Below are 227,114 nucleotides of genomic sequence, written 5' to 3'. Positions count from 1 at the left end.
TCGCGAAGGGTTTTGTCTGACCGAAGAAGGCAAACTTGTCTATCAGGCGTCCATCGAATTGTTCGCCTCTGTAGATAGTTTCCGCGACAGAATTAGTTCAGCGCAGCATGAGTTGATTGGCGATCTAAGCATTGGCGTTATCGATAACACGATGTCCGATGATCATTCGCCGTTAATTAATGGGCTTAGAACAATGCACGACGAGGCCCCTAAAGTAAGACTGCGACTTCATGCCGCACAACTGGATGAAGTCGAGCGCGGCATAGTTGAGGGACGGATGATTTTGGGTATCGTGCCGGTATATCAGCAGCGTGAAGAGTTCGATTATTTTCCGTTGTATGAAGAACGGTCCCACGCTTATTGCGCCACAGGGCATCCGCTGTTTCACGTTGCCGAAAGCGATCTGGACGAAAACACCCTGCGTCACTACGAGGTCATCAACCACCGTTACGCCATCCACCGTGACAAGGCCAGTTTCGTCACGTACGACAGCCAGTCAGCGTCAGCTTCACAGGTTGAGGCCGTAGCGATATTGATACTGACGGGACGCTTTATCGGTTTTCTGCCCAAGCATTACGCCGACCGGCTTGTGAGGGAGGGAACGCTTCGCGCCTTGAGGCCGGACCTTATTCAGATCCAGACCCCATTCAACCTGATCCTGCGCCATAACGCCCCGCGCAGCCCGTTGGTGAAAGCTTTTGCCGTTGCGCTAGGAGTCGATTTAAAACCGGGTTTTTGAACGAATGCTGTAGGAGCGCGCTTGCTCGCGAAAGATTCCGACGGGTTACTGCTTTGTCTTGATCTTGCTGTGATCAATCTCCAACGTATGCCCCGCGCCCATGTCCATCAGCACGTAAAACTCCCCGTCCGGGCGCTTGAAGGTGAAGGTCGAGTCGTCCCCGAATCGCCCCGCCACCAACGTTTTCTCGTCATAGCCAATGACGTCCACAGTGACACCGTTGGCGGCGCTGCCGTGGGCGAAGCCGCCTTTGCACTGCACTTGTTCGGCAGCGAGCTCCCAGCACTCACACAACAGAGTATGGGCGTGGGCGGGCAGGCTCATCGTCAATAACACCGCGGCGGTGATGAATAGATGCGTCATGGACGGGCTCCTTGTGTTTTCAGCCATTCGACAGTTTTTGGCGATGCCTTGGCCAGCGTAAGGGTGGTCTGGTGGACCGTACCGTCCCAGCCTTCCAGCGTGATCCACAATTCGTCATCAGGGGAGGCAGATGCGGAAACCGAAACCTCGGCCCCCATGCGATACGGGCTGCCTTCAAAAATTGCGCCAGCTGCTCGCAGGCTCCGGGGTTTACCGATGCGCAGGTAGCCCGCTTTGATCTGCGGGATGCATGCCTTACACAGCGCGGCGTTGAATTCGTTCACGTAGATGCCCGGGGCTTCGGTTTCCGGGCCATCGTCATGGGTTTCTGCCAGTGTCAGGCTCCATGGCCCGACCTGGACGTCGCCGATGATGCGTTCTCCCAAGCCGGTGTCGCCGCGAAAAAAAGCCATGTCACGAAAGTACTGCGGCATGAATCCCAGCGGGATCAGCAACAGCAGAATGCTCAGGTGGAAGCGCCATTTCAGCCACAGCTGTCGTGGGCGCGAGATAGGTTTGGCTTGGTGGTCGAGTGGCGTCGCGGCCTTGCTCATGGGCTGACCTCCGAAGTGGTGCGCGTCAGTCGAGCGGGGCGGCGCAGTGCCGCTGCGGTCGCCAGCGCCGTGCGTTTGGTCCAGATCAGCAAACCGCTGAGCACCATCATGCTCAGCAGCAGACCGAAGAACATCCAGATCATTTTTATCCACAGGCCGCCAAAATCACCGGTGTGTAGCGGACGCATCGATTGCGTCACGAACTCCAGTTTCGAGTAGTCCGAGAGCAAGCGCTGTTCGGCAATTTGCCCGTTGTAAGGGTTGATCGACGCGCTTTGGAACATGAGCGGATACCAGCCGCGCCCTGACAGCGATAGGTGGTTGTACGCCGTGCCGGGGAAAGTGACCGCGCTGATTTCAAGCCCGGGGATGCCGTTTTGTGCGGTAGTGATGGCGTCATCCACCGCGATCAATTTCGGTGGTTGGCCATCAGCGGTGCGCGGCACTTCCTGACGCGCAATCATGTCTGGCACGCCTTCGGTGGAAATATCGATGTGGTTATCGAACAGGATTGCTTGAACCAGAAACCACAGCCCGGTGATAGCGATCGTGGCGATAAACCAGATCGACCAGATGCCGGACAGGCGATGAAAGTCGCCCCAGAACACCCGCGCGCCCTGATTGAAACGCAACGTGGGTTTCAAGAACGATCGCCAGAAACGCTTGAACACCACCAGCCCGGTGACCAGCGAAGCCAGCAGCGGCAGGCTCAACAGCGACACCAGATACCAACCCCAACTGAAGCCACTGGTGAACGGCACCAGCCACCAGCCGTGCAGCGCTCGGGTGAATTGCTGGAAGTCAAAGTCGGGGTTTTTACCCTGTATCACGCCGGTATAGGGGTTAACGAACAGCGTCGCGGAACTGCCATCCGGGTTGCTGACGATGGCATTCAGCGCGAAGTGCGATTCATCGGGGCGGTTGATTTCACGGATCACCAACTCAGGACGCGCCTTGTTGATGGCCTCCACGGCTTGGCCAAATGTCAGCAGTGGCGCGTCGTCGGATGGCTGAGTGGCGCGTATTTCAGGCAGCGCCAGCCAGACGATCTCCTGACTGACCACGGCCAACGTGCCTGTGACGCAGACAATCAGTACGAAAAACCAGATGGGCAAGGCCAGCCAGCTGTGGACAAGGAACCAGGTGCGCGAGCGCGACTTCTTGGACATGGGTTGCGTCTTTTGTGCGATGAGAGGGCCGCGATAAAAGCATCAGCGGCAGGACCAAACGATTTGGCCCTCTATCATTCACGAATGAGACGCAAAAACCTGCCAAATAAGATGCAAGCAAATGTTTCCTAAATGGCAGCAACCGGAACCTCTGTAGGAGCGAACTTGTTCGCGCGCCATCACGACTGCCACACCTCGTAGTTCGCTTCGCCACAAGTTGGCTCCTACAGCGGGGCGTAAAAAACGCCCCTGCGCAGGCTCAACGCTTATCGCTGTATCCCGGTAAACCCCAGTCCTGCGGCACAAACTCCGCCAGCGAGCCCAGCATCAAATCCGCATGAGCATATTGCTCGGTTGGCATGTGCGAATCCGGCACAGCAACAGCGAACATCCCAGCCGTTTTTGCCGCCGTTACGCCAAATGGCGAGTCTTCGAACACCAGGCAATCCTTCGGGTCGACGCCCAGACGCCGTGCTGCCACCAGAAAGATATCCGGTGCAGGCTTGGCGGCTGTGACGTCCGGATCATCAGCCGTGACCACGTGGCGGAACAGCTCAAACCAGGCGCGGTGCAGTGTGGTCTTGGCGTGGAAGTAATGAATGGAAGAGCTGGTGCCCACCGCAATCGGAATATTGTGTTCGGCCAAATGCCGCACCAGGGCTTCTGCGCCATGCATGGGCTGCGCATGAGGGAAGCGGTCGTCCAGCATCGGTTGCCGAACGTTGAGGAATTCATCAGCGGTCATCGGCAGTTGCAGGGCCTTGATCACGTATTCGGCAAAGTCCGTGGCGCCCCGGCCAATGGTGTGCTGCTTGACGTCCCAGCCAAACGACTTGCCATGACGCTTGGCGATGGTGTCAGTGACTTCGGTATAAATGCCCTCGGTATCGAGCAACAGGCCGTCCATGTCGAAAATGACTGCCTTGATCGGGCCCTTTGGGTTGTGCGCTTCGCTCATCTCATTGATCCCGTATGCAAATTGATGCCCAGCCTAACAACTGGCCGAAGACCATGGCTAGGGCGAAAGGCTGCAAATCAACCTCGTCGGTCAGATCAATGCAGCCCCGAGGGTGCGGGAAGCGGCATTTGTGACCGATGCACGGCCTGAAAGGGCAAGCGGCTTGCAGTCGGGGATGCCGCCACCGCAGACGAGTGCTAATCTGCCCCGGTTCTCGGCAGCATCAAACGCTGCTTCGGCCAGGGTCGCCCGACCGTCGAAACCCCTCAGGGTCAGGGAAGACATCAAACACCACCAGAACGGACATCTTCGAGTCGACACATGAATAAATCAGCAAAAATTGCCGTAGGCGTCGTTGTGGTAGCAGGCGCGTTGATCACCGCAGGCGCCTGGTACACCGGCGTTCGGCTGGAAGGTGTACTTGGCGAGGCCATTGTCGAGGGCAACAAACAGCTCAAGACCGCCATGGTCGGGCAGCAAGGTGATGCGAGCGTGGAGCTGATCTCCCTTGACCGTCACGTCTTCACCAGCACCGCGCATTACCGAGTTAACGTGCAGAGCCCTCAGTTCAATCAGGGGCAGCCGGTTGAACTGCTGCTGGTCGATAACATCGAGCACGGCCCGTTCCCGTGGTCCCGCATCAAGTCCCTCAAGCTGGTGCCTGTCATGGCGGCCAGCAACATGCAGCTGGAAAAGAACGCCTTTTCCGAGCGCTGGTTCGCGATGACCAACGACCAGGCACCGCTGACGGGCCACTTCAGCATGGGCTACGACCGTGCTGGTGAAGGTCAGGTCAACTTCCTGCCATTCCAGTTCGAAGACGAGAAGGGCTCCTTCAAGTTTTCCGGCTTCACCCTCAATGCTCAAGCCAGCGGCGATGGCCAGAAGCTCAAGGCTACCGGTCAGCTCGATAGCCTGGACATCAATGCTAAATCTGAAGAGGGCCCGGTGCGCATTGCGCTTCAGAACTTCACGTTCGAGACCGGCGGCACCAAAGGCAAATCCGGACTTTACCTGGGGCACAGCGATGCCAAAGTCGCCTCGGCCGTGTTGCAAGTGGTCGGCAAGCCGCCGGTTGAGCTCAAAGATTTCGTAAATACCAGCCTGCTTCAGGAAGTAGAGGGCAACCTGAGCGCCCAGGTCAGCTACGACATCGGCATGATCAGCTACAACGGTAAGCAGATCGGCTCTTCGCAGATGCTGTGGAAGTTCGCTAACTTCGACATCGCCGCGACCCAGACGCTGCTCCAGTTCTACAAGGACAAAATCCAGCCGCAGGCCCAAGCGGCCGCGATGGCGGGCGAGCGCTTCACGCCGCAACTGAGTCCTGCCGATCAGGCGATGGTGCAAGCTGAGGTCGCTAAGCTGCTGACTGCCAAGCCGCACATCGAGCTGGAAAAGCTGGCGCTGAAAACCAAAAACGGTGAGAGCCATTTCAGCCTTGTCCTGGACTTGAATAATCCAACTTCGCTGGACCAGGCAGGCCCTGCGCTGCTCAAGCAGTTGCTGACTCAGCTTGATGCGAAATTGCTGCTGTCCAAGCCGATGATTCAGGATCTGGCAACACTGCAAGCCGCTTCTGCCGGTGTGACCGATCCCATGACCATTGCGCAGCAAGCCAAAGATGCAGCCGACACCGCGGGCGCCATGGCGATCATGCTGGACGTGGGCAAGGTCGAAGGAGACAACATCACCTCGAACCTGCATTACGCCAATGACGTCGTCGACTTTAACGGGGACAAAATGAGTGCCCAGCAGTTTGCCGAGTTTGTGATGACCAAAGTCGGTGTATTGAACGGCGGGCAGTAACGGACCCTCTGTAGGAGCGCGTGCCCGCGATGGCATATTTGAATTTGTTGCAGATGTAGCAACCAAAGCATTATCGCGGGCAAGCGCGCTCCTACAGATGTTAGGCATCACCGTGCTGCATCAGTCCTAATACCGAACAGCCACCGGAGCCTGAGAATGAACCGCCCTGAACACATTCAGCCACTGGAGTGGCAAGCCCGCTGCGAACTGGCTGCTCTGTACCGGATGATTGCTCACTTTCGGATGACCGATCTGATCGACACGCACATCAGTTTGCGCGTGCCGGGGCCTGATCATCACTTTCTGATCAATCGCTACGGCGTGCTGTTCGATCACATGCGTGCCAGTGACCTCGTGAAAATCGATCATGCGGGGAAGATAGTCGACCCTCTGTATGAGAACCACGAAGTCAACGAAGCAGGCTTCGTCATTCACTCTGCCATCCACATGGCGCGTGCGGACATGAACTGCGTGATTCACACCCATACGGCGGCGGGCATGGGCGTCTCTGCTCAGGAACACGGCCTGCTGCCCATCACTCAACACGCGCTGAAGTTCTACGGCAAATTGGCGTATCACACGTACGAAGGCGTGGCGTTGTGCCTGGACGAGCGCGCGCGTCTGGTGCGGGATCTCGGCACGCACCGCGCGATGATTCTGCGTAATCACGGCTTGCTCGCCGGTGGGCGAAACGTGGCTGAGGCTTTCCATGAAATCCACTTTCTGGAGCGTGCCTGCCAGGCGCAGATTCAGGCGCTGGCCGGCAACAGCAAGCTGATTTACCCCTCCGAAGAAGTCTGCCGCCTGACCGCCAGCCAGTTCACCGACGACGAGGAGGGCATGCGCCTGATCGAGTTGGCGTGGACCGCCGCGCTGCGCTTGATCGAGCACCAGCGTGGGGATTACGCCTCATGAAGACAGTGACCGCGCCCCCAATTTTGTAGGAGCGCGCTTGCCCGCGATGAGGCCAGTTCTGACGACACGTCTCCAGAAGTTCCTACTAGGATGCGCGCTCCAGCCCCCTTAATTCACCGCATAAAACTTGCGCACGTACACCGTGCTGGTCCAGGCGCAAGGCGTGCCTTGGGGGACGAATACAGTGTCGCCGGGTTTGACGATTACGCTCGTACCATCCTCGTGGGTCAGTTCGACCTCGCCCTCAATCAGGTGCATCAGTTCGTGAATTTTGTGTGGTCGTGCCCCCCGCGCATACGGGGTCGAGTCCCACACTCCAATACGTAGCGTGCTGGCGGTGTCTTCGAACAGATTGTTGCTGCGGCACTCCGGGGTCGGGCCAATCAGAATGCTCGCTTCGGGGGCTGCCGATGGCGAGAGGACGGCGCGATGGTCGATGAGCGTCACGCCGGATTTATCAGCGCCGTTGGCCCGTGCAGCGGCGCAGAATGCCCAGATGCTGCCGTTTTGAGTGTCGATCTGCACCTCAGTGCCGCGTCCGATCACAGCACTTTGACCCGGTTCGATTTCCAGCTTGCGATCGCCACTGCGCAGGGTCACGAGGCCGCGATGCACCACCAGCATCTCGGTGAAAGGATAACGCTCAACCGTCACTGAACCACTGGCCTGAACTGTCCCCGCAGCAATCCCCTCATCATCTATGAACGCCGTCTTGCGACCGTCCGCAAAAGGATCGTCCGCGCTCAGGCGGCCCGCCACAAAGGGCGCGTCCACAGAGGTTTGATCAGCGCGTGCCAACAGCAGAACGACAGGATGCGACATGGGTGAGTCTCCAGAAATGAATTAGCCAATTGCCTGAGTGACCAGTGCGAACTGTTGTACGCCTTGCCTCGCTTGTGGCGCGGCGCCAAGACTCATCTGCGTAACCGCGTCCACGCGCTTGAGCCCCGCGTCGTCGAGCCACTGGGCCAGACCGCAATCGGTAGGAATGTCGATTCGCACAAACGCATACGGCACTTTGCTGAGCAGTTCTTCGATCATGTGTTTGGCTTGATCCACGTCTTGCGCGATCACAGGGCCGATGCACAGTCCGCGACCGAAAGGCCGCAGCAGCGCGAAGCCTTGAAGCTGGCCATCTCGCTCGATACCGACCCCGAATTCGTAGGCGGCGAGCAGATCGTCCAATACCGCGCTCCGGTCCAGGCCGCTGCCCGCATTGGCCAGTTCGACAAGGCGCGACGCGTCAGCGTTGTGCAGCCCACGACAGCTATGACCAGCGTTGAGTGGCGTCGACCCCGACAAGGTTGCCTGCCCCTGACGTTGCTCGATCTGGCCAAAATCCTTGAATCCCATCTTGGCGTACAGCGGCGCACCGGCCAGCGTGGCGTTGAGGATCGCGGTGCGCGGTGCGACGGTTTCCAAAGCCAGGTTCATGAGCTGGCGGCCAACGCCCTTGCCTTGATAGTCGTCACTGACGATCACCAGACCGATGGTGGAGAACTCGCCCTGATGACAGGCAAACGAACTGCCAATCAAGCGGCCATTGTCTTCGGCAATAAACCCTTGGGAGACACGCTGCAGCATGGCCCAGTCTTCCAGCCGATGTGGCCATTTCAGGGCAGCCGACAACGCGTGGGCGTTAGCGACATCGGCGGCGGTCATCGGGCGATAGTTATAGGCGGGACGTTGGGAATCCGGCATGAGGGTCTCCGTTTCAAAGGTGTGCGCGAGCGTTTAGATACGTTTACTGAGGTGCTGTATCCCATCTGTTGAACGGGGTGACAAGGGGGGTAAGAGGATTCGGTAGATTCCCCGATCCGCAGGCATTCAGACCACAGTAACTGCTTAAATGAACGTCGCCGTCGGCAGCAAATGCTTAGGGTTTTTCGCGTGCCGACGTTCCGCTTCTGATTGATCGGTGCGCAAGCAGGATATGCGGCGTAAAAGCCTGTTTTTGCCTTGCTCATGGGGGCAAGGAACCATAAGAGCGCATGAATCTGGGGTTTGCCCAAGGCTGGAGCGCCCCGCAAAGTGTGCTGAGCGCAGCCTGTAAAACGGCTTTTTCTATCAAGCAGCCCGCACTTTTAACGCCATCTGCTGATTTCACGGTGTTGTAATGAGGTTGTGTTGCAGCGTTGCAATCACAGCTCTGGCAACGGGGCCAATGCTCGTCATGCCATGACCTCAACGAACTTTCAGGACCGCACAAAATGAGCTTTCTTCGACCTAAATTCATTACGTTCGACTGCTACGGTACGCTGACCAACTTCCACATGGGCACCATGACCCGCGAGATCTTCGCTGATCGTGTACCCGCCGAGCAGATGGACCAATTCGTCAAGGATTTCTCGGCGTACCGTCTGGATCAGGTCATGGGCGACTGGATGCCTTATGACGAGATCCTCAAGACTGCGCTGGCGCGGACCTGCAAACGTTGGGGCATCGAATACCGCGAAGAAGGCCAGCTCTATTACGACGCCGTGCCAACCTGGGGCCCACATGCTGATGTGCCCGCCGGTCTTTCAAAAATTGCCGACAAGATCCCGCTGGTGATTTTTTCCAACGCCAGTGACAGCCAGATCATGTCCAACGTGGACAAGCTGGGCGCGCCATTCCATAAAGTGTTCACCGCTGAACAGGCCCAGGCCTACAAGCCGCGTCTGGCTGCGTTCGAATTCATGCTTGATAACCTGGGTTGCGGTCCGGAAGACATCTTGCACGTCTCCTCCAGCTTCCGTTATGACCTGTTCCCGGCCCACGACATGAAGATCAAAAACAAAGCGTTCGTCGCCCGTGGTCACGAAGTACCTGCCAACGAGTTCTACGGCTACCGGCAGATTCCGGACATCGGCGGCCTGGCCGCATTGGTCGGTCTTTAAGCCTGCAGCATCCGCGACTACCAGCACTTTTCAAGGCGCTCATGAGTGAGCAAGCAAGGGGAACGACATGCGCAGTGAATCCTACTGGCTCGACACCGCACCTGATTTCAACGGGGCACAGGTCGGTGCCGTAGAAGGTGAGGCCGACGTCGTGATCGTTGGCGGTGGGTTCACCGGACTTGCGGCTGCGCGTGCGTTGGCCTTGAAGGGCGCCAATGTCGTGGTGCTCGAAGCGGGGCGAGTGATCGGTGAGGCATCGGGGCGCAACGGCGGCCAATGCAACACCGGCGTCGCTCAGGATTATTCAGCACTGAGCGCTAGCCTTGGACCGGATCAGGCCCGCGAATACTACAAAGCATACGAAAGCGCCGTGCAGAGCGTCGTGACGCTGGTTGAGCAGGAAAATATCGCCTGTGATCTCAAGCGTAACGGCAAGCTCAAGCTGGCAGCCAAGCCCATGCATTACGAGGGCATGGCGCGCACCTGCGAATTGATTCGTCGCGAGGTCGATGCCGACGTCGAGTTGCTGACCGCAGAGCAGGCTCGCGCCGAAGTCGATTCCGCCGAGTTTCATGGCGGGCTTTTGCAGCGTAACGGCGTGCAGATGCATGTCGGGCGCTTCGGTGTGGGGCTGGCCGACGCTGCGGTGCGTAATGGCGCGCGGGTGTATCAGGACGCAGCGGTCAAGGACTGGAAAGCCAACAACGGCGGCTATCGCGTCAATACCGCAAAAGGCTCGATTCAAACCAAGCAGATTTTGCTGGCAACCGGCGCTTGCCAGCACGGCGGACCGGGCTGGTATCGCCGCCGTATCGTGCCGGTGGGCAGCTTTGTGGTGGCTACCGAAGTCTTGCCGCAAGCACTGATTGCGCAGTTGTTCTCGCAGCAGCGCTCCTATGTCACCAGCCGTTTGATCGGCAACTACTTCCGCATCACCCCGGACAATCGCCTGTTGTTTGGCGGTCGGGCGCGTTTTGCCATGTCCAATAGCACCTCCGACGCCAAGAGCGGCGTGGTGTTGAAGGCGGCGATGACGCAGATGTTCCCGCAGCTCGCCAACGTGAAGATCGACTATTGCTGGGGCGGGTTAGTGGACATGACGTCCGATCGCCTGCCCCGAGCCGGCGAGCACGACGGCATCTTTTACTCCATGGGCTACAGCGGTCATGGCGTGCAGATGTCGGTGCACATGGGCGGCGTCATGGCCGACGTCATGGACGGCAACGCTCAGGCTAACCCCTGGCGCGAACTGGACTGGCCGGCGGTGCCTGGTCATTTCGGCACGCCGTGGTTCTTGCCGCTGGTGGGTGCGTATTACCGCTTTCAGGACAGCCGTCATTGATGGCGGCACGTAAGAATTAAAAACGGATTTTTGCTTCACCGTCGTCGTTTGCGTTTCAAGGACGCTGCGGTCAACCGCGAGCAACTCGGACAACCCCATTTTCGACAGGTAGAACTGATATGGCTGACAAGAAAGTCGAACCCCAACTGATCACAGGCCAAGACAGCCTGCGCGTTTTCGAAGGCCTTAATCGCGGTATGTCTCGCCGCGATGCATTACGCATGTTAGGGGTTGCCGGGGTCGCTGCGGCGGGTGCCGGGAGCCTGTTCGGCGCGGCCGGGAAAGTCTTTGCCGATGAGGCGGCGACGCCTGCCAAGGGCAAACCCGGCGGACGCATTCGCGTAGCGGGCATGTCCAGCTCCACCGCCGACACCCTGGACCCGGCCAAAGGCGCGCTGTCCACGGACTACGTGCGGCATTTCATGTTCTACAACGGTCTGACGCGATTCGACAGCCATCTGGTCCCGCAGCTGGAACTGGCCGAGCGCATCGACAACGACAAGGCGACGGTCTGGACCATCACCCTGCGTAAAGACGTAACGTTCCATAACGGCAAAGCGCTTACCGCCGCTGACGTGGTGTTCTCGCTGTCCCGCCACAAAGACCCGGCCACCGGCTCCAAAGTCCTGCCACTGATGGCGCAGTTCTCCGAGGTCAAGGCTACCGGCCCGCTGGAAGTTCAGATCACACTGAGCGCACCGAATGCCGAGCTGCCATCGATCCTGGCGGTGTCGCACCTGTTGATCGTGCCCGAGGGCACCACCGATTTCAGTCAGGGCATCGGCACCGGGCCGTTCAAGGTCAAGGAATTCAAACCGGGCGTGCGTTCGGTCAGCGTGCGCAACGCGGGCTACTGGAAGCCAGGTCTGCCGTATCTGGACGAGATCGAATTCATCGCCATCGGCGACGAGCCATCTCGGGTCAACGCGTTGCTCTCCGGTGATGTGCACATGATCAACGAGGTCAACCCGCGCTCGACTCAGCGCATTGCCGCCAGCACCGGGCACCGCGTGGTGGATGCGCCTTCAGGTAACTACACTGACCTGATCATTCGTCAGGACCAGATGCCTGGCCAGAACGCCGACTTCACCCAAGCGATGAAATACCTGCTGGACCGCGAGCAAGTGAAGTCCGCCGTGTTCCGTGGCTACGCCGTCGTCGGCAACGATCACCCGATCGCGCCGGGTTCGCGCTACTACAATGCCGAACTGCCACAGCGTGCGTACGATCCGGAAAAAGCCAAGTTCCTGCTGAAGAAAGCCGGCATGGAAAAGATCACCATGCCGCTGGTCTGCTCGCCGGCGGCTACTGGTTCTGTGGACATCGCCGTGCTGTTGCAACAGTCCGCCAAGTCGGTGGGCCTGAACCTCAACGTCAACCGCGTACCGAGCGACGGCTACTGGTCCAACCACTGGATGAAGCACCCGTTGAGCTTCGGCAACATCAACCCGCGGCCCAACGCTGACGTGATCTTTTCGCAGTTCTTCCAGTCAACCGCGCCATGGAACGAGTCGGGCTGGAAAAACGAGCAGTTCGATCAACTGCTGATGCTCGCTCGCGGCGAAACGGACGATGCCAAGCGCGCCAAAATGTACGGCGACATGCAAACGCTGGTCAGTGAGAACTGCGGCATCGGCATTCCGGTGTTCATCAGCAACATCGATGGCGTCGACCAGCGCATCAAAGGTTACAGCAGCAATCCTCTGGGCGGTTTCATGGGCTACATGTTCAGTGAGCAAGTCTGGCTGGATGCGTGATTGCGGCGTGAATTGATGCGGGAGCAAGACGATGAATAGCAACACACTGTGGCTGATCTGCCGGCGCTTCGGTGCCGCGATCGTGACCTTGTTGATCGTGTCCATGGTGGTTTTCGCCATCACGGCCGTGCTTCCCGGTGACGCGGCGCAACAGTCCCTCGGGCAGTTTGCGACGCCGGAACAGGTGGCGGCATTGCGCCTGAAACTGGGCCTGGATCAGCCGGGTGTGGTGCGTTACCTGCATTGGTTGATGAACCTGATCAGTGGCGATCTGGGCACTTCGGTGTCCAGTGCCATGCCGGTCAGTGAGCTGATGGCTGGGCGGGTTCCCAACACCATGATGCTGGCGGCGGTCACTGCGCTGGTGTCGGTGCCGGTGGCGTTGACCCTGGGTATCGGTTCGGCGATGGGGCGTGGCGGACGTGTCGACAGCATCCTGAGCTTCATCACCCTGGCGTTGGTCGCAGTGCCGGAGTTTCTGGTGGCGACGCTTGCGGTCCTGGTGTTTGCAGTGAACCTGGGCTGGCTGTCGGCGCTTTCCTACGCCAGCGACATTACCTCGCCGTGGCAATTCATGCGCACCTACGCCTTGCCGGTCATGACATTGTGTTTCGTGATCGTCGCGCAAATGGCGCGCATGACCCGCGCTGCAGTGATCGATCAACTCGACAGCCCGTACGTTGAAATGGCCCGGCTCAAGGGCGTCAGCCCCGTGCGGATTGTGCTGCGTCACGCGCTTCCCAACGCCATCGGGCCGATTGCCAATGCGGTGGCCCTGAGCCTTTCGTATTTGTTGGGCGGCGTGGTCATCGTCGAAACCATTTTCAACTACCCCGGCATCGCCAGCTTGATGGTCGATGCCGTGACCAACCGCGACATGGCGCTGGTTCAGGCTTGCACCATGCTCTTCTGCACGGCTTATCTGCTGCTGGTTTTGCTGGCTGACCTGTGCGCAATCCTGTCCAACCCGAGGCTGAGAACCCAATGAACAACCTCATTGTGAAGTCGACGCCAGGCACGCCCGATCTGGCCACTGGCAAAGTCTCCCACGGCCCGTCGTGGCTGGGTTTGCTGGGCGCGGCGATGTGTTTTATCTGGCTGCTGGTGGCGATCTTCGGACCGTGGCTGGCGCCGCATCCGGTCGGCGAAGTGGTGTCCGACAACGTGTTCGATGTGATGGGCATGGCTCATCCTTTCGGCACCGATTATCTGGGCCGCGACATGCTCAGCCGGGTGCTGGTCGGCGCGCGTTTCACTGTCGGGCTGGCGCTGATTTCGGCGGTACTGGCCAGCGGTCTGGGCACGACCTGTGCGTTGCTGTCGGTGGTCGCCCCCAAATGGCTGGATGAAATCATCAGCCGTTTGATGGACGCCTTCATTTCGATCCCGAGCAAAATGTTGGCGCTGATCATGGTCTCGGCATTCGGCTCGTCCGTGCTGCTGTTGATCTGCACGGCGGTGCTGAGTTTTTCGCCGGGCGCGTTTCGGATCGCTCGCAGCCTGGCGGTCAACATCGAGGCCCTGGAATACGTGCAAGTGGCGCGGACCCGTGGCGAGCGTCGGCTGTACATCGCCTGCGTGGAAATCCTGCCGAACATGCTCAATCCGGTGCTGACCGATCTGGGCCTGCGCTTTGGTTTCATCGTGCTGCTGCTCAGCGGCATGAGCTTCCTTGGACTTGGCGTTCAGCCGCCGGATGCCGACCTCGGTTCGCTGGTCCGCGAGAACATTGGTGGCCTCAATCAGGGCGCGCCAGCACTGGTGATACCGGCGTTGGCGATTGGTACGCTGACTATCGGCGTGAACCTGTTTATCGACCGGATCTCGTCTCGACGTAGCCGACGTTCAGGAGGGCATTGAGATGAGTGAATTGATTCGAGTCCACGACCTGCGCGTGGTCGCTGGCGGCGATAAGGGCGAGGTCGAAATCGTCAAGGGCGTGAGTTTTTCCTTGGAAAAAGGCGAGGTGCTGGCGCTGATCGGTGAGTCTGGTTCCGGCAAGACCACCATCGCGCTGGCGCTGCTGGGCTATGCCCGACGCGGCTGCCGACTGGCGAGCGGCATTGTGCAGGTCGGCGAGCACAATATGCTCGGCCTGGAAGAGAGCAAACTGCAAAACCTGCGCGGCAATCGCGTGTCGTACATCGCCCAGAGTGCTGCTGCCGCGTTTAACCCGGCCAAGAAGCTGATCGATCAAGTGATCGAAGGTGCTCTGATTCACGGTCTCGGCACGCGCAGCGAATTGACGGCCAAAGCCGTCGGCCTGTTTCGCGATTTGTCCCTGCCTAACCCGGAAAAAATTGGCGAACGTTATCCGCACCAAGTCTCCGGCGGGCAGTTGCAGCGGGTCATGGCGGCGATGGCGTTGATCAGCGATCCATTGCTGGTGGTACTCGACGAGCCGACCACGGCGCTGGACGTCACCACGCAGATCGATGTGCTGCGCGCCTTCAAGCGCGTAGTGCGTGAGCGCGGCGCGACAGCGGTTTATGTGTCCCACGACTTGGCGGTGGTCGCGCAAATGGCCGACCAGATCGTGGTGCTCAACGGCGGCAAGGTCATCGAATACAGCAGCACGGCGGCGCTGCTCAAAGGACCGTCCGAGGAGTACACCCGCAGCCTGCTCGCAGCGGCCCGCCCCGACGCGACTCTGACCCCCGCCAGCGAAGTGGTTAAAGACACCACGCTGTTGACGATCAAGGGCATGACTGCCGGTTACGGCAAAAAGAGCATGCAGGGCATGCCGATGATTCGCGTACTCGAAGACATCGACCTGACAATCACTCGCGGCCAGGCCATCGGTGTGATTGGTGAGTCAGGCTCCGGCAAATCAACGTTGGCGCGGGTGGTGGCAGGCTTGCTCGATCCTGCGCGCGGTGAGCTGGTATTTGACGGGGTGCCGTTGTCCGGCACGTTGTCGGGCCGCACCGACGATCAATTCCGACGCATCCAGATGGTGTTCCAGAACGCCGACACCGCGCTCAACCCCATGCACAGCGTCGCCACGATACTGTCGCGGCCGCTGAAGATGTATTTCGGCCTCAAGGGCGCGGCATTGCGTCAGCGCGTCGATGAACTGCTCGATCTGGTGCGCTTGCCTAGAGCGATGGCGGATCGGCGTCCCAGCGAGCTGTCAGGCGGTCAGAAACAACGGATCAACCTGGCGCGTGCGCTGGCGGCCAAGCCAGATCTGATTCTGTGCGATGAAGTGACCTCGGCGCTGGACACCGTGGTCGGCGCGGCGATTCTTGAACTGCTCGGCGATCTGCGTCGTGAGCTGGGAGTTTCGTACCTGTTCATCAGCCATGACATCTCCACCGTGCGTGCGCTGTGCGATGACATCGTGGTGATGTACAGCGGCCACAAAATCGAAGAGGGCACCCGCGAAGCGTTCAGTCAGGCGCCGTTTCATCCCTACACCGACCTGTTGGTGCATTCGGTACCGGAATTGCGTCAGGGCTGGCTGGAAAACTGCGGCACTACTTGCGGCAAGCTTCCGCCGATCAGCGCCCCGGCCAACGTGCCGGAGCTGTGTACCTTCCTCAATCGTTGCCCGGTACGCGTCGAAGGGCTGTGCAACAAGACCGCGCCAGGGCGTCGCGACATTCAGGGCGGCAGCGAAATCCTTTGCCATCTGAGCAGCGACGAACTGCAAAGCACACAAGAGCATTCCAACAGCATGATCGTGGGAGCCTACGCATGAGCGGGCGTTTCGTAAGACTGGGCGAGCGGGATCGGCCGAGTGTCAGTCTGGTGGTGGACGGTGCGCCGATCAAGGCGTTGCAGGGCGACACACTGATGGTCGCGTTGCTCACACAGGGCGCATCGTTGCGCGAGTCGGAATTCGATTCCGGCCGTCGCTCGGGCTTTTGCCTGATGGGGGCTTGCCAGGATTGCTGGGTCTGGACGCGCAGCGGCGAACGCTTGCGCGCCTGCTCCAACGAAGTGCGCGAAGGGCTCGATATTGTCACCACACAACCGGAGGCGAAATGGCCACTGCACGGGTAGTCATCGTCGGTGCAGGCCCTGCCGGCACACGCTGCGCTGAAACGCTGTTGGCGGCAGGTATCAAACCGATCCTGATCGACGAAAACCGTCGCGATGGCGGCCAGATCTATCGTCGTCAGCCCGAAGGTTTCAAGCGCGATTACAGCGCGTTGTATGGCACCGAAGCTGACAAGGCTAAAGCCCTGCACCAGAGTTTTGACCGGCTGCGCACGCAGATCGATTACCGGCCGGACACATTGGTGTGGAACCTCACGCCCGGGCAGCTGAACTGCGTCAGCAACGGCAGGCATTCGGTGATCGATTACGACGCGCTGGTTCTTTGCACCGGCGCCACTGACCGGCTGATGCCTATTACCGGCTGGCAACTGGCCGGGACTTACAGCCTGGGTGGCTCACAAATCGCGCTCAAGGCGCAGTCGGTGTCCATCGGCCACAGCGTGGTGTTCATCGGCAGCGGCCCGTTGCTTTATCTGGTCGCCAGTCAATACGTCAAAGCCGGAGCCAATGTGGCGGCGGTGCTCGACACCTCGCCGTTCAGCAAGCGTATCGCGGCGCTGCCCAAGTTGTTGGCGCGCCCGGCGGTGCTGTTCGAAGGCATGAAGCTGCTGGCGCGCCTGTATCGGGCCAAGGTCGCCGTGCATTTGGGCGTGGAACCGGCGCAAGTGCTGGGCGACGAGCAGACGGGTGTCAGCGGTGTGCGCTTCAAGACCGGCGCTGGCCGTTTAATGCAGATTGACTGCGACGCGGTGGCGCTGGGTTATCACCTGCGCCCGGAAACCCAACTGGCCGATTTGGCGGGTTGTCGCCTGCAGTTCGATGACGTGTCCGGGCAATGGCTGCTGGCCGTGGACGAAGAGGGTCGGACCTCTGTCAGTGGCGTGTATGCGGCTGGCGACGGCGCCAAAATTCGTGGCGCCGATGCCGCCGAACAGGCCGGACGTTTGGCGGCCAATGCGCTGTTGCAAGATCTGAAATTGTCGGTGGATGCCACCGCAGTGCAGGCTCAGAAACAGTCATTAGTGGTCATGGATACGTTCCGGGTCGGGTTGTGCGAGGCGTTCCCCTGGCCTGTTGCTCAGGCCAAAGCCTTGCCTGACGAAGCGATTATTTGTCGCTGCGAAATGATCACTGCCGGCGAGCTGCGAGGCGTGGTGGGCGAGAAGGGCGCCTGCGAAGTCAACCGCGCCAAGGCGTTCAGCCGCGTCGGCATGGGCCGCTGCCAGGGCCGTTATTGCTCGCAGGGGGGCGCCGAAGTCATTGCGGCCGAAGCGGGCGTGCCGGTGCAGGACGTGGGTCGTCAACGCGGTCAGGCCCCGGTCAAACCGCTGTCGATGAAGATGGAAGAGGTGAACTCATGACCCCGCAAAAAAGCGACGTACTGATTGTCGGCGGCGGATTCATGGGCACCGCGTCGGCGTTTTTCCTGCGCCAGCGCGGGCACTCGGTCACGCTATTGGAGCGCGATCAGGTCGGGCAATACGCCAGCGGCGTGAACTTCGGCAACGTCCGCCGCCAAGGGCGGCATCTCGCGCAGCTGGATCTGGCGAACCGTTCATGGGCACTGTGGAAACGCATGCCCGAGCTGATCGGCGAAGACCTGGAGTTCTTGCCCAGCGGCCATATGCGCGTGTGCTACGACGAGGCGCATATTCCTGAACTGGAAGCCTACGCTGCGGCGCCAGAGGCTCGCGAGCTGGACCTGGAAGTCATCGCCGGCAAAGCCCTGCACGAGCGTTTTCCGTTTCTCGGTCCAGAGGTAAAAGCCGGCTCCTATGCACCCCATGACGGCCACGCCAACCCGCGTCTGGCGGCACCTGCTTTTGCTCGCGCCGCGATTCGCGCGGGTGCCAGAGTCGAGGAGCGTACCGAAGTGGCGGACGTGCAAAAGGTCGGTGGCGAGTTTCATGTCACTACTACCGACGGTCGCTTGTTCACGGCGGCCAACCTGCTAATCACCGCTGGCGCGTGGGGCTCGAAGCTGTCAGAACAATTTGGCGAACCGGTGCCGCTGGAAACCCACGGCCCGCAAATGGCGGTCACTGAACCGGTGCCCTATTCGCTGCCGACAGTGATTGGCGTGTACACCAAGATTCCTGAGGAAGTGATCTACTTCCGGCAAATCCAGCGCGGCAATATCGTGATCGGTGGCGGCTATCGCAGCCGCCCGGACATGATCAACCGCCGCGCCCATGTGGAGCCGCGCAGCATCATCAATCAAATCGAGCAAATGCGCCGCTTACTGCCGGGCGCGGTCAACCTGAACATCATCCGCGTGTGGAGCGGCATCGAGAGCTACACACCAGATTCGTTGCCGGTGATCAGCGCCAGCGGCAAGGTCGATGGGCTGTTTTACGCGTTCGGCTTCTGTGGCCATGGGTTCCAGCTGGGCCCTGGCGTGGGTGACGTGATGGCTGAATTGATCAGTACCGGTCAGACTCGAACCCACATTGCCCCTTTTGACATTCAGCGCTTTGCAGATCCGGTGCCGTTAACTGGCCTGTTGAGCCTGCAAACTACGAGCAAAGTCTTATGAAGCCGCGTGTACTGGACATCCTCAAGCGCCTGATCGCGTTCGACACCGTGTCGTCCGAATCGAACATGGCGCTCATTGAATACGTACGTGACGTGCTGGCGACCAAGGGCATTGAGTCGCTCATCGTCAAGGACGAAAGCGGTAAGAAGGCCAACCTCTTCGCCAGCACCGGGCCAAAGGAACAGCCAGGCATTTTGCTGTCCGGGCACACCGATGTGGTGCCGGTTGCGGGGCAGGCCTGGACGCTGCCGCCGTTTGAAGCGACGCTCAAAGACGGGCGCATCTACGGGCGCGGCACTTGCGACATGAAGGGCTTCATCGCGCTGGCCATCGACGCCATGCTCGATGCGGCGGACCTGACGTTGACGCGCCCGCTGCAACTGGCTTTGTCCCACGACGAAGAGATCGGTTGTGTCGGCGTACGGCGTTTGCTGGACGTTCTGGACCTGGCCCCCTTGCGCCCGTTTCTGTGCGTGATCGGCGAACCGACGTCGATGCAGTTTGCCCTCGGCCACAAGGGCAAAAGCTCCTATCGCACTTACTGCCGTGGTCAGGAAGCGCATTCGTCGCTGGCGCCGCGCGCGGTCAACGCGATTCACTTGGCGAGCGACTTCATCGGCGCGCTTCGCGACAGCCAGAAGCGCATCGAAAAAACCGGTCTGCGGGACGAGGGCTACGACATTCCTTACAGCACCGTTCACATCGGCCGCATCGATGGCGGCAAGGCGCTGAACATCGTGCCGAACCTGTGCACGCTCGAGTTCGAATTCCGTAATTTGCCCGCCGATAATCCCGATCAATTGCTGAACGAATTGCGTGAGCGCGCGGAAGCCTTGGTGCGCGAGGCGAAGCAGGTGTCGACCGTTGCGGCCATCGACATCGAGGTGATGAACGAGTACCCCGGCCTGGACACGCATCCCAGCGTCGAAGCCGTGCGTTTGCTGCACAGTTTCGCCGCTCCCGATACGCAGCATGTCAAAGTATCGTTCGGCACCGAAGGCGGTTTGTTCGCCAATCGCCTGAACGTGCCGGTGGTGGTGTGCGGGCCTGGGTCCATCGAGCAGGCGCACAAGCCCGATGAGTTCATCGACGAAACACAGCTGATGGCTGGCGAGCGTTTCCTTCAGACCCTGCTCGGATCACTGAAACAGTAGGGCCGTGGTCGGGTGGGAACTGTGCATCCGGCGCTGCTAGAGTGCCGGATGAAACGCGTTCGCGGGCAAGCGTGCTTCTACAGCTTCATGCATAAACCCTGTCACGCCGAATCAATAGCCCTGCCTTAGATCCACGTGTCCCAGCATCTTTTCGCCGCGTTCGAAGCGGCGGATGTTGTCCAGCAGTCCGGCGAAGGCGCTGTCTGGCTGGGTCATGGCTGCAATGTGCGGGGTGACCAGGATATTTGGATGTTTCCAGAACGGGTGATCGGCTGCTGCGGGCTCGTCCTGCAACACATCCAGCACTGCCGCGCTGAGTTGCCCGCTGTCCAGCGCGTCGAGCAGATCGCTTTCCAGCAGATGGCCGCCGCGCCCCATGTTGATCAGCGCCGCACCTGGGGGAAGTTGCTCAAACAGCGTGCGGTTGAGGATGCCCTCGGTCTGATCGGTCAGCGGCAGCACGCATAGCAAAATGTCGCACTTCGCCAAAAAGGCCGGCAGTTGATCAACACCTGCGTGGCACTCCACACCTTCGATCTGGTGCTGACTTCGCGCCCATCCGGAGAGATGGAATCCGAACGGTTTGAGGCTCGACAGAATATGCTGCGCCTGCAGCCCGAGACCCATCACGCCTACGCGTCGTTTCGCCGCCGGCACCAGTCGGTGCGCCTGCCACTGCCCAGCGGTTTGCTGCTGGCGATAGCGCAACATGTCCCGGTGCAGGCTCAGCACCGAAAAACACGCGTACTCGCACATGCCCTGGCTGATGCCTGGATCAAGCAAACGGACCACTGGAAGCGTGGCCGGTATGCGGCCTAAGTCCAGCTGATCAACCCCTGCTGACAGCGCGAACAGCACCTTGAGATTAGGCAGTACTTCATCGAGATTATCCGGCGCCTGCCAGGCAGCCAGATATTCAATCTCCGCTGGATTGCCGATGTCCGGCCACGCGCGCCATTCAATATCGGGGGCGTGCTCGGCAAACAGCGCTTTCCACTGCTCGCCACGTCCAGGGTCAGCTTTATAGAGCAGCGCCATGGCTATTTCCTGGTTTGAAAAGGTGGCGTTCATCATGCCGCAACGGCGCAAGAATGATCTATCGAATGAGTCCGCTCAGACGGCCGTTGGTGCGTGGAATAGACCGTATACCGGCAGATTAATTGGTGCCGAATGGCGCGGAAAGAATCTGCGGTCTGCGAGGGGAAATGAACGGCGGCGCAGCTTCGCGGGCAAGTCGGAAGTCGCCGACTCGCACGAACAGGATCTGCGCTGCTTATTGAGTCCTGATTTACCACGCAGGCAGGGTTTGATGACTTGCGCTGCACCGCTAACGCACATCCCGCCTGTAACCGACAGTCCTTCGCGCCACGCTGGCGCATGCCGCATATAAATTCGTTTGAATCTTCAAAACGGTATTTCTGCCGTCTGTGCGTCCCGAGTATGAAATAAATTTCATGTTGGAGTGGGTTGTAATTCATCGGGAGGGCAGGGTGCTTTATCGAGTAGCACGATGTTATAGTGTAACGAAATGGAGCATGAATTAACTGATGGGCATGGGTAAGTGCGAATGAAAGGGATCAACACGAAAATGCTTTTGGCGTGCAGCGCGTTGCTGTTTGTCGGCGCCGCGCAAGCGCATCAAATCTGGTTCGAACAGACGGCACAGCAGCCGGTGGCGCTCTATTACGGCGAGTACGACAAGAACATGCTGGAAGTAACGCCCGGCGGGCTGGACCGATTCAAAGGTCTGGCGGCTTGGTCGGGGCATACGACTCAACCCCTTAGGCTGAGCTTGCAGCGCGATTATTTTGCGGTTGCGCAGCAGCCTTCGGTGCAGGACACGCTGCTGGCAGTGGACACGCACTACCCGATTTTCGATTTGCACGAAGAGGGTAAAACCCTCAAGGCGTATTGGACTCCGGCAACCCGTTGGGTCGGTGATCTGCGACCGCGCGAGCCGCAACTCGACCTCGATATCGTCCCCACCGGTATCGCCAAAGATGGCAAGGCCACGTTCCAGGTGTTCTATCTGCGCAAGCCGTTAGCGGCACAGGACGTTGTGCTTGAAACCGCTTCTGGTGAAGCCATCACCCAGGTTTCCGATCCCGCTGGCAAGGTCACGTTCGAGCTGCCACGGCAAGGCACGTATGTCGTTGCCGCCGAGTACAAGGACCACGCGCCCGGCGAGCGAACAAACGCTCAACAGCAGGTAGAAAAGTACGACGTGAAGAGCTTCAGCTCGACGCTTTCCTTCTACCACGGCTCAGGTCCGGCGCCTTCGTCGCGTCCACCGGCGCAGCTCCCGGCCTCGGAAGTTGCACGGCTTAAAAAGGCGGCTGGTTAAAGCGTCCACCGATCAAACATTTTTGCCGCACTGCGGGTTGATCCCGGGCGCTTTCCCGCGCCGGTTTTAGCCTCTGATCAATGATCGATAACATGAGTAACTCAAATGTCCCTTACTTCTGAAATGACGGGGCGGGCGGGAGCTATTCCCCCTGCGCGGACTGCCGCGTCCGTGATCACCAACACCCGCATGCTGGCCATCGACGCCCTGCGCGGTTTTGTGATGCTGTGCATGCTGGTGGACCATGTGCGCGAAACCTTTTTGCTGCATCGCCAAGTCACCGACCCCATCGATGCCCTGAGCGTTACGCCGGACCTGTACTTCACCCGCATGCTCAGCGAGATCTGCGCGCCGGTGTTTATCTTCCTCACCGGCCTGTCGGCGTATCTGTACAGCCAAAAGCACACGCTGAAAGAAACCTCCGTGTTCCTGCTCAAGCGCGGCGTGTTTCTGGTGCTGTTGGAAATCACCTTCGTGTGTTTCGCCTGGAACGCGGAGTTCCCGCCTAAAACCTTGTGGCTGCAAGTGATCTGGTGCATCGGCATCTGCATGATCGTGCTCGCCGGTCTCCTGCATTTCAAACGCAGCTGGCTGATCGTGCTGGGTGTTGCCATTGTCGCCGGGCATAACTTGCTGGACGGTGTGGTGGTCGGTCCTGACTCGCCGTTCTTTGTGCCATGGTCAATCCTGCATCAGCGAGTGTTCATCGACATCACCGAATTCACCCGCGCCCGCACCACCTACCCCGTGCTGCCGTGGATTGGCGTGATTCTCCTGGGCTGGGCGATTGGTCCTTGGTTCGGCAAGGACGTTGACCCCGCAGTGCGGATGTCTCGCCTGCTCAAGGTCGGTTTCGGCCTGCTCGTTGCGTTTGTCTTCATCCGTTACCTGAACGTCTACGGCGAAAAACCATGGGTGCAGACGGGTGACTCGTTACGCACGTTCATGAGCTTCATGAGTGCCAAGAAATACCCGCCGTCGCTGATGTTCCTCATGCCGACGATTGGTCTGGGGCTGCTGTTGCTGGCGCTGTTCGAGAAAATGCAGGACCGCTGGTCCACTGCAACGCTGGCGATCTATGGCGGCGCCCCGATGTTTTTCTACTTGCTGCACCTCTACGTACTCAAGGCCATGTACTTGATCGCGCTGGCGTTGTGGGGCGCCAATCAAGGCAATTACTACGGCTTCGACGACCTCCCAGGCGTCTGGATGTGGAGCGTAGTGCTGGCGGTGATTCTGTTCTTCCCGACGCGTTGGTACGCCAACCTCAAACAGCGTCGCCGCGATATCGCCTGGCTCAAATACCTCTGATCCTCCTTCAAGACCAAGCCTGGACGGCGCCCCGAATGTGTGGGCGCCGCTGACCCGGGATGCAAGATTTTCAGGAGCACTACGTGAAGACTATATCCATGCACGCCTTCCTGATGGCGCTGGGAGGGCAGTCTCTGCTCGCCTTCGCGTCGGAGCAGGACAACGCAAAAGGCTTCATTGAAGACAGCCAGTGGAACGTGCTGAACCGCAGCCTGTATGACCGTCGCGACTATGAGCACGGCTCGCTGAGCAACGGCGCGCGCAATGCCTACAAGCCGCGCGCCGAACGCAGTGATCTGGCTGAGGAATGGGCTTACGGGCTGATGGGCGATTTCAGCTCCGGTTACACCCAGGGTACGGTTGGGTTCGGCTTCGATGCCCACACCTATATCGGTCGCCAGCTGGACACCGGCGGCGGTCGCGCGGGGAAAGCACGATTGCTGGGCATCGATGACGACGGCCATCCCAAGGATGAATTCAGCCGAGGCGGCGCTGCGATGAAGCTGCGTGTTTCGTCTACCGAACTGCGCTATGGCGAGCAGCGGGTGAAGACGCCGGTCTTCGGTTCATCCGACAGCCGTTTGTTGCCAGAGACCGCTACAGGCTGGTTGCTGACCAGCAAGGAATTGCCGGCGACAACGTTTTACGGAGGGCATTTCAACGAGAGCACCGACCGCAATGCCAGCAGCCATGATCGGGGCTTCGTGGTCAACTACTCAAACGGCAAGCAGGGCGACAGTTTCGATCTGGTGGGTGTTCGCACTACTGCCCTCAAGGGGCTGACTGCCAGTCTGTTCAGCGCGGAGTACGAAGACACCTGGCGCCAGCAATACGTGGGCGCTGTTTACACTCAAGTCTTCAACGACAACCAGGATCTGAGCTTCGACCTCAATCTGTATCGCACCCAAGACACCGGGAAGGCACTGTCTGGTCAGATCAACAACACCAGTTGGAGCTTTCTGTCGACCTATCGCTATGACGCCCACAGTTTCGGCGTCGGATACCAGAAGATCGATGGCGACACGCCTTACGACTACGTCACCCGGGGCGCGATCTTCCTCAGTAACGCTGTGGCGCTGTCTGACTTCAACGGCCCGCAGGAAGCCTCATGGATGGGCCGTTACGACCTGAACATGGTCACGTACGGAGTGCCGGGGCTGACCTTTTCCGCACTGTATGTACGTGGTAGCGGGATTGACGGCACTCACATGGACCCACGCGGCGGTTATAGCTGGCTGGGTTACGGCAAGGACGGCAAACACTGGGAGCGCGACCTGCAAGCCAAGTACGTCGTGCAATCGGGGCCCGCGAAGAAGCTTGCGATCACCCTGCGCCACGCTGTGCATCGGGGTAACAAGGCGCAAGCCGAACTCGACGCCGACCAGCTGCGCCTGGCTATCGAGTACCCGTTGGGCGGCAAATTCTAAGGGCGAGATGCGGCGAACAGCTTCGCCGCAGGCTTTCAGACCGGAGGCTGGCGGGGAATTTCGGTCGGGGTTTCATGCCCGTCACGCTCTGGCTGAACCGTGCGTGACGACATTTCTGCGCGCAAAATCGGCAAGCACTGCGGGTACTGTTTGGCGATGTAACTGATCAACCGCTCGCGCATGTGGCAGCGCGCATCCCAGCTTCGCGATGAATCCGCCGAGCTCAACAACACCCGCAATTGCATGGCTTTGTCGGTGGTGTCGGTGACTTGCAACACGCACACACGACCGTCCCAAAGGTGTGGAATGTCCTTGCAGATGCGCTCGGTTTCTTCGCGCAACTCCTCCAATGGCAAGGCGTAATCCACCCACAAAAACACTGAGCCGATCAGGCTTGAAGTACTGCGCGTCCAGTTTTGAAACGGCTTCTCGATGAAGTACTGCAGCGGAATCACCATCCGCCGCTCGTCCCAGATTTTCACCACGACGTAAGTCCCGCTGATCTCTTCGATACGTCCCCATTCGCCTTCAACGATCACTACGTCGTCCAGCCTGATCGGTTGAGAGATTGCGATCTGCAGCCCCGCAATCAAATTTCCCAGCACCGGCTTCGCCGCGAAACCCGCCGCCAACCCTGCAAGCCCGGCAGAAGCCAGCAAACTGGTGCCGATTTGCCGCACCGGCGGAAAGCTCATCAAAATCAGACCCGTGCCGAACAGCAAAACCAGTACGTTCAAGCAACGCACCAGTACGCGAACCTGCGTCTGGATTCGCCGCGCTTGCAGATTGTCTTCGATGTCCAGCGGGTTGCGGATCGCGACCGCTTCACCGATCGCTTTCACGCAGCGCAAGGCCAGCCAGGTGAAGCAGCCAACGACCAACATGCCGTTTACGTGCCGCACGGTATTGATCAACATCAAGTCGTCCGGCGCTGACGTCCACACGGTTTGCAGCGCCAGCAGCGGGATCAACCACAGAGTGGGCGGCCCGGCACGCAGGATAAGTTGCTGCGCAAATATGAACGACTTCGAGACCCGCCTCAGCACCGCCAGTGCTATCCAGCGAATCAGCAACGACAGACAGATCGCCACCGCAGCGACGATCAGGGTGCTCAGCCATGGCAATGGCAAGACGTCCAGCCAGGCGTCCGGAATTACATGTTCCATAGGGATGCTCGCGACGAAGACGGTTTAAAGACAAGGATTGTGAGCCTGTAAACGGCGCAATCGTTCCCCAATCGAGCTGCAAACCCCAGCGTAGACGTGTTTTATCCAGAGCGGGGGAGCGACCTCGATTCGGTGAACGGCCGATAACGCGTGCGCTGTGAACCTGCTTGCAGTTGCATCAACAGCAGTTGATCAACCAGTTTGCTGTTGTCACCCGTGCTGGTATCGATCGCAAACTCCGGATTAAGCGGCGCCTCGTAGGGGCTATCGATACCAGTGAAATTACGTATCCGGCCTTCGCTTACCGCGCGATAAAGCCCCTTGGCGTCCCGGCGCATGCACTCCGACAGGGGCGTGCTTACATGTACTTCGATGAAGTTGCCTTCAGCGAAATGGCTGCGGCAGCTGTCACGATCAGCACGAAACGGCGAGATGGCCGACACGATCACGATCAATCCTGCGTCCACCATCAGCCGGGCGACTTCGCCTATGCGCCGCACGTTTTCCCGGCGGTCCAGATCGCTCATGCCCAGGTCCTGACACAAGCCGTTGCGCACTCTGTCGCCGTCGAGCAAATAACTGTGCAGACCATGGGCTTGCAGCGTGTCGTCCAGTTGGTTGCCCAAGGTGGATTTGCCCGCGCCGGACAAACCGGTGAGCCAAATGCAGCAAGCCCGTTGCTGCTTCATGGCTTCGCGCTGGGCCTGACTCACACTCAGTTCAGGCGCGATGATCAAAGGTCGGGTTTCAGTTCTGTAGTCAGTCATAAGCAAACAACTCGTAGTCACGGGCATAGACTTCCCGGATGCGCTTGCGCGAGGCGACGGAACACAACGCCGCGGTTTTGTAATTCGAGCCAGGCGAGCGATTCAAGTGATCGAGCTGCGCGCTGACACCCAATTGCTCGCACAACATGGCGAAGTCTGCTTCCAGATGTTCCTGACGCCCGATGAAATCAATAGCGATCTGCCCCATCGAGTTCTGCAGAAAGTGATGTTGCGGCGCGAAATGTATCTGCTTGCAAATATTATCGCTGTGCAACCAGCCATCAATGAACGTATCGAACCGAGAATATCGACTCACTAATTCGTAAGCGGCTCTATCTCGCGGCTGTGGGTTTTGTAGCAAGTAGCGATATGCCGATAACGCGCGATGTAACGGGTCTCGTACAAAGCCGAACTTGAAGTATTCGTCGAAACGCTCTTTGAATTGTTTTTCATACCAATACAACGGCAAATGCCCCGTGGGCGTACTGCCGAACAAAGACGTCGCCACACTGCTGCCCGCGCATTTGGGTACGTGAATGAAAATACACTCGAACTGGTCGAAGACCTCCGGAAACCGGGGCTTTTGGGACAGCGTCTTGTTCACGACCTGACGATCCACTACGGACAGTCGCTCAAGCAGGAGCTCGCGGTGATGCCGGGGGAATAGCTTCCATAGCAAGTGATTCATGGGGAAGTGACCTGTGGCGTGTTATGGATCAAAGCGTGAGGCTACAGCGGGGATAACAGTGAGCGGCAGAACTTTTCATATAATTTACGCTGAGCGCTAGTTATTCGGGTTTGTATATTTATTGTGTTTAGTTTGTTACTCAAGTTGTAGGTTGATACGTACAGATATTCGAGAGTTTTCGTGATCGATGAACCGTCTAAAAAAGGCGGCGGAACGTTAGGTCTGGATATATTTCACATCGTGAGAAAGGAGTTTGCATTCCTGGTTAATTATTTGCCTGCGGAAAACGGCTATCGATATGAACACTTATCGCCTTCAAGAAGCAGACCTGGAAATCCCTGATACCTGGCAGGACCAGAGTGTCAATATTTTCAAGTTACCCGCCGTAGGCCAGGCCAGGGAAGCGAGCTTCGTCATCAGTCGCGACCCCGGCCAGGGTGATATGCCATTTCTGGACTACGTCGCTGCTCAATTGCAAAGCGCCGAACGGCAGCTTCCCAATTTCAAGCTGATCAAGCATTGGGACTTCACGCTGCATGGGCATGCCGCTTCTTTGCTCGATTACACCTGGGAACGGGAAGGGCGCGACTTGATGCTTCGACAGATGTTCATCGAGCACAAACCGACAGTGCTGATCGCGACGCTGACGACCACGCCCGATGACCTGGTCCATCACGAAGCCATCTGGAAACAAGTCATGCAGAGCTTCAAGCCGGTCAAGCACGCGGCTCAGTAAGCGTTAAGTCATCTACGGAAGATGCCCTTTAAATGGATTTACAACCCGCTGCACGCTTAGGCGACGAAATCGCCCACGGCTTTGGCGTCGTCGCCATGATCGGCGGGGCCGTGGCTGGCGCACTGATTGGCGCGGCTGTCGTGGCGGCAACCGTAGCGACGGGTGGTTTGGCGCTTGCGATCGTGGGTGGATCGATCGCTGCTGGCGGGTTATCCGCGTTTCAAATTGTCAGCGGGCTTTGCCAGTTGTTCGACATGCCCGAGCCCACGACCGGCTTGCTGGCGAAGGGCAGTAATGACGTCTACATCAATGGCCGTCCAGCCATGCGCGCTGGCGACGACATCGCCTCTTCATGCAACGGTCTGCCACTGAGTCACCCGTTTTGGCCCTTCCCGGTCGTCATCGCTCAGGGTAGCGCGACGGTCTACATCAATGGCAAACCCGCCGCGCGCCGGGGCAGCAAAATGGTCTGCGGCGCACACATCAAAAACGGCAGCGCTAATACGTTTATTGGCGGGCCAACAATTTCAGTCACCTTCGTCCTCGATATCCAGGGCTGGATGCACACGGGTTTCGAAGCCCTGGGTCTTTTGGCTGCAGGGGCCGGGTTGGTGTTGGCAGCCATGGCGGGCGCGGCAGTCCTTGCTACTGCAGTGGTTGTTGGCGCCGCGGCAATGGCAGGGATGGCGCTGTTGGGGGATTTGGGCGATCGGTTAGGGCCGGGATGCAGGGATTTGCTGCAGGGCGTCGCGGGGATGGCGTTGTTGGGGGTGGGGGCGGGGTTATCCAAAAGTACCAAATCCAATCCTCTTGGCTTGGCCGCTGTGGAAGAATTACCTGTACCTGTTGTCACCGCGAAGGGCAAAGTTGGCAATATGGTTTTTACTGATGTTAATCAGAGATCCAGACCAAGGGCGCAGGCGAATCCTGACCACCTGACATTAATCTCCGATAGGGTATCTGCGAAAGCTTTAAAAAACCGTAAGCCGATGCCAAATGGAAATATGGCGGAAGCCCATGCAGAGGTGGCTGTGATTCAGCAAGCATATGAAAAAGGCATGACAAAGGGGCAGGACATGACGATGAGCGTAGCTGGCATGGATGTGTGCGAGTTCTGCCGGTCTGATGTAGTTGCAATGGCGAAGGCAGCGGAATTAAAGTCATTAACCATCTACCAGCACAAGTCGGGAGCTACCCTATTCTGGAAGCTCGGAATGAAAAAACTTACGACGCAGGCGGGCAAATGAGAATGCATCTATCGTGGACTAATTTGATGCACGGCGTTTGGTCTGGTGGAAACCAGCATGTTCATCGTTGGGAGGAAATAATGCTACATCTGAACAAGCTTGAAGTGATATCAGGGACTGTACGAGTTCAGCTTATGGATGAGCCAGACATTGGGCCGCTAAGCGTAGGACTGATCGCTGAAAACAAAAATTACCTCGTAACGTTGCTTGAGGCGACTGAAGACGATACCGACGTCAGAACTTTCAACAATCTGACAGTAACTCCCCAAATGATAGATGTTTTGGGGGATTTCTGGGATGCCCGCTCAATTACTAATGAGTTCGGTCTGGTAATAATGATGTTTAAAGAATTTTTCGAAACGGGTGACGTTTCCCGGCAATGGTTGAATTGATGTGCTCTCTTTCGCGTAGGCCATGACATGCGTCGCAAGCCTACAGTAATCAGGCTGATGGCAGACTATCAGTGTCACCCGCTTTGGGATTTGACCATCGACCAGTACGGCGATATCGATCCAGCAGGCCTGCCCCTATCTGAGGCGCTCAGGCTTAGGCTCGCTGAGTGGGCGCGGCTCTACGACGAAACGCTGAACATGGATTCGCCGCAAGATTCTGGATTTAAGAGTGAAGCGCTGGAAACAGAGTTCAAAACCGAAGGGCATCGACTTGCGGAATATCTGCGTAAGGAATTGGGTCCAAATTTTACTGTTGATGAGAAATTTTTTGATAAATGAAAATGCTCATTTCACGGAAAGTGCTGATCCGCAGCGTGTGGTCAGGCGTAAGTGGTTACTTCGAAGATTGGGTGGACGTAATCTGGCCACTTAAATTTCTCCAAAAGGCACCCGGGACACTACGCTTGCGTTTAATTAACCCACCTGAACCCGGTCCGATCAGTATATTTCTGGAGTCGGATAACAATACTTATTTGATTACCTTGCTCGAAGATATAGGCGACGACCTGAATGTCAGGGCTTACGATAACCCAACTGCAACCGCTCAGATTGTGGAGGTCCTTGGAGACTATTGGGACGCCAGAATGCTTACCGACGACTTCGATCTGGTTGTGATGCTATTCAAGGAGTTCTTCGAAACCGGAGATGTGTCACGCCATTGGCTAAGTTGAGGTCAGTCTTACTAGCCTCAACTTGCCCGGTAGCAACTGCCTTTACGACTATGGTTTCTCCCCAAAAAACGCCTCAACCTGCCCTTCAATCGTCCCCTTTACCCCCTGCCCCTGAGCATTCATTTCCCCAGCAAGTCCCCCATTGATATCCAGTCGATTACCGGTATCAATCGCCCCCGTATCACTCGCATAAACTTTAAACGACGTCCCCGAAATATTGATCGCGCCGTTGGCATTGAACTCCAGCACACTCTTGCCGCACACCAGTCGGATTTGTGAACCCGCTTCAATCAGATAGTGGGCGCCGATGCTGTCGATCTTGCTGCCGCCTACTTTTAGCGCGTCATTGGTCCGGACGACGCGCGCTCGGTCATGTCCGACGGTAATTACTTCGTCGTTCCCGACGCTGCGAGTCCGGTCGTGCCCCACCGAGTGGGTTTCATCCACTTCCACGACGATGTCTTGATTGCGCTCGGCGTGGATGTACAGCTGTTCAGCGCCTTTTTTGTCCTCCATGCGGATCTCGTTGAAGTTCTCGGGCGTGGCGTCTTTGCTGGAGCGGCTTTTTGTACCGCTTTGCGTGGCGTTGGCGGGGAGTTTATAAGGCACGGTTTGTTCGGCGTTGTACACACGACCGGTGATGATCGGTCGATCGGGGTCGCCATCCAGAAAGCTGACGATGACTTCCTGGCCGATGCGCGGTATGTGCATCGACCCCCAGTTCTTTCCCGCCCAAGCCTGGGATACGCGAATCCAGCAGGAGCTGTTTTCGTTCGATTGGTCGTGCCTGTCCCAGAAGAAATGCACCTTCACGCGGCCAAACTGATCGGTCCAGATTTCCTCGCCTTCGGGGCCGACCACGCGAGCGGTTTGCGGGCCCTGGACAAAGGGGCGTTTGGTGCTGGGTTGTGTGCGAAAGCTTTGCTGCGCGTCAACACACGTCAGGTTGCTGGTGAATTGCGCGTCCGCCGAACCGCCACCACTTTCCAAACCTTCCTGATGGATGACGTAGCCCGTTCTGACGATCAGGTATTCGCGGTTTTGGTCCTGACGAGCCAGACCTGTCGTGCTAAACACATGACCGGCGCCCAATCCGCGTGCATTACCGCTCAACTCTACCCGCTCATGCAGACTCTGGATTGCTTCAAGGCGAGTGCGGGCGTAGTGCTCGCCGTCCTCGTTTTGGAGGTAGATGCCGGGGTAGTCAAATAGCGGAAAGTCCGCCGCAGCATGCGCGCGCGGGGTTGCCGAACGCACGTCGATTCGCGCGCTCGGGCGCTCGAAGTCGTAATCATTGAGCTCCAGCGAACCGGACTGGATTGCTTGATCCAACTGCCAGCTATTGATGTGATCGCGCTCGCGATGCTGGCCGTCAGGCGGGTAAAACGGCACAGATTCATAGCCGTACACCGGCTGATGAGCGCTGTAGGCATCCGCCAGCACCAACATATGACGATCTTGCTCGTGACGGAAATAGTAGTAGATCCCTTCCTGCTCCATTAACCGGCTGACGAAGTCGAAGCTGGTCTCACGGTACTGAACGCAATATTCCCACTCACGATACGGACGACTCAGGGCGTCTTCGAAGTCAGAAAAACCCAGGTCGCGAAACACTTGTTTGATGATCTGTGGGATCGTCTGGTGCTGAAAAATCCGGCAGTCGGAAGTTTTCGTCAGCAGCCACAACCAGGGACGCATCCTGACCTCATAGCTGGCGAACTGGCCGACATCTACGGTCTGTCGGCACTGCGCGACGATGCCGTGAAAATAGCGCTGACGGCCCGCACCCAGTTCCAGCGACAGGCTCATGGGCTTGCCAAGCAACTGATTGAGGTCAATGGCGTGATCGTGTGAAGTCAGTTGCAGTTCGTAATCGAATAGTCGCCCGAGTTCGTCATGACCGTTCAGTTTTTTGAGCAACAGCGCGTCTGGGCCGAGTGAGGTGTTGACCTTCGCCAGGCGGGTGATTTGGGTGAATGCCATGATATGTCCGTTAATCCTCGGGTGCCCGATTCAGGCGCTTTGATCGCTGAACCGATACTCAAATTGCCCATCACTGCACGTGATAAGCACGCTCGCCATCGGTTTTGCATCAAGCATGCGTGTCAGGAATTCGCGGCTCATGTCAGGCAGCAATGTGTTGGTCAAAATGGCGTCGATCATGCGTCCACCGCTTTGGGTTTCAGTGCAGCGCGAGACGATCAGGTCCACCACGTCGTTGTCGTAATCAAACGCCACCTTATGGGTGCTTTCGACGCGTTTTTTGATGCGCTCCAGTTGCAGCCCCGTGATGGTTTTAAGCATCGCGTCGCTCAACGGGTAATACGGGATTGTGACCAAACGCCCGAGCAGCGCTGGCGGGAATATCTCCAGCAGCGGCTGACGTAACGCGTTGGCAATATTATCCGCGGCCGGGAGATTGTGCGGGTCCCGGCACAGCTGGGAGATCAGCTCGGTACCCGCATTGGTAGTCAGCAAAATAAGGGTGTTTTTGAAGTCAATCACTCGGCCTTCGCCGTCTTCCATCACGCCCTTGTCGAACACCTGAAAGAAGATTTCATGCACGTCCGGATGAGCTTTTTCGACCTCGTCCAGCAGCACAACGCTGTACGGTTTGCGCCGCACTGCTTCGGTCAGCACGCCGCCTTCGCCGTAGCCGATATAGCCCGGTGGCGCGCCCTTCAAGGTCGAAACGGTGTGGGCCTCCTGAAACTCGCTCATGTTGATGGTGATGACGTTCTGTTCCCCGCCGTACAGCGCTTCGGCCAGCGCCAGCGCCGTTTCAGTCTTGCCCACGCCGGAGGTGCCAGCGAGCATGAACACACCAATCGGTTTGCTCGGATTGTCCAGGCCCGCGCGTGAAGTCTGGATGCGCTTGGCGATCATCTGCAGCGCATGGTCCTGGCCGATGATGCGTTTGCGAAGGTGCTGGTCTAGGTTCAGCACCGTTTCCAGTTCATTGCGCGCCACGCGGCCTACCGGAATACCCGTCCAGTCCGCGACCACCGACGCCACCGCCTGATAATCCACGGTCGGGAGGATCAAAGGCGCTTCTCCCTGTAGCGTTGCCAGCCGTTGTTGCACATCCACCAGTTGCTCGCGCTGTGATAGGCGCAAGCTGATTTCAGGGGCTTCGACGGTGTCCACCAGACAGCCGTCTTCGCGCAGTTCTGCGCGCAATTGCAGCAACTGATCCACAAGAATCCGCTCTTCCTTCCAGCGAGTTTCAAGACTCAATAACCGCTCTTGCTCCAACCTGAGGAGTTGGTCAGCACCGGCCTGCCGATCAACCGCCGAAACCCCGAGCGCCTGTTCCCGCGCAATAATCTGCAGCTCGGTTTCCAGCGCTTCAATGCGTCGACGACTGTCATCCACCTCGGCGGGCACGGCGTGCAGACTCACCGCAACTCGTGCGCAAGCGGTGTCCAGCAAACTGACTGATTTGTCCGGCAACTGGCGTGCGGGAATGTAGCGATGAGACAGCTTGACTGCAGCGTGCAGCGCTTCATCAAGGATCAGCACCTGATGATGACTCTCCATGGTCCCAGCCACGCCGCGCATCATCAACAGGGCTTTGTCTTCCGAAGGCTCACTGATCTGTACCACTTGAAAGCGACGGGTGAGAGCCGGGTCTTTTTCGATGTGCTTTTTGTACTCTGCCCACGTCGTAGCGGCGATGGTGCGCAATGCGCCGCGTGCCAGCGCAGGTTTGAGCAGATTGGCGGCATCGCCGGTGCCCGCCGCACCGCCCGCACCGACCAGCGTGTGGGCCTCGTCGATGAACAGAATGATAGGTTTGGGCGAGGCCTGAACCTCCTCGATGACTTGGCGCAAACGCTGCTCGAATTCGCCCTTCATACTCGCGCCCGCTTGCAGCAGGCCCACGTCAAGACTGCGCAGCTCAACATTTTTTAACGCGGGAGGCACGTCACCGGCGACGATGCGCAGAGCAAAGCCCTCGACCACAGCGGTCTTGCCGACACCGGCTTCACCGGTAAGGATCGGGTTGTTTTGCCTGCGGCGCATGAGGATGTCGACCATCTGCCGGATCTCTTCATCGCGGCCCACGATCGGATCGAGCTCGCCGTGGCGCGCCTGTTCGGTCAGGTCCAGAGTGTAGCGCTTGAGCGCCTCCTGCTTGCCCATTGCACTGGGGGCCATTGCACCGCTGGCTTCACCGGGCGCGGCACTGGCGCCAGCCATCTCGGTGGCACTTAATCCGTTTTCAGGTGAGTCGCCCAGATGTTCGCTCAAGCGCTCGCTCAACGCACCAACGTCGACCTTTTCGAACTGCGAAGACAGGTTCAGCAGAGCGCGACGCAAACGCGGAGCTTTGAGCATGCCTATCAGCAAATAGCCGCTGCGCACCTGGCTGTCGCCAAACATCAGGCTGCCATAGACCCAACCCCGTTCGACTGCCTCGTCGACATGGGGAGACAGATCGGTAATTGCATTCGAGCCCTTCGGCAGGCGCTCAAGGGCATCGGTTAAATCCCGCGCCAGATGTGCAGGCTTAAGGTCGAACGCGCGAACGATCCGGTGCAGGTCCGAGTCCTGCAACTGCAATAACTGGTGCAGCCAGTGGGACAGCTCCACGTAGGGGTTGCCCTGCAATTTGCAAAACACGGTGGCGGCTTCGATGGCTTTGTAGCTGATGCTGTTGAGTTTTCCGAACAGCGTGGCGCGACTGATTTCACTCACGGTGTGTGCTCCTTGCGGGTAGTGGTGGAGGTGTTTGTAACGATGCCGATCGTTCCGCGTTTTGGCGCGGGAGGATCAGGTCGTCAGCGTCAGTTTTGGGCTGCCCAAGCCAGATGTTGAAACCCAGGCGACACGCGCCATTGAGCTTGAAAGCTGGCACTTCGCGCTGTTGCAGCACCAGGTTAAGATCCCAGTCCAGTTCATAGCCCAAGTATTCGGCCACCCACGCCGCCAGATGCTGGAACGGCGCGCCATCGGGCAGCATGCCCATGTATTCATCGAGCGTGAGCGGGCCCAGCCGGATACGAAAAGCATGCTGGCGATCCCAGACGTGACGGCCCAGGCACAGGTCGATTCCCAACTGGTGGGCGTTGACGCCTAAGCGACTGCGATCCGGTAGCTCCAGCCATTGGCCGATGTATTCCTCGATAGCAACAGGCAGCCCGAAGTAGTCGGACAGGATCGCTTTCAGCCCATCGGGATAGCGAGTCTGCGCGGACAGATGTCCGGTGAAATGCAGCTTGGCCACGTCAGGAATCACTGACTGGTTGAGCAGGCTCGACATGCCCCGCCCGCTGAACGCGCCAAGCCGCGCGGCCCAGTAATCATCATCGGGTCGGTCGTGGCTGACCGTCGGGCGAGCCTCGGCCCATGCGCGGTAAAACAGGCTGAGCAAACGATGATGAAACACGTCCAGAAATCGCTTGCTCGCGTGGTCGCCGTGGTTGCGCTGGCGGTCGCGCAGATACTCGGTGATGTGCAGCGGCAAAGGGCCGTTAGGGCCGCCGAGCCCAAAAAATAGCTGCTCCAGGCGTGGCGCCGTGTGTGCTTCCATGGGAGTGAAGGCCGCCAGACTCGAAGGCGCAAATGTGCATTCCAGCTGCTGACCGAGCCGAACCGGATCATCGCCCAAACGCAGGGAATGACCCACGCGCGGCAAGTGTGGCGCGCTACTTTCGATGAACCGCATGGCCTGGAAAAAATCGTATTTCCACGGCTGCTCCTGCATGTCCTCTAGCGTACTCACAGCGTGGGTCTGAGGCCGGGGATGGCTTTCCAGCGCATGACCTCGCCTCTTTCGGTAGTCCGAATCACCGTCTCGGTAAAACTGTTGATCGAGACGTAACGCGCCAGAAAACGCTCGAAAACTGCGCCGAGCAGGAAGACACCTGTGCCACGGAAGGCGTGTTCATCGAACAGCATCGTGATCTCAAGGCCCCGTCCAAATGCGATGGGACCAGGCATCGGCAGCCGGCGCGTACAAGGTTTGCAACTGACATCGCGCAAGCCTTCTATTTGCAGCGCCAGTGCCGGATCGGTGTCGTCCCCGTATAAGCGCAGGAGTTCACGCAGGGCCGCAGCGCCCTGGCCTTTTTCGCTCAACGATAAGTAGTTCAGCGACAGCTGGCTGATCAGGCGCCACGCCTGATTGTCGTGGGCGCGGCTGGGCTGCGGACGACTCGGTCCAGCCAGGCAGCGAATGGCTTTAACTGGCGCGCTGTCGGCCAGGGTGAAATCCGTCGTGCCGCTGCCGACGTTCATGAACAGCGGCAGGTCGCGATTGGTGCACAGCGCGTTGACGCCCAGTTGGCGCAAGTCCTGGCGATAGGGCGCCTGCTGACTATCGACGAGGCTGATAAAGGTTTCGCTGCCCACATAGGTCGAGCGCGTACCGCTTCGCCGTTGTTCGCTGGATAGCACCCGAGGTTCACGGCGCAACAGGTGGAAAGCGTTGGCCCTCGCGTAATCGGCGCAATCACGCACCGCGTAAAACGGCATAAACGCCTGCTCAGGCCCGGTGCTGTAGCCAGTGACGGCGGACAAGGAATGAATTTCGAAGTCGGTCGGCCGAGTGCGATCGGCGATGACGTGGTGCTCGTGTACTTCATTGCTCAGATGAATACGGTCGACCCGCATCGGGAACAGGTTGATCGCCGGGGTGCAGAACGGCACCAGTTGCGCAGCGCCAACCGTGTTCTCCAGGCTGCTATCGAAACGATCAAACAGCACAATCAGCTCCAGAGCTTCGCCGCTGCACTGTTGCACCGCTCGGGTCAGACCGGTGAAGTCGATGAACAGGTAGCGCTGCGGCAGCGCAAAGTATTCCTGTAACAGTCGATAGCCCTGAAACGCCTGCGGTACCACTGGCAATGCGGCTTCACAGTCGTCGAAGCCAAGGGGTTTCAAGGCATCGTTGGGCAAGCGCTCGAGCCATTCGCCGTTGGGCTCGCGAGCGAATACCGCGCAGACATTGCCCCGCAGTTGCTCGTACAAACGGAATGGCTGCTCATCCGCACCGTTGAGATAGAGCGGCAGATTGTTGAGGCTCAGGCGGTTGAACGGAAATTGGGCGCTGGTGCGCAGCGTGATGCGCAGACCGGCTTTGGCCGAGGGTTCGCTGGCGGCGACACGACCTAACGCAGCGTGGGGATTGCCGAAATATTCCGCCTGGCTCACGCTCAGCGGCCACAGCGTCACTGCTTGGGTGCTGCGGTATTCGCAAGCAGTCGACGCGTCGCGGCCCAGGTCTTCGCGCAACGCGCTGGCGCGGGGCAAGGTAAAGCCATCGCCGAGGGAGCCTTCATCGAGATCGATCTGCATCTGCACCACCGTCATCGACGGCGTGGGTGCCAGGTAGTGCGGATAGGCGATTTCCAGCAGATTGTGGGTGAACGTCGGGTATTCGGCGTCCAGCTTCAGCTGCACGCGGGCCGTGAGGTACGCGAAGCCCTCAAGCAAGCGCTCGACGTAGGGATCGGCGCAGTCCATGCCCGACAACGTAAGGCGACCGGCAATCTTGGGAAATTCCTTGGCGAACTCTTCCGCGCTCTCGCGCACGTGCAGCAGTTCCTGGTTATAAAATTCTAGCAGCCGGGGATTCATACATGCCTCCGCTGGCTGGCGGGGACCACCTGCATGTGGCCGGTCTCAAGATCGAGTTCGGTGCGCAGCAACAACGGCAATGGGACCGGCTGTGCCCACAAATCGCCTTCTATCTCGAAGTTCAACGCGTTGACGTTCATGTAAGCCGCAGCCTGCGCGCGCACTTGCAGCGTGCTCGGCAGAATGCGCGGCTCATAGGCGATGATCGCCCGATGGATGAAGCCTTCCAGCGCATGCACATCAATGCTCGAAACACTGTGCCCCGCCAGCGCAGGCAAACCGAAATTGATGACGGACGTACCCGCTGCGGTGTCGCGCATGGCGGGTGCATTCAGCACCGAACTGGCGTTAAGCAGCCACGACAGATCGCGCAGCACCGAAGCCTTCAACTGGCTGAGCGAGAGCATGCGGTTGGCCGGGCTGTCGACAGAACTGCCCGGTTCGTCATCGGTCAGGCGGTCGAGCAAGGACGGTTGCAGCCGCTCGCGGGGGTTGAGGGCGTTCACCAGTCGAATTGCCAGACGAAGACTTTTTGATCCCAAACGTCCAGGCCGCACCTAGTAGATTGAATGACTGGCGCGATTTCTAATTTGTCCTTGAAATGGCGAACCACCTGCGTGGCGGTGTCGCATTCTTTGCTAGGAGCGGGCAAAGGTTCGCTGCGCTCAGCCATTAGAATTTCAGCACCACGGAACAACTCAATCCGCACCTTCTTCTGCTTGGTTTCGCTGAATCGGCACGGCCATGCCATGTCCATGCGTAGCGGCGTTTCACCGGCGCTGGTGAACATGCACTGTCCGTCTGCGTTAACGAGGCTGACCTGTTCCCCGACAAAAGTTGCTTGGACTAAACCGGCCGGCACGACGGGGGGCTGTTCGGCTAACGTGTAGAAACTAAGCATGCTCAGCACGCTTAACAGGTATTTCTTTGTCATCTCACTTTGCACCTGAAGTGATGTCCGGGGCATGCACCAGCTCTCTGACGAGGTGTTAACTGGCTTCGCAAGTGCATGCCTTTGGGAGAGCTTCGATTTAGATTGTTCGGTCTGGTACCCACTGAAGTCGAGTGGGAGTTTGCCGCGCGGGGAGGGCACGCAGTCAGCCGCCAAGCGCTGGAAGGCCGCTTGTTTCCTCGGCACGTGAACGGCAGCGACAGCGATGGACCGCTCGCCGGCTGGGCAGTGTTCAATCAAGTGGCGGGCGGCAGCGGCCAGGCCGCGCGCTTGACCCCCATCGGCAGCAAACTGCCTAACCCTGTCGGGCTGTTCGACGTGATCGGTAATGCCGCCGAAATGGTCCAGGAATCCTTTCAGCTGGTGAGAGCAGGACGCCGCCAGGGTGCTTATGGTGGCTTCATCGCCAAGGGGGGCAACTACCTGGAAGGCGAGGGCACGTTGTTCACCGGGATGCGTCGCGAGTATCCGCTGTTTGCGGCGGACGGCACTGAGCAGCGCAACGAAGCGACAGGGTTTCGAGTAGCTATCGGCGCCTTGTCCGCGCCTCGCTCTCGCTATAAGGAATTGTTCGAGCAGTGGCACAAAGAAGGGCGTCTGACCACGCTGACCGACGCCATCGATGATGCCAATGATCCAGCCAGCCAGCTCGATAGCATCATCGCGTCCAGCAGTGATACCCGGCTGCGGGGCGAGTTGGGACAGGTCAACGAAGCGTTCAAGCACAGTCTTTCGCTGATCGCCCGGCAGCGCGAAGAGGCCGCTGGCAACTTGATCCAATCCTCGGCGTTAGTGGCCGAAACCATCAGCAATTACAACATTCGTCTGACCAATCTAAAGAACAGCCAACAGCAGGCCCGACAAGGCAACGACCAGGCCAGCGCAGAGCTGTTCGCCATAGCGATTGAAAACGGTCGCCGGGCGCTGGACGGCGCAGTTGAAATTTACATCGACAACCTCGCGACCGGCACTCGCTACACCGACGCGGTGATTCAGGCGCAGTTGCAGCAGGTCAAGCAAGCACTCACTCGCAAACCTGTGCTGGGCAAAAGCCTGACGGCACGGGCAACGCTGTTCGTTCGTCATGTCGGGGACTATCGCCAGAAGAAGCGAGCAGATCCGGCGACGACATTGAAGCAAGTGCTCGCGGCGGCCAGTCAGCCCTGATCGGCGCACCCCACGAGCGTAAAGGAAGTCCGGGCGGCGATCTGTCGTACCGGCGTTAAAACCAGAGAAGAGAGCATCAACATGCAGTCAGTTTGTAAAACTATCGTCCGCACTGCCAATGCCCGCGCGCTGTCGCTGGCCGTGGCTGGATTCAGCGCCGTGCTGATCAGCGGATGCGCGACCTCGCCGGTCTCCAAGGTGGGCGCCAGCACTCAGGTTGAGTACTACCCGACCTGTTACGAACCGGTGCAGTACTTGCGCGATTCCAGTGCTGACGTGACTAAGTCCGTTGCGGGGGGCGCGGCCATTGGAGCGGTCAGTGGCGCATTGGTCGGCGCACTGACCGGCAATGGCGAACACCGCGTGCGCAATGCAGCCATTGGCGCGGCTGGCGGTGCGTTGGCTGGAGGAGCTGTCGGGTATTACACCGAGAAACAAAAGCAGATTGCTGACGATAAGCAGCGCATCGGGTCCTACGCCACTGACATCAACACAAGCGCGGCGGACATCGACCGCAGCACGGCCTACGCCAAAGCTTCGCAAACCTGCTACCAGACCCAGTTCGCCAGCTTGATCCTGGCGCGCAAGGCCAACACCCTGAACGATATCGAGGGCCGTAAACGGCTCGCCGAAATCGTTGCCGGGTTGAAAGAGTCCAACGACCTGATCGTCGCTGCCAACGGACGCGCCAGTGAAGACCTGAACAATTACACCCAAGCTTACGAAAAAGACCTGCAGACCGTGGGCGTCACGCGCGCCGATGTCGTCACTGTTGCTGCGGTTACCCCGGCGCCTGTGGTCAAAGCGTCAGTCCGGAAAAAAGCACCGGTGAAAAAGAAGCTGCCGAACGTGCCCAAGGAAGCAATCGCCACTGAAAAAACCTTGCAGGACGCGACGGCCAGGCAAGCGGCCAGCCAGCAGGTTGCTGCGGCGGGTCAATCTCAAGTCACCAGCATGTGCAAGAACGCAGACCTGGGTGATTGGGCACCGGTGCCTTGTCCGAACGTTTGATCGGACGGCTGTAAGCGATGCCGGTTGCAAAACCGGTATCCTGCGCTCTTTGCTCGGATCGTCTTGCTGATATCGCGATCCGGCCAGCCATAGCGGAGTGTACCCATGCGCGTCTGGATCGATGCCGACGCCTGCCCCAAGGCGGCGAAGGATCAAGTCATCAAGTTTGCTTTGAAGCGGCAGTTCGAAGTGGTGCTGGTGGCGGGGCAGAGTCAGATCAAACCGACTTACGCGATCGTCAAATTGATCGTCGTGCCCAGCGGCCCTGACGCGGCCGATGATTACCTGGTGGAACACGCTGTGCCTGGCGAGCTGGTGATCTGCAGTGACGTGCCGCTGGCGGACAGGCTGGTGAAGAAGGGGGTCGCCGCGCTCGACCCGCGCGGCAAGGAGTTCGACGCCCAGAACATGGGTGATCGGCTGGCGGTACGCAATCTGTTCACTGACCTGCGCGAGCAAGGGCAAGTGGGTGGCGGGCAGGGCACCTATGGCGATCGAGAGAAGCAGGCGTTCGCCAACTCCCTGGACCGAATTCTGACGCGGTTGGTGCGTGAGTTTGCTGGCTAATTGGCCACTACGGAACTAGACACCGCCTTCACGTATCAAACCATTTCAGAACATCCAAAGTCGGAGTAACCCCGTCATGCGTCTTAAACTTGCTGTTGCCACGTTGGCTTTGCTCTCCCTTCCGATCGGTTCAGCCATGGCTGACGGCTTTTTGCGTGATGTGCTCTCTTCGGGCGCTACCACGGGCTCCACGTACCTGACCTTCAGGCACCACAAACTGATTGTCGCGGCACAAGATGATGCCGGCAGCTATGTCGCCAGCAACGGCGCGATCCGGGGTCCATTCCTGGAAGCTGCGATGGTGCAGGTTCGTCACGACAACCCAAGCCTGAATGCCTCGGACATGGACTTGGCAAACGCGATTCTGGCGAAGAATCTGGTGGCTGAGCAGTAAATCGCTCTGTTTCGCAGGAATGAAAAATGCCGCTCACTTGAGCGGCATTTTTTTATCTGGCCTCTGTAGGAGCCAGCGTGTTGGCGAAGCGGTTGATGAGGTGTGTCAGTCAGAGCGCTTCGCGAACAAGTTCGCTCCTACAGAGTGCAGTCGGCACTTACTCGCCGATTGCCGATTTGTAAGCCGCAGCGTCCAGCAGCTTCGCCAGATCAGCGTCGGCAGCGCTTGGCTTGACCTTGAAGATCCAGGATTCGTATGGCGTATTGTTAAGCTCTTCCGGCGAGGTGCCCAGCGCGTCATTGACTTCAACCACTTCGCCACCGACCGGTGAGTAGATATCGGAAGCGGCTTTAACCGACTCAACCACGCCAGCGGCATCGCCCGCCGCGAACACCTTGCCGATTTCCGGCAGCTCAACGAATACCACATCACCCAGCGCTTCCTGCGCGTGGTCGGAAATACCGACGACGATCAGATCACCCTCTTGTTTCGCCCATTCGTGGCTTTCGGCGAAACGGAGGTCGGCGGGAATATTGCTCATTTAGTCATCCTCTACATCAAGTCAGCGGAGAAACCCGCCAGGGAGTTTAGATTAGGGCCTTGCCGTGACGCACAAACGTCGGTTGTACCACTCGAACCGGATACCACTTGCCGCGAATCTCTACCTCGGCGCGGTCGGCGGTGGCCATTGGAACACGGGCCAAGGCAATCGACTTGCTTAGCGTAGGAGAAAAACTACCACTGGTGATCTCCCCTTCGCCAACTTCTGCTATTCGGACAACCTGATGGGCGCGCAAAACACCGCGCTCCTCCAGCACTAAACCCACCAGTTTGGACGTCGCACCTTTGGCTTGTTCGGCTTCCAGGGCGGCTCTGCCGATGAAGTCCCGGTCCGCAGGTTGCCACGCGACTGTCCAGCCTATGTTGGAAACCAAGGGCGATACCTGCTCATCGATGTCCTGACCATACAGGTTCATGCCCGCTTCCAGGCGCAGGGTATCGCGCGCGCCCAGACCAATGGGTGAAATACCGGCGCCTACCATGTCATTGAAAAAACCGGGGGCCTGTTCGGCGGGAAGAATGATTTCCAGCCCGTCTTCGCCGGTATAACCGGTGCGCGCGATGAACCAGTCGCCTTGGGCGCGGCCTTCGAACGGTTTGAGTTGATGAATGAGTTCGGCTCGCGCCTGGGTGACCAGTTCAGCGATTTTATGACGCGCATGCGGGCCTTGAATCGCCAGCATGGCCAGTTCAGAACGTTGATTGAGTTGCACGTCGAAGCCGTCCAGATGCGCTTGCATCCAGGCCAGATCCTTGGCGCCGGTGGCAGCATTGACCACCAGTCGGTAACCGCTGTCGGTGAGGTAGACGATCATGTCGTCAATGATCCCGCCATCGGTGCCCAGCATCGCGCTGTACAACGCGCGGCCGGTTTGCTTGAGCCTGTCGACGTCATTGGCCAACAGGTATTGCAGCCAGGCCTTTGCCTGACTGCCGGAAACGTCGATGACGCGCATGTGCGACACGTCAAAAATTCCACAGTCCTTGCGCACCTGATGGTGCTCTTCTACTTGTGAACCGTAGTGCAACGGCATATCCCAACCACCAAAATCAACCAGCTTCGCGCCGAGGGCGAGGTGCAGGTCAAAGAGCGGCGTACGCTGTCCCATGGGTTTCTCCTTCCGGGCGTGGCGAAGGTGCGGACAGCCAGAACGCGAGCATTCCCCCCGTAGACTGGGGTATACCGCTGTTGTAGGCATGCGAAACGTCTGACAGACCGCACCGATTGCGGCGCATTGTAGCCGCAAGGTTGTGACCCCGCACCTAGCCGATCGGTCTGGCCGAACGTCTGATTAAGCCAATCACCGGTAGTAAACCGACAAGCACCAAGGTGAGTGCGGGCAATGCGGCTCTGGCCCACTCGCCTTCACTGGTCATTTCGAAAATGCGCACAGCCAGGGTGTCCCATCCAAACGGACGCATAAGCAGGGTGGCAGGCATTTCTTTGAGCACATCGACGAAAACCAGCAGCGCTGCGCTGAGCGCGCCCGGCATCAACAGCGGCAGATACACTTTGAAAAACAATCGCGGCCCACTGACCCCCAGGCTGCGTGCCGCTTCCGGCAGTGAAGGACGAATACGCGCCAGACTGCTTTCAAGCGGTCCATAAGCCACGGCGATGAAGCGCACCAAATAGGCGAGCACTAATGCTGCAAGACTGCCCAGCAGCAGCGGTTTGCCTGCTCCGCCCAGCCAGCCCGAAAGCGGCACCACCAGTTCGCGGTCCAGATAACTGAACGCCAGCATGATCGACACCGCCAGCACCGAGCCGGGCAACGCGTACCCGATGTTGGCCAGACTTACGCCTGTTCGGATGCCTTGGGTCGGTGCCAGCCTGCGAGCGAATACCAGAATCAACGCCACGCTGACCGTGATCAATGCCGCAATCGCGCCTAGATAAAGGGTGTGCAGGATCAGTCCGGTGTAGCGCTCGTCCAGGTCGAAGCGGCCGCGCTGCCACACCCACACGATCAGTTGCAGCATCGGTACTGCAAACGCGCAGGTAAACACCAGCCCACACCAGAACGTCGCGGCCAGCGCTTTCCAGCCCCGCAGGTGATAGAGCGCTTTTATTCGTGGCCGCTCATTGGTTGGGCGGCTCGCGCCACGGGCGCGGTGTTCACCGTACAGCACCAGCATCACGGCCAGCAGCAGCAAACTTGCCAGCTGCGCGGCGGTCGACAGGCTAAAGAAGCCATACCAGGTTTTGTAAATGGCGGTGGTGAAGGTGTCGAAATTGAACACCGCTACTGCGCCGAAATCAGCCAGGGTTTCCATCAGCGCCAAGGCTACGCCAGCACCGATCGCTGGGCGCGCCATGGGCAACGCGACACGCCAGAAGGCCTGCCAGGGTGTTTGCCCAAGCATGCGCGCTGCCTCCATCAAGCCTTTGCCCTGGGCAAGAAACGCCGTACGTGCCAGCAGGTAAACGTACGGGTAAAAGACCAGCACCAGGACGATGATCACCCCGCCAGTGGATCGCACTCGAGGCAGTCGCAGACCGGTACCAAACCATTCGCGCAACAGGGTTTGAACCGGGCCTGCGAAATCAAGCAGCCCGACGAATACAAAAGCCAGCACATAAGCAGGGATCGCGAACGGCAGCATCAGCGCCCAGTCGAGCCAACGTCGGCCGGGGAATTCACACAGACTGGTCAGCCACGCAAGGCTGACGCCGAGCAGCGTGACGCCTGTCCCGACGCCCAGCACAAGAGTCAGCGTGTTGCCTAACAGGCGCAGCATCTGGGTTTCCCACAGGTGCGACCAGATTTCGTGATCGATGGTTTGCCATGAAAACAGCAAGACGCTCAGCGGCAGAAGCACCAGCGCGGCGATGGTGAAAACCAGGGGGTACCAGCGGCGTTGGGGGGGATGGGCCAAGGGGTGTTCTCGGTTTACGTGGGATACAAACTGTAGGAGCGCGCTTGCCCGCGAAAGTGTTGTGTCAGAGACGAATATGTTGCCTGACACTCCTTAATCGCGGGCAAGCGCGCTCCTACAATAGATCAGCGAAATTTAGTTAATTCCAACCCACCCGATCCATCATGCGAATCGCTTCGGCCTGGCGCTTGCCGGCAACTTCAACCGGGATGGTGTCGGCCTTGAATTCGCCCCAGCTCGCCACTTCTTCCGACGGTGCCACTTTCGGGTTGGCCGGGAACTCCTGATTGGTCCCGGCAAAAATCTTCTGCGCGTCCGGGCCGGTCATCCACTCGACCAACGCCTTTGCGGCGTCAGGGTGTGGCGCATATTTGGTCAGGCCGATACCGGACAGATTCACATGCACGCCACGGTCCGACTGATTCGGCCAGAACAACCGTACGGCCAGCTCGGGATTTTGTTTGTGTAGACGGCCAAAGTAATAGGTATTAACGATGCCGACGTCACATTGCCCAGCGTTGATGGCTTCCAGTACCGCGATGTCATCGGAAAACACGTCAGTGGACAGGTTATTGACCCAACCTTTGAGGATCTTCTCCGATGCCTCGGCGCCGTGGGTTTCAATCAGCGTGGCGGTCAGTGACTGGTTATAGACCTTCTTGGCCGTGCGCAGGCACAAACGGCCTTCCCATTGTTTATCTGCCAGCGCTTCGTACGTGGTCAGTTCAGCAGGCTTAACGCGGTCGGTCGAATAGGCGATGGTTCGCGCGCGCAAACTCAAACCAGTCCAGCTGTGGCTGGAAGAGCGGTATTGCGACGGGATGTTTTGGTCGATGACGGGGGAGGTGAAGGGCTGAAGAATGCCCATTTGCTCAGCTTGCCACAGATTGCCAGCGTCGACGGTCAGCAGCAGGTCAGCGGTGGCGTTTTCGCCCTCGGCCTTGATGCGCTGCATCAGCGGGGCTTCTTTATCGGTAATGAACTTGATATTCACGCCGGTCTTGGCGGTGTAGGCATCAAAAACCGGTTTGATCAGTTCATCGATACGTGATGAATAGACCACCACTTCGTCTGCGGCTTGGGCGGTGCTGCCGAGCACAGTCAGTGCCAGAACAGCCAGTAAACGCTTGCTCGCCTGCATGGTGAGGTCTCGTAATTGCGAATTGAGGCGAAATGGTAGTGAATCACATTTGGCATCTCAACCGAACTCGGGATGGAGGCGTTACGAGATGTTGCCAAGCTCCCGCCGCCGCGACGACTGCAGAAGCACGCTTGCCCCCTTATGCCCGCGACCTCTTAATTTAGACGCGTCGAGCCCAATGATTCAGTTCGCGATTCTTGAACGATTCATTATTTCAATATGATCTAGATAACTGTCATTTGTGACAGTTGTAACTTTGTGGCATAGGGCGCTTAGTTGGTTTGTACGTCCATTCGGTAGTTAATTGTCCATTGTTACCAACTGTGCAGGTGAAAAAAATGTCTATTTCGAATGTAAAGGAAGTGAAAGTTACAGGCGGCGGAAGTGCATTAAAGCTTTTTAGTATTATGATGGTTTTAACTTTGCCATTAGTGACGCAGGTGTCAGCGGCCACTAACCCGGAAGTTGCACCGCCGGTGCCGATGGAAACCAGAGGAACCCTCGAGTTATGGGAATATGATTACCCTAGTCAGGGTTCAAATCAAAGAGAATGGATCATTCATTGCACTATTCCTGTGCCCCTAATGACAAGCTCCTCATCGGAAGTGGCTGTCAGGATGGACAGCAATGGGTATGGGTGCAAAAACGATGAAGCTTTGGGATTCAAACTCCAAGGCACAGCAAGCGGAATAACCGTTGGTTTTTTTGATTCCAAGTGCAATGACGCCGCGAGGTACAGCGACGACAATTACCAATACAATATTATGGCGCCGAATCTTACATTCGGTCCTGTCGGCACCTTTGAACCCAATGTTCCTGCTGGATCAGAAATGAGCCCTGGACTGATTTATTGGTTCGGAAAAAAAGTCAACGGTATTGACGGGAAACTATCATGCGTCAGCTTCTGGCCTCATTCAAACACCGGCGTGATAAGCGGTAGCTGAAGTTCAGCTCACGGCTCAATCCGGCCAATGCCAGGCGGGTTGATCAAGCATTCCTTGGCCGACGATGCCTGTCTGGCCAAGGTTTTTTTCCAGGACGATGGAGTTGCATGCGGGGTCTTGCTCAAGTGCGGCAATCAAGCGGCTGGCGTGGGAGACGACCCAGACCTGGCAATTTTGAGATGCCCGAATGATCAATCGCGCCAACGCAGGCAGCAGGTCGGGGTGAAGGCTGGTTTCCGGCTCGTTCATCACCATCATGGTAGGTGGCCGAGGGGTTAGTAGCGCCGCGATCAGGAGTAGATAGCGCAAGGTGCCGTCCGATAATTCCGCAGCCGACAGAGGTCGCAACAATCCCTGCTGATAAAACTCGATGGCGAAATGGCCGCCTGCCGCGGCGTTGATTTTCACACAGGCACCGGGGAACGCGTCGCTGATCGCTGCGTCCAGCGCTTGGGGCTCCCCGATCTCGCGGATGGTCTGCAATGCGGCAGCTAGGTCGCGGCCGTCATGGTGTAGCACTGGCGTGCGGGTGCCAAGCTGGGGTTGGCGGGCTGGCGCGTCGGTGTCGCTGCGAAAGTGATCATAAAAGCGCCAGCCACGGATGCTTTCGCGCAATCGCAGGACTTCCGGCGACGAGCGAAGGCTGCCGACTTGATCAAACAGGCTGTCGAACGTCGGCAGGCTTTGCGCCAACACGTCCCACTCCCGACCTTCGCGCGTGCGCACCATCGGTCCCTTGCGATCCACCAATAAGCTGGCCGGTCGATACAGCGGTCCGGCCCAGATGCATTCGCGCTTGATTTCAGGGTCCAGGGAAAACGCTGTAGGCGCTCCGGGTGGCGGTGGCAGGCCCAGGGAAATCGCGTAGCTGAAGTTTTCAGCGGCGAAGCCAAGGCGCAGTCGCTTCACGTCTTTGCGCGGACCGCCCTGAATCTCGACTTCGCCGTTGCGCATGCGACGGCTGATGTTTTCCGGCCCCGCCCAAAACGTTGAGTCCAGCCCGCCTTCCCGAGCCAGCGCATTAATCACGCCGCCTCCGGCGGTTTCTGCCAGTAAGCGCAAGGCGCGATAGACGTTAGACTTGCCGCTGCCATTGGGGCCGGTGATCAGGTTGAGCCTTTCGAGCGGCACCACCAATGTGTTGACCGAGCGATAGTTGGCGATGGCAAGGGTTGTGAGCATGGGCGCTTCCGTGGCGGTAATGGCTGTGGACCGATCAACATCAAGGGAGTTTAGTCGCGCAAGGAACCCTGATCTACGCTCAGAGTCGCATGATCACAGCGCGATCGCCTCCTGGAGTATCCGACTCGGAGCGTGACAGCCAACGGCATTGGCACAAGGAGTTTGCATGCCTGCTCAACCCATTTTTCTACGTCCTGGCCTGATGTTTGTCGGCGCTGTCTTGTGCCTGGCGATTCTTGCCGGTTGTGGCAAAGAAAAGCCGCAAGAGCCCGAGCTTCCACGGGTGCAGATTCAGGAAGTCAAAACCACCGAATACGCCGCCGCGGTAGCGCTCACGGGCGATGTCCAGGCGCGGGTACAGACGCAATTGTCATTCCGCGTCAGCGGTAAAATCATCCAGCGCATGGTGGACGTCGGCGACAGGGTTTCAGCCAGACAAGTGCTCGCCAAACTCGATCCCAAAGATTTGCAGACCAATGTCGATTCGGCCATCGCCGCCGAAGCCGCTGAGCAGGCCCGGGTTAAGCAAACCAGCGCCGCGTTCGTTCGTCAGCAAAAGCTGCTGCCCAAGGGCTACACCAGCCACAGCGAATATGATTCCGCGCAAGCGGCGTTGCGTAGCAGCCAAAGCGCGCTCAAGGCTGCGCAGGCGCAGTTGGCCAATGCGCGGGAGCAATTGAGCTACACCGCGTTGGTTGCTGATGCACCGGGCATCATCACTGCGCGTCAGGCCGAAGTCGGGCAGGTGGTGCAGGCGACAGCACCCATTTTCAGCCTCGCCCGCGACGGCGACCGGGATGCGGTGTTCAACGTTTACGAGTCGTTGTTTGTCGATCCGCCGACAGACCAACCGGTGGACGTGACCCTGCTTGATGACCCGAAAATCAAAACGTCTGGCAGGGTCCGCGAAGTCACCCCTGCAGTGTCCGCCCAGACCGGCACCCTGCAAGTGAAGATCGCTTTGAGTTCACTTCCCACTGGCATGGAGTTGGGCTCGGTGGTCAGCGCAGCGCTGACGGTCCCAGCCAAGACCAGTGTGGAACTGCCGTGGTCCGCGCTGACCAAAGGTTTGGGCGACCAATTGGGACAGCCTGCGGTGTGGGTCGTCGATGACCAGAACAAAACCAACCTGCGCGCAGTGACGGTTGGTCGTTATCTGACCAGCAAGATCGTGGTCAGCGATGGCTTGAAAAACGGAGATAAAGTTGTGGTTGCCGGCGGACAGTTGCTACACCCGGACATGCAGGTCGAGTTGGCCGAAGTCTACAAGCCGGCCGCAGGAGCGCAGCCATGAAGCGCCTTACCGGTGTTGTGCTGGTCGGTGCGTTGTTGAGCGCATGTGGCAAGGATGAGCCCCCGCCTGAGCCGGTGCGTCCGGTGTTGTTTGTCGAGGTGCAATCCCAGTCCGAACAAAGCTTGGGCCGCTTTGCCGGCAACATTGCCGCCCGCTATGAAAGCACCCTCGGTTTTCGGGTTTCTGGCAGGATCGCGCAGCGCAAGGTGGATGTCGGCAGTGAGGTCAAGAAGGGTGACTTACTGGCCGTACTTGATCCCACCGATCAACAGAATCAGGTCCGCTCCACCCAAGGCGATCTGGCTCGCGTCGAGGCGCAACTCATCAATGCCCAAGCCAACGCTCGGCGTCAGCAAGAACTGTTTGATCGCGGTGTGGGCGCGCAGGCGGCTTTGGATGTCGCTGTGACGGATCTGAAAACCACACAATCTTCTTACGATCAGGGTAAGGCCGCGCTGCAACAGGCCAAGGATCAACTGAGCTACAGCGAGCTGCGCACCGATCATGATGCCGTAGTTACCGAATGGAAGGTCGAGGCCGGTCAGGTAGTCAGCGCCGGGGAGCAGGTGGTCACGCTGGCGCGTCCCGATATCAAAGAAGCTGTGATCGATCTGCCTGCCGGGCTGGCGGACCAATTGCCGCCCGACGTGGTGTTTACCGTCGCGAGCCAGTTGGAACCCAGCATCAATACCACCGCGACCGTTAGAGAGCTGGAGCCGCAAGCCGAGCGCAGCACCCGCACTCGCCGTGCCCGTTTGACGCTGGCCGATACGCCAGCCGCGTTCCGGCTGGGTACTGCGATCAGCGTGACCGCCAGTTCAGCCATTGAGCCGCGCATCGAATTGCCTGCCACCTCCCTGCAAGAAGTCGACGGCAAGATGCAAATCTGGACCATCGACATGCAGAATCAGACCGTGTCGCCGCGTGAGGTCAAAGTGCTCAGCCGAGAGGATGAGCGCATCGTGCTAGCCGGGGGCGTGAAGTCTGGCGAGCGGGTGGTCACCGCCGGGGTGAACAGCCTCAAGCCGGGGCAGAAAGTAAAAGTCGATAAGGAAAGCCCGAAATGAAAGGGAAGTTCAACCTCTCCGATTGGGCGCTTAAACACCAATCCTTCGTCTGGTACCTGATGTTCGTCGGCCTGCTGATGGGCGTGTTTTCCTACATGAACCTTGGGCGCGAGGAAGATCCGTCCTTCACCATCAAGACGATGGTCATCCAGACCCGCTGGCCTGGCGCGACGGTAGATGAAACGCTGGAACAGGTTACCGACCGCATCGAGAAGAAGCTCGAAGAGCTGGACTCTCTCGATTACGTGAAGAGCTACACCCGGCCCGGTGAATCTACCGTTTTCGTTTACCTGCGCGACACCACCGATGCCAAGGCGATTCCGGACATCTGGTATCAGGTGCGCAAGAAGATCGACGACATTCGCGGGCAGTTCCCGCAGGGGTTACAAGGCCCGGCGTTCAACGATGAGTTCGGTGATGTTTACGGCTCGATCTACGCGTTCACCGCCGACGGCCTGACCATGCGCCAGCTGCGCGATTACGTCGAAGAAGTCCGCGTGCAGATCCGTGATGTGCCGGGGCTTGGCAAGGTTGAAATGGTGGGTCAGCAGGATGAGGTGCTGTACCTCAATTTCTCCACCCGCAAGCTGGCCGCGCTCGGGCTGGATCAGCGCCAAGTGGTGCAAAGCCTGCAGTCGCAGAATACCGTGACGCCAGCGGGGGTGATCGAGGCGGGGCCTGAGCGGATTTCCGTGCGCACCTCCGGCCAGTTTGAGTCGGAAAAGGACCTGGCCGCCGTGAACCTGCGGCTCAATGATCGCTTCTATCGCTTGAGTGATATTGCCGAAGTTTCCCGTGGATACGTCGATCCACCCAAGCCACTGTTCCGCTACAACGGCAAGCCAGCGATTGGTTTGGCCATCGCCATGAAGAAGGGTGGCAACGTCCAGGAATTCGGCAAAGCGCTGCACACGAAAATGGACTCAGCCACCGGCGACTTGCCTATTGGCGTGGGCGTGCACAACGTGTCGGATCAGGCGCAGGTGGTTGAAAAAGCTGTTGGCGGTTTCACCAGTGCGCTGTTCGAAGCTGTGGTGATTGTGTTGATCGTCAGCTTCATCAGTCTCGGAATGCGCGCCGGTTTGGTCGTGGCGTGCTCGATTCCGCTGGTGCTGGCCATGGTTTTTGTATTCATGGAATACAGCGGCATCACCATGCAGCGGATCTCGTTGGGTGCTCTGATCATCGCGCTCGGTCTGCTGGTCGACGATGCCATGATCACGGTGGAGATGATGGTCACGCGCCTGGAAATGGGCGACACCAAAGAGCAAGCCGCGACGTTTGCGTATACCTCCACTGCGTTCCCGATGCTCACCGGCACGCTGGTGACCGTCGCAGGCTTTGTGCCGATCGGCCTCAACGCAAGCTCGGCGGGGGAGTACACCTTCACGCTGTTCGCGGTGATTGCCGTGGCGATGCTGGTGTCGTGGGTGGTGGCGGTGTTGTTTGCGCCGGTCATCGGCGTTCACATTCTCAGTGCAAACGTGAAGAAGAAAGATGAGCACGCCAAGCCCGGCCGTATTGCACGGGCCTTTAACGGCAGTATGTTTTGGGCCATGCGGCATCGCTGGCTGACCATCATCATCACGATCCTGATCTTTGCCGTTTCGCTGTTTTGCATGCGTTTTGTGCAGAACCAATTCTTCCCCTCCTCAGATCGGCCCGAAATCCTGGTGGACCTGAACCTGCCGCAAAACGCCTCGATCAACGAGACGCGTAAAGCGGTGGACCGTCTGGAAGCCACGCTCAAGGATGATCCCGATATCGTTCGTTGGAGCACTTACATTGGCCAGGGCGCGCTGCGTTTTTATCTGCCACTGGACCAACAGCTTGAGAATCCGTACTACGCGCAGCTGGTGATCGTCAGCAAAGGGCTGGAAGAACGTGGTGCGTTGACCGAACGCTTGAAACAGACGCTGCGCAAGGACTTCGTCGGCATCGGCACCTACGTGCAAGCGCTGGAAATGGGGCCGCCGGTGGGGCGTCCGATTCAGTATCGGGTGAGCGGCGAAAACATCGACAAGGTGCGCCAGCACGCAATTGATCTGGCGACCCTGCTCGACAAAAACCAGCACATCGGCGAGATGATCTACGACTGGAACGAGCCGGGCAAAGTGCTGCGTATCGACATCAATCAAGACAAGGCACGTCAGCTGGGGTTGTCTTCCGAGGACGTCGCGCAGTTGATGAACAGCATCGTCACCGGTTCGGCAGTGACGCAGGTGCGTGATGATATTTACCTGATCAACGTAGTCGGGCGCGCCGAAGACGCTGAACGCGGGTCGCCTGAAACTCTGCAAAACCTGCAGATCGTGACGCCGAGCGGCACATCGATTCCGTTGCTGGCGTTTGCGACGGTGCGATACGAGCTGGAGCAGCCGCTGGTGTGGCGCCGTGATCGCAAGCCGACCATTACGCTTAAAGCGGCTGTGCGCGACGACATGCAACCGACTGATTTGGTCAAGGAACTCAAGCCTGATATCGACAAGTTCGCGGCTGGATTGCCGAGCGGCTACAAAGTCGCTACCGGCGGGACTGTGGAGGAGAGCGGCAAGGCGCAAGGTCCGATTGCCAAGGTCGTGCCGCTGATGATCTTCCTGATGGCGACGTTTTTGATGATTCAGCTGCACAGCGTGCAGAAGATGTTCCTGGTCGCCAGCGTCGCGCCGTTGGGACTGATCGGCGTGGTTCTGGCGCTGGTGCCGACAGGTACGCCGATGGGGTTTGTGGCGATTCTCGGGATTCTCGCGTTGATCGGCATCATCATCCGTAACTCGGTGATTCTAGTGACGCAGATCGACGCCTACGAGAAGGCGGGTTATCTGCCGTGGGACGCCGTGGCGGAAGCGACCGAGCATCGTCGTCGTCCGATTCTGCTGACTGCGGCGGCAGCCAGTCTCGGCATGATCCCCATCGCCCGCGAAGTGTTCTGGGGCCCGATGGCCTACGCCATGATCGGCGGCATCATCATCGCCACGCTGCTGACGTTGTTGTTCCTGCCCGCGCTTTACGTGGCCTGGTACAAGATCAGAGAGCCGAGCGATGAAGATCGCCAGAAGGCCGAGGCTGAAAAAAAGGCTAAGACAGAAGGGGATTCAGATTCCAGTGCGGATGTGGGCACGGATGGTGAGGATCACGGGGAGCCAACGCCTGCGAGGTGACAGCTTCGCGGGCTAGCGTCGCTCCAACGATGTCTTGCGAGACTGTTGGGGCGATGCCGGTTTAGGTGGTTATCACTTCAGTGCCAACACCAGTTGTATCGTCGATTCCTGTTGGATGTTGTAGTCGCTTAATGTTCGGCCATCTTCCAATGACTTTCCGGAAAATATCAATCTTTGACTGGTGGTTGCATATTGGGTGACTTCAAATATTTTGACCTTTATGTTCTCGATCGTTGAAGAAGGTTCCACTTGCAGGGTAAACTTTTTGACTTTCCCTGTTATATCACGGATGAACAAGTCCATTGTATTCTCCCTTTGCTATTTGTTTGTTTGTGCCGCTGGCAAACGGCGCTCCTGCGTCCGTTTTGAGTGCAATAGAGTATGTGAGTTCGGATCAGCGCGCCGCTACTGTCAGAAATACCAGTTTTTATAAAGATTTGATATTAACGAACGGGTTGGTCAGTCTAAACCCACCCCGAAGTCGCTATCTGACCTCTTCACCTTCTGCTGGCTCTATTGGACCAGTACTACATCAGAGAATCGATCCATAACGATCGACAGGCGGCGGAGAGTATTGATAAAGCCAGAAGGAATGACTACTCGGTGTGTCGATCGCACCCACGAAAATCATGGGCGCGGCCAGTTAAATCACATATTCAAATCAAACATATTCAAGAATGAAGTCGCTGTAATCCATTGAACTAATCACCAGCTCCTGCTCTGGATCGTCTTGACTGGCTGTGGGCTTTACCGGCCCCATGCAGGAAACGGCAAAGTTGCACCCGATCACATCAAAAGCCGGTAGTTCGAACACGTATTCCTTCTTCGTCCATTCCGAAGATGCCCTGACTTCACGTATATCAGGCGTTCCAGTGGCGTCGCCGGCCATGAACAGAGAAACCACGCCAAAGGTGAATTCATCGGCGCCAACTTTGGGTGCTCGCACCTTAAAGCTGGCGCGTACAGGTCGGCTGATCCCTTTGATGCTCTGCGCCAGTGTTGTGCCAGGTAATAGTCGGATGAAGTAGCCCTCGTCATCGTTGTCCTTGCGAATCGTGTGATGTCGCTCTGTCGAAACTGTCCAGGGCTCCAGTTGGTTCGTCGAAAAATTTCCATTGGCCAATCGGTTAGTCGCTTTGTTCATAATCGTTGCGGACATAAGTCACCTATAATTTTAAGCTGTTAAATAAGGTCAAGATAAATTCAGCGCGATACTGATCCGTGCTTCAAAAGGAAACAGGTTCAGATGCGCGATTGTTGATCTAGGTCATTAAACGTAATTTAACGAATAGAAGTCCTGGAGACAGACTTCTTTTAATAACAGCTCGTCATAGATGTCAACGGGAAATAATACTTAATGCAATAAAAACCATAGTTAAACCAGGAAGAGTCAGATTTTGCGCCAGACACTCGCCAGCCAAGGCTGGTGCTCCCTGGGCAACCCCGTTGGCCGGTAATAATGTTCCAGCTCAATAAACCCGGCCTCCGTCAGCAGTGCGCGCCATGCTGCCAGGTCGTGATACGAGCCATACCGCTCACCTTTCCAACCTTCCTGGTTATGACCCCGAGGATTGGAGCTGAAAAGCACGCCGCCCGGTTTCAGGCTGGCACGCAGCTCACGCAACACCCGCGGCAGCTCCTGATTGGGGATATGAAACAAACAGGCGTTGGCAAAGATGCCATCGAAGCGTTCAACGGGAAGATCGAGTTCGAGGAAGTTCTGATGCAGGACCTCGCAGCCACTGTCGGCGCGTGCCATTTCGGCGAAGCGCTCCGAACCATCAAGCCCGGTTGCCACATGGCCCATGGCGGTAAACGTCTTGAGATCCCGCCCCGGCCCGCAACCGAAATCCAGAATCTGCCACGGCTTGTCATTCTGAATGTGCCGCAACAGCGCGTCGATGTTCTGGCTCACGTCGTGATCGCGGGTGCCCTCGCGAAAGCCCTCGGCGGTGCTGTTGTAATTGCCCAGCGTGATTGAGGTGATCTGAGCGAGGTCCTGCGAGTCGAGCTTCATGGCGGGCGGCAGTCTGAGCGTGGGAAGCCGTCAATATACCCCCGCAAGTACATGAATCAATCGTTCAGCGTTTGCTGATGACCAAATTCACTACCTGCTCAATGGTCTCAATGCATTCCCAATCCGACTGAGCCACCTGCAGTTGATATTGCCATTTCACCTGCATCATGAAGCACGTGAGGTCGTCGTCGATGATCTCGAAATCGTGAATGAAGTTGGTCTGTGCTGTGACTTCACTGCGGGGAATGAAGCCGATGATTGATACGAATAAATCAATGATGGCTTGGGTGAGCTGGGGTTTATTGGGGGCGGCAGCCATGGTCTATCTCCGAACAGTGAAGTAGCTTCCTGCTGGGAGCGTAATCGATCATCTGACCGGTTTTTCGCCTGATCGTACGTCGAGAGCTTTCTCTCACGTCTCACGGATGCGTACTACAAAAAGGGAGATATTCAATTACGGTTACGCGCGTTAAATACGATTATTTCCGTCCCTGAGTTCGCCGCCTCGCGAATAGGAAATATGTCGCTGATTTTAAAGGCTCCGCGACCTTGCGTCTGCCCGGAGGGCGTAGGAGTCCGGCTTGCCGACGATGGGGTGCGCAGCGGCCCCCGACCGGAGTATTCGGCATGTCAGACACTGCATGCATAGGTTTAGCTGCCGGTTCCCGGCAGATCGCCGACAAGTCAGGCTCCTACGGCCTCCGGCCAGAATCAAACCGCCGCACACCGCCAGTTTGCGGCTTGGCGTCTTGGCGACGCGGTGGCCCTCACCGCTTATCCAACCGCAACGCCAATCGATCCCCGCCCAACTGAATAACCGCCACCAGCGCTACCAGCAGCACGATCACAGTCAGCATCACTTGGGTGTCGAAGCGCTGATAGCCGTACCGATAGGCGATATCACCTAAACCACCCGCACCGATAGCGCCAGCCATTGCCGATGAGTTGATCATGGTGACGAGGGTGATGGTGAAACCGCCGACGATCCCGGGCAGCGACTCGGGCAGCAACACGTGCCAGACGATGTGCCAGCGGCGGCATCCCATGGCTTGCGCGGCTTCGATCAGGCCGTGATCAACTTCCCGCAGGCTGACTTCGGCAATGCGCGCGAAAAATGGCGTTGCGGCGATGGTTAATGGCACCACGGCAGCCCAGACGCCGTAGGTGGTGCCGACGATCAGCCGGGTGAAGGGGATCAGCGCCACCATCAGGATCAGAAACGGCACCGAGCGGAACACGTTGACGATGGCGCCCAGCACCCGATTCAGGTTTGGCGCTTCATAGATGCCGCCTTTGGCACTGGTGACCAGAATCACCGCCAGCGGGATGCCGAGTATCAGCGCGATCAGCGATGACACACCCACCATCAGGAAGGTGTCGAGGACGCCCTGTAGCAAACGATCAAACCACATAGCCGAGTACCTTCGCGTGTTGCGCCAGTTTGCGAGCGCGGGTAAGCAGTTCATCCGGTGAGAGAGGTGAGTGAGCAATTGCCAGCACCAGATGCCCCAAGGCGCGGCCTTGAATGCGCTCGACACCGCCGTGCAGCAAGCTCACTTTGCCGCCGAAGGCGCTGAACAGTGCCGCCAAATCAGGCTCGCTGTTGTCGGCGCCGCTGAATTGCAGGTCCAGCACCAGTGCCGCATCAGGCTGCTGCGGGTGGGCGTGAAGGCGTGCCTGCAAGTCCTCTGGCAGACCGTGTTGCAGCGGGGCGAGCAAGGTTTTGCTGACTTCATGCTGCGGGTCGCCGAACACTTGCCACACCGGGCCCTGTTCGACGACGTGACCTTGTTCAAGCACTACAACGCGGTGGCAAATTTCGCGGATCACTGCCATTTCGTGGGTGATCAAAATAATCGTCAGCCCAAGACGCTGATTGATCGCCCGCAGCAGTCCCAGAATCGATTGTGTGGTTTCCGGATCAAGGGCTGAGGTTGCCTCGTCGCACAGCAAAATCGCCGGGTCATGCACCAGCGCCCGGGCGATGCCGACGCGCTGCTTTTGCCCGCCCGACAGCTGCGCGGGGTAGGCCTTGTGCTTGTCTTGCAGTCCCACCAATTCCAACAGTTCGGCCACTTTGCGCTGGCGCTGATCCGCGGGCACACCCGCGACTTTCAATGGCAGCTCGACGTTCTGCCACACGGTCTTGGCCGACATCAGGTTGAAGTGCTGGAAGATCATGCCGATGCGCCGACGCAGCTCCACCAGCTTGTCTTCGTTGAAATCGTTGATGTCCACCTGATCAATCAGCACACGGCCTGTGCTCGGTGTTTCAAGGCGGTTGATGGTTCGGATCAGCGAAGACTTGCCCGCCCCGCTGCGACCGATGATGCCGAAGACTTCACCGCGCTGAATATCCAGATCGATATTTTCCAGCGCGGTGACCGGCCCTTGCTGACCTTGGTAGGTCTTGCCCAGCCCGATGAAGCGCACATGAGCGCGGCTCTTCTCCGGGTGCAATTGAGCGTGCTCGGCCTGTTGGGCTATGGGCTCAAGCGGGAGCTGGCGTTGTACCGTTGCGTTCATGTTCAGTCCTTCCAGCCGACTTGGTACAGACTGCCATTGACCTTATCCAGAGAAGCGCGAACAACCGGCGAGTGCTGGTAGATGTCGATGAATTTGGCCAGGCGCGGGTCGTCCTTGCTCTCCGGCTTGATCACGAACTGAATGACGTACTCAGGGTGATCGAGGCCGTCAAACAGGATGGCGGAGCCTGCGTCGAAGGTCTTCGACAGGCGGATGTAAGCGGGATAGCCCTGCACCAGATCGGCATCGTCATAAGCACGTACCAGCTGCACGGCTTCGACCTGAATCAGTTTGATCTTTTTCGGATTGGCGGTGATGTCGTCTTCGGTAGCCTTGTAGCCAACACCGGGCTTGAGGGTGATCAGGCCCGCTTTAGCCAGCAATTGCAGGCCACGACCGCTGTTGATCGGGTCGTTGGCGATGGCAACGGTGGCGCCGGTTGGCAGCTCATCGAAGCTTTTGTACTTCTTCGAATACAGGCCGACGTTGTTGATCACGCCCGGCGCGTAGGGGACCAGATTGAATCCGGCGGCTGCTTTGGCGTTTTCCAGAAACGGTATGTGCTGGAAATAATTAACATCGATATCGCCTGCCGCGAGGCTGACGTTCGGCGCGATCCAGTCGGTGAACTCAACGAGGTCTACCTTCAGACCTTGTTTACCGGCCTCTGCCACGGCGGCTTCCAGCGGGATGGCGAAGGCTGCCGTAGTGCCCACTTTCAAGGGTTTATCGGCAGCGTGGGCGCTCAGAGTGAGAACGCTGAGGGCCAGGGCGATGAGGGTTTTTGTCATGTTCGGTAGTCCGGTGATCAATGGGTAATTAAAGCTGTAGGAGCGCGCTTGCCCGCGATTGCGGTGTGCCTCCCGACAGCGATGTTGAATGTGCTGACGTCTTCGCGGACGGGTCCGCTCCCACGGTTGGATTGCGGACGTGCGTTCTATTTGCTTTGTGTTCTGAAACTCGCCCCCGCATGCCGATCCGGCAAGCGCGCGCCGCCCTCGGGAAACAACTTCTGGCGCAAGGTGCCGTTGTCATACGCGGTCTTGTACGAGCCCCGTCGTTGCAGCTCGGGGATCACCAGGTCAATGAAGTCCTCATAGCTTTCCGGCGTAACGATGCGCGTCAGGTTGAAGCCATCCATTCCGGTTTCGGCGATCCAGGATTCAAGTTCATCGGCCACCTGCTCGGGCGAGCCGATCAGCGTGATGTAACGCCCGCCCAGCTTGTGTTGGTCGAGCAGTTTTTGCCGAGTCCAGTCATTGTTCTTGAGGATCTTGGTGGCCGATTGAATGGCGTTGCCCTTCACGTGCTGGATCGGTTCGTCCAGTTCGTATTCAGCGAAATCAATGCCGGTTGACGCCGCAAAGTGCGCCAGGCCCGCTTCGGCGCTGGCGTATTTAACGTATTCGGCGTGCTTGGCGCGCGCGGCTTCTTCGGTCGCCCCGACGATCACGTTCAAGCCCATGAACACCTTGATGTCGTCCGGATTCCGACCTGCTGCCAGGGCGGCGGCCCGCACCTTATCGACCTGCTCACGGGTCGCGGTTTTGTTCTGGCCGCTGATGAAAACGCATTCGGCATTGGCGCCTGCGAACTGCAGACCGCGCTCCGAACTGCCCGCCTGGAACAGCACTGGCGTGCGCTGCGGCGAGGGTTCGCACAAGTGATAGCCCTCGACCTGATAAAACTCGCCCTTGTGCCGAACCTTATGCACTTTGCTCGGCTGGGCATAAACGCGCGCCTCGCGATCCTCGATCACCGCATCGTCTTCCCAACTGCCTTCCCATAGCTTGTAAAGCACCTCCAGATATTCATCGGCCTGATCGTAACGACGGTCATGCTCGATCTGTTCATTCAGGCCCATGGCCTTGGCCGCGCTGTCCAGATAACCGGTGACGATGTTCCAGCCCACACGACCCCGGCTCAGGTGATCGAGCGTCGACATGCGACGTGCGAACAGATACGGCGCTTCGTAGGTCAGGTTGGCCGTTAGCCCGAAACCAAGGTTTTGGGTGACCGCAGACATGGCCGATACCAGCAGCAGTGGATCGTTTACCGGCAGCTGGATTGACTCCTGAAGCGTCACGTCCACCGACTTTTGATAGATGTCGTACACGCCGACGATGTCTGCGATGAACAAACCGTCAAACAAGCCACGCTCCAGCAGTTTCGCCAGATCAGTCCAGTATTCCAGGGTCTTGTACTGGGTCGAGGTGTCGCGCGGGTGGGTCCAGAAGCCGTGATTGATGTGGCCGATGCAGTTCATGTTGAACGCGTTTAGGAGGATCTTTTTCTTGCTCATCAGATCGTCCCCCGACGTGGCGGATTCACGTTATTGAGATAGAAGTTGCCGATGGCGTGGAATTTCCAGCGCACCGGGTCATGAAGTGTGTGGACGCGGGCATTGCGCCAGTGTCGATCCAGATTGTGCTCGGCCAGCGTTGATTGAGACCCGGCCAACTCGAACAGCGTGCTGCCAGCCGCCAGCGAAACTTCGGTGCTGATGGCGCGGGCTTCGGCCACTGCAATCGAGGCCGCCGCCACGTTATCGGCGCTGTTGTCAGCCTGGGCGCGATCAAGGTATTCGCCAGATCGTTCGAGCAGCGCTTCGGCGGCGTGCAAGCGGATGCCGAGCTTGCCGAAGCTGTGGAGGGTCAGCGGATCGTCAACGGCTTTTTCAATACCTGAATCGATCCAGGGTCGGGTTCGGGTACGCACGAACTGCAGCGCGTCTTCGAAAGCAGCGCGGGCAATGCCAGTGTCGATGGCAGCGTGAAGAATTTGCGCCAGCGGGCCAACGGTGGTCGGGCGCTCGAACGCCGTTTGAAACGGCACTACATCCTGCGCACTGACAAACACGTTATCGAACACCACCGAGCCGCTGCCAGTGGTGCGCTGACCAAAGCCACTCCAGTCATCAATGACGGTCAGGCCGGGCGCATCGGCGGGTACGAAAGCCAGTTGCTGAATGCCGTCATCGTCGATCACCGATGTTGGAATACGCTGCGCGTACAGCGCGCCAGTGGAATAAAACTTACGGCCATTGATCCTGAATTCGTTACCGTCGCGGCTCAAGCGTGTGGTTCGGTCGTGGGCGTTCTTGGTCCCCAGCTCAGCCAGCGCGTTACCGAAGCGCCGGCCTGCCAGAACTTCAGCGTACAAACGTCGCTGTTGCTCGGCGCTGCCATTCACCCGCAGCACTTCGAGAGCATAAAAATGGTTTTGTGGGATTTGTCCCAGCGAGCCGTCGGCTACGGAAATAATGCGAATGACTTCGGCCAATGTAACGTAGGAAACGCCCGCACCGCCGAAGGTTTTCGGCACGCTGATACCCCACAAGCCGGAGCGCGAAAATTGCTCCAACTCCTCATGGGGCAGGCGGCGTTCGCGATCACGTGCGCTGCTGTCCTGTTTGAAATGAGCTGCCAGCTCATGGGCGATGTGCAACGCTTGTTCGTCGTCTTTGATGACCACGATAGGGGTAGCCGTCTGGGTTTCAGACAGCGGATGAGTCACGCTCATAACATTGATTCCAGTGGTCTGGTCAGATCCAGGAGTGGCGGGCAGGCAGCGCGCCGTTGAGGTGATAAGCGCCGACGGCATGGACTTTCCAGCGCACGGGGTCGTGCAGGGTGTGAACCCGCGCGTTGCGCCAGTGCCGGTCGAGATTGAACTCGGCTAGCGTTGCGCGGCTGCCCGCCAGTTCGAACAGTTTCTCGCTGGCGAGCAGGGCGATTTCGGTGGTCAGTACTTTCGCTTCGGCTACGACAATCGAGGCCTGGGCGGCGGATTGCTCGGTGATCGGGCTGGCTGCGATGTCATCCAGTACGCGCCCTGCTTTGCTCAGCAGCGCTTCGGCGGCGTGCAGTTCGAGCTTCAATTTGCCGATGTCGGCGATCACGTAAAGGTCATCGCTGGCGCGCTCGACGTTGGCCTCGATCCAGGGGCGCGAGCGCTCTTTTACGAAGGCGATGCTGTCATCGATGGCCTCACGCGCGATGCCTGCGTCGATGGCTGCCTGAATAAGCTGGGAGACCGCGCCCTGAATGCTCGGCGCCAGGCCCAGCTTCCAGTTTTCAATCACCAACTCGCCACTCACGCGGACGTTTTCCAACAGCACGGTGCCGCTGGCAGTGGTGCGTTGGCCGAAGCCGGACCAGTCATCGACGATGTGCAGACCGGGTGTGCCGCGCTCGATGAAGACCAGTATCTGCTTGCCTTCGTCGTTCAGCGCCTTGACCGCGACCCAGTGGGCGAATAGGGCGCCAGTGGAGTAGAACTTCTGCCCGTTGAGTAGGAATTGGTCACCGTCGGCTGTCAGGCGCGTATGGATATCAAGGGTGTTTTTGGTGCCACGTTCCGGGCCGCCGTTACCGATGCGCCAGCCATGCAGAATCCCGGTGAACAAGGTCTTCTTCTGGGATTCACTGGCGCTGCCGATCAGCGAGTTGAGTATGCCGAAGTGGTTTTGCGGAATTTGTCCGACCGCAGGGTCCGCCGCTGAAAGAATCCGGAAGACCTCGGCGACAGTGACGAAGGAAACCTGGGCGCCGCCATAAGCGCGCGGCACTGAAATGCCGCCCAGACCGCTGCGGGTAAATTGCTCAATTTCTGACCAGGGTAATTGACGGTCTCGGTCGCGTTTGGCCGCGCTCAGGCGCACTGAACTGGCTAATGCGTGAGCTGCCTCGATGGCTTCGGCGTTGTTTCGCAATAGGGTGGTGGGTAACAGAGGAGGAGCTACGTCCAGGGTGTGCTGAACGAAAGCGGCGCTTACGTCAGTCATAGTGGCGACCTCGCAATGCGCGCAATACCCTGGCGTTATGCAATGGGGTAGTTGTGAAAGTGACCATTCGAACCTCGAAAAAGCCGCGGTGGCGGCGCAGAAACTGACGAAGATCCGGTGGTCCGGTGCATATACCCTAAGCGTGTATAAAAACTAAATAAACTCTAATTTTGGAATAAGCATAGAAGGTTAGAACTGCGCTATGGCAACGACGTGTCGCGGGCGCGGCCCTACGGTCAGGTCGTCTGGGCGTAGGTCAGACAGGAGCTGAGTATCAGTGTGAGGAGCATGTACTTAACGATGCGTCTGCTGTTCATGAGCGAGCCTTTCCCGAAGGGTTCACCGAAGGCTAGCAGCGCTTCGTCGCTCACCTGTTGGACTGGATGTAGGCCGAAGTTGTAAATAACGTGGGAAATTTCGTTAATGACCAAGATGTGTGGGCTGGTTCCCATTTATTCGGCGCAGTCAGGATTAATCGTTGAATCCTGGCTACGCCAGCGCAGAAATATCCGCAATCGCTAAGCCTCACAAAAGGCGTCTTCAGTGATCTGAACTTTGATGAGTCGCGCAGGCGCCCACCTCGAATTGTTGCCTACGCGGTCGATGATGCAATAGGTCACTTCATGATGCTCGTCCGTACCCGCTTCTTTAATGAGCGAGCCGGGTACGTGAAAGGTGATGGGCTTGCCAATTTGCTCGCTCGTCACTACCGGCAGATCGATACGCGAATCTCCCCAGCGAAGGGTGATTTCGTCATAAGCGTCCATGTTGGGGTACGGCTGGATGACCACCTTGATGCCGTTGATAGCGTGCTGATTGCTGAGACCGCGACGCATAACGGCCGCAGGAAACGACAAGGCTGGCAGCCCCTGGTTTTCGCAAAGCACCGGTTCGATCAACTGGGCGCCAGGCGGTTCGAGCTTGACCCACAGCTTGCTGGATGGCGATTGCGCCGGCGTGCTGCCAACCTTTTTAACGCTGTAAAAGGTTTTGACCTTGCCGGTCTTCAGAAAGCTCTGCGGTACGCGCAGGACGGAGGTGTAGCCAATGTCGGACGCCGTCAGTACCTTCGATGCGACATAGGAATCGCCCCAGAACAGTTCGATGAGATCGCCAATGTCCATCTCGGGATAAGGATCGATATTGACCGCAAGATTGCATGCCGCGGCAAGGCCGATCCCGTGCTTATTAGCTTGTGGAAGATAGGGCGCGAACAGTTTGAGATGAACGAATTTGCTTGGATCGTAGGTCATGTCATAACACTCTTTCAGGGTAGCGCTGTTTGTCTGGAGTGAGGGTGCAGCGACTTAATAACGCACTTACGGCGTATGTAGCTCAACGAGGAGTAGTACACGCTGAGTGCGGACTTATGGCAAACATTACAATCAGTCTCAAATTGCCAGTTGATAGTTAAAAAAAGGCTAATGGCTGTAAGTTTTGAGGTAATTGTGTTTTTGCGCGGCTGTCAATGGAGATCTTTGGTTTGTTTGGAAAGGTTCATAAATCAAGGATATGTCCTACGATTTAATCGCCGGAATTCAAACCGGCTCAATGAACCATTCTTAACTGCTGTAAGAAATATGTTATCTGAAGGTAGGAAGTTGCTAAGTGCGACTTGCGGCCAGAGCAAAGAACGCTGTGGCAGGTTTTGGCAGTTGGAGTGCTGGAATTGATTTGCAAAGTTCGTGGCGTAACGCTCGATGGATCAAGCCTTGGCCGCTGACCTGATCAATCCAGTCTTTAGATGGGATTAAACTTGTGGAAATGTGAGTGCGTAAGAAACGGCGTTACTTAGCGCCGTTTCTGGTAGTACGCTTGTAGGATCAGTTCCTGCTGCGTTCGAGGAATTGCCGTGTGCGTTCCTCTTTTGGATTAGCGAACAACGCTTTCGCCTCGCCCTGTTCGACGATGACGCCCTTGTCGATGAACACCACCCGATTGGCGACATCTCGCGCGAAACTCATTTCGTGGGTGACGATCACCATCGTGCGCTTCTCCTCGGCCAACGCTCGAATAGCCGTCAACACTTCGCCCACCAACTCTGGGTCCAGCGCTGACGTCGGTTCGTCAAACAGAATGACTTCTGGCTCCATTGCCAGCGCACGCGCGATCGCCACCCGTTGTTGTTGTCCGCCTGAGAGGCGACGAGGATAAGCATCCTCTTTGCCGGCCAGCCCGACTTTCGCCAGCAAACTGCGCCCCAGCGCGAGCGCTTTCTCCTTGTCCATTTTCTTGACCACGACCGGGCCTTCGATGACGTTTTCAAGAGCGGTGCGGTGGGGAAACAGATTGAAGTTCTGGAACACGAAACCGACGTGTTGGCGCAGTTGGCGAATGAGCCCCTGTTGTTGGCTCAGCGGGCGGCTGCCGTCGATCTTGATGTTGCCCACCACAATGGTGCCGCTGGTGGGCTCTTCGAGGAAGTTCAGACAGCGCAGAAATGTGGTTTTCCCCGAACCGCTAGGCCCGATGATCGCCACCACTTCGCCGGGCTCGACACGCAGGTCGATGCCCTTGAGTACCTCAATGCCGCGAAATTCCTTGGTCAGCTTTTCAACCGAGATCATGTTCAGGCCTCCACGTCATGACGATTGACCCTGGTTTCCAGACGATTCTGGAAATGCGACAGGATCGTGGAAAGAACCCAGTACATGAGCGCGACGGTGAGGTACATCGAGAAGATTTCGAAGGTGCGCGACGAAATCAGCTGCGCCTGGCGGAACAGCTCAGGCACCTGGATCGTAGCGGCCTGCGCAGTGTCCTTCACCAGCGAAATGAAGCTGTTGCCCAGTGGCGGCAAGGCCGTGCGTGCGGCTTGCGGCAGAATGGCCCGGCGCATGATCTGCGCACGAGTCATGCCGATGCTGGCGCCTGCTTCCCATTGCCCGCGATCTACCGAAGAGATCGCCGAGCGCAGGATTTCACAGGCGTAGGCCCCCATGTTCAGCGACAACCCGATCAGCGCGGCAGGGATCGGATCAAGCTCGATCCCCAGCTGCGGCAGACCGTAATAGATCATGAACAGCTGGACCAGCAGCGGCGTGCCGCGAAAGAACGACACATAAACCCGGGCAATGCCGCGCACAATCGTTAAGCGTGACAGCCGCATCAGCGCCAGGCCGAAGCCTAGCAGAAGGCCGAAAACCATGCTGCCCAGGCTCAAGGGGATGGTGTACATCATCCCCTTGAGCAGGAACGGCAACGATTCCCAGAAAAGCTGGAAAAACGATTCGATCATTTAGTTACGTCAGCCTGGAAGTACTTCTGCGAAAGTTTGGCGAGAGTACCGTCCGCGCGCAGCTTGTCGATTGCTTTGTCGATGGCAGCCAGCAATTCCGGCTCGCCTTTACGCAGGGCGATGCCTGCTTCCTGACGGGAGAACGGTTCGCCGGAAACGGCCAGGGTGTCCTTGGTTTTACCGACCAGTTCCAGTGCTGCCAAGCGATCGACCAGAATCGCGTCGATACGGCCTACACGCAGGTCCTGGTATTTGGTTGGATCATCGTCGTAGGTTTTGACGATGGCGCCTGGCACGTTTTCTTTGAGCCATTGCTCGTAGTTGGTGCCCAGGCCGACGCCGATCTTGTGGTCCTTCAAATCAGCTGCAGTCTTGAATTTGTCAGCGTCTTTCTTCTGCACCAGTGCCTGGATGCCGGAAATGGTGTACGGGGTGGAGAAGTCGTACTTCTTTTTGCGCTCGTCGGAGATGGTCACCTGGTTGACTACGACGTCCAGACGCTTGGATTCCAGAGCGGCCAGAATGCCGGCCCATGGAGTCGCTTGCAGCTGTACTTTTACGCCCAGTTCTTTGGCGAGCGCTTCGGAGAATTCGACTTCGAAACCGGTCAGTTTGCCGTCGGCATCAACGAAGCTGAATGGAGGATAGGTGCCTTCCAGACCCACTTTGAGGGTGCCGTTCTTTTTGATCGTATCGAGTTGATCGCCAGCGATGGCCTGGCTGACCAAACCGGTGCCTAGCACCAGGCTGAATGCCGAAAGCAGAAATGTGCGGCGGATTGCAGACATGTTCATGAAAGTCCCCTGTTTATTGGAATGTCAGGCAAGAATCAGACCTGGACGAAAGCTACTGTGGCCCTGAAAGTTTATCCAGCTTTTTCAGTGGCCTGCCGGGTCAAGGCAGCTGGGCTGGCGGTGATGATAGGAGCAGCGCTATAGGAATAAAAATAATAAAAAATGCGCTGCTTATCTTGATTTTGCATATGACCGAGTCAGGTCTGTAGGCGCGAAACTTGTTCGCGAGGCGACATGCCTGACACGCCGCATCGGGCCGCCTCGCCAACAAGTTGGCTCCTACAGGCTCCTATTGCTCGGAAAAGACGTCTGGATACGCAAACAAAGCAGGCGCGCCGCCGGTGTGCAGGAAAATGATCGGCCCATCATTGAAGCGCTGCCGACCAATGCCGTCGAGCAAGCCCGCCATCGCTTTGCCGGTGTAGACCGGATCAAGCAACATCCCTTCATGACTCGACACCAGCTTGATAGCCGACAGCGTTCCGGCGTTCGGCTCGCCATAGCGCGGTCCGAAGTACTCGTCCCACAGCTCTACCTTGAACGCCGAGGGTAGGGCAACGCCGAGCAACTCCGCAGTCTGTTCGGCCAAGCCTTGCACTTTCGGGGCCTGGGTTTCCTTGGGGCGCGAGACTGTTACGCCAATCACCGGCAACTGCGGCAGTGCTTCAGCCAACGCCAGCGCCATTCCACTGTGCGTGCCCGCGCTACCCGAGGCCAGGACCACGGCGGCAAATTCGAGGTCGGTTTGTTGAATCTGTTCGGCCAGCTCAAAGCCTGCGCGCACATAACCCAGCGCCCCCAATGCATTTGAACCGCCGATGGGCACCAGATACGGTTTCTTGCCGCTGGAGCTCAGACGCGCGGCGAGTGCTTGCAACTGCTCGGCGGCGTTGTCCAGGTTCTCTACCAGCTCGACTTTGGCGTCGAACAAATCCAGTAGCAGACGATTGCCGTTGCTCAGGTAGTTGCTGTCGTCCGTACCAATGGGGTTTTCCAACAGTGCCACGCAGCCCAGGCCTAGCTTGGCGGCGAGCGCTGCGGTCTGGCGGACGTGGTTGGACTGAATCGCGCCTGCTGTGATCAGTGTATCGGCGCCCTGAGCCAACGCATCGGCGGCCAGATATTCAAGTTTGCGCAGCTTGTTGCCGCCCAGCGCCAGTGGCGTGATGTCGTCGCGTTTAACGTACACGTCGCGCCCGGCCCAGGCCGACAGACGCTCGAGCTTTTCCAGCGGCGTTACAGCACCGAGCAGTTTCAGACGATTGAAGCGCGCGAGTTGTTCTTTGATCATGGTGATGGTGAGTCTTCAAATGAGTGGCGGGACCGGTCGCAGGACTATAGGCAGACCATTCCTACACGGCAACCAAACGATTACGTACGCCCTATGCTCTAAACCCTCACGAAAGTTGTTATTTTTTCGTCGTAGAAGATTGCCGTAGAGTGGCCCTACCTTCTGCTGAGTCTTGGCAGATGCGCCGTCAAATTGAGGAGAAACCTGCGTGAGCACTATTCCCGAACCGTCTTCAGAGGCTTGCGCCGAAGGCCTGACCGGTCATTGGCAATTGCACCGGATCGTCGGTGAGTTGCGCGCCGCCCGCGATGACTGGCGCACCCTCAACGGGCGTGTCAGTGGCGAAATGGGCGGTCGTGAGCTGCCGTCTCGCGAGGCCATGCGCGATATTCTCGAAGCACTGAGCGGCGCACTGTTCCCGATGCGCCTGGGGCCAGTAGACCTGCGCGAAGAGAGCGAGGACTTTTACGTCGGTCACACCCTCGACGTCGCGCTCAATTCGCTATTGCACCAGGCGCGCCTTGAATTGCGCTATGTCGCCCGTCAGCGCAGGGAAGACGCTAGTTGCGCAGACGTACACGCCGAGCGGCTGATTCAGGATTTCGCCAGCGCATTGCCGGCAATCCGCAGGATTCTCGATACTGATGTTCTGGCCGCTTACCACGGTGATCCGGCAGCGCGCAGCGTTGATGAGGTATTGCTGTGCTATCCGGGGATTCTGGCGGTGATTCATCATCGGCTGGCCCATCATCTTTACCGCAACGGTCTCCCTTTGCTGGCCAGGATCAGCTCAGAGCTCGCGCATTCGGCGACGGGTATCGATATTCACCCCGGCGCCCAGATCGGTTCGAGCTTCTTTATTGATCACGGGACCGGTGTGGTCATCGGCGAAACGGCCGTCATCGGCGAGCGTGTGCGCATCTATCAGGCGGTAACCCTCGGCGCCAAGCGTTTCCCGGCGGATGAAGACGGTCAGTTGCAGAAGGGCCATGCCCGTCACCCAATCGTTGAAGACGACGTGGTGATCTACGCCGGTGCGACGATTCTGGGGCGGATCGTCATAGGCCAGGGCTCGACCATTGGCGGCAACGTCTGGCTGACACGCGGCGTGCCAGCAGGCAGCAACGTCAATCAGGCCAGCCTGCAGCATGATGACGGCAGTCAAAAGTAAACGGCTGAAGTCGGAGCTGAGTCTGTAGGAGCGAACTTGTTCGCGAGGCGTCTGGCCAGTTAGACGCGCTCGCCAACAAGTTGGCTCCTATAGGTTTTTGGCTATCCGCGTAGTCAGCAAACCGACCTCCGACGAGTGGGAACGATCCCTTTAGTCCATGCGTCTTAGCCTCGCTTGAGCCAGTGTCAAAAGGGCCTCAATTGGTCCTTTTGTAGCTATTTGTGTTTTAATTGAACGCTCGTTCAACATAAACCGGTGGTTCGCTGCCCGCTCACAACAGGAGGCTTACCCTTGCCGTACCCGCTTTTTTGTTCTCGAACCCGACTTGCCGACGCGTGCCGCACATGAGTGCCGTTAACGCTCAATCCAGCTCACCGGTACGCATGAATGCGCCGGTTTTCTACTTTGCCGCCAGCTTCATTCTGATATTCGGACTGGTCGTCATTGGCTTCCCCGAAGCCTCAGGCAAATGGTTGCTCGCCGCGCAGAACTGGGCCGCCAATACCGTCGGCTGGTATTACATGCTGGCGATGACGCTTTATCTGCTGTTCGTCGTGTTCACGGCGCTCTCCGGCTACGGCAAGATCAAACTCGGCGCCGACCATGACGAGCCCGAGTTCAGCTACCTGTCCTGGGCCGGCATGCTGTTCGCCGCCGGGATCAGCATCACGTTGTTCTTCTTCTGTGTGTCCGAACCCCTGACTCACATGCTTCAGCCGCCCCAAGGCCAAGGCGGCAATCCGGAAGCTGCGCGGCAGGCCATGCAGCTGCTCTTTCTGCATTGGGGCCTGCACGGTTGGGGTGTGTTCGCGTTCGTCGGCATGGCGTTGGCTTATTTTGCCTATCGCCACAACCTGCCGCTGGCCTTGCGGTCAGCGCTTTACCCGCTGATCGGCAAGCGCATCAATGGCCCAATCGGTTATGCGGTTGACGGTTTCGGCATCATCGCGACGATCTTTGGCCTAGGCGCCGACATGGGCTTTGGCGTGTTGCACCTCAATTCCGGGCTCGATTACCTGTTTGGTGTTCCGCACACCCAGTGGATTCAGGTGGGCCTTATCACCCTGATGATGGGCGCAGCGATTCTGGTCGCCATCGCCGGTGTCGATAGAGGCGTGCGCGTCATGTCCGACATCAACATGCTGCTGGCCTGCGCGTTGCTGCTGTTCGTGCTGTTCGCCGGACCCACGCAGCACCTGCTCAACACGCTGGTGCAGAACATCGGCGATTACCTCGGCGCGTTGCCGGTCAAGAGTTTCGACGTCTACGCCTACAACGAGAAGAGCGACTGGCTCGGCGGTTGGACCGTGTTCTATTGGGCGTGGTGGATTGCCTGGTCGCCGTTTGTGGGCCTGTTCATCGCCCGTATTTCCCGTGGCCGGACCATCCGTGAGTTCGTCTGCGGCGTGCTGCTCATCCCGTTGGGCTTCACCCTGGCGTGGATGTCGATCTTCGGCAATAGCGCCATCGATCAAGTGCTTAACCATGGCATGACTGCATTGGGCCAGGCCGCTATCGATGATCCCTCCATGGCGCTTTACCTGATGCTGGAAAACTACCCGTGGAGCAAAACGGTCATCGCCGTCACGGTGTTCATCAGCTTTGTGTTCTTCGTCACTTCGGCCGATTCCGGCACCGTTGTGCTGTCCACTCTATCGGCCAAAGGCGGGAGCCCCGACGAAGACGGACCAAAATGGCTGCGTGTGTTCTGGGGTGTGATGACCGCTTTGATTACCAGCGGGCTGCTGTTCTCCGGCAGCATCGATGCGCTGAAATCAGCGGTGGTGCTGACGTCGCTGCCGTTCTCCCTGATTCTGCTGTTGATGATGTGGGGGCTGCACAAGGCGTTTCATCTGGAGTCGCAGCGTCAGATCGCGCAGCTGTATTCGCTTGCGCCCGTATCAGGCGCCGCTCGACGGGGCGGTTGGCGACAGCGTTTGACTCAGGCGGTGGCGTTCCCGTCCCGTGACGAGGTGTATCGCTTCCTTGAACAGACAGTGCGCCCGGCAATTGAAGACGTCACTGCGGTATTCGCCGAGAAAGGCCTGAGCGTCGTGACGCAACCAGATCCTGAAAATCACACGGTAGGTCTGGAAATCGGCCACGGCGAGGAGCGTCCTTTCATCTATCAAGTGACGATGCGCGGCTATTTCACGCCGTCGTTTGCGCGAGGAGGAATGGGCTCCAAACAGCTGAACAATCGCCGTTATTACCGTGCCGAAGTGCATTTGAGCGAGGGTAGCCAGGATTACGATCTGGTGGGTTACACCAAAGAGCAGGTGATCAACGACATCCTCGACCAATACGAGCGCCACCTGCAGTTTTTACATTTGGTGCGCTAGTGGCGGGTTACTCTGTGATGGACTCCATACAAGATATTGCTGACAACAAGAGAGGATTCGATGACTTATATTGCTGCCGAAAACCGTTACGACGTCATCCCATATCGCCGCGTCGGGCGCAGTGGTCTGGTGCTGCCAGCATTGTCGCTGGGGCTATGGCATAACTTCGGCGACAGCACGCCGATCGATACTCAGCGCGCCATGTTGCGCACCGCGTTCGACCACGGCATTAACCATTTCGACTTGGCGAACAACTATGGCCCTCCGTATGGCAGTGCGGAGGTCAACTTCGGGCGCCTGCTCAAGGAAGATTTTCAGCAGTATCGCGACGAGCTGATCATCTCCACCAAAGCGGGTTGGGACATGTGGCCGGGGCCTTACGGTCAGGGCGGCGGATCGCGCAAATACGTGCTGGCGAGCCTTGATCAAAGCCTGCAGCGCATGGGTCTGGATTACGTGGATATCTTCTACTCCCACCGCTTCGACCCCGACACCCCGCTGGAAGAAACCGCCAGCGCACTAGCCACTGCCGTGCAGCAGGGCAAGGCGTTGTACATCGGTATCTCGTCTTATTCAGGCGCCAAAACCCGAGAAATGGCGGCGTTGTTGAAAGAGTGGAAAGTCCCGCTGCTGATCCATCAACCGGCCTACAACATGCTCAATCGCTGGATTGAAAAAGACCTGCTGGACGTCACCGAGGAGGTGGGCGCGGGAGTGATTGCCTTTACCGCGCTGGCTCAGGGGTTGCTGTCGGACAAATACCTGAACGGCATTCCCAAGGATGCGCGGGTCAATCGTCCGGGGGGTGGTTCGCTCCAAGCGTCGCACCTGTCCGAGCAGAACATTGCTCATGTGCGCGCGCTCAACGAGATCGCCAAGCGCCGTGGTCAGAGTCTGGCGCAAATGGCCTTGGCCTGGACCCTTCGTGATCCACGGGTGACAACCTCACTGATTGGCGCGAGTCGTCCCGAACAGATCATCGAAAACGTCGGCGCTCTGAAAAACCTCGATTTCAGCGCGGCAGAACTGGCTGAAATCGATGGTTTTGCGGTGGAAGGCGGGATCAATCTGTGGGAGAAGCCGTCTTCGGCTGAGTAATCGGACCTGCTGCCGAATCGCTTGCGGTTGAGCGTAACGATGGATACTGAATCGTCGTTATCGCAGGTATCCAAGCGACGGTCTGATGTGCATGCCTGCCTTGATCTTCACTGGCAGGTAGCACGGGCGCTTGCCACCCAGATTTCCAGGCGACGGTGAAGAACGCTACCGGTTTTTGAGCGGTCATCGTGGTCCCCTTTCGATAACGGCAGGGTCAGTGCTGCTGTCTGGCGTTATAGGTTTGACCCGAGGAACCCCTGGCGGACGCGCAAGTGTTGGAAGGTCAGGATCAGGTGGTGCCTCATTGTGATAGAGCGGATGGTGATGTTGGTAATCGATCGCCGCTTGGATGATCTGTACCTCACTGAAACGTGTTCCCCAAAACGCTGCGGTAATCGGGAGTGGCTTGCCAACGCCTGTTTGTCCGTAACCGATAGGTAAGGTCACCATTGGCCAGCCTAGGCTATTGGGTAAATCGTGGGTGGACCGCTTGACTCTCAGGCCGCCGTTCTCTGGCTCAGGGTCATATCTAAGGCCGATATGTGAACCCAACGGCATTACCAGCATGAAGTCGACCTGGTAGTCGTCCAACGCTTTTTGCCAGAGTGCCTGCTGTTCGCGTCTACGCTCCTGCGACTGAAGGGTGATGTCGTAAGGCACGCGTTCGACAAGCTCATGCTCGGTGGGAACGTTAAAAAAACCGAGTAATTCTGTGCGGTATGGCTCTGGACGGGTCTGGGCAAACGCTGCTCCAGCGCTCCAGTAATGCGTCTCGTACCTTGCGTGCTGAAGGCTCAGCAGAAATTGTGTCAGGTAGTAAGTTATGCCGCCGACTTCGATGGGGTAAAGCGTCAATGAGCGGTAATACGGGCAGTTCGCGGCAACCCGCATATCCAGGCCGGGGAATTCGATAACGGCGGCACCCAGCTGCACAAGCTGCTGCTTGAAGCGCTCAAAGGCCTCGCGGTAGTCACGATCATAGGTGTCCGCCGGTGGCAGCGTTTCTGATTGGCCGGGTCTATACATCCAGTCAGTTTGCGGGATACCAATGGTCAGGCCTGTCAGTGGTTTCTCATCGGTGCTTGGACTGATTGGAAGCACCAGTGCAGGAATGGGGCCGGAAAGTGTGAGTGGGTCGTTGAACTGATCCACTCCGCTGATGACCGCCATAATCAGCGATGCATCGCGAATCGAGCGCGCAATAACGCCAGGAACATCCCAGCCGGTGGACAGCGGCATCATGCCTGCCGTCGATGTCAGGCCCAGCGAAGGTTTGATGCCACTAGCGCCATTGGCGGCCGCCGGAATGACCAGCGAACCTCCGGTTTCTTCTGCCAGAGCTGCAGCGCAGAGTCTTGCGACTGGTGCGATACCCGAGCCTGAACTTGAGCCGCCGGGCACTCGCGCCGGATCCCAAGCGTTTCCTCCAAAGTCGCCGTCGGTACTTTGCGAGTATGCCGAGCATATGGTGTGGCCGAGCAGGACTGCGCCTTGGGCGCGTAGTCTGGCAATGATGGTGGCATCTTCCAGAGCAACGTTTGTATCGAAGGCGTGAGTGCCGTTTTTACATTCACGGCCTTTTATTGCTATGACGTCCTTTGCGCCCAGTGGAATACCACACAGCGGCGGTGCCGGGCCTCTTGGGTCGGTTTGGCTGGCGATCCAGGTGTCCGCGAGCGCGGCTTGTTGCATGGCCTCGTTGGCGTCGATACGGACGAAGGCGTTATAGCCGCCGTTTTCATCGTAGATTTCAAAAGGGCCGTTCAGCGTGCTGATTCGGTTGAGGTACGCGACCGTGATTTGTACCGAAGTCAGTTCCCCGGTGCGAAAGAGCACGGCCATTTCGACGATTTCATAATCGACAATTCGGGCGCGCGGTTCGATGGTGTTACGCGGTGGCAAAGCTGCCAGAAGGCGGGCATTGAGTGCGTCGTCCAGCGGCGCACTGCGATTGGCGGGTTCCATGACATCAGCTCCTTTGACATTCCCTGGTCAGTCAAAGGAGCTAATCAGCATTTGGGCATCTCGTAAACTGTCAGAAATGACAGGTCAATCAGCCCTCATCCCCATCGTCATCGTCCCCGCCATCGATCTTCATGCCCAACTCCTTGATCTTGCGGGTCAAGGTGTTACGGCCCCAGCCTAGCAGCACGGCGGCGTCGCGACGGCGGCCTGCGGTGTGCTTGAGGGCAGTTTCGATCATGATGCGTTCGAAGGTCGGCACGGCGCTATCAAGCAGGCTGGACTGGCCGCGTGCCAAGGCTTGATCAGCCCACTGACGCAGCGCTTGTTCCCAGTTGGTCACCGGCGCCGAATCCTGGGGCAGGCTCAGCAGCTCTGGGGGCAGGTCGCTGATATGCACTTCACGGCCCGAGGCCATGACAGTGATCCAGCGACAGGTGTTTTCCAGTTGGCGAACGTTGCCCGGCCATGGCAAGTGCTTGAGGTATTCCTCGGTTTCAGTCTTGAGCAGTTTCGGCTCGACCGCCAGTTCCTGCGCTGCGCGGGCGAGGAAGTGACGGGCCAGCGTCGGGATGTCTTCCCGGCGATCAGACATGCGCGGGATGTGAATGCGGATGACGTTCAGACGGTGAAACAAGTCCTCACGGAACTTGCCAGCCTGCACCAGTGTTTCCAGATTCTGGTGCGTCGCGGCGATGATTCGTACATCGACCTTAACCGGCGTATGACCGCCAACCCGGTAAAACTCGCCGTCCGCCAATACACGCAACAGGCGCGTCTGGGTGTCAGCCGGCATGTCACCGATTTCATCAAGGAACAGCGTGCCGCCGTCAGCTTGTTCGAAGCGGCCGCGACGCAGGTTGGCCGCGCCTGTAAACGCGCCCTTCTCATGGCCGAACAGCTCGGATTCCATCAGATCTTTAGGAATCGCGGCCATGTTCAACGCAATGAACGGCGAAGCGGAGCGGGGGCTGTGGCGATGCAAGGCGTGGGCGACCAGCTCTTTACCGGTGCCCGATTCGCCGTTGATCAGCACGGTGATGTTGGAGTGGCTCAAGCGCCCGATGGCGCGAAACACTTCCTGCATCGCTGGCGCTTCACCGATGATTTCCGGGGTGCGGGTCAGCGTGGGTGCGACTTCCAGGCCTTGTTGCTCTTGAGCGTGCTGATTGGCGCGCTTGACCAGCGAGACTGCCTCATCGACGTCAAAAGGCTTGGGCAGGTATTCGAACGCGCCACCTTGATAAGAGGCCACGGCACTGTCGAGGTCTGAGTGAGCGGTCATGATGATGACCGGCAAACGCGGGTGTTGCTCGCGAATTCGTGCCAACAGGTCCAGGCCACTCGCGCCCGGCATACGGATGTCGGAAATGATGACGTCCGGCTGCTGACGGGCGAGACGACTCATCACACCATCGGCGCTATCGAAGCTCTGCGTGGTCATGCCCTCTTGTTGCAAGGCTTTTTCCAGTACCCAGCGGATGGAACGGTCGTCGTCGACGATCCAGACAGTTTCACTACGGCTCATGTCGAAGCTGCTCCTTGTTCCAGCGGCAAGAAGATCGAGAACGTGGTATGGCCAGGATGGCTCTCACACTCGATCAGCCCCTGGTGCTGACTGATAATGTTCTGGGTGATGGCAAGACCTAGCCCCGTACCATCCGGGCGGCCGCTGACCATCGGGTAAAAAATGGTTTCTTGCAGCTCGGCAGGAATGCCGGGCCCGTTGTCGATGATTTCGATCTTGCTCACCAGGCGATGGCGAACGTGGCCGATCGTGAATTGACGCATCGCGCGCGTTCGCAGGCTGATGCGGCCCAGTCGAAGCTCATTCTGGCTGCTGATGGCCTGCATCGCATTGCGCACGATATTGAGCACGGCCTGAATCATCTGCTCGCGGTCAATCAACACGTCGGGAATGCTTGGGTCGTAATCGCGCACCAGTGTGATGCAACCTTGGCTTTCGGCCTCAACCAGGCTGCACACTCGCTCAAGCACTTCATGCACGTTGGTCATCGCAAGCGACGGCAGCTTGTTGGAACCCAGCATGCGGTCTACCAGGTTCCGCAACCGGTCGGCTTCCTCGATGATGACGTTGGTGTAGTCCTTGAGGCTTTCTTCGGGCAGCTCGCGTGCCAGCAGTTGCGCAGCGCCACGAATGCCACCCAGCGGGTTTTTAATTTCATGGGCCAGACCGCGCACCAGCATTTTGGTGGTTTCCTGCTTTGACAGCTGGGCTTCTTCCTTGGTGATCCTGAGCAAGCGATCACGGGGGTGGACTTCCAGCAGGAGCATTGTCTCGCCCTGCGACAGAATCGGCGTCACGGCGTAGTCGACAGTCAATGTCTGACCGGTCAAGGCCGTGAGCATGGCTTCACGCTTGGTGAAGGGGTGGGCTTGCTCGACGGCCTGACGCAGGGAGCTCAGCGCCTCGGCGGATTCGGTAAACAGCTCGCTGATGAACTGTCCGTGGCTGCGCTGACCACTGATCGCCAGCAGCATTTCAGCCGCCGGGTTCATGTACTCAAGGCGCAGATCCGAGTTGAGCAGAATGGTGGCAGTGGTCAAGTTGTCGAGTAACAATCGGTGCAGCGTGTCGCTGATAGTCATGAACGTCGTTGACCTCTTTTGGCACATTGCACATCGGGCGGGCCCGAAATCGCAGGCACTGGTTGGTCTTCGTCAGCGGGATTAAGCCGCTGATGGGCGCTGATTTATCGCTTATCTGTAAGAAAATGCAAAAACCAAACCAAAGCTCCGAAAAGAAGCGTTATTTCAGTTGATGCGGACTTTATTTGGACAGAGTGCGCCACCAGACAGCAAAAGCACACGGTTGGCGAACCAAAATGGGCTGTTATCCCATGGATTCCCGAAGTCCGCGCACCACAATGAAGCGATGACTCTTGCGTATCAAGAGCTTAGAAAAACGGAAGGATGCTGCTTTCTTCTTCGGGTTTGTCTTTGAGCGGGCATTCGGGACGGACCCCGTAATCTTCTTTCGCGCACGGCTGTGTCATACGCTTTTGCGCCAGCGAGGTTCGCAGCATATGGAACGGCTGGTTGGGTGTGCGCTCTGCCACGCGACCGTACTGATCCACGATTTCAATCGAAAGCTGATGGGTGCCTCGATCTACATTGTTCAGTGAAAACACCGGGCTTCGTCCTGCTGCGCCGTATGGGGCGCCGTCGAGTAGCAAGCGATAGCTATGGCCCGGTTGCAGGGCTGGATCGTTGGTGACGGTCACGATCAAATTGCCCTGCATATCCCGTATCGTCGCATCAGGCTCCGGCGCAAGAATGCGTAGTAGCTGATAGACAAACAGTGGAGGTGGGTTCCGACTGGCGGATTTGGGTGCTGACTTTTTAGGCGGCACGGCCATGTTGTTGCTAGGGGCGATGTCGACTTTTTTGGCGTTGCGGTGCGGCTGGTCGGTGTACACCCGATTACCTTCCGCGTCGATGTAGGTATAAACGTCGGCCACTGCCAATTGCCCCGCAAGCATCAGAAGGCAGATCAGTACACAGCGCACATGCCAGCGGCTGCCGGGGAACCAGCGATCAGGGCCTGCCGACATGGACTCGTTGCACTGTGAGCGTCACTGTTTGACTGGTCTGGATAGGCTGCTCACTCTGCAGGACTTGAACCGCGAGGCTGTGTTCGCCTCTGTCCAGTTCCGTGAGTTGCAGGCGTGGGACGTTTGTGGGTTGGCCGTACGGCGCGCCATCGAGCAGCATCTGCAGGCGATGTCCCGACTGCAGGCGTGGCTCAATCTTTACCCCAACGGTGAAGGTGCCATTGTTGGCGCGTAACGCCTCATCGTCGGGCAGGTCGGTCAGTTGCAGGGTCTGGTAAGCCGCGCTGCCTTGTGCTGCCCGTACCTCATTTGGCTGAGGAGGCGGTGGCATCGTCGGCGCGCCCGTACTGACGCTGTTCAAGGGCGGCAAATCGACAGTTTCAGCCTTGGTCCCATTTGGAGGCTGATTGCTGTACGCCGTATTGCCATTGGCATCGGTGTATTTGTAGATCTGCGCGACTGCAGGCAACGCAAACAACAGCAGCAGAAGGGTGAGGCTTTGACGCATGAACGCTCCCATGACTACAACCAAGCCAACGACAGGTGGTCAGGCGCCTACTGTGACAGTGGCGGCTCCAAGGTGCCAGCTTAGTCACAAGCCTTTTAGCGGGTCTAGCTGCAACGCAAGCATGACGTAAGGTTGAGCACGCTTTCATCCCGTAATACACAACTCTCCGACTGCCCGGGTCAAAGCCGTTTTCATGATGGGGTCAGTGGTTGTTCGCTCGCTAACTGTCATGACCCATGTGGGGCAAGCGACGTCTTTTCGATAGCGGAAAAACGCTGCATATGACTTTAGAAGCTCTGGTTGCGACGCATCCAGTTGGCCGCGGAGATTTTTTGCGAGGCCCTGTGCCGGTTCGGCGGGCGCAGTGCCGGTTGCGTGCCACTGTGCCAGTCGGGCGTATTGCACCATCTTGCCGGCTTCGATCTGCGCCGCGAAAAAGTGTCGGATGTCCTCTCGGGAAAGCCTGTGCTCCCCGGCCTGCAGCGCGGCATTGGCAATTACCTGTCGCTCTCGGTCACTGTCCTGAACCGGTTTGCCGCTGTGCCACTTGCTCAACGCTACCTCGTTGGCGATTTCGAGGCGCTGATTGATCGCATCCATTAATACTGTCAGGGATTCAGGTGGTTGATTCGATGTGGCGGCCATCAGATTCACAGGAAGGATGATAAGGGCCACTAACGCGCCGGCCGTTTGCTTGTTCATGAGGTAGCACTCGTGATGATGTGTTGGGCGACCTGCTTGCAAGCGTGATCGGGCCTCAATTATCTCAGCCCCGTTTGATCAAAATGCGGTAGTTAACTACCACCCTCGTATGTGACGAATGGACTATCCAGACAGGGCAACCGCTCCATTACCCTATTTTTTCGAGGCACAAAAAAGGCCTCCCGAAGGAGGCCTCTTTGTTACGTCGTTACAGCCGACGTGACTGGATTAGCAGCTGTAGTACAGCTCGTATTCCAGTGGGTGTACGAAGGTGCGTACTTTGATTTCTTCTTCGCTTTTCAGGGCGATGTAAGCGTCGATGAAGTCGTCGCTGAAAACGCCGCCTTTGGTCAGGAACGCACGACCTTTGTCCAGCTCTTCCAGGGCTTCTTTCAGGCTGCCGCAAACCTGTGGGATCTCTGCAGCCTCTTCAGGTGGCAGGTCATACAGGTTTTTGTCAGCTGCGTCGCCAGGGTGGATCTTGTTCTGGATGCCGTCCAGGCCAGCCATCAGCAGCGCAGCGAACGCCAGGTACGGGTTGGCTGCTGGATCCGGGAAGCGTGCTTCGATACGACGGCCTTTAGGGCTGTTGACGTAAGGAATACGGATCGAAGCGGAACGGTTACGCGCCGAGTAGGCCAGCATTACCGGAGCTTCGAAGCCTGGGACCAGACGCTTGTAGGAGTTGGTCGCCGGGTTGGTGAAGCCGTTCAGAGCCTTACCGTGCTTGATGATGCCGCCGATGAAGTACAGAGCGGTGTCGGACAGGCCGGCATAGCCTTCGCCAGCGAAGGTGTTCTTGCCATCTTTGGAGATGGACATGTGAACGTGCATACCCGAACCGTTATCGCCGTACAGAGGCTTAGGCATGAAGGTAGCGGTGCGGCCGTAAGCGTCGGCAACGTTGTGGACGACATACTTGAGGGTCTGAACTTCGTCAGCCTTCTTGACCAGCGTGTTGAATTTCACGCCGATTTCGTTCTGGCCAGCAGTTGCCACTTCGTGGTGGTGAACTTCGACGACCTGGCCCATTTCTTCCAGGGCGTTGCACATTGCGGTGCGGATTTCGTGGTCATGGTCGAACGGTGGAACCGGGAAGTAGCCGCCTTTGATACCTGGACGGTGGCCCTTGTTACCGCCTTCGATGTCAGCGTCGGACATCCACGAACCTTGTTCGGAGTAGATCTTGAACATGGAGCCAGAAATGTCGGACTTGAATTTCACTTCGTCGAAGATGAAGAATTCTGGCTCCGGGCCTGCGAATACAGTGTCACCGATACCGGTGGACTTCAGGTATTCCTCGGCGCGGTGAGCGATGGCGCGTGGGTCGCGATCGTAACCTTGCATGGTCGAAGGTTCGATGATGTCGCAAACCAGGATCAGGGTTGGCTCTTCGGTGAACGGGTCCAGAACGGCGGTTTCGTCGTCCGGCAGCAGGATCATGTCGGAGGCTTCGATGCCTTTCCAGCCGGAGATGGAGGAGCCGTCGAACATTTTGCCGACTTCAAAGAAGTCGTCTTCCAGCGCATCGCGAGCAGGCATGGTCACGTGGTGCTGAGTGCCTTTGGTGTCCGTGAAGCGCAGATCAATCCACTTAACGTCATGATCTTTGATGAGTTGAACCGACTTCGACATGTTGTCCTCCGGGGTGGATTAGGGCTGGGTAGTTGTACGCCCTTTAATTTGGGTGATGCCGGGCGCGATAGTCGGCCAAGGCAACCTGCCTCACAAGGGAGCAATTTGCATGCCAGTGCCCCGAGTTGGGTTTTCCGCCGGTATCGAGGATTCTCAGCTCACTAAACGACGCAATTATGAAATATCAAGCACCATTATGGTGCTTGCAAATCGGACGTCGTGTCGTTTTGGTGCGCCGATGATTGACTGCACGATAACTGGTTAAACCTTGAACAATTTCCGCTATAATCCCGCCCCCTCTTTTTCGACCGGCACCCAGCGCGCTGTTTTCATGAAACTAATCGTTAAAGTTTTCCCAGAGATCACTATCAAAAGCCGGCCGGTGCGAAAGCGCTTCATCAAGCAGCTGGCCAAAAACATCCGCACCGTGCTCCGTGATCTGGACCCGGCGCTGGTGGTCGATGGTGTGTGGGACAACCTGGATGTCGAAACGAAGGTCACTGATCCCAAAGCCCTGCACGATATGACCGAGCGCCTGAGCTGCATGCCGGGCATCACTTATTTCCTGCAGGTCGATCAGTATCCGCTGGGCGACATGGATGACATCTATGAGAAGTGCAAGCTGCACTTCGGTGATGTCCTCGCCGGCAAGATTTTTTCAGTGCGTTGCAAGCGTGCCGGGCATCACGATTTCAGCTCCATGGACGTCGAGAAATACGTCGGCAGTCGGCTGCGCCAGGAGTGCGGGGCTGCCGGTATTTCCCTGAAAGCGCCAGAAATTGAAGTGCGAATGGAAATTCGCGACCAACGGTTATTTGTGATCCACAGCCAGCACGAAGGCTTGGGCGGCTACCCGCTGGGATCGCTGGAGCAGACACTGGTATTGATGTCCGGCGGGTTCGATTCGACCGTTGCGGCCTACCAGATCATGCGTCGCGGTATGATGAGCCACTTCTGCTTCTTCAATCTGGGCGGCAGGGCCCATGAACTGGGCGTTATGGAAGTCGCACATTTCATCTGGAAGAAGTACGGCAGCTCCCAGCGCGTACTGTTTGTCAGCGTTCCCTTCGAGGAAGTTCTGGGAGAAATTCTCGGAAAAGTCGATAACAGTCATATGGGCGTAGTATTGAAGCGTATGATGTTGCGCGCTGCGACGGCTATCGCTGATCGTCTGGAAATCGATGCGCTGGTTACCGGCGAAGCGATTTCCCAGGTGTCGAGCCAGACCCTGCCGAATTTGTCGGTGATCGACCAGGTGACAGAGAAGCTGGTATTGCGCCCGCTCATCGCCAGCCACAAGCAAGACATCATCGATCTGGCAGATCAGATCGGTACTGGCAACTTTGCGCGCCACATGCCCGAGTACTGCGGGGTGATTTCCGTCAACCCAAAGACCGCCGCAAAGCGCAACCGCGTCGAGTACGAAGAACAGCAATTCGACATGGCGATTCTCGAGCGTGCGCTTGAGAACGCCAAGATGGTTCCGGTTGATCGGGTGATCGATGAATTGGGCCAGGGCGTCGAAATCGAAGAAGTCAGTCAGGCGCTGGCAGGCCAGGTCGTTATCGACATCCGTCATCCGGATGAACAGGACGATCGCCCGCTGGAGTTGCCTGGCATTGAAGTACAAGCGCTGCCGTTCTATGCACTGAACAGCCGTTTCAAGGAACTGGATTACACGCGCCAGTACCTGCTTTATTGCGACAAAGGCGTCATGAGTCGCCTGCATGCCCACCATTTGCTCAGTGAGGGGCATGCCAATGTGCGCGTTTATCGACCGAGCTAAGTGCCCGGGGCTGTTTGCCTGTGGCTTGCGTCACCGGCCCCCCGACACCAGTCGTCAAGCCGTAACGGCTTTTGCCGACTCTACTGTTCATAGCTGACCTAAACTGGCCAGCTGACCGAATCCTCTGATCGAGATACACAAGTGATCGAAAATCTACGCAACATCGCCATCATTGCCCACGTTGACCACGGTAAAACTACCCTCGTTGACAAGCTCTTGCGTCAATCCGGCACCCTGGAACGCGGCGAGCTCAACGATGAGCGTGTGATGGACTCCAACGACCAGGAAAAAGAGCGTGGTATCACCATTCTCGCGAAGAACACCGCGATCAACTGGAATGGCTACCACATCAACATCGTGGATACCCCAGGCCACGCCGACTTCGGCGGTGAAGTAGAGCGTGTGATGTCGATGGTCGACTCCGTTCTGCTGCTGGTCGACGCTCAAGACGGCCCTATGCCGCAAACCCGTTTCGTGACCAAGAAGGCTTTCGAAGCCGGCCTGCGTCCAATCGTGGTGATCAACAAGGTTGACCGTCCAGGCGCGCGTCCGGACTGGGTTCTGGACCAGATCTTCGACCTGTTCGACAACCTCGGTGCCACCGAAGAACAGCTGGACTTCAAAGTCGTTTACGCCTCTGCGCTGAACGGTATTGCCGGTCTGGAACACACCGCCATGGCGGAAGACATGACCCCGCTGTACCAGTCGATCGTCGACAACGTACCTGCGCCGAAAGTCGACCGTGAAGGTCCGTTCCAGATGCAAATCTCGGCACTGGACTACAACAGCTTCCTGGGCATCATCGGCGTTGGTCGTATTGCCCGTGGCAAGGTCAAGCCAAACACTCAGGTTGTTGCGATCGACGCTGACGGCAAGCGCCGCAACGGCCGTATCCTGAAGCTGATGGGTCACCACGGCCTGCACCGTGTAGACGTTGAAGAAGCAGCTGCCGGCGACATCGTCTGCATCAGCGGCTTCGATGAGCTGTTCATCTCCGACACCCTGTGCGACCCACAGAACGTTGAAGCGATGAAGCCGCTGACCGTTGACGAACCTACCGTTTCGATGACCTTCCAGGTTAACGATTCGCCATTCTGCGGTCGTGAAGGCAAGTTCGTCACTAGCCGTAACATCAAAGAGCGTCTGGACAAAGAGCTGCTGTACAACGTTGCTCTGCGCGTTGAAGAAGGCGACACCGCCGACAAGTTCAAGGTCTCTGGCCGTGGTGAGCTGCACCTCTCGGTACTGATCGAAACCATGCGTCGCGAAGGCTTCGAAATGGGTGTTGGTCGTCCTGAAGTGATCATCCGCATGGTTGACGGCGTTAAGCACGAACCGTACGAAAACGTCACCATCGACCTGCCGGAAGAATCCCAAGGCTCGATCATGGAACAGATCGGTATCCGTAAGGGCGATCTGACCAACATGGTTCCGGATGGCAAGGGCCGTGTTCGCCTTGAGTACAACATCCCGGCACGTGGCCTGATCGGCTTCCGTAACGAGTTCCTGACCCTGACCTCCGGTGCAGGCATCCTGACCTCGATCTTCGACCGTTACGACGTGATGAAGTCCGGCGACATGTCCGGCCGTCAGAACGGCGTGCTGGTTTCGGTTGCCACCGGTAAGGCTCTGACTTACTCGCTGGAAACCCTGCAAGCTCGCGGCAAACTGTTCCTGGGTCACGGCGAAGACGTGTACGAAGGTCAAATCGTCGGCATCAACAGCCGCGACAACGATCTGGGCGTCAACCCAACCAAGGGCAAGAAGCTCGACAACATGCGTGCTTCCGGTAAAGACGAAACCATCGCTCTGGTTCCGCCTATCCGCTTCACGCTGGAACAAGCACTCGAGTTCGTTCAAGAAGACGAACTGTGCGAAGTGACGCCGAAGTCGATCCGCCTGCGTAAGAAGATTCTTGGCGAAAGCGAGCGTACCCGCGCTGCCAAGAAAAGCGGCAACTGATTAGTTTTTAGTCAGTCGTAAAAAAACGCCCCCGACCGCAAGGTCGGGGGCGTTTTTGTTTGTTCTGTGTGGCTTGATGCTCGGTGATGTGGTGTAGGAGCGCGCTTGCCCGCGATAATGTTATCCGCCGCACCTTCAACATCGCCTGGCACTACGCGGTCGCGGGCAAGCGCGCTCCTACAGCCGGCGTTGCGGCCCTATCAAAACTTCAGCGGCGCACGCCCTGTATTCGAGCCCAACGTCCCGCGATCCTCACGGACAACAGCCTTGGGTACGTAGGCGCAGTAGCCTGGACGCGGCCCGATCTTCGGGTGGTTGCGGCAGGTGTCCGGACGTTTCTCGTAGATCGTGCACAGCCGGCTTTTGCGATCCAGATACAGGCAATCGTTGTTGCTCATGCGCTGCAAGGTAAAAATCCCGGTCTTCTGATTGAAGCGCTCGACGATCCCCTCCTTCTGCAACCGCTTGGCGATGTTCTTCGGATTTTCGCCGATTTCGAACTCGTCAACGATCCCGATCCGGATCAGGTCCTTGATCTTGGTTTCCACAGGCAATGTGCAGCAGCTGGAAATACAGCCTCCGCACATGTGGCTGGAATATTTCGCCCAGGTATCGAGGCGGTCGATTTCTGCGGCGGCGATCAAGGTGGGTTTCATGTGCTTCAGGTTCCGGGTGTATCGGGCGCGCGATGATACCGGGGCCGGGGCGCTAACAGTATCCCCAAATCATCAAAGCGACTGTCGGCAAACCCATAGCGGTATTTTGAAAGATAGGGCGATGACCGTGCTGCGAGGATGAACGCGATTCTGTAGGAGCGAATTTATTCGCGAGAGGCGACACAATCGACACATCTTTATCGCGCCGGAACGGGTGCCTCGCGAATAAATTCGCTCCTACAGAGACGCAGGCATACCCAAGCTGCTCGCCAAACCCTCGATCGCTTCCTGCCGCTCGGCCTGATTGAGTCTGGGATGCGGATTGAGCGACGACCACTGAGGATGCGCACGAGCCTTGCGCAGGTCTTCAGGCAGCTTGCCCTCACGCCAGGCTTTGTCCTGTGGCGCAGTGAGTTTGATGCTGTCCATCGCCGCATGACCACGGACTTCCAGTGCTTGCAGCAACTGCCGCTGACGCAAGGCCAGCAGACGCAACACAGCATCGTCCACCGTCAGCTCGCGCTGGCCCTTGATCTTGCCCAGCAGGCGCCCGCCGTAACTGCGCGCTGTTTGCAAAGCGCCCCCGGCGATAGCACCCACCAGCGCCGCCGCGCCCAAAGTGATCCCGCCAACGAGCAGGTCGACGCCAGCACCAGCGGCAGCCCCTGCGGCAATCCCGCCGCCCACCCGAACACCTAATAATTTCAGGGTTTCTGGATTGAACAAGTCATCGCCCCATCGTCCGTCCAGCAGCGGAAGATCGCTGGCGGCAGCATCCTGAGCGCGGAAGGCGTAGAGATTGAGCAGCGATTCGACGCAGCGTTGCTCGCGCTGTCGGACGGCTTTGCGCAAATCCGTGATGGCCGCTTGTACCTGATCGGAAGTGGTCGCAACGCTGCGACGGCAGGCCGCGCAATCGAGCAATAACTCAGCGATCAACCGCGCAGCGCTATGGCGCCGTGCCTGGCGCTGGGCCTCTTGATCCACAATCAGCCGCTCAAGCTGAGGGCGCGAATTCTCCAGCAACAAGGCCAGGCTTTCATACAGCCGCCGCTCTCCGTCTTCCGGCGGCGCAACGCTGTCGAAACGCACCAGCGCATGCAGCCCCAATCGTGCCAACGCTTCGCGCCAGTCGGGCTCGCGGTGCTGAGCGCTGCTGACGAAATTCAGCACCGGAAGCAGCGGCTTTCCACAGCTTGCCAACACTGCCAGCTCGTCACGGTATTTCGCCAAAACGGGCTCGCGGGCGTCGATTACGTAGAGCCCGGCGTCGGATGCCAGCAGTTGGCGCAGCACCTTGGCCTCTTGCTCAAAACGTTGCCGCGCCTCGCTGCCTTCAAGGAACCGCGTCAGGCGGGCGGGCCCGTCGAGTCTTTCGCCCGGGCGGTCAAGTCGTTCCAGGTAGTCGAGCAGCGCGATGGCGTCTTCCAGACCTGGCGTGTCGTACAGTTCCAGCAGTGCTTCGCCGTCCACCGAAAGCCTTGCACCTTCGACGTGCCGGGTGGTGCTGGGTCGATGAGACACCTCTCCGAATCCAACATCCCGGGTCAGCGTGCGCAGAAGTGAGGTCTTGCCGACGTTGGTATGACCGACGACGGCAAGACGCAGCGCGCGAGGAGGTTTTTTTTCAGTCATGGCCCGTCTCCAGCCAGGTGAACGGCGCGCTGTCGGCCCACTTCACATCCATTTGTTGCAGCGCGGTGTGCCAGTCGCCCAGTCTGTTGGCGTCCAGCGCCTGACCGGTCGGGGCGGGCAACAGCCAGATCCGTGTCGAGCCTGCACAGCGCGCCAACTCGCCGATCAGCGCCAAAGCGCCGCGATCGGGTGAGCGTCTAGGGTCACAAGCGATAGCTAAGCGTGCAGGTGGGAAGCGGGTAAGTTGATCGAGTAATTTTTTGCGCGATTCACGGCTGTCAAGAATGCCTGCATCCGCGACGCTTTTTGGCAGTTTGGGCGGCCACGGTCGCTGGTCGTCCAGTTCTATGGCGACCAGCACGGCGCCTTCACTCTCAAGTGATCCGGTGGCGTGCTCAAACTCATGAAGCTTATCCGGTGCCGCATCGTTGACGCCAAGCCGCTCGCTGCTCGGCATCAGGCGTTCGCGTAACTGGGCGTAGCCCGGCAGGTTCAGGTCTAGCGTCAAGTCGGCCCGGCCTCGTCGCCAGCGCCAGAAGCACAGCAGGGCCAGTAACGATCTGGGTACGATTCCGAACACTACCAAGACCCCGACCAGCCATGCTGCCCAAGCCTGACGGGCGTTCTCGACGATCGAGACACTATCACCGCTGGCGCGGATCATTGAGTCGGTCGGGACGCTAAATCCCAGCAGTGATGGGATTGCGCCGAGTGCCTGAGTGAGCAAGACGAAGGTGTCGCTACCCAGAATAGTGGTTTCCCAGACGAATCCGTATCGTCGGGTCGCCATTAGCATCAGCAGCATCACCAGGGCACTGACCAGTGCCACCGCCCAGATGCTGTGTACCAGCGTGCCAAGCACCCAGCGATTCAGGCGTTTGCGTTGCAGCAGCAACACCAGCGCCGGGGCCAGTTGAACGGCCTGGGCGTCGCGGGCGAGCTTTTCACTCAGCCACAGCCATAAACGCCCGAGACTGGCGGTGCTTTCTCCGGCAAAGGCCAGGCCCAAGGCCCAACTGATCAATAGAATCAGGTTCAGCCCAAGCAGGCTGCCCAACGCCCAGAACACATTCACCGGCGCTTGCCCATCGCCCAACGCCGCAAAGGCCAGGCCGGCACCGCTGATCACAGCGAAGATGGCAAGCACGATCAGCGACAGCCGTGCGCCTTGCTTCCAGTGGTGCAACGCCGCCTGCATGCCATCGCGTTCGGCCAGCCAGCGGGCGCGGTGCGTAATACGAGTCGCCAGATCGCCACCCTCGGCGCGGGCACGGCGGTTGGCTTCAGTATCTTCAAGCGCGCCTGCCTGTTCTTCGCGCAGTCGCACGGCTTCGGTCAGCCACAGATCATCGATGGGGGTCAGAGCAGTCACACGGCGTCTCGTTGGTGGGGTGGGGTGAGCATAACGGTTGGCGGACGATAATCAAAAAGGCCTCCCCTTATAGGACTTCCCATATTCCGGGTTCAGCAAAACCAGCACCTCTGGTAATCTCGCCGCCATGAAAAAATCCCTTACATTCAGTCTGATTGCCGCCCTGGGTCAAAACCGGGTCATCGGCGTCGACAACTCCATGCCTTGGCATTTGCCAGCGGATTTCAAATATTTCAAGGCAACGACTCTGGGCAAGCCCATCATTATGGGCCGCAAAACCTGGGATTCTTTAGGGCGCCCGTTGCCCGGCCGGTTGAACCTTGTTGTCACCCGACAGAAAGATCTGACGCTTGAAGGCGCCGAAGTGTTCACCTCTTTGGCGGATGCCATTGCCCGCGCCGAAGAATGGGCGCAGGAACAGGGCGTTAATGAAGTGATGCTGATCGGCGGCGCACAGCTTTATGCCCACGGATTGCCAAAGGCGGATCGTCTCTACCTGACCCGCGTCGGCCTGAGTCCCCAAGGCGATGCATGGTTTCCCGAGTTTGATGAAACCGAGTGGAAGCTGGTTTCCAATGAAGAACATCCGGCGCTGGATGACAAACCGGCGTACAGCTTTGAGGTTTGGGAGCGCGGTTAAGATCCTTTTCGCGGGCAAGCGCGCTCCTACAAAAGAGCGCGTTGCGGCATGGAATTACGATCAGCGGACGACGCGTCAGTGGTTATGCGCAGTGGGAACGCGGTCGCCTGTAGGAGCGCGCTTGCCCGCGAAGGCTTCGCTGCGGTCGTTCCTGTGTCACAAAAGTGTCGTTTTCGACCATCCTGTCGCGAATCGTTCTCAGGGTGACGCCATCAGAACACGCGCAGTCGCTGACGCACTGAAACAGTAACGGCTTTTTGCTACGGTCCAATCCTTGATCAAAAAAGGGGAGGACACCGTTATGAAGCTCGCACCCAAACTGTTGGCTGCTGCCTTATGTCTGGGCCTGGCAGGCCAGGCATTCGCTACCGAACTAACCCACTGGCCAGCACCCGCCGCCAAGCAGCTCAACGAAATGATCGCCGCGAACGCCAACAAGGGCAATTTCGCGGTGTTCGACATGGACAACACCAGCTACCGCTACGACCTTGAAGAGTCGCTGCTGCCGTTTATGGAAAACAAAGGGCTGATCACCCGTGAATCGCTGGACCCCTCCCTCAAGCTGATCCCGTTCAAGGATACCGCCAGCCATAAGGAAAGCCTGTTCAGCTATTACTACCGCCTCTGCGAAATCGACGACATGGTCTGCTATCCATGGGTTGCGCAGGTGTTTTCAGGCTTCACCCTCAAGCAGCTCAAAGGCTACGTCGACGAGCTGATGGCGTCCGGCAAGCCGATCTCGAGCACCTATTACGACGGCGACGCGGTGAAGACCATCGAGGTCAACCCGCCGAAAATCTTCACCGGCCAGGCCGAGCTGTACAACAAGTTGATGGAGAACGGCATTGAGGTCTACGTGATGACCGCCGCTTCCGAAGAACTGGTGCGCATGGTCGCCTCAGACCCGAAGTACGGCTACAACGTCAAACCGCAGAACGTCATCGGCGTGACTACGTTGTTGAAGAATCTGCAAACCGGCGAGCTGACCACCTCACGCAAGCAGATCACTGCCGGAAAATATGACGAGAAGGCCAACCTCGGCCTGGAGCTGACGCCTTACCTCTGGACCCCCGCAACCTGGATGGCCGGGAAGCACGCGGCGATCCTGACTTATATCGATGAGTGGAAAAAGCCGGTGTTGGTCGGCGGCGACACCCCAACTAGCGACGGTTACATGCTGTTCCATGATGTCGACGTGGCCAAGGGCGGCGTACATTTGTGGATCAACCGCAAAGACAAGTACATGACCCAGCTCAACGGCATGATGGCCAAACATGCTGCGGCGCAGGCCAAGGAAGGGTTACCGGTGACAGCGGACAAGAACTGGGTAATCGTGAAGCCTGAAGACATTCAATAACCACCTCGCACGGCGGCACGGCGATTAGCCGTGCTGCCGTAGCGTCAGGCCCATAACCGTCGATAGACCCCGTCCGCGTCATGGTCATTGGCCTGTTTGGCCGTGTTGAAACGCCGTCCTCCCCTTGGGTCCGTCCCGAATCCTGCGATATACAGCCAATTGCCCTGATTGCTGTAGACGTCGTAATCCACCAGTTGCGCCTCAAACCAGGCAGCCCCCGCACGCCAATCGCATTTAAGGTCATGGATCAGGTAGCTGGCGACGATCTGGCGCATGCGATTGGATAGATAACCCGTGGCCGCCAGTTCGCGCATGCCCGCATCAATCAGAGCCTCCCCGGTTTCGCCACGGCACCAGCGCTCGAACCCCTGCGCGTTGTGATGAGGCAGACCGCTACTGAGCAAACCACTGGCCCGATACAGGCGTCGCCCATATTTGAGATGCAGAAAACGGAAGTAGTCGCGCCACAGTAACTCGAAGAAAATCCAGTACGTACTGTCGTTGGCGCCCTGTGCGGCTTCGAAGCGTTTTAACGCCTGGTCGATCTGTGGGGCTGACAATGCACCCTGCGCCAGCCAAGGGGAGAACTTGGTGGAGTCATCGACCGCGCTCAGGTTGTTGCGCGTGGCCTTGTAGCTGTTCGCCAACTGACGCTCGAAATACTGACGTAAGTGCGCCTGCGCCGCTTGCTCACCACCGCTGAAAGCCGGTGTTTGATAAGCAAATGCAGAGCGCGGATCAAGATCGGGTGGCGCGGGCGAACTAATCGGTCCCCCGATTAGGCCCTGTGGCGGTGCAGGGACCGTTGTCGGCACCGGCACAATCGTGCGGGCCTGGGTGTCTGCTTTCTCGATCAAGCGTCGGAAGCTGCTGAACACATCGGGCAATTGGTCAATGCCCATCGGCAGTGACTCAAGGCTGAAAAGACTCGATTGCCAGTGATCTTCCACGGTTAGCCCGGCTGAGCGCAGCGCGTTGACCTGGGCTTCCTCCTCGGGGGCGGCGATGCGTTCGCAGACAATCTTTTCGGCGCCCACGCGCTTTGCAAGTGCCACTAATTGCTCAACCGCGTCGCCCTGAATCTGCATCAGCGCACTGCCGCGAGCGCTTAATTGATCGGCGAGGGCGTGCACTGACGCGTTTTCAAAATACTTGCGGTGGCTTCCCACCCGCTCAAAACCCCAGGCCGTAGCTGCCTGCGTCGGTGTGCAATACACCGGCAATAAGGTGCAAGCCTGCTCGCACGCAAGCGTGAACGCGGGATTGTCGGCAAGTCGGAGGTCTTGGCGAAACCAGTAGATCAAGGTACTCATGGGCAGCTCTCGTTCATGGCGGTTTTAGCGTCGACAGGTACGCTTAGGACCGATTCCCGCGCCGAGGGTTGCGGCGATTGCGGATGAGTCAGGAGGACTGTGAACCCTGACCGCGCTTTTGTGCCTACAGTCTTGAATGTCATTCACTGCAAGGAGCCGAAATGAACGTGTCGTCCGCGACTTCGCCGCCAACGCTGGTGGGCTTGTTGGGTTATGGCGGTCTTGTGCCCTTTATCGGGCTGGCGCTGGTGATCCCCTTCTCTGATGAGCATGGTGACTTTCTAGGTAGGGCGCTGGTGGCTTACGGCGCAGTCATTCTGAGCTTCGTCGGCGCCTTGCATTGGGGATTCGCCATGACGCTACACGACATGAGCCCGGAACAACGCCGTGCCCGATTCGTCTGGAGCGTTGTGCCAGCGCTTATCGCATGGCCTTCGACATTGTTGCCGGTGCCGTTGGGCTGCGTGCTGCTGATTGCCGGCTTCGCCGCCCACTATTGGCAAGACAGGCACTTGGTGCGCACGCTGCCTCTGCCTGATTGGTACTTGCCGTTACGCATCCAGTTGACGTCCGTTGCGAGCGTTTGCCTGCTGATCGGTGCGATTGCTGTGGCCATTCGCTGACACGTCGCATGATTGCGCGAAGGCTGCGGACAGAAAAACACCCCGACGTGCGGGGTGTTTTTCAAGTCGCTCAAGGTGCTTACGGCACCAGTTTGTCCAGTAGGGCCTTGTCACGTACCGCGCCCTTGTCGGCGCTGGTGGCGAGCAATGCGTAGGCTTTCAGCGCGGTGGTCACTTTGCGCGGACGCGACTCAACCGGCTTCCAGCCTTTCTTCTCCTGCTCGGCGCGACGATCAGCCATTTCTTCATCGCTGATCAACAGGTTGATGCCGCGATTCGGAATGTCGATCAGCACTTTGTCGCCATCGCGAACCAGGCCAATCGCGCCGCCCGCTGCGGCTTCCGGTGAAGCATGGCCGATGGACAGACCCGAAGTACCACCCGAAAAACGTCCGTCGGTGAGCAGTGCACAGTCTTTGCCCAGGCCTTTGGATTTCAGGTACGAGGTCGGGTAAAGCATTTCCTGCATGCCCGGGCCGCCTTTCGGGCCTTCGTAGCGGATGATCACGATGTCGCCGGCTTTCACTTCATCGGCGAGGATGCCGCGAACGGCGCTGTCCTGGCTTTCGAAGATTTTCGCGTTGCCTTCGAACACGTGAATCGACTCATCGACCCCGGCAGTTTTGACCACGCAGCCATCTACCGCGATGTTGCCGTAAAGCACGGCCAGACCGCCTTCTTGCGAATACGCGTGCTCGACGCTGCGGATACAGCCGTTTTCGCGGTCGTCATCCAGTGTCTCCCAACGGGTCGACTGGCTGAACGCAGTTTGCGTCGGAATGCCTGCAGGCCCTGCCTTGAAGAAGTGATGCACCGCTTCGTCGGTGGTCTGGGTGATGTCCCACTTGGCGATGCCTTCAGCCATGGTTTTGCTGTGCACAGTCGGCAGTTCGGTGTGCAGCAGGCCGCCGCGCGCGAGCGAGCCCAGGATGCTGAAGATACCGCCCGCGCGGTGGACGTCTTCCATGTGGTACTTCTGGATGTTCGGCGCGACTTTGCACAGCTGCGGCACCTTACGTGACAGGCGATCGATATCGCGCAGGTCGAAATCGATCTCAGCTTCTTGAGCCGCGGCCAGCAAATGCAGGATGGTGTTGGTCGAACCGCCCATGGCGATGTCCAGCGTCATCGCGTTTTCGAACGCTTTGAAGTTGGCGATGTTGCGCGGCAGCACCGAGTCATCGTTGTCGCGGTAGTAGGTTTTGCACAGATCGACGATGGTGCGGCCCGCTTGCAGGAACAGCTGTTCGCGATCGCTGTGAGTGGCAAGCGTCGAGCCGTTACCTGGCAGCGCAAGACCCAGTGCTTCGGTCAGGCAGTTCATTGAGTTGGCGGTGAACATCCCCGAACACGAACCGCACGTTGGGCATGCGCTGCGCTCGTACTCAGCGACTTTCTCATCGGAGGCCGAGGAGTCGGCGGCAATGACCATGGCGTCAACCAGATCCAGGCCGTGGCTGGCGAGCTTGGTCTTGCCGGCTTCCATCGGTCCGCCCGAAACGAAGATCACCGGGATATTCAGGCGCAACGCCGCCATCAACATGCCAGGGGTGATTTTGTCGCAGTTGGAAATGCAGACGATGGCGTCGGCACAGTGGGCGTTGACCATGTACTCGACCGAGTCAGCGATGATCTCGCGGCTGGGCAGCGAATACAGCATGCCGTCGTGACCCATGGCGATGCCGTCGTCCACGGCGATCGTGTTGAATTCCTTCGCCACGCCGCCTGCGCGTTCGATTTCACGGGCGACCAGTTGACCCAGGTCTTTCAGGTGAACGTGGCCCGGAACGAATTGGGTAAACGAGTTGGCGATGGCGATGATTGGTTTTTTGAAGTCTTCGTCCTTCATGCCCGTGGCGCGCCACAGAGCACGCGCGCCGGCCATATTGCGGCCGTGGGTGGACGTTTTCGAACGGTAATCAGGCATTGGAGCACTCCGGCTAATCGGCTAATCAAGGAAGGGAGTGAGCTTCTAGTGACGTCGCGTGCAAATGGCAGTGACCGGATGCAGCGAAGAAACCGATAGCGTCGCAGGATCGCCGCGCGCTCGGCCTGAGCTCATAAACCCGCCGGGGGATGATGGCGATGAATAGCGCTGATTCTACACCTGTGAGCGGGGGAGGGAATGGTTCAAGCGGTGAGACCAGGTTGTTGGAGCCGGATGGTGGGGTTTTGGCTGCACAGGCGGGCCTTTTCGCGGGCAAGCGCGCTCCTACAGATAGGCATCAATGTTGCGGACCATTGTAGGAGCGCGCTTGCCCGCGATGGCGCATGTTGGGACACATCAGGAATTCCTTCCTCCGCACCCGGTTCTCCGGTGTCCACTAGCCTGAACATCGAACATATCAACGAGGGCAATGGAATGCCGACACCTCAACGCGGTGCTGATTTACGCAACGGCCGATATTCCACGAAAGGACAGATCTACCTGCTGACCTCTGTCGTCAACAACCGTCAGCCGCTGTTTGCCGATTGGCGGGTTGGGCGATTGGTCGTCGATCAATTCCGAAATGCGGAGAAGGAGGGGATGGCAAACACGCTCGCGTGGGTGGTGATGCCCGATCACTTCCATTGGCTGGTGGAATTGCGTGAAGGGAGCTTGGGGTTACTGATGCGTCAAATCAAATCAGGAAGTGCCCTCGCTGTGATGAGAGCCGGGCACACGCCACTTCGCGTTTGGCAGAAGGGGTATCACGACAGGGCTATACGGCGAGAAGAGGATTTACAGAGCGTTGCGCGCTACATCGTAGCCAATCCCCTGAGGGCGGGGTTAGTAAAGCGTATCGGGGATTACCCACTTTGGGATGCAGTGTGGCTTTGAGACCTTTCGCGGGCAAGCGCGCTCCTACAACAGAGCGCGTTGCGGCATGGGATTGCGATCAGCGGGCGACGCGTCGGTGATGGGCCGCGGTGGGAATGCGATCATTGTAGGAGCGCGCTTGCCCGCGATGGCGTCCACTTGAACGCCAAAAAACTTAGCTATTGGGCAACAACCGGCAGGTAATGCTTTTGATGTACCGCGTTTCGGCAATTGCCGGGTGGACTGGGTGATCCGGGCCTTGGCCGCCGCGTTCGAGCAGCTGGATGTTGCGGTCCAGATGGCGGGCGCTGGTGAGGAGGATGTTTTGCAGATCGTCTTCCGGCAAATGCATGGAGCATGATGCGCTGACCAGAATGCCGTCTTTGCTGAGCAGACGCATGGCCTGTTCATTCAGGCGGCGGTAGGCGCCTTCGCCGTTTTTCAGGTCTTTCTTCTTTTTAATGAAAGCAGGCGGATCGGCCACGATCACGTCGAAACGCTCTTCGCTGGCTTTTAGCTCTTTCAGGGCTTCGAACACATCGCCTTCAATGCACGCGACTTTGTCGGTGAAGCCGTTCAGGGCCGCGTTGCGCTCAACGCCATCCAGTGCGAAGGACGAAGCATCAACGCAGGTCACGTCGGCAGCGCCGAACGCAGCAGCTTGTACTCCCCAGCCGCCAATGTAGCTGAACAGATCCAGTACCCGTTTGCCTTTGACGTACGGCGCCAGGCGCGCGCGGTTCATGCGGTGATCATAGAACCAGCCAGTCTTTTGGCCTTCCATGACCGGCGCTTCGAACTTCACGCCGTTTTCTTCCAGCGCAACCCACTCAGGGACCAAACCGAATGCGGTTTCGACGTAACGGGTGAGGCCTTCGGCATCACGTGCAGCCGAGTCATTCTTGAGCAGAATGCCGCTGGGCTTGATCACCTGAATCAACGCCGCGAGCACGTCATCCTTGTGCGCCTCCATGGTCGCGGAAGCCAGTTGCACCACCAGGATGTCGCCGAAACGATCCACTACCAGGCCCGGCAGCAAGTCAGAATCGCCGAATACCAAGCGATAGAAAGGCTTGTCAAACAAACGATCACGCAACGACAGCGCAACGTTGAGACGGTGCACCAGCAACGACTTGTCCAGGGGCAACTTGATGTCACGCGACAGCAAACGGGCGCAAATCAGGTTATTGGGGCTCAGCGCGACGATGCCCAGAGGCTTGCCGCCGGCGGCTTCCAGAATGGCTTGAGCGCCTGGGGCGAAGCCATTGAGGGGGGTGGCAGCAACGTCGATTTCGTTGCTGTAGATCCACAAATGACCGGCGCGCAGGCGACGGTCGGCGTTGGCTTTGAGGCGCAAGCTGGGCAGGGACATGACGTCGCTCCGGAAAAAAGAGCGGGATTATAACGTGTGATCCCGGCGCGGGGCCGCGATTGCTCGAATTAATCGGCTGGCGGTCGGATGCCTGCGTCGACTCAAAGCCAGAAGCCTCAGCGTTGACCTTGGGACGATTGTGGAAGCAGGGCCGGTAAAGGTTAGAATCGCGCCCTGGCCTTGAGTGTGTACCTATGTCCCAAGAGTTAACGTCCGAGCAGATCCAGCAGGTGTTGCAAGGGATCAGCGTGCCGCCCCAACCGCAAATCATGGTGGATTTGCAGATGGAGCAGTACATGCCCGACCCTGATCTGGGAGTCATCGCCCGGTTGATCGCACAAGACCCCGGTCTCTCCGGGGCACTGCTGAAAATCGTCAATTCGGCTCACTACGGCCTGACCAACAAAATTGCCTCCATTCAGCGCGCGGTCAATTTGCTGGGCAGCCGGTCGGTCATCAACCTGATCAACGCCCAGTCGATCAAGGGCGAGATGAGTGACGAAACCATTGTGGTGCTCAGCCGTTTCTGGGACACCGCCCAGGATGTAGCGATGACCAGTCTGACGCTGGCAAAGCGCATCGGCTCGCAGACGGTGGACGAATCCTACGCATTGGGTCTGTTCCACGACTGCGGCATTCCGCTGATGCTCAAGCGCTTTCCGGAGTACATGGACGTGCTGGAAGAGTCGTACGCCAACGCCGGCCCGGAGACTCGGGTAGTCGATACGGAAAACCGCAGGCTGAACACTAATCACGCCGTTGTCGGTTATTTCACAGCCAAATCGTGGCGATTGCCCGAACATGTCACCAACGCCATTGCCAATCATCACAATGCGCTGGCGATCTTTCAGGATGAATCGGGCCGCAATGCACCGCTTAAAAACCTGCTGGGAATTTTGAAGATGGCTGAGCACATTTGCGCCTCCCACCGCGTGCTGGGCAATCAGACCGTCGATCACGAATGGAACAGCATCGGTCCTTTGGTACTCGATTACGTGGGGCTGTCGGATTACGACTTCGAAAACCTCAAGGAAAGTATCCGCGAACTGAGTGCGCACTGATCCTGCGCCCCGCCTTACGCCCTCAACGAGCCGCCCATGCCTGAATTACCTGAAGTCGAAACCACTCGCCGCGGTATTGCCCCTCATCTGGAAGGGCAGCGTGTCAGCCGGGTGATCGTGCGTGATCGCCGTCTGCGCTGGCCGATTCCTGAAGACCTGGACGTACGTTTGTCCGGGCAAAAAATCATGCTGGTCGAGCGTCGAGCCAAGTATTTGCTGATCCAGGCTGAAGTCGGCACGTTGATCAGCCACTTGGGCATGTCCGGCAATCTGCGACTGGTCGAGGCCGGACTGCCGGCGCTCAAGCATGAGCATGTCGATATCGAGCTTGAGTCGGGACTGGCGCTGCGCTACACCGACCCCCGACGTTTCGGCGCTATGTTGTGGAGTCTTGACCCGCACAATCATGAGCTGTTGATTCGCCTGGGGCCTGAGCCGCTGACCGAATTGTTCGACGGGCTGCGGTTGTACGAGTTGTCGCGCGGCCGTTCGATGGCCGTTAAACCGTTCATCATGGACAACGCGGTGGTGGTCGGCGTCGGTAATATTTATGCGACCGAAGCACTGTTCGCGGCGGGGATCGACCCACGTCGTGAAGCGAAGAGCATCTCCAAGGCGCGCTATCTGAAACTGGCCGTTGAGATCAAACGCATTCTTGCCGCCGCCATTGAGCGTGGCGGCACGACCTTGCGCGACTTCATCGGTGGGGACGGTCAGCCGGGGTATTTTCAGCAGGAGCTGTTTGCCTACGGACGCGGCGGGCAACCGTGCAAGGTCTGCGGGACGGAGTTGCGTGAGGTCAAGCTTGGGCAGCGGGCGAGTGTTTTTTGTCCTAAATGCCAGAAGTAGGTATTGCGGCATCTCGTGGGAGCGGACCTGTCCGCGAAGCTTATTTTGAAGGCGCCGGATCGTTATCAGGCGCAAGGGCCTATTCGCGGACAGGTTCGCTCCCACCGAGTACGTCGTTGCTTTAAACGAAGGCGGCCAACGGTCCCCTTGCACAACCCCAATCCCTGTTTATAGTGACACCATCACCCACCGCTGAGCCTGAAGGATCACGCCATGAGCCCGTTTCGTATTCTCGCTGCCAGTCTGGCGCTGTTCCTCGGCTTGCAGATGACCCCTGCATTCGCTCAATCCGAAGCCACCGGCAGCGGTGATCCGGTGTACCAGATTCAAAATCCGCCCGCGTTCGCGATGATGGCCGATCTGGTCATCGCCCGGCCCCTGTTGATCGTCGCCACCGTCGTCGGCGCAGGGTTGTTTGTGATCGCGCTGCCGTTCACTGCCACTGGAGGCGGTATCGGCAGGACTGGCAAGGCGTTGGTGGTCGATCCCGCAAGAGCAGCGTTCGTGCGATGCCTGGGCTGCACCGGTGACAGTTACGGCGAGCAGGAGTGACCTGCACACGTCCTGACTACCCTTTGCGGGACGTCTGGGCGAAACACCATTGAAACCCCTATCCCTCTAGGATCGCTCGCGGCCTCCGTTCTGGCATTGTTCTTGTTCCAGAACAGCACCTGTTGATTGCCATATGGCCGCTTGATCTCCTTGAGTCGGTAGCCGCGTTCCTGCAAGTCCGCCAACTCCTGGACAGTAAACGCGGCCGGCTCATATTCCAGAACATCCGGCAGGTATTGATGGTGATAGCGGGGGACCGCCGCCCAGCTCGCCACCGGCTGCTCATCCAGATATTGCAGCATCGACAGCAACACCGCGCTGGGGATTCGGCTGCCTCCCGGGGTGCCAAACGCGGCAAACCCACGCGGGCTCTCGATGAAGCTCGGACTCATGCTCGACAGCGGCCGTTTGCCAGGCAGAATTGAATTGGCATGGCTCCCGCTGACCGCCGAACCATTGCCGGAATCCGGATTGGCCGCAAAGTCATCCATTTCATCGTTCAGCACCACGCCCGTGCCCGGCACGGTGAACGCCGAACCGAACGGCAGATTCACCGACAGCGTGGCCGCAACGGCATTGCCATCGCGATCCAGCACTGCGAAATGGGTGGTGTTATCGCCTTCACGCCAGCGTGGAGCCGGCGGCAACGTGTTGTTGGGTGTCGCCACGTGCGGATCGATGCTGGTGACCAGTTGCATCAGGTAATCGGGGGCCAGCACTTGCGCCAGCGGGTTGGGCACGAAGTCCGGATCGCCAAACAGCATTCGATCCCTGTAGGCGCGGCGCAGCACCTCAATCACGTAATGCGCTCGCTGCACTTTCTGCGATTCGCGCCAGGGCAGTTGCTGCAGCATGAACAGGCTCTGCGCCAGCGCAATACCGCCAGCGGAGGGCGGCGGAGCTGTGATCAGTTCACGTTGATCGGCCATCACAAAGCGCAACGGCTGGCGGGTAACGACCTCGTATTGCTCGAAGTCATGAAAGCCCCAAATACCGCCTGCGGCACGTACGCTGTTGATCATGGCTTGCGCCGTGAGACCGCCGTAAAAGCCGTCGCGACCCTTGTCGGCCAGGCGGTCCAGCGTTGCCGCCAGTTCAGGCTGTTTGATGATCTCGCCCAGAGCGGGCACGTTATTGCCGCGCAGAAACAACCGAGCGCTTTCCGGATGGGTGCGTAACGCAAACAGCCGCCAGCTGGCGCGCTCCCGGTAAATGTCATCCACGGCAAAGCCTTCATAGGCGATGCGAATGGCGGGGGCCAGGGAAACGTTCAGTGGCAACTTGCCGTAATGCTCTGCCAATTCGACCAAGGCTGCCGGTAACCCCGGAATTGCCGCGGCCAGCGGTCCATTGAGCGACAGATCAGGCTGCACGATGCCGTTGCGTCGATACATGGTCTGCGTGGCTTTGAGCGGGGCTTTTTCTCGCGCATCGAGAAAGTGATATTGCGTGGGTTCACCGGCCTGGCGCAGCAGGAAGAACCCGCCGCCGCCCAGGCCGGAGGCATAGGGCTCGACGACCGCCAGTACTGCACTGATGGCGACGGCTGCGTCGAAGGCGTTGCCGCCCGCAATCATCACTTCCCGACCGGCGGCAGTCGCCTGAGGGTGTGCGGTGGCAATGGAGGCTTGATCAGGATGGTCGGGGCTGGCCTGGGCCAGCAATGCGCACATCAGCAACAGTGCGCCGGTAAACGAAGAAATCTGCTTGAGGTTCAGCGTCATGCGTCTCTCGCTTAATTCGAAAATGGCAGTGATGCCAGTGTCTTCGGCGAAAGCGCGGATGCCGACGGGGGACCTTCAGTCAAACCTTCTTTGTAATGATCTCGTATTTGGTCATCAGTTCTTCTTTGCTCTCCACGTGGTTTTCATCCAGTGGAATGCAATCGACAGGACAGACCTGCTGACACTGTGGCTCGTCGTAGTGGCCGACGCATTCGGTACACAGGTTCGGATTGATCACGTAGATCTCCTCACCTTGAGAAATTGCTTCGTTCGGGCACTCGGGTTCGCAGACGTCGCAATTGATGCAATCGTCGGTGATGATCAGGGACATGGATACTCCAGCCACGGTCGACGCCGAGGCATATGAAAACTAATGCAGCGAATTGTGCCGTATTAGTGTTCCAGATGCACCCAGGCGTCGACGCAATACCTTCAGCGTTTGAATTTCTCGCTCAAAGCCTGCTTCACGGCCGGATGTACGAATTTGCTGATATCACCGCCCAACGCTGCGATTTCTCTGACCAGCGTAGATGAAATGAACGAATAGCGTTCAGACGGCGTAAGAAAAAGACTTTCGACGTCCGGTGCCAACTGGCGGTTCATGTTCGCGAGCTGGAATTCGTATTCGAAATCTGACACTGCCCGCAGGCCGCGCAGCAGTACGTTGGCGTTTTGCTCCTTGGCAAAATGCGCGAGCAATGTGGAAAAGCCCATCACCTCTACATTGGGCAAGTGCTTGGTGACTTCGCGCGCCAGCTCCACGCGCTCTTCCAGTGAAAACAGGGGGCTTTTCTTCGGGCTGGCAGCCACGGCAATGACCACTTGATCGAAAAGGCGCGAGGCGCGTTCGACCAGATCGCCGTGGCCCTTGGTGATCGGGTCGAAGGTGCCTGGATACAAAACTCGGTTCATCGCGTCGTCCTGGTCGGAGTCCGTTGGGGATTGGGATGGTAGCGCAGCCGCTTCGGTCGGGAAAGCCGGAGCATCAGGCCTCAAGCCGTCCGGCCAATGCCGCTGACAGCTGCGCCGTCAGCCCGTACACCGATAATTGCGGATTGGCGCCGATGCTGGTGGGGAACAGCGAGCCGTCGTGAATGGACAGATTTTCCAGTTGGTGATGGCGACCCAGGCTGTCTACAACCGCAAGGCTTGGGTCTTCGCCCATCGCGCATCCGCCCATGACATGAGCGCTGCCCAACCTTGTTCGGAAAATCTCCATCCTCAGCCCATCGATCAAGGCGCGCGATTGGGCCAACGTTGTCACATAGCGCGCATCGCCATGCAGCGGCATGACTTTCTTTGCGCCACCGGCAAACTGAATTTCGGCCATGCTGTGAAATGCCCGATGCAGACCATCCCAGGCGTAGGACGACACCTGATAATCCAGCACGGGTGTGCTGTCGCCGCGCAGATGTACTTCACCGCCCACGCTGTCGGGATGAAAGCCATCGCGCATCAGTGCCAGCATCATCTGCGTATGAGGCAGCTGCGCCATGCGTTCAGCGTTCTCCTGGCCGAAGCCGCCCAGCAGCGTACTGGCCAGAGCGGGTTGCAACGGCGGAACCTCCAGCTTGTACGCCATTGGCCCGGTGGTGCCATCGATCCATTGGAAATGATCGGAATATATCGACTGTGGCGCGCCGTAGAACGGATTGATCACCTCATCAAATTGCGCCGCCGAAAAACTCGTCAGGTGCAAAAACGTGCGCTTGCCTAAGCGCTGATTAGGGTCTGGCGCCTTGGAACGCATCAATAGCGCAGGGGTGTTGATCCCTCCGCCGGACAACACCGTGTGTCGGGCCTTGATGTTGATTTTTCGACCGGTTGGCGCCACACACCGCTCGTCCATCGCCACACACTCCACGCCCAGCACCTTGCCGTCCTTGAGGATCAGTCGCTCGGCTCGCGCCAGATACAGCAGCTCTCCGTGGTTTTCCAGGGTGGCGGGAATCGTCGTCACCAGCATCGACTGCTTGGCATTGGTCGGACAGCCCATGCCGCAATAACCCAGATTCCAGCATCCGCGCACGTTGCGCGGGATCACGCTCCAGCTGTATCCCAACAGCTCGCAGCCTTTGCGCACGGCATCGTTGTTGGCATTCGGTGGCATGAGCCAGGGCGCAATGCCCAAGCGTTTTTCCATCTTGTTGAACCACGGCGCCATCTCGGCCGGGCTGTGACCTTTGACGGCATAAACGTCGGCCCAGTGCATCAGCGTCTGCGCAGGGGTGCGAAAGCTCGACGTCCAGTTGATCAACGTCGTCCCGCCCACCGCCCGGCCCTGCAAGATAGTGATTGCGCCGTCTTTGCTCATCCGGCCGATACCCTCTTGGTACAGGCTGGCGTAGGCCTGGTCTTCGAGCATCTTGAAATCGGTGCTGGTCTTGAGCGGCCCTTCTTCGACGATCAGGACTCTGAGCCCGGCGGCGCTGAGGATTTCTGCGGTGGTGCCGCCGCCCGCGCCGCTGCCGATGATCACGACGTCGGCCTCCAGGGTGAGGTCCTGATCAAGCCTTGAGCCGTCGTAGGTTTTCCAGCCGCGGGCCAGGCCTTCACGGAATATATCGGGAACAGGCATAACACCTCGTTGCTCGTTATTGTTTTTCAAGCACGTTCAGACTTTCGGCGGGCCGGGGTATTGGCACTGCGTCCAGGACTCGGCGCGGCTGTACCAGGCCATCATCACCAGTTGCAGCAGTGCGTTGTGGCCCATGCGCAACAGGTCCAGCGAGCTGTTTTCCCAGCGGTGCAGGAAGTGACGGATGTCTGCGGCATCGGCGGTTTTCCAGCTGCCCCAAATCCCGGTCAACGGCCCTCGGGTGATCGTCATTGCCAGTACGTCGAACAGTTGCTGGGTCAGTTTGAGCATTTCTGGGGACAAGTGGGCAAGGGTGTAATCGGCACTGTGCAGTGTTGCGTCGGTTGCTGTCTCTGGCGACGATCCCGACAAACTGCCGTCCAGCATCACCGGGATCAGCGCTCGTAGAAAGGACAAATCACTGTCACGCAGCACGCTGAAACCGTTAGCCGCGGTGCCGCTGGAACATCCGCTCAGGCTTGCCGTCACGCCAGCGGTGGTGAGGAATGCGCTGGCGCAGAAGCCGATTTTCAGTACCTCCCGGCGTGACATGCCTGGGGTTTGGAGCAGTGGGTCGATCATCGCTTTTATCTTTATTATTATTGCCAAACTTATTGTAGGAGCGCGCTTGCCCGCGATTGGGGGTGTACATCCAACTCCAATCTGCCAGGCCTGACGCTTTCGCGGGCAAGCGCGCTCCTACACATGTGCCGATGCGTCATCGGATAAACAATCGGTAAATCATCTTCTGAATCGCCTTCCCATACGGCGGATAAATCAGCCGGGCGGCGTTGAAACGTTGTTTGGTGAACACGCCTTTGGCTTTGCTGAACGTCAGAAAACCCTCATGACCATGATAGTGGCCCATGCCGGAAGCGCCGATTCCGCCGAAGGGCAAGTCATCCTGTGCGACGTGCAGCAAAGTGTCATTTATACAAACTCCGCCGGAATGCGTTTGTTCCAGCACGCGCTGTTGCTGGGCTTTGTTGTAGCCAAAGTAGTACAGCGCCAATGGGCGAGGGCGTTGATTGATGTAGTCAAATGCTTGTTCGATGCGGTCATACGGCACGATGGGCAGGAGCGGGCCGAATATCTCGTCCTGCATCACGGTCATGTCGTCGTTGACGTTAAGCAACAGGCTGAACGGCATGCGACGACCTTGGCCATTAGCAAACAGCGAAATGACCTTCGCGCCTTTGCTGCGAGCATCGACGAGATAGCTTTCAAGCCTGGCAACCTGTCTGGGATTGATGATAGCGGTGTAGTCCGGGTTGTCCGCAAGCGTCGGATAAAACCTCAACACTGCCTGTTTGTAGGCCTCGACGAATCCATCCACCCGATCTGTGGGTACCAGCACGTAATCCGGGGCCACACAGGTTTGCCCTGCGTTCAGCGTCTTGCCGAAGGCGATACGCTCGGCAGCGTCCTCGAGCGGAACATCATGGGAGACGATTGCGGGCGATTTTCCACCCAGCTCCAGCGTGACCGGCGTTAGATTCTCGGCCGCAGCACGCATCACATGCCGCCCAATGCTGGTGGCGCCGGTGAACAATAAGTGATCAAACGGCAGTTTCGAAAACGCGATGCCGACCTCCGCTTCTCCCAGAACCACACTGACCAGGTCCTGCGGGAAGACCTTAGCCAATAATCGCTTGAGCGCTTCTCCCGTTGCCGGCGTTGACTCGCTCAACTTGAGCATCACCCGGTTGCCCGCCGCCAACGCGCCTACCAGCGGGCCGATTGCCAGAAACAGCGGGTAATTCCACGGCACGATGACCCCCACCACGCCGACAGGCTGATACATGACCTTTGCCGACGCTGGCTGAAACGCCAGACCCACCTTGCGCCGCGATGGCTTCATCCATTTTTTCAAATGGCAGCTGGCGTAATGGATGTTGTGCAAGCTGGGCATGAGCTCGGCGAGCAGGGTTTCATCGGGGCTTCGGTGGCTGAAGTCAGCGCTGATGGCGTCGATCAACGCCTGCCTTTCTTCACTGAGCAGCGTACGAAGCGTCTTCAACCACTGCAATCGTTGTGCTGCAACCGGCATTGGATTGGCCGAAAACGCTTGGCGTTGCTTGGCAAATACCTGTTCGAGCGTGTGCATATGAGGTTCTTGCGGCGCTCGGGCTTGCAAGCGTGCGGACTCGGCAGGCATCTTGGCGGTTCCTTTTTGAGTTGTAGGCCTTTTCTAGAGTCAGTGCTCTATAAAGTCAATGTCCTACGCTACCCGAAGACATGGATTCTCAATGCGCACGGATTATTTCGCGTTCTTCTTTTCCCTGTTTCTATCGCGTCTGGCCGATCAGATTCTGTTGTTTATCGTGCCGCTGATCGTCTACCAGACCACTGAAAGTGCATCCCTGGCTGGGCTGGCCTTTTTTATTGAGTCGCTGCCGCGCTATTTGGCCTTCCCGATCTGCGGCGCGCTGTGCGACCGGTTTTCGCCTATCAAGATCTTGCAGATCAGTCAGATTTATCGCGCTGTGGCCTGCGTCGCCGCCGTGCTCTTGAATGGCGTGTTCGAGGGCATTTACTGGCTGGTGATCCTGTCGGCAGTGTGCGGTGTGTTGACGACGCAGGGGATCATGGCAAGAGAAGTGGTCATGCCCCACATCTTTGCTCAATACCGCTACGCCAAAACCCTGTCGTACTCACAAATCGCCGACCAGAGCGGACTGGTTTTGGGCCCGCTGGTGGCAGCTTTACTGTTGGAAGTATGGACGTGGCACGCAGTTGTGATCGGTGTCGCCAGTCTTTTTATGCTGGCAGAAATGGCAATGTGGTTCTGGAAAAAACGAAGCACTGCTGTATTGCCGCGCTTCGAGCAGCATCCCGGTGCCTGGATCAAACCGCTCAAAATCGCTTTCGGGCATATCTCCTCCACGCCGCAGTTGCAGAAAATCATTACGTTGGCGGTCGGGGTAAACCTGATGATCGGCGTTACATTAGCGACTTCGGCGGCCATGGTGGTCGGCTCGTTTGGTGAATCAAAAGACCACTATGCGCTGCTGCAGGCACTGGGCGCCGGGGTCACAATCGCCATTCTGATGGTGCTCGCCAGATTTGATCTGCCCCTCAAGCTGCTGGGCGTCGCTTCCTATTCGCTTATTGTGCTCGGCGCATTAATCAGCGCTACAAGCCCTACGCTCAGTGGCTACGTGTTCGGTTTTCTGTTGATCGTCGGCTTCGACAAGATGTTCAACGTGTACATTCGCAGCGTTCGTCAGCAGGTAATTCCGGTGAAGGATTTCGGCAAAACCGTGGGCGTTATTACCTTGCTCAACAATGTTTCGCAGCCGTTGGCCGGTTTGCTGGTAGCACTGCTGACGGCGCCCATGGGTTTGCGTGGAGTCATTATCGGGTTGGCGTCACTGACCTGCATAATCGGAGTCAGCGTAACGCTCATGTTCAAAGCCCGGAATGCTGCGTCGGTCGATGGATGATGGCTGCACTCCTGGCAGACGCTTGCGTTAAGATCCTGAATACGCGGTTACATCTGGACCTCAGAGCTGAACATGGCCCCACGCATCAAAACCCGTCAACGCATCGTGCAGAACAGTCTCGAACTGTTCAATCTGCAGGGCGAGCGCAGCGTGAGTACTAACCACATTGCCGCCCACATGGAGATTTCGCCAGGCAATCTCTATTACCACTTCCCCAACAAGCAGGCGATCATCGCCGAGTTGTTCACCGAATATGAAGCCCTGGTGGATAGTTTTCTGCACCCGCCCAAGGGGCGTCTGCCCACTGTCGAAGACCAGCGCCATTACCTGATGGCCATTCTCGACTGCATGTGGCGTTATCGATTTCTGCACCGCGACCTTGAGCATCTGCTTGAAGCCGACCCTGAGCTTGCTGCGCGCTACCGACGTTTCTCGCAGCATTGTCTGATCCAGGCTATGACGATTTTTGGCGGGTTTGTCGAAGCCAATATCCTGGACATGGACAACATCCAGATCGAGTCGCTGACGCTCAATGCGTGGATCATCCTCACCTCGTGGGTCCGTTTTCTCTGCACTCTGCGGGAAAACGCCGCATTCCTGAGCGAAAACGCCATTCGCCGGGGTGTATACCAAGTGCTGGCGCTGACAACGGCCTATGTCACCCCGCAGGCGCGAGATGCTGTGGACGCTTTGTGCCAAGAATTTTACGTGCCGCTGACTCAGGCATTGGAGGAAGCGTCCTGAAGCTTGTCTATCTGTTCATGTCGAACCAATGATCCCCTTTTGATTGCCAGCAGGAGCCCATCATGTCCATCGCGCAACTGATCAGCCCACAACAATTGGCCGAGCGCCAACAACAACCCGGGCTGGTGATTCTCGATTGTCGTTCCTCTCTTGAAGACCTGGACTACGGCCAACGTAGCTACGCAGAAGGACACATTGAGGGCGCCTCCTACGCTGACTTGCTCAATGACCTGAGTGGCGCGATCAAGAAAGGCGTGACAGGCCGCCATCCGCTACCCGATCCACAGGCGTTGATCGAACGCCTGCAAACCTGGGGCGTGAACAACGACAGCGATATCGTGCTGTATGACGACGGCCCCGGCGCTTTTGCCGCCCGGGCGTGGTGGTTGCTGGCGTGGCTGGGCAAGCGCGACGGCGTGTTCATTCTCGACGGCGGCTTGAAAGCCTGGCACGCAGCGGGTCTGCCGCTGAGCCTGGATTCAACCTCACATAAGCAGGGCTTTTTCAGCGGGCAGCCCGATGACTCGCTGGTACTGACGGCTCAAGAGCTGCAGGAGCGATTGGGGCAACCTGAGCTGACGTTGATCGATGCACGGGCACCCGCGCGCTTTCGGGGGGAAGTCGAGCCGATCGATCCGGTTGCCGGGCACATCCCGGGCGCGCAGTGCGCAGCTTTCACGGATAACCTTGGGGCTGATGGACGGTTTCTTCCCGCTGAGCAGCTCAAGCAGCGCTTTGCCCAAGCGCTGGCTGGGCGGTCGCCGGACAAGCTGGTGGCTTATTGCGGCTCGGGAGTGACGGCTTGTCATAACCTGTTCGCGCTGTGCCTGGCGGGCTACCCGTTGGGCGGGCTGTATGCCGGATCGTGGAGCGAGTGGATTACCGATCCTGCGCGTGAAGTCGCGACCGGCGAGTAACGAAATACCCTGTAGGAGCGCGCTTGCCCGCGATGCGATTTATCAGCCAACAAATGCGTCATGGTCAGATTGCAATCGCGGGCAAGCCCGCTCCTACAGTCGACTTTTGCGTATTTCAAATCTGCCCCATCCCCCAGCGCAACAAGAAGAACACCAACAGACCGCCACCGATGGTCGCCAACAGATTCCGGCTGAATGCGGCAATCGCTATCGCCACGATGCCTGCCAGCAGATACGCGTTATCCAGCGTCATCTGCCAATGCTCGCCATCTGGTATCAACATGCCTGGCACCACAATGGCAGTCAGCACAGCCGTCGGCACGTAATGCAAGCCTTGGCGCACCACGGGCGGGAAGCGCAGGTTTGGCCAGGCGAACAGGCTGTAGCGCATCAAAAAGGTAATCGCGGTCATCCCCAATATCAGCCACCAATAGCTCACGAACTCACCTCCCCACCTGACGCATCTTCAGGGGTTCGCCAGCGTTCCAGCACGACCCCGACCGCGATGCCGCTGAACGCTGCGGCCATCAATCCAAGCTTGTAGGGCAGGGTGTAGGTCATCAGCGCCACGGCGCCAGCGGCCAATGCTGCGGCGATCTGCGGCCGATTGCGCAAAAGCGGCACGACGATGCCGATAAAGGTTGCCAGCATCGCGAACTCCAGCCCCCAACTCGCCATGTCCGGCACCGCTTGCCCGAACAACACGCCCACCAGCGAACTGCTCACCCAACAGGCATATAACGCGCTGGTCACACCCAGCCAATACCAATGCGCCAGTGGCGTGCGGCCATGCACCAGGTAAAAACGCTGAACCACGGCAAAGGTTTCGTCAGTCAGCCAGAACGCCAACAGCAGGCGCCAGCGCTGGGGCAGCCCTTGTACTTGGGGCTGCAAGGTTGCGCTGTAGAGGACGTGGCGCAGGTTGACGATAGTGGCGCAGGTTGACGATAAAGGTGGTCAGCAGAATCACCACGGCGCTGGCGCCAGCGCCCATCAGGCTGATGACGATGAACTGCGCTGAGCCGGCATAGACGAACAGCGACATCCCGACCGCTTGCCATAACGACAGGCCTGAGACGCCAGCCAGAGTTCCGAAGATGATGCCGAAGGGCGCAATGCCGACCAGCATGGGCACACTGTCGCGAAGGCCGCGAACGAAGACTTGACTGCGTGACATGGGAGTTTCTCCTTATGCCACGCATGTTAAGCGAGTGATTACCGGCTGTCTGGAATGATCGTGCATGGGCAACGGCGACCTCTTGTAGGAGCGCGCTTGCCCGCGATTGCGGTGCGTCAGCCAAAAATATGTGACTGACAAAAAGCAATCGCGGGCAAGCGCGCTCCTATGACAGTGGGGTGCCGTGCACATCCAGCAGCCAGGCCGGAATCCTGCGTTCTAGGTAATACGTGGGGTTTTTGATCGATCCGTCGACAAATCCGACATGTCCGCCTCGGCTTTGCAGGTCAAACTCGGTGCTCGCTGACAGCTCTGACGTTTCGGGAAGGCTGTGCTTGAACACGAAAGGATCGTCTAGCGCCTGGATCAGCAGGGTCGGCGTGCGGATTTCGCCCAGAAAGTAGCGGCTGGACGCGCGTCGGTAGTAATCCTGCGCGTCCAGGAAACCGTTAAGCGGCGCGGTCACCCGGCCATCAAAGTCCCAAAACGTGCGCATGTTCTCCAGCGAACCCAACGCTGAAAGTTCTGCCAGCCCTTCGCTCAACCCTTCGTGCTGGAAGCGCCGCTGCTTGTCCTTGATGTAGCCCACCATTTCGCGCATGAAATGCCGCTGATAGACCTTGGAAAAGCCCTGGCCTATTCGGTCCGCGCATTCGTCCAGCCGGAACGGTACCGACACGGCCACGGCGCCCTGCAGATTGCTGTTCAGTCCGGATTCGCCCAAGTGCTTGAGCAAAATATTGCCACCCAGCGAATAGCCCACCGCGTAAAGCGGCGCGAGAGGGCGAGCTGCACGCAGATGGGCGATGGCCGCAGCCAGATCCTCACTCGCACCTGAGTGGTAGCTGCGTGACAGCAAGTTGGGTTCGCCCGAGCATCCGCGCCAGTTCAGCGCCACGCTGGCCCAGCCCTTGGTTGCCATGGCCTGTTGCAGACCAGCGACGTAGGGGGAATTGCTGGACCCGGTCAGGCCGTGCAGCACTAGCACCAACGGAATGTGCGCTTCGTGAGGACCGTGCCAGTCCATGTCCAGAAAATCGCCATCGTCCAGCCACATCCGTTCACGCCTGCGCTCAAGATGAACGGTTTTGCGCCAGAGCGGGCCCCACAAGGTCTGCAAGTGAGGGTTGCCCAGGCCAGTGGCGGGTTTGAAGGGTTTGGTGCAGAAGCTTGGCACGCGTAGCTCCGGTGGCAGTTCAGGGATTTGCATTCGGTCTGTAGGAGCCGACTTGTTGGCGAGGCGACGCGTCAGGCTAATTGCCTCGCGAATGAATTCGCTCCTACAGGGATGCGTCAGCCCGCAGTTACGCTTCTTTCCCACAATGCGTAATGCACTTGTCCGGCCTTTTTCTCGCGGTGCAGACGCCAGTTACCCGGCAGCCCCAATGTGGACGGCGCCGTCTCGCTTTCAGTGTAGATCCACGCGTTATCCGCCAGCCAGTTGCGCTCTTCCAGCAAGGTGCACGCCGGGACGAGCAAATTCTGGTGAAACGGCGGATCAAGGAAGACCACGTCGAACTGCTCGGCGACCTGAGTCTCCAGATAGCGCAGTGCATCGTCCTTGGCTGCTTTGCCAACTGTGCAGCGCAACGTACCCAGATGCTCGCGCAGGTTCGACACAACGGCCGAATTGCTGTCCAGCGCCAGGCCCATGGTTGCGCCACGGGACAGCGCTTCGAGGTACAGCGCGCCGCTGCCGACAAACGGGTCCAGCACGCGGGCGCCTGCAATGTAGGGAGCAAGCCAGTTGAAGACTGTTTCCCGGACGCGGTCCGGTGTGGGGCGCAGGCCTGGTGTGTCGGGGAAGCTCAGACGACGGCTGCGCCACTCGCCGCCGATAATCCGCAGATGGCCAAGACCGGTATGGATTTTGTGCCCTTTATGAATGCGGGGCGGCTGGTTAGTAGACATTAATGCTCCGGAACGCCGAGCGGTTGCTCGGCCGGTTTGTCAGTGGGCGGTGGCAGAGGCTTCTGCGGGACGGTTGGCCCGGCAGTCACGATCACCAGCTTGTCGGCGTCGAGGTGCTTGTTCATGACAGCTTTGACCTGCTCGATGGTCAGGCTTTGCGACTGCTGCATGAAGTCTTCAAGGTAGTTCAGTGGCAGACCATAGAAGCCAATAGCGCCCAGTTGCCCGACGATTGCCGAGTTGCTCGCGGTCGACAGCGGGAAGCTGCCCGCCAGCTCGCGCTTGGCGTCGTCCAATTCTTTCTGGGTGGGGCCGTTGGCCAGGTAGTCACGGACAATGTCCTTGACCAGCTTGAGCGTGTTATCGCTCAGCTCGGCACGGGTTTGCAGCCCGATCATGAACGGGCCTTGCGCCTGCATGGGCGTGAACCCTGAGGATACGCCATAGGACAGCCCGCGTTTTTCCCGGACTTCGGTCATCAGTCTGCTGCCAAAACCACCACCACCCAGCACCGAGTTCCCCAGCGACAAGGCAGCGTAATCGGGGTCGGCGCGGTCGATGCCCAATTCGGCCAGCATCAAGTGCGTCTGTTTGGACGGGAACTCGATATGGGTTTCAACCGCTTTGGGTTCCGCAGGCTGCGGCATTTTCGGCAGCGCCGGGCCTTTGGGCAGCGACGATGAAACCTGCTCGGCGACTGTCTCAGCTTCGCTGCGTGACAGATCGCCGACCAGCGCGATCACGGTGTTGCCCGCCGCATAGGCCCGGGCATGAAAGGCTTTTAGTTGAGCAACAGTAATCGGCGTGATGCTTTTGGCAGTGCCGTCACTAGGGTGGGCATACGGGTGATCGCCGTACAAGCGCTTGAACAGCTCATCGCCCGCCAGCTTTCCTGGGTTCTGTTTCTGGTATTCGAAGCTGGCCAGTAACTGGTTTTTGATCCGCGCCAGTGAGTCGGTCGGAAACGTCGGCTTGCCTACAACGTCCGAGAACAGCTTCAGCGCCGGATCGCGCTTGTCCGTCGCGCTCAGGCTGCGCAGCGACGCCACTGCCATGTCGCGATAGGAGCCATTGCCGAAGTCAGCTCCCAGCCCTTCAAAGCCTTCAGCGATGGCGCTGACGTCCTTGCCTTTAACGCCTTCGTTAAGCATGGCGTTGGTGATCAGCGCGATGCCGGGGGTCTTTTGATCCTGACTGCTGCCAGCGGCAAAGATCAGTCGCAAATCGAACATTGGCAATTCATGGGCTTCGACGAACATGACCCTGGCGCCTTCGGCGGTTTGCCAGGTCTGGATGTTCAGGTCACGGCGCGCCGGTGCTTTGCCGTCAAGTTCTTTCAGTGATTCGAGCGTGTTGGCCGGTTTGACGGGCGCTTGCTCTGCGCTTGCAGCAGGTGCTGTCGCCTCAGGTGCGCTGTCGGCAAAAGCCGAGGTCGCGCCGAACAGGCCAAGCGTCATGGCGATCAGCAATGCAGTGGCCCGCGGTCGCGCTTGTGGTGTCACGTTGCGCTTACTCATGGGCTTTCTCCTCAGGCAAAACATGCGCAATGGCGAGGCGCTCGCGGGTGAAATACGTGCGAGCCGCCTTCTGGATGTCCTCTGGGGTGACGCTTTGCAGCGATTCAAGCTCGTCGTCCATCAATTTCCACGACAGGCCGACCGTTTCCAGCTGACCGATGGTAGTCGCCTGGCTGGTAATCGAATCACGCTCGAACACCACGCCTGCAATGACTTGGGCGCGAACCCGCTCAAGCTCTTCCTTGGACGGCGGTTTGGTTTTCAGCTCGTTGAGCAGGCGCCAGATTCCGGCTTCGGCGTCCGCAAGCGTCTTCTTCTTTTGCGCATTCGGCGTGGCATTAATGGTGAACAGGCTGTCGCCGCGGCTGAAGGCGTCGTAATCAGACGATGCGCCGCTCACCAGTTCTTCCCCTCGTTCCAGGCGCGAAGGAATGCGTGCGCTGTAGCCGCCGTCGAGCAGGGCTGAAATCAACCGCAGAGCATTGACCATGCGCGGGTCTTCGGCGGTGGCGAGGCTCGGTACGTTGAAGCCGTACATCAAGCCTGGCATCTGCGTGGCCACATGAATAGTGATCTGGCGTTCGCCGGGTTCGGCCAGCTCCAGCGGTTTCTTGGCGGGAGGCACGTCGCGGCGAGGTACCGGTCCGAACCAGCGTTCGGCCAGGGCCTTTACTTCATCGGGTTCCACATCGCCGACCACCACCAGCGTGGCGTTGTTCGGCACGTACCAGGATTCGTACCAGTGGCGCAGTTCCTGAACGCTCATGCGATCAAGGTCCGCCATCCAGCCGATAGTCGGCGTGTGATAGCCGCTGGCGGGGTAGGCCATGGCTTTGAAGCGCTCGTAAGCCTTGGAATTTGGCTTGTCATCTGTGCGCAAGCGGCGCTCCTCCTTGATGACTTCGATCTCGCGGCTGAATTCTTCAGGCGGCAGGCGCAATGTCGCCATGCGGTCGGCTTCCAACTCGAAAGCTACGCTCAAACGATCACGGGCCAGAACCTGGTAGTAAGCGGTGTAATCGTCGCTGGTGAAGGCGTTTTCTTCGGCGCCCAAGTCGCGCAGGATCAGCGACGCCTCGCCGGGGCCTGCTTTGGAGCTGCCTTTGAACATCATGTGTTCAAGCGCGTGAGACAAACCGGTCTGGCCCGGGGTCTCGTAGCTCGAACCAACTTTGTACCAGACCTGCGAAACCACCACGGGCGCACGATGGTCCTCGCGCACGACGACCTTGAGGCCGTTATCCAGTGTGAATTCATGAGTGGGTTGCGGGTCGGCTGCCAAAGCTGTCAAGGGCAGACAAATCGTGCTGAGCAGCAGGCCTGCGGCGCAGCGGGCTAGAGCATTCATTCGTAATCGGAACCTTCGAAGCGGCCAGCGCGAACTTAGCGCTGGCGGGCGCGGGGGTGTTAGGATAGCGGCCGGTTTGCTTGCCGACTACGACTAAGACATCAGCTTAGGAATCGGACTACCGCAAAATCGTCCAGCCGACGCGATCCTGTAGGAGCTGCCGAAGGCTGCGAAGCGGTTTTGCGGTTGATAACGTTCAGCCAACAGATGAACAAGCCGACATAAAAGCAGTCTGTTTCGCATCCATAGAATTTTTCAGAGGCGCCGCTCTGGCGCGTCGCTACCGTGAGATAGCCGTCCTCCATGTTTGGTTCCAACGACGACAAGAAGACCCCAGCCCCGGCTGGCGAGAAGAAAGGCCTGTTCGGATGGCTGCGCAAAAAGCCGCAGGAAACCGTCGCCGATCAGCCCCAAGACTTATCCACAGCAGCGCCTGAACCTGTCGTTGAACAGACGCCGGTCGTTGCTGAGCCGCCGATTGCCCCGGCAACCGCGCCTGAGCCCGTCGTGCCGGTTACCACACCGATCGAGTCTGCCCCGGTGGCCGAGCACATCGCTTCTCAAGCCCCTGCTGCTCAGCCGTGGCTTAAGCTGCCGGTTGCTGAAGAGCCGGTTGCCCTGACCGATGAGCGTGCGCCCCATGTCACGCCGCCAATCCCCGCGCACACGGCCTCCCATGTCGAGGCGGCCATTGATGTTGCTCCCACAGAGCCTGTACAACCGCCGGTTGCCGTGACCCCGGCCCAGGTGGCGCCTGCCATTGAGCCGTTGCCCGCTGTCGAAAACCCGCCTCCAATTGCCGAGCCTGCGTTTGTCGCGGCGGCAGTCACACCAGCGCCAACACCTGCGACGCCCGAGCCTGTGGTTGCACCTGTCATCCCGGCGCCGCTCGTCGAGCCACCTTCAGTCCCTGTGGTTGCGGCGCCCGTTGCAACTGCCGAATCCAAACAACCCGGCTTTTTCGCCCGCCTCAAGCAAGGCCTGTCGAAAACCAGCGCCAGTCTTGGCGAAGGCATGGCCAGCCTGTTCCTCGGGAAAAAAGCCATCGACGACGACATGCTCGATGAGCTTGAAACCCGTCTGTTAACGGCTGATGTTGGCGTCGAAGCCACAACCTTGATCGTCAAGAACCTGACCCAAAAGGTCGCCCGCAAGCAGTTGACCGACAGCGACGCGTTGTACGCTTCTCTGCAGGGCGAATTGACTGCGATGCTCAAGCCGGTTGAGCAGCCGCTGGTAATCAAGAGCGAGCACAAACCGTTCGTGATTCTGGTAGTGGGCGTCAATGGCGCGGGCAAAACCACGACGATCGGCAAACTGGCGAAAAAGCTTCAGCTAGACGGCAAGAAAGTCATGCTGGCGGCGGGTGACACATTCCGTGCGGCGGCAGTTGAACAGCTGCAGGTATGGGGTGAGCGCAATAGTATTCCGGTCATTGCCCAGCACACGGGCGCAGACTCTGCATCGGTAATCTTCGACGCCGTGCAGGCCGCCAAGGCCCGCGGCATCGATGTGCTGATCGCTGACACCGCCGGGCGTCTGCATACCAAAGACAACCTGATGGAAGAACTGAAGAAAGTGCGCCGCGTCATCAGCAAGCTTGATGCTGATGCGCCCCACGAAGTGCTGCTGGTGCTGGATGCAGGAACAGGTCAGAACGCGATCAATCAGGCCAAGCAATTCAATCAGACCGTCAATTTGACCGGCCTTGCGCTGACCAAGCTCGATGGCACGGCCAAGGGTGGGGTTATCTTCGCTTTGGCCAAGCAGTTCGGTCTGCCGATCCGTTACATCGGTGTCGGCGAAGGTATCGACGACCTGCGCACATTCGAGGCCGAGCCTTTCGTTCAGGCCTTGTTCGCGGAACGGGAGCGCCCATGATTCGTTTCGAGCAGGTTGCCAAACGCTATCCCAATGGTCATGTCGGCCTGCATGAACTGAGCTTTCGCGTGCGTCGTGGCGAGTTTCTGTTCGTGACCGGCCATTCCGGCGCTGGCAAAAGTACATTGCTACGTTTGCTATTGGCAATGGAGCGTCCAACCTCCGGCAAATTGCTGTTGGCGGGGCAAGACCTGGGTCAAATCAGCAACGCGCAAATTCCTTTCCTGCGCCGCCAGATTGGAGTGGTGTTCCAGAATCACCAACTGCTTTTCGACCGCACGGTGTTCAACAACATCGCGTTGCCGTTGCAGATCCTCGGCTTGTCCAAGCCTGAAATCGTCAAGCGAGTGGATTCTGCCCTTGAGCGTGTGGCGCTATCGGATAAAGCCGAGCTGTACCCCGGTGACTTGTCCACAGGTCAGCAGCAGCGCGTCGGCATTGCCCGCGCCATCGTTCACCGCCCGGCCTTGTTGCTGGCGGATGAGCCCACCGGCAACCTCGATCCACGACTGGCCGCTGAAATCATGGGCGTATTCGAAGACATCAACCGTCTGGGCACCAGCGTGCTGATCGCCAGTCACGACCTGGCACTGATCGCACGCATGCGCCACCGCATGCTGACGCTGCAACGCGGTCGATTGATCGGTGATGGGGAGGCGGGCGCATGAGTGCCACACGCAGCCCTAAGGTGTCAGAGCGCGTCGCGCCCAAAGCCGGCGAGCCTGACCCGAAGAAGAAAAAACAGCGCAACGAAGACGACGGTCCCGATTTCGGCACCCTGTTTCATGCCTGGATTGAAGCGCATCGTTCAAGCCTGATCGACAGCTTGCGCCGTTTGGGCAAGCAGCCGATCGGCAGCTTCTTTACCTGTCTGGTCATGGCCATTGCGCTGAGCCTGCCGATGGGCTTGTCGTTGCTACTGAGCAATGTCGAGCGGCTGGGCGGGTCCTGGCAGCGTGCTGCGCAGATTTCGCTTTATCTGCAATTGGATGCGTCCCCCAATGAGGGTGACGCGTTGGTTGGCCAGATCAAAGGCATGCCTGGCGTTGCCGATGCGCAGTACATCAGCCGTGATCAGGCGCTCAAAGAGTTCCAGCAGCAGTCTGGGCTGGGTGAGGCGCTCAAGGAATTGCCGGAAAACCCGTTGCCGGGTGTTGTGGTGGTCACGCCTGATGAAGTTGACAAACCCGCGCTGGAGGCGTTACGTACGCGTCTGGCCGAATTGCCCAAGGTTCAGCAGGCTCAGCTGGATTTGGTCTGGGTCGAGCGGCTTGCCGCAATTTTGAAGCTTGGCGACCGATTTGTTTTCGGGCTGACCTTGCTATTGGTCGCCGCGCTGTTGTTGGTTATCGGTAACACCATTCGTCTGCACATCGAGAACCGTCGAACGGAAATCGAAGTCATCAAACTGGTGGGTGGTACTGACAGCTATGTTCGCAGGCCCTTCCTTTATATGGGCGCGTTGTATGGCCTGGGGGCAGGGGTTTTGTCCTGGGGTGTGCTGGCGTTTGGCTTGAACTGGTTGAACGAGTCAGTGGTCCGGCTGGCGGGGCTGTATGGCAGCAACTTTTCGCTGGCTGGCGTGCCTACCGCGGACGGTCTTTCTCTCTTGCTTGGGGCTGTGCTGTTGGGGTATATCGGTGCGTGGATTGCAGTGGCGCGCCATTTAAGAGAGCTGGCACCTCGTTAAGTTATCGTTCAGTTTTTCCGTGTATATTTTGTTTCATCTATTGACTTTTCAGCTCAGGGAACTTGTTTAGCGGTCCCCGGTCAATTTCGCAGTGCTGAACTGCACGAATACGTGAGTCGGAGGTTTTTTCGTATGACCACTTCTATGCAACCTGTTTATGCCCTGGTTCCCGGTGCAAACCTTGAAGCCTATGTGCACACGGTTAACAGCATCCCGCTGCTGACCCCTGAACAGGAGCGTGAACTGGCCGAGAGTCTCTATTATGAGCAGGATCTTGGGGCGGCTCGGCAGATGGTGCTCGCCCACCTGCGTTTTGTTGTGCATATCGCACGCAGTTATTCCGGATACGGGCTGGCCCAGGCTGACCTGATTCAGGAAGGTAATGTCGGCTTGATGAAAGCCGTGAAGCGTTTTAACCCTGAGATGGGTGTGCGTCTGGTGTCCTTCGCGGTTCACTGGATCAAGGCTGAAATTCACGAGTTCATTCTGCGCAACTGGCGCATCGTGAAAGTCGCGACCACCAAAGCCCAGCGCAAACTGTTCTTCAATCTGCGCAGCCAGAAGAAACGTCTGGCCTGGCTGAACAACGAAGAAGTGCATCGCGTGGCTGAAAGCCTTGGCGTTGAGCCGCGTGAAGTGCGCGAGATGGAAAGTCGCTTGACCGGTCATGACATGGCGTTCGACCCGGCTGCTGAGGCCGACGACGACAGCGCATTCCAATCGCCGGCTAACTATTTGGAAGACCATCGTTACGATCCGGCGCGTCAGCTGGAAGATTCCGACTGGACTGACACCTCGACCGCGAACCTGCACGAAGCGTTGAATGTTCTGGATGATCGCAGCCGCGACATTCTCTATCAGCGCTGGCTGGCTGAAGAGAAGGCCACGCTGCATGACCTGGCAGAGAAGTACAACGTCTCTGCCGAGCGGATTCGTCAGCTTGAGAAGAGCGCGATGAACAAGCTCAAGGTCTCGATCGCTGCCTAAGCGCTAGATGCTACAACTGAAAACGCCCCGATCTGATCGGGGCGTTTTTGTTTGTTGACGCGACAAGTGTCGGTGTAGGAGCGCGCTTGCCCGCGATGGCGTCAGCGCCTTAAACATCACCGGGTCGGGTAGATCGCGATCGCGGGCAAGCGCGCTCCTACATGGGAACAGGCAAATCTAAAGCTCATTACCATCTGCGGCTGTGATTGAGCCCCACTAGATACTCATCCCCGCCCAGCTGGCGCATCTGCTGACGAATCCAGCCCGCGCGCCGTGACACATAACTGCTTGGGCGGCTGGCGCTCCATTCACGAGGGTTAGGCAGGACGGCCGCCAGATAACTCGCCTGCTGAGTCGACAGCTGCCCCGCGTTCACATGGAAATGATGCTGCGCAGCGGCTTGCGCGCCAAACACACCCTCATCCCACTCCACACTGTTCAGGTAAACCTCAAGAATTCGCTGTTTGGACCACAATATCTCGATCAAACCGGTGAACCAGGCTTCCAGACCTTTTCGCAGATAACTGCGGCCAGACCACAGAAAGAGGTTCTTCGACACCTGCTGGCTCAGCGTGCTGGCGCCGCGCAACGAACCGCCCTGTTCGTTATGAACAAGCGCTGCCTGGATAGCGTCGATGTCGAAACCCCAGTGCTCGGCGAACTTCTGATCTTCCCCGGCAATAACGGCGACTTTCAAATCGTTGGAGATTTTGTCCCACGGCTGCCAGTCGCGCTGCAGGTCGATGGGCTGGCCGTTGAACCACGATTCAACCTTGCGTTCTACCATCAGCGCAGTGCCCGGAGGTGGCACCCAGCGAAAGATCAATACCAGCACGACACTCGCCGCTGCGAACCAGAGCAGTCCTTTGACGACACGTTGAAGAAGTAAACGCAGCATAGAGATGGCTTGGCCGAACCCATTGAGCGGGCCATTATACAGACCACGCGCCATTGAACGATTTTTGACTGGAGTTACCTATGCTTCGAACCTTTCTGATGTTGGCCGCTTTCTTCGGTTTTACTGGTGTCGCGCTGGGCGCATTCGGCGCCCACGGCCTGAAAAACCGTCTCAGCGCCGAGTACATGGCGATATTCCAGACCGGCGTGCTCTACCAATTGATCCACGCGCTGGCAATCTTTGGTGTGGCATTGCTGGCGATGCAGATCCAGGGGCGATTGGTCACCTACGCAGGTATTGCGTTCACACTGGGTATCATCCTGTTCTCCGGCAGCTTGTATTTGCTTACCCTGACCGGCATCAGCAAGATAGGAATCATCACCCCGATTGGCGGCCTGTGCTTCCTGCTGGGTTGGGCGATTTTGGGCTGGACCGCCTGGCAGCTGGGTATCGAAACGCTCTGATCGGGCAAACCTGACTCACCAGTCCAGCGCAAGACGAATGGCGCGGCTTTGCCTTGGTCATCCCGACTGATCGGGCTAGAATGCTCGCCCCCTAAAATGATGGCTGCCGACTCGCATGCACATTCAGTTGAACGGTGAACCCTACGAAGTGCCCGATGGCGAAACCGTCGCGGCGCTGCTGACACGTCTTGAGCTGGTCGGACGTCGAATTGCGGTTGAACTCAATCTGGATATCGTCCCGCGCAGCCAGCATGTGTCCACGGCCCTGCGCGATGGCGATCAGGTTGAAGTGGTCCACGCAATCGGTGGCGGCTAGGTCGCCTCTGTCAGTCCAGACAACTGCAAAAACCTCAATCACACAGAGGATTTCCGATGAGCAACGTTCGTAGCGACAAGCCCTTCATCGTGGCCGGTCGGACTTTCCAGTCGCGCCTGCTGGTTGGCACCGGCAAGTACAAGGACATGGAAGAAACCCGTCTGGCCATCGAAGCCTCGGGTGCAGAGATCGTCACGGTGGCCGTGCGCCGGACCAACCTGGGCCAGAATCCCAACGAGCCGAACCTGCTCGACATCCTGCCCCCAGATCGCTACACCATCCTGCCGAACACCGCAGGCTGCTACGACGCTATCGAAGCCGTGCGCACCTGCCGCCTGGCCCGTGAACTGCTCGACGGCCACAACCTGGTCAAACTCGAAGTTCTGGCTGATCAGAAGACCTTGTTCCCCAACGTGATTGAAACCCTCAAGGCCGCCGAAACGCTGGTCAAGGATGGTTTCGACGTGATGGTTTACACCAGCGATGACCCGATCATTGCCCGCCAGCTGGCCGAAATTGGCTGCTGCGCGATCATGCCGCTGGCCGGCCTGATCGGTACAGGCCTGGGTATCTGCAACCCGTACAACCTGCGCATCATTCTTGAGGAATCGAAAGTCCCGGTGCTGGTCGATGCCGGTGTCGGTACTGCGTCTGACGCCACCATCGCCATGGAATTGGGCTGCGAAGCGGTGCTGATGAACTCGGCGATCGCTAATGCGCAACAGCCGATCCTGATGGCGCAAGCCATGAAACACGCCATTCTGGCTGGCCGCATGGCATACCTTGCCGGGCGCATGCCGAAAAAACTCTATGCCAGCGCGTCCTCGCCGCTGGATGGTCTGATCAAGTAAGAGCCCGTTGATGATTGACTCACAAACGCCTGACCCGCTTCCCGAAGACGACGTGATGAACGAAGAAGACGGTAAAACGCCGAGCGACACGCGCGAGCATCGCCGTATCAAAAGCTTCGTGATGCGCGCCGGTCGCATGACCGAAGGCCAGCAGCGCGGCCTGGATCAAGGCACGCCGCTGTTCGTCCTGCCGCTGGCCGATGCGCCGGTCGACTTCGATCAGGTGTTTGGTCGCTCGGCACCGCGCACGCTGGAAATCGGCTTCGGTATGGGCCATTCGCTGCTGGAGATGGCAGCTGCTGCACCCGAGCACGACTTCATCGGCGTGGAAGTGCATCGTCCGGGCGTCGGCGCATTGCTTAACGGTGTGCTGACGCAAAGTCTGACCAACCTGCGGGTCTACGATTGCGATGCGATTGAAGTGCTCAACCGCTGCATCGCGGACAACAGCCTTGATCGCCTGATGCTGTTCTTCCCGGACCCGTGGCACAAGTCGCGCCATCACAAGCGCCGCATCGTGCAGGCCGAGTTCGCCGAACTTGTGCGCAGCAAACTCAAACCCGGCGGCGTGCTGCACATGGCGACCGACTGGGAACCGTACGCTGAGTACATGCTGGAAGTGATGAACGTTGCGCCGGGTTACCGCAACCTGGCCGAAGACGGCAAATGCGTGCCGCGTCCTGCGGAGCGACCGATCACCAAATTCGAGCGTCGGGGCGAACGCCTCGGGCACGGAGTCTGGGATTTGAAGTTCGAAAAAATCGCCTGATGGCCGTTCCTTTCGCGTCCTGTCATCGACTGGGCGCGAGGAGGACACTTCTGTCCGAATTTTCCTACCTGCTTTAGCGAGCTATCCCGATTTTTTAGCGCCGGTGTCTGGCGTTTTATCTGCGGCCATTCCCTTAGCCTCTCGCGGTTGCATATTTTCAACCAAACGAGAGAGTCTGAAAGATGAAAAAACTATTGGGTTTGGCGTCGCTTGCGGCCTTGATTGCCGTCACCAGCGGCTGCGTCAGTTACAACGCTAGCCAGCCAGCGGTGCCGCTGTCGGGCGAAGTCAAAACTGACCTCAAAGCAGATGTGAAAGTCGGTGAGACGATCAGCGGAGAGTCTTCCACCAACGTACTGTTCGGCTGGCTGAACATCGGTGGCGACAATCAGTTTGCCGATGGCGTCAGCTATGGCGGCGCAGGCGGTTCCGCGATGGGTCTGCCTTTCCCGGACCCAGTCGCCAATGCTAAAGCGGCTGCCGCTTACAAGGCTGTCAAGTCGTCAGGCGCTGACCTGATCGTCGCCCCTCGTTACGAAGTCACCGTCAATGACTACTTCATCTTCAAGCAAGTGAACGTGAAAGTGACCGGCAACAAAGGCAGCATCCAAAGCATCCGCTGACAGGTGCGCAACAAGAAGGGGAAGCTTAGGCTTCCCCTTTTTTGTGCAGAACCCGAGGTCCCTATAGGAGCGAATTTATTCGCGATAGGCCCGCATGGCTAACAGACCTTCATCGCGCGAGCCACCGATTCGCGAATGAATTCGCTCCTACAGGAACCGGATCTTCGGGCGCCCTATCACTTACGATCCGCGACCACCCCGATCAACACCAGCACCACCAACAGCACGGGCGCCAGGCTGTAGTTGTTGAACTGGCTGAGGCCGCGCACCACCCACGGCGTGGCGTAGATCAGCGCGGCGCCGCTGCCGATGGTGCAGAGCAGCGCCATGACCGGGATGCGCAGTGCGCCAGCGAAGCTGCTCAGACGGCCTTCGATCCAGCCTTTAATGTCCGCGCCAAACAGAACCAACAGACAGCCCACCAGCGCCAGCGCGATTTCGGAAAGATTGCTGCGGCTCCAGCGCGAGACGTTGGCAAGCAGGTCGAGAATGAAGTCCATGGAGTGTCCTTAGGGAGGCCTTAAATGAGGAAGTATTGCAGCAGATCATTGAGGAACAGCTGGCCGTGGGCCGTGGCCACCAGGCGCGTTGGGTCGGCCACCAGCAAGCCTCGTTGTTCAGCCTGCTGCCGAGCGCTGGCCAGCAAATCAACGTTTAAACCTGTGCGCTGTTGAAACAACGCAGCGTCCACCCCTTGAGTCAGGCGCAGTGCATTCATCAGAAATTCAAAAGGCATCTCGTCAGCGCTGAGGGCTTTTTCTCCAGCCTGGAACGGCTTTGCCGGATTGAGGTAATCCTTGGGTAGGCGCGTTTTCCAGGTGCGAATAATCTGCCCATCCGGATAGCTTAACTTGCCGTGAGCGCCAGCGCCGATGCCGATAAAGTCGCCAAAACTCCAGTAGTTCAGGTTGTGCCGCGCGGGTTTACCTGGCTGTGCATAAGCTGACACTTCGTATTGCCCGTAGCCGTTTTCTGCAAGTAACGTCTGACCTGCTTCTTGGATGTCCCACAGCGTGTCGTCTTCTGGCAGCGTTGGCGGCTGATTCCAGAACACCGTGTTCGGCTCAAGCGTCAGCTGATACCAGGACAAGTGCGTCGGCGCCAAGGCGATGGCCTGACGCAAATCGCTCAATGCGTCCTCTTGCGACTGATCAGGCAAACCGTGCATCAAGTCCAGATTGAAGTTATCGAACCCGGCCAGACGCGCCATATCGGCGGCGCGCACCGCTTCATCACCGTTATGGATACGGCCGAGCGCCTTGAGTTTGGATTCCTGAAAACTCTGGATGCCAATCGACAGTCGATTGATGCCCAGTCCTCGGTAGGCGCTGAACTTAGCCTGCTCGAACGTTCCAGGATTGGCTTCCAGGGTGATTTCGATGTCCGGTGCGAAACGAATCCGCTGTTCCACGCCTTTGAGCAGGCGTCCCAGGGAATCGGCGCTGAACAGGCTGGGCGTGCCGCCACCGAAGAAGATCGAGGCCAGTTCGCGGCCATAGACATGGCGCAAGTCCTGATCAAGGTCGGCCAGCAGCGCATCGACGTATTCATCTTCCGGCAGGACGGGACTTGCAGTGTGCGAGTTGAAGTCGCAATAGGGGCATTTGCGCACGCACCACGGGATATGGATGTATAGCGACAGTGGAGGCAGTTGCGGCAGCCCGGCGCGTGGTGCTTCGGACGAAAATCCGGCCTCGCCGAGAAACAGAGGCCGTGCAGTGGAATCCTGTGTCATTGCAAGCCCAGGCGCTGCCGCAGAATGGCCATGGCGCGGGCGCGATGGCTAAGCAGATTCTTCCCGGCCGGGCTCAGTTCAGCGCTCGAACAATCGCGCTCAGGGACCCAGAACAGCGGGTCATACCCAAAGCCATGCTCGCCGCGAGCCGCGCGCAGAATGCGACCTGCCCACAAGCCTTCGCACAGAATCGGCAGAGGATCGTCGGCATGCCTCACCAGTGCCAGCACGCAGACAAACTGCGCACCGCGCTGAGCGTCCGGTACGTCTTTCAACGCGCCCAGCAGCTTGGCGTTATTGGCAGCATCGCCCTGACCGTCTGCGTAACGGGCGGAATAAATCCCTGGCGCGCCGCCGAGGAAATCCACCGCCAGCCCCGAATCGTCCGCCAGCGACGGCAAGCCGGAGATGCGCGCTGCATTGCGCGCTTTCAAGATGGCGTTCTCGACGAACGACAGACCGGTCTCTTCCGGCTCCACGCCGCTGAACTCGCCGATTGAGCGCAACTGCACGCTGGCGCCAAGCATAGCCTGGAGTTCTTTGAGTTTGCCGGCGTTGTGGCTGGCCAATACGAGCTGGGTGAGTTTCATCATTCGTCCGAAAATATTTCCTGGTTGAAGCTGAACGCGTATGCGTCGCCGTCGCCTGCTTTCACGTTGACCGTGAAGGTGTAAATCGCCGAAGAACCAGGGTCCACCGCGAACTCCGCGAGGTAATTGACCGAGCCACCGATGTTGCTTTGCCTGAACGTCAACGGTTTGGACCGTCCGGTGAGGTCTTTTACTGACCCGGTGACGTTGGCGGAAACGGTCTTGCCATCCTTGATCGCTGCAATGTTAAGCACGCCCTGGCTCTTGCTGCGTATGACTCCGACCTCTTGGGCGATGGACGGTTGCAGAAAGCTTGAAGCGAAGGCGTTGTAGTGAACGGTCAGGTCGCCAAATTGCTCTTGCCGCTCCGGCCTGGCGTTATCGGCGGCCATGGACGGCGCGCAGACAAAGAGTGCCAAGAGGGTACAAAACAGCGCAGTCAGACGACACATGATCGTTCTCCTTATTGTTCTGGGTGGTGCTATCGCGGGTCAGATCGCGATCTGGTGGTCCTGCAAGCCAGGGCTGCTGACCCGGTAAATGCCAATCTCACCCAACAGGTTAGGCCATAGCTTGCTCGCCCAGCCATGCCGATGCTGCTGATCGACCGCCAGCCGATCAATGACCTTCGCTTCGCGGCCACGGCACAGCGCTTCGAAGTCGGCAAACGTACAAAAGTGGATGTTGGGCGTGTTGTACCAGGTGTAGGGCAGGAAGTCGGACACCGGCATCCGGCCTTTGCTCGCCAGATACCAACGGCAGCGCCAGTGACCGAAGTTAGGGAAGGTAATGATGCACTGGCGGCCGACGCGCAGCATTTCGTCGAGAATCCGGTCCGGGTAATGCACCGCTTGCAACGCCTGGGTCATCACCACCACGTCGAAGCTGTTGCTGGCAAAGTTGCCCAGGCCCTTGTCCAGATCCTGTTCGATGACGTTGACGCCCTTGGCCACGCAGCGCGCAATGTTGTCGGCGTCGTTTTCCAGGCCGTATCCGGTCACTTGTTTGTTGTCCCGCAGCCAGGCGAGCAGTTCGCCGTCGCCACAACCGAGGTCGAGCACCCGGCTGCCGGCAGGTATCCAGTCTTGGATGATGTCCAGGTCGGCTCTCATGTGTCCTCAGATCTCAATTCGGTTCATGTAGCTGGAGAACGCCTGCAAGTAGCGCGGGATAGGAATCAGGAAGGCGTCGTGGCCTTGTGGTGCGTCGATTTCCAGGTAGCAGACGTCTTTTTTTGCCGCCATCAGCGCGTCGACCAATTCCCGCGAGCGCGCTGGCGAGAAGCGCCAGTCGGTGGTGAACGAGATCACACAGAACTTGGAGGTGGCGTTGCCGAAGGTCGCGGCCAGGTCGTCGTTGAAGTTGGCTGCGGGGTCGAAGTAATCCAGCGCTTTGGTCATCAACAGGTAAGTGTTGGCATCAAAGCGACCGGAAAACTCTTCGCCTTGATAGCGCAGGTAGCTTTCAACCTGAAACTCGACGCTGTGGAAGTCGTAGTTGAGCTTTTCGCTCTTGAGGCCGCGACCGAATTTCTCGCCCATGGAATCGTCGGACAGGTAGGTGATGTGCCCGACCATGCGCGCCAGCATCAGGCCGCGCTTGGGGATCACGCCGTGTTCCTGGAACGAGCCGCCGTGGAACTCCGGATCGGTAAGGATCGCCTGGCGCGCGACTTCGTTGAACGCGATGTTCTGCGCCGACAACTTGGGTGCCGAAGCGATAGCCAGGCAGTGGCGTACTCGATCTGGATAACTGATGGTCCACTGCAGCGCCTGCATGCCGCCAAGACTGCCGCCGACGATGGCCGCCCATTGCGCGATGCCCAGCCGGTCAGCCAGCAGCGCCTGGCTGTTGACCCAGTCTTCGACGGTCAGCACCGGGAAGTCGGCGCCGAAGGGTTTGCCGTTTTCCGGGTTAATGCTGCTCGGGCCTGTGGAGCCGTTACAGCCGCCCAGGTTGTTCAGGCTGACCACGAAGAAGCGATTGGTGTCGATGGGCTTGCCGGGGCCGATGCAGCTGTCCCACCAGCCAGGCTTGCGGTCTTCACTGCTGTGATAACCGGCGGCGTGGTGATGCCCGGACAAGGCGTGGCAGATCAACACGCCATTGCTGCGCGCGGCGTTGAGCGTGCCGTAGGTTTCGTAGATGAGGTCGTAGGCGGGCAGTGAGCGGCCACAGGCCAGAGCCAAGGGCTCGCTGAAATGCGCCATTTGCGGCGTGACTAGACCGACAGAATCTTCGGGAAAGACCGTGGACATCGACCCTGCTCTCGTTAAATGAGGCGTAAGTCTAAAGACCGCGGGGGGTAGCGGCAACAAGCATGGTCATTGCACGGGTTTTTGCGGAAAATTGCTCCTCGTCCAGAAGCCGCGCTGTTGCAGCGCAGGCACCGGTTTGTGGGAGGGAGCTTGCTCGCGATTCGATACCGGGCACTCAGGAGGCCTGACGAATACATTGCCCTCATCGCGAGCAAGCTCCCTCCCACAAAGCAGTCGCTGAATCTGTAGGAATGAGCTTGCCCGCGAAAGCTTTAGATCAACCGCCACAACTCCTGCGGCATGCCGGCGTAGGCAGCCAGTTGCGGCATCAGGTAGGACTGAACGACCTGAATCGCGAGGAAGGCGAAGATCGGCGAGATGTCCATGCCGCCCAGGTTTGGAATGATCCGGCGAAACGGCGCCAGGATCGGCTCGCTGATCTGGTAGGCCAGTTCGGCGGCGGGGTTATGGCTGCCCGGCGCGATCCAGGACACGATCACCATGATGATCATCGCCACCCAGAAGATCTTCAGCAGCAACGACGTCACGCCCAGGATCGACCAGATAAACAGGTGGGGAATATCGCCGATGGTGCCGTAGGTCATCATCAGCACAAACGCCATCAGCAGCGCCTGAATCACGATCGCCAACAACAGCGATGATGTATCAAGACCCAGCACGCTCGGGACGATCCGGCGAATGGGTTTGAGCAGCGGCTGCGTGGCACGCACCGCAAACTGGCTTAACGGGTTGTAGAAGTTGGCCTTGACCAGCTGCAGCACGAAGCGCAGCAGAACGATGGCGAGGTAAAGGCTGATCAGCGTCTGTACAACGAACACCGTGGCGCCAGTGAGTGCATTCATAGACTTCTCCTTATTTGCCCAGAACTTCGGCCATCTCGGCTGAACGGTGGGCGGCGGCGCTGAGGGCAGTTTCGACAATCGCTTCGAAACCGCTGGCCTGGAATGATTTGATCGCAGCTTCGGTGGTGCCCGCAGGCGACGTCACACGGCGGCGCAGTTCGGCAGCATCGACATCGCTGCCGGTTGCCATCAGTGCGGCACCGAGGGCGGTTTGCAGTGTGAATTTGGCCGCGACGTCTGCCGGCAAGCCAAGCTTCACGCCGGCAGCGGTCATGGCTTCGATCAGCAGAAAGAAATATGCCGGACCGCTTCCGGATACCGCAGTCACGGCGTCCAGTTGCTTCTCTTCGTCCAGCCACAGGGCGATGCCCACTGCCGATAGCAATTGCTCGGCCTGATCACGTTGCGCAACGCTGACCTCTTCGGTCGCATACAAGCCGCTCACACCTTGGCGCAGCAAGGCTGGTGTGTTGGGCATGCAGCGCACGATGGGTTGCTCGCCCAGCCAGGTTTTCATGCTGGCGCAGGTGATGCCCGCAGCAATCGAGACCATCAATTGATTGGGTTTGAGGTGGGGGCGCAAGGCTTCGCAGACGGCTTTCATCATCTGTGGCTTGACCGCCAACAGCACAACGTCGGCGTTTTCGATGGCTTGAGCGTTATCGGCGAAGACCTTGATGCCGTGCTCGGTCGAGACACGTTCGCGGGTTTCTTCGCCGGGATCGCTGGCGTGGATCAGATCAGGTTCGACGCCCTGGGCGCGCAGCCCGCCGATAAGGCTGGCGGCCATGTTGCCTGCGCCGATGAATGCGATGCGAGTCTTGCTCATGAACGAATTCCTGTAGGGCAAAGAGTTAGGGCTGACCGTAATCACGGGCGCCAAAAAGGGCAGTGCCGATCCGTACCCAGGTTGCGCCTTGTGCAATCGCGGCCTCCAGGTCGTGGCTCATGCCCATGGAAAGGGTGTCCAGTGGCAGCTTCAGCGAGTCCTGCAGCGCCTGTACTGCCGCAAAGGCTGCCTTCTGTTCGCTGATGTCGTCAGTGGGTTCGGGAATTGCCATCAAGCCCCGCAGTCTCAAATTAGGCAGCGCAGAGATCGCGTCCGCCAGAGCCGGTAAGTCCTGGGGCGTACAACCGGATTTGCTGGCCTCACCGCTGACGTTGACCTGGATGCAGATGTTAAGCGGCGGCAGTTCGGTGGGGCGTTGCTCGGACAGGCGTTGGGCAATTTTCAAGCGGTCCACGGAATGCACCCAGTCAAAGTGCTCGGCAATAGCGCGAGTCTTGTTCGATTGAATGGGGCCGATGAAATGCCAGATCAAGGGCAGGTCAGCCAATTCGAGCTGTTTGCTCAGGGCTTCCTGAAGGTAGTTCTCGCCGAAATCGCACAGACCGGCAGCGTGTGCCTGACGCAGGTCACTTGCCGGTTTGGTCTTGCTCACGGCGAGCAGGCCGACGGACGCCGGGTCGCGCTGCGATGCGCGTGCGGCTGCGTTAATTCGCTCACCGAGCGTTGAAATGTTCTCTGCTATCGTGGACATTGATTTGCGCCAGCAGGGCTAAAGTCTGCGGCATTCTATGTGATGAGGAGCTGTATGGATATTACCGAGCTGCTTGCCTTCAGTGCCAAGCAAGGCGCGTCGGACTTACACCTCTCGGCTGGCCTGCCGCCGATGATTCGGGTAGATGGCGACGTGCGGCGGATCAACCTGCCACCTCTGGACCAGAAGGCGGTTCAGGAGCTGATCTACGACATCATGAATGACAAGCAGCGCAAGGATTTCGAAGAGGATCTGGAAACCGACTTCTCCTTCGAAGTGCCCGGCGTTGCGCGGTTTCGGGTCAACGCTTTCAATCAGAATCGCGGGGCGGGTGCGGTCTTTCGAACGATTCCTTCCAAAGTCCTCAGCATGGAAGATCTGGGGATGGGAGAAGTGTTTCGCAAGATTACAGACGTACCCCGTGGCCTGGTACTGGTAACCGGTCCGACCGGTTCGGGCAAATCGACGACGCTGGCGGCGATGGTTGATTATCTGAACGCCAACAAGCATCACCACATCCTTACCATCGAAGACCCGATCGAATTTGTTCACGAATCCAAGAAGAGCCTGATCAACCAGCGCGAAGTACATCGCGACACACACGGCTTTGCTGAAGCACTGCGCTCGGCGCTGCGTGAAGACCCGGACGTGATTCTGGTGGGCGAGCTGCGAGACCTGGAAACGATCCGGCTTGCACTGACCGCTGCGGAAACCGGCCACTTGGTGTTCGGCACACTGCACACGACCTCAGCAGCGAAGAGTATTGACCGGATTGTCGATGTGTTTCCGGCTCAGGAAAAATCGATGATTCGTTCGATGCTGTCGGAATCGCTGCACGCCATCGTTTCACAGGCGCTGTTGAAAAAAGTCGGTGGCGGGCGAGTGGCGGCGCACGAAATCATGATCGGCACCTCGGCGATCCGAAACCTGATCCGTGAAGATAAGGTGGCGCAGATGTATTCGTCGATTCAAACGGGCGGGGCACTGGGCATGCAGACACTGGACATGTGCCTGAAGGATCTGGTGAGCAAAGGCATCATCACGCGGGAAAGCGCGCGGGAGAAAGCAAAAACGCCTGACAATTTCTAGTTGTCAGGCGTTTGAATTCTGTAGGCGCGAATTTATTCGCGAGGCAATTGACCGGTCTGACAAGGAGATGTCTTCTGGGCCGGCCCTTCGCGAATAAATTCGCTCCTACAGCTGTCTGGTGATCAACGCTGAGCCAGTCGCACTGTCGGCTTGTGCGACGAAGGCGGTTGCTTTGGCAGCACACGCTTGGCAACGACGTAATGGCTGTCCCAGTACGGTTTGTTCAGCGTATCAACCGTAACCGACTTGCCACGGCGGGGCGCATGCACGAACTGCCCGCCGCCCAGGTAAATGGCGACGTGATTGACCTGACGGCTCTTGATGTTGAAGAACAGCAAGTCACCTGGCTTCAAATCCTTGCGATCGACTTTCTGCCCGTGACCTTCGGCCATGGCGTTGGACGTACGCGGCAAATCGACTTCGCTCACGTCGTTAAATGCATATTTCACCAAACCGCTGCAGTCGAACCCTTTTGTTGGGCTGGTGCCGCCCCAACGATAAGGTGTACCGATCGCTTTCATGGCGCGGTTAACGACAGTGCTGCTTTGCTTGGTGTTACCCGGCGCCAGGCTGGCGAGGGCGACAGTATTCTTGGAAACCCGGTGGGAAGACGGACGATTGGACGTCTTGCCGTTTTTGCTTTTGCGCTTGGAGGTCGCCAGTGGTGCGGCGGTCTCATCCAGTGCAGCCATCGCGGCGCGTTGAGCGGCGATGTTGCGCGTTACTGTTTCCGAGGACTGCGTCTTGGCGGTGAAGCCATTGAAGCTCGCAGGTAACGGTTGCTCACGGTTGGTGGCGTGGGCGGCCAGTGGCATAAATAGGCAAATAGTTAGCCATGTCTTGAAAAATGGACGCATTAGGCAGGGCTCATATTGGTCAGCGCGCAACTTTATAACAGCTTTTTTTGTCAATTCAGACCCACTTGTCGAATCATTTACTGCCCGACGGGTCAGTTTTGACGTCAAAATTGTCACATCGCTGTGTGTATCCCCTTTAGTTACAAGGGTTTGCCGAATGCCTGAGAGGTTCCCGCCATACGTCGGAACGGGTCACAAAAGTCACAAACTTTACGCATATTTTTTTCTATCAGCACAAAAGAGGCTGCCGATGAATACCTATGAAGTGGACGTTCAGCGTCCTGATACGCACAGCAAAATCATGGGCTACGTGCTCTGGATTGTCGGGTTTACCGGCGCGCACCGTTTCTACTACGGCAAGCCGGTGACCGGTACGATCTGGTTTCTGACTCTAGGCGTATTCGGAATCGGCTGGTTGATCGATCTGTTTCTCATCCCGTCGATGGACCGCGAAGCGGACCTGCGTTTCAACGCGGGCACAACGGATTACAGCGTCGCCTGGATACTGCTGACATTTCTGGGTGTGTTTGGCGTACATCGGATGTACCAAGGCAAATGGATCACCGGGATCATCTATGCGCTGACAGGCGGGCTGTTCTTGATTGGCGTGCTTTATGACTTCTGGACGCTGAATGACCAGATTTCGATGAAAAACGCACGTCGCTGATTAGCCCCTAGCAAACCTGTAGGAGCGCGCTTGCCCGCGATTGCGCCAGCCCATCCAATATCGATGTTGCTGACACACTGCTTTCGCGGGCAAGCGCGCTCCTACAAGGGTTAGGCGGGAAGCTTCAGGCGGTGTAACTGATCCGCCCATCCACAAACGTGTATTTCACCGCGCTTGGCAGGCAATGCCCGAGGAAGGGGCAGTTTTCGCCCTTGGACAGCCACCGCTCACCCGCTACGGTTGAGGCTGCCGGGTCGAACAGCACCAGATCCGCAGGCGACCCTGCTGCCAGTCGTCCCGCTGGCAAGCGCAATGCTGCGGCGGGCCCGGCACTGAGTCGCGACAGCAGCGTCGGCAGATCCAGTAAACCATCTTCAACCAGCGTCATCGCCAGCGGCAGCAAAAGCTCGACCGTGCTCATGCCTGGCTCCGTCGCGCCGAAGGGCGCAAGCTTGGCATCACGCTCATGGGGCTGATGATGGCTGGAGATCGCTTGAATCACCCCTGACTTCACCCCTTCACGCAATGCATCGCGATCCGCACGGGTACGCAGCGGCGGTTGCACGTGATAGACGCTGGAGAAGTCGATCAGTGCTTCGTCCGTCAAAATCAACTGATACAACGCCACATCTGCTGTCACCGGCAAACCTCGCGCCTGGGCCTGAGCGATCAACTCCACGCCGCGCGCTGTCGTCAGCTGGCTGAAATGCGCACGCACGCCGCTTTGTTCCACCAGCAGCAGATCGCGGGCGAGCGCAACCGTTTCGGCGGTTTCCGGAATGCCTGCCAGGCCAAGGAATGCTGCCGTCGGGCCGTCGTGGGCCAGACCACCTTCGGCCAGATCGAAATCCTGGGAATTGAAGATGACTGTCAGGTCGAACGTCGCTGCGTATTCCAAAGCCCTGCACAGCGTGCGGTTGCTGCGAAAACTCACCAGGCCGTTGGTGAAGGCCACGCAGCCAGCATCGCGCAGCGCAATCAGCTCTGCCAATTGCTCGCCTTCCAGGCCCTTGCTCAGCGCACCGATGGGGAAGACTTTGCTGTGCCCGGCTTCCCGCGCGCGGTCGAGGATCAGCTCGGCCACTGCGGAGGTGTCCAGCACCGGCTTGGTTCGTGGTGGGCAGCACAGGCTGGTCACACCGCCCGCTGCGGCGGCGCGGGTTTCGCTGGCGATGCTGCCTTTGCGGCTGTAGCCAGGTTCGCGCAGCGAGACATTGAGATCCACCAGCCCAGGCGCAGCAATCAGGCCGTTGGCGTCGATGATCTGGGAAGGCTCGAAACCCGCAGGCGTCGCGCCAAAAGCCAGGATTTTTCCGGCTTCCAGGTGGATATCGGTGACTTGATCCAGACCGCTGACAGGGTCGATGACGCGAGCGCCGACGATACTGAACTTCACTGGGCGTTCTCCTGCTCGAACTGACGTTGCGCGGTCTGGCCGCTCATGGCCATGGACAATACGGCCATGCGCACGGCGATGCCGTAAGTGACTTGATTAAGGATGACCGAGTGCGCGCCGTCGGCGACCGCCGATTCAATCTCCACGCCGCGATTGATCGGGCCAGGGTGCATGACGATGGCATCAGGCTTGGCGCCGGCCAAGCGTGCGGTGGTCAGGCCGAACAAGCGGTAAAACTCGCCCTCGCTGGGCAACAGTCCCCCGGACATGCGCTCACGCTGCAGGCGCAACATGATCACTACGTCGACATCCTTCAGGCCTTCGGTCAGGTCGGTGTAGACCTTGACGCCGTATTGCTCGACGCCGACTGGCAGCAAGGTCTTGGGCGCGACCACGCGGATGTCAGGGCAGCCCAATGCCTTGAGCGCGATCATGTTCGAGCGCGCCACGCGCGAGTGCAGTATGTCGCCGACGATCGCCACCGAAAGGTTCTCGAAGCTGCCCTTGTGGCGGCGAATGGTTAGCATGTCGAGCATGCCCTGGGTCGGGTGCGCGTGACGCCCGTCGCCGCCGTTGATGATCGCCACCTGTGGGCAGACGTGTTCGGCGATGAAGTGCGCGGCGCCCGAATCGCCGTGGCGCACGACGAACATGTCGGCGGCCATGGCTTCGAGATTGCGCAGGGTGTCGAACAGCGTTTCGCCCTTGCTGGTCGATGAGGTCGACACGTTCAGGGTGATCACGTCCGCCGACAGCCGCTGAGCCGCCAGTTCGAAGGTGGTGCGGGTACGCGTCGAGTTCTCGAAGAACACGTTGCACACGGTCTTGCCGCGCAATAACGGGACTTTCTTCACGGCCCGCGCACCGACTTCCAGAAAAGAGTCGGCGGTGTCGAGGATTTCGGTGAGCAGCTCGCGGGGCAAACCGTCGAGCGAGAGGAAATGCTGCAGCTGACCCTGATGGTTGAGCTGCAGCGGGCGCTTGGCGTCGAGAGGCGTCATCGCAAGGGACTCGTGTTAGAGGGCGGCGGATTCGGTAGAAAGGTCTTGCAGCTCAAGCGTCAGCGGCGTCGGGCCTGACAGCTTTACGCGCTCGTTGGGCGCCAGCGACAGGGTCGCGCCGACTACGTTGGGACGGATCGGCAGCTCGCCAGCGTCCAGATCCAGCAGCGACACCAGTGTCACGCTGGCCGGGCGGCCGTAATCGAACAGCTCGTTGAGCGCGGCGCGAATGGTGCGGCCACTCATTAATACGTCATCGACCAGAATCAAATGCTGGCCTTCGATCTCGAACGGCAGCTCCGAAGGGCGCACTTGCGGGTGCAGGCCGTTCTGGCTGAAGTCATCGCGGTAGAACGAAACATCCAGCGTGCCGAGGGCGGAATCGTTGCCCAGCGCCTCTTGCAGCGCTTGCGCAACCCAAATGCCGCCGGTGCGAATGCCGATGAAGCGGGGCTCGCTGATGTCGCGTTTTTTCAAATGGGCCGCAAGATCGGTCGCCATCTGGCTGATCAGGTCGGCGGGGTTCGGCAGGCTCATGGTGGCTCCTTCAGGTGCCCGAGGGCGTTCGCGTGAACGCTCGGGTCAAAAACTCGAATTCGGTAGGGCGCAAACGTCAGACGTTGAACAAAGCGGTATTGGCTTCCAGCCAGCCCTGCAACAGCAGTGCAGCGGCAATGGCGTCCACCGGGTTATCCCGATAACTGCCGCGCTGACCGCCACGGGCCATGCGTTCGCCCTTGGCCTCAAAGGTGGTCAGGCGTTCGTCGTGGGTATACACCGGCAGGTTGAAACGGCCGTTGAGCTTGCGCGAGAACTTTTCGGCCCGGGCGCTCATGTCGCTGGGTGTGCCGTCCATGTTCAGGGGCAGGCCGACGACGATGGCGTCCGGCTTCCACTCGGTGATCAGTGCCTGCACTTTGTCCCAGTCAGGAACGCCGTTCTGCGCTTTGAGTGTGCACAGCTCGCGGGCCTGGCCGGTGATCACCTGGCCGACCGCGACGCCGATCTGTTTAGTGCCGTAGTCGAAACCCAGTAGCAGTCGCATTCCGGCCATCAGGCGTGGCCCGCTTGGCTGGTGAGTAGATTCAGGTTGATGCCGAGCTTGGCGGCCGCAGCGTCGAGGCGCAGTTCGCTGTCGACGTCAAACAGGATGGCCGGGTCGAACGCGCAGTTGAGCCAGGCGTTGGCGGCGAATTCGGCTTCCAGTTGGCCGGCGTCCCAGCCTGCGTAGCCCAGGGTGATCAAATTTTGATCAGGGCCGTAGCCGTCGGCAATAGAGAACAGCACATCTTGGGAAGTGGACAACGCAACGCCGCCCAAATCGACCGTGGCTTGAAACACCGGCCCCGGCGGGTGCAGAACAAAGCCGCGATCAGTCTGGACCGGTCCGCCAACGTGAATGGGGATGTGCTGGCAACGTACGGGGGGCGGCAGCTCCGGTCGCAGCTGCTCAAGAATGTCCGCCAAAGACAGGCTCTGCGGGCGATTGATCACCAGTCCCATGGCGCCATCGGCGTTGTGCTCGACGATGTAGGTCAAGGTCTGCGCGAAGTGCTGATCGTGCATGTGCGGCATGGCGATCAGGAACTGATGCTTGAGGTAAGAGGCAGGGACGTTTTTCATGAGCCCTAGTGTGGCGCCGTGGGGCAGTTGTGACAACTGGCAGATCCAACAGGTTTGCGTAATTGGGTCGGGGTTTGACTGTAGGAGCGCGCTTGCCCGCGATTGAGGTGTGTCAGACACGAATACGTAACGGACAAACCGCAATCGCGGGCAAGCGCGCTCCTACAGGGTTCATCAATTGCTAATTACTGGACAGCTTATCCCCGCGCGCAAACTTCCAGGTGCGGATGATCTCCAGGCGATCGATGTCGGCCAGATCACCGGTAAACGGCGAAAAAGGTGCTGCCAGTCGCACGATCTTCTGCGCGGCCTGATCCAGCAACGGCTGGCCGGATGATTCCAGGACCAGCACTTCGTACAGCGAGCCGTCGCGATTGATCGAGACCATCATCCGCAAACTGCCATAAATCTGTTTGCGCCGGGCTTCTTCGGGGTAATTGAGGTTGCCCACGCGCTCGATCTTCTTGCGCCAGTCCTCTTTGTACCAAGCGCCCTTGTCCTTCATGGTCGACGCCGCGCTCAAACGATGGATTTTGGGACGCTTGGCGTAGGCCTGCTGCTCGTTTGAGAGTTCGGCTTCGAGGCTGGCGATTTCGCTGTTTAGCTGGGTGCTGTCGAAGGTCGGGGCGACTTTCTTGGGTTCTTCGGGTTTGACCTCTTCGCGCTTGGCGACGGTCTTTTCCTTGGCCGCAGCCTTGGTGGCGACGGCAGTCTTCGGCGCTTCCTGCTTGACCACCGGTTTGGCGGAAGGAGGCGGCGTGACCTTATTGATCTGGGTGTCCTGGTACTGCGCGATTTCCGTGACCTTGGGCACGGCCTTCTTGTCGAGCGTGCCGCTGCCTTGCTGGTTTTCCTGCGCGAGGAAGTCAGCGTCCTTGGGTTTGGTGTCGCTTTTGAAGGGTGCGAGGGTGATTTCGAGGGTCTGGCTGATGGTTTCAGGTTTTACGTACGTGAAGCCCACGCCAAGGATCAGCGCCAGGTGCACCAGCGCTGCAATGAGCAGGGTAAAACCCAGACGATCAGCCGGACGCACGCCGGTTCGAACCAGATCCATGGGCAGATCATTGTCGACCACAGCGTTCATTGGCGATCCGGGATCACAAAAGCCAGCATTGCAAAACCAACCTCAGGCGTGTTTCAGGCCGCGCATGATAACGCACTGTTTGCCGGTATCAGGGCTTTGATGTGGACAGATCGATTAGTGGAGATTGTGGCGTGTAGCTCTGTAGGAGCGAATTTATTCGCGAGAGGCCGGTGCGGGCCACACAGCTCTATGCTCGCGAAGCCGGCTCGCGAATAAATTCGCTCCTACAGATATGCATCACGCGCTCTGCAGTTTCTTCTCGATCACATCCATCAGCATCCCGCCGATATCAGTGCCAAACGCGTTGTCGATCTCGCGAATGCAGGTCGGGCTGGTGACGTTGATTTCGGTCAAGTGCTCGCCGATCACATCAAGCCCGACAAACAGCAAGCCTTTTTCACGCAGGGTCGGGCCGATTTCAGCGGCGATCCAGCGATCACGATCCGTCAGCGGACGCGCTTCACCCCGGCCACCGGCCGCCAGGTTGCCACGGGTTTCGCCCGCAGCAGGAATGCGCGCCAGGCAATACGGCACCGGTTCGCCATCGACCATCAGGATGCGTTTGTCGCCGTCCTTGATCGCCGGCAGGTAGGCCTGCGCCATGATCTGCTCCTGGCCGTGCTTGGTCAGGGTTTCCAGAATCACCGACAGGTTCGGGTCTTCGGCGCGATGGCGGAAGATCGACGCACCGCCCATGCCGTCGAGCGGCTTGAGGATCACATCGCCATGCTTGGCCGCGAATTCACGCAGGATGTCCGAACGGCGGCTGACCAGAGTGGGCGGCGTACACTGCGGAAACAGCGTGGCGAACAGCTTCTCGTTGCAGTCACGCAGGCTTTGCGGCTTGTTGACCACCAGCACGCCAGCGCGCTCGGCCTGCTCCAGCAGATACGTGGAGTAGACGAATTCCATGTCGAACGGCGGGTCCTTACGCATCAGGATCACGTCCAGATCGTCCAGGCCGCTGTCGACTTCGGCTTCCAGCTCAAACCAGTGGGCCGGGTCAGCGAACACTTTCAGCGGTTTCATCCGCGCGCGGGCCTGGCCTGCGTCTTGATACAGGTCGTGCTGCTCCATATAGAACAGTGACCATCCCCGCGCTTGCGCTGCAAGGAGCATGGCCAGCGAGCTGTCCTTTTTGTAGGAGATGCGCTCGATGGGGTCCATGACAATTCCTAGGCGAACGCTCATGGGCAATATCCTCTGGTCGGTAATGGCCGCAATGGCCTGAAAATAGGCGTCAGGGTGGCGCTGTGCTTGCTCTGGGTCAAGGGGCACACGCTTTATGGATTGCGTCTGGAGAGTGTGCTAAAAAGGCTCGGCATCGGGCTCGGTGCCCCCTGCGTTCGACCCGTCTAGATCGGGGGTTGACGATCCCGGCCCTTACCAGGCACCCAACGCAAGGCGACCCATCCGATTCGCCGCGGCGAGGGTAGAGCAGACATGGAACAGCATTCAGCCCCATTGAAAGTGATGGTCATCGACGATTCCCGTACGATTCGTCGTACCGCCGAGACGCTGTTGAAAAACGTCGGTTGTGAGGTCATTACCGCCATCGACGGCTTCGACGCGCTGGCAAAGATTGCCGATAATCACCCGCGAATCGTCTTTGTCGACATCATGATGCCGCGTCTGGATGGTTATCAAACGTGTGCATTGATCAAGAACAACCGGGCGTTCAAGTCGACGCCGGTGATCATGCTGTCCTCCAAGGACGGACTGTTCGATAAAGCGAAGGGCCGGATCGTCGGTTCTGACCAGTTTTTGACCAAGCCTTTTAGCAAGGAAGAACTGCTGAGCGCGATCAAGGCCCATGTGCCGGGTTTCGTCGCAGTAGAACAACAACTATCTTGATACCGGCCCACCGTTGATGGGCGGCTGTTCCTATGGGGAAACACCATGGCTCGAATTCTGATCGTCGATGACTCGCCGACCGAAATGTACAAGTTGACCGGCATGCTCGAAAAGCACGGTCACGAAGTCCTGAAGGCCGAAAACGGTGCCGATGGCGTGGCCCTTGCGCGTCAGGAGAAGCCCGACGCTGTGTTGATGGACATCGTCATGCCGGGCCTCAATGGCTTTCAGGCCACCCGTCAGCTGACCAAAGATGCTGACACCAACATGATCCCCGTGATCATGATCACCACCAAGGATCAGGAAACCGACAAGGTCTGGGGCAAACGCCAGGGCGCGCGGGACTATCTGACCAAGCCGGTGGACGAAGAAACCCTCATGAAAACCCTGAACGCGGTTCTTGCGGGCTGATCGCCGGCAGGCAGCCATGGCTCAGTCACAAACCGCGTTTCAACTGCTGCTCGATATCGATCAGCGATGCCGCTCGCTCGCGGCGGGACTGCCGTTGCAGGAGACCCGTCAGCAGGGCTGGAGCGGTATCGGTTTTCGGATGGGCGAGCATTTTTACGTCGCGCCCATGGGCGAAGTCGGCGAAATCCTTCACGAACCACGCTATGCAGCGCTACCAGGCGTCAAACCCTGGATCAAGGGCCTCGCTAATCTGCGCGGACGCTTGCTGCCGATCATGGATTTATGTGCGTTTTTTGGTCACGAACTCTCCCCGCTGCGCAAACAGCGGCGAGTATTGGTGATTGATCATCAGGACGTCTTCGCGGGCTTGCTGGTGGATGAAGTCCTGGGGGTTCAGCACTTCAACGAACGCAGCCTGATGCCCGAAACACCAGGCAGCTGCGAGGCTCCGATTGCGAACTTCGTACAGGGGCAGTTTTTGCGTGAACAAGCCTGGCTGGTGTTCAGTCCCAAATCCCTGGTGCAATCGCCCGGATTTATGGATGTAGCGCTGTAATGTTGGGCGTCGATGATGTGCTCAGCCTTTTCCAATGCCCGAATGCAGTGGGTCCAGGCGGGGGCCTGATCAATGAGTAACACTGGTAAATCACTCGAAGGTGCGCGCAGTCGCTCGCTGATCCTCGTCCTGTTCGTGGCGCTGATTATCTTCATCATGCTGTTGTTCGCCAACTTCGCGTACCTGAGCACCCAGTCCAATTACGACAAGCAGTACATCGGCCATGCTGGCGAGCTGCGCGTGTTGTCTCAGCGCATCGCCAAGAACGCCACCGAGGCTGCCGCCGGTAAGCCCGCAGCGTTCAAACTGTTGGCCGATGCGCGCAATGATTTTGACTTGCGATGGCAGATCCTGAAGAAGGGCGACAAGAACACCGGCCTGCCCGCAGCGCCCGGAAACGTTGAGGGCGAACTCAAGGCGGTGCAGACCGACTGGGAAAACCTGCGCAAAAGCACCGACGTGATCCTTTCCCGTGAACAGACGGTGTTGTCGTTGCATCAAGTGGCCGCAACCCTGGCCGAGACCATTCCGCAGCTGCAGATCGAGTCCGAAAAGGTCGTTGATATCCTTCTGCAAAACCGCGCGCCTGCCACTCAGGTGGCGTTGGCGCAACGTCAGTCGTTGCTGGCCGAACGCATCCTTGGCGCTGTGAACACCGTGCTTTCCGGTGACGAAACCGCTGTGCAGGCCGCCGACGCATTCGGTCGAGACGCCAATCAGTTCGGGCGCGTATTGAGCGGGATGATCGACGGCAATCCCGCGCTCAAGATCACCCAGGTCGAGGACAAAGATGCCCGTGCGCGTCTGGCCGAGATTGCCGAGCTGTTCCAGTTCGTGTCGGGGTCAGTGGACGAGATTCTGGAGACCTCTCCCGAGCTGCTCGACGTGCGCGAGGCCGCCGGCAACATTTTCAATCTGTCGCAGACTTTGCTGGACGAAGCGTCGGTGTTGGCCAACAGCTTTGAGCACATGGCGGGTGGGCGACTGCTGCACAGCTATGGCGGCTACTTGCTGGGCTTGCTGGCGCTGGGTTCGATCATCCTGATCGGTCTGGTGATGGTCCGGGAAACCAATCGCCAGTTGCGCGAAACGGCTGAAAAGAACGAGCGCAACCAGACCGCGATCATGCGCCTGCTGGATGAAATCGAAGACCTTGCCGACGGCGATCTGACAGTTGCCGCCTCGGTGACTGAAGACTTCACCGGCGCCATCGCGGACTCCATCAACTACTCCATCGACCAACTGCGCGAGCTGGTGGCGACGATCAACCTGACCGCAGAGCAGGTATTTGGCGCCGTGAAGGACACGCAGACCACCGCCACGCAGCTGGCCGCGGCGTCCGAACATCAAGCGCTGCAGATTGCTGCGGCTTCGAACGCGATCCATGACATGTCGGCCTCCATCGAGCAGGTGTCGGCCAACGCCTCGGAATCATCCTCGGTGGCCGAACGTTCGGTGGCGATTGCCAACAAAGGTAACGAGGTGGTGCACAACACTATCAATGGCATGGACAACATTCGCGAGCAGATTCAGGACACTTCCAAGCGCATCAAGCGCCTGGGCGAATCGTCCCAAGAGATCGGCGACATTGTCAGCCTGATCGACGACATTGCCGACCAGACTAATATCCTGGCGCTCAATGCCGCGATTCAGGCATCGATGGCCGGTGACGCCGGTCGCGGCTTTGCGGTGGTGGCCGATGAAGTGCAGCGACTGGCCGAGCGTTCATCGTCAGCGACCAAGCAGATTGAAACCCTGGTGCGGGCCATCCAGAACGACACCAACGAAGCCGTTATTTCCATGGAGCAGACGACCACTGAAGTGGTGCGTGGAGCCCGATTGGCGCAGGATGCCGGGGTGGCTCTGGAAGAAATCGAAGGCGTTTCCAAGGTCCTCGCGGCCTTGATCGACAGCATCACTAACGCCGCCCAACAGCAGGCGGCGCTGGGCCAGCAGATTTCAGAAACCATGATGGTGATTCAGCAGACCACCACGCAAACCACGTCGGGCACCGCGGCCACCGCCAAGAGCATGGGCAACCTGGCGAAGATGGCCAGCGAGATGCGGCGATCGGTGTCCGGTTTCACGCTGCCGACACGAGACAGGCATTGATCGCCTTGAGATATGAGCGGAGTCATCATGGCTGATCGGCACGATTACGTGGCCCTGGAGTGGGTCAAGGGCGAGATCGCCGAGACCCTCAAACAGGCCAGACAATCGCTGGAAATCTTTGTCGCGAGCCCCGATGACTCGACGGCGATGGACGCCTGTCTGGACGCCATCCACCAGGTCCACGGCAGCCTGCAAATGATCGAGTTCTACGGCGCAGCGCTGCTGGCCGAAGAGATCGAGCAACTGGCGCTGGCGTTGAAGCAGGATCGCGTCAGCCGGCAAGCTGAGGCCGTGCAGCTGCTGACATTGGCGCTCGGCCAATTGCCCGTCTATCTGGATCGCATTCATTCCGCGCGTCGCGACCTGCCGCTGGTGGTGTTGCCGCTGCTCAACGACCTGCGCAGCGCCCGAGGCGAAAGCCTGCTCTCGGAAACCAGTCTGTTCGCCCCGCAATTGCTGGCGGTGCCTGAACTGGACGCCCAAACCCTGGCCCTGCGCGACACGCCTGAACTGCCAAGTCTGCTGCGCAAATTGCGCCAGACGTTGCAGACCGCACTGGTCGGCCTGCTGCGTGAGCAAGACTTGCAAAAGCAGTTGGGCTACATGACCAAAGTCTTCGCCCGGCTTGAGCTGCTGTGCAAGGACGCGCCTCTGGAGCCCTTGTGGCGTATCGCCTCGGCGCTGGTGGAAACCATGGCCAGCGGCAATTTCGCCAACAGCCCCGCGCTGCGCAGCCTGTTCAAGGACGCCGACAAAGAACTCAAGCGCTTGCTCGATCACGGCATTGTGGCGATCAACCAGCCTGCGCCGGACGAGTTGCTCAAAAGCCTGCTGTTTTATATCGCCAAGTCCGACAGTCAGGCGCAGAAGATGCTTGATCTGAAGGACCAGTACGGCCTCGACGACGCCCTGCCTCACAGCGCGCTGGTTGATGAAGAGCGCGCGCGCATGGCCGGGCCTGATCGCGACGCGATGCGATCGGTCATCGTGGCGCTGTGCGATGAATTGGTACGCACCAAAGAGCGGCTGGACGTTTTCGTGCGCGGCGACCGTCAGCACGTCAGCGAACTGAGTGCGTTGTTGCCGCCGCTGCGGCAGATCGCCGATACGTTGGCGGTGCTGGGTTTTGGTCAGCCGCGCAAAGTGATCATCGATCAACTGGCAGTCGTGCAAGGTCTGGCGCAAGGGCAGCGTGAAGCCGGTGATGCGGCGTTGATGGACGTGGCGGGCGCCTTGCTCTACGTCGAGGCCACCCTCGCGGGGATGGCTGGCACGGTGGACCAGAGCAGTCGCGAAGAAAGCCGCTTGCCCACCACCGATCTGAGCCAGATTCACCAGTTGGTGATCAAGGAAGCCCGCGTCGTCCTGCAGCAAGCCAAGGACGTGATTGTCGATTACATCGATGGTGAATGGGACCGCGAGCGGCTGGAGCCTTTGTCGGCATTGCTGATTCAAGTGCGCGGCGCGCTGGCGATGATTCCATTGGCTCGCGCGTCGGGGCTGTTATCGGCGTGCAACGATTACATTCTTGAGCACCTGTTGGTCGAAGAAGGCCGACCGGCGCAGACGCAGCTCGACAGCCTCGCCGAAGCGCTGACCGGAGTTGAGTATTACCTGGAGCGCATGGCTGAAGACCCGGAAGCGCCCGGTGAGCACGTACTGGATCTGGCACAGGCAAGCCTGGCGAAGCTGGGTTACTCGCCGGCTCCCGATGCAGTCGAGCTGCCGGTGCTCGAAGAGGTCATCAGCGATCAGGAAATGGTTGATCTGCGTGCCCGTCAGGCCTTGGTCAGTCCAACCCAAACGATTGCCGAGGTCCTGGCCGTTCCGGTTTCCGCGGTCAATCCGCCTGCGCGGCACGTACCTGCCAGCCTGCTGCCGCCGCCCAAGGGCGAGGCTGGCGTGGATGACGAACTGCGCGACGTCTTTCTTGAAGAGACCGACGAGATGCTCGCCGCGCTGCACCGCTACTTGCCGCGCTGGTTTGCCGACACCGATGACTTCCCCGCGCTGACCGAGATCCGTCGCGCCTTCCACACGCTCAAGGGCAGCGGCCGAATGGTTCGCGCCTTGATCCTGGGTGAGCTGGCGTGGTCGGTGGAAAACCTGCTTAACCGCGTGCTGGAAGACAGCGTCGAGCCTGGCCCTGCCGTGCGCGGACTATTGGCGGACGTTCAGGCTTTGCTGCCGGACGTAATTCGTGACTTTGCCGAAGATGTACAGCGTCAGCGCGACGATGTCGACGTGTTGGCTGCGCGGGCTCATGCGTTGTCCAGGGGTATGGACCTGCCCGACGAGCAAGCTGCCGACGAACAAGATGTCGCCGCTACCGCTGAGCCTGTCGATGAGGCAGAAGAGGGTTTTGACCCTCAGTTGCTCGGGATTTTTCGTCAGGAAGCCCAGACCCATCTGGAAACCCTCAATCGTTTTATCGATTCGGCCCACGATGTTGATTCGCTGGTGTTCAGCGACGAATTGCTGCGCGCGCTCCATACGCTCAAGGGCAGCGCTTACATGGCTGGGGTGTTGCCAATGGCCGAGTTGGCCAGTCCGCTCGATCAATTAGTGCGTGAGTTCAAGACCAATCAGATTGCCGTCGCCGAGTCCGAAGTCGAGCTGTTGCGGGCCAGCGAGCCTCTGTTTCGCGCAGGTCTGGCGCAACTGGACGATGATCCGTTGCGCCCCATCCCCGGTGCTGCGCAGTTGATCGAGTCGGCACGGGCGTTGCTCGATGAACGCATGGTCGCTGCCATGAGCGCGGCCGATAACGGCCTGCGCACTCGGCCCAATCCCAAGCTGATCGAGACTTTTCTGGCCGAGGGCATGGACATCCTGCTCGACGCCGAAAGCCTGCTCACACGCTGGCGGCAGCACCCCGGCGAGCGTCAGGAATTGACCGCGTTGCTGGACGAGCTGACCATGCTCGGTCACGGCGCGCACATGGCCGATCTGCCGCAGGTGGATGAGCTGTGCGAAGCGTTGCTGGACCTGTACGGCGCGGTGGAAGAAAGCAGTCTGGGTGTCAGCGAGCGCTTTTTTCATGAGGCCGAAAACGCTCATGAAGCGCTGATCAACATGCTCGATCAGGTCGCCGCCGGTCAGCAGGTGGAGCCTTGTCCCGAGCGTATTGGCGCGCTTCGCGAATTGCTCGATGGAGCTCTTAATCCGAATGCGATGGGCGTCATCAACCGCGATGACGACGGCACGCTGAGCCTTACCGATTTACCTGCGGTGCAATCCGAATCAGAGGCGCCTGCGGTTGCCGAGTCACGGGACGCGCTGGACCAGGAAATTGTCGAAATCTTCCTTGAAGAAGCTGTCGACATTCTCGACAGCGCAGGCCAGGCCTTGCAGCGCTGGCTGGACGATCCTGAAAACCCCATGCCGCTATCGTCATTGCAGCGTGATCTGCACACGCTCAAAGGTGGCGCGCGGATGGCCGAAGTCGAGCCGGTGGGTGATCTGGGGCACGAACTGGAGTCGTTGTACGAAGGGCTGATCGACCGTCGTTGCAGCTACAGCCCGACACTAGGTGAGCTGCTGGTACGCAGTCACGATCATCTGGCGCTGATGCTCGAACAATTACAGCACCACAAGCCGTTGACCTCGCCGCAGCCTGTGGTCGAAGCCATTCGCGAGTTCCGTCAGAACAACTGCTACAGCCAGCCGAACGAGCTGGAGACTTCACCGCCGCGCAATGTCGGTTCGATGATTCAGACGCTGAACGAGCGCGACCCTGAGCTGTTGGAAATCTTCCTCGAAGAAGGCTACGACATCATTGAAAGCTCCGGCGCGGCCCTGGTGCGTTGGCAGGCCGATCCGCAAAACACGCTGGAAGTAGAAAACCTCTTGCGCGATTTGCATACGCTCAAGGGCGGCGCGCGGATGGTGGAAATCACGCCGATTGGCGATCTTGCCCACGAGCTTGAATCACTTTACGAGAGCCTGGCGTCCGGCGGCCTGAAAGAGAACAGCGCGCTGCTCAACGGCCTGCTTCAAAGCGGCCACGACATGCTGGCTGACATGCTCGACGCTGTTCGGGCTTACGAGCCGTTGCCCAATCCGGCTTTGCTGATCGAAAGCATTCACCAGTACTCGGCCTCCGGTGGCGTAGGCGAGGTGGTGAAAAAACCGATTGAGGCGCCAACCGTTGTATCGCTGCCGGTTGATCCCACCACCCAGCCCTTGACCCCTGATGCAGATGCCGAGCGCACAGGCCCGGAAATGGTGAAAGTTCCGGCTGAACAACTGGAAGACCTGGTCAATCTGGCAGGGGAGACGTCTATTTTCCGGGGGCGCATCGAACAACAGGTCAGCGACGCTCAGGGCACGCTAACCGAGATGGAAACGACCATCGAACGGATGCGCGACCAATTGCGGCGTCTGGACATCGAAACCCAGGGGCGGATTCACAGTCGCGATCAGATCCAGGCCGAGCGGCTGGGCTATGAAGAATTTGACCCGCTGGAAATGGACCGGCATTCGCAGTTACAGCAATTGTCCCGAGCGCTGTTTGAGTCTGCGTCTGACCTGATGGACCTCAAGCAAACACTCGACACGCGCGCCCATGATGCCGAAACCCTTTTGCAGCAGCAGGCCCGGGTCAACACCGAGCTGCAGGAAAGCCTGATGCGCACGCGCATGGTGCCGTTCGAGCGAATGGTGCCACGCCTGCGGCGTATCGTGCGGCAGGTGTCCGGCGAGCTGAATAAGAAGGTCATCTTCGACGTCATCAACGCCGAAGGTGAAATGGACCGCAACGTGCTGGAACGCATGGTCGCGCCGTTGGAGCACATGCTGCGCAACGCCATCGATCATGGCCTTGAAAGCACTGAAAAACGCCTGCAAACCGGCAAGCCGGAAGCCGGCCATATAACCCTCAGCCTCGCCCACGAAGGTGGCGACATCGTCATTGAAATGAGTGACGACGGCGCCGGTGTCGATTTTGAAGCGGTGCGGCGCAAGGCGATCAAGCGCGGGATGATCAGCCCTCAGGCAGTGTTAAGCGATCACGACACGTTGCAATTCATCCTGCAGGCGGGCTTTTCCACGGCTGAAACCATCACCCAGATTTCAGGGCGTGGGGTCGGCATGGACGTCGTTCACGCCGAAGTGAAAGAGCTGGGCGGATCGATGGTGATCGATTCCAAATCCGGGCAGGGCGCGCGTTTCCGTATTCGTCTGCCGTTCTCGGTGTCGGTCAACCGGGCGCTGATGGTGCAGTGTGGCGAGGAACAGTACGCCGTACCGCTCAACAGCATCGAAGGCATCGTGCGGGTCATGCCCGTGGAGCTGGAGGCTTATTACCAGGCCAGTCCGCCGCGTTATCAATACGGCGAGCGGACCTATGAACTGCGCTATCTCGGTGAGCTGCTAAGCAACACCCACCCGCCCAAACTGTTGGGGCAGACGCAACCGCTGCCGGTGCTGCTGGTGCATGTGCACGACCAGTGGCTGGCGGTGCAAGTAGATGCGTTGGCAGGCTCGCGGGAGATCGTGGTGAAAAACCTTGGCGTGCAGTTTTCAGGCGTGCAGGGTATTTCCGGCGCGACGATTCTGGGGGACGGCAGGGTGGTGCTGATCCTCGATCTGTTTGCCCACATCCGCAGGTTTCATGCGCGTCAGCTGGCGCTGCAAGCATCTGGCGAAAGCCCCGCGCGTTACATCGAAGCCGAGCAGGCAAAGCCATTGTTGGTCATGGTGGTGGACGATTCGATCACCGTGCGCAAGGTCACCGGGCGCCTGCTTGAGCGCAACGGCATGAACGTGCTGACCGCCAAAGATGGGGTCGACGCGATGGCGCTGCTGCAGGAGCACACGCCTGACATCATGCTGCTGGACATCGAAATGCCGCGCATGGACGGCTTTGAAGTTGCCAGCAAAATTCGCGCGGACGAGCAGCTTAAGCATCTTCCGATCATCATGATCACTTCCCGCTCCGGTCAGAAACACCGAGATCGTGCTTTCGCTGTCGGAGTGAATGACTACATGAGCAAGCCCTATCAGGAGGCCGCTTTGCTGGAGAGCATTGCGCATTGGAGCCATGTGCATGTCTGACACCACTAGCCAGACCGCACGCTTGTCCAGCCTGACGGGCTTGCTCTTACCACTTAGCGACCGCTTTTTACTGCTGCCCAATGTCGCGGTCGCAGAGTTGATCGACTATCAAGACAGCGTTGCCGACCCAGGTGCGCCACAGTGGTATCTGGGTCCGATCAACTGGCGTCATCTTTCTTTGCCACTGCTCAGCTTCGAAGCCGCCTGCGGCAGTCGGGCGATTGTCGGTGGTCGGGCGCGCATTGTGATTCTCAACGCGTTGGGTGGCCGGCCTGATCTGAAATTCATCGCGCTGCTGACCCAGGGCATCCCCCGCTCTTGCAAGGTCGACAGCCAACTGAGCTACGTCGACGTACCGCTGGACGAACTGGAATTGGCCGCCGTGCAGGTTAGCGATACCGTGGCGAAGATCCCTGATCTGGTGGCGTTGGAGCAGTGGTTGGTGGACGCCGGGGTGGTGCAGGTGGTGGGGCCGGGGATTTGAGGGGGAACGATCGGGTTTGGCGCGGGACGAGGTTTTAAGTTTTACCTCGCTCGGTGCGTTGATGCAGAACTCTTAAAATTTGTACCTGATGTTTGTTCACCCGGTAAGGGGCTACAAACGGTAGACGTGGAAAAACCAGCTCTCTCACACCAGGCGTTTGCGATGGACGCCCCATCCCGCTAAATGTGCCCAATTGCTCAAAGACTTCAAGCATTTGAAGGATTACCGTATTGGCTGCAGAATCTCCCGCGATTGAAGCGCAATACTCGTGAATAGCGTCCAGGTCGCTTTGAGCTTTTTCAGTCAGCGCTATTTTGAGCACGCTTTACCCACTTTGCTTTTACGATCTCCAAGTCGGTCAATTTACCCGCCTCGGCTTCGGCGATCCCTACGGCAATCGCTTGCAGGTGCCACGACTCCGACTCCAGGTATGCCGTCAGTGCGCGTTTGAGATGGTACTGCCGGTCGCGGTCTGTGGCAGATGCCAACTGATCAAGCTGATTCACCAAATCTTCCTCTGCTCGGAACGACAGCACTGGCGATGCCATGAAACCTCCAATTTCCCCGACGTATACGTTGTATACGGATATGGGGAAAGTACCGCTCTCTGGTTCTTCTTGCAAAGTTTCAGGCGCTTGCGTCGTCAGGCATAGATGGAGTGAGCTTACCCTAGGCCGCTGATCTTCCTGCACTACATAGTTATTGCCTCATCAGTCAGTTACGAAATGTGAGGTCAACCCGCCTCTGCCGAAGGCGTAAGCACACCGCATCGCGACCGTCGGAACCTCCGGTGGCTCCCACAGGGACGAGTCATTACGTTGGAGCAAATGGGCGGCATTGCGACTTGCCCGCGAAGCTGACGACGCGCAGTGTCTGGCAGTTGCGGTGCCAGCTTCGCGTAGCGTCAGGCATTTGCCCGAGAGCGTAATAGCTTCCGTTGGCTTTTGCGGGATCGTGACGACGCCTTCCTAGACAACGAGCCGAATAAGCGACATATTCGGCTCATTCAGTGAGCCGAATACTTCCATTCGGCTCATTTCCATTGAGGCCTTAGGTGAACGAGCTAAACCGCTGGATCTGGCAGCACCCAAATTGGCCCGCATTTACGTGGAATGCCGACCAACTTGCGCCTGTTCTACGTGCCTGTTCCCGGGCACAGGGTCGCCTGCTGGGTATGCTGGAAGCGCAAGGCGTCGATGCCAATGCCCAATCCGAGCTAGATGCGTTGCTGCAGAACGTCATCACTTCGTCGGCAATCGAGGGTGAACAACTGAATGTCGGCTCAGTGCGTTCTTCGCTGGCGAAACGTCTCGGACTGGTCCCGGATCAGCGAGTAAACCCACGCAGTGAGGGGCTGGCCGAGTTGATGCTGGACGTGACGCAACAGCACCATGGCTCGCTGACAATGGTTCGACTGCTTCACTGGCACCGGCTCCTTTTCCCCACCTCCGAAACGTTGGTCGCACACAGAATCAACGTTGGTGCGCTGCGTGGTGAAGAGCCGATGCAAGTGGTATCCGGACGACTTGATCGTCCTGTCGTGCATTTTGAAGCTCCGCCGCGAGACGCACTTGACCAGCAGCTTGAAGATTTTTTCTATTGGTTTGACACCAGCCACTCCGACACCACTCTTGACCCCCTATTAAGAGCAGGCATTGCGCACTTCTGGTTCGTGACGCTGCATCCCTTCGACGATGGCAATGGCCGGTTGACCCGCGCAATCACCGACCTGGCACTCGCGCAGGCGGAAAATCACTCCATCCGGTTTTATGCGATGTCTGCCAGCATTCTTGCCGACCGACAAGGCTATTATCAGATCCTCGAAACATCGCAAAAGGGCGGGCTGGACATCACCACCTGGCTCATTTGGTTTCTGCAAACCCTGTTGCATACCCTCGGCCAAGCCGGCCAGCGCATCGCACGGGTCTTGGACAAGGCCAGATATTGGCAGCAGCATCGCGACCACGGATTGTCGGCTGAGCAAACCAAAGTGCTTAACCGCTTGCTCGATGGCGATTTACTCGTAGATAAACCTGGATTCGAGAACGGCATCAGCGCCGCGCAGTATCAGGCTGTCGCCAAGGTCAGCAAAGCCACTGCCACCCGCCATCTCTCCGATCTGCTGGGAAAGGGCTGCCTGGTAAAACTCCCCGGTGGCGGTCGCAGCACTCGCTACCAAATCAACTGGCAAACCTGATCGTTACCCTGACCGTAACGATCCCTTCATTTGCTTGATTGATGCGCCGCACCGATCGCTCCTAAGGTGACCCACGACAGCGAACTCGTGGAGTCAGCATGACAACGTTCATGACTAAAAAAACAATCGAACTCGACCCGCGCTGGTCGCGTCGTCGCAGTGAAAAACTGCGGCGGCTCGAGCTGGTGCGTTCCCTTGCCGATGGCGTGGTGTTGCCGACCGACAACATCGTCGCGGCCCTGGAGGCATTGATTGCGCCGGGTGATCGCGTGGTGCTTGAGGGCAACAACCAGAAGCAGGCGGATTTCCTGTCGCGTTCTCTGGTCAAGGCCGACCCCGCCAAGCTGCACGATCTGCACATGATCATGCCCAGCGTCGGGCGCTCTGAGCATCTGGACCTGTTCGAACGCGGCATCGCCCGCAAGCTCGACTTCTCGTTTGCCGGTACGCAAAGTCTGCGCATCAGCCAGTTGCTGGAAGACGGCCTGCTGGAAGTTGGCGCGATTCATACGTACATCGAGCTGTATTCCCGGCTGCTTGTGGACCTTATCCCCAACGTCGTGTTGTCCGCCGGGTTCATGGCCGACCGCGCCGGTAATATCTACACCGGCGCCAGCACTGAAGACACCCCCGCACTGATCGAGCCTGCTGCCTTCAGCGATGGCATCGTCATCGTGCAAGTCAATGAACTGGTGGACGACGTCAGCGACTTGCCCCGCGTGGACATTCCCGCGTCCTGGGTAGATTTTGTGGTGGTCGCTGACAAGCCGTTCTATATCGAACCGCTGTTCACCCGCGACCCGCGCCACATCAAGCCGGTGCATGTGCTGATGGCGATGATGGCGATTCGCGGGATCTACGAGAAACACAACGTTCAGTCCCTCAACCACGGCATCGGTTTCAACACCGCCGCCATCGAGCTGATCCTGCCGACTTACGGAGAATCCCTAGGGCTCAAGGGCAAGATCTGCCGGAACTGGACGCTCAATCCCCACCCAACCTTGATCCCGGCCATCGAAAGCGGTTGGGTCCAGAGCGTGCATTGCTTCGGCACCGAATTGGGCATGGAAAACTACATTGCCGCGCGCCCTGATGTGTTCTTTACCGGGCGCGACGGATCGATGCGTTCCAACCGAATGATGTGCCAGCTGGCCGGACAATACGCTGTGGATCTGTTCATCGGCGCGACCTTGCAGGTGGACGGCGACGGCCATTCCTCGACCGTTACTCGCGGTCGGCTCGCGGGTTTCGGTGGCGCGCCGAACATGGGGCACGATCCCCACGGCCGCCGACACGCTACCCCTGCCTGGCTCGACATGCGCCAACAGACCGGCGACGGGCCGGACGCTTACCTTGAGCGCGGCAAAAAACTTGTTGTGCAAATGGTCGAGACCTTCCAGGAAGGCGGCAAGCCGACTTTCGTCGAAACCCTCGACGCGGTGGAAGTGGCGAAGAAAAGCGGCATGGCCCTGGCGCCGATCATGATCTACGGCGACGACGTCACCCACTTGCTCACCGAAGAAGGCATCGCATATCTGTACAAGGCGCGCAGCCTGGAAGAGCGTCAGCAGATGATCGCTGCGGTCGCGGGCGTGACCTCCATCGGCCTGCGCCATAACCCCAAAGACACCGCCCGCATGCGCCGCGAAGGGCTGATCGCACTGCCGGAAGACCTCGGCATTCGTCGAACCGATGCCAGCCGGGAACTGCTCGCCGCCAAAAGCATTGCCGAACTGGTGGAGTGGTCCGGTGGTTTGTACAGCCCGCCTGCGAAATTCAGGAGTTGGTGATGCGCGCTCAACACATAGCTTTCCAGAGCCAGCCTCAAGCGTTATCGCTGGCTGATCAACTGGCCGATCTGGCGGTGGACGCGCTGATCGATGAAGCCGATCTGTCGCCAAAACCGGCGCTGGTGGATCGCCGCAGTAACGGCGCCCATCAGGATCTGCACCTCGGTTTGATGCACGCCTCGGCGCTGTCGTTGTGGCCTGCGTTCAAGGAAATGGCCCAGGCCGCGTCCGATATCGGTGAAGTCGGCCAGCCATTGCGCGAAGCCATCGGGCGCATCGGTCGCGAAGGGGAGGCCGCGATGATGCGCACCTCCAACGGCGTCAACACCCATCGCGGCGCGATCTGGGCGTTGGGTTTGCTGGTAGCCGCTGCCGCACTTGATCCCGATGATCTCAGTGCGGCGGGCCTGAGCCTGCGCGCAGCAAAACTTGCGCTGATAGAAGACCGCAACCTAACGGGCCAAACCCGCAGCCACGGCGCTGAAGTCGCAAGCAAGTACGGCGCGATGGGTGCTCGCGAACAGGCGCAGATGGGCTTTCCCGCTGTCATTCAGTTCGGCCTGCCGCAATTGCAACGCAGCCGCGCTGCCGACCATGGGGAACAAAACGCCCGGCTCGACGCGCTGCTGGCGATCATGACCACGCTGTCGGACACCTGCGTGCTTTACCGCGCAGGCGAAGCGGGGCTTACGACCATGCAAACCGGCGCGCAGCGTGTGCTCGATGCCGGTGGCAGCGCCAGTCTGGGCGGTCGTCGCTGCCTGAATGAACTGGATCAGCAACTGCTCGCGCTCAACGCATCCCCCGGAGGCGCCGCTGATCTGCTCGCCGCCTGCCTGTTCATCGATTGCCTTGAGCCTGCGCTCGGCAACTCAACGAGGACGTTTTGATCATGGAAACCCTGTCTTTTGAATTCCCTGCCGGGCAGCCGCCACTGGGCCGTGCGCTGGTGGGCTGTGTCGGCTCCGGTGATCTGGAAGTGCTGCTTGAACCCGGTGCGCCGGGCAAGCTGTCGATTCAAGTAGTGACCTCGGTCAACGGCAGTTCGGCGCGTTGGCAGAATCTGTTCGAGCGCATGTTCGACGGCCAGAACCCGCCAGCGCTGAGTATCGACATTCATGACTTCGGCGCAACGCCGGGCGTGGTTCGGTTACGCCTGGAGCAGGGCTTCGAGGAGATCGGCCATGACTGATAGTGCCCGCTTATTGCAACAACACAGCTTCGTCGAACTCGGCGCCCGCCAACGGGCGCGAGCGGTTCTGGATGACGGCAGCTTTCGCGAATTGCTCGGCCCATTTGATCGGCTGATGTCGCCCTGGCTCGCGAAGCAAGGCGTGGTGCCCCAGGCCGACGATGGCGTGATCATCGCCAAAGGCACAATCGGTGGAAAACCGGTGGTGATCTGCGCCATCGAGGGTGGATTCCAAGGTGGCAGCATGGGTGAAGTCGGCGGCGCGAAGATGGCAGGCGCCTTGGAACTGGCCGCCGAAGATAACCGCAACGGCATTCCCACCGCCGCTGTGTTGCTCCTGGAAACCGGTGGCGTACGTTTGCAGGAGGCCAACCTGGGGCTGGCAGCCATTGCCGATATCCATGCGGCCATCGTCGACCTGCGCCGCTATCAGCCGGTGATCGGCGTGGTAGCAGGCAGCGTTGGGTGCTTCGGCGGCATGTCGATTGCGGCCGGATTGTGCAGCTACCTGTTGGTCACGCAGGAAGCGCGGCTCGGTCTGAACGGGCCGCAGGTGATCGAGCAGGAAGCCGGGATCGAGGAATACGACTCCCGCGACCGGCCTTTTATCTGGAGCCTGACCGGTGGCGAGCAGCGTTTTGCCAGTGGTCTGGTGGATGCGTTTGTGGCGGACGATATCAAGGCCGTTCAACAGCAGGTCCAGGCACTTTTGCTTCAGGGCCCACGCGAAAAAGAGCGCAGCGGCCAGTACGAGTTGTTCCTGCACCGCTTGGCGCAGCTGGACACTGAACCGCAGATCGATCCCGCGACCGTTCGCAGCCTGTATCAAGGAGAGCAGCCATGAGCACCTATTCAACCCGTGGCCTGAACTGGTTCAAGGCGCTGAGCGAAGGCGCTGCCGAAGTGGTAGGTCTGCCCGCTTCTGTCAAAGCCGCTGATGGAACACTTGGCGATCAAGTCGTGCGTTTTCTCGCGGTGGTCGCTGATCCGCAAAACCGTTTTCCCCGCGCACAGAGCGGCGAAGTGGGCATGCTCGAAGGCTGGGGCCTGGCGAAAGCCGTGGACGCAGCAATTGAACTCGACCGCCAAAGCGACAGCAAGCGTGCGCTGATCGCGATCATCGACGTGCCGAGCCAGGCTTACGGACGACGCGAAGAGGCCTTGGGCATTCATCAGGCCTTGGCTGGCGCCGTGGACAGTTATGCGCGGGCGCGTTTGGCCGGGCATCCGGTGATTGGGCTGCTGGTCGGCAAGGCGATGTCCGGCGCATTTCTCGCCCACGGCTATCAGGCTAATCGGCTGATCGCGCTGCGTGATCCGGGGGTGATGGTGCACGCCATGGGCAAGGCGTCGGCTGCGCGGGTGACCTTGCGCAGCGTCGAGGAGCTGGAAAAACTCGCCGCCAGCGTGCCGCCGATGGCTTACGACATCGACAGCTACGCCAGCCTCGGTTTGCTCTGGGAAACGCTTTCGGTGAGCCAGATTGAACAGCCCTCGGCCGCCGATCTGACGTTGGTCAGCGACTGTCTTATTTCAGCCATCACAGACGCTAAATCCGGCCCGAACGACCTGAGCAGCCGACTCGGCGCCACCAACCGCGCGGCGTCCTCGAAAGTGCGCGAACTGCTGCGGGCGCAGTGGTAAATGAAACTCTTCGCTACCCCGCAGCCCCATGATTTGTTGTGGGGCATGCCCGTGTCTGCACTGAGCGATGATGCGCCTGCATGGTGTGTCGAGGTGATCAGCCTCGGCCATCCGGTGGTGGTGCGTCGTGCTTTGGTCGACATCGATCAGGTCGCCGTCGGTGTGCGTGGGCGCTCGCGGGATCAGCGCTATGCAGCGGTGATGAAGCGCGCTGATATTCAGCGCCAGGTTCAGCCAGAACAACTTGTCAGCATTGCTGGCGCGCAGGACTGGCCTGCATTGCGCGCCTTGCGTCAGATTCAACCGGTGATGAACGCACTGGGTTTGCCTTGGGGCGTGGTCGGCAGCGCAGGGTTCGAACTGGCGAGTGGCCTGTCGGCGCTGCATCAGGACAGTGATCTGGATGTGATCCTGCGCACGCCACAGTTTTTTGATCGTCAGGCTGCTGCACGGTTACTCGACGCCCTGGAAGGTTCGGTGTGCCGCATCGATCTGCAACTGCAAACGCCGCTCGGGGCCGTTGCGCTGCGTGAGTGGGCCGGACCATCGCAACGAGTGCTCTTGAAAGCCGCTGACGGTGCACGATTGGTGCTCAATCCGTGGCATGCGCTTGAGTTAGTCGCATGAGCAGTTTTTGGGTGTATCCGGGCCAGGGGGCGCAACAGCCGAACATGCTGCATCTGCTGCCGAGCGAGCCCTTGATCAGCGAATGCCTGGGTGAAGCCAGCGAAGCACTGAACGAAGACGTATTGCTGCTCGATACCGCCCAGGCGCTGCAATCGACTCGGGCTGTTCAACTGTGTTTGCTGATCGCAGGCGTTGCCTGTTCGCGCGTGTTGATGGCGCAAGGGAGCCAGCCGGACTTCGTCGCTGGGCTTTCGATTGGCGCGTATCCAGCAGCGGTTATTTCAGGCGCGCTGGGGTTTGCCGATGCGGTGCGGCTGGTGGCGTTGCGTGGCGAGTTGATGCAGGCGGCGTATCCCGAGGGTTACGGCATGACGGCGCTGATTGGTCTGGACCAGACGCTGGTAGAGCGTTTGATCGCTCAGGTTCATACCCCGCAGACGCCGGTGTATCTGGCGAATATCAATGCCGATAACCAATTCGTCATCGCAGGCAGCGTAGAGGCGATGGCACAAGTTGCAGCGCTGGCTAAAACTCAAGGCGCCGCTACTGCCAAACGTCTGGCGGTCAGCGTGCCGTCTCATTGCGAGTTGTTGGCCACGCCAGCGCAGACATTGGCCGAGGCGTTCAGTCAGGTGTCGGTGCAGGCGCCGAGCATTCGGTATCTCAGCGGCAGTGCCGCGCGACCTGTGCTCAACGCGGACAAGTTACGTGACGATCTGGCATTCAACATGTGCCGGATCATCGACTGGCGCAGCACCGTGCAGACCGCGTACGAGCGCGGCGTGCGCCTGCAAATCGAACTGCCACCGGGCACCGTATTAACGGGGCTGGCGCGTCGGGTTTTCGAACAAGGATCCGCAGTGGCCTTCCAGGGCGCTCGGCTGGATACGCTGAGCGCGCTGTCGCGAGAGGAGGAACGCCGCAACCCATAGACCGACTGCTGCTTTCGAAGAACAAACACAAAAACAACTTCGACGATGCAATTTGAGGATAAAAAAAATGGTTATTTATGGTGTCGCGTTACTCGCTATCTGCACCCTTGCGGGGGTGATTCTCGGTGATCTGCTCGGCGTGCTGCTGGGCGTCAAATCCAACGTCGGTGGCGTCGGGATCGCGATGATCCTGCTGATCTGCGCCCGTCTCTACATGCAGAAACGCGGCGGCATGAGCGAAGGCTGCGAAATGGGCGTCGGCTTCTGGGGTGCGATGTACATCCCGGTCGTGGTCGCCATGGCCGCTCAGCAAAATGTCGTGACGGCGCTCAAGGGCGGGCCGATTGCTGTCCTTGCCGCCATCGGTTCGGTGGTGATCTGCGCCTGCACCATCGCCGTGATCAGCCGGACCAACAAGGGCGAGCCGCTACCCAAGGAAGAAGATCCGGTGATTATCCCGGTCGCCGCGCCAGTGGGAGGCCGCTGATATGTGGGATCTCATTCAGAAAGATTTGATCAGCCAGGGGCTGGTGACGGCGTTCGCAGTGGTCGGCGTGGTGATGTGGATCTCCGTGGTGCTGTCCAGGCGTCTGACGTTTGGGCGCATTCACGGCTCGGCGATTGCCATCGTTATCGGGCTGGTGCTGGCGTGGATCGGCGGCACCCTCACCGGTGGGCAAAAAGGTTTGGCGGACGTGGCGTTGTTTTCCGGCATCGGCTTGATGGGCGGCGCGATGTTGCGTGACTTCGCCATCGTCGCCACTGCGTTCGAAGTGCAGGCGACCGAAGCGAAAAAGGCCGGGATGATTGGCGCCGTGGCGCTGATGCTGGGGACATTGCTGCCGTTTATTGTGGGTTCGTGCGTGGCTTATGCGTTCGGTTATCGCGATGCCGTGAGCATCACCACCATCGGTGCAGGCGCCGTCACTTATATCGTCGGGCCGGTAACGGGCGCGGCGTTGGGGGCGAGTTCCGATGTGATGGCGTTGTCGATTGCGACGGGGTTGATCAAGGCGATTCTGGTGATGGTCGGCACGCCGATGGCCGCACGCTGGATGGGCCTGGACAACCCGCGCTCGGCGATGGTGTTCGGTGGTCTGGCCGGGACCGTGAGCGGCGTGACAGCAGGTCTTGCCGCAACCGATCGCCGACTGGTGCCCTACGGCGCCCTGACTGCGACCTTCCACACCGGGTTGGGCTGCCTGCTCGGCCCGTCGCTGCTGTACTTCATCGTGCGCGGGATTTTGGGTTGAGCGTGCCGCGTACTCTGGAGCGCTGCAGTCGATGTAGGAGCTGACGAGCAACGCGAGACTGCGAAGCGATAGGTCCGGCAAAAGAGATTCGTCGCCTGATCCGGCGTCTCGCAGCCTCGCGTTGCTCGTCAGCTCCTACAGGGGGGCGCGATTAACTGTAGGAGCGCGCTTGCCCGCGATGAGTTTTTGGATCGTACGCAACGCGTGATGACGATCAGTGGCTGGGGCATGGCTCTTGATTCTGGCCGGAGGCCGTAGGGGTCCAGCTTGCTGACGATCTGCCGGGAACCGGCAGTCAATCGGGTGCATGCGGTGCTTTAGGTAAACCGAGGTGTCTGGTTTTGCGACCGGTGCCCGGTCGATCGCCTGCAAGCAAGGCTCCTACGCCCTGCGGGCCGGTGCGGTGTTCGCCGATCGTTTTCGCACACAGTGGAGGGATGATCTTCTGGCTTGCCGCTTGCCGCTTTTAGCTGTCCCCAAGCCGATTGGTATACATCCGACACTCCGCCAGTAACGCCAACAGATTGGGGTCGCGTTCTCGGGCTTTCAGGAAGACCAGGCCGATGTGCTGCTGCATCCTGTAGCGCTGTTGCAGCGGGATCAGCCGCACGCGGTTTTCATACACCGCCGCAATCCGCCCCGGCAGCAACGCATAGCCCACACCGGAGCTGACCATGCTCAGCAGGGTGAAAATGTCATTCACCTGCATCGCCACCTTCGGCTCGAACCCCGCCTGTTGAAAAACCATCGCCCCATCGCGATGGGTGGCGAAGCCCTGCGTCAGGGTAATGAACGTCGCTTCGCGCAGATCGCTAAGGTCCACTTCGCTGTGCTGAGCGAAGGGTGAGTCCACTGGCGCGGCGAGAAAGATGTCGTCGGAGAACAGTGGCAGATGCTCGCAGTCCGGGTCACTCACGGATTCGTTCAGCGACACCAGAATCGCGTCCACTTCCATATTTTTGAGCTTGTAGAACAGGTCGATGTTCGAGCCGAGAATCAGATCGATGTTCAGCTCGGTGCGGCGGATCTTCAGGCCCATGATCAACTGCGGCACGGTCTTCACGGTCAACGAATACAGCGCTCCAAGCTTGAACCGCGCCGCCGAAAACCCGGCTGCCTGGCGCGTCAGTTCAACCGTGGCGAGCACTTCCTGCACCAGTTTCTGCGCGCGCTCCTCCAGCACATAAGCGCTTTCCAGTGGCGTCAGATTCCGGCCTTCGTGCTTGAACAACGGACACCGCAGCGCGCTTTCCAGCGAGTGAATCGCCCGATGCACGCTGACGGTGCTGGTCTGCAGCTCCACGGCGGCCCGCGACAGATTGCCGGTACGCATGAAGGCCAGAAAAATCTCCAGCTTCTTGAGGGTCAGCTCTTCGTCGATCTGCATGGGGCACCGTTGTTATTGGAGTGCTGCCGATTGTGCCCAAGTCATCGGCGGCTGGCTGCATTAAATGCCCGGACACGCATTGCGCTTTTGCCTCATAAGCTGGAGCCTTGCCCGGTGTTATGAGCAAGCGAGGTGATTTACGAATGTATTACGGTGAAAGATTCAACGCCTGGACCCACCTGGTCGGCGCCATTGCGGCATTTGTCGGAGCAGTGTGGTTGCTGGTAATCGCCAGCATGGACGGCAGCCCGTGGAAGATTGTCAGTGTGGCGATCTATGGGTTTACCCTGCTGGTGCTGTACAGCGCATCGACGGTTTATCACAGCGTGCAGGGGCGCAAAAAAGCGATCATGCAGAAGGTTGATCACTTTTCGATCTACCTTCTGATTGCCGGGAGTTACACCCCGTTTTGTCTGGTGACGTTGCGCGGGCCCTGGGGCTGGACACTGTTCGGCATCGTCTGGGGACTGGCGATCATCGGTATTTTGCAGGAGATCAAACCCCGCTCGGAGGCGCGGATTCTGTCGATCGTGATCTACGCGGTCATGGGCTGGATTGTTTTGGTGGCGGTCAAGCCGTTGCTGGCGGCCCTCGGCACCATCGGTTTTATCTGGTTGGCGTCGGGAGGGGTGTTGTACACCGTCGGCATCATCTTTTTTGCCCTTGATCATCGACTGCGCCACGCCCACGGCATCTGGCATCTGTTCGTGATCGCCGGGAGTTTGCTGCACTTCGTGGCGATTACGTTTTACGTTCTATAGCTCTTGATCCTGTAGGAGCGCGCTTGCCCGCGATGGCGTCGTGTCAGACGATTTGATATCGGATGTGGTGACGCCATCGCGGGTAAGCGCGCTCCTACAGTGGAAAATTGCCGCGCCCTGCTTCAGTGCATCACTCCCAAGACCTTCCCTCGATTTTCCCCAACTCCAGCAGCCCACAAGCCCCGAGCAATTGCACCAACCCGGAAAGCATTCGCCCCGTATTGAAGCATTTAATTCATTATTTTTATTTGTTGAATTATTTGATTCGTCATCCTAGTCTGATCCTCGAAACGCCTGCTCAAGTGGTGAGGCGGCCTTCTTGGACTGACTGATTAATCGGGGAGCAAGACATGAATGTGAAAGTACTCTTGAGCATGGCCGTGGCAACCGCATTTTCCGCCTCCACTTGGGCGGCCGACTGGACCGTCGGCGCCAACGTTGGCAACGTGCCGTGGGAGTTCCAGGATGCCAAGGGCGAGATCGTCGGCTTTGAAGTCGATGTCGTCAAAGAAGTCGCCAAGCGCGCCGGCAAGACTGTCGAATTCGTCAATATTCCCTTCAACGGCCTGTTCAGCGCCGTGCAGTCCAAGCGTGCGGACATCGCGATTTCATCAATCACCATCACCCCGAAACGCCTTGAATCCGTCGGCTTCGCCCAGCCGTATTACGACAGTGACCAATCTCTGTCGGTACTGGCCAAATCCGGCATCACGGGTCTCAAAGACATGGAAGGCAAAGTGGTTGGCGTCGACACCGGCTCCACTGGCGACATGTGGGTTGGTGCGCATCAGGCTGAATACAAATTCAAAGACGTCTCACGCTACGAAGGCCTGTCGCCTGCGATGCTCGATCTGGCATCCGGCCGCATGGACGGATACGTCAGCGACATCCCGGCGGTCCTGTACTACATCAAGGACAAGCCGCAATACAAAGTCGTCGCCCGTATTCCTACCGGCGAAAAATACTCCCTGATGCACGCCAAGGGTTGGGAGTCGGCCACTCAGGTCAACGACATCATCTCCGCCATGAAGAAAGAGGGCGTGATCGCCGGCCTGCACAAGAAGTGGTTCGGCGCTGATGCCGACGCCGATTCAAGCACCGTCAAAGTGGTCGATGTCCTCAAGTAACGCCTGACTGCTCAAGCCCGCTCAGCCGCTTCAACACCAAGGAATCGCAATGGAGTTGTTACAGACTTTCTTCAACTGGGGCGTGTTCGTCGATGCGCTGCCACTGATGCTGCGCGGCCTTGGTGTGACGGTGATGCTGGGTGTTGTCAGCATCATTCTCGGGCTGGTAGGCGGTTTGTTGCTGGCGATGCTGCGGCTGTATTCCTACGCACCGATTCGTTTTCTGGCACGCGTTTACATCGATGTGCTGCGCTCGATTCCGCTTCTGGTGTTGCTGGTGCTGATCTACTACGCGCTGCCTTTTGTTGGCATTCGGTTGTCGTCGTTCGCGGCGGCGACGGCGGCCTTGTCGTTGGTGTCGTGCGCCTATTCGGCGGAGATTTTCCGCTCCGGCATCGAAGCCATTCCGCGCGGTCAGTTCGAAGCCGCAGCGTCTCAGGGCATGAGCTTTTTCAACACCATGCGCGACGTGATCCTGCCGCAGGCAATGCGCATCGTCATGCCGCCCATGACCAGCAACTGCATCAACGTCATGAAAGACACAGCCCTTGCCTCGGTAGTGGCGATGCCTGACCTGCTCAAGCAAGCAACACAGGCACAGGCACTGGCTGCCAACCCGACCCCACTGGTCGGCGCAGCGGTCATGTACCTGCTGTTGCTCCTGCCGCTGGTGCAACTGGTGAGCTGGATTGAACGGCGCAACGGCTCCGCGAGGAAAAGCGCATGAGTACGGTCATCGAAATCGAACGCATGGCCAAGTTCTACGGCCAATTCCAGGCGCTGGCGGACATCAACCTGACCGTCGAGCAAGGCGAAGTGGTGGTGATTCTCGGGCCATCCGGCTCGGGCAAATCGACGCTGATCCGCTGTATCAATCTGCTGGAGGAGTACCAGCAGGGCGACATACGCGTCGCCGATCAACGGGTGGAAAACGGCCCGAAACTGGCTGGCATTCGTTGCGAAGTCGGCATGGTTTTCCAGAATTTCAATCTGTATCCGCACCTGACCGTGCTGGCTAACGTAGCGCTGGCACCGGTGCGCGTGCGCGGCATGTCGCGCAAGGATGCCAACGAGCGTGCGCGGCTGTTGCTGGATAAGGTCGGCATGGGCGCCCACGCCGAAAAATACCCCAGCCAGCTTTCCGGCGGGCAGCAGCAACGCGTCGCCATCGCTCGCACCATGGCGATGGAGCCAAGGGTGATTCTGTTTGACGAACCCACTTCAGCCCTTGACCCGGAAATGGTCGGCGAAGTGCTGGATGTCATGCAGAACCTGGCGCGCTCCGGCGTAACCATGGTCGTCGTTACCCATGAAATGGGCTTTGCGCGCAAAGTCGCCGACCGGGTGATCTTCATGGAGAACGGCCGAATCATCGAACAGAACAATCCGCACGATTTCTTCACGGCCCCGCAAGAGCCGAGAACTCGAGCGTTTTTGCAGGCCATCCTGCATCACTGATCAGACCTTGGAGATCACTCCCTTGAATGCCCTGGACATCGATTACGTACGCAGCCAATTTCCCGCGCTGAGCAGCGGTTACGCCTATCTCGACAACGCTGGCGGTTCTGCCGTGCTCAAGCCGGTCGCCGAGCGCATCACCGATTATCTGCTCAACAGCGCAGTGCAGTTGGGTGCGTCCTACAGCGAATCGGTCGACGCTGGCGCGCGGGTGATGCAGGCGCGGGAATCGGTGGCGCAACTGATCAATGCCCGGCACCCGGAAGAGTGCGTGATGGGTGGCTCGACTACCCATTTGCTGCAAATTCTCTGTCGCGCGATTGCGCCGTCGATTCAGCCGGGCGACGAAATCATCGTCACCAACTGCGATCACGAAGCCAACATCGGGCCGTGGGTGCGCTTGTGCGAGCAGCGCGGCGCGACCTTGCGCGTGTGGGCGGTGGACCCGCAGAGCATGGATCTGGAGCTTAAAGACCTCGATGCGTTGCTCAGCGAGAAAACCCGTTACCTCGCCATGACCCACGCGTCGAACATCCTGGGCAGCGTTAATCCTGTGGCCGAAGTCGCGCGCAAAGTCCATGCGGTAGGCGGCAAGTTGTGCGTCGATGCGGTGGCCTACGCGCCGCACCGCCTTGTGGATGTGCAGGCCAGCGGCGCCGATTACTACGTCTTCAGTTTCTACAAAACCTTCGGCCCGCACTTTGCCGTGTTGTGGGGCAAGCGCGAGGCACTGCTGGAGCTGCCGAGCCTGAACCACTTTTTCATCGGTCAGGAGGTCATCCCTTACAAGCTGCAACCGGGCAACCTCAATTACGAACTGTCCTACGGCTGCATCGGTATCAGCGATTACCTGATCGACATCGGCCAGCGCCTCGGCGCCAACGGCACTGAGCGCGAAAAAATGCAGGCCGCCTTCGACGCGTTCGAGGTGCAGGAAGACCTGCTGGCCGAAACCCTGCTGGCGTTTCTTCGGGAGACGCCGGGCGTACGAATCATCGGCAAACCGCGTGTGACCGATGGCGATCGCGTGCCGACCATCAGCTTTGTCGTCGAGGGCATTCAATCCGAAGCCATCGTGCGGCGTGTCGACGGCCACCGCATGGGCATTCGTTTTGGTGACTTCTACGCCCGACGCCTGATCGAACAGCTGGGCCTGACGCCTTACGGCGGCGTAGTCCGAGTGTCGATCGCCCATTACAACAGCGTCGATGAGCTGAATCGCCTGGTTGAGCATCTGGCTCAAGCGATTTCCGAATTGCGCGCGTCCTGACTTTTATCGAGCGATTTTATGCCTGTACCGCAAACCCTGGCCGAGCTGCGTGCTGCCATCGTCGAACATCAGGAGCGCCTGACCGCACGGCAACGTGATGCGGCCAATTACCTGAATGAGCACCCGCACGACGTGGCACTTAATACCGTGGCGGCGCTGGCGAAAATCTCGGGGATTCCGTCGTCGGCTTTCATCCGCTTGGCGCAGGCCCTGAGTTTCAGTGGGTTCAGCGATTTACAGCGCCTGTTCAAGCAGCCATTGCAGCAGGCCGGGCAGGGCAGTTTCAAAGAACGCATTCGTCACTATCGCGGTGAACAACTGCTGGATGACCCAACCGATGTCGGTGCGATGCTCTCGGCGTTCAGCCGCGCGAACATTGTGTCGTTGGAGCATCTGGCCGAAGGGCAGCAAGTGGAGGCCATCGAACAAGCCATCGGCCTGCTGCAACAGGCGCGCACCACGTTTGTGGTCGGCATGCGGCGCTCGTTCCCAATGGCGTCCTACCTGAGCTATGCGCTGAGCCGTGTCGGAAGACGCGCCGTACACATCAGCGGATTGGGCGGCAGCTTGCGTGAACAGGTCGGTGCGCTGCACAGCGATGACGTGCTGGTGGCGGTGAGTTTTCCACCGTACTCGCAGGAAACCATCGACGCCTGCACCCAGGCCGTCGCGGCGGGGACGCCGATTGTGGCGATTACTGACAGCTTGCTCAGCCCCATCGGACAAAAAGCGTCGGTGATGATCGAGGTCAACGACGCCGAACTGCTGGGTTTTCGTTCATTGACAGCGGCGTTCTGCATCGCACAAACCCTGGCCATGGGCCTGGCGTTCCGCGATGGCCAGAGCCTTGATGGGCCGGATCACGATGCGTTGAAAAACATCGACTGCTGAGCCAGCGCTCGGCGGTTTTTGCCAGATATTTGTACGTCGCAGGAGACTTTCCCATGGCTACACCCGTTCGAGATCTGGTCGGCTACGGTCGGCAGCGCCCTCAGGGCACCTGGCCAAACGGCGCGCGTTTGGCGATTAACTTTGTCATCAATTACGAAGAAGGCTCCGAGCGTTCGCTGGCCATGGGCGACCCCGATCAAGAGAGCATGACCGAGTGGGGCAGCTACCAATTCCCCGATGGCGTGCGCAATCTGGCGATGGAGTCGATGTACGAATACGGCGCCCGCGTCGGCATCTGGCGGATTCTCGACATCCTGCAAAAGGCCAACGTCCCGGCGACCTTTCATGCCTGCGCCGTGGCGTTCGAGCAGAACCCGGACGTGGCGAAAGCCGCGGTTGAACTGGGACATGAAATTTGCAGCCACGGTTATCGCTGGGAAGAAGTCTTCCGCCTGACCGAGGCTGAGGAGCGCGAGCACATTCGTTTGGCGATCGAGTCGTTCGAGCGCACCTGTGGCAAGCGTCCGGTGGGCTGGTATTGCCGCTACGGCGCCAGCGTCCACACGCGGCGGCTGGTGGCAGAAGAGGGCGGCTTTCTGTACGACTCAGACGCCTACAACGACGACGTGCCGTACTTCGTGGACGTCGAGGGCAAACAGCATCTGGTGGTGCCGTATACCAGCGACGTCAATGATTTCCGTTACTGGAACTCGCCGGGCTTGTCTCAGGCGTCGGACTTTCTCGAGTACATGAAGGAAAGTTTCGATGTGCTGTATGAAGAAGCCGCTGACGGCCTGCGAATGATGTCCATCGGGCTGCACCCGCGCATGGTCGGGCGTCCGGGGCGGGTGCGGGCGATCAAGCAATTCATCGAATACGCCCAGGCCCAGGAAGGCGTGTGGTTCACCACCCGTGAAGAAATTGCCAAGGCCTGGATGACCCGCGCCTGACGGAGAGCACGACATGCAGGCTTTCGATCTGATTATTCGCAACGCCAACGTGGTGACGGCTGCGGACAGCTTCTTGTGTGACATCGGCGTACGCGACGAAAAAATCGTCGCGCTGGGCCAGGGTTTGCAGGGCGCGACCGAGGTAATCGACGCAGCGGGGCGTACCGTCACGCCGGGCGGGATCGACAGCCATGTGCATCTGGATCAGCCCACGGGCGATGGTTCGGTGATGGCCGATGATTTCGAAAGCGGCACGCGTTCGGCGGCTTGTGGCGGGACGACGACGGTGATTCCGTTTGCCTGCCAGCAGAAGGGCCAAAGCCTGCGTGCCGCCGTGGAGGATTACCATCGCCGCGCCGACGGCAAAGCGCTGATCGATTACGCGTTTCACCTGATCGTCACCGACCCCACCGAAGACGTGCTGCGCCGCGAATTGCCGGAGCTGATCGCCGAGGGCTACACCTCGTTCAAGATCTACATGACCTACGACGCGCTGAAGCTCGACGATCGGCAGATTCTGGAAACGCTGTCGGTAGCGCGTGCCGAAGGCGCGATGGTCATGCTCCACGCCGAAAACAGCGACTGTATTGCCTGGCTGACCGAGCGCTTGCTGGCGGCCGGACATACCGCGCCGCGTTATCACGCCACGTCCCGGCCAATGCTGGTGGAGCGCGAGGCCACGCACCGGGCGATTGCCTTGGCGGAGCTGGTGGATGTGCCGATTCTGATCGTGCATGTCTCCGGGCGTGAGGCTATTGAGCAGATTCGCTGGGCGCAGAGTCATGGCTTGAAGGTCTACGGCGAGACGTGCCCGCAGTACCTGTTTTTGACGGCAGATTCCCTGGGCTGTGATGACAGCTTTGAAGGCGCCAAATGCATTTGCAGCCCACCGCCACGTGACGCGGCCAATCAGCAGGTGATCTGGGACGGTTTACAGAATGGCTCGTTTGAAGTGTTCTCTTCGGACCATGCGCCGTTTCGCTACGAGGGCCCCGACGGCAAGCGCGCCCATGGCGAGCATGCGCCTTTTTCCGAGGTGGCCAACGGCATTCCGGGGATTGAAACGCGCATGGCATTGCTGTGGTCCGAAGGCGTCAGGACTGGGCGCATCACGGCGCAGGAATTTGTCGCGCTGACCTCGACCAATGCCGCACGGCTTTACGGTTTGTATCCACGCAAGGGCAGCATCGCGATTGGCGCAGATGCAGACCTGGTGATCTGGGACGAGGGGCTGGATTTCGAACTGACCAACGATCTGCTGCATCATCATGTCGATTACACGCCGTACGAAGGCATGCGCCTGAGCGCCTGGCCAGCGATGACCTTCGCCCGAGGGGAGCGGGTGTGGGATGGGCAGGCGCTCGGAGCGCCGGGGCGTGGCGTGTTCTTGCCCTGTGCGCGGCCGGAGCCTGCGAAAGTGAGGCGGCGGCAGAGTGAGTTGCCTGGTATTTGATCTGAAGTCGGATCTGTAGGAGCGAATTTATTCGCGAGAGGCCGGTACAGACGATGAATACTCACTGACTGACATCCCTCCTCGCGAATAAACTCGCTCCTACAGAGGGACGCCCTAAAAATCCCCCCACAACTGCTGCGCGATGCTCAACGCCACCACCGGCGCGGTTTCCGTGCGCAGCACCCGCGGGCCAAGGCGGGCAGCGTGGAAACCAGCGTCTTGCGCCTGATCCACTTCCGCATCGTTCAAGCCCCCTTCCGGCCCAATCAGAAACGCCAGGCTCGTGGGCTTTTCATGACTGACCAATGGTTCGGCCACCGGGTGCAGTACCAGCTTCAGATCGGCTTCAGTGTGTTTCAGCCAGTCCGCCAGGGTCACGGGCGGATTAACCACCGGCACCACTGAACGACCACATTGCTCACACGCACTGATCGCGATCTGCTGCCAATGGGCCTGGCGTTTCTCGGCGCGCTCGTCCTTGAGCCGGACTTCGCAGCGCTCACTGATGATCGGGGTGATTTGCGTCACGCCCAGCTCGGTTGCTTTCTGGATGGCCCAATCCATGCGCTCGCCACGGGACAAGCCCTGGCCCAAATGGATTTGCAACGCCGATTCGGTCAGGCCAGCAAAGCTTTCATCGATCTTCACCCGAACGCGTTTTTTGCCAATTTCGATCAGCGTGGCACGAAACTCCGTGCCCGAGCCGTCGAACAGCTGCACGGCGTCACCTTCGGCCATGCGCAGCACGCGGCCGATGTAATGCGCCTGGGCTTCCGGCAGTTCGTGTTCGCCGTGGCTCAGGGCGGCGTCGATAAAGAAGCGGGAGAGTCTCATGGTTGTTCTCTGGAAATTTTTGAAAGTAGTGCCGTACCCCTGTAGGAGCGCGCTTGCCCGCGATTACGTCGTGTCAGGCGATATAAGTGCCGGATGTGCCGACGTCTTCGCGGGCAAGCGCGCTCCTACAAGGTGGTGTTCTGCTTAACCCGGATCACGAAAATCCGGATGGAAATTCTCGCGCACGGCCACGCTGATGTGGGTCCGCGTCGCGATGTCGATGCCTTCAGTGGCCACCTCGGCCAGGAAATCAATCTGCTCCGGCGTAATGACATACGGCGGCAGAAAGTACACCACGCTGCCCAGCGGCCGCAGCAACGCACCCCGCGTGAGCGCATGTTCAAACACCTTCAGACCACGCCGCTCCTGCCATGGGTACGCGGCTTTGGTGGCCTTGTCCTGCACCATCTCGAATGCAATGGCCATCCCGGTCTGCCGCACTTCGGCGATGTTCGGGTGATCCACCAGATGAGCTGTCGCGGTTTTCATGCGCAGGGCCAGTGCCTTGTTGTTCTCGATCACGTTGTCCTGCTCGAAGATGTCGAGCGTCGCCAACGCGGCTGCACAGGCCAGCGGATTGCCGGTGTAGCTGTGGGAATGCAGGAAAGCCCGCAGCGTTGGATAGTCGTCATAGAACGCGTCGTAGACGTCGTCGGTAGTGATGCACGCCGCCAAGGGCAAGTAGCCACCGGTCAGCGCTTTGGACAAACAGAGGAAATCCGGCCGGATGCCCGCTTGCTCGCAGGCAAACATCGTCCCGGTACGGCCAAAACCCACGGCAATCTCGTCATGGATCAAGTGCACGCCATATCGGTCGCAAGCGTCCCGCAGCAGCTTGAGATAGATCGGATCGTACATGCGCATGCCGCCCGCGCCCTGTATCAGCGGCTCGATGATCACGGCAGCCACGGTGTCGTGATTCTCCGCCAGCGTCTGCTCCATGGCTGCAAACATGTTGCGTGAATGCTCTTCCCAGCTCATGCCTTCCGGGCGGTGGTAGCAGTCCGGGCTCGGCACCTTGATGGTTTCCAGCAACAGCGCTTTATAGGTCTCGGTGAACAGCGGCACGTCGCCCACCGACATCGCCGCCATGGTTTCACCGTGGTAGCTGTTGGTAAGGGTGACGAAGCGCTTCTTGTCAGGTTTGCCGCGATTGAGCCAATAGTGAAAGCTCATTTTCAGCGCGACTTCGATGCACGACGAACCGTTATCGGCGTAGAAGCAGCGTGTCAGGCCATCCGGCGTCATCGCTACAAGACGCTCGGACAACTCGATCACCGGCTGATGGCTGAACCCGGCCAGGATCACATGCTCAAGCTGATCGACCTGATCCTTGATGCGCTGGTTGATACGCGGGTTGGCATGGCCGAACACGTTGACCCACCAAGAACTGACCGCGTCCAGATAACGCTTGCCTTCGAAGTCCTCCAGCCAGACCCCCTCGCCACGCTTGATCGGTATCAGCGGCAAGTTTTCGTGGTCTTTCATCTGGGTGCAGGGGTGCCACAGGACCTTGAGGTCGCGCTGCATCCACTGGTTATTCAGGCCCATCGTTGATCTCCTCAGGCTGTGCCGTTGACCACTCGCACGAAACGAGGCCAAACAATCGCGCAAGCCTATGCAATGCGTTGCCACGGGACAACCTTTAGCGCCGATCGCAACCGTTTTAGGCGCCCGACGGACATTGCTGGCGGGCGTTCAACGGCTGGCGTATCCTTCGCGCCTCTTCAAAGAATTGGGCGTTAAAGCCCGACAATTCCTACGTTTTTTCCGGAGTTTGCTGAATGCTTTCTGGTTGGCTGCGCGCCTGTGCGCTGGTGATGATTGGGCTGGTCAGCGCTTCGGCGCTCGCTGTTGATAAACCGCACACCGCCATTGTTGTGGGCGGGGGCATGGCAGGCCTCACGGCTGCTTACGAACTTCAGGCCAAAGGCTGGCAAGTGACGGTGCTTGAGGCCAAACCCACAGTCGGCGGCCGCTCGGGCCTTGCCGGCAGTGAATGGTTCGGTAACGCCAAGGCGCAGCCGCTGCTCAATCAGTACCTGGACCGCTTCAAGCTGAAAACCGTCCCTGCGCCTGAGTTCGTGCGCACACCGGGCTACCTGATTGACGGCGAGTACTTCTCCGCTGCCGATCTGGCCACCAAACAGCCGGCAACCGCCGAGGCCATGAAGCGCTATGACGCGGCCATCGACGACATCGCGCGCTCGATCACTGATCCGCTGAACCCTGCAGCCAACAGCACGTTGTTCGCTCTGGACCAGATCAACGTCGCCAATTGGCTGGACCGTTTGAGCCTGCCCGCCACCGCGCGTCAGTTGATCAATCAACAGATTCGTACCCGATATGACGAGCCGTCGCGCTTGTCGCTTCTGTATTTCGCGCAGCAAGCGCGGGTCAACCGCGATATTGAAGACCGGGACCGCCGCGCCGCTCGTTTGCCGGGTGGCAGCGCTGTGCTGGCGGATGCATTCGTCAAGCAGATCAAGGTCATCAAAACCAATTCCCCGGTGTCTGCTATCAATCAGGACAAGGACAGCGTGACCGTCAAGGTCGGTTCGGTGGGTTATGAAGCTGAATACGTCGTCTTGGCCGTGCCGTTGCGTGCCCTGAGCAAAATTGCCATGACCCCGGCGCTGGACGCTCAGCATCAGGGCGCGATCAAAAGCACCAACTACGGTTGGCACGACCAGATCATGCTCAAGTTCAAGACCCCGGTCTGGGAAAGCAAGGCGCGCATGACCGGCGAGATTTACAGCAACACCGGCCTTGGCATGCTGTGGATCGAGCCTGCGCTCAAAGGCGGCGCCAACGCTGTGATCAACCTCGCCGGCGACAACGCGCGGATCATGCAGGCCTTTGGCGACAAGCAGATGGTCGATCAGGTGCTGATTCGTCTGCACACCTTCTATCCGCAAGCGCGCGGCGCTTACACCGGCTATGAAATTCGCCGGTCGAGTGTTGATCCCTCCACCGGCGGGGCTTATCTGGCGTTCGGCCCTGGGCAGATGAGCAAATACTGGCGTTTGTGGGAACGTCCTCTGCAGCGCGTAGCCTTTGCCGGCGAGCACACTGACGCGTTGTACCCCGGCACTTTGGAAGGCGCACTGCGCACCGGTCAACGTGCGGCCAGTCAGGTTCAGGATTTGGCAGCCGGCAAGTCGTTCGAACCTGTGAAGGCGCCGCCTCCGAAAGCACCTGAAGCGCCGAAAGCTGCTGGTGGCGGTGTGGGCGCGTTCTTCTCGAACATGTTTGGCGGCTCCAAGCCAGAAGCCAAGCCTGTCGAGAAAGCGCCAGAGCCGACTCCAGCACCTGCACCTGCACCCGCTCCAGTGACGCCGCCGCCTGCTCCGGTGGTAGAGCCAGTCAAGCCTGCGGTGGTTGAGCCGGCCAAAAAAGCACCGGCCAAGAAAGAGGCCGTGAAGAAGGAGCCTGTGAAGAAGGCCCCGGCTAAACCAGCTGCGACTCACAAGCCTGCCGCTAAAACCGAGGCGACTAAAAAAGCTCCGGCCAAGGCGACTGAAAAGGCCGCTACACCTGCTGCTCCGGCAGCGGCGCCGAGCAACTGATTGCTCAAGCGCTGAAATGAGAAAGGCGCGGTCCTCGGACCGCGCCTTTTTTTTGCCTACTCCGTCTGTAGGAGACAACTTGTTGGCGAGGCTGACGGTGAGGTGTGTCAGGGGTATTGGATCGCGCACAAGTTCGCTCCTACAGGCACGCCGCGTAACATTCCGTTAATCGAATTCAGAAAAAATGCGACAGGAAGTTTCAATCGTATTTCCTGATATTTCAGAGCGAAATTTTGCGCTTTCTTTCGATAGGTAAAGAGATAGTCTTCTCACAGCATTTACAGGATATCCGCGATGCAACTACGCAACTCTTCTTCTCGTTATGGCTGGGTCAGCATCGTTTTGCATTGGGGTGTCGCGCTGACGGTCTTCGGCATGTTTGCGCTAGGCCTGTGGATGGTCGGTCTGGGCTACTACGACACTTGGCGTAAAGCTGGGCCGGACCTGCACAAAAGCATCGGCATTACCCTGTTTCTGTTCATGCTGCTGCGCGTAGTCTGGCGTTTTGTCAGCCCGCCACCGCCAGCCCCCGCAAGCCAAAGCCGACTGATCAAGGTCGCTGCCACCCTTGGGCATGCGTTTCTTTATCTGGATCTGTTTTTGGTGATGTTCGCCGGTTACCTGATTTCAACCGCAGACGGTGTCGGGATTCCGGTGTTTGGTTTGTTCGAAGTGCCCGCATTGATTAGCGGACTGCCTGACCAGGCGGACGTTGCCGGTGTTGTGCATTTGTATCTCGCCTGGGTTCTGGTGATATTTGCGGTACTCCATGGCCTGGCTGCTTTGAAGCATCACTTCATTGATCGTGATGCGACCCTTGTTCGTATGCTGGGCCGCAAGGCCTGATGTGCTCACTTAATTGAAAGGAAATCTCGTATGTTGAAAAAGACCCTTGCTGCATTGGCCCTCGGTACTGCGCTGCTGACAGCTGGTCAGGCCATGGCCGCTGACTACACCATCGACAAAGAAGGCCAGCACGCTTTCATCAACTTCAAGATCAGCCACTTGGGCTACAGCTTCATCTACGGCTCGTTTAAGGACTGGACCGGTACGTTCAGCTTCGACGCTGCCAAACCTGAAGACAGCAAAATCAGCATTGATGTGAAAACCGCCAGCGTTTTCACCAACCACGCTGAACGTGACAAGCACATCAGCAGCAAGGACTTCCTGGACGTTGCCAGCTTCCCTGACGCCAAGTTCGTTTCCACCAGCGTGAAAACCACCGGCAAGAATGCTGATGGCAAAGTCACTGCTGACGTGACTGGCGACCTGACCATGCACGGCGTGACCAAGCCAGTTGTGGTCAAGACCACATTCCTGGGCGAAGGCAAAGATCCATGGGGCGGCTACCGCGCAGGCTTCGAGGGCACTACCTCGATCAAGCGTTCTGATTTCGGCAAGATGATGGACCTGGGTCCACAGTCCGACACAATGGATCTGGTCATCTCGTTCGAAGGCGTCAAAGCCAAGTAAGACGGCCTGCTGCATCAAAAACGCCGACCTTATGGTCGGCGTTTTTGTGTGCGGCTATTTACTGTAGGAGCGCGCTTGCCCGCGATGGCGTCCGGCCTGATGTATTGATGTCGACTGACACACCGCGATCGCGGGCAAGCGCGCTCCTACAATGCCGTAGCTTCACGGCGTGCCCGCTGTAGGAGCGAACTTGTTCGCGAGACGTCCTCAAGGCAGCAGATCGTCTCGCCAACAAGTTGGTTCCTACAGGGTGTGTGACGCCACACACAAAAACGCCCCGAACCAGTCGGGGCGTTTTTGGTTCAGCGCTGCTTAACCTTCGCGGTTGCGGGTCAGCAGGGCTGGTTTTTCACCGCGTGGGCGGCTTGGCAACTGATCAAGTTGCTCGGCGGACGGGAAGCGATCGTTCTTGGACTCTTTGTGCATGATCTTCGGTGCTGGCTGACCATCCCTTGGACCGCGAACGGCTGGCTCTTGACGCGCCGGCTGATCATCACGTGCCGGACGACGGTTGCGTGGCTGCTCTTCACGACGAGCCTGGCCATCACGAGCCGGACCATTGCGTGGGCCATTGCGCTTGGCCGCTGGAGCACCCGAACCTGCCGGAGCGCCAGTGCCAGTTGCAGCGCCGGTACCGCTGCGAGGACCGCTACGGCCCTGGCTCGGACCACGCGGCGCCGGAGCGGCGCCTGTGGCTGGAGCGCCAGGGCGACGACCACGGCTCTGGGTCTTGTTCGGGTATGGGCTGACGTAATCAGCGCGGTTCCCGAAGTTGTCCACTTCGTCATCCAGAAACTCATCCGGAGCACGGTCACCGCGTGGGGCCGAAGGTTGAGCCTGGCGGGTTTCGCCTGCCGGTGTGCCTTGGCGAGGCTTTTGCGGACGGGCCGGACGAGCAGGGCGTTCACCCGATGCAGCTGCGGCTGCCGGTTTTTCCTTGCCCTTCTCTTTGCCTTTGTCCTTGCGACCGCCACCACCGCCGCCGCCATTCGGGCCATCGCCGCGTGGGCCACGGGCGTTGCGCGGGTTGCGCACGTCCGGACGTTCACGCACTTCAGGCTTTTCAGCTTCGACCGAGTTGATGTCAAAGCCCATCAGATCGCCATCGGCCAGCTTCTGCTTGGTCATGCGCTCGATGCTTTTCAACAGCTTCTCTTCGTCCGGTGCGACCAGAGAGATGGCCTCACCGCTACGACCTGCACGGCCTGTACGGCCGATACGGTGGACGTAGTCTTCATCGACGTTTGGCAGCTCGAAGTTGACGACGTGGGGCAGTTGGTCGATGTCCAGACCGCGCGCGGCAATATCGGTAGCGACCATGATACGAACATCACCGGCCTTGAAGTCGGCCAGAGCTTTGGTCCGAGCGTTCTGGCTCTTGTTACCGTGGATAGCAACAGCGGCGAGGCCGTGTTTGTCCAGGTATTCGGCCAGGCGGTTGGCGCCATGCTTGGTGCGGGTGAAGACCAGCACCTGTTCCCAGGCGCCTGCGGTAATCAGGTGCGCGAGCAGCGAACGCTTGTGGTTGGCAGGCAGGCGGAATACGCGCTGTTCGATACGTTCGACCGTGGTGTTCGGCGGCGTAACTTCAATGCGCTCTGGGTTGTGCAGCAGCTTGCCCGCGAGTGCAGTGATGTCCGACGAGAAGGTCGCGGAGAACAGCAGGTTCTGACGCTTGGACGGCAGACGCGCCAGGACTTTCTTCACGTCATGGACGAAGCCCATGTCGAGCATCCGGTCGGCTTCATCGAGGACCAGGATTTCAACGTGGGACAGGTCGACGCTGCCTTGACCTGCGAGGTCAAGCAGGCGGCCTGGGCAGGCCACCAGTACGTCGACGCCGCGCGCCATGGCCTGAACCTGAGGATTGGTACCGACACCGCCGAAGATGCAGGCGCTGACGAACTTCAGGTTTTTCGCGTAGATCTTGAAGCTGTCATGGACCTGGGCTGCAAGTTCGCGGGTGGGGGTCAGGACCAGTACGCGGGGTTGGCGCGGGCCATGACGTTGAGATTTGTCCGGGTGACCGGCGGGGAAGAGGCGCTCCAGAATCGGGAGGGCGAAACCGCCGGTTTTACCAGTACCTGTCTGAGCAGCAACCATCAGGTCGCGGCCTTGCAACACGGCGGGAATGGCCCGCTGTTGCACCGGAGTAGGCTGGGTATAGCCAGCAGCCTCGATGGCGCTGACTAAAGCCTCGGAGAGACCGAGGGAAGCAAAGGACATGAGTAATCCTGTCTTAATTAGGGCCACGTTGGCCCAAGGGGGAATAATCTACCCGGCGCGAATGTGCGTGCAGATGACGCAATCCCGTCCGGTACTGTCGGGTCTGTAAGTTCAACTCGTGACATGAGCGCGAGAACGAAAAATGCGCTGCTGGTGTGATCGAGTGCTTTCTGCGAGACCGAGCATCCGGGCGTAAGCCTGGCGGGGACGCCGGAGTATAACAGAGCAATCACCGCGCGCTGTGTTCATGCTGCTAAACGGCTTTTTTCTGGTTTATTGGCCGTTTCGGCTCTGAAGCAGGTGCTGATACACCGCCTTGCGCCGATGCCCGAGTATATGCCGCACCGCCCAATGATCCAGCCACTGTTCAAGCGTTTCCGGGGTGATTGGCCGATCCATGCGTTGCTCGGCATTGCTCAGGGCCTTGTCCCACCAGACCTGCGAGCAGGCCTGGTCGAATTCATTGGGGTAGTCACAGCAGCCATAAAGCACTTCGCGGACAAACTGGCGTTGATCCTGTGGCACCGCGAACATCGCGCCCTTGTACATAAAGCGCTGCCAGGCAGGCGGACGCGGCAGGCTCGCTGTCACTCTGCGTGTGTCGTCCAGGCCGCATTTACTGGTCGGATTGTCGCCATGCTTGTTGAGCCAGGCCCGTACTTTGGCGCGAAACAACTGTTTGCGGCTCCAGTAATGGTGAATCAGGTCTGGGCACTCGTTCACCTCCACCTTGTTGTAGGCGGCTACGGCCAGACAGAACTCTTCAAGGGTGATGGCGCCGGGCGTGATGGGGAAAAACTCATCCATCATCTCGACGGATCGGTCGAGAATCTCTGCGTCGTCACGGGTCAAGCCGATCACGCCCGAATTGAGCAGCGGCATGCTGTCGTCGGCAAGGCCGCGTTGAGCGAGCTTTTCCGCGAGCGCGGTGTACAGAACGGTTTGTTTGCAGGCGTCATAGCGCAAGGTGAATGCATTACACAGCAGCTTGCCGGGTTCGACCCGTTCGAACAGCTTCATGGGGCTTTCGTGGAAGAAGGTATCGGTGTCGATCAGAATGGCTTTGTCGCATTCCTCCAGCACCTTGCGCACCAGCACCTGTTTGCAGCGGAAGTGGTAGCCGTGAGGTCCGCTCCAGGCGCGCCGGGTGGGTGCGTCGAAACGCCGAACACGGACGGGCAGGTGGCGGTAAGGAGCGGGGTCGTCGCTGAAGACTTGAATGTCCAGCGGCAGCTCTGATGTTTCCCGCATACCGGCAAGGGCGCTGGCGATGCTGAAAACAGCTTCCTGATGATAGGTCTCGGCACCAAAGGCAAGGTAGACGAGTTGTGGGCGTGATGCGATTTTACTGATGGAGGTCAACTGCTGGGTTTCCGTCTCGATTAAGGCGTCGGCAGGCCTCGCATGACGAAACCTACCGATGAAACGTTGCCCTAATGTGACGGAGCTGACCAGACCGAGTTCAGTGGTCCCTTAACGCGACAGTTTCAGGTTGTTCCACACCGCCAGGCTAGGCTCTGCCTGGTTCAGCGTGTAGAAATGCAAACCTGGCGCGCCGCCTTGTAACAAGCGCTCACACATCTGTGTGATGACCTCTTCGCCAAATTTCTGAATGCTCGGCGAATCGTCGCCGTGTGCTTCCAGTTGTTTCCGAATCCAGCGTGGGATTTCTGCACCGCATGCGTCGGAGAAACGAGCGAGCTTGCTGTAGTTGGTGATCGGCATGATGCCCGGCACGATCGGAATGTTCACACCCAGCTTTTGAACGCGGTCGACGAAGTAGAAATAGCTGTCGGCGTTGAAGAAGTACTGGGTGATCGCGCTGTCGGCACCGGCGTTGGCTTTGGCCACGAAGTTGTTGATGTCGTGCTCGAAGTTGCGCGCTTGGGGGTGCATCTCCGGATAGGCCGCGACTTCGATATGGAAATGGTCGCCGGTTTCTTCACGAATGAAGCTGACCAGATCGGCGGCATAACGCAGCTCACCGCTAGACATGCCCATGCCGGACGGCAAGTCGCCGCGCAGGGCAACGATGCGCTTGATGCCTGCCTCTTTGTATTGAGTGAGCAAGCCGCGCAAGTCAGCTTTGCTGTCGCCCACGCAGGACAAATGCGGTGCGGCAGGTACGTTCACTTCTTTTTCCAGCTGCAGGACGGTGTTGATCGTGCGATCACGCGTCGAGCCGCCTGCACCATACGTGCAGGAGAAAAAATCGGGGTTGTAGCCAGCCAGTTGGCGAGCCACGTTCATCAGTTTTTCATGTCCAGCGTCGGTCTTCGTGGGGAAGAACTCGAAGCTGAAGCCGTGGTTTTGGGACATGACGATATCCTTGAAAGCGCATTCGACAAACGCCGACGTCCTGTAGGAGCGCGCTTGCCCGCGATATCGGTGTGTCAGTCAGCATTGACGGTGCTGACACATCTCAATCGCGGGCAAGCGCGCTCCTACATGAACAGCGTTTCAGGCTGGATCAGTAACGATAAGCGTGCGGCTTGAACGGGCCTTCGACGCCGACGCCGATGTAGTCGGCCTGGGTCTTGGTCAGTTTGGTCACGACGCCGCCGAAACCGCGGACCATTTCCAGGGCCACTTCTTCGTCCAGCTTCTTGGGCAGCACTTCTACGGTCAGGCGTTCGGCTTTCTGAGCAGGGCTCAGGTCAGCGTACTTCTGGCCGAACAGGAAGATCTGCGCCAGCACCTGGTTGGCGAACGAGCCGTCCATGATGCGGCTCGGGTGACCGGTCGCGTTGCCCAGGTTCACCAGACGGCCTTCGGCCAGCAGGATCAGGTAGTCATCGTTTTGCGGATCGAAGCTGCCTGCGCCGGTGCGGTGAATCTTGTGCACCTGTGGCTTCACTTCTTCCCATGCCCAGTTCTTGCGCATGAAAGCTGTATCGATCTCGTTGTCGAAGTGACCGATGTTGCACACCACAGCGCGTTTTTTCAGCGCTTTGAGCATGTTCGAGTCACAGACATTGACGTTACCGGTGGTGGTCACGATCAGGTCGATCTTGCCCAGCAGTGCCTTGTCGATGCTCGCTTCGGTGCCGTCGTTTTCGCCATCGATGAACGGCGAAACCAGTTCGAAACCGTCCATGCAGGCTTGCATGGCGCAGATTGGATCGACTTCGGTCACTTTGACGATCATGCCTTCCTGACGCAGCGACTGAGCCGAGCCTTTGCCCACATCACCGTAGCCGATGACCAACGCTTGCTTGCCGGACAACAGGTGGTCGGTGCCGCGTTTGATGGCGTCGTTCAAGCTGTGACGGCAACCGTACTTGTTGTCGTTTTTGCTTTTGGTGACGGAGTCATTGACGTTGATGGCCGGGATCTTCAGCTCGCCCTTGGCCAGCATGTCCAGCAGGCGGTGGACGCCGGTGGTGGTCTCTTCGGTCACGCCGTGAACGCGGTCCAGGATGGCCGGGTATTTCTTGTGCAGCAACTCGGTCAGGTCGCCGCCGTCGTCGAGGATCATGTTGGCATCCCAAGGCGCGCCATCTTTCAGGATGGTTTGCTCAAGGCACCACTCGTATTCTTCTTCGGTTTCGCCTTTCCAGGCGTACACCGCGATACCGGCAGCGGCAATAGCAGCAGCGGCCTGATCCTGCGTGGAGAAGATGTTGCAGGAGGACCAGCGAACTTCGGCACCCAGGGCAACCAGGGTTTCGATCAGCACGGCAGTCTGAATGGTCATGTGAATGCAGCCGAGGATCTTCGCGCCCTTGAGCGGTTGCTCGCCGGCGTATTTGCGACGCAGGCCCATCAGGGCTGGCATTTCGGATTCGGCGATGATGGTTTCGCGACGGCCCCAGGCAGCCAGGGACATGTCGGCGACTTTGTAGTCGTTGAAATCGTTGGGCGTCAGTACAGCGCTCATAAGAGTCTCCATTCGTAGGGTGCGAATGGGCGCCGTTGTGCGTTTAAAGCTTGATCGGTAGGCAGGAGCCTGATCAAACAACGCCCCATCCGAGCCTGACAGGATTGACCTGCTGCAGCGCCCCTCGGACAGGTGGCGGGAAAACGGTATCAAGCGGGGATGACCGTTTTTTGAAGCGGGGGCGATTATCTTTCTTTGAGCTGTAAGTGGCAAGCTGCAAGCGGCAGGCGGTATAGAACAGCGGACCTGCTTTTAACTTGCAGCTTCAGGCTTGAAGCTTGAAGCTGGGGGTACATCAACCGCCATCTCCCAAACACCACGGAGCCCCCATGAACTTCCACACTCGCAAATGGGTAAAACCTGAAGACCTCAACCCCAACGGCACGCTGTTTGGGGGCAGTCTATTGCGCTGGATCGACGAAGAAGCGGCGATTTACGCCATCGTTCAGCTGGGTAATCAGCGCGTGGTGACCAAGTACATTTCGGAGATTAACTTCGTCAGCGCCTCGCGCCAGGGCGACATCATCGAACTGGGCATCACAGCCACCGAGTTCGGCCGTACCTCGATCACCCTGACCTGCCAGGTGCGCAACAAAATCACCCGCAAGAGCATTCTGACGGTGGAGAAGATGGTCTTCGTGAATCTGGGCGAGGACGGCCTGCCCGCGCCGCACGGCAAGACAGAAATCAGCTACGTGAAAGATCAGTTCAAGGACGAAGTGATTAACAAGTGAAACCGCACGACTTGTAGGAGCGCGCTTGCCCGCGATAACGATCTGTCTGCGCCAAATGCGTTGGCTGACAGGACTCCATCGCGGGCAAGCGCGCTCCTACAAATTCAAAGCATCAGGCCGGGTTTTTTGCCCACCAATCCCGCAGCCACTGCAAGCCTTCGCTGGTGTCGCCTTTCGGGCGGTATTCGCAGCCGACCCAACCCGTATAACCCAGGCGATCAAGCTCTTCGAACAGCCATGGGTAATTCACTTCGCCGATGTTCGGCTCATGACGATCCGGCACGCCAGCAATCTGGATGTGGCCGATGCCGGCGAAGTCGCGGCGCAGTTTGGCGGTCACGTCGCCTTCGACGATCTGGCAGTGGTAGCAGTCGAACTGGACCAGCAGATTATCAGCGCCGATAGCCTTGCGAATGTCCTGAGCCTGGTCCTGACGATTCAGAAAAAAGCCCGGAATATCCCGTGTGTTGATCGGCTCGATCAGCACCTTGATCCCGACTTTTGCTGCTTCATGTGCGGCGTAGCTCAGGTTTTCCAGATACACCGCGTGATGCCGCTCGCGCAGGTCTTCGCTGGGCAACAGGCCCGCCATCGCATGAATCCGGTCGTTGCCCAGCACGGCAGCGTATTCCAGCGCTTTTTGAAAGCCGCTGCGAAACTCTTCTTCGCGCCCCGGCAGCGACGCAATGCCTCGCTCGCCCTTACTGAAATCACCCGGCGGCATGTTGAACAGCGCTTGCTCCAGGCCGAAATCGTCCAGGCGCAATTTGATTTCAGCGGCGGTGTAATCGTAAGGAAACAGGTATTCGATCCCTTTGAATCCGTCCGCCGCCGCAGCGCCGAAACGGGCCAGAAAATCATGTTGCGGGTACATCATGCTGAGGTTGGCAGCGAAGCGAGGCATGTTAACTCCTGTCTTTTAAGGTCGGACGCCTGGCGTCTTGGGAGCCAGACGAAAAGCGTCCTGAAGCGTCAGACGAAAGGCCAGATCACCAGGGTCGCGAGGAAGCCCAGCGTGCCCAGCACAGTGACGAGGAACGTCCAGGTGCGCAAGCCGTCACCGACGTTCAGACCGGCCAGTTTGGTGAACATCCAGTAGCCCGCATCGTTGATGTGCGACATGGCCAGACCGCCGCCGCCCATCGCCAGGCAAAGCAGTGCTAGATGGTTAGGCGTCAGGTTGAGAGTCGCGATCAGCGGGCTGAGAATGCCGGCTGTGGTGACCAGCGCAACGGTGGTCGAACCCTGTACGGCGCGCAGCAACACAGTCAGCAGGAAGCCAAGCGCCAACACAGGCAAGCCCGTTGTGCGCAGCGCTTCAGAAACGACAGCGCCGATGCCGGTATCGACGAGCACTTTACCGAACACGCCGCCAGCACCGGCGATCAGGATCACCATCGCCACACCGGGCAAAGCCGAACCGATCACGTCAGACACCTGAGTACGACTCCAGCCGCGACGCGAACCCAGCAGATAGGCGCACAGCAGTGTGTCGATCAGCAATGCAACCAACGGCGCGCCTAGAACAGTCAGCACGCTGCGCAGGGTCGATTCGGCAGGCAGCATGGTGGTTGCCAGTGTACCGAGCAAAATCAACACGATCGGCAACAGAATCAAGCCAATGATCAAACCGAAGCCGGGTGCAGGGGCAGGTGGCAGTTTGGCGGCCAGGCTGCTGGCGCTTTCTTCAAGGCCCAGCGTCTTGCTGTGCGCGGCTTGGCTGGTGTTCGAGTAATCATCACGAGCCCAGGCGGCCAGGTCTTCGTTGGTGATGTGCGGACCGTAGACCTCAGCACGAATGTCATCGGTCATCGGGTAGACCTTGCGGGTCATGCGCCCGGCGATCAGGTAGCCAATCAGACACAGCACGCCAACGATGGGAATGCCGAACATCAGCACACGTCCCAGATCTGCCCCCAATTGACCGGCAGCCGCAACGGCGCCAGGGTGAGGCGGCAAGAAGGCATGCACAGACAGCAGCGCGGCACACATTGGCAGCGCGAAAATCAGCAGCGGTTTACGGGCCGCGCGGGCAACGCCGTAAGCCAGTGGCATGAGGATGATCACACCGACTTCGAAGAACACCGGAATCCCCACCATGAATCCGGCAATCGTCAACGCCAGTGGCGTACGGCGGTTGCCGAAGCGGTTGATCAGGGTTTTCGCCAGCGCTTCCGCGCCGCCGGACAGTTCAATGATGCGGCCGATCATTGCACCCAGCGCGATGATGATCGCGATGTGGCCGAGGGTCTTGCCCATGCCGCCTTCAATCGTGGCGACCAGATCGGCGGGTTTAACCCCGGCAACCAGTGCCACGATGATGCTGACCAACATGAGCGCAACGAACGGCTGAAATTTGTACTTCAGCACCAGCAACAGCAACAGGGCAATGCCTGCGCCAGCGGTCAACATCAGAAAGAGAGGAGTCATGGTGTGTGATGTCCTGTTGTTATTGTTTTCCGGCGAGGCCGGGATGCTTAAAGAGGCCGCATGCGGCCCCCGGTCAACGCTGTCGCATTACCACTTCACGCCGAACGTCTGGCGCAATTCTTCCAGCGCCGCTTCGTTCAGCGGTTCTGGTTTGGGGTTGCTCATCAGCCACAGGCGAGCGGTTTCTTCGAGCTCTTCCAGGGCGTAACAGGCTTTGGCCACCGAGCTTTCCCAGATCACCGGGCCCAGGCGCTCAAGCATCACGCCGCGCACGCTGTTAGCCAGTTGAGCGACCTGCTCGGCGACCTTCGGTGAGCCCGGACGCTCGTAGGAAATCAGCGGGATATGCCCGACTTTCATTACCTGGTACGGCGTGAGCGGGGGAAGAATGTCGTCCTGTTGCCAGACGCCAGCGAGGGTCAGCGCCACCAGATGCGTGGAATGGGTGTGAACCACGCCGCCAACGCCAGGATTGCGGTCGTAGACCTCGCGATGCAGAGCAAGAGTCTTCGAAGGCTTGTCACCGGATACCCACTCACCCGCCAGATTGACCTTGGCGATGGACGCAGGATCGAGACGACCCAGGCAGGCGTCAGTCGGCGTGATCAGCCAGCCGTCGTCGAGGCGGGCGCTGATGTTGCCAGCGCTACCGACCGTGTAGCCCCGGCCATACAGCAATCGGCCGACGGTGCAGATTTCTTCGCGCAGGGTATTTTCAGTGCTCATTGCGCACCTCCGGCCAGTTGCTTGAGGGCTTTGTCGAAGAAGTCGCGACCGCCGAAGTTGCCGGACTTGAGCGCCAGCGCCAACGGTTGCGCCCCGGTGCTTTGCGTCGCCGGAACGCCCGGATCGATCTGTGCGCCAATCTTCAGCAGCTGCACGCCAAGGGCTTGAACCACCGCGCCGGAGGTTTCTCCACCCGCCACCACGAAGCGACGCACTCCGGCTTGCAACAGGCCGTGAGCAATCTGCCCCAACGCGTCTTCGACCAGAGCGCCTGCGCGTTCGACGCCCAGTTTTTGCTGCACGGCTTTGACTTCATCGGGAGAGCTGGTGGCGTAGATCAGCACGGTCTGCCCGGCATCCCGCGCAAACGCCAGCGCCTGTTCAACCACCGGTTGACCGTCGGCCAGTGCCAGTGGGTCGATACGCAGGGCGGGGCGACCGGCTGCAAGCCAGGCCGCTACCTGACCGTTGGTGGCCACCGAAGCGCTGCCCGCGAGCACCACTTCACCGCCGCTGATATCTGCCAGCTTCGATGCATCGATGTCGCGCAGCTTGCCCGCCTTGCGGAAGTTACCCGGCAAACCCAGCGCCAAGCCTGAGCCACCAGTCAGCAGCGGCAAGTCGGCACAGGCGGCGCCGAGGGTGTAGAGATCGGCGTCCGACAGTGCATCGGCCACGGCCATACTTACGCCATCAGCGCGCAGTTCTGCGATGCGCGCGCGCACGCTTTCGACGCCTTGTGACACGCTGTCGTAACGCAGCAGACCAACCTTCTTCTGGGTTTGCGATTGCAGCACGCGCACCAGATTGGCGTCGGTCATCGGCGTCAACGGATGGTTTTGCATGCCGCATTCGTTGAGCAGTTGGTCCTGTACGAACAAATGACCACGGAAGATCGTGCGGCCGTTTTCCGGGAACGCCGGGCAGGCCAGGGTGAAGTCGCTGCCCAGTTTTGCCAGCAGCGCTTCACTGACCTGACCGATGTTGCCGGCGGCAGTTGAATCGAAGGTGGAGCAGTACTTGAAGAAGATCTGCTCGCAGCCTTGGTCTTGCAGCCATTGCAGCGCTGCAAGGGACTCGGCAACCGCGTCGGCGGCTGGCGTGGTACGGGATTTCAAGGCAATGACGATCGCGTCGGCGTCCATGTCCGCCAGGCTGTCTGCGCTGGGGATCCCGATGCTTTGCACGGTACGCATGCCGCCGCGCACCAGCATGTTGGCAAGGTCCGTGGCGCCGGTGAAGTCATCGGCGATGCAGCCCAGCAATGGGCGAATGGTTGCGCTCATTACAGTTTCCTCAGGCTTGATCAGGCTTGGCGACAGGCAGCGTGATGCCCGGGAAAATCTTGATGACGGCCGAGTCGTCTTCGCGGCCAAAGCCTGCGGTGGAGGCCTGCATGAACATCTGGTGAGCGGTGGAGGACAGCGGCAGCGGGAATTTACTGGCGCGGGCGGTATCCAGTACCAGGCCCAGGTCCTTGACGAAGATGTCCACAGCGGACAGCGGCGTGTAGTCGGCTTTCAGGATGTGCGGCACGCGGTTTTCGAACATCCACGAATTGCCTGCGCTGTTGGTGATCACTTCGTACAACGCGTCAGCGTCGACGCCTTCACGCAAGCCCAGCGCCATGGCTTCGGCGCTGGCTGCGATGTGAACGCCAGCCAGCAGCTGATTGATGATTTTGACTTTCGAGCCCAGACCGTGGACGTCACCCAGGCGGTAGACCTTGCCAGCCATGCCGTTCAGGACCGCGTCGGCTTTGGCGTAGGCATCAGCCGGGCCGGAGGTCATCATGGTCATCTGGCCGGAAGCGGCCTTGGCTGCGCCGCCGGAGATCGGGGCGTCGAGGTACAGCAGGTTTTCTTTGGCCAGACGCTCGCCCAGTTCAATCGCGAAGGTTGGCGCGACGGTGGCGCAGCCGATGACGAGGCTGCCAGGACGCAAGGCGGCGATTGCGCCGTTGTCGCCGAACAGTACGGATTCAGTCTGTTCTGCGTTGACTACGACTGTCACGATCACATCGCACAGCGCTGCCATAGCGGCAGGGGAGGCGCAGGCGACGCCGCCTTCGGTGGCAAATTGTTCGGTGACGGCGGTGCGCACATCACAGGCGTGGACGTTGAAGCCGCTGCGCAGCAGTGAACGGGCGATGCCCAACCCCATGGCGCCCAAACCGATAACGCCGACATTCTTGTTATTCATGGTGTGTCTCCTCGGGTCGCACGCCGAAACCGCTTCACCGGCGCTCGAATGTGTTGTTCGAAACTGTGAAAACGATAGTGAACCTGTGATCGGATAATGTGAAGTGTTTTTTTAAATTCACAAAACTTAACATTGGCACGAGATCGCAGGCACAAAAAAGCCCCGGATCAATCCGAGGCTGGAAATGTATAGCGGCTTAGCGATTTGACGCAGTTTGTGTGGGAGCGGACCTGTCCGCGAAGACTGTAGTTCAGGCGAAACATTCGTTGCGGATGTACCAGCCTCTTCGCGGACAGTTCCGCTCCCACGTTTGAGGATCAGGATCGGCGCGCGTGCTCTACTGCTTGCCACCCACCGACGCCAGCATCAACTCCACGCCCTGCCTGCGAATCGCTTCCGCTGCAGCTTCGGCCAGGTTTTCATCGCTGATGATCGCGTCGAATTGTTCAAGCCCGGCGACCTTGTACATACCGAAGGTGCCGTATTTAGAACTGGTCGTGAGCAGTACCGAGCGCGAGGCTGATTGCATGGCGGCTTGCTTGACCTCGACCTTGAGCGCAGATGGGGTGGTGGTGCCGCGCTGCAGATCCCACGAGCTGGTGGACATGAACGCCACGTCGGTCGCGAGTTGACGCAGGGTCGCGGCGGCCAGACCGCCCACGCACGAGCGGTTGGGGTGGTCGAGCAAGCCTCCGGTGTGAATCACATCCACATGGGTAGCATCGGCTAGGGCATGCACCACGCCGAAGTCATTGGTCACAACCGTCATGCCAGCCAGCGCGACGATGTGCGGCACGATTTCCAGCGTGCTGGTGCCGGCGTCCAGATAAACCGTCATTTCCGGGTGCAACAAACTCGCGGCCAGACGTGCCATGGCTTGTTTGTGCGGCAGCTCGACGACGGCTTTGGATTGATGGCTGGGTTCGCTGTGAACCTGGCTGGCGATGCGTACGCCGCCTGTCACCGAGTAAGCACGGCCGCTTTGTTCGAGCAGTGCAATGTCGCGGCGAACGGTCATGTGCGAGCAATCGAACATCTCCACCAACTGATGCACGCTCAACACCTGATGTTTGCGCAACTGACGCAGCATCAACTCCCGGCGTTGCTCGGGAATCATCGGTGCAGCGCCGGTGATCGCAGTGTCCTCGTTGCTAACCATTGGTGCTCCTGGGCCATATGACGGCCAGCTGAAGCTGGCGCTGGTGGCATCTTAGCCAATCGCGCCAGCGCTGACAGCAGATGTTACGACTTCAATGCGTCGTAGCGGACTCAGCCACAGCCGGTTCGCGGGTCACAGCCTTGACCAGCTTGCCGATGCTCAAACCCTGCAACAGGATCGATGACAGCACCACGATGTAGGTGATGCTCAGCAACAGATCGCGTTCCGGGCCTAGCGGCAACGCCAGCGCCAATGCAACCGAAACCCCGCCACGCAGGCCGCCCCAGGTCAGGATGCGAATGGTGCCGCGCGGCACTTCACGCCAGCGGCGCATCAGCAAAATCGCAGGTGCCACGGTCAGTAGGCGCGACAGCAGGATCGCCACCGCCAACATCCCTGCCGCCAGCAAGTGCAGCCACGAGAACGGCAGCAGCAACAGCTCCATGCCGATCAATGCAAACAGCAGCGCGTTGAGCATGTCATCAAGCAACTCCCAGAAGCCATCCAGATAGCGGCGGGTCATGTCATTCATCGCTAGATTGCGGCCCAGATTACCGATGATCAGACCGGCGACCACCATCGCAATCGGCGCCGAAACATGCAGCTCGGTGGACATTGCCGAGCCGCCGATCACCAGAGCGAGGGTCAACATCACTTCGATCTGATGCTGCTCGATGCTCTTGATCATCAGGTACACCGCATAACCGATCAGCCCGCCGAACAGGGCGCCGCCGATGGCTTCATGCACGAAGAGCATGGCGGTTTCGCCCACCGTCGGCGTCTCGCCCAGCTGCGCTATGCCCAGCAATACGGTGAAGACCACGACCGCTGTGCCATCGTTAAACAGTGATTCGCCGACGATGGTGGTTTTCAGGGGTTTTGACGCATTGGCCGTACGCAGCACGCCCAGCACAGCGATCGGGTCCGTGGGCGAAATCAATGCGCCGAACAGCAGACAGTAGAGGAAGCTCACGTGCCAGCCGAACATCGCGAAAATCCAATAGGCCAGGGCGCCGATCACTGTGGTGGCGATCAGCACGCCAAAGGTTGCGAGCAAGCCGATGGGCCAGCGGTAGTTTTTCAGATCCGACAGGTTGACGTGCAAGGCGCCTGCAAACAGCAAAAACGACAGCATCCAGTTCATCAGCAGATCGCCGAAATCGATCTGGCCGATCAGGCTTTGCACGCGCTCTTCCATGCCGGGAAAACCCAGCAGACTCAACGATTGGAGAATCAGCGAGAACAGCAGTGCAGTGACCATCACGCCGATGGTAGGCGGCAGACCGATGAAACGAAAGTTCACATACGTGAGCAGCGAAGTAAGGCAGATAAAACCAGCGGCGAGTTCAAGCATTCGGAGTCCTGTGATTGCAATTCAAATCCTGCACGGACGACCTGGCAGTCGAGCGGCGTGCAGGGGTTTGATGTGCTGGCGACAGATGCAGGCACATCTTTCGCAGGCCCAGTGCCAGCTTCGCGAGCAAGCTCGGCTCCAACAGGGAGCGCGTTCGGCTATCCTCGACGGCCTCGCATCGCCGTCATCGAGTATTCATCACTCGCAGGACGGTACAACCGCCCGAACAAACCTGCCGGGCTCATAAGGAGATCATGTGCTGGCGACAATCCTGGTCCTGATTGCAGCGGTGCTGCACGCCACTTGGAACACGTTGATCAAGTTCAGCGGCGAGCGCCTGCTGGTCATTGCGAGTATGGATATTGTCGCGTTCATTCTTGCCGTCATAGCCGTAGGTTTCGTTTCCCCGCCTGCGGCCGAGGTCTGGCCCTGGCTGATCGCCTCAGCACTGTTTGAACTGTTGTATCGCGCGCTGCTGATCCGCGCTTATCGAGTGGGGGATTTAGGCTTGGTCTATCCACTGATGCGGGGGTTGTCGCCATTGGTGGTGCTGGCGCTGACCCTGTTCTTTGCCGGAGAGCAGCTCAGTACCCAACAGATTTTTGGCATTCTGCTGATCCCCTGCGGGATGATTTGCTTGCTGTGGCAGGGCGGCGGCGGAGATCGACTGCCGTGGTCGATGCTGCCGGTGGTGGGACTGATAGGCTTGTGTATCGGCTGTTACACCTGGATCGACGGCCAGGCGCTAAAGCTTGGCGTCGCGCCGCTGAACTATCTCGTATGGCTAACGCTGGTCAGCGCCTGGCCCTTCCCGCTACTGGCAATGGTCGGCAAACGCCCGGCGTTCATGTTGTTCTGGCGCGAGCAATGGAAGCTGGGGTTGAGTGTCGGTTTCTGCGTTTTGTTCAGCTACGCGCTGGTGCTGTGGGCGATGCAACTGGGCTCGGTTGCCGAAGCCGCTGCATTACGCGAAGTCAGCGTGGTGCTGGTGGTGCTGTTCGGTATGCGTTATCTGAAAGAACCTTTCGGTCGGCCCCGGCTCTTAGCCTGTGGACTGGTATTACTCGGGATGCTTCTGATGAAGCTCAAATTCTAAGAAAAGGATGTAGTTATGACCGTTGCTTTCTGGTGCGTGTTGATCGTAATTCTGCTGCCGCTGGTATGTACTTCCATCGCGAAGTTCAGCAGCGGCAAATTCAGTTCACGACAGAATCACGATCCGCGGGACTTTCTCGACCGCCTCGAAGGTCTTCCACGCCGCGCCCACAATGCGCAGCTCAACAGTTTCGAAGCCATTCCCGGTTTTGCTGCTGCCGTGATCATCGCTCACATTGCCGGTGTCGCGCAGTTGGTGACCATTGATGTGCTGGCTGTTTTGTTCGTAACCACGCGCCTGCTCTACATCATTTTTTATCTGGCCGATTGGGCTGCGCTGCGTTCGCTGGCATGGCTTGCGGGCCTGGCGTTGGTGGTGTCGCTGTTTGTCGTGTCGGCTTGATTCCCGCGTATGACTTTCAAGTATTTGGGATGTGTGGCGCTCGCCTGTCTGGCGCTGAGCGCGTGCGGCGGGGTCGATCCGAACTCGCCGCTGGGGCAGCGCAAGGCCATCTTCAAGGAGATGCTTAAGACCAGCGAGGAAATGCGCGGGATGCTGCGCGGTCGTGTGCCGTTCGAGGGTCAGCGTTTTGCCGACAACTCGGTCAAGCTCGACGGTCTGTCCCACGAGCCATGGAAACATTTCCCCGCAGTGCGAGAGGCCGATCACACCAGCGCCAAGGATGACGTCTGGCAAAAACAGGCGCGTTTTCAGGAATTGGCGCGGTCGCTTGAGTCAGCAACCGGCGAGTTGGTGATCGCGAGCCAGGTCCGACCGTTCCGCAAAAGCGTGCTGGACCCTGCGTTGGCGAAGGTCGAAGGCGCGTGTGATGCGTGTCACAAGGAGTTTCGGGATCATTGAGTTGGTCCCCACTGTAGGAGCGCGCTTGCCCGCGATGGCGGTGTGTCATACGACATTTTTATCTGGTATGACTCAATCGCGGGCAAGCGCGCTCCTACAGTTGGTCAGTTATTCATCATCCTGATCCGGCTGCACCTTCTCCAGCTCAGTCTGGGCGTCTTGTAGCTCTTTGCGCGACTCGGCCAGTTTGTCTTTTCGCTTGTCGATCTTCTCTGGATCGCCCTTGCTCATGGCTTTGTTCAGATCGGCCTGACGGCGACTGACTTCACGCTTGGCCTCGAATACTTTTTGTTCCTGCTCCTTAAGCAAGGTCGCGTCATTGCAATTGGCAGTCACTTCGCTGAGGGCTTTTTCCAGCCCGGCCTGCTGATTGCTGTTGCTTGCGGCTTTTGCGTGTTCAATCTGCGTGCTGATGTCTTGCCGTTTGGCTGCACATCCGCTCAGGGCGGGGGCCGGCTCGGCGGCGAATGCGGGGGCGGCGAATAATCCCAGGGCAGCGAACACCACCAGCGGTGACAAGCGTTTCATATAAAGCTCCTTGAAAACGGAAATACCGGACGCTCAGCACAATCGTCCGGCGTAAATAAAGTGACTAAAACCCATCAATACCTTGGCTGCGCAGTTGTGTGCCAAGTATCTGTACCTGCGGGTCCTGAAAAAAAGCGAGCAACTGTTTTGCACAGCCTGGGCCTATGCCCGGTTCTGCCTGCCACTGTTCGGCAGTGCGTGATGCCAGTTCGTCCCATCGGTGACCCAGTTGGGCGCTTCCGGTAGGCGGTAAACCGATAGCTTTCAGCCATACCTGAAACGGCTGTTCGCGCGCACTTTGAAAAACATGCAACAGTTTAGCGCTGCTGCGCTCACCAAGGCCCGGAATGTTACCAAGCTGTGCGCTGTCGAGCGTCATCCAATCGAGTAGGCCTTCTACTCTTCCGGCCCGAATCAGCTTGTCCCACGTTCCCGGCCCTACGCCGGCAAGGTTCAAACCCTTTTTGCCGCTCAGCCAGATCAATCGCGCACGAAACTGATCCATGCAAGCGGGTGCGATTTGCAGGCAGCTCAAGGCGTGGTAATCAGCGGTTTGTGGTGCATTCAGCTCTGCGCGTTCAACGCTGCGCGAAACCACGCCGTCCAGCCGTGGAATGGTCAACCCGGCCAGGCTGACGGCCACTTGATCGCCGGGACGAATGTCCAGTTCCTGCCAGCGCTGCAACGAACCGACACTGAGGCGGCTGATCTTGCGGTCGTCGAGCTGGACAGGCTTGAGGTCTAGCACAGGCGTAATCCGACCGCTGCGGCCGACATTGAAGTTAACCGCTCGCACCTCGGCCAATACTTGGGCAAAAGGGTATTTCCACGCGGCGATCCAATACGGAGCCTTTGCCTGCCAGCGCTCGACAGGTGGGCGCTCGCCCTGGCGCATCACCACACCGTCGGTGGCAAACGGCATGGGTGAGCGATACCAATGCTCGCGCCATTTTTGTGCCTGAGCAAAACTCTCAATCGGTTCGCTCAGGTCCATGCTGTCGTCAAAGCCCAATGCCCGTAGACCCGCCAGCCGCTCCCTCATGGTGACCGGGCCATCCGGCCAGTCCCAGACAAACAGCCCGATAGTCGCGCCTTCCTGCTCGCTGATCGACGTGCGCGCCAGCAATCCTGCCACCTTGCTGCGGGCATTCAGGCTGCCAGCATCAGCCTGGACGTGGCCGCTCAGTTTCCAATACAGCTCGCCTTGCAGGATCAGAGTTTTTTGCCACGGCAGATACTTTGGAATCGCTTCAATGACTTGAGCCTTGTCACTCCAGTCCTGACCTTTGACGCCGTCGCCCCGGCTGATGACCTGAGCCAGCGCGCCATCCTCGTAAACCAGCGTGACCGCTACACCGTCTACCTTCGGCTGAATCCACAGATCGGTGCGACCGTTGAGCCAGGCTTGAACGGCGATTTCATCGGGCAGTTTGTTCAAACCGGTATGGGGAATGGGGTGTCGTTGCGGTCCACCCGCGGTGATCAACGGACTGTCAGCGGAGGCCTGCGGAGTTTTGAAACAGCTTTTCAGATGCGCCAAACGCTCCACGGATTGGTCGTAAAGCTCATCGGCCACCAGCGAAACCCCTTCGCGGTGATAGCTGTCGTTCCAGCGGCTGATCTGGGTGTGTAGCGAGGAGATTTCCGATCGGGCTTTGACCGGCGGCCAGTCGGGGCAGGGGGTTGCGTAGGAGGGAAGAGAGAGCAGCGCGAAAACGGCGCAAATAAGCAGGCGAAGGGAGAGCAGCATCGAAGCATCCTTGCTTGAGGGGGGCTCAAGAGGCTAGCTGATGCAGGGTTGGAATCGAATTCGGTGTGGTTACCGGGTTTTGCGATGCACGCCGGTATTTCTGTAGGAGCCCACTTGTTGGCGAAGCGGCTGACGCGGTGTATCCGTCATGACGCTTCGCCAACAAGTTCGCTCCTACAGGGAACCGAGCTGTGTATTACAAACCGGCGGCAGCGCGAAGACCTTCGGCGCGGTCGGTTTTTTCCCAGGTGAACGTGGTGAAGGTGTCGTCGCCCACGGTCTTGGTTTCCGGCGTGCGGCCGAAGTGGCCGTAAGCTGCGGTTTCCTGATACATCGGGTGCAGCAGGTCGAGCATGGTGGTGATTGCATAAGGGCGCAGATCGAAGTGCTCACGCACCAGTTGCACGATCTTGTCGTCGCTGATCTTGCCAGTGCCGAAGGTGTTCAACGAGATCGAAGTCGGTTGCGCAACGCCGATGGCGTAGGACACCTGAATCTCGCAGCGCTCGGCCAGGCCTGCAGCGACGATGTTCTTGGCCACATAGCGACCGGCGTAGGCCGCAGAGCGGTCAACCTTCGACGGATCTTTACCGGAGAACGCGCCGCCGCCGTGACGGGCCATGCCGCCGTAGCTGTCAACGATGATCTTGCGTCCGGTCAGGCCGCAGTCGCCCACCGGGCCACCGATGATGAAGTTGCCGGTGGGGTTGATGTGGAACTGGGTGTCTTTGTGTAGCAAGTGTGCAGGCAGCACATGCTTGACGACCAGCTCCATCACGCCTTCGCGCAGGTCGGCGTAGGACACGTCAGGGTTGTGCTGAGTCGACAGAACCACTGCGTCGATGCCGACCACGATGCCGTTTTCATAGCGGCAGGTGACCTGGGATTTCGCATCCGGGCGCAGCCAAGGCAATTGGCCGGATTTGCGGGCTTCGGCCTGGCGCTTGACCAACTGGTGCGAGAACGCGATTGGCGCAGGCATCAGCTCAGGGGTTTCGTTGCTGGCGTAGCCGAACATCAGGCCTTGGTCGCCGGCGCCTTGATCCTCAGGCTTGCTGCGGTCAACGCCTTGAGCGATGTCCACCGACTGCTTGCCGATGATGTTCATCACGCTACAGGTCGCGCCGTCGAAGCCGACATTGGAGCTGTTGTAGCCGATGTCGAGAATCACGTTACGGACGATGTCTTCCAGATCGACCCAGGCCGAAGTGGTGACTTCACCGGCGATAATCGCAACACCGGTCTTGACCAGTGTTTCACACGCCACGCGGGCAAATTTGTCTTCGGCAATAATGGCGTCCAGAACTGCATCGGAGATCTGGTCGGCGATTTTGTCCGGGTGCCCTTCGGACACGGACTCGGAGGTGAAAAGGGAGTATTCGCTCATCTCGACGGGTTTCCTGATTGATACCGATGTTGAGTGTCGCCAGCCGGTCGCTGAAAGTGGCGGACCTGTATCTGGAAACCATTACGTAAGCCTACGTACAGACTTTCCCCGGGGACCAGCCCCGCAGCGATGGCCCAACGGGCCAGATCTTCCTGTTCAAAACCCAACCAGAGATCGCCGCAGGCCTCCTTGGCCCAGCTCTGGTCGTGGCTGCACAACTCCGTCACCAGCAGGCTACCGCCCGGCTGCAACAGGTTGGCCAATTGTTTCAATGCTTCAGCCGGCGCGGCGAAATGGTGAAGCACCATGTTCAAGACCACGCAGTTGGCTTGCAGCTGGACGTCGCCCAGAACGTCGGCCAGTCGCAAGTCAACGTTACCCAACGCTTTGCGCTGGCACAGTTGTCTGGCCAGATCTAGCATTTCCGGGCTGTTGTCGAGGGCCGTGACATGGCGAAAGCGTTGCGCCAGATCAGGCAAGAAACCACCGTCACCCGGGCCGACTTCCAGCGCTGTCGCCTCCGCGTCAAAGCTCAGCTTGTCCAGCAAGGACAACAGGCTGTCGCGGTATTGCGCAATGCCCGCGATCAAATCCTGCTGGGCGCGAAATTTCTCGGCGGTGCGGGCGAAAAAATCCTGACTGGCCGCCGCGCGTTGGCGATGTACCAATCCGATTCTTGCCTGGACGTCCTCGGGCAAGGTGAGTCCATCTGCCTCTTCGAGCAAAGCGGTGTGCAGCTTGCCGCCAGTTTGTTCGATATGGGGCAGGGCGCGGCGATAGAAAATCGCATTGCCTTCACGACGCGTGGCCACCAGATCAGCCTGCGCCAGCACCTTCAAGTGATGGCTCATGCCCGACTGGCCGATGGCGAAAATCTGCGCCAGCTCCAGCACACCGAATGAATCGTTGGACAAGGCCCGCAACACATTCAGCCGCAGCGGGTCGCCCCCGGCCTTGCACAAGGCAGCCAGGTCGTCGCAAGGATCATGGTTAATGACGGGCACACGAAGATTCATAAGGCAGGCAGTCTAGTTATCGGTCTGCCAAGCCGCAAGACCAATATCAAAATGTTTTGATATTGGTCGATGGGTGGCAATCACATGGTGTCGTGATTCCGACCTCAGGGTGCGTTAGGGTAGTCAGCTGAGATAAATACCCCCCGGCAACTCATGAAAATCGAGATGCCGCGTTATCTGTCATTGCCCCCAAGCTATGCCTGAGGGAAAATGGTCGCCTTTTTCAGATCCCATATTCTTTCTGCCCCAGGAGATCAGCGATGCCCAGCCGTCGTGAGCGTGCCAATGCCATTCGTGCCCTCAGCATGGATGCCGTGCAAAAGGCCAACAGCGGCCACCCAGGTGCCCCGATGGGCATGGCGGATATCGCTGAAGTCCTCTGGCGTGACTACCTGAAACACAACCCGACCAACCCGCTATTCGCCGATCGTGACCGCTTCATCATGTCCAACGGCCATGGCTCGATGCTGGTGTACTCGCTCCTGCACCTGACCGGTTACGACCTGTCCATCGACGACCTGAAAAACTTCCGCCAACTGCACAGCCGCACCCCGGGCCACCCGGAATACGGTTACACCCCGGGCGTTGAAACCACCACCGGCCCACTGGGTCAGGGTTTTGCAAACGCCGTTGGTTTCGCGGTGGCCGAGAAGACTCTCGCCGCTCAATTCAACCGTCCCGGCCACAACATCGTCGACCACCACACCTACGTGTTCATGGGTGATGGTTGCATGATGGAAGGCATCTCCCACGAAGTTGCGTCCCTGGCCGGTACGCTGCAACTGGGCAAACTGATCGCTTTCTACGATGACAACGGCATCTCCATTGATGGCGAAGTCGAAGGCTGGTTTACCGACGACACGCCAAAGCGTTTCGAAGCCTACGGCTGGCAAGTCATTCGCAACGTTGACGGCCATGATTCTGAAGAAATCAAAACCGCCATCGACACCGCGCGTAAGAGCGATCAGCCAACCCTGATCTGCTGCAAAACCACCATCGGTTTTGGTTCGCCAAACAAGCAAGGCAAGGAAGAGTGCCACGGCGCTCCACTGGGCAACGACGAAATCGCCCTGACCCGCGCTGCGCTGAAATGGACCCACGGCCCGTTCGAAATCCCGGCTGACATCTACGCCGAGTGGAACGCCAAGGAAAAAGGCCTCGCGACCGAAGCTGAATGGGATCAACGCTTCGCGGCTTATTCCGCAGCGCACCCTGAATTGGCCAACGAGCTGATCCGTCGCATGAGCGGCGAGCTGCCAGCTGACTTTGCGGAAAAATCCGCTGCCTACGTCGCTGAAGTCAACGCCAAGGGCGAAACCATCGCCAGTCGTAAAGCCAGTCAGAACGCCTTGAGCGCTTTCGGCCCGCTGCTGCCTGAGTTCCTCGGCGGTTCTGCTGACCTGGCCGGTTCCAACCTGACGATCTGGAAAGGCTGCAAGAGCATTACCGGCGAAGACGCCAGCGGCAACTACTTGCATTACGGCGTCCGCGAGTTCGGCATGGGCGCCATCATGAACGGTATCGTGCTGCACGGCGGCTTCGTGCCTTACGGCGCAACGTTCCTGATCTTCATGGAATACGCTCGTAACGCGGTGCGTATGTCGTCGCTGATGAAGAAGCGCGTCATTTATGTATTCACCCACGACTCCATCGGTCTGGGCGAAGACGGCCCGACGCACCAGCCAATCGAGCAACTGACCAGCTTGCGCACCACGCCGAACCTGGACACCTGGCGTCCAGCAGACGCCGTGGAATCGGCAGCGGCCTGGAAATACGCCATCGAGCGTAACGACGGTCCTTCGGCAATGATCTTCTCCCGTCAGAACCTGACCCATCAGGCTCGCGATGCAGAACAGCTGGAAAACATCACCCGTGGCGGTTATGTGCTGCGCTATTGCGTGGGCGAGCCTGAGCTGATCCTGATCGCTACCGGTTCGGAAGTGGGTCTGGCTGTTCTGGCCTACGACCAACTGACGGCTTCGGGTCGCAATGTGCGTGTAGTCTCCATGCCGTGCACCAGCGTATTCGAAGCGCAGGACGCCTCTTACAAGCAGTCGGTTCTGCCGTTGCAGGTCAGCGCGCGTATCGCCCTCGAAGCAGCCCACGCTGACTACTGGTACAAATACGTGGGCCTGGAAGGCCGCGTGATCGGCATGACCACCTTCGGCGAGTCGGCGCCAGCGCCTGCGCTGTTCGAAGAGTTCGGCTTCACACTGGAGAACGTCATTTCCACGGCTGAAGAGCTGCTGGAAGACTGATCCACGATGCGTCCTCTTGTAGGAGCGCGCTTGCCCGCGAACGGTCTATCAGCGACATTTTTGTTGACTGACAGAATGCATTCGCGGGCAAGCGCGCTCCTACAGGTTTAACGATTGCCTGCGAGTACCCCATGCCCCCATCCCGTCCTTATCGAGTCGCACTCAACGGTTACGGCCGTATCGGCCGCTGCGTCTTGCGCGCGCTGTGCGAGCGTGGAGCCAAGGCCGGTTTTGAAGTGGTGGCGATCAACGATCTGGCCGACATGGCCAGCCTCGAATACCTCACGCGCTTTGACTCTACACACGGCCGGTTTCCCGGCGAAGTGCGGGTCGAAGGCGATTTCCTGCATATCAATGACCACGTCATCAAAGTGTTTCGCAGCGCGACGCCCGAAGGCATCGACTGGGACACGCTGGACATTGACCTGGTGCTTGAATGTTCAGGCGTCTACAACACCCGCGCCGATGGCGAGCGCTTTCTCGCTGCCCGCGCGCCGCGTGTATTGTTCTCCCAGCCCATGGCCAGCGAAGCTGATGTCGATGCCACCATCGTTCATGGCATCAATCAGCACACGCTGACCGGGCACGAACTGCTGGTGTCGGCGGCCTCCTGCACGACCAACTGCAGCGTACCGTTGCTGCAATTGCTCGATCAGGCGCTGGGTCTGGATTACATCATGATCACCACCATTCACTCGGCGATGAACGATCAGCCGGTGATTGATGCTTATCACCATGAAGACCTGCGCCGGACTCGTTCGGCTTTTCAGTCGATCATTCCGGTGTCCACTGGTCTGGCGCGCGGGATCGAGCGGCTGTTGCCGGAACTTGCGGGCCGAATTCAGGCCAAAGCTGTTCGAGTGCCGACGGTCAACGTCTCGTGCCTGGACATCACGCTGCAAACTGCGCGTGATACCAATGCCGTGGAGATCAACCGGATTCTGCGCGAGGCCGCCACCAGCGGCCCGCTGAAGGGGTTGTTGGCTTATACCGAATTGCCGCACGCCAGTTGTGATTTCAACCATGACCCTCATTCGGCCATTGTCGATGCCAGTCAGACCCGTGTTTCCGGCCCTCGACTGGTGAACCTGCTGGCCTGGTTCGACAATGAATGGGGGTTTGCTAACCGAATGCTGGACGTCGCCGAGCACTACCTGCGCGTCTCGCAACAACAACAGTAAAAACAGGGAAAGCCTCATGACCGTGTTGAAGATGACCGACCTCGATCTGCAAGGTAAGCGTGTACTGATCCGTGAAGACCTCAACGTTCCGGTCAAGGACGGTGTCGTCACCAGCGATGCACGCATTCTTGCATCGCTGCCGACCATCAAGCTGGCGCTGGAAAAGGGCGCGGCTGTCATGGTCTGCTCCCACCTGGGTCGTCCGACCGAAGGTGAATTCTCCGCCGAAAACAGCCTCAAGCCAGTCGCCGAGTACCTGAGCAAAGCCTTGGGTCGTGAAGTGCCGTTGGTGGCCGATTATCTGGACGGCTTCGATATCAAGGCCGGCGACATCGTGCTTTTCGAGAACGTGCGCTTCAACAAGGGCGAGAAAAAGAACACTGACGAGCTGGCGCACAAATACGCCGCTTTGTGTGATGTGTTCGTGATGGATGCGTTCGGCACTGCTCACCGCGCCGAAGGCTCGACCCACGGCGTTGCCAAGTTCGCCAAAGTCGCCGCCGCCGGTCCCCTGCTGGCCAACGAACTGGATGCACTGGGCAAAGCACTGGGCTCACCTGCCAAACCAATGGCGGCGATTGTTGCCGGTTCCAAGGTTTCCACCAAACTCGATGTGCTCAACAGCCTGAGCACGATCTGCGATCAACTGATCGTTGGTGGCGGCATCGCCAATACGTTCCTCGCCGCCGCCGGTCATAAAGTCGGCAAATCGCTGTACGAGCCGGATCTGCTGGACACCGCCCGTTCCATTGCCGCCAAGGTCAGCGTGCCGTTGCCGGTTGATGTGGTTGTGGCGAAAGCTTTCGCTGAAGACGCTGAAGCGACCGTCAAACTGATTGCCGACGTGTCTGACGACGACATGATTCTCGACATCGGGCCACAGACCGCCAAGCAGTTCGCCGAACTGTTGAAATCTTCCAAGACTATTCTTTGGAATGGCCCGGTTGGCGTGTTTGAGTTCGATCAGTTCGGTGAAGGCACCAAAACTCTCGCCAAGGCCATTGCCGACAGCTCGGCGTTCTCGATTGCAGGCGGCGGCGACACGCTGGCGGCGATTGATAAATATGGCATTGCCGATCAAATCTCCTACATTTCTACCGGTGGCGGCGCGTTCCTCGAGTTCGTCGAGGGCAAGGTGCTGCCAGCCGTGGAAATCCTGGAACAACGCGCCAAAGCCTGAATATCAGGCTTTGGAGAAGGGGAGTCACATGGTCAAGCCATTACCACTGTTGCTGATAGCAGGTCTGCTGGGCGGTTGTGCCAGCAAGCCTGAAGCCGAGGAGGCGCAGCCGGCTGGAAGCGAGTTGCTTCATGTCAGCTGCTATCAGGCAGGCTGGCAGGCTGAAACCGTGCCGGTCGTTTATAAGCGCGGTGGTCCCGAGTTCTGGGAAAAATATGACTTCATGCCGGCCGTTGGGCCTGTAGCCTGCCGATAGGCGCGGTAATTGCGTGTGATCAGTGACATATCAATGACCCAGGAGTGGTAATGAAAGGCTTGATTGCCCTTGCGATACTTGCAGTGCTGGGCGGTTGCGCCAGCATGACGGCCTCCAAACCGGCCGAGCCATGGACCCATTGGGTGTGTGACAGCAAGGCTGAAATCTACTGGCGTTACGTAGACCTGGCTAAAAAAGAGGTCGATGTGCGTTTGAATCAAAGCGAGCAGGTGTTTCGGCTCAAAGCCGAACCTGGCGCATCCGGCGCGCTGTACAGTAACGGCGTGCTGGCGTTCGACAACAAAGGTAGCGATGGCCTGGTTTACTGGGACGCGACCAACGATTTAATCGGTCGAGGCTGCAAAGCGCAGTAATCGCCTTGCACCCTGATCGACGCGGTACCGGGCTTGTGCGTCATAGGCCCCTATAATTTGAACAGCAGCCGCCAACACGGCAGGCATGCACGATTAACGACCCTACCGGGAGAGAAAAAGACAATGGCACTTATCAGCATGCGCCAGCTGTTGGACCACGCAGCCGAATTCGGCTATGGCGTCCCTGCATTCAACGTGAACAACCTGGAACAGATGCGCGCCATTATGGAAGCGGCTGACAAGACCGATTCCCCGGTGATCGTTCAGGCTTCGGCCGGTGCGCGCAAATATGCCGGTGCGCCTTTCCTGCGCCACCTGATCCTCGCGGCAATCGAAGAATTCCCACACATCCCGGTGGTTATGCACCAGGACCACGGCACCAGCCCTGACATCTGCCAGCGTTCTATCCAGCTGGGCTTCAGCTCGGTGATGATGGACGGCTCCCTGCGTGAAGATGGCAAAAGCCCGGCCGACTACGACTACAACGTCGACGTCACTCAACGCGTTGTGGCCATGGCTCACGCCTGTGGCGTTTCGGTTGAAGGTGAGCTGGGTGTGCTCGGTTCTTTGGAAACCGGTATGGCCGGTGAAGAAGACGGCGTCGGCGCAGAAGGCATGCTCGACCACAGCCAGATGCTGACCGATCCAGAAGAAGCCGCTGACTTCGTCAAGCGCACCAACGTCGATGCCCTGGCTATCGCCATCGGCACCAGCCACGGCGCTTACAAGTTCACCAAGCCGCCAACCGGCGACATCCTGGCCATCGAGCGCATCAAAGAAATCCACAAGCGCATTCCGAACACTCACTTGGTGATGCACGGCTCGTCATCCGTGCCGCAGGAATGGCTGAAAATCATCAACGAGTACGGCGGCGACATCAAAGAAACCTACGGTGTGCCAGTCGAAGAAATCGTGGAAGGCATCAAGCACGGCGTGCGTAAGGTCAACATCGACACCGACCTGCGTCTGGCCTCTACTGGCGCGATTCGCGAATTCATGGCGAAGAACCCGAGCGAGTTCGACCCACGTAAATACCTGGCGAAAACCGTTACCGCCATGCGTGACGTCTGCATCGCCCGTTACGAAGCTTTCGGCACCGCTGGCAATGCGTCCAAGATCAAAGTGATCTCTCTGGAAGGCATGTTCGAGCGTTACGCCAAAGGCGAGCTGAACGCGAAGGTCAATTGATCTGAGCGTTTGCTGACAGAAGAAGCCCGCAGCGATGCGGGCTTTTTTGTGGCTGAGAGAAACGTTTGTAGAAGCGCACTTGCCCGCGATATGGGGTGCCATGGAAGAAAGTCGTGGCTGACTCACCCCGATTCGCGGGCAAGCGCGCTCCTACAGGTTCAGCGTTGTGGCGGCAGGCCTATCACGCGTCCGATGTAGGCGGGAGTGGGTTGGTCAATTTGCATCTCCATTACATCAGCCAGCTTGCCAAGCGATTGTTCACTGAACAGCGCGGATTTCGGCCCATCGGCCAAATCCACATGCAGCAGCATCTGCTCGCTTGCCGCCAGGGCTTCATCCACTCCCACCCGGTGCAGGCTGTGATAGAGGTGCACACGCTTTTTATCATGGGCAACAACCTGGGTACGGACCTCAACCTGCTCGTCCAGCTTCACTTCGTGCAGGTAATTGATATGCGCTTCCAGGGTAAACAGCGAATGCCCGCTGGCATCGCGGTCATTGCTGTCCAGGCCGATCAGGTCCATGAATGCGTCGGTGGCGTAGCTGAAAATCAGCAGATAAAACGCGTCGCGCAGATGGCCGTTGTAGTCGACCCAGTCTTTGAGCACTGGGGTTTTGTAGGTGGTCAGGGTTGGCATCTGTTGATCCTTTGGCATGAGTGAAAGCTTCCAACAGGTACGACGCAATCCTGTGGGAGCGGACTCGTCCGCGAAGAGGCCAGTTCAGGCGACGAAGATCAATCGCTAAACGCCATCCCATGTTTCTCCTTGGTCTTCTTGACCGCTTCCAGCACCGCCAGCAGGCAATCATCGCGGTAACGTTCCAGTGCGGCGATGCTGTGGGTGCCGAGTTGATCAGTGGTGCCATCGACCACGTCGTCGATCAGCTTGTCAGTCAGCTCCGGCGCAGGTAGGTAAGTCCACGGCAGTTTCAGCGCCGGACCAAATTGCGCCATGAAATGCCGCATCCCCGCATCACCACCCGCCAGGGTGTAGGTCATGAACGTGCCCATGAACGACCAGCGCAGACCGGCACCGAAGCGTATCGCGTCGTCGATCTCGCCAGTGGTGGCCACGCCGTCGTTGACCAGATGCAGTGCCTCGCGCCACAACGCTTCAAGCAAACGGTCGGCAATAAACCCCGGGACTTCCTTGCGCACATGCAAGGGCCGCATACCCAGCGACTCATACACCTGCATCGCAGCTTGAACCGCCTCCGGCGCCGTATTTTTGCCGCCTACTACTTCTACCAGCGGCAGCAAGTACACCGGGTTGAATGGGTGACCGACGACGCAGCGCTCCGGATGGGTAGCGCTTTCATAGAATTCCGAGGGAAGCAGGCCTGATGTGCTGGAACCGATCAAAGCATTGGGCTTGGCGGCGGCGCTGATCTTGCTGTGCAGATCGAGTTTCAAATCCAGACGTTCAGGGGCGCTTTCCTGAATGAAGTCCGCATCGCGGACGCACTCCTCAATCGTCGCGACGAAGCGCAGGCGATCTTGCGAAGCGCCAGCTGCCAACCCTTTTTGGGTGAGCGCAGGCCAGGCATTGGCGACGCGTTTGCGCAGTGCCGCTTCGGCGCCGGGCGCCGGGTCCCAGGCCACGACATCAAGGCCGTGAGCCAACGCCCGCGCGACCCAACCGCTGCCGATGACGCCGCTGCCCAATGCAGCGAAGGTTTTAATGTGGGTGATGAAGGTCATGGTGGATTCCTGATGCAATGAGATCACCTGTAGGAGCGCGCTTGCCCGCGATGGCGGTGTGTCAGTCGACAATTACACATCTGGACTGACGCAATCGCGGGCAAGCGCGCTCCTACAAAGCGGGACGTTGTGGATTAAAAACGCTTCTTCAGGCCCATTTTCACGCGGCCTTCGGCTGGGGTCATGACTCGTGCGCCCAGGCGGCTGAGGATTTCGCTGGCGCGTTCGACCAGTGCGCCGTTGCTGGCCAGCACGCCTTTATCGAGCCAGATATTGTCTTCCAGCCCCACCCGCACGTTTCCGCCCAACAACACCGCTTGCGCCGCCATCGGCATCTGCATACGACCAATGCCGAATCCGGCCCAGACCACATCGGCTGGCAGATTGTCGACCATCGCCTTCATGCTGGTGGTGTCGGCCGGTGCGCCCCACGGGATGCCCAGACACAGTTGAAACAGCGGGTCGTCCAGCAGGCCCTCTTTCATCATCTGCTTGGCGAACCACAAATGGCCGGTGTCGAAGATTTCGAGCTCGGCCTTTACGCCCAGCTCCTGAATACGCTTGGCGCCAGCACGCAATTGCGCCGGGGTGGATACGTAAATAGTGTCGCCGTCACCGAAGTTGAGGGTGCCGCAATCCAGGGTGCAGATCTCCGGCAGCAGCGCTTCAACGTGAGCCAGACGCGCCAGGGGCCCAACCAGATCTGTGTTCGGACCGAAATCGGTAGGGCGCTCACCTGGTCCGATTTCCAGGTCACCGCCCATGCCTGCGGTCAGGTTGACGATGATGTCGATGTCGGCCTCACGAATGCGATCCATGACTTCGCGATACAGCTCAACATCGCGGCTGAACTTGCCTGTTTCGGGATCGCGGACGTGGCAATGCACCACCGTCGCCCCTGCCTTTGCGGCTTCAACCGCAGCGGCGGCAATCTGCTTGGGCGTGATCGGGACCAAGTGGCTTCGCCCCGTCGTGTCGCCAGCACCGGTCAGTGCGCAGGTGATGATGACGTCGTGATTCATGTTTGGATTCCTTGCAGGCCAGGGTGCGTTCGGTCATGCAGGCTTTTTGCTGCCCGCTTTTGTGATGCAAAGCTACGCAGCTCCCGGCCCGTCAAAACGCACAGCGGCGACAAGCTCTTGCACAGCAGCGACCTGTCCTCTTGCCGAGGTTCTGGAGTGGGTGTATCTGGTGGTCAGTCTTTGAACTCGGTCCTACCTGGCCAACGCTGCTCTTTAGGAATTTCTCCACGATGTCCCAGGATTTCTATTTTCTGCTCATGCCTGGCTTTTCGATGATGGGCTTTGTCTCGGCGGTGGAGCCGTTGCGGGTCGCCAATCGCTTTGGTGGCGAGTTGTACCGCTGGCACATCCTGAGCCTCGACGGCGGAGCTGTGATTGCCAGTAATGGCATGTCGGTCAACGCCGATGCGGCGTTGGAGCCGCTGAAGAAGGGGGCAACGTTGTGGGTCATGGGCAGCGTCGATCCGCTCAAGTTTTGCACGCCGGCGCTGGAGCACTGGCTGCGTCGTCTTGACCACGAAGGCGTGACGCTTGGGGCCATCGACACGGGCGCTTTCGTGCTGGCCGAAGCCGGTTTGCTGGACGGTTATCGTCTGACCTTGCACTGGGAAGCGCTGGACGCTTTGAAAGAGTCTTATCCCAAACTACAGGCCACGCAGGAGCTGTTCGAAATCGACCGCCGTCGTATTACGTCGGCGGGGGGTACGGCGTCCATTGACATGATGCTCGACCTGATCGGACAGGCCCACGGGCCGGATCTGTCGATCAAGGTGTCCGAGCAGTTCGTGCTGGGGCGAATCCGCCCGCGCAAAGACCACCAGCGTATGCAGATCGCCACGCGTTACGGCATCAACAACAAGAAACTGGTGCAAGTAATTGGCGTCATGGAGCAACACACCGAGCCCCCACTGAGCACCCTGACGTTGGCCGAAGGTATTCAGGTGACGCGTCGCCAGCTAGAGCGCCTGTTTCGACTGCACCTGAACGACACCCCGAGCAATTTCTACCTGAGTCTGCGCCTGGACAAGGCTCGGCAGCTCCTGCGCCAGAGCGACATGAGCGTGCTGGAGGTCAGCATCGCGTGCGGCTTCGAGTCGCCGTCTTATTTCACTCGTAGCTATCGGGCGCGGTTTACGCGGTGTCCACGGGAAGATCGCCGAAGATCTGCGCGGGAACAGGATGCGGTTTGATTCTGGATTATTGTGAAATATTGCTCGAACTATAAATTATAGTTCCGACAATAATTCAGTATAAAAGCTGCATAACGCGTCTACGCCGCAGCACGAATCCGTGTAGGCGTTGACGAGCGGCGCGATGCTACGATCTGGGTTTTCCTGACAGGTCGAATTGCCTGGTACAAGGCTAGCGGCCTCGCCGTGCTCATCAGCTCCTACAAAGTCGCGTTCACTTCCCGACTTTCACCAGCGCCGAACACGCCGCTTTGTAAGCCTCATGCTGATACTTGTTCAGCGCCGCAGGCAGTTCGAAGTTGTGCTTTTTGAACTGCGCATTGATGGTCTGTGGCGACAGCAGCGTTACCCCACAACCTTCGAGCAGCTGAAAGATCGTCTCGATCTTGAACGTCGTCGGGCCGCCAGCGAATTCGCCTTTCTTGCTGCGCTTCTTGATCGCGATCTGTGTGATGTCGTTGTCGCGCACGAACTTGCCGATCAATGCGCTGAAGGCTTTTACGTTGGCCGACTCATCGTCGTCTTCGAGGGCGATTTTCTTGGTGGTCAGCGGCAGGTGTTCGAGTGCGCCGGTCGCGCGGGAGGCGACAGCGAAAATGGCTTCGCTGCCTTTGATTTCTACGCCACAGATTTTCATGGGGATGCCTTGAGCTCGTGAAGGGCGTCAGGGTATCTCATTTGACGATCAGTCCGACTGAGCGATGGTCTCCAGATACTCGGAGCGCTCGTCACTGGTGCGCGCCAGGCAGTCGTTCTGGCTGATGTTGTAATCCTTGGTGCCGGGTTTGTCGGGGAAGACCTCGACGGCGCAATCGGCATCACGCAGTTTTTTCCAGGCTTCCTGAGCAACTTTGAGCTTGCCGGTGAATTCATCAGCCTGAGCTTTGTTTGCCCCGAACTGGGTTTGCACCCGCTCCATCAGGTTCTGGAAGTTCTCGTCGAGCAATTTGACGGCTGTGTCGCGGCTGTACACCGAACACTCCAGGGTCTGTTTGTCTTCATCGACGCCATCGCACGGCGTCGAGTCGGGGTCCTGCGCGGCGTGAGCGCCTGTGGCGAATAGAGCCAGAGCCAGCAAAATCGTTTTCATTGCGTCGTCCCGATTCAGTGATGCGTCGGATTCTCGCCCAAGCGCGGGCCAAAGAACAGTTATCAAACGCAGGCAGCAGACGCGGGCCGTCGCCCTTTGTCGTTTCTTGACGCTTTCGGCAAACCCCCTGTCGTTTTTGCACCCGGCTCCCACGACCCTCAGGCATATGCTGGCCCCAAAGCGCCGGCAGACGATTCGGCGCGTGATTAGCCTAAAGGGGACAGCCTGATGAGCCCAGCCGAATTGCACGCCGACAGCATCGTTATTGACGGGCTGATCATCGCCAAGTGGAACCGTGAGCTGTTCGAAGACATGCGTAAAGGTGGCCTGACCATGGCCAACTGCACGGTGTCGGTGTGGGAAGGTTTTCAGCAGACCGTCAACAGCATCGCATCCAGCCAGAAATTGATCCGCGAAAACAGCGACCTGGTGATTCAGGTGCGCAACACCGCCGACATCCGCAAGGCCAAGGAGCTGGGCAAGACCGGCATCCTCTTCGGCTTCCAGAATGCCCACGCCTACGAAGACCAGATCGGCTACGTCGAGATCTTCAAGCAGTTGGGCGTTGGCATTGTGCAGATGTGCTACAACACCCAGAACCTCGTTGGCACCGGTTGCTATGAGCGTGATGGTGGGTTGTCGGGATTCGGTCGCGAGATCGTTGCCGAAATGAACCGCGTTGGCGTCATGTGCGACCTGTCCCATGTCGGCTCCAAAACCAGCGAAGAAGTCATCCTCGAATCCAAGAAGCCAGTGACCTATTCCCACTGCCTGCCTTCGGGTCTCAAAGAACACCCGCGCAACAAATCCGACGCAGAGCTCAAGTTCATCGCTGACCACGGCGGTTTCGTCGGCGTGACCATGTTCGCGCCGTTCTTGGCCAAAGGCATTGATTCGACCATCGACGACTACGCCGAAGCCATCGAATACGTGATGAACCTGGTCGGCGAAGACGCCATCGGCATCGGCACTGACTTCACCCAGGGCCACGGCCAGGACTTCTTCGAATACCTGACCCACGACAAGGGCTACGCCCGCCGCCTGACCAGCTTCGGCAAGATCATCAACCCGCTGGGCATCCGTACTGTCGGCGAATTCCCGAACCTGACGGAAACCCTGCTCAAGCGCGGCCATTCCGAGCGCGTCGTGCGCAAGATCATGGGCGAGAACTGGGTACGCATCTTGGGCGACGTCTGGGGCGAATAACGCTTCGATCTCTGAATCCTTTTCCCTCTGCCATTCGCGAAGAGGGCATTACCTGAATTTCCGGAGTTAAGTTTCCATGGCCAAAATCGCCCCTCAGTTGCCAATCGAAGTCGACAGCGAAACCGGTGTCTGGACTTCCGATGCCCTGCCGATGCTGTACGTGCCGCGTCACTTTTTCGTCAATAACCACATGGGTATTGAAGAAGTACTGGGCGCTGATGCCTATGCCGAGATCCTCTACAAGGCTGGCTACAAATCCGCCTGGCACTGGTGTGAGAAAGAAGCCGAATGCCACGGTATTGAAGGCGTCGCGGTGTTCGAGCACTACATGAATCGTTTGTCTCAACGCGGTTGGGGCCTGTTCAAGATCCAGGACATTGATCTGGAGAAAGGCACGGCCAGCGTCAAGCTTGAGCACTCCGCTTTCGTTTACGTCTACGGCAAGGTCGGTCGCAAGGTCGATTACATGTTCACCGGCTGGTTTGCCGGCGCTATGGACCAGGTGCTGGAAGCCAGCGGCAGTAAAATCCGCACCGTAGCCGAGCAGGTTTACGGCGGTTCGGAAGAAGGCCACGACGACGGCCTGTTCATCGTCAAGCCGTTGTAAGTCGAGGTTTCTGTCATGGCTTTCGAAGCAATGTTTCAACCGATTCAAATCGGAAAATTGACGATCCGCAACCGCGTCCTCAGTACTGCGCACGCCGAGGTTTATGCCACCGATGGCGGCATGACCACCGACCGCTACGTGAAGTACTACGAAGAGAAAGCCAAGGGCGGCATCGGCCTGGCAATCTGCGGCGGGTCTTCCAGCGTAGCCATCGACAGTCCTCAAGGCTGGTGGAAATCGGTCAACCTGGCGACCGACAAAATCATCCCGCACTTCCAGAATCTTGCCGACGCCATGCACAAGCACGGCGCCAAGATCATGATCCAGATTACGCACATGGGCCGTCGCTCGCGCTGGGACGGCGACCATTGGCCGACGCTGCTGTCGCCGTCCGGCATCCGTGAACCGGTACACCGCGCGACCTGCAAAACCATTGAGCCGGAAGAAATCTGGCGCGTGATCGGCAATTACGCCAGCGCTGCGGCGCGCGCTAAAGCTGGTGGCCTGGATGGCGTTGAGCTGTCGGCGGTGCATCAGCACATGATCGACCAGTTCTGGAGCCCGCGCGTCAATAAGCGCACGGACGAGTGGGGCGGCAGTTTCGAAAACCGCATGCGTTTCGGCCTGGAGGTGATCAAGGCCGTGCGTAAGGAAGTCGGCCCTGACTTCTGCGTCGGCTTGCGTATCTGTGGCGACGAATTTCACCCCGATGGCTTGAGCCACGAGGACATGAAGGAGATCGCCAAGTACTACGACCAGACCGGCATGATCGACTTTATCGGCGTTGTGGGATCGGGTTGCGACACCCACAACACCCTGGCCAACGTCATCCCGAACATGAGTTATCCACCGGAACCATTTCTGCACTTGGCCGCCGGGATCAAGGAAGTGGTCAAAGCACCTGTGCTGCACGCCCAGAACATCAAGGATCCGAATCAGGCCACCCGCATCCTGGAAGGCGGCTACGTCGACATGGTCGGCATGACCCGCGCGCACATCGCTGACCCGCACCTGATCGCCAAGATTAAGGCCGGTCAGGTGGACCAGATCAAGCAATGCGTCGGCGCCAACTACTGCATCGACCGTCAGTACCAAGGTTTGGATGTGCTGTGCATCCAGAACGCCGCCACTTCCCGTGAATACATGGGCGTGCCGCACATCATCGAGAAAACCACCGGCGTGAAACGCAAAGTGGTGATCGTCGGTGCGGGGCCTGCGGGGATGGAAGCTGCGCGTGTCTCGGCCGAACGCGGTCACGACGTGACGCTGTTCGAAAAGAAAGACGCCATTGGCGGCCAGATCACCACGGCATCGAAAGCGCCTCAGCGTGACCAGATTGCCGGTATTACCCGCTGGTTCCAGTTGGAGCTGGCCCGGTTGAAAGTCGATCTGCGCCTGGGCACGGCGGCGGACATTTCGGCCATTCGCGACCTGCGTCCGGACGTGATCGTGCTGGCGGTGGGCGGTCATCCGTTCATCGAGCAGAACGAGCACTGGGGCGCGGCAGAAGGACTGGTCGTCAGCAGCTGGGACATCCTCGACGGCAAGGTCGCGCCGGGCAAGAACGTGCTGGTCTACGACACCATTTGCGAATTCACCGGGATGTCGACGGCCGACTTTTTGGCCGACAAGGGCAGCCAGGTCGAGATCGTCACCGACGACATCAAGCCGGGCGTTGCGATTGGCGGGACGTCGTTCCCAACGTACTACCGCAGCATGTACCCCAAAGAAGTGATCATGACCGGCGACATGATGCTGGAGAAGGTCTACCGCGAAGGCGACAAGCTGGTGGCGGTGCTGGAGAACGAATACACCGGCGCCAAGGAAGAGCGTGTGGTCGATCAGGTGGTGGTCGAGAACGGCGTGCGTCCTGACGAAGAGCTGTATTACGGCTTGAAGGAAGATTCGCGCAACAAAGGCCAGATCGACATCGAAGCCTTGTTCGCCATCCAGCCGCAGCCGTCGTTGAGCCAAGCCGGTGACGGCTACTTGCTGTTCCGTATCGGTGACTGCGTAGCGCAGCGTAATACCCATGCGGCGATTTATGACGCGTTGCGGCTCTGCAAGGATTTTTGATGGCAATCCTGTAGGAGCGCGCTTGCCCGCGATGAACGATAACGCGGTTTGTCCTTGAATCCGCGGCGCGTCAATCGCGGGCAAGCGCGCTCCTACAGATGACCGAATTCCCCTGTTGGAGCGAGGCTTGCCCGCGAAGTAATTCCTCGCGCGGCATCAGGCAAACCGCGTCGTCAGCTTCGCGGGCAAGCCTCGCTCCAACAATCCTCGCAAGACCTGAGGTCTTTGGGAGCTCCACATGTTAAACACCCTTCTTCCCATCCTGCTGTTCGCAGCCTTGGCGTTGGCCTTGCTCGGCGCGGCAAAGCGGATGATGCTCTGGCGCAACGGTCGCGCGTCCAAGGTCGATCTGCTTGGCGGCTTGCTGGCGATGCCCAAGCGCTACATGGTCGATCTGCACCATGTCGTGGCGCGGGACAAATACATCGCCAATACCCACGTCGCGACAGCGGGCGGGGCCGTGGCGTCCATCGTGCTGGCGATTCTGGTTCACGGGTTCGGGCTGCATAACCGGTTTCTGGGGTACGCCCTGCTGCTGATGTCCGCCGTGATGTTCGTCGGCGCGATCTTCATGTTCCTGCGTCGTCTCAATCCACCCGCTCGCCTGTCGAAAGGCCCGTGGATGCGCTTGCCCAAAAGCCTGCTGGCGTTCTCAGCGTCGTTATTTCTGGTGACGTTGCCGGTCGCGGGTATCCTGCCGGAAGACTTCGGTGGCTGGGTGCTGGCTGTCATCCTCGGGATCGGCGTGCTGTGGGGCGTTTCTGAATTGTTCCTCGGCATGACTTGGGGAGGGCCAATGAAGCACGCCTTCGCCGGGGCGTTGCATTTGGCCTGGCACCGCCGCGCCGAACGTTTTGGGGGCGGTCGCTCTACCGGTTTGAAGCCATTGGACCTGTCCGACCCGAAAGCACCACTGGGCGTGGAAAAACCCAAGGATTTTACCTGGAACCAACTGTTGGGTTTCGACGCCTGCGTGCAGTGCGGCAAATGCGAAGCAGCCTGCCCTGCGTACGCGGCCGGGCAACCGCTGAACCCGAAAAAACTGATTCAGGACATGGTGGTTGGCCTGGCTGGCGGCACTGATGCCAAGTTCGCCGGTAGCCCGTACCCCGGGAAGCCAATCGGCGAACACGGTGGCAATCCACATCAGCCTATCGTCAATGGCTTGGTAGACCCAGAAACCCTGTGGTCCTGCACCACCTGCCGCGCCTGCGTTGAAGAGTGCCCGATGATGATCGAGCACGTAGACGCCATCGTCGACATGCGCCGCCATCTGACGCTGGAAAAAGGCGCGACCCCGAACAAGGGCGCCGAAGTCCTGGAAAACCTGATCGCTACCGACAACCCCGGCGGTTTTGCGCCGGGCGGACGGATGAACTGGGCGGCGGATCTAAACCTGAAGCTGCTCAGCGAGGTGAAAACCACCGACGTGCTGTTCTGGGTCGGCGATGGGGCGTTCGACATGCGCAATCAGCGCACGCTGCGGGCGTTCGTCAAAGTGCTGAAAGCGGCCAAAGTCGACTTTGCAGTGCTGGGCCTGGAAGAACGTGACAGCGGCGACGTAGCCCGTCGTCTAGGCGACGAGGCGACCTTCCAGATGCTCGCCAAACGCAACATTCAGACGCTGGGCAAATACAGCTTCAAGCGCATCGTGACTTGCGATCCTCATAGCTTCCACGTGCTGAAAAATGAATACGGCGCGTTCGACGGCAATTTCCTTGTTCAGCACCACAGCACTTATATGGCCGAGCTGATTGGCGACAAAGCGCTGAACATCGGTCAGCACAAAGGCACCAGCGTGACTTATCACGACCCGTGCTACCTCGGCCGCTACAACGGTGAATACGAGGCGCCGCGTGAAGTGCTGCGCGCGCTGGGGATCGAGGTCAAAGAAATGGTCCGCTCCGGTTTCCGCTCGCGCTGCTGCGGCGGTGGTGGCGGTGCGCCGATCACCGACATCCCCGGCAAACAACGTATCCCTGACATGCGCATGGAAGACATCCGCGAAACCGGCGCTGAACTAGTGGCCGTGGGCTGTCCACAATGCACCGCGATGCTCGAAGGCGTGGTCGAACCGCGGCCATTGATCAAAGACATCGCTGAGTTGGTGGCCGACGCCCTGTTGGAAGAAGTTATCCCCAGCAAAACCGCTCCGACCAAACGTGAACCTGCGGAGGCCCATTGATGAGCGACATTATCCGCCGCGACCCCCGCGCCGAGTGGATCGCCCGTAACCGTCTTCATCCGCTGCACGCCGCCATGCAGCCTGCGCAAACCAGCTGGATGGGCCCAAACGGCTTGATGCGCAAGAATGTACACGGCCTGGGTTTCATCGGGCCCAACGGTATCAAGCGAATTGACCGCAGCGGCGCGCAACAGGGAGGGGCTGTTAAGCGGTCGGCGTCCGTTGAAGTGCAATTGCCGTTGCATCAGGTTGCGGCGCCCGCGTTCTACATTGCTGTTGTGCCGGACATGGTCGGTGGGCGCCTGAGCAGCCACGATCGCGATTTGCTGGGTCTGGCCCACGGTCTGGCCGGTCAGGATGGTGCAGTGTTGGCCGTCGTGTTTGGCGAGCATAAAGAGAATGCTTTCGAAACGGCTGGCGTGGACCGCCTGCTGGTGTTGGCGAGCGGTGAATTCAACGCCTATTCCCCCGAGCAGCGCGTTCAAGGGCTGCGGGCTGTGGATAACCAGTTCGATCCGCGTCACTGGCTGTTGCCGGACAGCCGTACGGGCGGGGGCGAGTTGGGGCGTCGCTTCGCCGCCAGCATCGGCGAGCGCCCGGCTACGCGGGTGTGGCAAATCAAAGATGAGATGTCCATTGGGCGGGCAGGGGCAGGGCGCGAAGACCTTGCCCGGCCTGTTTCACGTTTGATTCTTGCCGCTGCTGAATGCGCAGAGCCCGTCAGCGAAACCCGGCATGAAGCATTACCGGTGGAGTTATCCACAACCATCGCGCGCAGCTTGCCGCGTATCGAAGATCTTGGAGCGGTGGCGGTTGATCCGGCACTTATCCCCATGGCCGAGGCGGAGTTCATTTTCTCAGGCGGCAACGGCGTCAAGGACTGGGACTTGTTCCATCGCACTGCCGCGGCTTTGGGCGCTACCGAGGGCGCATCCCGTGTGGCGGTAGACGATGGTTTCATGGCTCGTGATCGTCAGGTTGGCGCTTCCGGGACTTGGGTCACTGCCAGGGTTTATGTGGCTGTGGGTATCTCTGGTGCGATCCAGCATTTGCAGGGCATTGGCGCGTGCGAAAAGGTCGTGGCCATTAACCTTGATCCAAGTTGCGACATGATCAAACGGGCGGATCTGGCCGTTATCGGCGAAAGCGCTGCGATTCTTGATGCGCTAATTGAGGCGGTAGAGGAATACCGAAATGGGGCGAAACGTGATGCAGCCTGAAACGAATCTGCCTGTGGATAAAAGCCCACTGCACGTCATCAGTCTTGTCTCCATCGGCGCACACCCGACTTCGGGTCGGCCACGTCGAGCTGAGCAAGACGCTCGAGCTGTCGAACTGGGTCTGCAATTGGCTGGGGATAACTTGCACGTGCTACATGCAGGGGATCCCAATGAACCCGCCTTGCGTGCTTATCTCGGCATGGGCCTGGACGAGCTGCACGTCCTGGAACAGCCTGGGGGCGCGGATGCGCTGCCGGGTTTGGCTGATTACATCCGCGAATCCGGCGTGCAGCTTGTGCTGACCGGTAGCCAGGCGGAAACAGGTGAAGGCTCCGGCATGCTGCCGTATCTACTGGCTGAAAAGCTAGGGTGGCCCTTGGTAGTCGGCATGGCTGAGGTCGAGTCCATTAACAACGGCACCGCCCAAGTACTGCAAGCCCTGCCGCGCGGCCAGCGTCGTCGGCTGAAAGTTCGTCTGCCGTTTTTAGCGACTGTGGATAACGCTGCGCCCAAACCCCGACAAAGCGCGTACGGCCCTGCTCAGCGTGGATCGCTAGGGGTGGAGGACGTGGAAGTCACGATTGACGAGTTACTCACAGCCAACTCACTGCAACCGGCTAAATCTCGGCCAAAGAGGCTTAAAGTCATCAAGGCCAAAAGCGGTGCGGACCGTATGAAGGCAGCAACGGCCAAAGCCAGCGGTGGTGGCGGGCAGGTGCTGAAGGGTGTGAGTGCACAAGATGGTGCTGCGGCGATCTTGAAGCTGTTGGTTGAGGAGGGGGTTGTTCGGTGAGTAAGGCGCCTTAAACCTCGAGAGGCGTCCCATTGGTCCCTTTTTCTTGGGCTGCTGACTGCTGAGGCTAATCTTTGTCTGTGGTGCTTTTAATCGGGTGCCTGTCAACGATGGCCACGCCTGATGAGTTCCTCACATACCCACAATCGCTGTTGATCCACCTGTGGATAACCTGTTCGGTGATTGCTTGAGGCCTTGTAGTCTGGGGGCTGTAAGCTGCCGTACAAAATATGATCAGCCTATCTATAGGTTTTTAAAGGAATTTCCTCCCCAAGCCTGTGATTGATTACTAAGTATTTGCCCACAATCTCTGTTAGCGCTTATGTGGATAAGATGTTCGCTATCGTCTGCAAGCTATACAAAACGTGGCCTCCAAGAAATTGATCAAATATTGATCAATGGTCGTGGTTTTTACTCACTGCCTGAAGATAAACCTCAAAAATCCAAAGTTTTGACCTTTTCCACAGGCATACGCGCGCGTCAATCAACTTGCACACAATCTCTGTTGGTTGTTCTGTGGATAACGTGTTCGCTGTCCTCTGCAGGCCTCTAAACGCTTGGCTTTCAGGCGATTGATCAAAAAATGCACAGCGCATTTCAGAAAACATATCTTCCAATAAGTCACGGTTTTTTATGGTTTTTTGCACATCGCATAAGTCACTTCCCCACAATAGCTGTGGGTTGAGCTGTGGATAAGTTGTTTGTGGATGGTCAGAGGGTGCAGCGGGGTTGGATGAGCAGGCGTTGATCAGATTCTGATCACAAATGGAGATTGAAGGAATAAAAGCATCGCGGGCAAGCCCGCTGCTACATTATTGGGAACTGTAGGAGCGCGCTTGCCCGCGAAAGGGTCGTTCCAGGTCTATTCGTGATTAACCGCCACGCCCTGCAAATACGCCGCAGGCTCGGCGCCCATGTTTTCCAGCAGGCGTGCGCTGTACCAGTCGATGAAGTTGACCACGCCAAACTCATAAGTTTTCGAGTACGGGCCAGGCTGGTAGGCGATGGAATTGATGCCGCGCTGGTTTTCTTCGGCCAGACGACGGTCTTGGTCGTTGGTGGCGTCCCACACTTCGCGCAGGCGCGCGACGTCGTAGTCCACACCTTCCACGGCGTCTTTATGTACCAGCCATTTGGTGGTGACCATGGTCTCCTGCGCGCTGATCGGCCATACGGTGAACACGATAACGTGGTCGCCCATGCAATGGTTCCAGGCGTGGGGCAGGTGCAGGATGCGCATCGAGCCCAGGTCCGGGTTCTTGATGCGGCCCATCAGTTTGTTGCTGCCCTGTTTGCCGTCCATGGTCATCGACACCGTGCCCTTGAGCAGCGGCATGCGCACGATGCGGTTACGCAGGCCGAAGCTAGCGTGGGCGAACGGGATTTTCTCGGCTTCCCAGGCAGCAGCCGATGCGGCCACGTGATCCTTGAACGCCTGATCCGCACGTGGGTCAGTGACGTCGTCCCATTCCAGCAGCGTGTTAAGCAATTCCGGATGCGAACCGTTGCAGTGGTAGCACTCGCGGTTATTTTCCAGCACCAGTTTCCAGTTGGCTTTCTCAACCAGGGTGGTTTGCACCGCCACCTTGGTGTTTTCCATGTCGTACGGTTCCATGTAGTGGTTCAAGGTCTGCAGGAACGCGTCGATGGCTGGCGGGTTTTGCGACAGGCTGATGAAGATATAACCGCCTGACGTTTTGCAATTGATCGGCTTGAGGCCGAATTGCTTCATATCGAAGTCGGCACCCATCTCGGTGCCGGCATACAACAGACGGCCGTCCAGCTCGTAAGTCCACTGGTGGTATGGGCACACCAGCTTGGCGACTTTGCCCTTTTCCTTGGTACAAAGACGCGAACCGCGATGGCGGCAGACGTTGAAAAAGGCGTTCACCGCGCCGTCGGCACCCCGCACCACGACAACCGGATTTTTACCGACCTGCAGCGTGAGGAAGTTGCCTTTGGCCGGGATCTCGCAGGTCATGCCCGCAATCAGCCACTCTTTTTGAAAGATTTCCTGCATGTCGATTTCAAACAGCCGCTCATCACTGTAGAAAGGCTGCGGCAGCGAGTACGTGCGCTCGCGATTCTGCAGCATCTCGGCAGTGGCCTTGCGTGCAGGTTCCAGCGGATCGCCCAAGCTCAAAGTTGCGGTGACGTCCATCTTTCAAGTCCTCATGACCGCATCTAATCGGTCGGCGAATGTGGCTAATACGGTTGTGTTTGGTCATTGGCACGTTCGGCGACGGTGGTTTCTGTCGCTCGGGGTCCGCAGTAAAAAATGCGTAACCATTTAACGGCGAGTGTGGAGCCCGGCGAGGACCGATCCTTATCCATGGGCGACATGGCCGAATCCGTTTCCGACGACGTAACCCCGCTGGTATGGGGCTGGTCGCCATAAGTATGTGAATGTCGCTGATAGGTAAATAGGCGAACGCGCCGTTACGCAGAATTCGCACCATAAGAGGCCGACTGTCGGCCGTGGAGATTGAGCATGTCCCAGAGTTTCCTCAGCCCGGTCAACACCCAGACCTGGGCCAATGGCCGCCACCTCGTGCGCGTCGTCAAGGTGATCCAGGAAACCTGGGACGTGCGCACCTTTTGCTTCATGGCCGACCAGCCGATCCTGTTCTTTTTCAAGCCTGGGCAGTTCGTCACCCTGGAGCTGGAAATCGAAGGTGTGCCGATCATGCGCTCCTACACCATCTCCAGCGCGCCGTCGGTGCCGTATAGCTTTTCGGTCACGATCAAGCGCGTGCCGGGGGGCAAGGTCTCCAACTGGCTGCACGACACGCTGCACGAAGGTCAGGAGCTGGCGGTTCATGGCCCGGTCGGTCTGTTCAACGCCATCGACTTCCCCAATCCGAAGATTCTCTACCTCAGCGGTGGCGTCGGCATTACGCCAGTGATGTCCATGGCGCGCTGGTTCTACGACACCAATGCCAATGTCGACATGGTTTTCGTTCACAGCGCTCGTTCACCCAAAGACATCATTTACCACCGCGAGCTGGAGCAGATGGCCTCGCGGATCAACAACTTCAGTCTGCACATCGTTTGTGAAAAGCATGGCTTGGGCGAACCGTGGGCCGGTTATCGCGGCTATGTAAACCAGAAGATGCTCGAATTGATGGCGCCGGATTTCATGGAGCGCGAGGTTTTCTGCTGCGGCCCGACGCCGTACATGAATGCTATCAAACGACTTCTCGAAACCAACGGCTTCAACATGGAGCAGTACCACGAGGAATCCTTTGGCGCGACCCCACCCGAAGCCCGTGCCGATGCTGTTGAACACGCCGAACAAGCTGCTGACGCGCCGGAAATCGACTTCGCTGATTTGCACCAGGTCGAGTTCACCGACACCGGCAAGAGCATTCGTGTGGGGCCAGGCGAAACCGTCCACGCCGCTGCGGCCAAGCTCGGCCTGATGATCCCGAAAGCCTGTGGCATGGGTATCTGCGGCACCTGCAAGGTGATGAAACTGAGCGGCGAAGTAGAAATGGAGCACAACGGCGGCATTACCGATGACGACGTGGAAGAGGGCTACATCCTGTCGTGCTGCAGCGTGCCCAAGGGCGACTTGCGGATCGAGTATTGATGGTGTCAGGCCGTTAGAAAAAGCAGGCACAAAAAAAGGAGACCCTGCGGTCTCCTTTTTCATTACAGCAATTGCGACCTAGAACAGAACGCGGCTGCGGATGGTGCCTTTGATGTGCTGCAGCTTTTCCTGCGCGAGATCCGAGTAATCGGCGTCAACGTCGATGACCACGTAACCGACTTTCTCGTTGGTCTGCAGGAACTGACCGGAGATGTTGATGCCGTTTTCCGCGAAGACTTTGTTGATCTCGCTCATCACACCCGGAATGTTTTCGTGGATGTGCAGCAGACGGTGCTTGCCAGGGTGCGCCGGCAGGGCGACTTCCGGGAAATTGACCGAGGAAACCGACGTACCGTTGTCGCTGTACTTGACCAGCTTTTCCGCCACTTCCAGACCAATGTTGGCTTGGGCTTCAGCGGTCGAGCCACCGATGTGCGGGGTCAGGATCACGTTGTCCAGGCCACGCAGCGGGCTTTCGAAGATGTCGTCGTTGGAGCGTGGCTCAACCGGGAACACGTCGATGGCGGCGCCGATCAGATGTTTGTCCTTTATAGCGCCAGCCAGGGCGTCGAGATCCACTACGGTGCCACGTGCGGCGTTGATCAGGATCGCGCCTTTCTTCATGGCGCGGATTTCTTTCTCGCCGATCATCATTTGCGTGGATGGCAACTCAGGCACGTGCAGGGAGACGATGTCAGCCATGCCCAGCAGTTCGTTCAAGCTCGGAACCTGTGTGGCGTTACCCAGTGGCAGCTTGGTCAGCGGATCGAAGAAGAACACCTGCATGCCCAGGCCTTCAGCCAGGACGGACAACTGCGTGCCGATCGAGCCGTAGCCGATGATGCCGAGTTTCTTGCCGCGGATTTCGAACGAATTGGCCGCGCTCTTGATCCAGCCGCCACGGTGGCAGGAAGCATTCTTTTCAGGGATGCCGCGCAACAGCAGAATTGCCTCGGCCAATACCAGTTCGGCCACCGAACGAGTGTTGGAATAAGGGGCGTTGAACACCGCAATACCGCGTTCGCGGGCAGCGCTCAGGTCAACCTGGTTGGTACCGATGCAGAAGCAACCGACGGCGACCAGCTTCTTGGCGCTGTCGAACAGCTCTTCAGTCAATTGCGTGCGGGAACGAATACCGATGAAGTGGGCGTCGGCAATCTTTTCCTTGAGTTCGGCTTCCGGCAGGGACTTGGTGTGGTAGTCGATGCTGGTGTAACCGGCGGCCTTGAGGACGTCGACGGCGGATTGGTGGACGCCTTCGAGAAGAAGGAACTTGATCTTGCTCTTGTCGAGGGAAGTCTTGCTCATCTGCGTAAACCTGTGTCCCGAAGAAAAATGGCAGGAAAGTGAAGCGCTCGCATATCGGGCTTAGGCTCGATCGGCAGGGGGCGTATGCTAGCATACGCACCCCGCGAAACACCCCATTCCTGGACGTGAGCCGTTCTCAGGATGACCATGAATTGTTCGAGAGTTCTGTGATGAACCATCCTGCCCTGATTGATGAGCTGAAGACCCTGGTTGAGCCTGGCAAAGTGCTCACTGACGCCGACTCCCTTGAGGCTTACGGCAAGGATTGGACCAAGCATTTCGCCCCTGCACCCACCGCTATCGTGTTCCCCAAGACGGTCGAGCAGGTCCAGGCCATCGTGCGCTGGGCCAACGAACACAAGGTCGCGCTGGTGCCGTCGGGTGGCCGGACAGGGCTTTCGGCAGCTGCCGTCGCCGCCAACGGTGAAGTGGTGGTGAATTTCGATTACATGAATCAAGTGCTGGAACTCAACCTCACCGACCGCACCGCGCGTTGCCAGCCCGGCGTCATCACCAAGCAGCTGCAAAACCTTGCTGAAGACAATGGGCTGTATTACCCGGTGGACTTCGCATCGTCAGGTTCCAGCAACATCGGCGGCAATATCGGCACCAATGCCGGCGGGATCAAGGTCATTCGCTACGGGATGACCCGCAATTGGGTGGCGGGCCTGAAGGTCGTCACCGGCAAGGGCGATATCCTCGAATTGAACAAAGACCTGATCAAAAACGCCACTGGCTACGACATGCGTCAGCTGTTCATAGGAGCGGAAGGCACGTTGGGTTTTGTCGTCGAAGCCACCATGCGTCTGGACCGAGCGCCGAAAAACCTGACCGCGATGGTCCTGGGCACCAGCGATTTCAACGCGATCATGCCGGTACTGCACGCTTTCCAGAGCAAGGTCGATCTGACCGCTTTTGAATTTTTCTCCGACAAAGCGCTGGCTAAAGTCATGGCTCGTGGTGATGTTCCATCCCCGTTCGAGACGGCCTGCCCGTTCTACGCGCTGCTGGAATTCGAAGCCACCAGCGAAGAAGTCGCCAACGAAGCGCTGGCGACCTTCGAGCATTGCGTAGAGCAGGGCTGGGTGCTGGACGGCGTGATGAGCCAGAGCGAACAGCAGCTGCACAATCTGTGGAAGCTGCGCGAGTACATCTCGGAAACGATTTCGCACTTCACGCCCTACAAGAACGACATCTCGGTGACCGTTTCCAAAGTCCCGGCGTTTCTGGCTGAAGTGGATGCCATCGTGGGTGAGTACTACCCTGATTTTGAAATTGTCTGGTTCGGCCACATCGGCGACGGCAACTTGCACCTGAACATTCTCAAGCCGGAAAACCTCAGCAAAGACGAGTTCTTCGCCAAGTGCGCCAAGGTCAACAAATGGGTGTTCGAGATCGTGCAGAAGTACAACGGCTCGATTTCCGCCGAACACGGCGTGGGCATGACCAAGCGTGATTACCTGACCTACAGCCGTTCTGCGGTAGAAATCGAGTACATGAAAGCTGTTAAAGCGGTGTTCGACCCTAACGGCATCATGAACCCCGGCAAGATCTTCGCGGTGTGATGCGCAGGCAATCTTGATCAAAAAACAATCAGTGCCAAGACAACCCGCAGCCCAGGAGCGCCCATGAGCTACCAGCACAAGTATGTCGATGGAACAGGCATTCACTTCCCGTTGGGTAAAGTGGTCTGCATCGGTCGCAACTACGCCGAGCATGCCAAGGAACTGGACAATCCGGTGCCCACCGAGCCGCTGTTGTTCATCAAGCCGGGCAGTTGCGTGGTGCCGCTGGAAGGCGGGTTCAGCATTCCAACTGACCGCGGCTCAGTGCATTACGAAGCTGAAATCGTGGTGCTGATCGGCAAGCCGCTGAGCAAGAATCCGGATCGCGAAGAAGTGCTCGATGCGATCTCCGGTTTTGCGCCCGGCCTGGACCTGACCTTGCGCGACGTGCAATCGAAGCTCAAGGAGAAGGGGCTGCCGTGGGAATTGTGCAAATCCTTCGACGGTGCGGCGGTGATTGCTCCATTCGTATCGCCGGATGCTTTCCCGGATCTCACCGATATCCCGATTCGTCTGACCATCAACGGTGAAGTGCGCCAGGACGGTAACAGCAGCCTGATGCTCAACCCGATCGTGCCGATGATTCAGCACATCGCTTCGCACTTCTCGCTGCAGGCGGGCGACCTGATCATGACCGGTACGCCGGCGGGGGTTGGGCCGTTCAACGTGGGTGACGAGATCGTGCTGGAGTTACCTGGGCACAGCCGCTTCGAAAGCGATGTGCGCTGATTGAAGTCTGGTTGATAAAGAGCCGCCCGCGATGAATACGCAGGCGGCTTTTTTATGTCGGGCCGATCTCTTTTTGCTTGGCCGTCAGATGGCCCGTTGGCGTTTTTTTCACAGTCGATCTGGATAATTCGCGCCGACTACTGATTCATGGCTTTGTGCCAATGACCTTTTTCGGGAACGCTTCGATGGCCACTCATGCTGATTCACCGGTTAAATCCAAAGGCCGATTGCCGCGCGTACGCTGGTATGGCTGGCTGATCCTGCTACTCATTATCGGCTACGGCCTGGCCTATGCTTTCCATTGGGATGATCGTGGTCTGCTGTGGATGCGCGAGCAAAATGTCACCCCGGCAGAGCACGCCGCGAGCATCTGGCTGCCGGACTATCAGGTGGACATCGATGCCAAGCCGTTAGTGGGCATGGAAAAGGACGAGGCGTCAGATCTGTCCTATAACCCTGTGACCAAGACACTGTTTTCGGTGATGGGCAAGAATGCTTTCCTGTCCGAGCTCAAGCTCAACGGTGATGTTATTCGCAAGATCCCGCTGGTGGGCTGGAGTAACCCGGAAGGCGTAGCTGTGTTGGAGAACGGGCTGATTGCTATAGTCGACGAGCGCCAACACTTGATGACCATCGTGACGGTCACGCCAGACACCAAAACCCTGAATATCGCTGACTTCCCCCAGTACGACCTTGGCCCGTCGAAGGATCAGAACAAGGCCTTCGAAGGCATCGCCTGGGACCCGAAAAACCAGAAAATCTGGCTGGGTGAAGAGCGGCCGCCTGCGTTGTTCACTTGGGCGAGCGACGGCAGCAGCCAATTGAAAGGCGACAAGCAGAAGCTGAGCAATACCAACCTCGACCTGCGCAATCTGTCGGCGCTCTACTCGGATCAGCGGACTGGGCATTTGCTGGCGCTGTCGGCCGAATCCCACATGCTGTTGGAATTGGACGAGAAAGGTGAACAGGTCAGCTTCATGACTCTGCTGAACGGCTTCAACGGGCTGGGTGCGACCATTCCCCGGGCCGAAGGCGTGACCATGGACGAAAACGGCACGCTGTATATGGTCAGCGAGCCGAACCTGTTCTACAGCTTCAAGAAGAAATGATGCGGCTTGGGATCTGATTCGGGACCTGTAGGAGCGAACTTGTTCACGAGAGGATTTTTGCCGAAGAACCGCATTAAGCGCCTCGCCAATAAGTTGTCTCCGGCCGAGCCGGTCTTGCCCAAGTGCGAATGCAGAGGGTTATTTAAGACTCGCTTCAGACTGTCGTGGTATTAAAGTGCCTTCTTTTTGCCTGAGCCTAGAAAATGCGTCGCTTGTTCCCCGCCCCAACGCTGGTCGCCTTCCTCTGCTTAGCCTTGGTGGTTGCCTCATTCTTCGTAGGCCGTGAATACCGCGTGGTCGAGCGTTTATGGTTTAGCTGGCATGTGTTCTGGCAGTCGGCCGATTCTGAAAGCCTTGGGCTCAGCGACTATCAAGTAATCATCGAGGGCAAAGTCATTGTCGGGCTCGACGATAACGTCTCGGCCCTGAGCTACGATCCCGACCGCAAAACCCTTTTCACCGTCACCAACAAAAACAGCGAACTGGCCGAATTGAGTCTGGACGGGCATGTGATTCGGCGTATTCCGCTCACCGGTTTTGGCGATGCGGAGGCGGTGGAGTACATCAGTCCCGGTATCTATGTGATCAGCGACGAGCACAGCCAGAGCCTGTTCAAGATCCATGTAGACGCGGACACGAAGTTCCTGGATGCCCATGATTCCGAGCAACTGACGCTGGGTATCGATGCCGGGGGCAATAACGGTTTTGAAGGGCTGGCATATGACACGCAGGGGCAGCGGCTGTTTGTTGCCAAAGAGCGCAAGCCGGTACAGATCATCGAGATTCGCGGGTTTCCGAAAGCCAGCAGCGATACGCCGAATGTGCTGGAAGTGACGACAGACAAAGCGCGTAACGCCGGGTTGTTCGTGCGCGATCTGTCCAGCTTGCAGTTCGATGAGCGCAGTGGGCATCTACTCGCGCTGTCGGATGAATCGCGGCAGATCCTTGAACTCGACACCACAGGTCGGCCAGTGGCCAACGTGTCCTTGAGCAAGGGCAGCATGGGTCTGGACAAGAACGTGCCGCAAGCAGAAGGGATCGCGATGGGCGATGACGGCACGTTGTATCTGGTCAGCGAGCCGAATCTGTTTTATGTGTTTAAGAAGCAGTGATGGCTGACTCTATCGTCTGAGCGAAGTGCTCTGTAGGAGCCAACTTGTTGGCGAAGCGGCTGACCGGATGTGTCAGTTATTACGTCTCGCGAACAAGTTCGCTCCTACAGGGTATGCGTGTAATCAACGCTTCAGGGTTTTCACGCCTTCTTGCGTACCCAGCAGCAGCAAATCCGCCGAGCGCGCGGCGAACAAGCCATTGGTGACGACGCCCACGATGTTGTTGATTTTCCCTTCCAATTCGGCCGGAGCGGTGATGTTCAGGTTGTGCACGTCGAGAATGATGTTGCCGTTATCGGTCAGCACGCCTTCGCGATACACCGGATCGCCCCCCAGCTTCACCAATTGACGCGCGACATGACTGCGGGCCATTGGGATCACCTCGACCGGCAGCGGGAAACCACCCAGCACCGAAACCAGCTTGCTGCCATCGGCGATGCAGATGAAGGTCTTGGCGACCGCCGCCACGATCTTTTCCCGGGTCAGGGCTGCGCCGCCGCCTTTGATCAGGTTCAGGTGCTCGTCGGTTTCGTCGGCGCCGTCGACGTAAAACTCCAGATCGCTGACGGTGTTCAGCTCATACACCGGAATCCCGTGGCCCTTTAGGCGCGCGGCGGTGGCTTCGGAGCTGGCAACCGCGCCGTCGAACGCGCCTTTGTGCAAGGCCAGCGCGTCGATAAAGCAGTTGGCGGTGGAGCCGGTGCCGACACCGACGACGCTCTTGTCGTCGAGCTTGGGAAGGATGAAGTCGACCGCTGCTTGGGCGACGGCCTGTTTGAGTTGATCCTGGGTCATGCGGGTGGGCTCCGGTTATCAATGTCCCATTGTAGGAGCGCGCTTGCCCGCGAAAGCGTTCTGTCAGTGACGGGTAGGTCTCCTGACACAACGTCATCGCGGGCAAGCGCGCTCCTACAGGGGTTAGCAATGCGCTGAGGGCGAGGATTATAGCGACATGGCTGCGGTAAAACCCGACCATTCGTGTGGTCGCGCGCCAGAGTGAGGGGTAGACTTCTCGGCCTTGCCCCTTTGCCCTGCGATGCTTTCCCGATGCTCGAACACTACGTCAAGAAAATCCTCACCTCCCGCGTCTACGACGTCGCCGTCGAAACCCCGCTGCACGGCGCGCGGCAGTTGTCCGAGCGGCTGGGCAATCAGGTATTGCTCAAGCGCGAGGATCTGCAACCGGTGTTCTCGTTCAAGATTCGCGGCGCTTACAACAAGCTGGCGCAATTGAGCCCCGAAGAGCTGGCCCGCGGCGTGGTCACCGCGTCCGCTGGCAATCACGCTCAAGGCCTGGCGCTGGCGGCCAAGACGCTGGGGGTAAAAGCCACCATCGTCATGCCCAAGACCACGCCGGAGATCAAGGTCGAAGGCGTGCGCTCCCGTGGCGGCATCGTCGTACTGCACGGCGACTCTTTTCCGGAGGCACTGGCGTATTCCCTGAAGCTGGTTGAGGAAAAAGGCTACGTCTACGTTCA

Annotated in this window: 211 protein-coding genes, 2 pseudogenes and 1 riboswitch (1 of these 214 running past the window's edge); of the genes and pseudogenes, 105 read left to right on the top strand and 108 right to left on the bottom strand. The window is 58.8% G+C overall.

Going from position 1 to position 227,114, the window contains the following annotated elements:
* Window positions 1-739: the 3' portion of a LysR family transcriptional regulator gene (locus ACWKV9_RS17145; RefSeq protein ID WP_483837318.1), read on the top strand. It extends 227 nt beyond the left edge of the window; only the last 739 of its 966 coding nucleotides appear in the window; the start codon falls outside the window, past its left edge; it ends in the stop codon at window positions 737-739.
* 45 nt (window positions 740-784) lie between these two features.
* On the opposite strand, the gene ACWKV9_RS17140 is transcribed toward ACWKV9_RS17145, so the two are convergent.
* The 5 genes from ACWKV9_RS17140 to ACWKV9_RS17120 all read right to left on the bottom strand — a co-directional run bounded on the left by ACWKV9_RS17140 (window position 785) and on the right by ACWKV9_RS17120 (window position 4,068).
* Window positions 785-1,102: a hypothetical protein gene (locus ACWKV9_RS17140; protein ID WP_483837317.1), complete on the bottom strand. Its 318-nt coding sequence runs from the start codon at window positions 1,100-1,102 to the stop codon at window positions 785-787.
* On the bottom strand, window positions 1,099-1,656 hold the full coding sequence (locus ACWKV9_RS17135) for a thiamine pyrophosphate-binding protein (RefSeq protein WP_483837316.1): 558 nt from the start codon (window positions 1,654-1,656) through the stop codon (window positions 1,099-1,101). Before ACWKV9_RS17135 ends, ACWKV9_RS17140 begins: the two co-directional genes overlap by 4 nt.
* Window positions 1,653-2,825, bottom strand: a complete 1,173-nt coding sequence (locus tag ACWKV9_RS17130) for a PepSY-associated TM helix domain-containing protein (RefSeq protein WP_483837315.1) — start codon at window positions 2,823-2,825, stop codon at window positions 1,653-1,655. The genes ACWKV9_RS17135 and ACWKV9_RS17130 overlap by 4 nt, the downstream gene beginning before the upstream one ends.
* A 259-nt stretch (window positions 2,826-3,084) precedes the next feature.
* On the bottom strand, window positions 3,085-3,783 hold the full coding sequence (locus ACWKV9_RS17125; RefSeq protein WP_483837314.1) for an HAD-IA family hydrolase: 699 nt from the start codon (window positions 3,781-3,783) through the stop codon (window positions 3,085-3,087).
* A gap of 90 nt (window positions 3,784-3,873) precedes the next feature.
* Entirely contained in the window at window positions 3,874-4,068 is a 195-nt protein-coding gene (locus ACWKV9_RS17120; RefSeq protein ID WP_483837313.1) for a hypothetical protein, read from the bottom strand.
* 36 nt (window positions 4,069-4,104) lie between these two features.
* Here ACWKV9_RS17120 and ACWKV9_RS17115 point away from each other — a divergent pair, with 36 nt between their 5' ends.
* Entirely contained in the window at window positions 4,105-5,592 is a 1,488-nt protein-coding gene (locus ACWKV9_RS17115; protein WP_483837312.1) for a YdgA family protein, read from the top strand.
* A gap of 156 nt (window positions 5,593-5,748) precedes the next feature.
* Complete coding sequence (locus tag ACWKV9_RS17110) at window positions 5,749-6,507, top strand: class II aldolase/adducin family protein (RefSeq protein ID WP_483837311.1); 759 nt, start codon at window positions 5,749-5,751, stop codon at window positions 6,505-6,507.
* Window positions 6,508-6,615: 108 nt separating this feature from the next.
* Here the strand turns inward: ACWKV9_RS17110 and ACWKV9_RS17105 are convergent, their stop codons facing one another.
* On the bottom strand, window positions 6,616-7,329 hold the full coding sequence (locus ACWKV9_RS17105) for a cupin domain-containing protein (RefSeq protein WP_483837310.1): 714 nt from the start codon (window positions 7,327-7,329) through the stop codon (window positions 6,616-6,618).
* A 21-nt stretch (window positions 7,330-7,350) separates the two neighbouring features.
* Complete coding sequence (locus tag ACWKV9_RS17100) at window positions 7,351-8,208, bottom strand: GNAT family N-acetyltransferase (RefSeq protein ID WP_483837309.1); 858 nt, start codon at window positions 8,206-8,208, stop codon at window positions 7,351-7,353.
* Between the two features lie 509 nt (window positions 8,209-8,717).
* Here ACWKV9_RS17100 and ACWKV9_RS17095 point away from each other — a divergent pair.
* The 10 genes from ACWKV9_RS17095 (at window position 8,718) to argE (ending at window position 20,180) form a co-directional block, all read left to right on the top strand.
* On the top strand, window positions 8,718-9,386 hold the full coding sequence (locus ACWKV9_RS17095; protein WP_483837308.1) for a haloacid dehalogenase type II: 669 nt from the start codon (window positions 8,718-8,720) through the stop codon (window positions 9,384-9,386).
* A gap of 67 nt (window positions 9,387-9,453) precedes the next feature.
* Window positions 9,454-10,728 (top strand): NAD(P)/FAD-dependent oxidoreductase, encoded by a 1,275-nt coding sequence (locus ACWKV9_RS17090; RefSeq protein WP_483837307.1) that lies wholly within the window; start codon window positions 9,454-9,456, stop codon window positions 10,726-10,728.
* 119 nt (window positions 10,729-10,847) lie between these two features.
* Entirely contained in the window at window positions 10,848-12,485 is a 1,638-nt protein-coding gene (locus ACWKV9_RS17085) for an ABC transporter substrate-binding protein (protein ID WP_483837306.1), read from the top strand.
* Between the two features lie 31 nt (window positions 12,486-12,516).
* On the top strand, window positions 12,517-13,473 hold the full coding sequence (locus tag ACWKV9_RS17080) for an ABC transporter permease (protein ID WP_483837305.1): 957 nt from the start codon (window positions 12,517-12,519) through the stop codon (window positions 13,471-13,473).
* Window positions 13,470-14,345 carry an ABC transporter permease gene (locus tag ACWKV9_RS17075; protein WP_483837304.1) on the top strand — a complete coding sequence of 292 codons (876 nt, stop codon included), beginning with the start codon at window positions 13,470-13,472 and terminating at the stop codon, window positions 14,343-14,345. The genes ACWKV9_RS17080 and ACWKV9_RS17075 overlap by 4 nt, the downstream gene beginning before the upstream one ends.
* A gap of 1 nt (window position 14,346) precedes the next feature.
* On the top strand, window positions 14,347-16,188 hold the full coding sequence (locus ACWKV9_RS17070; protein WP_483837303.1) for an ABC transporter ATP-binding protein: 1,842 nt from the start codon (window positions 14,347-14,349) through the stop codon (window positions 16,186-16,188).
* Entirely contained in the window at window positions 16,185-16,493 is a 309-nt protein-coding gene (locus ACWKV9_RS17065; RefSeq protein ID WP_483837302.1) for a (2Fe-2S)-binding protein, read from the top strand. Before ACWKV9_RS17070 ends, ACWKV9_RS17065 begins: the two co-directional genes overlap by 4 nt.
* Window positions 16,475-17,851, top strand: coding sequence for an FAD/NAD(P)-dependent oxidoreductase (locus ACWKV9_RS17060; protein ID WP_483837301.1), 1,377 nt, complete (start codon window positions 16,475-16,477; stop codon window positions 17,849-17,851). The genes ACWKV9_RS17065 and ACWKV9_RS17060 overlap by 19 nt, the downstream gene beginning before the upstream one ends.
* Window positions 17,848-19,026, top strand: coding sequence for an NAD(P)/FAD-dependent oxidoreductase (locus ACWKV9_RS17055; RefSeq protein WP_483837300.1), 1,179 nt, complete (start codon window positions 17,848-17,850; stop codon window positions 19,024-19,026). Before ACWKV9_RS17060 ends, ACWKV9_RS17055 begins: the two co-directional genes overlap by 4 nt.
* A complete protein-coding gene (gene argE, locus ACWKV9_RS17050; protein ID WP_483837299.1) occupies window positions 19,023-20,180 on the top strand; it encodes an acetylornithine deacetylase in 1,158 nt (385 codons plus the stop codon). Before ACWKV9_RS17055 ends, argE begins: the two co-directional genes overlap by 4 nt.
* A 111-nt stretch (window positions 20,181-20,291) precedes the next feature.
* Here argE and ACWKV9_RS17045 read toward each other — a convergent pair whose 3' ends face one another.
* Complete coding sequence (locus ACWKV9_RS17045) at window positions 20,292-21,218, bottom strand: 2-hydroxyacid dehydrogenase (RefSeq protein ID WP_483837298.1); 927 nt, start codon at window positions 21,216-21,218, stop codon at window positions 20,292-20,294.
* 529 nt (window positions 21,219-21,747) lie between these two features.
* On the opposite strand from ACWKV9_RS17045, the gene ACWKV9_RS17040 reads away from it, so the two are divergent.
* The 3 genes from ACWKV9_RS17040 to ACWKV9_RS17030 all read left to right on the top strand — a co-directional run bounded on the left by ACWKV9_RS17040 (window position 21,748) and on the right by ACWKV9_RS17030 (window position 25,262).
* Window positions 21,748-22,524: a DUF4198 domain-containing protein gene (locus ACWKV9_RS17040; protein ID WP_483837297.1), complete on the top strand. Its 777-nt coding sequence runs from the start codon at window positions 21,748-21,750 to the stop codon at window positions 22,522-22,524.
* Between the two features lie 105 nt (window positions 22,525-22,629).
* On the top strand, window positions 22,630-23,835 hold the full coding sequence (locus tag ACWKV9_RS17035; protein WP_483837296.1) for an acetyltransferase domain-containing protein: 1,206 nt from the start codon (window positions 22,630-22,632) through the stop codon (window positions 23,833-23,835).
* 98 nt (window positions 23,836-23,933) lie between these two features.
* A complete protein-coding gene (locus tag ACWKV9_RS17030) occupies window positions 23,934-25,262 on the top strand; it encodes an OprD family porin (RefSeq protein ID WP_483837336.1) in 1,329 nt (442 codons plus the stop codon).
* 35 nt (window positions 25,263-25,297) lie between these two features.
* Here the strand turns inward: ACWKV9_RS17030 and ACWKV9_RS17025 are convergent, their stop codons facing one another.
* From ACWKV9_RS17025 to ACWKV9_RS17015, 3 genes are all read right to left on the bottom strand, one after another.
* Complete coding sequence (locus ACWKV9_RS17025; RefSeq protein ID WP_483837295.1) at window positions 25,298-26,428, bottom strand: mechanosensitive ion channel family protein; 1,131 nt, start codon at window positions 26,426-26,428, stop codon at window positions 25,298-25,300.
* A 101-nt stretch (window positions 26,429-26,529) separates the two neighbouring features.
* A complete protein-coding gene (cysC, locus tag ACWKV9_RS17020; protein WP_483837294.1) occupies window positions 26,530-27,195 on the bottom strand; it encodes an adenylyl-sulfate kinase in 666 nt (221 codons plus the stop codon).
* Entirely contained in the window at window positions 27,188-27,883 is a 696-nt protein-coding gene (locus tag ACWKV9_RS17015) for a sulfotransferase family 2 domain-containing protein (protein ID WP_483837293.1), read from the bottom strand. The genes cysC and ACWKV9_RS17015 overlap by 8 nt, the downstream gene beginning before the upstream one ends.
* Before the next feature lie 298 nt (window positions 27,884-28,181).
* On the opposite strand from ACWKV9_RS17015, the gene ACWKV9_RS17010 reads away from it, so the two are divergent.
* Genes ACWKV9_RS17010 through ACWKV9_RS16990 form a run of 5 tightly spaced genes read left to right on the top strand, consistent with a single transcriptional unit; the run spans window position 28,182 to window position 30,989 of the window.
* The gene (locus ACWKV9_RS17010; RefSeq protein WP_483837292.1) at window positions 28,182-28,619 is read left to right on the top strand and encodes a DcrB-related protein; all 438 of its coding nucleotides are present in this window, start codon (window positions 28,182-28,184) and stop codon (window positions 28,617-28,619) included.
* 32 nt (window positions 28,620-28,651) lie between these two features.
* Window positions 28,652-29,866, top strand: coding sequence for a cytidine deaminase-like fold-containing protein (locus ACWKV9_RS17005; protein ID WP_483837291.1), 1,215 nt, complete (start codon window positions 28,652-28,654; stop codon window positions 29,864-29,866).
* Window positions 29,867-29,892: 26 nt separating this feature from the next.
* Complete coding sequence (locus ACWKV9_RS17000) at window positions 29,893-30,258, top strand: DUF6911 family protein (protein WP_483837290.1); 366 nt, start codon at window positions 29,893-29,895, stop codon at window positions 30,256-30,258.
* 27 nt (window positions 30,259-30,285) lie between these two features.
* Window positions 30,286-30,597: a hypothetical protein gene (locus ACWKV9_RS16995; RefSeq protein ID WP_483837289.1), complete on the top strand. Its 312-nt coding sequence runs from the start codon at window positions 30,286-30,288 to the stop codon at window positions 30,595-30,597.
* A complete protein-coding gene (locus ACWKV9_RS16990; protein WP_483837288.1) occupies window positions 30,594-30,989 on the top strand; it encodes a DUF6911 family protein in 396 nt (131 codons plus the stop codon). The genes ACWKV9_RS16995 and ACWKV9_RS16990 overlap by 4 nt, the downstream gene beginning before the upstream one ends.
* 48 nt (window positions 30,990-31,037) lie before the next feature.
* Here ACWKV9_RS16990 and ACWKV9_RS16985 read toward each other — a convergent pair whose 3' ends face one another.
* From ACWKV9_RS16985 to ACWKV9_RS16960, 6 genes are read right to left on the bottom strand one after another with little or no spacing between them, the layout of a single operon-like run.
* Window positions 31,038-32,972 carry a type VI secretion system Vgr family protein gene (locus ACWKV9_RS16985; RefSeq protein ID WP_483837287.1) on the bottom strand — a complete coding sequence of 645 codons (1,935 nt, stop codon included), beginning with the start codon at window positions 32,970-32,972 and terminating at the stop codon, window positions 31,038-31,040.
* A gap of 30 nt (window positions 32,973-33,002) precedes the next feature.
* A complete protein-coding gene (tssH, locus tag ACWKV9_RS16980; protein ID WP_483837286.1) occupies window positions 33,003-35,690 on the bottom strand; it encodes a type VI secretion system ATPase TssH in 2,688 nt (895 codons plus the stop codon).
* Window positions 35,683-36,750: a type VI secretion system baseplate subunit TssG gene (gene tssG / locus ACWKV9_RS16975; protein WP_483837335.1), complete on the bottom strand. Its 1,068-nt coding sequence runs from the start codon at window positions 36,748-36,750 to the stop codon at window positions 35,683-35,685. Before tssG ends, tssH begins: the two co-directional genes overlap by 8 nt.
* Window positions 36,714-38,573 (bottom strand): type VI secretion system baseplate subunit TssF, encoded by a 1,860-nt coding sequence (gene tssF / locus ACWKV9_RS16970; RefSeq protein WP_483837285.1) that lies wholly within the window; start codon window positions 38,571-38,573, stop codon window positions 36,714-36,716. Before tssF ends, tssG begins: the two co-directional genes overlap by 37 nt.
* Window positions 38,570-39,082, bottom strand: a complete 513-nt coding sequence (tssE, locus tag ACWKV9_RS16965) for a type VI secretion system baseplate subunit TssE (RefSeq protein WP_483837334.1) — start codon at window positions 39,080-39,082, stop codon at window positions 38,570-38,572. Before tssE ends, tssF begins: the two co-directional genes overlap by 4 nt.
* Window positions 39,076-39,507 carry a hypothetical protein gene (locus ACWKV9_RS16960; RefSeq protein ID WP_483837284.1) on the bottom strand — a complete coding sequence of 144 codons (432 nt, stop codon included), beginning with the start codon at window positions 39,505-39,507 and terminating at the stop codon, window positions 39,076-39,078. The genes tssE and ACWKV9_RS16960 overlap by 7 nt, the downstream gene beginning before the upstream one ends.
* A 105-nt stretch (window positions 39,508-39,612) precedes the next feature.
* On the opposite strand from ACWKV9_RS16960, the pseudogene ACWKV9_RS16955 reads away from it, so the two are divergent.
* The 4 genes and pseudogenes from ACWKV9_RS16955 to ACWKV9_RS16940 all read left to right on the top strand — a co-directional run.
* Window positions 39,613-40,692 (top strand): annotated as a pseudogene (locus tag ACWKV9_RS16955) (formylglycine-generating enzyme family protein); the annotation flags it as partial.
* Window positions 40,693-40,773: 81 nt separating this feature from the next.
* Window positions 40,774-41,703, top strand: coding sequence for a type VI secretion system-associated lipoprotein TagQ (gene tagQ / locus ACWKV9_RS16950; RefSeq protein WP_483837283.1), 930 nt, complete (start codon window positions 40,774-40,776; stop codon window positions 41,701-41,703).
* Window positions 41,704-41,808: 105 nt separating this feature from the next.
* Window positions 41,809-42,270: a YaiI/YqxD family protein gene (locus ACWKV9_RS16945; RefSeq protein ID WP_483837282.1), complete on the top strand. Its 462-nt coding sequence runs from the start codon at window positions 41,809-41,811 to the stop codon at window positions 42,268-42,270.
* 76 nt (window positions 42,271-42,346) lie between these two features.
* Window positions 42,347-42,664 carry a DUF2388 domain-containing protein gene (locus ACWKV9_RS16940; protein ID WP_483837281.1) on the top strand — a complete coding sequence of 106 codons (318 nt, stop codon included), beginning with the start codon at window positions 42,347-42,349 and terminating at the stop codon, window positions 42,662-42,664.
* 157 nt (window positions 42,665-42,821) lie between these two features.
* On the opposite strand, the gene gcvH is transcribed toward ACWKV9_RS16940, so the two are convergent.
* The 4 genes from gcvH to ACWKV9_RS16920 all read right to left on the bottom strand — a co-directional run bounded on the left by gcvH (window position 42,822) and on the right by ACWKV9_RS16920 (window position 47,246).
* On the bottom strand, window positions 42,822-43,205 hold the full coding sequence (gene gcvH, locus ACWKV9_RS16935) for a glycine cleavage system protein GcvH (RefSeq protein ID WP_483837280.1): 384 nt from the start codon (window positions 43,203-43,205) through the stop codon (window positions 42,822-42,824).
* Window positions 43,206-43,251: 46 nt separating this feature from the next.
* The gene (gcvT, locus tag ACWKV9_RS16930; protein ID WP_483837279.1) at window positions 43,252-44,334 is read right to left on the bottom strand and encodes a glycine cleavage system aminomethyltransferase GcvT; all 1,083 of its coding nucleotides are present in this window, start codon (window positions 44,332-44,334) and stop codon (window positions 43,252-43,254) included.
* Between the two features lie 154 nt (window positions 44,335-44,488).
* Window positions 44,489-46,105: an ABC transporter permease gene (locus ACWKV9_RS16925; protein WP_483837278.1), complete on the bottom strand. Its 1,617-nt coding sequence runs from the start codon at window positions 46,103-46,105 to the stop codon at window positions 44,489-44,491.
* 139 nt (window positions 46,106-46,244) lie between these two features.
* On the bottom strand, window positions 46,245-47,246 hold the full coding sequence (locus ACWKV9_RS16920) for an extracellular solute-binding protein (RefSeq protein WP_483837277.1): 1,002 nt from the start codon (window positions 47,244-47,246) through the stop codon (window positions 46,245-46,247).
* A gap of 338 nt (window positions 47,247-47,584) precedes the next feature.
* Between ACWKV9_RS16920 and ACWKV9_RS16915 the strand changes: the two genes are divergently transcribed.
* Window positions 47,585-48,190 carry a hypothetical protein gene (locus tag ACWKV9_RS16915; protein WP_483837276.1) on the top strand — a complete coding sequence of 202 codons (606 nt, stop codon included), beginning with the start codon at window positions 47,585-47,587 and terminating at the stop codon, window positions 48,188-48,190.
* A 15-nt stretch (window positions 48,191-48,205) separates the two neighbouring features.
* On the opposite strand, the gene ACWKV9_RS16910 is transcribed toward ACWKV9_RS16915, so the two are convergent.
* Window positions 48,206-49,372 (bottom strand): AAA family ATPase, encoded by a 1,167-nt coding sequence (locus tag ACWKV9_RS16910; protein ID WP_483837275.1) that lies wholly within the window; start codon window positions 49,370-49,372, stop codon window positions 48,206-48,208.
* A gap of 202 nt (window positions 49,373-49,574) precedes the next feature.
* Here ACWKV9_RS16910 and ACWKV9_RS16905 point away from each other — a divergent pair, with 202 nt between their 5' ends.
* Genes ACWKV9_RS16905 through ACWKV9_RS16895 form a run of 3 tightly spaced genes read left to right on the top strand, consistent with a single transcriptional unit; the run spans window position 49,575 to window position 54,894 of the window.
* Window positions 49,575-50,666 carry an efflux RND transporter periplasmic adaptor subunit gene (locus ACWKV9_RS16905; protein ID WP_483837333.1) on the top strand — a complete coding sequence of 364 codons (1,092 nt, stop codon included), beginning with the start codon at window positions 49,575-49,577 and terminating at the stop codon, window positions 50,664-50,666.
* Window positions 50,663-51,733, top strand: coding sequence for an efflux RND transporter periplasmic adaptor subunit (locus ACWKV9_RS16900; RefSeq protein WP_483837274.1), 1,071 nt, complete (start codon window positions 50,663-50,665; stop codon window positions 51,731-51,733). Before ACWKV9_RS16905 ends, ACWKV9_RS16900 begins: the two co-directional genes overlap by 4 nt.
* A complete protein-coding gene (locus ACWKV9_RS16895; protein ID WP_483837273.1) occupies window positions 51,730-54,894 on the top strand; it encodes an efflux RND transporter permease subunit in 3,165 nt (1,054 codons plus the stop codon). The genes ACWKV9_RS16900 and ACWKV9_RS16895 overlap by 4 nt, the downstream gene beginning before the upstream one ends.
* Before the next feature lie 72 nt (window positions 54,895-54,966).
* On the opposite strand, the gene ACWKV9_RS16890 is transcribed toward ACWKV9_RS16895, so the two are convergent.
* The 15 genes from ACWKV9_RS16890 to ACWKV9_RS16820 form a co-directional block, all read right to left on the bottom strand.
* On the bottom strand, window positions 54,967-55,197 hold the full coding sequence (locus tag ACWKV9_RS16890) for a ubiquitin-like protein (protein WP_483837272.1): 231 nt from the start codon (window positions 55,195-55,197) through the stop codon (window positions 54,967-54,969).
* 358 nt (window positions 55,198-55,555) lie between these two features.
* Window positions 55,556-56,053 (bottom strand): hypothetical protein, encoded by a 498-nt coding sequence (locus ACWKV9_RS16885; RefSeq protein ID WP_483837271.1) that lies wholly within the window; start codon window positions 56,051-56,053, stop codon window positions 55,556-55,558.
* A 231-nt stretch (window positions 56,054-56,284) separates the two neighbouring features.
* Window positions 56,285-56,911, bottom strand: coding sequence for a class I SAM-dependent methyltransferase (locus ACWKV9_RS16880; RefSeq protein ID WP_483837270.1), 627 nt, complete (start codon window positions 56,909-56,911; stop codon window positions 56,285-56,287).
* Window positions 56,912-56,975: 64 nt separating this feature from the next.
* Window positions 56,976-57,230 (bottom strand): acyl carrier protein, encoded by a 255-nt coding sequence (locus ACWKV9_RS16875; RefSeq protein WP_483837269.1) that lies wholly within the window; start codon window positions 57,228-57,230, stop codon window positions 56,976-56,978.
* Window positions 57,231-57,678: 448 nt separating this feature from the next.
* Window positions 57,679-58,323 carry a methionine ABC transporter permease gene (locus ACWKV9_RS16870; protein WP_483837268.1) on the bottom strand — a complete coding sequence of 215 codons (645 nt, stop codon included), beginning with the start codon at window positions 58,321-58,323 and terminating at the stop codon, window positions 57,679-57,681.
* Complete coding sequence (locus ACWKV9_RS16865) at window positions 58,313-59,437, bottom strand: methionine ABC transporter ATP-binding protein (RefSeq protein WP_483837267.1); 1,125 nt, start codon at window positions 59,435-59,437, stop codon at window positions 58,313-58,315. The genes ACWKV9_RS16870 and ACWKV9_RS16865 overlap by 11 nt, the downstream gene beginning before the upstream one ends.
* Window positions 59,438-59,439: 2 nt before the next feature.
* The gene (locus tag ACWKV9_RS16860) at window positions 59,440-60,228 is read right to left on the bottom strand and encodes a MetQ/NlpA family ABC transporter substrate-binding protein (RefSeq protein WP_483837266.1); all 789 of its coding nucleotides are present in this window, start codon (window positions 60,226-60,228) and stop codon (window positions 59,440-59,442) included.
* A gap of 146 nt (window positions 60,229-60,374) precedes the next feature.
* Window positions 60,375-61,739, bottom strand: a complete 1,365-nt coding sequence (locus ACWKV9_RS16855; RefSeq protein WP_483837265.1) for an LLM class flavin-dependent oxidoreductase — start codon at window positions 61,737-61,739, stop codon at window positions 60,375-60,377.
* Window positions 61,739-62,959 carry an SfnB family sulfur acquisition oxidoreductase gene (locus tag ACWKV9_RS16850; protein ID WP_483837264.1) on the bottom strand — a complete coding sequence of 407 codons (1,221 nt, stop codon included), beginning with the start codon at window positions 62,957-62,959 and terminating at the stop codon, window positions 61,739-61,741. Before ACWKV9_RS16850 ends, ACWKV9_RS16855 begins: the two co-directional genes overlap by 1 nt.
* A 22-nt stretch (window positions 62,960-62,981) precedes the next feature.
* Entirely contained in the window at window positions 62,982-64,223 is a 1,242-nt protein-coding gene (locus tag ACWKV9_RS16845; RefSeq protein WP_483837263.1) for an SfnB family sulfur acquisition oxidoreductase, read from the bottom strand.
* A gap of 518 nt (window positions 64,224-64,741) precedes the next feature.
* On the bottom strand, window positions 64,742-65,476 hold the full coding sequence (locus ACWKV9_RS16840; protein WP_483837262.1) for a hypothetical protein: 735 nt from the start codon (window positions 65,474-65,476) through the stop codon (window positions 64,742-64,744).
* A 570-nt stretch (window positions 65,477-66,046) separates the two neighbouring features.
* Window positions 66,047-66,790, bottom strand: coding sequence for an L-cystine ABC transporter ATP-binding protein TcyN (gene tcyN / locus ACWKV9_RS16835; RefSeq protein ID WP_483837261.1), 744 nt, complete (start codon window positions 66,788-66,790; stop codon window positions 66,047-66,049).
* A 2-nt stretch (window positions 66,791-66,792) separates the two neighbouring features.
* Complete coding sequence (tcyL, locus tag ACWKV9_RS16830) at window positions 66,793-67,458, bottom strand: cystine ABC transporter permease (protein WP_483837332.1); 666 nt, start codon at window positions 67,456-67,458, stop codon at window positions 66,793-66,795.
* Window positions 67,458-68,255 (bottom strand): cystine ABC transporter substrate-binding protein, encoded by a 798-nt coding sequence (tcyJ, locus tag ACWKV9_RS16825; protein ID WP_483837260.1) that lies wholly within the window; start codon window positions 68,253-68,255, stop codon window positions 67,458-67,460. The genes tcyL and tcyJ overlap by 1 nt, the downstream gene beginning before the upstream one ends.
* A 289-nt stretch (window positions 68,256-68,544) precedes the next feature.
* Window positions 68,545-69,546 carry a D-cysteine desulfhydrase gene (locus tag ACWKV9_RS16820; protein ID WP_483837259.1) on the bottom strand — a complete coding sequence of 334 codons (1,002 nt, stop codon included), beginning with the start codon at window positions 69,544-69,546 and terminating at the stop codon, window positions 68,545-68,547.
* A 217-nt stretch (window positions 69,547-69,763) separates the two neighbouring features.
* Between ACWKV9_RS16820 and epsC the strand changes: the two genes are divergently transcribed.
* The 3 genes from epsC to mgrA all read left to right on the top strand — a co-directional run bounded on the left by epsC (window position 69,764) and on the right by mgrA (window position 74,157).
* Complete coding sequence (epsC, locus tag ACWKV9_RS16815; protein ID WP_483837331.1) at window positions 69,764-70,717, top strand: serine O-acetyltransferase EpsC; 954 nt, start codon at window positions 69,764-69,766, stop codon at window positions 70,715-70,717.
* 344 nt (window positions 70,718-71,061) lie between these two features.
* On the top strand, window positions 71,062-73,059 hold the full coding sequence (betT, locus tag ACWKV9_RS16810; RefSeq protein WP_483837258.1) for a choline transporter BetT: 1,998 nt from the start codon (window positions 71,062-71,064) through the stop codon (window positions 73,057-73,059).
* Between the two features lie 60 nt (window positions 73,060-73,119).
* On the top strand, window positions 73,120-74,157 hold the full coding sequence (mgrA, locus tag ACWKV9_RS16805) for an L-glyceraldehyde 3-phosphate reductase (protein ID WP_483837257.1): 1,038 nt from the start codon (window positions 73,120-73,122) through the stop codon (window positions 74,155-74,157).
* A 183-nt stretch (window positions 74,158-74,340) separates the two neighbouring features.
* On the opposite strand, the gene ACWKV9_RS16800 is transcribed toward mgrA, so the two are convergent.
* From ACWKV9_RS16800 to glnA, 7 genes are all read right to left on the bottom strand, one after another.
* Window positions 74,341-76,122: an amidase gene (locus tag ACWKV9_RS16800; RefSeq protein ID WP_483837256.1), complete on the bottom strand. Its 1,782-nt coding sequence runs from the start codon at window positions 76,120-76,122 to the stop codon at window positions 74,341-74,343.
* A gap of 88 nt (window positions 76,123-76,210) precedes the next feature.
* Window positions 76,211-77,647, bottom strand: coding sequence for a nitrogen regulation protein NR(I) (ntrC, locus tag ACWKV9_RS16795; RefSeq protein WP_483837255.1), 1,437 nt, complete (start codon window positions 77,645-77,647; stop codon window positions 76,211-76,213).
* Window positions 77,644-78,729: a nitrogen regulation protein NR(II) gene (gene glnL, locus ACWKV9_RS16790; protein ID WP_483837254.1), complete on the bottom strand. Its 1,086-nt coding sequence runs from the start codon at window positions 78,727-78,729 to the stop codon at window positions 77,644-77,646. Before glnL ends, ntrC begins: the two co-directional genes overlap by 4 nt.
* A gap of 308 nt (window positions 78,730-79,037) precedes the next feature.
* Window positions 79,038-79,694 (bottom strand): DUF4124 domain-containing protein, encoded by a 657-nt coding sequence (locus tag ACWKV9_RS16785; RefSeq protein ID WP_483837253.1) that lies wholly within the window; start codon window positions 79,692-79,694, stop codon window positions 79,038-79,040.
* The gene (locus tag ACWKV9_RS16780) at window positions 79,678-80,202 is read right to left on the bottom strand and encodes a DUF4124 domain-containing protein (RefSeq protein ID WP_483837252.1); all 525 of its coding nucleotides are present in this window, start codon (window positions 80,200-80,202) and stop codon (window positions 79,678-79,680) included. Before ACWKV9_RS16780 ends, ACWKV9_RS16785 begins: the two co-directional genes overlap by 17 nt.
* A gap of 144 nt (window positions 80,203-80,346) precedes the next feature.
* Complete coding sequence (locus ACWKV9_RS16775) at window positions 80,347-80,904, bottom strand: chorismate mutase (RefSeq protein ID WP_483837251.1); 558 nt, start codon at window positions 80,902-80,904, stop codon at window positions 80,347-80,349.
* Between the two features lie 228 nt (window positions 80,905-81,132).
* Window positions 81,133-82,539 (bottom strand): glutamate--ammonia ligase, encoded by a 1,407-nt coding sequence (gene glnA, locus ACWKV9_RS16770; RefSeq protein WP_483837250.1) that lies wholly within the window; start codon window positions 82,537-82,539, stop codon window positions 81,133-81,135.
* 331 nt (window positions 82,540-82,870) lie between these two features.
* Here glnA and thiI point away from each other — a divergent pair, with 331 nt between their 5' ends.
* Together thiI and typA are read left to right on the top strand one after the other, a co-directional pair.
* Window positions 82,871-84,325, top strand: a complete 1,455-nt coding sequence (gene thiI, locus ACWKV9_RS16765; protein WP_483837249.1) for a tRNA uracil 4-sulfurtransferase ThiI — start codon at window positions 82,871-82,873, stop codon at window positions 84,323-84,325.
* A gap of 141 nt (window positions 84,326-84,466) precedes the next feature.
* Window positions 84,467-86,287, top strand: coding sequence for a translational GTPase TypA (gene typA, locus ACWKV9_RS16760; RefSeq protein ID WP_483837248.1), 1,821 nt, complete (start codon window positions 84,467-84,469; stop codon window positions 86,285-86,287).
* A 200-nt stretch (window positions 86,288-86,487) separates the two neighbouring features.
* Here the strand turns inward: typA and ACWKV9_RS16755 are convergent, their stop codons facing one another.
* From ACWKV9_RS16755 to ACWKV9_RS16745, 3 genes are all read right to left on the bottom strand, one after another.
* Entirely contained in the window at window positions 86,488-86,943 is a 456-nt protein-coding gene (locus ACWKV9_RS16755; RefSeq protein WP_483837247.1) for a YkgJ family cysteine cluster protein, read from the bottom strand.
* A gap of 237 nt (window positions 86,944-87,180) precedes the next feature.
* A complete protein-coding gene (locus ACWKV9_RS16750) occupies window positions 87,181-88,578 on the bottom strand; it encodes a GTPase/DUF3482 domain-containing protein (RefSeq protein ID WP_483837246.1) in 1,398 nt (465 codons plus the stop codon).
* Entirely contained in the window at window positions 88,571-89,950 is a 1,380-nt protein-coding gene (locus ACWKV9_RS16745) for a DUF2868 domain-containing protein (protein WP_483837245.1), read from the bottom strand. The genes ACWKV9_RS16750 and ACWKV9_RS16745 overlap by 8 nt, the downstream gene beginning before the upstream one ends.
* A gap of 127 nt (window positions 89,951-90,077) precedes the next feature.
* Here ACWKV9_RS16745 and ACWKV9_RS16740 point away from each other — a divergent pair, with 127 nt between their 5' ends.
* Together ACWKV9_RS16740 and ACWKV9_RS16735 are read left to right on the top strand one after the other, a co-directional pair.
* Complete coding sequence (locus ACWKV9_RS16740; RefSeq protein ID WP_483837244.1) at window positions 90,078-90,590, top strand: dihydrofolate reductase; 513 nt, start codon at window positions 90,078-90,080, stop codon at window positions 90,588-90,590.
* A gap of 301 nt (window positions 90,591-90,891) precedes the next feature.
* Window positions 90,892-91,947, top strand: coding sequence for an HAD family hydrolase (locus tag ACWKV9_RS16735; protein WP_483837243.1), 1,056 nt, complete (start codon window positions 90,892-90,894; stop codon window positions 91,945-91,947).
* Between the two features lie 44 nt (window positions 91,948-91,991).
* On the opposite strand, the gene ACWKV9_RS16730 is transcribed toward ACWKV9_RS16735, so the two are convergent.
* Window positions 91,992-93,260: a DASH family cryptochrome gene (locus tag ACWKV9_RS16730; RefSeq protein WP_483837242.1), complete on the bottom strand. Its 1,269-nt coding sequence runs from the start codon at window positions 93,258-93,260 to the stop codon at window positions 91,992-91,994.
* A 161-nt stretch (window positions 93,261-93,421) separates the two neighbouring features.
* Here ACWKV9_RS16730 and ACWKV9_RS16725 point away from each other — a divergent pair, with 161 nt between their 5' ends.
* Complete coding sequence (locus ACWKV9_RS16725; protein ID WP_483837241.1) at window positions 93,422-93,883, top strand: DUF3429 domain-containing protein; 462 nt, start codon at window positions 93,422-93,424, stop codon at window positions 93,881-93,883.
* A gap of 79 nt (window positions 93,884-93,962) precedes the next feature.
* Here ACWKV9_RS16725 and ilvD read toward each other — a convergent pair whose 3' ends face one another.
* Window positions 93,963-95,810 carry a dihydroxy-acid dehydratase gene (ilvD, locus tag ACWKV9_RS16720; protein ID WP_483837240.1) on the bottom strand — a complete coding sequence of 616 codons (1,848 nt, stop codon included), beginning with the start codon at window positions 95,808-95,810 and terminating at the stop codon, window positions 93,963-93,965.
* Between the two features lie 435 nt (window positions 95,811-96,245).
* On the opposite strand from ilvD, the gene ACWKV9_RS16715 reads away from it, so the two are divergent.
* Window positions 96,246-96,704: an REP-associated tyrosine transposase gene (locus tag ACWKV9_RS16715; protein WP_483837330.1), complete on the top strand. Its 459-nt coding sequence runs from the start codon at window positions 96,246-96,248 to the stop codon at window positions 96,702-96,704.
* 154 nt (window positions 96,705-96,858) lie between these two features.
* Here ACWKV9_RS16715 and ACWKV9_RS16710 read toward each other — a convergent pair whose 3' ends face one another.
* The gene (locus tag ACWKV9_RS16710) at window positions 96,859-98,055 is read right to left on the bottom strand and encodes a class I SAM-dependent rRNA methyltransferase (RefSeq protein ID WP_483837239.1); all 1,197 of its coding nucleotides are present in this window, start codon (window positions 98,053-98,055) and stop codon (window positions 96,859-96,861) included.
* Window positions 98,056-98,303: 248 nt separating this feature from the next.
* Here ACWKV9_RS16710 and ACWKV9_RS16705 point away from each other — a divergent pair, with 248 nt between their 5' ends.
* From ACWKV9_RS16705 to ACWKV9_RS16695, 3 genes are all read left to right on the top strand, one after another.
* On the top strand, window positions 98,304-99,116 hold the full coding sequence (locus ACWKV9_RS16705; RefSeq protein ID WP_483837329.1) for an HDOD domain-containing protein: 813 nt from the start codon (window positions 98,304-98,306) through the stop codon (window positions 99,114-99,116).
* Window positions 99,117-99,152: 36 nt separating this feature from the next.
* Complete coding sequence (gene mutM / locus ACWKV9_RS16700) at window positions 99,153-99,965, top strand: bifunctional DNA-formamidopyrimidine glycosylase/DNA-(apurinic or apyrimidinic site) lyase (RefSeq protein WP_483837238.1); 813 nt, start codon at window positions 99,153-99,155, stop codon at window positions 99,963-99,965.
* Window positions 99,966-100,178: 213 nt separating this feature from the next.
* Entirely contained in the window at window positions 100,179-100,517 is a 339-nt protein-coding gene (locus ACWKV9_RS16695; RefSeq protein ID WP_483837237.1) for a multidrug transporter, read from the top strand.
* Here the strand turns inward: ACWKV9_RS16695 and ggt are convergent.
* From ggt to ACWKV9_RS16665, 6 genes are all read right to left on the bottom strand, one after another.
* A complete protein-coding gene (gene ggt, locus ACWKV9_RS16690; RefSeq protein WP_483837236.1) occupies window positions 100,499-102,241 on the bottom strand; it encodes a gamma-glutamyltransferase in 1,743 nt (580 codons plus the stop codon). The genes ACWKV9_RS16695 and ggt overlap by 19 nt on opposite strands.
* Window positions 102,242-102,320: 79 nt before the next feature.
* Window positions 102,321-102,572: a YfhL family 4Fe-4S dicluster ferredoxin gene (locus ACWKV9_RS16685; RefSeq protein WP_483837235.1), complete on the bottom strand. Its 252-nt coding sequence runs from the start codon at window positions 102,570-102,572 to the stop codon at window positions 102,321-102,323.
* A gap of 101 nt (window positions 102,573-102,673) precedes the next feature.
* The gene (coaD, locus tag ACWKV9_RS16680; RefSeq protein ID WP_483837234.1) at window positions 102,674-103,153 is read right to left on the bottom strand and encodes a pantetheine-phosphate adenylyltransferase; all 480 of its coding nucleotides are present in this window, start codon (window positions 103,151-103,153) and stop codon (window positions 102,674-102,676) included.
* A 73-nt stretch (window positions 103,154-103,226) separates the two neighbouring features.
* Entirely contained in the window at window positions 103,227-104,819 is a 1,593-nt protein-coding gene (locus ACWKV9_RS16675; RefSeq protein ID WP_483837233.1) for a GMC family oxidoreductase, read from the bottom strand.
* 36 nt (window positions 104,820-104,855) lie between these two features.
* Window positions 104,856-105,401, bottom strand: coding sequence for a twin-arginine translocation pathway signal protein (locus ACWKV9_RS16670; protein WP_483837232.1), 546 nt, complete (start codon window positions 105,399-105,401; stop codon window positions 104,856-104,858).
* Between the two features lie 136 nt (window positions 105,402-105,537).
* Window positions 105,538-106,977, bottom strand: a complete 1,440-nt coding sequence (locus tag ACWKV9_RS16665) for a coniferyl aldehyde dehydrogenase (protein WP_483837231.1) — start codon at window positions 106,975-106,977, stop codon at window positions 105,538-105,540.
* 91 nt (window positions 106,978-107,068) lie between these two features.
* Between ACWKV9_RS16665 and ACWKV9_RS16660 the strand changes: the two genes are divergently transcribed.
* The 3 genes from ACWKV9_RS16660 to ACWKV9_RS16650 all read left to right on the top strand — a co-directional run bounded on the left by ACWKV9_RS16660 (window position 107,069) and on the right by ACWKV9_RS16650 (window position 109,926).
* Window positions 107,069-108,265: an MFS transporter gene (locus ACWKV9_RS16660; RefSeq protein ID WP_483837230.1), complete on the top strand. Its 1,197-nt coding sequence runs from the start codon at window positions 107,069-107,071 to the stop codon at window positions 108,263-108,265.
* A 72-nt stretch (window positions 108,266-108,337) separates the two neighbouring features.
* Window positions 108,338-109,009: a TetR/AcrR family transcriptional regulator gene (locus ACWKV9_RS16655; RefSeq protein ID WP_483837229.1), complete on the top strand. Its 672-nt coding sequence runs from the start codon at window positions 108,338-108,340 to the stop codon at window positions 109,007-109,009.
* Between the two features lie 62 nt (window positions 109,010-109,071).
* Window positions 109,072-109,926: a sulfurtransferase gene (locus tag ACWKV9_RS16650; RefSeq protein WP_483837228.1), complete on the top strand. Its 855-nt coding sequence runs from the start codon at window positions 109,072-109,074 to the stop codon at window positions 109,924-109,926.
* A gap of 115 nt (window positions 109,927-110,041) precedes the next feature.
* Here the strand turns inward: ACWKV9_RS16650 and ACWKV9_RS16645 are convergent, their stop codons facing one another.
* From ACWKV9_RS16645 to ACWKV9_RS16620, 6 genes and pseudogenes are all read right to left on the bottom strand, one after another.
* Window positions 110,042-110,365, bottom strand: coding sequence for an AzlD domain-containing protein (locus ACWKV9_RS16645; protein WP_483837227.1), 324 nt, complete (start codon window positions 110,363-110,365; stop codon window positions 110,042-110,044).
* A pseudogene (locus tag ACWKV9_RS16640) lies at window positions 110,362-111,103 on the bottom strand (AzlC family ABC transporter permease). The gene ACWKV9_RS16645 and the pseudogene ACWKV9_RS16640 overlap by 4 nt, the downstream one beginning before the upstream one ends.
* Window positions 111,104-111,269: 166 nt before the next feature.
* Window positions 111,270-112,280, bottom strand: coding sequence for a hydrolase (locus tag ACWKV9_RS16635; protein ID WP_483837226.1), 1,011 nt, complete (start codon window positions 112,278-112,280; stop codon window positions 111,270-111,272).
* 116 nt (window positions 112,281-112,396) lie between these two features.
* Window positions 112,397-113,014: a 16S rRNA (guanine(966)-N(2))-methyltransferase RsmD gene (rsmD, locus tag ACWKV9_RS16630; protein ID WP_483837225.1), complete on the bottom strand. Its 618-nt coding sequence runs from the start codon at window positions 113,012-113,014 to the stop codon at window positions 112,397-112,399.
* On the bottom strand, window positions 113,014-114,531 hold the full coding sequence (locus ACWKV9_RS16625) for a M16 family metallopeptidase (protein WP_483837224.1): 1,518 nt from the start codon (window positions 114,529-114,531) through the stop codon (window positions 113,014-113,016). Before ACWKV9_RS16625 ends, rsmD begins: the two co-directional genes overlap by 1 nt.
* Window positions 114,524-115,879, bottom strand: coding sequence for a M16 family metallopeptidase (locus ACWKV9_RS16620; protein ID WP_483837223.1), 1,356 nt, complete (start codon window positions 115,877-115,879; stop codon window positions 114,524-114,526). The genes ACWKV9_RS16625 and ACWKV9_RS16620 overlap by 8 nt, the downstream gene beginning before the upstream one ends.
* Before the next feature lie 303 nt (window positions 115,880-116,182).
* Here ACWKV9_RS16620 and ftsY point away from each other — a divergent pair, with 303 nt between their 5' ends.
* The 4 genes from ftsY (at window position 116,183) to rpoH (ending at window position 120,437) form a co-directional block, all read left to right on the top strand.
* On the top strand, window positions 116,183-117,760 hold the full coding sequence (gene ftsY, locus ACWKV9_RS16615; RefSeq protein WP_483837222.1) for a signal recognition particle-docking protein FtsY: 1,578 nt from the start codon (window positions 116,183-116,185) through the stop codon (window positions 117,758-117,760).
* The gene (gene ftsE, locus ACWKV9_RS16610) at window positions 117,757-118,428 is read left to right on the top strand and encodes a cell division ATP-binding protein FtsE (RefSeq protein ID WP_483837221.1); all 672 of its coding nucleotides are present in this window, start codon (window positions 117,757-117,759) and stop codon (window positions 118,426-118,428) included. Before ftsY ends, ftsE begins: the two co-directional genes overlap by 4 nt.
* A complete protein-coding gene (ftsX, locus tag ACWKV9_RS16605) occupies window positions 118,425-119,450 on the top strand; it encodes a permease-like cell division protein FtsX (protein ID WP_483837220.1) in 1,026 nt (341 codons plus the stop codon). The genes ftsE and ftsX overlap by 4 nt, the downstream gene beginning before the upstream one ends.
* Window positions 119,451-119,582: 132 nt before the next feature.
* On the top strand, window positions 119,583-120,437 hold the full coding sequence (rpoH, locus tag ACWKV9_RS16600) for an RNA polymerase sigma factor RpoH (protein WP_483837219.1): 855 nt from the start codon (window positions 119,583-119,585) through the stop codon (window positions 120,435-120,437).
* 187 nt (window positions 120,438-120,624) lie between these two features.
* Here rpoH and mtgA read toward each other — a convergent pair whose 3' ends face one another.
* The gene (mtgA, locus tag ACWKV9_RS16595; protein ID WP_483837218.1) at window positions 120,625-121,335 is read right to left on the bottom strand and encodes a monofunctional biosynthetic peptidoglycan transglycosylase; all 711 of its coding nucleotides are present in this window, start codon (window positions 121,333-121,335) and stop codon (window positions 120,625-120,627) included.
* A gap of 80 nt (window positions 121,336-121,415) precedes the next feature.
* Here mtgA and ACWKV9_RS16590 point away from each other — a divergent pair, with 80 nt between their 5' ends.
* From ACWKV9_RS16590 to ACWKV9_RS16570, 5 genes are all read left to right on the top strand, one after another.
* Complete coding sequence (locus ACWKV9_RS16590) at window positions 121,416-121,799, top strand: DUF423 domain-containing protein (protein WP_483837217.1); 384 nt, start codon at window positions 121,416-121,418, stop codon at window positions 121,797-121,799.
* 115 nt (window positions 121,800-121,914) lie between these two features.
* The gene (thiS, locus tag ACWKV9_RS16585) at window positions 121,915-122,115 is read left to right on the top strand and encodes a sulfur carrier protein ThiS (RefSeq protein ID WP_483837216.1); all 201 of its coding nucleotides are present in this window, start codon (window positions 121,915-121,917) and stop codon (window positions 122,113-122,115) included.
* A 56-nt stretch (window positions 122,116-122,171) separates the two neighbouring features.
* Window positions 122,172-122,966, top strand: a complete 795-nt coding sequence (locus ACWKV9_RS16580) for a thiazole synthase (RefSeq protein WP_483837215.1) — start codon at window positions 122,172-122,174, stop codon at window positions 122,964-122,966.
* A gap of 55 nt (window positions 122,967-123,021) precedes the next feature.
* A complete protein-coding gene (trmB, locus tag ACWKV9_RS16575) occupies window positions 123,022-123,735 on the top strand; it encodes a tRNA (guanosine(46)-N7)-methyltransferase TrmB (RefSeq protein WP_483837328.1) in 714 nt (237 codons plus the stop codon).
* Window positions 123,736-123,917: 182 nt separating this feature from the next.
* On the top strand, window positions 123,918-124,358 hold the full coding sequence (locus ACWKV9_RS16570; RefSeq protein ID WP_483837214.1) for a hypothetical protein: 441 nt from the start codon (window positions 123,918-123,920) through the stop codon (window positions 124,356-124,358).
* 176 nt (window positions 124,359-124,534) lie between these two features.
* On the opposite strand, the gene ACWKV9_RS16565 is transcribed toward ACWKV9_RS16570, so the two are convergent.
* The 9 genes from ACWKV9_RS16565 to ACWKV9_RS16525 form a co-directional block, all read right to left on the bottom strand.
* Window positions 124,535-124,858 (bottom strand): DUF3392 domain-containing protein, encoded by a 324-nt coding sequence (locus ACWKV9_RS16565; protein WP_483837213.1) that lies wholly within the window; start codon window positions 124,856-124,858, stop codon window positions 124,535-124,537.
* Between the two features lie 20 nt (window positions 124,859-124,878).
* Window positions 124,879-126,093, bottom strand: a complete 1,215-nt coding sequence (gene hemW, locus ACWKV9_RS16560) for a radical SAM family heme chaperone HemW (protein WP_483837212.1) — start codon at window positions 126,091-126,093, stop codon at window positions 124,879-124,881.
* A complete protein-coding gene (rdgB, locus tag ACWKV9_RS16555) occupies window positions 126,090-126,686 on the bottom strand; it encodes an RdgB/HAM1 family non-canonical purine NTP pyrophosphatase (protein ID WP_483837211.1) in 597 nt (198 codons plus the stop codon). The genes hemW and rdgB overlap by 4 nt, the downstream gene beginning before the upstream one ends.
* A complete protein-coding gene (locus ACWKV9_RS16550; protein ID WP_483837210.1) occupies window positions 126,683-127,135 on the bottom strand; it encodes a DUF4426 domain-containing protein in 453 nt (150 codons plus the stop codon). The genes rdgB and ACWKV9_RS16550 overlap by 4 nt, the downstream gene beginning before the upstream one ends.
* Window positions 127,136-127,174: 39 nt before the next feature.
* Complete coding sequence (gene metW / locus ACWKV9_RS16545; protein ID WP_483837209.1) at window positions 127,175-127,795, bottom strand: methionine biosynthesis protein MetW; 621 nt, start codon at window positions 127,793-127,795, stop codon at window positions 127,175-127,177.
* 6 nt (window positions 127,796-127,801) lie between these two features.
* Window positions 127,802-128,941, bottom strand: coding sequence for a homoserine O-succinyltransferase MetX (metX, locus tag ACWKV9_RS16540; RefSeq protein ID WP_483837208.1), 1,140 nt, complete (start codon window positions 128,939-128,941; stop codon window positions 127,802-127,804).
* 272 nt (window positions 128,942-129,213) lie between these two features.
* Window positions 129,214-129,804 (bottom strand): YggT family protein, encoded by a 591-nt coding sequence (locus ACWKV9_RS16535; RefSeq protein ID WP_483837207.1) that lies wholly within the window; start codon window positions 129,802-129,804, stop codon window positions 129,214-129,216.
* A 10-nt stretch (window positions 129,805-129,814) separates the two neighbouring features.
* Window positions 129,815-130,633, bottom strand: coding sequence for a pyrroline-5-carboxylate reductase (proC, locus tag ACWKV9_RS16530; RefSeq protein ID WP_483837206.1), 819 nt, complete (start codon window positions 130,631-130,633; stop codon window positions 129,815-129,817).
* Window positions 130,634-130,658: 25 nt separating this feature from the next.
* The gene (locus tag ACWKV9_RS16525) at window positions 130,659-131,345 is read right to left on the bottom strand and encodes a YggS family pyridoxal phosphate-dependent enzyme (protein ID WP_483837205.1); all 687 of its coding nucleotides are present in this window, start codon (window positions 131,343-131,345) and stop codon (window positions 130,659-130,661) included.
* Window positions 131,346-131,399: 54 nt separating this feature from the next.
* On the opposite strand from ACWKV9_RS16525, the gene ACWKV9_RS16520 reads away from it, so the two are divergent.
* Complete coding sequence (locus ACWKV9_RS16520) at window positions 131,400-132,434, top strand: type IV pilus twitching motility protein PilT (RefSeq protein ID WP_483837204.1); 1,035 nt, start codon at window positions 131,400-131,402, stop codon at window positions 132,432-132,434.
* Window positions 132,435-132,556: 122 nt separating this feature from the next.
* Here ACWKV9_RS16520 and ACWKV9_RS16515 read toward each other — a convergent pair whose 3' ends face one another.
* A complete protein-coding gene (locus ACWKV9_RS16515; protein WP_483837203.1) occupies window positions 132,557-133,291 on the bottom strand; it encodes a C40 family peptidase in 735 nt (244 codons plus the stop codon).
* 250 nt (window positions 133,292-133,541) lie between these two features.
* Here ACWKV9_RS16515 and ACWKV9_RS16510 point away from each other — a divergent pair, with 250 nt between their 5' ends.
* Window positions 133,542-133,958, top strand: coding sequence for an NINE protein (locus tag ACWKV9_RS16510; RefSeq protein WP_483837202.1), 417 nt, complete (start codon window positions 133,542-133,544; stop codon window positions 133,956-133,958).
* A 124-nt stretch (window positions 133,959-134,082) separates the two neighbouring features.
* Here the strand turns inward: ACWKV9_RS16510 and ACWKV9_RS16505 are convergent, their stop codons facing one another.
* The 7 genes from ACWKV9_RS16505 to gshB form a co-directional block, all read right to left on the bottom strand.
* Window positions 134,083-135,354, bottom strand: a complete 1,272-nt coding sequence (locus ACWKV9_RS16505) for a dihydroorotase (protein ID WP_483837201.1) — start codon at window positions 135,352-135,354, stop codon at window positions 134,083-134,085.
* Window positions 135,351-136,355 carry an aspartate carbamoyltransferase catalytic subunit gene (locus ACWKV9_RS16500; protein WP_483837200.1) on the bottom strand — a complete coding sequence of 335 codons (1,005 nt, stop codon included), beginning with the start codon at window positions 136,353-136,355 and terminating at the stop codon, window positions 135,351-135,353. The genes ACWKV9_RS16505 and ACWKV9_RS16500 overlap by 4 nt, the downstream gene beginning before the upstream one ends.
* Window positions 136,356-136,370: 15 nt before the next feature.
* Window positions 136,371-136,892: a bifunctional pyr operon transcriptional regulator/uracil phosphoribosyltransferase PyrR gene (gene pyrR / locus ACWKV9_RS16495; protein ID WP_483837199.1), complete on the bottom strand. Its 522-nt coding sequence runs from the start codon at window positions 136,890-136,892 to the stop codon at window positions 136,371-136,373.
* Between the two features lie 76 nt (window positions 136,893-136,968).
* Entirely contained in the window at window positions 136,969-137,409 is a 441-nt protein-coding gene (gene ruvX, locus ACWKV9_RS16490) for a Holliday junction resolvase RuvX (RefSeq protein ID WP_268798445.1), read from the bottom strand.
* The gene (locus ACWKV9_RS16485) at window positions 137,409-137,978 is read right to left on the bottom strand and encodes a YqgE/AlgH family protein (RefSeq protein WP_483837198.1); all 570 of its coding nucleotides are present in this window, start codon (window positions 137,976-137,978) and stop codon (window positions 137,409-137,411) included. Before ACWKV9_RS16485 ends, ruvX begins: the two co-directional genes overlap by 1 nt.
* 181 nt (window positions 137,979-138,159) lie before the next feature.
* Complete coding sequence (locus tag ACWKV9_RS16480) at window positions 138,160-139,062, bottom strand: energy transducer TonB (protein WP_483837197.1); 903 nt, start codon at window positions 139,060-139,062, stop codon at window positions 138,160-138,162.
* A 237-nt stretch (window positions 139,063-139,299) separates the two neighbouring features.
* The gene (gshB, locus tag ACWKV9_RS16475) at window positions 139,300-140,253 is read right to left on the bottom strand and encodes a glutathione synthase (RefSeq protein WP_483837196.1); all 954 of its coding nucleotides are present in this window, start codon (window positions 140,251-140,253) and stop codon (window positions 139,300-139,302) included.
* Window positions 140,254-140,505: 252 nt separating this feature from the next.
* On the opposite strand from gshB, the gene pilG reads away from it, so the two are divergent.
* The 6 genes from pilG (at window position 140,506) to ACWKV9_RS16445 (ending at window position 150,536) form a co-directional block, all read left to right on the top strand.
* Entirely contained in the window at window positions 140,506-140,916 is a 411-nt protein-coding gene (gene pilG, locus ACWKV9_RS16470) for a twitching motility response regulator PilG (RefSeq protein WP_483837195.1), read from the top strand.
* Window positions 140,917-140,961: 45 nt separating this feature from the next.
* On the top strand, window positions 140,962-141,327 hold the full coding sequence (gene pilH, locus ACWKV9_RS16465) for a twitching motility response regulator PilH (RefSeq protein ID WP_002551739.1): 366 nt from the start codon (window positions 140,962-140,964) through the stop codon (window positions 141,325-141,327).
* Between the two features lie 16 nt (window positions 141,328-141,343).
* A complete protein-coding gene (locus ACWKV9_RS16460; protein WP_483837194.1) occupies window positions 141,344-141,883 on the top strand; it encodes a chemotaxis protein CheW in 540 nt (179 codons plus the stop codon).
* 72 nt (window positions 141,884-141,955) lie between these two features.
* The gene (locus ACWKV9_RS16455) at window positions 141,956-143,995 is read left to right on the top strand and encodes a methyl-accepting chemotaxis protein (protein WP_483837193.1); all 2,040 of its coding nucleotides are present in this window, start codon (window positions 141,956-141,958) and stop codon (window positions 143,993-143,995) included.
* Window positions 143,996-144,022: 27 nt separating this feature from the next.
* The gene (locus ACWKV9_RS16450) at window positions 144,023-150,052 is read left to right on the top strand and encodes an Hpt domain-containing protein (protein ID WP_483837192.1); all 6,030 of its coding nucleotides are present in this window, start codon (window positions 144,023-144,025) and stop codon (window positions 150,050-150,052) included.
* A complete protein-coding gene (locus ACWKV9_RS16445) occupies window positions 150,045-150,536 on the top strand; it encodes a chemotaxis protein CheW (protein ID WP_483837191.1) in 492 nt (163 codons plus the stop codon). Before ACWKV9_RS16450 ends, ACWKV9_RS16445 begins: the two co-directional genes overlap by 8 nt.
* Window positions 150,537-150,570: 34 nt before the next feature.
* Here the strand turns inward: ACWKV9_RS16445 and ACWKV9_RS16440 are convergent, their stop codons facing one another.
* Both ACWKV9_RS16440 and ACWKV9_RS16435 read right to left on the bottom strand, forming a co-directional pair.
* The gene (locus ACWKV9_RS16440) at window positions 150,571-150,858 is read right to left on the bottom strand and encodes a type II toxin-antitoxin system RelE/ParE family toxin (protein WP_483837190.1); all 288 of its coding nucleotides are present in this window, start codon (window positions 150,856-150,858) and stop codon (window positions 150,571-150,573) included.
* Window positions 150,836-151,084 carry a CopG family ribbon-helix-helix protein gene (locus ACWKV9_RS16435; RefSeq protein ID WP_483837189.1) on the bottom strand — a complete coding sequence of 83 codons (249 nt, stop codon included), beginning with the start codon at window positions 151,082-151,084 and terminating at the stop codon, window positions 150,836-150,838. The genes ACWKV9_RS16440 and ACWKV9_RS16435 overlap by 23 nt, the downstream gene beginning before the upstream one ends.
* A gap of 506 nt (window positions 151,085-151,590) precedes the next feature.
* On the opposite strand from ACWKV9_RS16435, the gene ACWKV9_RS16430 reads away from it, so the two are divergent.
* From ACWKV9_RS16430 to madM, 10 genes are all read left to right on the top strand, one after another.
* Window positions 151,591-152,733 carry a Fic family protein gene (locus ACWKV9_RS16430; protein WP_483837188.1) on the top strand — a complete coding sequence of 381 codons (1,143 nt, stop codon included), beginning with the start codon at window positions 151,591-151,593 and terminating at the stop codon, window positions 152,731-152,733.
* A gap of 110 nt (window positions 152,734-152,843) precedes the next feature.
* On the top strand, window positions 152,844-154,523 hold the full coding sequence (gene mdcA, locus ACWKV9_RS16425; RefSeq protein ID WP_483837187.1) for a malonate decarboxylase subunit alpha: 1,680 nt from the start codon (window positions 152,844-152,846) through the stop codon (window positions 154,521-154,523).
* On the top strand, window positions 154,523-155,413 hold the full coding sequence (locus ACWKV9_RS16420; protein WP_483837186.1) for a triphosphoribosyl-dephospho-CoA synthase: 891 nt from the start codon (window positions 154,523-154,525) through the stop codon (window positions 155,411-155,413). Before mdcA ends, ACWKV9_RS16420 begins: the two co-directional genes overlap by 1 nt.
* 2 nt (window positions 155,414-155,415) lie before the next feature.
* The gene (locus ACWKV9_RS16415) at window positions 155,416-155,715 is read left to right on the top strand and encodes a malonate decarboxylase subunit delta (protein ID WP_483837185.1); all 300 of its coding nucleotides are present in this window, start codon (window positions 155,416-155,418) and stop codon (window positions 155,713-155,715) included.
* Complete coding sequence (locus tag ACWKV9_RS16410) at window positions 155,708-156,559, top strand: biotin-independent malonate decarboxylase subunit beta (protein ID WP_483837184.1); 852 nt, start codon at window positions 155,708-155,710, stop codon at window positions 156,557-156,559. Before ACWKV9_RS16415 ends, ACWKV9_RS16410 begins: the two co-directional genes overlap by 8 nt.
* Window positions 156,556-157,359, top strand: coding sequence for a biotin-independent malonate decarboxylase subunit gamma (mdcE, locus tag ACWKV9_RS16405; protein ID WP_483837183.1), 804 nt, complete (start codon window positions 156,556-156,558; stop codon window positions 157,357-157,359). The genes ACWKV9_RS16410 and mdcE overlap by 4 nt, the downstream gene beginning before the upstream one ends.
* Complete coding sequence (locus ACWKV9_RS16400) at window positions 157,360-157,986, top strand: malonate decarboxylase holo-ACP synthase (protein ID WP_483837182.1); 627 nt, start codon at window positions 157,360-157,362, stop codon at window positions 157,984-157,986.
* The gene (gene mdcH / locus ACWKV9_RS16395) at window positions 157,983-158,918 is read left to right on the top strand and encodes a malonate decarboxylase subunit epsilon (RefSeq protein ID WP_483837181.1); all 936 of its coding nucleotides are present in this window, start codon (window positions 157,983-157,985) and stop codon (window positions 158,916-158,918) included. Before ACWKV9_RS16400 ends, mdcH begins: the two co-directional genes overlap by 4 nt.
* Window positions 158,919-158,985: 67 nt before the next feature.
* Window positions 158,986-159,405: a malonate transporter subunit MadL gene (madL, locus tag ACWKV9_RS16390; protein WP_483837180.1), complete on the top strand. Its 420-nt coding sequence runs from the start codon at window positions 158,986-158,988 to the stop codon at window positions 159,403-159,405.
* A 1-nt stretch (window position 159,406) separates the two neighbouring features.
* Complete coding sequence (gene madM, locus ACWKV9_RS16385) at window positions 159,407-160,171, top strand: malonate transporter subunit MadM (RefSeq protein ID WP_483837179.1); 765 nt, start codon at window positions 159,407-159,409, stop codon at window positions 160,169-160,171.
* A 466-nt stretch (window positions 160,172-160,637) separates the two neighbouring features.
* On the opposite strand, the gene ACWKV9_RS16380 is transcribed toward madM, so the two are convergent.
* Window positions 160,638-161,558 carry a LysR family transcriptional regulator gene (locus ACWKV9_RS16380; protein ID WP_483837178.1) on the bottom strand — a complete coding sequence of 307 codons (921 nt, stop codon included), beginning with the start codon at window positions 161,556-161,558 and terminating at the stop codon, window positions 160,638-160,640.
* A 143-nt stretch (window positions 161,559-161,701) separates the two neighbouring features.
* Here ACWKV9_RS16380 and trhA point away from each other — a divergent pair, with 143 nt between their 5' ends.
* From trhA to hydA, 8 genes are all read left to right on the top strand, one after another.
* Window positions 161,702-162,319 (top strand): PAQR family membrane homeostasis protein TrhA, encoded by a 618-nt coding sequence (gene trhA / locus ACWKV9_RS16375; protein WP_483837177.1) that lies wholly within the window; start codon window positions 161,702-161,704, stop codon window positions 162,317-162,319.
* Between the two features lie 350 nt (window positions 162,320-162,669).
* Entirely contained in the window at window positions 162,670-163,446 is a 777-nt protein-coding gene (locus tag ACWKV9_RS16370; protein WP_483837176.1) for a transporter substrate-binding domain-containing protein, read from the top strand.
* A 49-nt stretch (window positions 163,447-163,495) separates the two neighbouring features.
* Entirely contained in the window at window positions 163,496-164,173 is a 678-nt protein-coding gene (locus ACWKV9_RS16365) for an amino acid ABC transporter permease (RefSeq protein ID WP_483837175.1), read from the top strand.
* Complete coding sequence (locus ACWKV9_RS16360; protein ID WP_483837174.1) at window positions 164,170-164,904, top strand: amino acid ABC transporter ATP-binding protein; 735 nt, start codon at window positions 164,170-164,172, stop codon at window positions 164,902-164,904. The genes ACWKV9_RS16365 and ACWKV9_RS16360 overlap by 4 nt, the downstream gene beginning before the upstream one ends.
* 7 nt (window positions 164,905-164,911) lie before the next feature.
* Window positions 164,912-166,174, top strand: coding sequence for a cysteine desulfurase-like protein (locus ACWKV9_RS16355; RefSeq protein WP_483837173.1), 1,263 nt, complete (start codon window positions 164,912-164,914; stop codon window positions 166,172-166,174).
* A gap of 18 nt (window positions 166,175-166,192) precedes the next feature.
* Window positions 166,193-167,065, top strand: a complete 873-nt coding sequence (locus tag ACWKV9_RS16350; RefSeq protein ID WP_483837172.1) for a MurR/RpiR family transcriptional regulator — start codon at window positions 166,193-166,195, stop codon at window positions 167,063-167,065.
* 53 nt (window positions 167,066-167,118) lie between these two features.
* Window positions 167,119-168,015: an allantoinase PuuE gene (locus ACWKV9_RS16345; RefSeq protein ID WP_483837171.1), complete on the top strand. Its 897-nt coding sequence runs from the start codon at window positions 167,119-167,121 to the stop codon at window positions 168,013-168,015.
* A gap of 13 nt (window positions 168,016-168,028) precedes the next feature.
* Window positions 168,029-169,468, top strand: coding sequence for a dihydropyrimidinase (hydA, locus tag ACWKV9_RS16340; protein WP_483837170.1), 1,440 nt, complete (start codon window positions 168,029-168,031; stop codon window positions 169,466-169,468).
* Window positions 169,469-169,582: 114 nt separating this feature from the next.
* Here hydA and ACWKV9_RS16335 read toward each other — a convergent pair whose 3' ends face one another.
* Window positions 169,583-170,302 carry a 16S rRNA (uracil(1498)-N(3))-methyltransferase gene (locus ACWKV9_RS16335; RefSeq protein WP_483837169.1) on the bottom strand — a complete coding sequence of 240 codons (720 nt, stop codon included), beginning with the start codon at window positions 170,300-170,302 and terminating at the stop codon, window positions 169,583-169,585.
* Window positions 170,303-170,446: 144 nt separating this feature from the next.
* Window positions 170,447-171,853, bottom strand: a complete 1,407-nt coding sequence (locus ACWKV9_RS16330; RefSeq protein WP_483837168.1) for an adenosylmethionine--8-amino-7-oxononanoate transaminase — start codon at window positions 171,851-171,853, stop codon at window positions 170,447-170,449.
* 233 nt (window positions 171,854-172,086) lie between these two features.
* Here ACWKV9_RS16330 and ACWKV9_RS16325 point away from each other — a divergent pair, with 233 nt between their 5' ends.
* The 3 genes from ACWKV9_RS16325 (at window position 172,087) to ACWKV9_RS16315 (ending at window position 175,344) form a co-directional block, all read left to right on the top strand.
* Window positions 172,087-173,871, top strand: coding sequence for a flavin monoamine oxidase family protein (locus ACWKV9_RS16325; RefSeq protein ID WP_483837167.1), 1,785 nt, complete (start codon window positions 172,087-172,089; stop codon window positions 173,869-173,871).
* Between the two features lie 294 nt (window positions 173,872-174,165).
* Window positions 174,166-174,717: a cytochrome b gene (locus tag ACWKV9_RS16320; RefSeq protein ID WP_483837166.1), complete on the top strand. Its 552-nt coding sequence runs from the start codon at window positions 174,166-174,168 to the stop codon at window positions 174,715-174,717.
* A gap of 30 nt (window positions 174,718-174,747) precedes the next feature.
* Window positions 174,748-175,344: a YceI family protein gene (locus tag ACWKV9_RS16315; protein ID WP_483837165.1), complete on the top strand. Its 597-nt coding sequence runs from the start codon at window positions 174,748-174,750 to the stop codon at window positions 175,342-175,344.
* A 312-nt stretch (window positions 175,345-175,656) separates the two neighbouring features.
* Here ACWKV9_RS16315 and rhlE2 read toward each other — a convergent pair whose 3' ends face one another.
* The 4 genes from rhlE2 to ahcY all read right to left on the bottom strand — a co-directional run bounded on the left by rhlE2 (window position 175,657) and on the right by ahcY (window position 181,450).
* Window positions 175,657-177,570, bottom strand: a complete 1,914-nt coding sequence (rhlE2, locus tag ACWKV9_RS16310; RefSeq protein WP_483837164.1) for an RNA helicase RhlE2 — start codon at window positions 177,568-177,570, stop codon at window positions 175,657-175,659.
* A gap of 273 nt (window positions 177,571-177,843) precedes the next feature.
* Window positions 177,844-178,932, bottom strand: a complete 1,089-nt coding sequence (locus ACWKV9_RS16305) for a hypothetical protein (RefSeq protein WP_483837163.1) — start codon at window positions 178,930-178,932, stop codon at window positions 177,844-177,846.
* Between the two features lie 111 nt (window positions 178,933-179,043).
* A complete protein-coding gene (gene metF / locus ACWKV9_RS16300; RefSeq protein WP_483837162.1) occupies window positions 179,044-179,889 on the bottom strand; it encodes a methylenetetrahydrofolate reductase [NAD(P)H] in 846 nt (281 codons plus the stop codon).
* A gap of 151 nt (window positions 179,890-180,040) precedes the next feature.
* Window positions 180,041-181,450 (bottom strand): adenosylhomocysteinase, encoded by a 1,410-nt coding sequence (ahcY, locus tag ACWKV9_RS16295; RefSeq protein ID WP_483837161.1) that lies wholly within the window; start codon window positions 181,448-181,450, stop codon window positions 180,041-180,043.
* 20 nt (window positions 181,451-181,470) lie between these two features.
* Window positions 181,471-181,582: riboswitch (S-adenosyl-L-homocysteine riboswitch) on the bottom strand.
* A 197-nt stretch (window positions 181,583-181,779) separates the two neighbouring features.
* Between ahcY and ACWKV9_RS16290 the strand changes: the two genes are divergently transcribed.
* The gene (locus ACWKV9_RS16290) at window positions 181,780-182,184 is read left to right on the top strand and encodes an acyl-CoA thioesterase (protein WP_483837160.1); all 405 of its coding nucleotides are present in this window, start codon (window positions 181,780-181,782) and stop codon (window positions 182,182-182,184) included.
* Between the two features lie 112 nt (window positions 182,185-182,296).
* Here ACWKV9_RS16290 and otnI read toward each other — a convergent pair whose 3' ends face one another.
* The 7 genes from otnI to ACWKV9_RS16255 all read right to left on the bottom strand — a co-directional run bounded on the left by otnI (window position 182,297) and on the right by ACWKV9_RS16255 (window position 190,055).
* Entirely contained in the window at window positions 182,297-183,088 is a 792-nt protein-coding gene (gene otnI / locus ACWKV9_RS16285; protein ID WP_483837159.1) for a 2-oxo-tetronate isomerase, read from the bottom strand.
* Between the two features lie 68 nt (window positions 183,089-183,156).
* Window positions 183,157-184,614: a GntT/GntP/DsdX family permease gene (locus ACWKV9_RS16280; RefSeq protein WP_483837158.1), complete on the bottom strand. Its 1,458-nt coding sequence runs from the start codon at window positions 184,612-184,614 to the stop codon at window positions 183,157-183,159.
* 87 nt (window positions 184,615-184,701) lie between these two features.
* Window positions 184,702-185,340 carry a 3-oxo-tetronate 4-phosphate decarboxylase gene (gene otnC, locus ACWKV9_RS16275; RefSeq protein ID WP_483837157.1) on the bottom strand — a complete coding sequence of 213 codons (639 nt, stop codon included), beginning with the start codon at window positions 185,338-185,340 and terminating at the stop codon, window positions 184,702-184,704.
* Complete coding sequence (gene otnK / locus ACWKV9_RS16270) at window positions 185,337-186,626, bottom strand: 3-oxo-tetronate kinase (protein ID WP_483837156.1); 1,290 nt, start codon at window positions 186,624-186,626, stop codon at window positions 185,337-185,339. Before otnK ends, otnC begins: the two co-directional genes overlap by 4 nt.
* A 10-nt stretch (window positions 186,627-186,636) precedes the next feature.
* Window positions 186,637-187,632 carry an L-threonate dehydrogenase gene (ltnD, locus tag ACWKV9_RS16265; protein ID WP_483837327.1) on the bottom strand — a complete coding sequence of 332 codons (996 nt, stop codon included), beginning with the start codon at window positions 187,630-187,632 and terminating at the stop codon, window positions 186,637-186,639.
* A 247-nt stretch (window positions 187,633-187,879) separates the two neighbouring features.
* Window positions 187,880-188,701: a DeoR/GlpR family DNA-binding transcription regulator gene (locus ACWKV9_RS16260; RefSeq protein ID WP_483837155.1), complete on the bottom strand. Its 822-nt coding sequence runs from the start codon at window positions 188,699-188,701 to the stop codon at window positions 187,880-187,882.
* Window positions 188,702-188,792: 91 nt separating this feature from the next.
* The gene (locus ACWKV9_RS16255; RefSeq protein WP_483837154.1) at window positions 188,793-190,055 is read right to left on the bottom strand and encodes a cation:proton antiporter; all 1,263 of its coding nucleotides are present in this window, start codon (window positions 190,053-190,055) and stop codon (window positions 188,793-188,795) included.
* Between the two features lie 256 nt (window positions 190,056-190,311).
* Here ACWKV9_RS16255 and ACWKV9_RS16250 point away from each other — a divergent pair, with 256 nt between their 5' ends.
* The 3 genes from ACWKV9_RS16250 to ACWKV9_RS16240 are packed head-to-tail and all read left to right on the top strand — an operon-like array spanning window position 190,312 to window position 192,012.
* Window positions 190,312-191,151: an EamA family transporter gene (locus ACWKV9_RS16250; protein ID WP_483837153.1), complete on the top strand. Its 840-nt coding sequence runs from the start codon at window positions 190,312-190,314 to the stop codon at window positions 191,149-191,151.
* A 15-nt stretch (window positions 191,152-191,166) separates the two neighbouring features.
* Window positions 191,167-191,553, top strand: a complete 387-nt coding sequence (locus ACWKV9_RS16245) for an MAPEG family protein (protein ID WP_483837152.1) — start codon at window positions 191,167-191,169, stop codon at window positions 191,551-191,553.
* Window positions 191,554-191,562: 9 nt separating this feature from the next.
* Complete coding sequence (locus ACWKV9_RS16240) at window positions 191,563-192,012, top strand: c-type cytochrome (protein ID WP_483837151.1); 450 nt, start codon at window positions 191,563-191,565, stop codon at window positions 192,010-192,012.
* A 108-nt stretch (window positions 192,013-192,120) separates the two neighbouring features.
* Here ACWKV9_RS16240 and ACWKV9_RS16235 read toward each other — a convergent pair whose 3' ends face one another.
* The 4 genes from ACWKV9_RS16235 to ACWKV9_RS16220 all read right to left on the bottom strand — a co-directional run bounded on the left by ACWKV9_RS16235 (window position 192,121) and on the right by ACWKV9_RS16220 (window position 196,693).
* Window positions 192,121-192,540, bottom strand: a complete 420-nt coding sequence (locus ACWKV9_RS16235) for a DUF1090 domain-containing protein (RefSeq protein WP_483837150.1) — start codon at window positions 192,538-192,540, stop codon at window positions 192,121-192,123.
* Window positions 192,541-192,604: 64 nt separating this feature from the next.
* On the bottom strand, window positions 192,605-194,290 hold the full coding sequence (gene ligB, locus ACWKV9_RS16230; RefSeq protein ID WP_483837149.1) for an NAD-dependent DNA ligase LigB: 1,686 nt from the start codon (window positions 194,288-194,290) through the stop codon (window positions 192,605-192,607).
* Window positions 194,291-194,486: 196 nt separating this feature from the next.
* Complete coding sequence (gene metK / locus ACWKV9_RS16225; protein WP_483837148.1) at window positions 194,487-195,677, bottom strand: methionine adenosyltransferase; 1,191 nt, start codon at window positions 195,675-195,677, stop codon at window positions 194,487-194,489.
* A complete protein-coding gene (locus ACWKV9_RS16220; RefSeq protein WP_483837147.1) occupies window positions 195,674-196,693 on the bottom strand; it encodes an ArsR/SmtB family transcription factor in 1,020 nt (339 codons plus the stop codon). Before ACWKV9_RS16220 ends, metK begins: the two co-directional genes overlap by 4 nt.
* Before the next feature lie 260 nt (window positions 196,694-196,953).
* On the opposite strand from ACWKV9_RS16220, the gene tkt reads away from it, so the two are divergent.
* The 6 genes from tkt to fba all read left to right on the top strand — a co-directional run bounded on the left by tkt (window position 196,954) and on the right by fba (window position 203,130).
* Window positions 196,954-198,951 (top strand): transketolase, encoded by a 1,998-nt coding sequence (gene tkt, locus ACWKV9_RS16215; RefSeq protein WP_483837146.1) that lies wholly within the window; start codon window positions 196,954-196,956, stop codon window positions 198,949-198,951.
* A gap of 131 nt (window positions 198,952-199,082) precedes the next feature.
* Window positions 199,083-200,132 (top strand): erythrose-4-phosphate dehydrogenase, encoded by a 1,050-nt coding sequence (epd, locus tag ACWKV9_RS16210; protein ID WP_483837145.1) that lies wholly within the window; start codon window positions 199,083-199,085, stop codon window positions 200,130-200,132.
* Window positions 200,133-200,148: 16 nt separating this feature from the next.
* Window positions 200,149-201,312, top strand: coding sequence for a phosphoglycerate kinase (locus ACWKV9_RS16205; RefSeq protein WP_483837144.1), 1,164 nt, complete (start codon window positions 200,149-200,151; stop codon window positions 201,310-201,312).
* A gap of 28 nt (window positions 201,313-201,340) precedes the next feature.
* A complete protein-coding gene (locus ACWKV9_RS16200; protein WP_483837143.1) occupies window positions 201,341-201,568 on the top strand; it encodes a hypothetical protein in 228 nt (75 codons plus the stop codon).
* 50 nt (window positions 201,569-201,618) lie between these two features.
* The gene (locus ACWKV9_RS16195; protein WP_483837142.1) at window positions 201,619-201,942 is read left to right on the top strand and encodes an MliC family protein; all 324 of its coding nucleotides are present in this window, start codon (window positions 201,619-201,621) and stop codon (window positions 201,940-201,942) included.
* Between the two features lie 123 nt (window positions 201,943-202,065).
* Window positions 202,066-203,130, top strand: a complete 1,065-nt coding sequence (gene fba, locus ACWKV9_RS16190) for a class II fructose-bisphosphate aldolase (protein ID WP_483837141.1) — start codon at window positions 202,066-202,068, stop codon at window positions 203,128-203,130.
* Between the two features lie 158 nt (window positions 203,131-203,288).
* Here the strand turns inward: fba and ACWKV9_RS16185 are convergent, their stop codons facing one another.
* The 3 genes from ACWKV9_RS16185 to cdhC all read right to left on the bottom strand — a co-directional run bounded on the left by ACWKV9_RS16185 (window position 203,289) and on the right by cdhC (window position 205,854).
* The gene (locus ACWKV9_RS16185; RefSeq protein ID WP_483837140.1) at window positions 203,289-203,768 is read right to left on the bottom strand and encodes a thioesterase family protein; all 480 of its coding nucleotides are present in this window, start codon (window positions 203,766-203,768) and stop codon (window positions 203,289-203,291) included.
* Between the two features lie 98 nt (window positions 203,769-203,866).
* Window positions 203,867-204,832 (bottom strand): L-carnitine dehydrogenase, encoded by a 966-nt coding sequence (locus ACWKV9_RS16180; RefSeq protein ID WP_483837139.1) that lies wholly within the window; start codon window positions 204,830-204,832, stop codon window positions 203,867-203,869.
* Window positions 204,833-204,966: 134 nt separating this feature from the next.
* Window positions 204,967-205,854 carry a 3-dehydrocarnitine:acetyl-CoA trimethylamine transferase CdhC gene (gene cdhC, locus ACWKV9_RS16175; RefSeq protein WP_483837138.1) on the bottom strand — a complete coding sequence of 296 codons (888 nt, stop codon included), beginning with the start codon at window positions 205,852-205,854 and terminating at the stop codon, window positions 204,967-204,969.
* Between the two features lie 230 nt (window positions 205,855-206,084).
* Here cdhC and ACWKV9_RS16170 point away from each other — a divergent pair, with 230 nt between their 5' ends.
* Window positions 206,085-207,044, top strand: a complete 960-nt coding sequence (locus ACWKV9_RS16170; RefSeq protein ID WP_483837137.1) for a GlxA family transcriptional regulator — start codon at window positions 206,085-206,087, stop codon at window positions 207,042-207,044.
* A gap of 214 nt (window positions 207,045-207,258) precedes the next feature.
* On the opposite strand, the gene ACWKV9_RS16165 is transcribed toward ACWKV9_RS16170, so the two are convergent.
* Both ACWKV9_RS16165 and ACWKV9_RS16160 read right to left on the bottom strand, forming a co-directional pair.
* Window positions 207,259-207,681 carry a DUF3010 family protein gene (locus tag ACWKV9_RS16165; RefSeq protein ID WP_483837136.1) on the bottom strand — a complete coding sequence of 141 codons (423 nt, stop codon included), beginning with the start codon at window positions 207,679-207,681 and terminating at the stop codon, window positions 207,259-207,261.
* Between the two features lie 48 nt (window positions 207,682-207,729).
* Complete coding sequence (locus tag ACWKV9_RS16160; RefSeq protein ID WP_483837135.1) at window positions 207,730-208,134, bottom strand: lysozyme inhibitor LprI family protein; 405 nt, start codon at window positions 208,132-208,134, stop codon at window positions 207,730-207,732.
* A gap of 228 nt (window positions 208,135-208,362) precedes the next feature.
* Here ACWKV9_RS16160 and ACWKV9_RS16155 point away from each other — a divergent pair, with 228 nt between their 5' ends.
* The 6 genes from ACWKV9_RS16155 to etfB all read left to right on the top strand — a co-directional run bounded on the left by ACWKV9_RS16155 (window position 208,363) and on the right by etfB (window position 216,221).
* Window positions 208,363-209,340 carry a dipeptidase gene (locus tag ACWKV9_RS16155; protein WP_483837134.1) on the top strand — a complete coding sequence of 326 codons (978 nt, stop codon included), beginning with the start codon at window positions 208,363-208,365 and terminating at the stop codon, window positions 209,338-209,340.
* A 76-nt stretch (window positions 209,341-209,416) separates the two neighbouring features.
* Window positions 209,417-209,947: a DUF5943 domain-containing protein gene (locus ACWKV9_RS16150; RefSeq protein WP_483837133.1), complete on the top strand. Its 531-nt coding sequence runs from the start codon at window positions 209,417-209,419 to the stop codon at window positions 209,945-209,947.
* A 15-nt stretch (window positions 209,948-209,962) separates the two neighbouring features.
* The gene (gene dgcA / locus ACWKV9_RS16145) at window positions 209,963-212,023 is read left to right on the top strand and encodes a dimethylglycine demethylation protein DgcA (RefSeq protein ID WP_483837132.1); all 2,061 of its coding nucleotides are present in this window, start codon (window positions 209,963-209,965) and stop codon (window positions 212,021-212,023) included.
* A gap of 238 nt (window positions 212,024-212,261) precedes the next feature.
* Window positions 212,262-214,208: a dimethylglycine demethylation protein DgcB gene (gene dgcB / locus ACWKV9_RS16140; protein ID WP_483837131.1), complete on the top strand. Its 1,947-nt coding sequence runs from the start codon at window positions 212,262-212,264 to the stop codon at window positions 214,206-214,208.
* Window positions 214,208-215,428, top strand: coding sequence for an electron transfer flavoprotein subunit alpha (etfA, locus tag ACWKV9_RS16135; RefSeq protein ID WP_483837130.1), 1,221 nt, complete (start codon window positions 214,208-214,210; stop codon window positions 215,426-215,428). The genes dgcB and etfA overlap by 1 nt, the downstream gene beginning before the upstream one ends.
* Complete coding sequence (gene etfB / locus ACWKV9_RS16130) at window positions 215,418-216,221, top strand: electron transfer flavoprotein subunit beta (protein ID WP_483837326.1); 804 nt, start codon at window positions 215,418-215,420, stop codon at window positions 216,219-216,221. Before etfA ends, etfB begins: the two co-directional genes overlap by 11 nt.
* An 862-nt stretch (window positions 216,222-217,083) precedes the next feature.
* On the opposite strand, the gene gbcA is transcribed toward etfB, so the two are convergent.
* Window positions 217,084-218,382 carry a glycine-betaine demethylase subunit GbcA gene (gbcA, locus tag ACWKV9_RS16125; protein ID WP_483837129.1) on the bottom strand — a complete coding sequence of 433 codons (1,299 nt, stop codon included), beginning with the start codon at window positions 218,380-218,382 and terminating at the stop codon, window positions 217,084-217,086.
* 330 nt (window positions 218,383-218,712) lie between these two features.
* Here gbcA and gbcB point away from each other — a divergent pair, with 330 nt between their 5' ends.
* Window positions 218,713-219,813, top strand: coding sequence for a glycine-betaine demethylase subunit GbcB (gbcB, locus tag ACWKV9_RS16120; RefSeq protein ID WP_483837128.1), 1,101 nt, complete (start codon window positions 218,713-218,715; stop codon window positions 219,811-219,813).
* A gap of 78 nt (window positions 219,814-219,891) precedes the next feature.
* Here gbcB and serA read toward each other — a convergent pair whose 3' ends face one another.
* Entirely contained in the window at window positions 219,892-221,121 is a 1,230-nt protein-coding gene (gene serA / locus ACWKV9_RS16115) for a phosphoglycerate dehydrogenase (RefSeq protein ID WP_483837127.1), read from the bottom strand.
* A gap of 170 nt (window positions 221,122-221,291) precedes the next feature.
* Here serA and ACWKV9_RS16110 point away from each other — a divergent pair, with 170 nt between their 5' ends.
* From ACWKV9_RS16110 to ACWKV9_RS16095, 4 genes are all read left to right on the top strand, one after another.
* Complete coding sequence (locus ACWKV9_RS16110) at window positions 221,292-222,686, top strand: FAD-binding oxidoreductase (protein ID WP_483837126.1); 1,395 nt, start codon at window positions 221,292-221,294, stop codon at window positions 222,684-222,686.
* A gap of 63 nt (window positions 222,687-222,749) precedes the next feature.
* On the top strand, window positions 222,750-223,415 hold the full coding sequence (locus ACWKV9_RS16105; protein WP_483837125.1) for a fumarylacetoacetate hydrolase family protein: 666 nt from the start codon (window positions 222,750-222,752) through the stop codon (window positions 223,413-223,415).
* Window positions 223,416-223,600: 185 nt separating this feature from the next.
* On the top strand, window positions 223,601-224,524 hold the full coding sequence (locus ACWKV9_RS16100) for an SdiA-regulated domain-containing protein (RefSeq protein WP_483837124.1): 924 nt from the start codon (window positions 223,601-223,603) through the stop codon (window positions 224,522-224,524).
* 203 nt (window positions 224,525-224,727) lie between these two features.
* Window positions 224,728-225,636 (top strand): SdiA-regulated domain-containing protein, encoded by a 909-nt coding sequence (locus ACWKV9_RS16095; RefSeq protein ID WP_483837123.1) that lies wholly within the window; start codon window positions 224,728-224,730, stop codon window positions 225,634-225,636.
* A 123-nt stretch (window positions 225,637-225,759) separates the two neighbouring features.
* Here the strand turns inward: ACWKV9_RS16095 and rpiA are convergent, their stop codons facing one another.
* Window positions 225,760-226,431, bottom strand: coding sequence for a ribose-5-phosphate isomerase RpiA (gene rpiA, locus ACWKV9_RS16090; RefSeq protein WP_483837122.1), 672 nt, complete (start codon window positions 226,429-226,431; stop codon window positions 225,760-225,762).
* Between the two features lie 252 nt (window positions 226,432-226,683).
* Here rpiA and ACWKV9_RS16085 point away from each other — a divergent pair.
* A partial coding sequence (locus ACWKV9_RS16085) for a pyridoxal-phosphate dependent enzyme (RefSeq protein WP_483837121.1) occupies window positions 226,684-227,114 on the top strand: 431 nt, incomplete at its 3' end.

This window comes from Pseudomonas corni, assembly GCF_057128765.1.
This window is presented reverse-complemented; position numbering and strand designations above follow the sequence as displayed.

Coding starts and splice junctions, on each gene's coding strand:
- ACWKV9_RS17140 (WP_483837317.1), bottom strand. CDS start 1,102: ATGACGCATCTATTCATCACCGCCGCGGTGTTATTGACGATGAGCCTG.
- ACWKV9_RS17135 (WP_483837316.1), bottom strand. CDS start 1,656: ATGAGCAAGGCCGCGACGCCACTCGACCACCAAGCCAAACCTATCTCG.
- ACWKV9_RS17130 (WP_483837315.1), bottom strand. CDS start 2,825: ATGTCCAAGAAGTCGCGCTCGCGCACCTGGTTCCTTGTCCACAGCTGG.
- ACWKV9_RS17125 (WP_483837314.1), bottom strand. CDS start 3,783: ATGAGCGAAGCGCACAACCCAAAGGGCCCGATCAAGGCAGTCATTTTC.
- ACWKV9_RS17120 (WP_483837313.1), bottom strand. CDS start 4,068: ATGTCTTCCCTGACCCTGAGGGGTTTCGACGGTCGGGCGACCCTGGCC.
- ACWKV9_RS17115 (WP_483837312.1), top strand. CDS start 4,105: ATGAATAAATCAGCAAAAATTGCCGTAGGCGTCGTTGTGGTAGCAGGC.
- ACWKV9_RS17110 (WP_483837311.1), top strand. CDS start 5,749: ATGAACCGCCCTGAACACATTCAGCCACTGGAGTGGCAAGCCCGCTGC.
- ACWKV9_RS17105 (WP_483837310.1), bottom strand. CDS start 7,329: ATGTCGCATCCTGTCGTTCTGCTGTTGGCACGCGCTGATCAAACCTCT.
- ACWKV9_RS17100 (WP_483837309.1), bottom strand. CDS start 8,208: ATGCCGGATTCCCAACGTCCCGCCTATAACTATCGCCCGATGACCGCC.
- ACWKV9_RS17095 (WP_483837308.1), top strand. CDS start 8,718: ATGAGCTTTCTTCGACCTAAATTCATTACGTTCGACTGCTACGGTACG.
- ACWKV9_RS17090 (WP_483837307.1), top strand. CDS start 9,454: ATGCGCAGTGAATCCTACTGGCTCGACACCGCACCTGATTTCAACGGG.
- ACWKV9_RS17085 (WP_483837306.1), top strand. CDS start 10,848: ATGGCTGACAAGAAAGTCGAACCCCAACTGATCACAGGCCAAGACAGC.
- ACWKV9_RS17080 (WP_483837305.1), top strand. CDS start 12,517: ATGAATAGCAACACACTGTGGCTGATCTGCCGGCGCTTCGGTGCCGCG.
- ACWKV9_RS17075 (WP_483837304.1), top strand. CDS start 13,470: ATGAACAACCTCATTGTGAAGTCGACGCCAGGCACGCCCGATCTGGCC.
- ACWKV9_RS17070 (WP_483837303.1), top strand. CDS start 14,347: ATGAGTGAATTGATTCGAGTCCACGACCTGCGCGTGGTCGCTGGCGGC.
- ACWKV9_RS17065 (WP_483837302.1), top strand. CDS start 16,185: ATGAGCGGGCGTTTCGTAAGACTGGGCGAGCGGGATCGGCCGAGTGTC.
- ACWKV9_RS17060 (WP_483837301.1), top strand. CDS start 16,475: ATGGCCACTGCACGGGTAGTCATCGTCGGTGCAGGCCCTGCCGGCACA.
- ACWKV9_RS17055 (WP_483837300.1), top strand. CDS start 17,848: ATGACCCCGCAAAAAAGCGACGTACTGATTGTCGGCGGCGGATTCATG.
- argE (WP_483837299.1), top strand. CDS start 19,023: ATGAAGCCGCGTGTACTGGACATCCTCAAGCGCCTGATCGCGTTCGAC.
- ACWKV9_RS17045 (WP_483837298.1), bottom strand. CDS start 21,218: ATGGCGCTGCTCTATAAAGCTGACCCTGGACGTGGCGAGCAGTGGAAA.
- ACWKV9_RS17040 (WP_483837297.1), top strand. CDS start 21,748: ATGAAAGGGATCAACACGAAAATGCTTTTGGCGTGCAGCGCGTTGCTG.
- ACWKV9_RS17035 (WP_483837296.1), top strand. CDS start 22,630: ATGTCCCTTACTTCTGAAATGACGGGGCGGGCGGGAGCTATTCCCCCT.
- ACWKV9_RS17030 (WP_483837336.1), top strand. CDS start 23,934: ATGCACGCCTTCCTGATGGCGCTGGGAGGGCAGTCTCTGCTCGCCTTC.
- ACWKV9_RS17025 (WP_483837295.1), bottom strand. CDS start 26,428: ATGGAACATGTAATTCCGGACGCCTGGCTGGACGTCTTGCCATTGCCA.
- cysC (WP_483837294.1), bottom strand. CDS start 27,195: ATGACTGACTACAGAACTGAAACCCGACCTTTGATCATCGCGCCTGAA.
- ACWKV9_RS17015 (WP_483837293.1), bottom strand. CDS start 27,883: ATGAATCACTTGCTATGGAAGCTATTCCCCCGGCATCACCGCGAGCTC.
- ACWKV9_RS17010 (WP_483837292.1), top strand. CDS start 28,182: ATGAACACTTATCGCCTTCAAGAAGCAGACCTGGAAATCCCTGATACC.
- ACWKV9_RS17005 (WP_483837291.1), top strand. CDS start 28,652: ATGGATTTACAACCCGCTGCACGCTTAGGCGACGAAATCGCCCACGGC.
- ACWKV9_RS17000 (WP_483837290.1), top strand. CDS start 29,893: ATGCACGGCGTTTGGTCTGGTGGAAACCAGCATGTTCATCGTTGGGAG.
- ACWKV9_RS16995 (WP_483837289.1), top strand. CDS start 30,286: ATGCGTCGCAAGCCTACAGTAATCAGGCTGATGGCAGACTATCAGTGT.
- ACWKV9_RS16990 (WP_483837288.1), top strand. CDS start 30,594: ATGAAAATGCTCATTTCACGGAAAGTGCTGATCCGCAGCGTGTGGTCA.
- ACWKV9_RS16985 (WP_483837287.1), bottom strand. CDS start 32,972: ATGGCATTCACCCAAATCACCCGCCTGGCGAAGGTCAACACCTCACTC.
- tssF (WP_483837285.1), bottom strand. CDS start 38,573: ATGAATCCCCGGCTGCTAGAATTTTATAACCAGGAACTGCTGCACGTG.
- ACWKV9_RS16960 (WP_483837284.1), bottom strand. CDS start 39,507: ATGACAAAGAAATACCTGTTAAGCGTGCTGAGCATGCTTAGTTTCTAC.
- tagQ (WP_483837283.1), top strand. CDS start 40,774: ATGCAGTCAGTTTGTAAAACTATCGTCCGCACTGCCAATGCCCGCGCG.
- ACWKV9_RS16945 (WP_483837282.1), top strand. CDS start 41,809: ATGCGCGTCTGGATCGATGCCGACGCCTGCCCCAAGGCGGCGAAGGAT.
- ACWKV9_RS16940 (WP_483837281.1), top strand. CDS start 42,347: ATGCGTCTTAAACTTGCTGTTGCCACGTTGGCTTTGCTCTCCCTTCCG.
- gcvH (WP_483837280.1), bottom strand. CDS start 43,205: ATGAGCAATATTCCCGCCGACCTCCGTTTCGCCGAAAGCCACGAATGG.
- gcvT (WP_483837279.1), bottom strand. CDS start 44,334: ATGGGACAGCGTACGCCGCTCTTTGACCTGCACCTCGCCCTCGGCGCG.
- ACWKV9_RS16920 (WP_483837277.1), bottom strand. CDS start 47,246: ATGCAGGCGAGCAAGCGTTTACTGGCTGTTCTGGCACTGACTGTGCTC.
- ACWKV9_RS16915 (WP_483837276.1), top strand. CDS start 47,585: ATGTCTATTTCGAATGTAAAGGAAGTGAAAGTTACAGGCGGCGGAAGT.
- ACWKV9_RS16910 (WP_483837275.1), bottom strand. CDS start 49,372: ATGCTCACAACCCTTGCCATCGCCAACTATCGCTCGGTCAACACATTG.
- ACWKV9_RS16905 (WP_483837333.1), top strand. CDS start 49,575: ATGTTTGTCGGCGCTGTCTTGTGCCTGGCGATTCTTGCCGGTTGTGGC.
- ACWKV9_RS16900 (WP_483837274.1), top strand. CDS start 50,663: ATGAAGCGCCTTACCGGTGTTGTGCTGGTCGGTGCGTTGTTGAGCGCA.
- ACWKV9_RS16895 (WP_483837273.1), top strand. CDS start 51,730: ATGAAAGGGAAGTTCAACCTCTCCGATTGGGCGCTTAAACACCAATCC.
- ACWKV9_RS16890 (WP_483837272.1), bottom strand. CDS start 55,197: ATGGACTTGTTCATCCGTGATATAACAGGGAAAGTCAAAAAGTTTACC.
- ACWKV9_RS16885 (WP_483837271.1), bottom strand. CDS start 56,053: ATGTCCGCAACGATTATGAACAAAGCGACTAACCGATTGGCCAATGGA.
- ACWKV9_RS16880 (WP_483837270.1), bottom strand. CDS start 56,911: ATGAAGCTCGACTCGCAGGACCTCGCTCAGATCACCTCAATCACGCTG.
- ACWKV9_RS16875 (WP_483837269.1), bottom strand. CDS start 57,230: ATGGCTGCCGCCCCCAATAAACCCCAGCTCACCCAAGCCATCATTGAT.
- ACWKV9_RS16870 (WP_483837268.1), bottom strand. CDS start 58,323: ATGTGGTTTGATCGTTTGCTACAGGGCGTCCTCGACACCTTCCTGATG.
- ACWKV9_RS16865 (WP_483837267.1), bottom strand. CDS start 59,437: ATGAACGCAACGGTACAACGCCAGCTCCCGCTTGAGCCCATAGCCCAA.
- ACWKV9_RS16860 (WP_483837266.1), bottom strand. CDS start 60,228: ATGACAAAAACCCTCATCGCCCTGGCCCTCAGCGTTCTCACTCTGAGC.
- ACWKV9_RS16855 (WP_483837265.1), bottom strand. CDS start 61,739: ATGAGCAAGAAAAAGATCCTCCTAAACGCGTTCAACATGAACTGCATC.
- ACWKV9_RS16850 (WP_483837264.1), bottom strand. CDS start 62,959: ATGAGCGTGACTCATCCGCTGTCTGAAACCCAGACGGCTACCCCTATC.
- ACWKV9_RS16845 (WP_483837263.1), bottom strand. CDS start 64,223: ATGACTGACGTAAGCGCCGCTTTCGTTCAGCACACCCTGGACGTAGCT.
- ACWKV9_RS16840 (WP_483837262.1), bottom strand. CDS start 65,476: ATGACCTACGATCCAAGCAAATTCGTTCATCTCAAACTGTTCGCGCCC.
- tcyN (WP_483837261.1), bottom strand. CDS start 66,790: ATGATCTCGGTTGAAAAGCTGACCAAGGAATTTCGCGGCATTGAGGTA.
- tcyJ (WP_483837260.1), bottom strand. CDS start 68,255: ATGAACATGTCTGCAATCCGCCGCACATTTCTGCTTTCGGCATTCAGC.
- ACWKV9_RS16820 (WP_483837259.1), bottom strand. CDS start 69,546: ATGATCAAAGAACAACTCGCGCGCTTCAATCGTCTGAAACTGCTCGGT.
- betT (WP_483837258.1), top strand. CDS start 71,062: ATGAGTGCCGTTAACGCTCAATCCAGCTCACCGGTACGCATGAATGCG.
- mgrA (WP_483837257.1), top strand. CDS start 73,120: ATGACTTATATTGCTGCCGAAAACCGTTACGACGTCATCCCATATCGC.
- ACWKV9_RS16800 (WP_483837256.1), bottom strand. CDS start 76,122: ATGGAACCCGCCAATCGCAGTGCGCCGCTGGACGACGCACTCAATGCC.
- ntrC (WP_483837255.1), bottom strand. CDS start 77,647: ATGAGCCGTAGTGAAACTGTCTGGATCGTCGACGACGACCGTTCCATC.
- glnL (WP_483837254.1), bottom strand. CDS start 78,729: ATGACTATCAGCGACACGCTGCACCGATTGTTACTCGACAACTTGACC.
- ACWKV9_RS16785 (WP_483837253.1), bottom strand. CDS start 79,694: ATGTCGGCAGGCCCTGATCGCTGGTTCCCCGGCAGCCGCTGGCATGTG.
- ACWKV9_RS16780 (WP_483837252.1), bottom strand. CDS start 80,202: ATGCGTCAAAGCCTCACCCTTCTGCTGCTGTTGTTTGCGTTGCCTGCA.
- ACWKV9_RS16775 (WP_483837251.1), bottom strand. CDS start 80,904: ATGAACAAGCAAACGGCCGGCGCGTTAGTGGCCCTTATCATCCTTCCT.
- glnA (WP_483837250.1), bottom strand. CDS start 82,539: ATGTCGAAGTCGGTTCAACTCATCAAAGATCATGACGTTAAGTGGATT.
- thiI (WP_483837249.1), top strand. CDS start 82,871: ATGAAACTAATCGTTAAAGTTTTCCCAGAGATCACTATCAAAAGCCGG.
- ACWKV9_RS16755 (WP_483837247.1), bottom strand. CDS start 86,943: ATGAAACCCACCTTGATCGCCGCCGCAGAAATCGACCGCCTCGATACC.
- ACWKV9_RS16750 (WP_483837246.1), bottom strand. CDS start 88,578: ATGACTGAAAAAAAACCTCCTCGCGCGCTGCGTCTTGCCGTCGTCGGT.
- ACWKV9_RS16740 (WP_483837244.1), top strand. CDS start 90,078: ATGAAAAAATCCCTTACATTCAGTCTGATTGCCGCCCTGGGTCAAAAC.
- ACWKV9_RS16735 (WP_483837243.1), top strand. CDS start 90,892: ATGAAGCTCGCACCCAAACTGTTGGCTGCTGCCTTATGTCTGGGCCTG.
- ACWKV9_RS16730 (WP_483837242.1), bottom strand. CDS start 93,260: ATGAGTACCTTGATCTACTGGTTTCGCCAAGACCTCCGACTTGCCGAC.
- ACWKV9_RS16725 (WP_483837241.1), top strand. CDS start 93,422: ATGAACGTGTCGTCCGCGACTTCGCCGCCAACGCTGGTGGGCTTGTTG.
- ilvD (WP_483837240.1), bottom strand. CDS start 95,810: ATGCCTGATTACCGTTCGAAAACGTCCACCCACGGCCGCAATATGGCC.
- ACWKV9_RS16715 (WP_483837330.1), top strand. CDS start 96,246: ATGCCGACACCTCAACGCGGTGCTGATTTACGCAACGGCCGATATTCC.
- ACWKV9_RS16710 (WP_483837239.1), bottom strand. CDS start 98,055: ATGTCCCTGCCCAGCTTGCGCCTCAAAGCCAACGCCGACCGTCGCCTG.
- mutM (WP_483837238.1), top strand. CDS start 99,153: ATGCCTGAATTACCTGAAGTCGAAACCACTCGCCGCGGTATTGCCCCT.
- ACWKV9_RS16695 (WP_483837237.1), top strand. CDS start 100,179: ATGAGCCCGTTTCGTATTCTCGCTGCCAGTCTGGCGCTGTTCCTCGGC.
- ggt (WP_483837236.1), bottom strand. CDS start 102,241: ATGACGCTGAACCTCAAGCAGATTTCTTCGTTTACCGGCGCACTGTTG.
- ACWKV9_RS16685 (WP_483837235.1), bottom strand. CDS start 102,572: ATGTCCCTGATCATCACCGACGATTGCATCAATTGCGACGTCTGCGAA.
- coaD (WP_483837234.1), bottom strand. CDS start 103,153: ATGAACCGAGTTTTGTATCCAGGCACCTTCGACCCGATCACCAAGGGC.
- ACWKV9_RS16675 (WP_483837233.1), bottom strand. CDS start 104,819: ATGCCTGTTCCCGATATATTCCGTGAAGGCCTGGCCCGCGGCTGGAAA.
- ACWKV9_RS16670 (WP_483837232.1), bottom strand. CDS start 105,401: ATGATCGACCCACTGCTCCAAACCCCAGGCATGTCACGCCGGGAGGTA.
- ACWKV9_RS16665 (WP_483837231.1), bottom strand. CDS start 106,977: ATGCCTGCCGAGTCCGCACGCTTGCAAGCCCGAGCGCCGCAAGAACCT.
- ACWKV9_RS16660 (WP_483837230.1), top strand. CDS start 107,069: ATGCGCACGGATTATTTCGCGTTCTTCTTTTCCCTGTTTCTATCGCGT.
- ACWKV9_RS16655 (WP_483837229.1), top strand. CDS start 108,338: ATGGCCCCACGCATCAAAACCCGTCAACGCATCGTGCAGAACAGTCTC.
- ACWKV9_RS16650 (WP_483837228.1), top strand. CDS start 109,072: ATGTCCATCGCGCAACTGATCAGCCCACAACAATTGGCCGAGCGCCAA.
- rsmD (WP_483837225.1), bottom strand. CDS start 113,014: ATGTCTACTAACCAGCCGCCCCGCATTCATAAAGGGCACAAAATCCAT.
- ACWKV9_RS16625 (WP_483837224.1), bottom strand. CDS start 114,531: ATGAGTAAGCGCAACGTGACACCACAAGCGCGACCGCGGGCCACTGCA.
- ACWKV9_RS16620 (WP_483837223.1), bottom strand. CDS start 115,879: ATGAATGCTCTAGCCCGCTGCGCCGCAGGCCTGCTGCTCAGCACGATT.
- ftsY (WP_483837222.1), top strand. CDS start 116,183: ATGTTTGGTTCCAACGACGACAAGAAGACCCCAGCCCCGGCTGGCGAG.
- ftsE (WP_483837221.1), top strand. CDS start 117,757: ATGATTCGTTTCGAGCAGGTTGCCAAACGCTATCCCAATGGTCATGTC.
- ftsX (WP_483837220.1), top strand. CDS start 118,425: ATGAGTGCCACACGCAGCCCTAAGGTGTCAGAGCGCGTCGCGCCCAAA.
- rpoH (WP_483837219.1), top strand. CDS start 119,583: ATGACCACTTCTATGCAACCTGTTTATGCCCTGGTTCCCGGTGCAAAC.
- mtgA (WP_483837218.1), bottom strand. CDS start 121,335: ATGCTGCGTTTACTTCTTCAACGTGTCGTCAAAGGACTGCTCTGGTTC.
- ACWKV9_RS16590 (WP_483837217.1), top strand. CDS start 121,416: ATGCTTCGAACCTTTCTGATGTTGGCCGCTTTCTTCGGTTTTACTGGT.
- thiS (WP_483837216.1), top strand. CDS start 121,915: ATGCACATTCAGTTGAACGGTGAACCCTACGAAGTGCCCGATGGCGAA.
- ACWKV9_RS16580 (WP_483837215.1), top strand. CDS start 122,172: ATGAGCAACGTTCGTAGCGACAAGCCCTTCATCGTGGCCGGTCGGACT.
- trmB (WP_483837328.1), top strand. CDS start 123,022: ATGAACGAAGAAGACGGTAAAACGCCGAGCGACACGCGCGAGCATCGC.
- ACWKV9_RS16570 (WP_483837214.1), top strand. CDS start 123,918: ATGAAAAAACTATTGGGTTTGGCGTCGCTTGCGGCCTTGATTGCCGTC.
- ACWKV9_RS16565 (WP_483837213.1), bottom strand. CDS start 124,858: ATGGACTTCATTCTCGACCTGCTTGCCAACGTCTCGCGCTGGAGCCGC.
- hemW (WP_483837212.1), bottom strand. CDS start 126,093: ATGACACAGGATTCCACTGCACGGCCTCTGTTTCTCGGCGAGGCCGGA.
- rdgB (WP_483837211.1), bottom strand. CDS start 126,686: ATGATGAAACTCACCCAGCTCGTATTGGCCAGCCACAACGCCGGCAAA.
- ACWKV9_RS16550 (WP_483837210.1), bottom strand. CDS start 127,135: ATGTGTCGTCTGACTGCGCTGTTTTGTACCCTCTTGGCACTCTTTGTC.
- metW (WP_483837209.1), bottom strand. CDS start 127,795: ATGAGAGCCGACCTGGACATCATCCAAGACTGGATACCTGCCGGCAGC.
- metX (WP_483837208.1), bottom strand. CDS start 128,941: ATGTCCACGGTCTTTCCCGAAGATTCTGTCGGTCTAGTCACGCCGCAA.
- ACWKV9_RS16535 (WP_483837207.1), bottom strand. CDS start 129,804: ATGAATGCACTCACTGGCGCCACGGTGTTCGTTGTACAGACGCTGATC.
- proC (WP_483837206.1), bottom strand. CDS start 130,633: ATGAGCAAGACTCGCATCGCATTCATCGGCGCAGGCAACATGGCCGCC.
- ACWKV9_RS16525 (WP_483837205.1), bottom strand. CDS start 131,345: ATGTCCACGATAGCAGAGAACATTTCAACGCTCGGTGAGCGAATTAAC.
- ACWKV9_RS16520 (WP_483837204.1), top strand. CDS start 131,400: ATGGATATTACCGAGCTGCTTGCCTTCAGTGCCAAGCAAGGCGCGTCG.
- ACWKV9_RS16515 (WP_483837203.1), bottom strand. CDS start 133,291: ATGCGTCCATTTTTCAAGACATGGCTAACTATTTGCCTATTTATGCCA.
- ACWKV9_RS16510 (WP_483837202.1), top strand. CDS start 133,542: ATGAATACCTATGAAGTGGACGTTCAGCGTCCTGATACGCACAGCAAA.
- ACWKV9_RS16500 (WP_483837200.1), bottom strand. CDS start 136,355: ATGACGCCTCTCGACGCCAAGCGCCCGCTGCAGCTCAACCATCAGGGT.
- pyrR (WP_483837199.1), bottom strand. CDS start 136,892: ATGAGCCTGCCGAACCCCGCCGACCTGATCAGCCAGATGGCGACCGAT.
- ruvX (WP_268798445.1), bottom strand. CDS start 137,409: ATGGCCGGAATGCGACTGCTACTGGGTTTCGACTACGGCACTAAACAG.
- ACWKV9_RS16485 (WP_483837198.1), bottom strand. CDS start 137,978: ATGAAAAACGTCCCTGCCTCTTACCTCAAGCATCAGTTCCTGATCGCC.
- ACWKV9_RS16480 (WP_483837197.1), bottom strand. CDS start 139,062: ATGAACGCTGTGGTCGACAATGATCTGCCCATGGATCTGGTTCGAACC.
- gshB (WP_483837196.1), bottom strand. CDS start 140,253: ATGAGCGTTCGCCTAGGAATTGTCATGGACCCCATCGAGCGCATCTCC.
- pilG (WP_483837195.1), top strand. CDS start 140,506: ATGGAACAGCATTCAGCCCCATTGAAAGTGATGGTCATCGACGATTCC.
- pilH (WP_002551739.1), top strand. CDS start 140,962: ATGGCTCGAATTCTGATCGTCGATGACTCGCCGACCGAAATGTACAAG.
- ACWKV9_RS16460 (WP_483837194.1), top strand. CDS start 141,344: ATGGCTCAGTCACAAACCGCGTTTCAACTGCTGCTCGATATCGATCAG.
- ACWKV9_RS16455 (WP_483837193.1), top strand. CDS start 141,956: ATGAGTAACACTGGTAAATCACTCGAAGGTGCGCGCAGTCGCTCGCTG.
- ACWKV9_RS16450 (WP_483837192.1), top strand. CDS start 144,023: ATGGCTGATCGGCACGATTACGTGGCCCTGGAGTGGGTCAAGGGCGAG.
- ACWKV9_RS16445 (WP_483837191.1), top strand. CDS start 150,045: ATGTCTGACACCACTAGCCAGACCGCACGCTTGTCCAGCCTGACGGGC.
- ACWKV9_RS16435 (WP_483837189.1), bottom strand. CDS start 151,084: ATGGCATCGCCAGTGCTGTCGTTCCGAGCAGAGGAAGATTTGGTGAAT.
- mdcA (WP_483837187.1), top strand. CDS start 152,844: ATGACTAAAAAAACAATCGAACTCGACCCGCGCTGGTCGCGTCGTCGC.
- ACWKV9_RS16420 (WP_483837186.1), top strand. CDS start 154,523: ATGCGCGCTCAACACATAGCTTTCCAGAGCCAGCCTCAAGCGTTATCG.
- ACWKV9_RS16415 (WP_483837185.1), top strand. CDS start 155,416: ATGGAAACCCTGTCTTTTGAATTCCCTGCCGGGCAGCCGCCACTGGGC.
- ACWKV9_RS16410 (WP_483837184.1), top strand. CDS start 155,708: ATGACTGATAGTGCCCGCTTATTGCAACAACACAGCTTCGTCGAACTC.
- mdcE (WP_483837183.1), top strand. CDS start 156,556: ATGAGCACCTATTCAACCCGTGGCCTGAACTGGTTCAAGGCGCTGAGC.
- ACWKV9_RS16400 (WP_483837182.1), top strand. CDS start 157,360: ATGAAACTCTTCGCTACCCCGCAGCCCCATGATTTGTTGTGGGGCATG.
- mdcH (WP_483837181.1), top strand. CDS start 157,983: ATGAGCAGTTTTTGGGTGTATCCGGGCCAGGGGGCGCAACAGCCGAAC.
- madL (WP_483837180.1), top strand. CDS start 158,986: ATGGTTATTTATGGTGTCGCGTTACTCGCTATCTGCACCCTTGCGGGG.
- madM (WP_483837179.1), top strand. CDS start 159,407: ATGTGGGATCTCATTCAGAAAGATTTGATCAGCCAGGGGCTGGTGACG.
- ACWKV9_RS16380 (WP_483837178.1), bottom strand. CDS start 161,558: ATGCAGATCGACGAAGAGCTGACCCTCAAGAAGCTGGAGATTTTTCTG.
- trhA (WP_483837177.1), top strand. CDS start 161,702: ATGTATTACGGTGAAAGATTCAACGCCTGGACCCACCTGGTCGGCGCC.
- ACWKV9_RS16370 (WP_483837176.1), top strand. CDS start 162,670: ATGAATGTGAAAGTACTCTTGAGCATGGCCGTGGCAACCGCATTTTCC.
- ACWKV9_RS16365 (WP_483837175.1), top strand. CDS start 163,496: ATGGAGTTGTTACAGACTTTCTTCAACTGGGGCGTGTTCGTCGATGCG.
- ACWKV9_RS16360 (WP_483837174.1), top strand. CDS start 164,170: ATGAGTACGGTCATCGAAATCGAACGCATGGCCAAGTTCTACGGCCAA.
- ACWKV9_RS16350 (WP_483837172.1), top strand. CDS start 166,193: ATGCCTGTACCGCAAACCCTGGCCGAGCTGCGTGCTGCCATCGTCGAA.
- ACWKV9_RS16345 (WP_483837171.1), top strand. CDS start 167,119: ATGGCTACACCCGTTCGAGATCTGGTCGGCTACGGTCGGCAGCGCCCT.
- hydA (WP_483837170.1), top strand. CDS start 168,029: ATGCAGGCTTTCGATCTGATTATTCGCAACGCCAACGTGGTGACGGCT.
- ACWKV9_RS16335 (WP_483837169.1), bottom strand. CDS start 170,302: ATGAGACTCTCCCGCTTCTTTATCGACGCCGCCCTGAGCCACGGCGAA.
- ACWKV9_RS16330 (WP_483837168.1), bottom strand. CDS start 171,853: ATGGGCCTGAATAACCAGTGGATGCAGCGCGACCTCAAGGTCCTGTGG.
- ACWKV9_RS16325 (WP_483837167.1), top strand. CDS start 172,087: ATGCTTTCTGGTTGGCTGCGCGCCTGTGCGCTGGTGATGATTGGGCTG.
- ACWKV9_RS16320 (WP_483837166.1), top strand. CDS start 174,166: ATGCAACTACGCAACTCTTCTTCTCGTTATGGCTGGGTCAGCATCGTT.
- ACWKV9_RS16315 (WP_483837165.1), top strand. CDS start 174,748: ATGTTGAAAAAGACCCTTGCTGCATTGGCCCTCGGTACTGCGCTGCTG.
- rhlE2 (WP_483837164.1), bottom strand. CDS start 177,570: ATGTCCTTTGCTTCCCTCGGTCTCTCCGAGGCTTTAGTCAGCGCCATC.
- metF (WP_483837162.1), bottom strand. CDS start 179,889: ATGTCCCAAAACCACGGCTTCAGCTTCGAGTTCTTCCCCACGAAGACC.
- ahcY (WP_483837161.1), bottom strand. CDS start 181,450: ATGAGCGCTGTACTGACGCCCAACGATTTCAACGACTACAAAGTCGCC.
- ACWKV9_RS16290 (WP_483837160.1), top strand. CDS start 181,780: ATGAACTTCCACACTCGCAAATGGGTAAAACCTGAAGACCTCAACCCC.
- otnI (WP_483837159.1), bottom strand. CDS start 183,088: ATGCCTCGCTTCGCTGCCAACCTCAGCATGATGTACCCGCAACATGAT.
- ACWKV9_RS16280 (WP_483837158.1), bottom strand. CDS start 184,614: ATGACTCCTCTCTTTCTGATGTTGACCGCTGGCGCAGGCATTGCCCTG.
- otnC (WP_483837157.1), bottom strand. CDS start 185,340: ATGAGCACTGAAAATACCCTGCGCGAAGAAATCTGCACCGTCGGCCGA.
- otnK (WP_483837156.1), bottom strand. CDS start 186,626: ATGAGCGCAACCATTCGCCCATTGCTGGGCTGCATCGCCGATGACTTC.
- ACWKV9_RS16260 (WP_483837155.1), bottom strand. CDS start 188,701: ATGGTTAGCAACGAGGACACTGCGATCACCGGCGCTGCACCGATGATT.
- ACWKV9_RS16255 (WP_483837154.1), bottom strand. CDS start 190,055: ATGCTTGAACTCGCCGCTGGTTTTATCTGCCTTACTTCGCTGCTCACG.
- ACWKV9_RS16245 (WP_483837152.1), top strand. CDS start 191,167: ATGACCGTTGCTTTCTGGTGCGTGTTGATCGTAATTCTGCTGCCGCTG.
- ACWKV9_RS16240 (WP_483837151.1), top strand. CDS start 191,563: ATGACTTTCAAGTATTTGGGATGTGTGGCGCTCGCCTGTCTGGCGCTG.
- ACWKV9_RS16235 (WP_483837150.1), bottom strand. CDS start 192,540: ATGAAACGCTTGTCACCGCTGGTGGTGTTCGCTGCCCTGGGATTATTC.
- ligB (WP_483837149.1), bottom strand. CDS start 194,290: ATGCTGCTCTCCCTTCGCCTGCTTATTTGCGCCGTTTTCGCGCTGCTC.
- metK (WP_483837148.1), bottom strand. CDS start 195,677: ATGAGCGAATACTCCCTTTTCACCTCCGAGTCCGTGTCCGAAGGGCAC.
- ACWKV9_RS16220 (WP_483837147.1), bottom strand. CDS start 196,693: ATGAATCTTCGTGTGCCCGTCATTAACCATGATCCTTGCGACGACCTG.
- tkt (WP_483837146.1), top strand. CDS start 196,954: ATGCCCAGCCGTCGTGAGCGTGCCAATGCCATTCGTGCCCTCAGCATG.
- epd (WP_483837145.1), top strand. CDS start 199,083: ATGCCCCCATCCCGTCCTTATCGAGTCGCACTCAACGGTTACGGCCGT.
- ACWKV9_RS16205 (WP_483837144.1), top strand. CDS start 200,149: ATGACCGTGTTGAAGATGACCGACCTCGATCTGCAAGGTAAGCGTGTA.
- ACWKV9_RS16200 (WP_483837143.1), top strand. CDS start 201,341: ATGGTCAAGCCATTACCACTGTTGCTGATAGCAGGTCTGCTGGGCGGT.
- ACWKV9_RS16195 (WP_483837142.1), top strand. CDS start 201,619: ATGAAAGGCTTGATTGCCCTTGCGATACTTGCAGTGCTGGGCGGTTGC.
- fba (WP_483837141.1), top strand. CDS start 202,066: ATGGCACTTATCAGCATGCGCCAGCTGTTGGACCACGCAGCCGAATTC.
- ACWKV9_RS16185 (WP_483837140.1), bottom strand. CDS start 203,768: ATGCCAACCCTGACCACCTACAAAACCCCAGTGCTCAAAGACTGGGTC.
- ACWKV9_RS16180 (WP_483837139.1), bottom strand. CDS start 204,832: ATGACCTTCATCACCCACATTAAAACCTTCGCTGCATTGGGCAGCGGC.
- cdhC (WP_483837138.1), bottom strand. CDS start 205,854: ATGAATCACGACGTCATCATCACCTGCGCACTGACCGGTGCTGGCGAC.
- ACWKV9_RS16170 (WP_483837137.1), top strand. CDS start 206,085: ATGTCCCAGGATTTCTATTTTCTGCTCATGCCTGGCTTTTCGATGATG.
- ACWKV9_RS16165 (WP_483837136.1), bottom strand. CDS start 207,681: ATGAAAATCTGTGGCGTAGAAATCAAAGGCAGCGAAGCCATTTTCGCT.
- ACWKV9_RS16160 (WP_483837135.1), bottom strand. CDS start 208,134: ATGAAAACGATTTTGCTGGCTCTGGCTCTATTCGCCACAGGCGCTCAC.
- ACWKV9_RS16155 (WP_483837134.1), top strand. CDS start 208,363: ATGAGCCCAGCCGAATTGCACGCCGACAGCATCGTTATTGACGGGCTG.
- ACWKV9_RS16150 (WP_483837133.1), top strand. CDS start 209,417: ATGGCCAAAATCGCCCCTCAGTTGCCAATCGAAGTCGACAGCGAAACC.
- dgcA (WP_483837132.1), top strand. CDS start 209,963: ATGGCTTTCGAAGCAATGTTTCAACCGATTCAAATCGGAAAATTGACG.
- dgcB (WP_483837131.1), top strand. CDS start 212,262: ATGTTAAACACCCTTCTTCCCATCCTGCTGTTCGCAGCCTTGGCGTTG.
- etfA (WP_483837130.1), top strand. CDS start 214,208: ATGAGCGACATTATCCGCCGCGACCCCCGCGCCGAGTGGATCGCCCGT.
- etfB (WP_483837326.1), top strand. CDS start 215,418: ATGCAGCCTGAAACGAATCTGCCTGTGGATAAAAGCCCACTGCACGTC.
- gbcA (WP_483837129.1), bottom strand. CDS start 218,382: ATGGACGTCACCGCAACTTTGAGCTTGGGCGATCCGCTGGAACCTGCA.
- gbcB (WP_483837128.1), top strand. CDS start 218,713: ATGTCCCAGAGTTTCCTCAGCCCGGTCAACACCCAGACCTGGGCCAAT.
- serA (WP_483837127.1), bottom strand. CDS start 221,121: ATGAGCAAGACTTCCCTCGACAAGAGCAAGATCAAGTTCCTTCTTCTC.
- ACWKV9_RS16110 (WP_483837126.1), top strand. CDS start 221,292: ATGAACCATCCTGCCCTGATTGATGAGCTGAAGACCCTGGTTGAGCCT.
- ACWKV9_RS16105 (WP_483837125.1), top strand. CDS start 222,750: ATGAGCTACCAGCACAAGTATGTCGATGGAACAGGCATTCACTTCCCG.
- ACWKV9_RS16100 (WP_483837124.1), top strand. CDS start 223,601: ATGGCCACTCATGCTGATTCACCGGTTAAATCCAAAGGCCGATTGCCG.
- ACWKV9_RS16095 (WP_483837123.1), top strand. CDS start 224,728: ATGCGTCGCTTGTTCCCCGCCCCAACGCTGGTCGCCTTCCTCTGCTTA.
- rpiA (WP_483837122.1), bottom strand. CDS start 226,431: ATGACCCAGGATCAACTCAAACAGGCCGTCGCCCAAGCAGCGGTCGAC.